This is a genomic window from Thermocoleostomius sinensis A174, assembly GCF_026802175.1.
Classification (GTDB): Bacteria; Cyanobacteriota; Cyanobacteriia; order Elainellales; family Elainellaceae; genus Thermocoleostomius; species Thermocoleostomius sinensis.
Genome location: NZ_CP113797.1, coordinates 1,726,875 through 1,957,560 on the forward strand (window position 1 = coordinate 1,726,875; position 230,686 = coordinate 1,957,560).

General features: G+C 49.1%; 191 protein-coding genes, 1 tRNA gene and 3 pseudogenes (2 of these 195 only partly in view). 92 read left to right on the forward strand and 103 right to left on the reverse strand.

What is annotated here, in order from left to right:
* A protein-coding gene (locus tag OXH18_RS07525) for an SDR family oxidoreductase (RefSeq protein ID WP_268611871.1) crosses the window boundary here: on the forward strand, nucleotides 1-864 show its 3' portion. Its footprint begins 111 nt before the window's first position; 864 of the gene's 975 nt are visible here — the last part of the coding sequence; its start codon lies off the left edge, out of view; it ends in the stop codon at nucleotides 862-864.
* A gap of 16 nt (nucleotides 865-880) precedes the next feature.
* Here OXH18_RS07525 and OXH18_RS07530 read toward each other — a convergent pair whose 3' ends face one another.
* Nucleotides 881-2,029 carry a carboxylate-amine ligase gene (locus tag OXH18_RS07530; protein WP_268611872.1) on the reverse strand — a complete coding sequence of 383 codons (1,149 nt, stop codon included), beginning with the start codon at nucleotides 2,027-2,029 and terminating at the stop codon, nucleotides 881-883.
* 372 nt (nucleotides 2,030-2,401) lie between these two features.
* Between OXH18_RS07530 and OXH18_RS07535 the strand changes: the two genes are divergently transcribed.
* Nucleotides 2,402-3,859 (forward strand): serine/threonine-protein kinase, encoded by a 1,458-nt coding sequence (locus tag OXH18_RS07535; protein ID WP_268611874.1) that lies wholly within the window; start codon nucleotides 2,402-2,404, stop codon nucleotides 3,857-3,859.
* A gap of 452 nt (nucleotides 3,860-4,311) precedes the next feature.
* Nucleotides 4,312-5,229, forward strand: a complete 918-nt coding sequence (rarD, locus tag OXH18_RS07540; RefSeq protein ID WP_268611875.1) for an EamA family transporter RarD — start codon at nucleotides 4,312-4,314, stop codon at nucleotides 5,227-5,229.
* Between the two features lie 26 nt (nucleotides 5,230-5,255).
* Here the strand turns inward: rarD and rsmH are convergent, their stop codons facing one another.
* From rsmH to OXH18_RS07560, 4 genes are all read right to left on the reverse strand, one after another.
* A complete protein-coding gene (gene rsmH / locus OXH18_RS07545) occupies nucleotides 5,256-6,143 on the reverse strand; it encodes a 16S rRNA (cytosine(1402)-N(4))-methyltransferase RsmH (RefSeq protein ID WP_268611876.1) in 888 nt (295 codons plus the stop codon).
* 40 nt (nucleotides 6,144-6,183) lie between these two features.
* A complete protein-coding gene (locus OXH18_RS07550) occupies nucleotides 6,184-6,546 on the reverse strand; it encodes an antibiotic biosynthesis monooxygenase (protein ID WP_268611878.1) in 363 nt (120 codons plus the stop codon).
* A gap of 133 nt (nucleotides 6,547-6,679) precedes the next feature.
* Entirely contained in the window at nucleotides 6,680-7,345 is a 666-nt protein-coding gene (locus OXH18_RS07555; protein ID WP_268611879.1) for a phosphoribosyltransferase, read from the reverse strand.
* A gap of 243 nt (nucleotides 7,346-7,588) precedes the next feature.
* Nucleotides 7,589-8,473 (reverse strand): 4-hydroxybenzoate solanesyltransferase, encoded by an 885-nt coding sequence (locus OXH18_RS07560; RefSeq protein ID WP_268611880.1) that lies wholly within the window; start codon nucleotides 8,471-8,473, stop codon nucleotides 7,589-7,591.
* 497 nt (nucleotides 8,474-8,970) lie between these two features.
* On the opposite strand from OXH18_RS07560, the gene OXH18_RS07565 reads away from it, so the two are divergent.
* Together OXH18_RS07565 and cphA are read left to right on the forward strand one after the other, a co-directional pair.
* Nucleotides 8,971-9,822: a cyanophycinase gene (locus tag OXH18_RS07565; protein WP_315874686.1), complete on the forward strand. Its 852-nt coding sequence runs from the start codon at nucleotides 8,971-8,973 to the stop codon at nucleotides 9,820-9,822.
* Between the two features lie 628 nt (nucleotides 9,823-10,450).
* Nucleotides 10,451-13,192: a cyanophycin synthetase gene (gene cphA, locus OXH18_RS07570; RefSeq protein ID WP_268611881.1), complete on the forward strand. Its 2,742-nt coding sequence runs from the start codon at nucleotides 10,451-10,453 to the stop codon at nucleotides 13,190-13,192.
* An 81-nt stretch (nucleotides 13,193-13,273) separates the two neighbouring features.
* Here cphA and OXH18_RS07575 read toward each other — a convergent pair whose 3' ends face one another.
* From OXH18_RS07575 to OXH18_RS07600, 6 genes are all read right to left on the reverse strand, one after another.
* Complete coding sequence (locus OXH18_RS07575) at nucleotides 13,274-13,450, reverse strand: Sec-independent protein translocase subunit TatA/TatB (RefSeq protein WP_268611882.1); 177 nt, start codon at nucleotides 13,448-13,450, stop codon at nucleotides 13,274-13,276.
* 71 nt (nucleotides 13,451-13,521) lie between these two features.
* Nucleotides 13,522-13,992: a DUF3531 family protein gene (locus OXH18_RS07580; protein WP_268611883.1), complete on the reverse strand. Its 471-nt coding sequence runs from the start codon at nucleotides 13,990-13,992 to the stop codon at nucleotides 13,522-13,524.
* The gene (locus OXH18_RS07585) at nucleotides 13,973-15,151 is read right to left on the reverse strand and encodes a quinone-dependent dihydroorotate dehydrogenase (protein ID WP_268611884.1); all 1,179 of its coding nucleotides are present in this window, start codon (nucleotides 15,149-15,151) and stop codon (nucleotides 13,973-13,975) included. The genes OXH18_RS07580 and OXH18_RS07585 overlap by 20 nt, the downstream gene beginning before the upstream one ends.
* A 44-nt stretch (nucleotides 15,152-15,195) precedes the next feature.
* Nucleotides 15,196-16,146, reverse strand: coding sequence for a protein translocase subunit SecF (gene secF / locus OXH18_RS07590; RefSeq protein ID WP_268611885.1), 951 nt, complete (start codon nucleotides 16,144-16,146; stop codon nucleotides 15,196-15,198).
* The gene (secD, locus tag OXH18_RS07595) at nucleotides 16,143-17,552 is read right to left on the reverse strand and encodes a protein translocase subunit SecD (RefSeq protein WP_268611886.1); all 1,410 of its coding nucleotides are present in this window, start codon (nucleotides 17,550-17,552) and stop codon (nucleotides 16,143-16,145) included. Before secD ends, secF begins: the two co-directional genes overlap by 4 nt.
* A gap of 96 nt (nucleotides 17,553-17,648) precedes the next feature.
* Entirely contained in the window at nucleotides 17,649-19,061 is a 1,413-nt protein-coding gene (locus OXH18_RS07600; protein WP_268611887.1) for a proton extrusion protein PcxA, read from the reverse strand.
* A gap of 327 nt (nucleotides 19,062-19,388) precedes the next feature.
* Between OXH18_RS07600 and OXH18_RS07605 the strand changes: the two genes are divergently transcribed.
* Nucleotides 19,389-21,491, forward strand: a complete 2,103-nt coding sequence (locus OXH18_RS07605) for a recombinase family protein (protein WP_268611888.1) — start codon at nucleotides 19,389-19,391, stop codon at nucleotides 21,489-21,491.
* A 150-nt stretch (nucleotides 21,492-21,641) separates the two neighbouring features.
* Nucleotides 21,642-23,549: a mechanosensitive ion channel family protein gene (locus OXH18_RS07610; protein ID WP_268611889.1), complete on the forward strand. Its 1,908-nt coding sequence runs from the start codon at nucleotides 21,642-21,644 to the stop codon at nucleotides 23,547-23,549.
* Nucleotides 23,550-23,562: 13 nt separating this feature from the next.
* Here the strand turns inward: OXH18_RS07610 and OXH18_RS25305 are convergent, their stop codons facing one another.
* Nucleotides 23,563-23,673, reverse strand: coding sequence for an NAD synthetase (locus OXH18_RS25305; RefSeq protein WP_315874637.1), 111 nt, complete (start codon nucleotides 23,671-23,673; stop codon nucleotides 23,563-23,565).
* A gap of 200 nt (nucleotides 23,674-23,873) precedes the next feature.
* Here OXH18_RS25305 and mrdA point away from each other — a divergent pair, with 200 nt between their 5' ends.
* The gene (gene mrdA / locus OXH18_RS07615) at nucleotides 23,874-25,688 is read left to right on the forward strand and encodes a penicillin-binding protein 2 (RefSeq protein WP_268611890.1); all 1,815 of its coding nucleotides are present in this window, start codon (nucleotides 23,874-23,876) and stop codon (nucleotides 25,686-25,688) included.
* Between the two features lie 69 nt (nucleotides 25,689-25,757).
* Here mrdA and OXH18_RS07620 read toward each other — a convergent pair whose 3' ends face one another.
* From OXH18_RS07620 to OXH18_RS25470, 4 genes are all read right to left on the reverse strand, one after another.
* A complete protein-coding gene (locus OXH18_RS07620; RefSeq protein ID WP_268611891.1) occupies nucleotides 25,758-26,909 on the reverse strand; it encodes a redoxin domain-containing protein in 1,152 nt (383 codons plus the stop codon).
* A 5-nt stretch (nucleotides 26,910-26,914) separates the two neighbouring features.
* A complete protein-coding gene (locus tag OXH18_RS07625; RefSeq protein ID WP_268611892.1) occupies nucleotides 26,915-27,922 on the reverse strand; it encodes a cupin-like domain-containing protein in 1,008 nt (335 codons plus the stop codon).
* A gap of 118 nt (nucleotides 27,923-28,040) precedes the next feature.
* Nucleotides 28,041-29,300 (reverse strand): M20 metallopeptidase family protein, encoded by a 1,260-nt coding sequence (locus tag OXH18_RS07630; RefSeq protein ID WP_268611893.1) that lies wholly within the window; start codon nucleotides 29,298-29,300, stop codon nucleotides 28,041-28,043.
* A 40-nt stretch (nucleotides 29,301-29,340) separates the two neighbouring features.
* Nucleotides 29,341-29,463, reverse strand: coding sequence for a nucleotidyltransferase domain-containing protein (locus OXH18_RS25470; protein WP_390904387.1), 123 nt, complete (start codon nucleotides 29,461-29,463; stop codon nucleotides 29,341-29,343).
* Nucleotides 29,464-29,510: 47 nt separating this feature from the next.
* On the opposite strand from OXH18_RS25470, the gene OXH18_RS07635 reads away from it, so the two are divergent.
* Entirely contained in the window at nucleotides 29,511-29,636 is a 126-nt protein-coding gene (locus OXH18_RS07635; protein WP_268611895.1) for a hypothetical protein, read from the forward strand.
* Nucleotides 29,637-29,954: 318 nt separating this feature from the next.
* Nucleotides 29,955-30,527 carry a Uma2 family endonuclease gene (locus OXH18_RS07640; protein WP_268611896.1) on the forward strand — a complete coding sequence of 191 codons (573 nt, stop codon included), beginning with the start codon at nucleotides 29,955-29,957 and terminating at the stop codon, nucleotides 30,525-30,527.
* Between the two features lie 208 nt (nucleotides 30,528-30,735).
* Here OXH18_RS07640 and OXH18_RS25475 read toward each other — a convergent pair whose 3' ends face one another.
* Nucleotides 30,736-30,897, reverse strand: a complete 162-nt coding sequence (locus tag OXH18_RS25475) for a prolyl oligopeptidase family serine peptidase (RefSeq protein ID WP_390904388.1) — start codon at nucleotides 30,895-30,897, stop codon at nucleotides 30,736-30,738.
* Nucleotides 30,864-31,607: pseudogene (locus OXH18_RS07645) on the reverse strand (S9 family peptidase); the annotation flags it as partial. The gene OXH18_RS25475 and the pseudogene OXH18_RS07645, both read right to left, overlap by 34 nt.
* A gap of 613 nt (nucleotides 31,608-32,220) precedes the next feature.
* On the opposite strand from OXH18_RS07645, the gene OXH18_RS07650 reads away from it, so the two are divergent.
* The gene (locus tag OXH18_RS07650) at nucleotides 32,221-33,000 is read left to right on the forward strand and encodes a PEP-CTERM sorting domain-containing protein (protein WP_268611897.1); all 780 of its coding nucleotides are present in this window, start codon (nucleotides 32,221-32,223) and stop codon (nucleotides 32,998-33,000) included.
* 150 nt (nucleotides 33,001-33,150) lie between these two features.
* Here OXH18_RS07650 and OXH18_RS07655 read toward each other — a convergent pair whose 3' ends face one another.
* The gene (locus OXH18_RS07655; RefSeq protein WP_268611898.1) at nucleotides 33,151-34,284 is read right to left on the reverse strand and encodes a glycosyltransferase family 4 protein; all 1,134 of its coding nucleotides are present in this window, start codon (nucleotides 34,282-34,284) and stop codon (nucleotides 33,151-33,153) included.
* A gap of 46 nt (nucleotides 34,285-34,330) precedes the next feature.
* Nucleotides 34,331-35,482 (reverse strand): NAD-dependent epimerase/dehydratase family protein, encoded by a 1,152-nt coding sequence (locus OXH18_RS07660; RefSeq protein WP_268611900.1) that lies wholly within the window; start codon nucleotides 35,480-35,482, stop codon nucleotides 34,331-34,333.
* A gap of 234 nt (nucleotides 35,483-35,716) precedes the next feature.
* Between OXH18_RS07660 and OXH18_RS07665 the strand changes: the two genes are divergently transcribed.
* From OXH18_RS07665 to OXH18_RS07675, 3 genes are all read left to right on the forward strand, one after another.
* Nucleotides 35,717-37,444: an ABC transporter permease gene (locus OXH18_RS07665; RefSeq protein WP_268611901.1), complete on the forward strand. Its 1,728-nt coding sequence runs from the start codon at nucleotides 35,717-35,719 to the stop codon at nucleotides 37,442-37,444.
* 74 nt (nucleotides 37,445-37,518) lie between these two features.
* Nucleotides 37,519-38,883, forward strand: a complete 1,365-nt coding sequence (locus tag OXH18_RS07670; protein ID WP_268611902.1) for an ABC transporter ATP-binding protein — start codon at nucleotides 37,519-37,521, stop codon at nucleotides 38,881-38,883.
* A gap of 287 nt (nucleotides 38,884-39,170) precedes the next feature.
* A complete protein-coding gene (locus OXH18_RS07675) occupies nucleotides 39,171-41,114 on the forward strand; it encodes a protein kinase domain-containing protein (protein WP_268611903.1) in 1,944 nt (647 codons plus the stop codon).
* A 30-nt stretch (nucleotides 41,115-41,144) separates the two neighbouring features.
* On the opposite strand, the gene OXH18_RS07680 is transcribed toward OXH18_RS07675, so the two are convergent.
* The 8 genes and pseudogenes from OXH18_RS07680 to OXH18_RS07715 all read right to left on the reverse strand — a co-directional run bounded on the left by OXH18_RS07680 (nucleotide 41,145) and on the right by OXH18_RS07715 (nucleotide 48,396).
* Entirely contained in the window at nucleotides 41,145-41,651 is a 507-nt protein-coding gene (locus OXH18_RS07680) for a DUF4149 domain-containing protein (protein ID WP_268611905.1), read from the reverse strand.
* 442 nt (nucleotides 41,652-42,093) lie between these two features.
* On the reverse strand, nucleotides 42,094-42,834 hold the full coding sequence (folE, locus tag OXH18_RS07685) for a GTP cyclohydrolase I FolE (RefSeq protein ID WP_268611906.1): 741 nt from the start codon (nucleotides 42,832-42,834) through the stop codon (nucleotides 42,094-42,096).
* 55 nt (nucleotides 42,835-42,889) lie between these two features.
* The gene (locus OXH18_RS07690; protein ID WP_268611907.1) at nucleotides 42,890-43,603 is read right to left on the reverse strand and encodes an SDR family oxidoreductase; all 714 of its coding nucleotides are present in this window, start codon (nucleotides 43,601-43,603) and stop codon (nucleotides 42,890-42,892) included.
* Nucleotides 43,604-44,125: 522 nt separating this feature from the next.
* Complete coding sequence (locus OXH18_RS07695; RefSeq protein ID WP_268611909.1) at nucleotides 44,126-45,109, reverse strand: acetyl-CoA carboxylase carboxyltransferase subunit alpha; 984 nt, start codon at nucleotides 45,107-45,109, stop codon at nucleotides 44,126-44,128.
* Nucleotides 45,110-45,270: 161 nt separating this feature from the next.
* Nucleotides 45,271-46,551: a serine--tRNA ligase gene (serS, locus tag OXH18_RS07700; RefSeq protein ID WP_268611910.1), complete on the reverse strand. Its 1,281-nt coding sequence runs from the start codon at nucleotides 46,549-46,551 to the stop codon at nucleotides 45,271-45,273.
* A 519-nt stretch (nucleotides 46,552-47,070) separates the two neighbouring features.
* The gene (locus tag OXH18_RS07705; RefSeq protein WP_268611911.1) at nucleotides 47,071-47,718 is read right to left on the reverse strand and encodes a TMEM175 family protein; all 648 of its coding nucleotides are present in this window, start codon (nucleotides 47,716-47,718) and stop codon (nucleotides 47,071-47,073) included.
* A gap of 16 nt (nucleotides 47,719-47,734) precedes the next feature.
* Nucleotides 47,735-47,929, reverse strand: a pseudogene (locus OXH18_RS07710) (response regulator transcription factor); the annotation flags it as partial.
* Nucleotides 47,930-48,063: 134 nt separating this feature from the next.
* Entirely contained in the window at nucleotides 48,064-48,396 is a 333-nt protein-coding gene (locus OXH18_RS07715; RefSeq protein WP_268611914.1) for a DUF2834 domain-containing protein, read from the reverse strand.
* A 205-nt stretch (nucleotides 48,397-48,601) separates the two neighbouring features.
* Here OXH18_RS07715 and OXH18_RS07720 point away from each other — a divergent pair, with 205 nt between their 5' ends.
* The gene (locus OXH18_RS07720; protein WP_268611916.1) at nucleotides 48,602-49,225 is read left to right on the forward strand and encodes a TetR/AcrR family transcriptional regulator; all 624 of its coding nucleotides are present in this window, start codon (nucleotides 48,602-48,604) and stop codon (nucleotides 49,223-49,225) included.
* Nucleotides 49,226-49,313: 88 nt separating this feature from the next.
* On the opposite strand, the gene OXH18_RS07725 is transcribed toward OXH18_RS07720, so the two are convergent.
* Together OXH18_RS07725 and cobS are read right to left on the reverse strand one after the other, a co-directional pair.
* On the reverse strand, nucleotides 49,314-50,186 hold the full coding sequence (locus tag OXH18_RS07725) for a 6-carboxytetrahydropterin synthase (protein WP_268611917.1): 873 nt from the start codon (nucleotides 50,184-50,186) through the stop codon (nucleotides 49,314-49,316).
* Between the two features lie 129 nt (nucleotides 50,187-50,315).
* Nucleotides 50,316-51,071 carry an adenosylcobinamide-GDP ribazoletransferase gene (gene cobS, locus OXH18_RS07730; RefSeq protein ID WP_268611918.1) on the reverse strand — a complete coding sequence of 252 codons (756 nt, stop codon included), beginning with the start codon at nucleotides 51,069-51,071 and terminating at the stop codon, nucleotides 50,316-50,318.
* Nucleotides 51,072-51,693: 622 nt separating this feature from the next.
* Between cobS and OXH18_RS07735 the strand changes: the two genes are divergently transcribed.
* From OXH18_RS07735 to OXH18_RS07750, 4 genes are all read left to right on the forward strand, one after another.
* Nucleotides 51,694-52,152, forward strand: a complete 459-nt coding sequence (locus OXH18_RS07735; RefSeq protein ID WP_268611919.1) for a hypothetical protein — start codon at nucleotides 51,694-51,696, stop codon at nucleotides 52,150-52,152.
* 99 nt (nucleotides 52,153-52,251) lie between these two features.
* Nucleotides 52,252-53,379, forward strand: a complete 1,128-nt coding sequence (tgt, locus tag OXH18_RS07740; RefSeq protein ID WP_268611920.1) for a tRNA guanosine(34) transglycosylase Tgt — start codon at nucleotides 52,252-52,254, stop codon at nucleotides 53,377-53,379.
* Nucleotides 53,380-53,591: 212 nt separating this feature from the next.
* Complete coding sequence (locus OXH18_RS07745) at nucleotides 53,592-55,865, forward strand: caspase family protein (protein ID WP_268611921.1); 2,274 nt, start codon at nucleotides 53,592-53,594, stop codon at nucleotides 55,863-55,865.
* A gap of 162 nt (nucleotides 55,866-56,027) precedes the next feature.
* Complete coding sequence (locus tag OXH18_RS07750; RefSeq protein ID WP_268611922.1) at nucleotides 56,028-57,152, forward strand: geranylgeranyl reductase family protein; 1,125 nt, start codon at nucleotides 56,028-56,030, stop codon at nucleotides 57,150-57,152.
* A 34-nt stretch (nucleotides 57,153-57,186) separates the two neighbouring features.
* Here the strand turns inward: OXH18_RS07750 and OXH18_RS07755 are convergent, their stop codons facing one another.
* The 3 genes from OXH18_RS07755 to OXH18_RS07765 all read right to left on the reverse strand — a co-directional run bounded on the left by OXH18_RS07755 (nucleotide 57,187) and on the right by OXH18_RS07765 (nucleotide 60,328).
* A complete protein-coding gene (locus OXH18_RS07755) occupies nucleotides 57,187-58,098 on the reverse strand; it encodes a tetratricopeptide repeat protein (RefSeq protein ID WP_268611923.1) in 912 nt (303 codons plus the stop codon).
* A 173-nt stretch (nucleotides 58,099-58,271) separates the two neighbouring features.
* Nucleotides 58,272-59,255 carry a pentapeptide repeat-containing protein gene (locus tag OXH18_RS07760; RefSeq protein ID WP_268611924.1) on the reverse strand — a complete coding sequence of 328 codons (984 nt, stop codon included), beginning with the start codon at nucleotides 59,253-59,255 and terminating at the stop codon, nucleotides 58,272-58,274.
* Between the two features lie 122 nt (nucleotides 59,256-59,377).
* Nucleotides 59,378-60,328: a glycosyltransferase family 9 protein gene (locus OXH18_RS07765; RefSeq protein ID WP_268611925.1), complete on the reverse strand. Its 951-nt coding sequence runs from the start codon at nucleotides 60,326-60,328 to the stop codon at nucleotides 59,378-59,380.
* A gap of 144 nt (nucleotides 60,329-60,472) precedes the next feature.
* Here OXH18_RS07765 and rlmD point away from each other — a divergent pair, with 144 nt between their 5' ends.
* Entirely contained in the window at nucleotides 60,473-61,954 is a 1,482-nt protein-coding gene (gene rlmD, locus OXH18_RS07770) for a 23S rRNA (uracil(1939)-C(5))-methyltransferase RlmD (protein ID WP_268611926.1), read from the forward strand.
* A 35-nt stretch (nucleotides 61,955-61,989) separates the two neighbouring features.
* Here the strand turns inward: rlmD and OXH18_RS07775 are convergent, their stop codons facing one another.
* From OXH18_RS07775 to fni, 3 genes are all read right to left on the reverse strand, one after another.
* The gene (locus tag OXH18_RS07775) at nucleotides 61,990-62,475 is read right to left on the reverse strand and encodes a hypothetical protein (protein ID WP_268611928.1); all 486 of its coding nucleotides are present in this window, start codon (nucleotides 62,473-62,475) and stop codon (nucleotides 61,990-61,992) included.
* A 262-nt stretch (nucleotides 62,476-62,737) separates the two neighbouring features.
* Nucleotides 62,738-64,546, reverse strand: a complete 1,809-nt coding sequence (gene sppA, locus OXH18_RS07780) for a signal peptide peptidase SppA (RefSeq protein WP_268611929.1) — start codon at nucleotides 64,544-64,546, stop codon at nucleotides 62,738-62,740.
* 207 nt (nucleotides 64,547-64,753) lie between these two features.
* On the reverse strand, nucleotides 64,754-65,956 hold the full coding sequence (gene fni, locus OXH18_RS07785) for a type 2 isopentenyl-diphosphate Delta-isomerase (RefSeq protein ID WP_268611932.1): 1,203 nt from the start codon (nucleotides 65,954-65,956) through the stop codon (nucleotides 64,754-64,756).
* 353 nt (nucleotides 65,957-66,309) lie between these two features.
* On the opposite strand from fni, the gene OXH18_RS07790 reads away from it, so the two are divergent.
* Entirely contained in the window at nucleotides 66,310-67,068 is a 759-nt protein-coding gene (locus tag OXH18_RS07790; RefSeq protein ID WP_268611934.1) for a PspA/IM30 family protein, read from the forward strand.
* Nucleotides 67,069-67,116: 48 nt separating this feature from the next.
* On the opposite strand, the gene mtnA is transcribed toward OXH18_RS07790, so the two are convergent.
* From mtnA to OXH18_RS07805, 3 genes are all read right to left on the reverse strand, one after another.
* Nucleotides 67,117-68,178 carry an S-methyl-5-thioribose-1-phosphate isomerase gene (mtnA, locus tag OXH18_RS07795; protein WP_268611935.1) on the reverse strand — a complete coding sequence of 354 codons (1,062 nt, stop codon included), beginning with the start codon at nucleotides 68,176-68,178 and terminating at the stop codon, nucleotides 67,117-67,119.
* Nucleotides 68,179-68,419: 241 nt separating this feature from the next.
* A complete protein-coding gene (locus tag OXH18_RS07800) occupies nucleotides 68,420-68,797 on the reverse strand; it encodes a PH domain-containing protein (protein WP_268611936.1) in 378 nt (125 codons plus the stop codon).
* Between the two features lie 2 nt (nucleotides 68,798-68,799).
* Nucleotides 68,800-68,967 carry a hypothetical protein gene (locus OXH18_RS07805; protein WP_268611937.1) on the reverse strand — a complete coding sequence of 56 codons (168 nt, stop codon included), beginning with the start codon at nucleotides 68,965-68,967 and terminating at the stop codon, nucleotides 68,800-68,802.
* A gap of 47 nt (nucleotides 68,968-69,014) precedes the next feature.
* On the opposite strand from OXH18_RS07805, the gene OXH18_RS07810 reads away from it, so the two are divergent.
* A complete protein-coding gene (locus OXH18_RS07810; RefSeq protein ID WP_268611938.1) occupies nucleotides 69,015-70,523 on the forward strand; it encodes a hypothetical protein in 1,509 nt (502 codons plus the stop codon).
* Nucleotides 70,524-70,533: 10 nt separating this feature from the next.
* Here OXH18_RS07810 and OXH18_RS07815 read toward each other — a convergent pair whose 3' ends face one another.
* Both OXH18_RS07815 and OXH18_RS07820 read right to left on the reverse strand, forming a co-directional pair.
* Nucleotides 70,534-71,598 carry a DUF389 domain-containing protein gene (locus OXH18_RS07815; protein WP_268611939.1) on the reverse strand — a complete coding sequence of 355 codons (1,065 nt, stop codon included), beginning with the start codon at nucleotides 71,596-71,598 and terminating at the stop codon, nucleotides 70,534-70,536.
* A 340-nt stretch (nucleotides 71,599-71,938) separates the two neighbouring features.
* A tRNA-Cys gene (locus OXH18_RS07820) sits at nucleotides 71,939-72,010 on the reverse strand.
* Nucleotides 72,011-72,273: 263 nt separating this feature from the next.
* Here OXH18_RS07820 and OXH18_RS07825 point away from each other — a divergent pair.
* Nucleotides 72,274-73,068: a tryptophan-rich sensory protein gene (locus OXH18_RS07825; RefSeq protein WP_268611940.1), complete on the forward strand. Its 795-nt coding sequence runs from the start codon at nucleotides 72,274-72,276 to the stop codon at nucleotides 73,066-73,068.
* Here OXH18_RS07825 and OXH18_RS07830 read toward each other — a convergent pair.
* The 7 genes from OXH18_RS07830 to OXH18_RS07860 all read right to left on the reverse strand — a co-directional run bounded on the left by OXH18_RS07830 (nucleotide 73,065) and on the right by OXH18_RS07860 (nucleotide 79,119).
* On the reverse strand, nucleotides 73,065-73,427 hold the full coding sequence (locus OXH18_RS07830) for a phage holin family protein (RefSeq protein ID WP_268611941.1): 363 nt from the start codon (nucleotides 73,425-73,427) through the stop codon (nucleotides 73,065-73,067). The genes OXH18_RS07825 and OXH18_RS07830 overlap by 4 nt on opposite strands.
* Nucleotides 73,428-73,676: 249 nt before the next feature.
* Nucleotides 73,677-74,339 carry a glutathione S-transferase family protein gene (locus tag OXH18_RS07835; RefSeq protein ID WP_268611942.1) on the reverse strand — a complete coding sequence of 221 codons (663 nt, stop codon included), beginning with the start codon at nucleotides 74,337-74,339 and terminating at the stop codon, nucleotides 73,677-73,679.
* Between the two features lie 2 nt (nucleotides 74,340-74,341).
* Complete coding sequence (locus tag OXH18_RS07840) at nucleotides 74,342-75,178, reverse strand: helix-turn-helix domain-containing protein (RefSeq protein WP_268611944.1); 837 nt, start codon at nucleotides 75,176-75,178, stop codon at nucleotides 74,342-74,344.
* Nucleotides 75,175-75,972 (reverse strand): pseudouridine synthase, encoded by a 798-nt coding sequence (locus tag OXH18_RS07845; RefSeq protein ID WP_268611946.1) that lies wholly within the window; start codon nucleotides 75,970-75,972, stop codon nucleotides 75,175-75,177. Before OXH18_RS07845 ends, OXH18_RS07840 begins: the two co-directional genes overlap by 4 nt.
* A 221-nt stretch (nucleotides 75,973-76,193) precedes the next feature.
* Nucleotides 76,194-77,693, reverse strand: coding sequence for a PAS domain-containing sensor histidine kinase (locus OXH18_RS07850; RefSeq protein ID WP_268611948.1), 1,500 nt, complete (start codon nucleotides 77,691-77,693; stop codon nucleotides 76,194-76,196).
* Between the two features lie 122 nt (nucleotides 77,694-77,815).
* Nucleotides 77,816-78,583, reverse strand: a complete 768-nt coding sequence (locus tag OXH18_RS07855) for a response regulator transcription factor (RefSeq protein ID WP_268611949.1) — start codon at nucleotides 78,581-78,583, stop codon at nucleotides 77,816-77,818.
* 176 nt (nucleotides 78,584-78,759) lie between these two features.
* Nucleotides 78,760-79,119, reverse strand: coding sequence for a hypothetical protein (locus tag OXH18_RS07860; RefSeq protein ID WP_268611951.1), 360 nt, complete (start codon nucleotides 79,117-79,119; stop codon nucleotides 78,760-78,762).
* Nucleotides 79,120-79,131: 12 nt separating this feature from the next.
* Between OXH18_RS07860 and OXH18_RS07865 the strand changes: the two genes are divergently transcribed.
* From OXH18_RS07865 to OXH18_RS07895, 7 genes are all read left to right on the forward strand, one after another.
* On the forward strand, nucleotides 79,132-79,257 hold the full coding sequence (locus OXH18_RS07865) for a hypothetical protein (RefSeq protein ID WP_268611954.1): 126 nt from the start codon (nucleotides 79,132-79,134) through the stop codon (nucleotides 79,255-79,257).
* A gap of 265 nt (nucleotides 79,258-79,522) precedes the next feature.
* Nucleotides 79,523-80,287 (forward strand): phosphoadenosine phosphosulfate reductase, encoded by a 765-nt coding sequence (cysH, locus tag OXH18_RS07870; RefSeq protein ID WP_268611955.1) that lies wholly within the window; start codon nucleotides 79,523-79,525, stop codon nucleotides 80,285-80,287.
* Between the two features lie 502 nt (nucleotides 80,288-80,789).
* Nucleotides 80,790-82,466 (forward strand): MBL fold metallo-hydrolase, encoded by a 1,677-nt coding sequence (locus OXH18_RS07875; protein WP_268611956.1) that lies wholly within the window; start codon nucleotides 80,790-80,792, stop codon nucleotides 82,464-82,466.
* A gap of 342 nt (nucleotides 82,467-82,808) precedes the next feature.
* On the forward strand, nucleotides 82,809-83,057 hold the full coding sequence (locus OXH18_RS07880) for a hypothetical protein (RefSeq protein ID WP_268611957.1): 249 nt from the start codon (nucleotides 82,809-82,811) through the stop codon (nucleotides 83,055-83,057).
* A 212-nt stretch (nucleotides 83,058-83,269) separates the two neighbouring features.
* Nucleotides 83,270-84,442 (forward strand): MSMEG_0565 family glycosyltransferase, encoded by a 1,173-nt coding sequence (locus tag OXH18_RS07885; RefSeq protein ID WP_268611959.1) that lies wholly within the window; start codon nucleotides 83,270-83,272, stop codon nucleotides 84,440-84,442.
* A 19-nt stretch (nucleotides 84,443-84,461) separates the two neighbouring features.
* Complete coding sequence (locus OXH18_RS07890) at nucleotides 84,462-84,749, forward strand: MSMEG_0570 family nitrogen starvation response protein (RefSeq protein ID WP_268611960.1); 288 nt, start codon at nucleotides 84,462-84,464, stop codon at nucleotides 84,747-84,749.
* Nucleotides 84,750-84,807: 58 nt separating this feature from the next.
* Nucleotides 84,808-85,566 (forward strand): SDR family NAD(P)-dependent oxidoreductase, encoded by a 759-nt coding sequence (locus OXH18_RS07895; protein ID WP_268611961.1) that lies wholly within the window; start codon nucleotides 84,808-84,810, stop codon nucleotides 85,564-85,566.
* A gap of 85 nt (nucleotides 85,567-85,651) precedes the next feature.
* Here OXH18_RS07895 and OXH18_RS07900 read toward each other — a convergent pair whose 3' ends face one another.
* From OXH18_RS07900 to OXH18_RS07915, 4 genes are all read right to left on the reverse strand, one after another.
* Nucleotides 85,652-85,870: an NblA/ycf18 family protein gene (locus tag OXH18_RS07900; RefSeq protein WP_268611962.1), complete on the reverse strand. Its 219-nt coding sequence runs from the start codon at nucleotides 85,868-85,870 to the stop codon at nucleotides 85,652-85,654.
* Between the two features lie 158 nt (nucleotides 85,871-86,028).
* Nucleotides 86,029-87,066: an AI-2E family transporter gene (locus tag OXH18_RS07905; protein ID WP_268611963.1), complete on the reverse strand. Its 1,038-nt coding sequence runs from the start codon at nucleotides 87,064-87,066 to the stop codon at nucleotides 86,029-86,031.
* Between the two features lie 189 nt (nucleotides 87,067-87,255).
* Nucleotides 87,256-88,251, reverse strand: a complete 996-nt coding sequence (gene ilvC, locus OXH18_RS07910; protein ID WP_268611964.1) for a ketol-acid reductoisomerase — start codon at nucleotides 88,249-88,251, stop codon at nucleotides 87,256-87,258.
* A 172-nt stretch (nucleotides 88,252-88,423) separates the two neighbouring features.
* On the reverse strand, nucleotides 88,424-89,020 hold the full coding sequence (locus tag OXH18_RS07915; protein WP_268611965.1) for a hypothetical protein: 597 nt from the start codon (nucleotides 89,018-89,020) through the stop codon (nucleotides 88,424-88,426).
* A 412-nt stretch (nucleotides 89,021-89,432) separates the two neighbouring features.
* Between OXH18_RS07915 and OXH18_RS07920 the strand changes: the two genes are divergently transcribed.
* The 8 genes from OXH18_RS07920 to OXH18_RS07955 all read left to right on the forward strand — a co-directional run bounded on the left by OXH18_RS07920 (nucleotide 89,433) and on the right by OXH18_RS07955 (nucleotide 103,228).
* Nucleotides 89,433-90,767, forward strand: coding sequence for a homoserine dehydrogenase (locus OXH18_RS07920; protein WP_268611966.1), 1,335 nt, complete (start codon nucleotides 89,433-89,435; stop codon nucleotides 90,765-90,767).
* A gap of 149 nt (nucleotides 90,768-90,916) precedes the next feature.
* On the forward strand, nucleotides 90,917-91,582 hold the full coding sequence (locus tag OXH18_RS07925; RefSeq protein WP_268611967.1) for an endonuclease III domain-containing protein: 666 nt from the start codon (nucleotides 90,917-90,919) through the stop codon (nucleotides 91,580-91,582).
* Between the two features lie 755 nt (nucleotides 91,583-92,337).
* Complete coding sequence (locus tag OXH18_RS07930; RefSeq protein WP_268611969.1) at nucleotides 92,338-93,603, forward strand: response regulator; 1,266 nt, start codon at nucleotides 92,338-92,340, stop codon at nucleotides 93,601-93,603.
* Nucleotides 93,604-93,614: 11 nt separating this feature from the next.
* Nucleotides 93,615-93,971: a response regulator gene (locus OXH18_RS07935; protein WP_268611970.1), complete on the forward strand. Its 357-nt coding sequence runs from the start codon at nucleotides 93,615-93,617 to the stop codon at nucleotides 93,969-93,971.
* 7 nt (nucleotides 93,972-93,978) lie between these two features.
* On the forward strand, nucleotides 93,979-94,623 hold the full coding sequence (locus OXH18_RS07940; protein ID WP_268611971.1) for a chemotaxis protein CheW: 645 nt from the start codon (nucleotides 93,979-93,981) through the stop codon (nucleotides 94,621-94,623).
* Nucleotides 94,624-94,693: 70 nt separating this feature from the next.
* Nucleotides 94,694-97,540, forward strand: a complete 2,847-nt coding sequence (locus OXH18_RS07945) for a CHASE4 domain-containing protein (protein ID WP_268611972.1) — start codon at nucleotides 94,694-94,696, stop codon at nucleotides 97,538-97,540.
* A 129-nt stretch (nucleotides 97,541-97,669) separates the two neighbouring features.
* Nucleotides 97,670-100,051, forward strand: coding sequence for a methyl-accepting chemotaxis protein (locus tag OXH18_RS07950; protein WP_268611973.1), 2,382 nt, complete (start codon nucleotides 97,670-97,672; stop codon nucleotides 100,049-100,051).
* Between the two features lie 18 nt (nucleotides 100,052-100,069).
* Nucleotides 100,070-103,228, forward strand: coding sequence for a response regulator (locus tag OXH18_RS07955; RefSeq protein WP_268611974.1), 3,159 nt, complete (start codon nucleotides 100,070-100,072; stop codon nucleotides 103,226-103,228).
* Here OXH18_RS07955 and gntF read toward each other — a convergent pair.
* Complete coding sequence (gene gntF / locus OXH18_RS07960; protein WP_268611976.1) at nucleotides 103,212-103,979, reverse strand: guanitoxin biosynthesis pre-guanitoxin forming N-methyltransferase GntF; 768 nt, start codon at nucleotides 103,977-103,979, stop codon at nucleotides 103,212-103,214. The genes OXH18_RS07955 and gntF overlap by 17 nt on opposite strands.
* The gene (locus tag OXH18_RS07965; protein WP_268611977.1) at nucleotides 103,966-104,412 is read right to left on the reverse strand and encodes an S-adenosylmethionine decarboxylase family protein; all 447 of its coding nucleotides are present in this window, start codon (nucleotides 104,410-104,412) and stop codon (nucleotides 103,966-103,968) included. The genes gntF and OXH18_RS07965 overlap by 14 nt, the downstream gene beginning before the upstream one ends.
* A gap of 1,263 nt (nucleotides 104,413-105,675) precedes the next feature.
* Between OXH18_RS07965 and OXH18_RS07970 the strand changes: the two genes are divergently transcribed.
* Entirely contained in the window at nucleotides 105,676-106,881 is a 1,206-nt protein-coding gene (locus OXH18_RS07970; RefSeq protein ID WP_268611978.1) for a homospermidine biosynthesis protein, read from the forward strand.
* Between the two features lie 216 nt (nucleotides 106,882-107,097).
* Here OXH18_RS07970 and OXH18_RS07975 read toward each other — a convergent pair whose 3' ends face one another.
* Together OXH18_RS07975 and OXH18_RS07980 are read right to left on the reverse strand one after the other, a co-directional pair.
* Nucleotides 107,098-108,417, reverse strand: coding sequence for a YcjF family protein (locus OXH18_RS07975; protein ID WP_268611979.1), 1,320 nt, complete (start codon nucleotides 108,415-108,417; stop codon nucleotides 107,098-107,100).
* Between the two features lie 68 nt (nucleotides 108,418-108,485).
* Complete coding sequence (locus tag OXH18_RS07980) at nucleotides 108,486-110,306, reverse strand: iron uptake porin (RefSeq protein WP_268611980.1); 1,821 nt, start codon at nucleotides 110,304-110,306, stop codon at nucleotides 108,486-108,488.
* A gap of 625 nt (nucleotides 110,307-110,931) precedes the next feature.
* On the opposite strand from OXH18_RS07980, the gene OXH18_RS07985 reads away from it, so the two are divergent.
* Nucleotides 110,932-111,498: a histidine kinase dimerization/phospho-acceptor domain-containing protein gene (locus OXH18_RS07985; protein WP_268611981.1), complete on the forward strand. Its 567-nt coding sequence runs from the start codon at nucleotides 110,932-110,934 to the stop codon at nucleotides 111,496-111,498.
* A 78-nt stretch (nucleotides 111,499-111,576) separates the two neighbouring features.
* Nucleotides 111,577-111,762 (forward strand): ATP-binding protein, encoded by a 186-nt coding sequence (locus tag OXH18_RS25480; RefSeq protein ID WP_390904389.1) that lies wholly within the window; start codon nucleotides 111,577-111,579, stop codon nucleotides 111,760-111,762.
* Here OXH18_RS25480 and OXH18_RS07990 read toward each other — a convergent pair.
* The 5 genes from OXH18_RS07990 to OXH18_RS08010 form a co-directional block, all read right to left on the reverse strand.
* Nucleotides 111,735-112,295: a GNAT family N-acetyltransferase gene (locus tag OXH18_RS07990; protein WP_268611983.1), complete on the reverse strand. Its 561-nt coding sequence runs from the start codon at nucleotides 112,293-112,295 to the stop codon at nucleotides 111,735-111,737. The two genes, OXH18_RS25480 and OXH18_RS07990, sit on opposite strands and share 28 nt — an antisense overlap.
* Nucleotides 112,296-112,320: 25 nt before the next feature.
* Nucleotides 112,321-112,914, reverse strand: coding sequence for an LOG family protein (locus tag OXH18_RS07995; protein ID WP_268611984.1), 594 nt, complete (start codon nucleotides 112,912-112,914; stop codon nucleotides 112,321-112,323).
* Between the two features lie 184 nt (nucleotides 112,915-113,098).
* The gene (hemJ, locus tag OXH18_RS08000) at nucleotides 113,099-113,692 is read right to left on the reverse strand and encodes a protoporphyrinogen oxidase HemJ (RefSeq protein ID WP_268611985.1); all 594 of its coding nucleotides are present in this window, start codon (nucleotides 113,690-113,692) and stop codon (nucleotides 113,099-113,101) included.
* A gap of 300 nt (nucleotides 113,693-113,992) precedes the next feature.
* Complete coding sequence (locus OXH18_RS08005) at nucleotides 113,993-114,217, reverse strand: DUF2811 domain-containing protein (protein ID WP_268611986.1); 225 nt, start codon at nucleotides 114,215-114,217, stop codon at nucleotides 113,993-113,995.
* A 109-nt stretch (nucleotides 114,218-114,326) separates the two neighbouring features.
* A complete protein-coding gene (locus OXH18_RS08010; RefSeq protein WP_268611987.1) occupies nucleotides 114,327-114,515 on the reverse strand; it encodes a hypothetical protein in 189 nt (62 codons plus the stop codon).
* A gap of 588 nt (nucleotides 114,516-115,103) precedes the next feature.
* On the opposite strand from OXH18_RS08010, the gene OXH18_RS08015 reads away from it, so the two are divergent.
* The 4 genes from OXH18_RS08015 (at nucleotide 115,104) to OXH18_RS08030 (ending at nucleotide 119,895) form a co-directional block, all read left to right on the forward strand.
* Nucleotides 115,104-115,271, forward strand: coding sequence for a hypothetical protein (locus tag OXH18_RS08015; RefSeq protein WP_268611988.1), 168 nt, complete (start codon nucleotides 115,104-115,106; stop codon nucleotides 115,269-115,271).
* Between the two features lie 181 nt (nucleotides 115,272-115,452).
* Entirely contained in the window at nucleotides 115,453-116,826 is a 1,374-nt protein-coding gene (locus OXH18_RS08020; protein ID WP_268611989.1) for a Kae1-like domain-containing protein, read from the forward strand.
* Between the two features lie 220 nt (nucleotides 116,827-117,046).
* A complete protein-coding gene (locus tag OXH18_RS08025) occupies nucleotides 117,047-117,403 on the forward strand; it encodes a hypothetical protein (protein WP_268611990.1) in 357 nt (118 codons plus the stop codon).
* 212 nt (nucleotides 117,404-117,615) lie between these two features.
* Nucleotides 117,616-119,895, forward strand: a complete 2,280-nt coding sequence (locus OXH18_RS08030) for a hypothetical protein (RefSeq protein ID WP_268611991.1) — start codon at nucleotides 117,616-117,618, stop codon at nucleotides 119,893-119,895.
* Nucleotides 119,896-120,066: 171 nt separating this feature from the next.
* Here OXH18_RS08030 and OXH18_RS08035 read toward each other — a convergent pair whose 3' ends face one another.
* The 4 genes from OXH18_RS08035 to OXH18_RS08050 are packed head-to-tail and all read right to left on the reverse strand — an operon-like array spanning nucleotide 120,067 to nucleotide 124,434.
* Nucleotides 120,067-120,777, reverse strand: coding sequence for a DUF4340 domain-containing protein (locus OXH18_RS08035; protein ID WP_268611992.1), 711 nt, complete (start codon nucleotides 120,775-120,777; stop codon nucleotides 120,067-120,069).
* Nucleotides 120,778-120,825: 48 nt separating this feature from the next.
* Nucleotides 120,826-122,496, reverse strand: coding sequence for a Gldg family protein (locus tag OXH18_RS08040; protein ID WP_268611993.1), 1,671 nt, complete (start codon nucleotides 122,494-122,496; stop codon nucleotides 120,826-120,828).
* Between the two features lie 39 nt (nucleotides 122,497-122,535).
* Nucleotides 122,536-123,336 (reverse strand): ABC transporter permease, encoded by an 801-nt coding sequence (locus tag OXH18_RS08045; protein ID WP_268611994.1) that lies wholly within the window; start codon nucleotides 123,334-123,336, stop codon nucleotides 122,536-122,538.
* A complete protein-coding gene (locus OXH18_RS08050; RefSeq protein ID WP_268611995.1) occupies nucleotides 123,337-124,434 on the reverse strand; it encodes an ABC transporter ATP-binding protein in 1,098 nt (365 codons plus the stop codon). It abuts the gene before it with no gap.
* 646 nt (nucleotides 124,435-125,080) lie between these two features.
* Here OXH18_RS08050 and OXH18_RS08055 point away from each other — a divergent pair.
* Nucleotides 125,081-125,413 carry a hypothetical protein gene (locus OXH18_RS08055; protein ID WP_268611996.1) on the forward strand — a complete coding sequence of 111 codons (333 nt, stop codon included), beginning with the start codon at nucleotides 125,081-125,083 and terminating at the stop codon, nucleotides 125,411-125,413.
* Here OXH18_RS08055 and OXH18_RS08060 read toward each other — a convergent pair.
* The 3 genes from OXH18_RS08060 to hydA all read right to left on the reverse strand — a co-directional run bounded on the left by OXH18_RS08060 (nucleotide 125,410) and on the right by hydA (nucleotide 128,402).
* Nucleotides 125,410-125,937, reverse strand: coding sequence for a DoxX family protein (locus OXH18_RS08060; protein WP_268611997.1), 528 nt, complete (start codon nucleotides 125,935-125,937; stop codon nucleotides 125,410-125,412). The two genes, OXH18_RS08055 and OXH18_RS08060, sit on opposite strands and share 4 nt — an antisense overlap.
* A 371-nt stretch (nucleotides 125,938-126,308) precedes the next feature.
* Nucleotides 126,309-126,554, reverse strand: a complete 246-nt coding sequence (locus OXH18_RS08065; RefSeq protein WP_268608723.1) for a hypothetical protein — start codon at nucleotides 126,552-126,554, stop codon at nucleotides 126,309-126,311.
* A gap of 435 nt (nucleotides 126,555-126,989) precedes the next feature.
* Nucleotides 126,990-128,402, reverse strand: a complete 1,413-nt coding sequence (gene hydA / locus OXH18_RS08070; RefSeq protein WP_268611998.1) for a dihydropyrimidinase — start codon at nucleotides 128,400-128,402, stop codon at nucleotides 126,990-126,992.
* Nucleotides 128,403-128,737: 335 nt separating this feature from the next.
* Between hydA and OXH18_RS08075 the strand changes: the two genes are divergently transcribed.
* Together OXH18_RS08075 and OXH18_RS08080 are read left to right on the forward strand one after the other, a co-directional pair.
* A complete protein-coding gene (locus OXH18_RS08075; protein ID WP_268611999.1) occupies nucleotides 128,738-130,126 on the forward strand; it encodes a metal-dependent hydrolase family protein in 1,389 nt (462 codons plus the stop codon).
* Nucleotides 130,127-130,902: 776 nt separating this feature from the next.
* Nucleotides 130,903-131,103 (forward strand): hypothetical protein, encoded by a 201-nt coding sequence (locus OXH18_RS08080; RefSeq protein ID WP_268612000.1) that lies wholly within the window; start codon nucleotides 130,903-130,905, stop codon nucleotides 131,101-131,103.
* Nucleotides 131,104-131,128: 25 nt separating this feature from the next.
* Here OXH18_RS08080 and OXH18_RS08085 read toward each other — a convergent pair whose 3' ends face one another.
* Nucleotides 131,129-131,869, reverse strand: a complete 741-nt coding sequence (locus OXH18_RS08085) for an ABC transporter ATP-binding protein (protein ID WP_268612001.1) — start codon at nucleotides 131,867-131,869, stop codon at nucleotides 131,129-131,131.
* A 105-nt stretch (nucleotides 131,870-131,974) separates the two neighbouring features.
* The gene (locus OXH18_RS08090; RefSeq protein WP_106175432.1) at nucleotides 131,975-132,199 is read right to left on the reverse strand and encodes an indolepyruvate ferredoxin oxidoreductase subunit alpha; all 225 of its coding nucleotides are present in this window, start codon (nucleotides 132,197-132,199) and stop codon (nucleotides 131,975-131,977) included.
* 316 nt (nucleotides 132,200-132,515) lie between these two features.
* On the opposite strand from OXH18_RS08090, the gene OXH18_RS08095 reads away from it, so the two are divergent.
* The 3 genes from OXH18_RS08095 (at nucleotide 132,516) to OXH18_RS08105 (ending at nucleotide 135,159) form a co-directional block, all read left to right on the forward strand.
* Nucleotides 132,516-133,010 (forward strand): cupin domain-containing protein, encoded by a 495-nt coding sequence (locus OXH18_RS08095; protein WP_268612002.1) that lies wholly within the window; start codon nucleotides 132,516-132,518, stop codon nucleotides 133,008-133,010.
* A 344-nt stretch (nucleotides 133,011-133,354) separates the two neighbouring features.
* On the forward strand, nucleotides 133,355-134,056 hold the full coding sequence (locus OXH18_RS08100) for a rhomboid family intramembrane serine protease (RefSeq protein ID WP_268612003.1): 702 nt from the start codon (nucleotides 133,355-133,357) through the stop codon (nucleotides 134,054-134,056).
* A 470-nt stretch (nucleotides 134,057-134,526) separates the two neighbouring features.
* Nucleotides 134,527-135,159, forward strand: coding sequence for a hypothetical protein (locus tag OXH18_RS08105; RefSeq protein ID WP_268612004.1), 633 nt, complete (start codon nucleotides 134,527-134,529; stop codon nucleotides 135,157-135,159).
* Between the two features lie 137 nt (nucleotides 135,160-135,296).
* On the opposite strand, the gene chlP is transcribed toward OXH18_RS08105, so the two are convergent.
* A complete protein-coding gene (gene chlP / locus OXH18_RS08110; RefSeq protein ID WP_268612005.1) occupies nucleotides 135,297-136,520 on the reverse strand; it encodes a geranylgeranyl reductase in 1,224 nt (407 codons plus the stop codon).
* Nucleotides 136,521-136,745: 225 nt separating this feature from the next.
* Nucleotides 136,746-136,946, reverse strand: a complete 201-nt coding sequence (locus tag OXH18_RS08115) for a hypothetical protein (RefSeq protein WP_268612006.1) — start codon at nucleotides 136,944-136,946, stop codon at nucleotides 136,746-136,748.
* Between the two features lie 404 nt (nucleotides 136,947-137,350).
* Between OXH18_RS08115 and OXH18_RS08120 the strand changes: the two genes are divergently transcribed.
* Entirely contained in the window at nucleotides 137,351-138,520 is a 1,170-nt protein-coding gene (locus tag OXH18_RS08120) for a DNA double-strand break repair nuclease NurA (protein WP_268612007.1), read from the forward strand.
* Nucleotides 138,521-138,534: 14 nt separating this feature from the next.
* Here the strand turns inward: OXH18_RS08120 and OXH18_RS08125 are convergent, their stop codons facing one another.
* The 4 genes from OXH18_RS08125 to OXH18_RS08140 form a co-directional block, all read right to left on the reverse strand.
* Nucleotides 138,535-140,193 (reverse strand): ABC1 kinase family protein, encoded by a 1,659-nt coding sequence (locus OXH18_RS08125; protein WP_268612008.1) that lies wholly within the window; start codon nucleotides 140,191-140,193, stop codon nucleotides 138,535-138,537.
* Nucleotides 140,194-140,275: 82 nt separating this feature from the next.
* Entirely contained in the window at nucleotides 140,276-141,448 is a 1,173-nt protein-coding gene (locus OXH18_RS08130) for a DUF1822 family protein (protein WP_268612009.1), read from the reverse strand.
* Nucleotides 141,449-141,486: 38 nt separating this feature from the next.
* On the reverse strand, nucleotides 141,487-142,731 hold the full coding sequence (locus tag OXH18_RS08135) for a sigma-70 family RNA polymerase sigma factor (RefSeq protein WP_268612010.1): 1,245 nt from the start codon (nucleotides 142,729-142,731) through the stop codon (nucleotides 141,487-141,489).
* 103 nt (nucleotides 142,732-142,834) lie between these two features.
* Nucleotides 142,835-144,781, reverse strand: coding sequence for a transglycosylase domain-containing protein (locus OXH18_RS08140; RefSeq protein WP_390904354.1), 1,947 nt, complete (start codon nucleotides 144,779-144,781; stop codon nucleotides 142,835-142,837).
* Nucleotides 144,782-144,919: 138 nt separating this feature from the next.
* Here OXH18_RS08140 and tyrS point away from each other — a divergent pair, with 138 nt between their 5' ends.
* Both tyrS and OXH18_RS08150 read left to right on the forward strand, forming a co-directional pair.
* The gene (tyrS, locus tag OXH18_RS08145; protein ID WP_268612011.1) at nucleotides 144,920-146,149 is read left to right on the forward strand and encodes a tyrosine--tRNA ligase; all 1,230 of its coding nucleotides are present in this window, start codon (nucleotides 144,920-144,922) and stop codon (nucleotides 146,147-146,149) included.
* A 712-nt stretch (nucleotides 146,150-146,861) separates the two neighbouring features.
* The gene (locus OXH18_RS08150; protein WP_268612012.1) at nucleotides 146,862-149,918 is read left to right on the forward strand and encodes a GAF domain-containing protein; all 3,057 of its coding nucleotides are present in this window, start codon (nucleotides 146,862-146,864) and stop codon (nucleotides 149,916-149,918) included.
* 136 nt (nucleotides 149,919-150,054) lie between these two features.
* Here OXH18_RS08150 and OXH18_RS08155 read toward each other — a convergent pair whose 3' ends face one another.
* Entirely contained in the window at nucleotides 150,055-150,723 is a 669-nt protein-coding gene (locus OXH18_RS08155) for a hypothetical protein (RefSeq protein ID WP_268612014.1), read from the reverse strand.
* 250 nt (nucleotides 150,724-150,973) lie between these two features.
* The gene (locus OXH18_RS08160) at nucleotides 150,974-151,936 is read right to left on the reverse strand and encodes a pentapeptide repeat-containing protein (protein ID WP_268612015.1); all 963 of its coding nucleotides are present in this window, start codon (nucleotides 151,934-151,936) and stop codon (nucleotides 150,974-150,976) included.
* Nucleotides 151,937-152,517: 581 nt separating this feature from the next.
* Here OXH18_RS08160 and rnc point away from each other — a divergent pair.
* Together rnc and OXH18_RS08170 are read left to right on the forward strand one after the other, a co-directional pair.
* Complete coding sequence (gene rnc / locus OXH18_RS08165) at nucleotides 152,518-153,240, forward strand: ribonuclease III (protein WP_268612017.1); 723 nt, start codon at nucleotides 152,518-152,520, stop codon at nucleotides 153,238-153,240.
* A 99-nt stretch (nucleotides 153,241-153,339) separates the two neighbouring features.
* On the forward strand, nucleotides 153,340-154,392 hold the full coding sequence (locus tag OXH18_RS08170; RefSeq protein WP_268612019.1) for a Gfo/Idh/MocA family protein: 1,053 nt from the start codon (nucleotides 153,340-153,342) through the stop codon (nucleotides 154,390-154,392).
* Here OXH18_RS08170 and OXH18_RS08175 read toward each other — a convergent pair.
* Entirely contained in the window at nucleotides 154,389-155,351 is a 963-nt protein-coding gene (locus tag OXH18_RS08175) for a PRC-barrel domain-containing protein (RefSeq protein WP_268612020.1), read from the reverse strand. The genes OXH18_RS08170 and OXH18_RS08175 overlap by 4 nt on opposite strands.
* 211 nt (nucleotides 155,352-155,562) lie before the next feature.
* Nucleotides 155,563-159,288 carry a chromosome segregation protein SMC gene (gene smc / locus OXH18_RS08180; RefSeq protein WP_268612021.1) on the reverse strand — a complete coding sequence of 1,242 codons (3,726 nt, stop codon included), beginning with the start codon at nucleotides 159,286-159,288 and terminating at the stop codon, nucleotides 155,563-155,565.
* 493 nt (nucleotides 159,289-159,781) lie between these two features.
* Between smc and OXH18_RS08185 the strand changes: the two genes are divergently transcribed.
* Entirely contained in the window at nucleotides 159,782-159,985 is a 204-nt protein-coding gene (locus tag OXH18_RS08185; RefSeq protein WP_268612022.1) for a hypothetical protein, read from the forward strand.
* A 321-nt stretch (nucleotides 159,986-160,306) separates the two neighbouring features.
* Here the strand turns inward: OXH18_RS08185 and OXH18_RS25310 are convergent.
* Nucleotides 160,307-160,396, reverse strand: a pseudogene (locus OXH18_RS25310) (transcriptional regulator); the annotation flags it as partial.
* Nucleotides 160,397-160,484: 88 nt separating this feature from the next.
* Here OXH18_RS25310 and OXH18_RS08190 point away from each other — a divergent pair.
* Nucleotides 160,485-161,696 carry a GNAT family N-acetyltransferase gene (locus tag OXH18_RS08190; protein WP_268612023.1) on the forward strand — a complete coding sequence of 404 codons (1,212 nt, stop codon included), beginning with the start codon at nucleotides 160,485-160,487 and terminating at the stop codon, nucleotides 161,694-161,696.
* A gap of 5 nt (nucleotides 161,697-161,701) precedes the next feature.
* Here OXH18_RS08190 and OXH18_RS08195 read toward each other — a convergent pair whose 3' ends face one another.
* Nucleotides 161,702-162,577 (reverse strand): biotin--[acetyl-CoA-carboxylase] ligase, encoded by an 876-nt coding sequence (locus OXH18_RS08195; protein WP_268612025.1) that lies wholly within the window; start codon nucleotides 162,575-162,577, stop codon nucleotides 161,702-161,704.
* 142 nt (nucleotides 162,578-162,719) lie between these two features.
* On the opposite strand from OXH18_RS08195, the gene pgeF reads away from it, so the two are divergent.
* Entirely contained in the window at nucleotides 162,720-163,574 is an 855-nt protein-coding gene (pgeF, locus tag OXH18_RS08200; RefSeq protein WP_268612027.1) for a peptidoglycan editing factor PgeF, read from the forward strand.
* A gap of 5 nt (nucleotides 163,575-163,579) precedes the next feature.
* On the opposite strand, the gene OXH18_RS08205 is transcribed toward pgeF, so the two are convergent.
* Nucleotides 163,580-164,917, reverse strand: coding sequence for a dihydroorotase (locus OXH18_RS08205; RefSeq protein ID WP_268612028.1), 1,338 nt, complete (start codon nucleotides 164,915-164,917; stop codon nucleotides 163,580-163,582).
* A gap of 399 nt (nucleotides 164,918-165,316) precedes the next feature.
* Here OXH18_RS08205 and lepB point away from each other — a divergent pair, with 399 nt between their 5' ends.
* The 3 genes from lepB (at nucleotide 165,317) to OXH18_RS08220 (ending at nucleotide 167,762) form a co-directional block, all read left to right on the forward strand.
* Complete coding sequence (gene lepB / locus OXH18_RS08210; RefSeq protein WP_315874687.1) at nucleotides 165,317-165,943, forward strand: signal peptidase I; 627 nt, start codon at nucleotides 165,317-165,319, stop codon at nucleotides 165,941-165,943.
* Nucleotides 165,944-166,073: 130 nt separating this feature from the next.
* The gene (psbQ, locus tag OXH18_RS08215; protein WP_268612030.1) at nucleotides 166,074-166,526 is read left to right on the forward strand and encodes a photosystem II protein PsbQ; all 453 of its coding nucleotides are present in this window, start codon (nucleotides 166,074-166,076) and stop codon (nucleotides 166,524-166,526) included.
* 90 nt (nucleotides 166,527-166,616) lie between these two features.
* Nucleotides 166,617-167,762, forward strand: a complete 1,146-nt coding sequence (locus OXH18_RS08220; RefSeq protein ID WP_268612031.1) for an NAD(P)/FAD-dependent oxidoreductase — start codon at nucleotides 166,617-166,619, stop codon at nucleotides 167,760-167,762.
* An 82-nt stretch (nucleotides 167,763-167,844) separates the two neighbouring features.
* Here the strand turns inward: OXH18_RS08220 and OXH18_RS08225 are convergent, their stop codons facing one another.
* The 3 genes from OXH18_RS08225 to OXH18_RS08235 all read right to left on the reverse strand — a co-directional run bounded on the left by OXH18_RS08225 (nucleotide 167,845) and on the right by OXH18_RS08235 (nucleotide 171,223).
* Nucleotides 167,845-168,621 carry a peptidoglycan-binding domain-containing protein gene (locus tag OXH18_RS08225; protein WP_268612032.1) on the reverse strand — a complete coding sequence of 259 codons (777 nt, stop codon included), beginning with the start codon at nucleotides 168,619-168,621 and terminating at the stop codon, nucleotides 167,845-167,847.
* A 475-nt stretch (nucleotides 168,622-169,096) separates the two neighbouring features.
* Nucleotides 169,097-170,425 (reverse strand): MlaD family protein, encoded by a 1,329-nt coding sequence (locus OXH18_RS08230; RefSeq protein ID WP_268612033.1) that lies wholly within the window; start codon nucleotides 170,423-170,425, stop codon nucleotides 169,097-169,099.
* 15 nt (nucleotides 170,426-170,440) lie between these two features.
* Nucleotides 170,441-171,223: an ABC transporter ATP-binding protein gene (locus OXH18_RS08235; protein ID WP_268612035.1), complete on the reverse strand. Its 783-nt coding sequence runs from the start codon at nucleotides 171,221-171,223 to the stop codon at nucleotides 170,441-170,443.
* Nucleotides 171,224-171,795: 572 nt separating this feature from the next.
* Between OXH18_RS08235 and OXH18_RS08240 the strand changes: the two genes are divergently transcribed.
* From OXH18_RS08240 to OXH18_RS08265, 6 genes are all read left to right on the forward strand, one after another.
* Complete coding sequence (locus tag OXH18_RS08240) at nucleotides 171,796-173,160, forward strand: gluconeogenesis factor YvcK family protein (RefSeq protein WP_268612036.1); 1,365 nt, start codon at nucleotides 171,796-171,798, stop codon at nucleotides 173,158-173,160.
* A gap of 199 nt (nucleotides 173,161-173,359) precedes the next feature.
* A complete protein-coding gene (locus OXH18_RS08245; RefSeq protein ID WP_268612037.1) occupies nucleotides 173,360-173,956 on the forward strand; it encodes a DUF3177 family protein in 597 nt (198 codons plus the stop codon).
* A 56-nt stretch (nucleotides 173,957-174,012) separates the two neighbouring features.
* A complete protein-coding gene (locus tag OXH18_RS08250) occupies nucleotides 174,013-174,312 on the forward strand; it encodes a DUF7734 family protein (protein ID WP_268612038.1) in 300 nt (99 codons plus the stop codon).
* A gap of 271 nt (nucleotides 174,313-174,583) precedes the next feature.
* Nucleotides 174,584-176,074 carry a phosphoglucosamine mutase gene (gene glmM, locus OXH18_RS08255; RefSeq protein ID WP_268612039.1) on the forward strand — a complete coding sequence of 497 codons (1,491 nt, stop codon included), beginning with the start codon at nucleotides 174,584-174,586 and terminating at the stop codon, nucleotides 176,072-176,074.
* Between the two features lie 316 nt (nucleotides 176,075-176,390).
* Nucleotides 176,391-177,440 (forward strand): permease, encoded by a 1,050-nt coding sequence (locus OXH18_RS08260; protein WP_268612040.1) that lies wholly within the window; start codon nucleotides 176,391-176,393, stop codon nucleotides 177,438-177,440.
* A 125-nt stretch (nucleotides 177,441-177,565) separates the two neighbouring features.
* Nucleotides 177,566-178,393, forward strand: a complete 828-nt coding sequence (locus OXH18_RS08265) for a TIGR03943 family putative permease subunit (RefSeq protein WP_268612041.1) — start codon at nucleotides 177,566-177,568, stop codon at nucleotides 178,391-178,393.
* 148 nt (nucleotides 178,394-178,541) lie between these two features.
* Here OXH18_RS08265 and OXH18_RS08270 read toward each other — a convergent pair whose 3' ends face one another.
* The 4 genes from OXH18_RS08270 to OXH18_RS08285 form a co-directional block, all read right to left on the reverse strand.
* On the reverse strand, nucleotides 178,542-179,993 hold the full coding sequence (locus OXH18_RS08270; protein ID WP_268612042.1) for a sodium/glutamate symporter: 1,452 nt from the start codon (nucleotides 179,991-179,993) through the stop codon (nucleotides 178,542-178,544).
* A gap of 602 nt (nucleotides 179,994-180,595) precedes the next feature.
* On the reverse strand, nucleotides 180,596-181,366 hold the full coding sequence (locus OXH18_RS08275) for an ABC transporter permease (protein ID WP_268612044.1): 771 nt from the start codon (nucleotides 181,364-181,366) through the stop codon (nucleotides 180,596-180,598).
* Nucleotides 181,363-182,283 (reverse strand): ABC transporter ATP-binding protein, encoded by a 921-nt coding sequence (locus OXH18_RS08280; RefSeq protein WP_315874688.1) that lies wholly within the window; start codon nucleotides 182,281-182,283, stop codon nucleotides 181,363-181,365. Before OXH18_RS08280 ends, OXH18_RS08275 begins: the two co-directional genes overlap by 4 nt.
* 70 nt (nucleotides 182,284-182,353) lie before the next feature.
* Entirely contained in the window at nucleotides 182,354-183,220 is an 867-nt protein-coding gene (locus tag OXH18_RS08285; protein ID WP_315874689.1) for an SDH family Clp fold serine proteinase, read from the reverse strand.
* Between the two features lie 59 nt (nucleotides 183,221-183,279).
* Between OXH18_RS08285 and OXH18_RS08290 the strand changes: the two genes are divergently transcribed.
* From OXH18_RS08290 to frr, 3 genes are all read left to right on the forward strand, one after another.
* Nucleotides 183,280-183,474 carry a hypothetical protein gene (locus tag OXH18_RS08290; RefSeq protein WP_268612047.1) on the forward strand — a complete coding sequence of 65 codons (195 nt, stop codon included), beginning with the start codon at nucleotides 183,280-183,282 and terminating at the stop codon, nucleotides 183,472-183,474.
* 682 nt (nucleotides 183,475-184,156) lie between these two features.
* The gene (gene pyrH, locus OXH18_RS08295; RefSeq protein ID WP_268612048.1) at nucleotides 184,157-184,885 is read left to right on the forward strand and encodes a UMP kinase; all 729 of its coding nucleotides are present in this window, start codon (nucleotides 184,157-184,159) and stop codon (nucleotides 184,883-184,885) included.
* Nucleotides 184,872-185,420, forward strand: a complete 549-nt coding sequence (gene frr / locus OXH18_RS08300) for a ribosome recycling factor (protein ID WP_268612049.1) — start codon at nucleotides 184,872-184,874, stop codon at nucleotides 185,418-185,420. Before pyrH ends, frr begins: the two co-directional genes overlap by 14 nt.
* On the opposite strand, the gene OXH18_RS08305 is transcribed toward frr, so the two are convergent.
* From OXH18_RS08305 to OXH18_RS08315, 3 genes are all read right to left on the reverse strand, one after another.
* Nucleotides 185,407-185,598 carry a hypothetical protein gene (locus OXH18_RS08305; RefSeq protein WP_268612050.1) on the reverse strand — a complete coding sequence of 64 codons (192 nt, stop codon included), beginning with the start codon at nucleotides 185,596-185,598 and terminating at the stop codon, nucleotides 185,407-185,409. The two genes, frr and OXH18_RS08305, sit on opposite strands and share 14 nt — an antisense overlap.
* A gap of 56 nt (nucleotides 185,599-185,654) precedes the next feature.
* Nucleotides 185,655-186,305 (reverse strand): response regulator transcription factor, encoded by a 651-nt coding sequence (locus tag OXH18_RS08310; RefSeq protein WP_268612051.1) that lies wholly within the window; start codon nucleotides 186,303-186,305, stop codon nucleotides 185,655-185,657.
* Between the two features lie 511 nt (nucleotides 186,306-186,816).
* Nucleotides 186,817-187,356 (reverse strand): (2Fe-2S) ferredoxin domain-containing protein, encoded by a 540-nt coding sequence (locus OXH18_RS08315; RefSeq protein WP_315874639.1) that lies wholly within the window; start codon nucleotides 187,354-187,356, stop codon nucleotides 186,817-186,819.
* A 144-nt stretch (nucleotides 187,357-187,500) separates the two neighbouring features.
* Between OXH18_RS08315 and OXH18_RS08320 the strand changes: the two genes are divergently transcribed.
* Together OXH18_RS08320 and wbaP are read left to right on the forward strand one after the other, a co-directional pair.
* Nucleotides 187,501-188,622 (forward strand): glycosyltransferase family 4 protein, encoded by a 1,122-nt coding sequence (locus OXH18_RS08320; protein WP_268612052.1) that lies wholly within the window; start codon nucleotides 187,501-187,503, stop codon nucleotides 188,620-188,622.
* A gap of 29 nt (nucleotides 188,623-188,651) precedes the next feature.
* Nucleotides 188,652-190,097: an undecaprenyl-phosphate galactose phosphotransferase WbaP gene (wbaP, locus tag OXH18_RS08325; protein WP_268612053.1), complete on the forward strand. Its 1,446-nt coding sequence runs from the start codon at nucleotides 188,652-188,654 to the stop codon at nucleotides 190,095-190,097.
* Between the two features lie 34 nt (nucleotides 190,098-190,131).
* On the opposite strand, the gene OXH18_RS08330 is transcribed toward wbaP, so the two are convergent.
* The 3 genes from OXH18_RS08330 to rpaB all read right to left on the reverse strand — a co-directional run bounded on the left by OXH18_RS08330 (nucleotide 190,132) and on the right by rpaB (nucleotide 193,043).
* On the reverse strand, nucleotides 190,132-191,133 hold the full coding sequence (locus OXH18_RS08330; RefSeq protein WP_268612054.1) for a beta-ketoacyl-ACP synthase III: 1,002 nt from the start codon (nucleotides 191,131-191,133) through the stop codon (nucleotides 190,132-190,134).
* Nucleotides 191,133-192,167, reverse strand: coding sequence for a phosphate acyltransferase PlsX (gene plsX, locus OXH18_RS08335; RefSeq protein WP_268612055.1), 1,035 nt, complete (start codon nucleotides 192,165-192,167; stop codon nucleotides 191,133-191,135). Before plsX ends, OXH18_RS08330 begins: the two co-directional genes overlap by 1 nt.
* Nucleotides 192,168-192,305: 138 nt before the next feature.
* Nucleotides 192,306-193,043: a response regulator transcription factor RpaB gene (rpaB, locus tag OXH18_RS08340; RefSeq protein WP_268612056.1), complete on the reverse strand. Its 738-nt coding sequence runs from the start codon at nucleotides 193,041-193,043 to the stop codon at nucleotides 192,306-192,308.
* 438 nt (nucleotides 193,044-193,481) lie between these two features.
* Here rpaB and radA point away from each other — a divergent pair, with 438 nt between their 5' ends.
* A complete protein-coding gene (gene radA, locus OXH18_RS08345; RefSeq protein WP_268612057.1) occupies nucleotides 193,482-195,002 on the forward strand; it encodes a DNA repair protein RadA in 1,521 nt (506 codons plus the stop codon).
* Between the two features lie 99 nt (nucleotides 195,003-195,101).
* Here the strand turns inward: radA and OXH18_RS08350 are convergent, their stop codons facing one another.
* Nucleotides 195,102-196,895 carry an N-acetylmuramoyl-L-alanine amidase gene (locus tag OXH18_RS08350; RefSeq protein ID WP_315874690.1) on the reverse strand — a complete coding sequence of 598 codons (1,794 nt, stop codon included), beginning with the start codon at nucleotides 196,893-196,895 and terminating at the stop codon, nucleotides 195,102-195,104.
* 411 nt (nucleotides 196,896-197,306) lie between these two features.
* On the opposite strand from OXH18_RS08350, the gene OXH18_RS08355 reads away from it, so the two are divergent.
* A complete protein-coding gene (locus tag OXH18_RS08355; protein ID WP_268612059.1) occupies nucleotides 197,307-197,555 on the forward strand; it encodes a DUF4278 domain-containing protein in 249 nt (82 codons plus the stop codon).
* A gap of 247 nt (nucleotides 197,556-197,802) precedes the next feature.
* On the opposite strand, the gene OXH18_RS08360 is transcribed toward OXH18_RS08355, so the two are convergent.
* Both OXH18_RS08360 and OXH18_RS08365 read right to left on the reverse strand, forming a co-directional pair.
* Nucleotides 197,803-198,855 (reverse strand): alpha/beta hydrolase, encoded by a 1,053-nt coding sequence (locus OXH18_RS08360; RefSeq protein WP_268612060.1) that lies wholly within the window; start codon nucleotides 198,853-198,855, stop codon nucleotides 197,803-197,805.
* Nucleotides 198,856-199,344: 489 nt separating this feature from the next.
* Nucleotides 199,345-199,560: a hypothetical protein gene (locus OXH18_RS08365; RefSeq protein ID WP_268612061.1), complete on the reverse strand. Its 216-nt coding sequence runs from the start codon at nucleotides 199,558-199,560 to the stop codon at nucleotides 199,345-199,347.
* A gap of 195 nt (nucleotides 199,561-199,755) precedes the next feature.
* On the opposite strand from OXH18_RS08365, the gene OXH18_RS08370 reads away from it, so the two are divergent.
* From OXH18_RS08370 to OXH18_RS08380, 3 genes are all read left to right on the forward strand, one after another.
* A complete protein-coding gene (locus OXH18_RS08370) occupies nucleotides 199,756-201,408 on the forward strand; it encodes an alpha-amylase family glycosyl hydrolase (RefSeq protein WP_268612062.1) in 1,653 nt (550 codons plus the stop codon).
* A gap of 466 nt (nucleotides 201,409-201,874) precedes the next feature.
* A complete protein-coding gene (locus OXH18_RS08375) occupies nucleotides 201,875-202,093 on the forward strand; it encodes a hypothetical protein (protein WP_268612064.1) in 219 nt (72 codons plus the stop codon).
* 41 nt (nucleotides 202,094-202,134) lie between these two features.
* Nucleotides 202,135-202,935 (forward strand): RMD1 family protein, encoded by an 801-nt coding sequence (locus OXH18_RS08380; protein ID WP_268612065.1) that lies wholly within the window; start codon nucleotides 202,135-202,137, stop codon nucleotides 202,933-202,935.
* A 5-nt stretch (nucleotides 202,936-202,940) separates the two neighbouring features.
* Here OXH18_RS08380 and OXH18_RS08385 read toward each other — a convergent pair whose 3' ends face one another.
* Together OXH18_RS08385 and OXH18_RS08390 are read right to left on the reverse strand one after the other, a co-directional pair.
* Nucleotides 202,941-203,408 (reverse strand): MgtC/SapB family protein, encoded by a 468-nt coding sequence (locus tag OXH18_RS08385; protein WP_268612066.1) that lies wholly within the window; start codon nucleotides 203,406-203,408, stop codon nucleotides 202,941-202,943.
* A 23-nt stretch (nucleotides 203,409-203,431) separates the two neighbouring features.
* On the reverse strand, nucleotides 203,432-203,725 hold the full coding sequence (locus OXH18_RS08390; RefSeq protein WP_268612068.1) for a DUF3288 family protein: 294 nt from the start codon (nucleotides 203,723-203,725) through the stop codon (nucleotides 203,432-203,434).
* Between the two features lie 228 nt (nucleotides 203,726-203,953).
* On the opposite strand from OXH18_RS08390, the gene OXH18_RS08395 reads away from it, so the two are divergent.
* From OXH18_RS08395 to OXH18_RS08425, 7 genes are all read left to right on the forward strand, one after another.
* Nucleotides 203,954-204,754, forward strand: coding sequence for a hypothetical protein (locus OXH18_RS08395; protein ID WP_268612069.1), 801 nt, complete (start codon nucleotides 203,954-203,956; stop codon nucleotides 204,752-204,754).
* A 140-nt stretch (nucleotides 204,755-204,894) separates the two neighbouring features.
* Nucleotides 204,895-205,164 (forward strand): hypothetical protein, encoded by a 270-nt coding sequence (locus tag OXH18_RS08400; RefSeq protein ID WP_268612071.1) that lies wholly within the window; start codon nucleotides 204,895-204,897, stop codon nucleotides 205,162-205,164.
* Between the two features lie 18 nt (nucleotides 205,165-205,182).
* Nucleotides 205,183-208,119 (forward strand): isoleucine--tRNA ligase, encoded by a 2,937-nt coding sequence (gene ileS, locus OXH18_RS08405; RefSeq protein ID WP_315874640.1) that lies wholly within the window; start codon nucleotides 205,183-205,185, stop codon nucleotides 208,117-208,119.
* A gap of 299 nt (nucleotides 208,120-208,418) precedes the next feature.
* Nucleotides 208,419-209,708 (forward strand): serpin family protein, encoded by a 1,290-nt coding sequence (locus OXH18_RS08410; protein ID WP_268612073.1) that lies wholly within the window; start codon nucleotides 208,419-208,421, stop codon nucleotides 209,706-209,708.
* Nucleotides 209,709-210,034: 326 nt separating this feature from the next.
* Complete coding sequence (locus tag OXH18_RS08415) at nucleotides 210,035-211,039, forward strand: helix-turn-helix transcriptional regulator (RefSeq protein ID WP_268612074.1); 1,005 nt, start codon at nucleotides 210,035-210,037, stop codon at nucleotides 211,037-211,039.
* A gap of 20 nt (nucleotides 211,040-211,059) precedes the next feature.
* Nucleotides 211,060-213,702: a TonB-dependent siderophore receptor gene (locus OXH18_RS08420; RefSeq protein ID WP_268612075.1), complete on the forward strand. Its 2,643-nt coding sequence runs from the start codon at nucleotides 211,060-211,062 to the stop codon at nucleotides 213,700-213,702.
* Between the two features lie 161 nt (nucleotides 213,703-213,863).
* Nucleotides 213,864-214,715: an iron-siderophore ABC transporter substrate-binding protein gene (locus OXH18_RS08425; RefSeq protein WP_268612076.1), complete on the forward strand. Its 852-nt coding sequence runs from the start codon at nucleotides 213,864-213,866 to the stop codon at nucleotides 214,713-214,715.
* A 163-nt stretch (nucleotides 214,716-214,878) separates the two neighbouring features.
* On the opposite strand, the gene OXH18_RS08430 is transcribed toward OXH18_RS08425, so the two are convergent.
* A complete protein-coding gene (locus tag OXH18_RS08430) occupies nucleotides 214,879-216,162 on the reverse strand; it encodes an HhoA/HhoB/HtrA family serine endopeptidase (RefSeq protein WP_268612078.1) in 1,284 nt (427 codons plus the stop codon).
* Nucleotides 216,163-216,935: 773 nt separating this feature from the next.
* Between OXH18_RS08430 and OXH18_RS08435 the strand changes: the two genes are divergently transcribed.
* The 5 genes from OXH18_RS08435 (at nucleotide 216,936) to OXH18_RS08455 (ending at nucleotide 227,565) form a co-directional block, all read left to right on the forward strand.
* Complete coding sequence (locus tag OXH18_RS08435; RefSeq protein WP_268612079.1) at nucleotides 216,936-218,855, forward strand: response regulator; 1,920 nt, start codon at nucleotides 216,936-216,938, stop codon at nucleotides 218,853-218,855.
* Nucleotides 218,852-223,930: a PAS domain S-box protein gene (locus OXH18_RS08440; RefSeq protein WP_268612080.1), complete on the forward strand. Its 5,079-nt coding sequence runs from the start codon at nucleotides 218,852-218,854 to the stop codon at nucleotides 223,928-223,930. Before OXH18_RS08435 ends, OXH18_RS08440 begins: the two co-directional genes overlap by 4 nt.
* Entirely contained in the window at nucleotides 223,923-224,297 is a 375-nt protein-coding gene (locus tag OXH18_RS08445; protein ID WP_268612081.1) for a response regulator, read from the forward strand. Before OXH18_RS08440 ends, OXH18_RS08445 begins: the two co-directional genes overlap by 8 nt.
* Nucleotides 224,298-224,329: 32 nt before the next feature.
* On the forward strand, nucleotides 224,330-226,744 hold the full coding sequence (locus tag OXH18_RS08450) for an ATP-binding protein (RefSeq protein ID WP_268612082.1): 2,415 nt from the start codon (nucleotides 224,330-224,332) through the stop codon (nucleotides 226,742-226,744).
* A 116-nt stretch (nucleotides 226,745-226,860) separates the two neighbouring features.
* Nucleotides 226,861-227,565, forward strand: a complete 705-nt coding sequence (locus tag OXH18_RS08455) for a lecithin retinol acyltransferase family protein (protein WP_268612083.1) — start codon at nucleotides 226,861-226,863, stop codon at nucleotides 227,563-227,565.
* A 235-nt stretch (nucleotides 227,566-227,800) separates the two neighbouring features.
* Here OXH18_RS08455 and OXH18_RS08460 read toward each other — a convergent pair whose 3' ends face one another.
* Nucleotides 227,801-228,073 carry a GlsB/YeaQ/YmgE family stress response membrane protein gene (locus tag OXH18_RS08460; RefSeq protein ID WP_268612084.1) on the reverse strand — a complete coding sequence of 91 codons (273 nt, stop codon included), beginning with the start codon at nucleotides 228,071-228,073 and terminating at the stop codon, nucleotides 227,801-227,803.
* 298 nt (nucleotides 228,074-228,371) lie between these two features.
* Between OXH18_RS08460 and OXH18_RS08465 the strand changes: the two genes are divergently transcribed.
* Together OXH18_RS08465 and OXH18_RS08470 are read left to right on the forward strand one after the other, a co-directional pair.
* Nucleotides 228,372-229,745, forward strand: coding sequence for a DUF3370 domain-containing protein (locus OXH18_RS08465; protein WP_268612085.1), 1,374 nt, complete (start codon nucleotides 228,372-228,374; stop codon nucleotides 229,743-229,745).
* Nucleotides 229,746-230,056: 311 nt separating this feature from the next.
* A protein-coding gene (locus tag OXH18_RS08470) for an S-(hydroxymethyl)glutathione dehydrogenase/class III alcohol dehydrogenase (RefSeq protein WP_268612086.1) crosses the window boundary here: on the forward strand, nucleotides 230,057-230,686 show its 5' portion. It continues 483 nt past the right edge of the window; only the first 630 of its 1,113 coding nucleotides appear in the window; its start codon is at nucleotides 230,057-230,059; the stop codon falls past the right edge of the window.

The window sequence follows — 230,686 nt, forward strand, 5'->3', positions numbered from 1 at the left end:
TCGTTTTTAAGAGAATGGGGGGCAGAGCTAGTCCGGGGCGACCTGTGCGAACCTGCTACACTGCTGCCGGCCTTTGAAGGAGTGACGGCTGTCATCGATGCGGCCACCACTCGCCCGACCGATTCCCTCAGTATCCGCCAGGTGGATTGGGACGGTAAAGTAGCGCTGATTCAAGCCGCGAAGGAAGCCGGGGTTGATCGATTTATCTTCTTTTCGATTCTCGATTCCGAGAAGCATCGCGATGTGCCGCTGATGGATGTCAAATATTGCACCGAGCAGTTTTTGGCAGAATCTGGTCTCAACTACACAATCTTGAAACCCTGTGGCTTTATGCAGGGGTTAATTGGTCAATATGCCATTCCCATCCTAGAGAAACAGGCAGTGTGGGTCATGGGGGAAAGTTCGCCGATCGCCTACATGGATACGCAGGATATTGCCAAATTTGCCATTCAAGCGCTGAAGGTTCCCGACACCATCAACCGTAGCTTTCCGGTAGTGGGTACGCGAGCTTGGAGCGCTGGAGAGATTATTAAACTGTGTGAGCGTTTGTCTGGGCAGGATGCCAAAGTAACGCGGATGCCGATCGGTTTGTTGCGGTCGGTACAGCGGATGGCGCGCTTCTTCCAGTGGGGCTTGAATTTGGCCGATCGCTTGGCATTTACCGAAGTGGTGGCCTCTGGCAAGCCGTTAACGGCCTCGATGGACGATACCTACTCAACGTTTGGCATTGATCCCAATGACACCACCACGCTGGAACAATACATGCAAGAATACTTCAGCCGCATTATGAAGAAGCTGAAGGAACTGGAATACGAGCGAGAGAAGGCGAAAGAAAAATCCAAGAAAAAGAAGCTATTTCGGTAAAGCTAGCGAAGCGTGATTAAACCTGCGCTTGCTCCAAGCCGAGGGGAGGCATCTCAATTCCTTGGGCAGTTTCGGCAATAATGAAATCCACCACCTCCTCAAATCGCCCGGCTTGTTGGTAGATTTGTCGCTGTCGAGTAGCACCATTCCCGTGTTGCAAAGTTGCCGCCACAAGAGAGGAAATTTCATGCCACTCCCCTTGGGATTCTAAGGCAGGACGCACGAAGTCGAGCAGCTTTTCAATCAACTGAGGGGCTGGGATGGCCCGCTCGGTTTCCAGATCGATTAGATCCGCTGATAACCCATAACGGGCAGCCCGCCAGTGAGCAGCGCGTAAGAGTTCAGGACGGCTGGTGGGAAAAGCAATGTCCTGCAACGCCTGCTCATAGCAGGTTCGTACCAATGCCCGCACTAGTCCTGCCACCATTACTGCCTCATCGATCGTCATACAAACATCGGTGACTCGAAATTCGATCGTTTCAAATCGCTGAGACAAACGCACATCCCAGTAAATCTTTGTGGCGTCTTCGACACTCCCTGTCTGTACCAGCGATTCAACCAGGGCATGGTATGCCGCCAGCGACTCGAAAATAGTGGGTGGTCCGGCGACGGGCCAACGACTCCAGATTTCAGTGCGATAGCTGGCATAGCCAGTTTCATCACCTAACCAAAAAGGAGAATTTGCAGACAAGGCCAGTAAAGGAGCCAACCACACGCGGGCCCGATTCATAACCCGGATGGCAGCCTCACGATCGCGTAGCCCCACATGCACATGGCAGCCAAAGATAACCAGTTCGCGAGTTAGTTGTTGGTAGTCTTGCAGCAGATCTTGATAGCGCTTTTTCGGTGTAATTTGCTGTCGTTGCCAATGGGAAAAGGGATGAGTTCCAGCCGCTGCAATGCGGTTGCCGTCTTTGGCGGCCGCTAGGATGACTTCCCGCCGTAGCTCGGTCAAAGCCGTTCTGACATCGGACAAGGATTGACAAATGGGAGTGGCAATTTCAATCTGCGATCGCTGAGCTTCAGGCTGTACAGCTTCGCCAAGGATTTGTCGCGCTAAGGGCAGAATCTGTTGTACCCGCGAACAAAGCTCTCGATTAGCGGGGTCAATAATTTGATATTCCTCTTCAACTCCAATTGTGAAGGATTCTTCGGGAAGGGACATATTGATTTGGCTCCCAAAGGGGGAATACTGGGTGTTAACTTGATCTTAACTGGACACCTAGAACTACCAGGAGCGTTGAAATACTTCTTACTCAACAACCCGATTGGGTAGATGCATCTTGTAGGGGTGTTGCGCGCAACGCTCTGACAGTCGGAATCACAGTCGGAATCACAGTCAAGATCAAGGTTGGTAAATCATGTCTGAATTCAGCCACGCCAAATTTCAATGCCGATTGTTCGATCACTAGCGATACCCTGTTTAAGCGATGCCACGTCAACGGGGCAATGTGGTTCGCTCCCGACCGTCTGTAGAGCCGGACGTATAGAATGAATAGTCAGGACTTCTGAATTGGCGCTCATATTCCAAACTCTCATGATGAACTTGCCCAATGGTGGGGTCATACTCGGTGGGCGATATCAACTAATTCACTATCTGGGAGGTGGAGGCTTTGGTCAGACGTATCTGGCTCAAGACAACCATCTGCCAGGGAAACCGCGCTGCGTAGTCAAACATTTGCAGCCAATGCTGATTGATGCAGTGAGTTTGGAAACGGCCCAGCGTTTATTTGAAACCGAAGCTCAAGTCCTGTATCGGCTCAACGGCTACAGTCAAATTCCTCGACTTTTGGCCCATTTTCAAGAAAATCAGGAGTTTTATTTAGTTCAAGAGTTTATTGACGGTACAAATTTAAGCACGGAATTGCGGGCAGGACATCGCTTCTCCGAGCCAGACACGATCGCCTTGCTGCAAGACATTTTGGATGTGTTGCTGTACATCCACCACCACAATGTCATTCATCGAGATTTAAAGCCCTCGAACCTGATTCGCCGCCGTCGCGATGGCAAAATTGTGCTGATTGACTTTGGAGCCGTCAAACAACTGACCACGCAAATTATTCACACCCATAGCCACACCACTCGCACGATCGCGATTGGCTCTCCCGGGTACATGCCCAGCGAACAAATGGCAGGGCGACCGCGCTTTTGCAGCGACCTCTATGCGGTGGGAATGATTGGCATTCAAGCCTTGACCGGACTGCACCCCAAAAGCCTACCGGAAGATGCCCGCACCGGAGAAATGATTTGGCGCGATCGAACGGAGGTGAGTTTGGAACTGGGGCAGATTCTCGATCGGATGGTGCGCTATGACTTTCGTGAACGCTATCAGTCCGCCCTAGAAGTACTCACGGATTTAAAACAACTGGCTCCTACCCGAGAAATTGTGGAGCCGATTGATGAGCCATCGACGCTCATTCACAATTTTGAAACTCGGATTCAAACCCTAACCGATTTTTCTATCAGTGCCAATGGCTCAGAAGTAGGGATTGATTATCAACCTTTACAAGACTTATTGGTTGCCAAAGCTTGGAAAGCCGCCGATCGTGAAACTCATCGGCTGTTATTGAAAGCCATCGGACGAGAAGTCGGACGGTTGCGGGGGGAAGAGATTCGACAATTGCCCTGCCGCGATTTATATACGATCGATTATCTTTGGCTACACTACAGTGATGGTGTGTTTGGCTTCAGCGTTCAACAAGATATTTGGAAAAGTGTCGGTGGCACTGCTGGTTCCTACCACCCTGATTGGGATCGGTTTTCTAAAAGTCGAGGAAAATGGCGGATCAACAGCCCTTGGCATCGGTTTAGTGGCCGAGTAGGCTGGCGCATCAAGGACATCTGGCTACCCTACGATAAGCTGAATTTCTCCCTTGATGCACCCAAAGGACATTTGCCAACCTGGCATAAAGGGGAACAGCTTTCTGCATTGATGACCCGCTTGGAAACTTGTCGTCCTTATGTTCCACCAATCGACGTAACGCGCCGATCGTAGCTATGCTGGAAAGCGAATAGCATTTAATTGGATTTTGAACTAGCCCCTACTGGTTGATTGACGATTTCACTCAAATCCAGTTTATTTAAGATAGTACTAGTGTGGAAGAATTAAGGACAAAGGACAAAAGATAAAGTGAAATGCTTCCTAACACTAAAATGTGAATAAGGCTTGTCCTAACTGTTCTCTTCAAAATCAAGCTGCTTAGGTATAAGTTGAACGTTAATTGAAAAACTCGATCGAAAAGATGAGTTTCGTTCACACTGTCGATTGCATTAACTAATTCATGACATCGTGAATCATTACGTAACAACCGAGCTTATTCCATTTGTGGTGAGTGCAGGATGTATTTTGATTTATCTAATCATTTCTGCCAAAACTGAAATGGGAACAAAGCTGTTCCGAAAGCATAACAAGAAATAATAACTGCTCAATTACTCAAGTTAACATCTTTGAATACCAACGATCGTCCACCCATTTCTACCCAGTCGATTGCGAAAACGGGTGCTCTATATGCACTTCTAGCTTATATCTCTTGGGGGTTGCTGCCCATTTACTGGAAATTCTTTGGGCAGGTTCCAGCGGTTGAAGTCCTATGTCATCGCATGATCTGGTCAATGGTGTTTTTGGCTGGAATTTTGATCGTGCAGCAGCGTAAAGCAGAAATTATTCAGCTTTGGCGATCGCCCCAAAAACTGGGACTGCTATTTTTAACGGCCGCTTTGCTGACGTTCAACTGGGGACTATATATTTACGGTGTCAACACCGATCGCGTCGTAGAAACGAGTTTGGGCTACTTTATTAATCCGCTGGTGAATGTGCTGTTGGGGTTTGTGTTTCTTAAAGAGCGACTGAATCTTAGCCAAACGATCGCGGTGTTGCTAGCGAGCATTGGCGTTGCCTACTTTGTTTGGCAATTTGGGCAAGTGCCGTGGATTGCCCTAGGATTAGCATTCTCCTTTGCTTTCTACGGACTAGTACGCAAAGTAGTGTCGGTAGCCCCAATGGTGGGTCTTGCAGGTGAAACGTTGCTGATTGCCCCTATGGCCCTAGCGTTGGTGAGTTACTGGGCCATCACTGGCGTGGGACATCTAGGTACAAATAGCTGGATAACACTACTGTTTATCGGTGCAGGTGTCACCACCTCGATGCCGCTGCTATGGTTCAACAATGCTGCTAAACGATTACGTCTCTCTACATTAGGATTTTTTCAGTATTTAGCTCCCAGCATTCAATTAGCATTGGGCATTTTTCTCTATCGTGAGCCGTTTACCCACACCCATGCCGTTACGTTTGGCTGCATCTGGTCTGCTCTGTTGATTTACTCGCTCTCTTCTTTGCTGCAATCGAGAAAAGAGCAACCCATCTAAAGCATCAATCCATCCTGGGTGTGGGTTCATTGATGGTCGATCTGAACTCGCTCCGCAATGCGTAACTTTGCCGAGCGCGATCGTGTATTTTCCTGAATTTCTGCTTGGTTGGGCGTGATTGGTTTTCTGGTAATCACTTGTAATAAGGAAGAGTTACGAAACGCATGTTTAACCAGTCGATCTTCCAAACTATGGAAACTAATAATGACCAATCTGCCACCTGGTTTTAACCAAGTTGGGGCCGCATTCAGGAAGGTTTCAAGTACATCGAGTTCACCATTTACAGCAATACGTAAAGCTTGAAAAATACGAGTAGCGGGATGAATGCGTCCATAGCGATAGGAAGAAGGCACAGCATAGAAAATGACTTCTGCTAGATCGGTGGTAGTTTGCAAAGGCCGACGCTCCACAATGCGCCGTGCCAACTTGCGGGACAGCCGTTCTTCACCATAGGTGTAAAAAATTCTGGCTAATTCTGCCTCATCCCAAGTATTAATGATCTCAGCCGCTGTCAGCGATCGCCCTTGATCCATGCGCATATCTAGTGGGGCCGTTTGACGAAAGCTAAAGCCTCGATCGGCTTGATCAACCTGAGCAGAACTAACCCCCAGATCGGCAACAATGCCATCAAATTGGGACTGCTCTGATTGAAACTCAGCAAAGTTTAAGTGATAGAATTCCACCCGATCGCTATAGATAGCTAGTCGTTGCTGGGCGGCTTGCAGAGCATGTTGATCTTGATCGATCGCGATTAACTCGACATTGGGAGCGGCAGATAGAATGAGTTGGCTATGTCCGCCACCACCAACCGTCGCATCGAGATAACGACCACCTGCACAAATAGCCAACCCTTCTACAACTTCCCGCCCCATGACCGGAATATGGTAGAAGGAATTGGCGCTGTCAATTTGCATATTGCGTCAGGGCAAACAACAATTTTTAAAATCCCATAGTTTAGGATGCCAGGTTGTGAACAATACTATTGACGATCGCTGCCTCAGAGGGCTGTGCATCACACACCAGTTCATAGAAACCAGTGGTAGGCGGTTTGGCAAACAAGGGAGACATTTGTTTGAGAATGCGCTCGTGGGTTTCAGTACGATTCGCCTCCATATCGGCAGCACTGTCCCAAAAGATGATCGAAATTCCCCGATCGGTTCCTGGCTCGCGCAATAAGTAGGTTCCCTTAAATCCTTCGCCATAGGACGCGATTGCTTCTTCATACAGCCGCTGGGCTTCCTCGAACTTACCGGACTTAAATTCTCCGATTGCTACATAGGCAAATGTTCGTCTTAAAAAGTCTTGAAACTCTGACATAGCGCTTTCAACCTTTACTCGTAATTTAGAAGGGTTTTTAGTCTATCTTGAAACTATGCCCTGTTTCTGCAATCTTTAGCTTTATTTGATTCTGTAGTCAATTTGTTATGTGTTCAATTTATCAAATGATTTATTAAGAACCGATCGCCGCCATCTCGTCGGCTGATTGCTGCAATAAATTTTGAACTTCTTGATCCGTCGTTTGGGAAAAATCTTCGTACCACATACCGATCGAATGCAACGATTCTGGCAACAACAAACACACTACTTCATCAACTATCGATTGCAATGATTCGACAACCGATGGTGGGGCAACAGGGGCCGCGACGACCAGTCGCTGTGGGTGATGCTGCTGAATGGCAGCAATGGCAGCCCGGAGGGTGGAACTGGTAGCAATGCCATCATCGACCAAAATTACGGTCTTGTCGTGCAGAATAGGTAGGGGGCGTTCACCCCGATACAGCCGATCGCGGCGTTCAAGTTCCTGTTTTTCTGCGGTAGCTACCTGCTGAATGATACGTCGGGAAATTTGCAAACTGTTGATAATTTCGTTGTTGAGAATCATCATGCCCCCCATCGCGATCGCTCCCATCGCTAGTTCCTCTTGCCCTGGTACACCTAGTTTGCGCACCAGCCAAACATCTAGCGGGGCCCGAATTGCCTTGGCAATTTGATAGGCAACCGGAACGCCACCACGCGGCAAGCCCAAAACCAATACATTGGGCTGATTGGCATAATGACAAAGCTGCTCTGCCAAACGTTGTCCTGCTTCAACGCGATCGCAAAATCGTGAGTTCACTTGCCCTCACCTCCCTACCATATTTATTTTCTGGGCTTATTCTGAGCTTATTCTGGCTGAGCTTGAATGTTCAAATGAACGGTTGCTACGGAAATTCTTAGAAGATTAGTGCCTACTCTCTCAGGCTAACGTCGATCGCTGAGTAGCGTTACAGAAGTTAGAGTTTCTTCAAGTTCGAATTGGGGATTAGGGGCAAAGAGCAGAACTGAGAAATTGGGTTTCCTTACTCCTCGTTCCTCGGTCCTAAAGCACTGCCCCCAACTCCATTCCTAGCAACAACACAAACCCAATCCAAACGTTTTGGCGAAACACTTGTGCGTAGATGCTAGCATCCGGGGTTTGAGGTCGAAGTTGCAGGTAGTGCCAACTCCAAGCACCAATCGCCACCACTAGCGCTAGCCAATAAATTGGACCTAGGGATAACACCATGCCCAGAACCGCCAACAAAGCCGCTGTGGCAGCAAAACAAACAGCAACCGCTAAGGGAGTGTACCTTCCAAAAAATCGCGGACTAGATTGAACGCCCAACCGTTCGTCATCCTCGCGATCGGCCATGGCATAGGCAGTATCAAACCCCAAGGCCCAGAACACAGTGGCTCCCCACAACAACCAAGTGGGCAAAGTCAGAGAGGCGGTAACGGCGCTCCAACTGATCAAAACCCCAAATCCCCACGCTAGGGCCATCACCAACTGCGGCACTGGAAAAAATCGTTTAGCGGAGGGGTAGAACACAATGAAGGGAACGGCAATCACACAGAGCCAGTAGCTGAGCGGATTAAGGTAAGATGCCAGCACCCAAGCACAAACAAACGCAACAATCGCTACTCCAATCCCTACCTTCACAGAAAGGGCACGGGAAGCCAATGGCCGATTACGAGTTCGAGCCACATGGGGATCAATATTACGATCCCACAAGTCGTTGACCACACAACCAGCCGCACTGGTGGCCAGGCTTCCTAACACAATCACCCCCAACAGTGGCAGTGGGGGCAACCCACCAGCGGCTAGAACCACAGCCCATAGGGCTGGCAACATGAGAATCAGGCGGCCAGCAGGTTTGTCCCAACGCAGCAACCGTACAATCGATTGCCAAACTGGTTCAACAGGAGGGTGAGGCTGAGTCAGCATGGATGAATCGGTTTGAAGGAGTTATATAGAGCCGCGAATCAAGAATGATCAATGCCCGAAGGACTACTAATAACAACTGGCAGATAACGATTTGCCAAACGTTTGATAAGCAATTTACGTTTCTTTAACTCTTTCTTTAGTCTAATCTGAGTTAAGTGAGCGATCGCATTTAGGTAGATTAGCCATAAGGAAGCTTAAAGTTAATCATCAAATACATACTAAATCAAAATAAGATGCCATACTAAGTGGAAATATCTTCCGCAAACCTGGCACTGAGTCGAGGACTAGGGTATATTGGAACGCCTGTCCTAATATATTTATTGGGAGGGAGGAAGTTAATTCATTTAAAGTTCCCTCCGGAACGGGTGAACCTATCTAGAAGCCCAAGCTAAGCGCCTACAATCGTTATCATCAATCATAAACGGATGAATAAGAATGGCATCTTTTTTGCAAGGCTATTGGAGCGGTTGACCCACGTCGTGCCCAGAAGCGATATGATGCTGCAACGAGACACTAACTGCCTTCAGCCAAGGATGCCTCAATCGACAAAAACTGCTGTCATGGTTATTGGCGGCGCAGAAGACAAAATTCATGGACGGTTAATCTTACAAACCTTTTTTCAACGCTGTGGTGGGTCGGATGCTCGCATTGCTATTATTCCCTCTGCCTCGCGAGAGCCTGCGGTGATTGGTAGTCGTTATCACGATATTTTTGAGGAAATGGGCGCAAAGGCGATTGAGGTGCTGGACATTCGCGAGCGGGAGCACGGTGAAGATGCCGTTTGGCAAGCGTTTGTGGAAGACTGTACGGGTGTTTTTATGACTGGTGGTGATCAGTTGCGGTTGTGCGGGCTGCTGTCAGATACGCCAATCATGGAACGAGTGCGAATGCGGGCCCAGCTTGGAGAAATTACGCTAGCTGGAACCAGCGCTGGTGCAGCTGTAATGGGACAGCAAATGATTGCAGGCGGCGGTAGCGGCGAGTCGCCAAATCGATCGCTGGTAGATATGACAACGGGCTTGGGAATTATTCCAGAAGTGATCGTCGATCAGCATTTTCATAACCGCAATCGCATGGCCCGTCTGTTGAGTGCAGTTGCGTCTCATACCGATCGCTTAGGAATTGGCATCGATGAAGATACCTGTGCCCTGTTTGAAGGAGACGGCACGTTTCAGGTAATTGGCAAAGGAACAGTCACAATCGTTGATCCTAGAGAAGTCTCTCATACCAACTATGCCAGCGTAGGAGCCAGTGATCCGCTGAGCATTCATAACATGCGCCTGCACATCCTGAGTCATGGCGATCGATTTGACCTCCACAAACGGCAAATTGCAGTTCCAGGACGTTAGAATAGATTAAGTACTTATACCCATGTAAATATTTGATTGAATTTTGCCTTTGAATAAATGTGGCTTATAACTTTAATGGGCACGTCTGTGCGTGTCTGTTGCTTCGTCTAGGGGATTTTATCTAGAGAGCTTGCCCGAAAAGACAGCGATGGAAACTCTGTACTTTGCTACTGAGATTACGGTCTTACGACAACGAAAACGATAGGATCTAGCTAAAGAAATTATTCGCCCAAACAACCTGGATTCGCATCTAAGGTAACTAATTTTGGGCTAATCCGTCGCTTAAGTGAGTACTCTAATGCCATAGGACTTGGGTTTAAACTTCAAAGCTGAACTTCAAACCTGTTCATTCAAAAATACTTTTGACCATCCACACTTTGATTGCTTAGCTATTGTGACGACTGTTTTACTAGGTAGTATGTTCACTGCAATGAAGTCTTTTAGTCTATGGTGAGGCATTACAAAGCGATCGCTCGATTTGAGTTGGATTCGCTGGTTGCCTATTCAAACACTAAATTTCTAGCTCTGCAAAAATGTTCACACTGAACAGTTCAAAGGCTTTCAATAGCTTGAGACTAGTTTACTGTTGCAATAGCTGCTCCGCTGAAATGACTCCTTAAACATTGCTATGAAAATTCTCAAAACTCAAACGCTGTGTGGGCCCAACTACTGGAGCATTCGATATCACAAACTGATAGTCATTCGTCTAGATCTAGAGACCGTTGCAAATACGCTTACCAACGAAATTTCCGGCTTCTACGATGGACTGGTGGAAGTGTTACCCAGTTTGGTTGAACATCACTGCTCTCCTGGACAACGCGGTGGATTTCTCCGGCGAGTGCAAGAAGGCACGATGTTGAGCCATGTTGTTGAACATGTGGCACTGGAGTTACAAACGCTGGCTGGAATGCCTGTTGGGTTTGGCCGATCGCGTGAAACCTCGACTCCCGGCATCTACCAAGTAGTGTTTGAGTATGTAGATGAGCAGGCCGGACGATACGCGGCGCGGGCAGCGGTGCGGCTGTGTCAAAGCTTGGTTGAGGTCGGACATTATCCTGCCTCTGAACTGGCTCAAGACTTAGCAGATTTACGCGATTTTGCGCTGCAATCGTCCTTGGGTCCCAGTACCGAGAATATTGTGCGTGAGGCTGAAACCCGTGGTATTCCCTGGATGCAGTTGGGAGCGCGGGCGTTAATTCAGCTAGGGTATGGTCTCCATCAAAAGCGCATTCAGGCAACCCTCAGTAGCCGCACAAGCATCCTGGGAGTTGAGCTAGCCTGCGACAAGGAAGGAACGAAACGGGTATTACGTGACAGCGGTGTGCCAGTGCCCCGTGGAACCGTGATTTACTATCTCGATGAACTGGAGCAAGCTATCGAGGATGTGGGCGGCTATCCGATCGTGATTAAACCGCTAGATGGCAATCATGGGCGCGGCATCACTATCAATATTGATAACTGGGATTTGGCTGAGGAAGCCTATGATGCGGCTAAGGCAGTATCCAAAGGAGTGATTGTCGAGCGCTTTTATCGCGGGCGCGACCACCGAGTATTGGTTATCAATGGTAAGGTGGTGGCTGTAGCAGAGCGAGTGCCAGCCCATGTGGTAGGAGATGGACGCTCTACCATTTCAGACTTGATTGAAGAAACAAACCGTGATCCCCGACGTGGCACGGGGCATGACAACATCCTGACGCGAATTGAACTCGATCGGACCTCGTGGGAGCTACTCGATCGACAGGGGTACAATCTGGATACAGTATTGGAAAATGGCGAAGTTTGCTATCTGAAGGCAACGGCGAATTTAAGTACGGGCGGAATTGCCATCGATCGTACCGATACAATTCACCCGGAAAACATCTGGTTGTGCCAACGGGTGGCTAAAATCATTGGGTTGGATATCGCCGGGATTGATGTAGTCACGCCGGATATTTCTAAGCCACTGCGGGATGTCGATGGTGTTGTTGTCGAAGTGAATGCAGCCCCAGGCTTCCGGATGCACTTTTGCCCTAGTGAAGGCATTCCTCGTAATGTGGCTGAACCCGTTTTGGATATGCTGTTTCCGCCGGGAACGCCCTCTCGTATTCCAATCCTGGCGCTGACTGGAACCAACGGCAAAACCACCACCACTCGCTTGCTAGCGCACATCATTAAGCAAACCGGGCAAACTGTGGGTTACACCACCACCGACGGCATTTACATTGGCGGTTACTTAGTGGAAAAAGGCGACACGACCGGTCCTCAAAGTGCACAGGTGATTTTGCAAGATCCAACGGTGGAGGTAGCAGTGCTGGAAACAGCCCGGGGCGGCATTTTGCGATCGGGTTTGGGCTTCACGGAATGTGACGTTGCGATCGTGCTCAATGTGGCGGCAGACCACTTGGGCATTGGCGATATTGACACCGTAGAAGAGTTAGCCCATCTGAAGAGTGTGGTGGCAGAAACGGCGCGTCCGAATGGCTATGCTGTACTCAATGCTGATGATCCGCTGGTGGCAGCCATGGCGGAGCGGGTGAAGGCACAAATTGCCTATTTCTCGATGAATCCGGAAAATCCCATTTTACGAGAACACACGCAGCAAGGTGGACTGGCAGCGGTGTATGAAAATGGCTATCTGTCAATTCTTAAGGGTGATTGGACGCTACGAATTGAGCAAGCGGTGAATGTGCCATTGACAATGGGTGGTCGCGCTGCCTTTATGATTGCCAATGCGCTGGCGGCAAGTTTGGCGGCCTTTGCCCATGGTATCAAGATTGAGGACATTCGCACCGCCCTAGCTACGTTCCAGGCTTCGGTGGGTCAAACCCCTGGACGCATGAATTTGTTTAACTTGGGTGATTTTCACGCCATGGTGGACTATGCTCACAATCCTCATAGCTATCAGGCGTTGGGCAGCTTTGTCCGCAATTGGCCGGGGCAGCGCATTGGGGTCATTGGTGGCCCGGGCGATCGGCGCGATGAAGACTTTGTCACGTTGGGGCGGTTGTCGGCAGATATGTTCGATCGGATCTTAGTTAAAGAGGATGACGATAACCGAGGGCGGCTTCGGGGGGATGCGGCTCGGCTCATTGTACAGGGACTTAACGAAGCCAACACGGTTGCTGCTTATGAGACCATTTTGAATGAAACCGAAGCCATTAACCTGGCTCTGGATACGGCTCCTAAAGGCAGCTTGGTGGTCATTCTTCCAGAAAGTGTTAGCCGGGCTATTAGCTTAATTCAGGCTCGTAACCCCAAGCCGGACTTGGCTTTGCCCACGGCGATTACTCCACAAACCAACCCAGAAGCTTCGTTGAACACAGCCGTTACCAATGGCAAAACGGAAGTGCACAGTGAATCTGGAGGCTATGTTCCATCGGAAGCGCGGTGACAGCTAAAACCGGGAGGAGAGGATGACGATCGAAATCAACCCTCCCACCATTTATTAAGTGTTTGGTCAATCACTTGGCAACTAAGCGTCGTGATCGTATTCCTGTTCCTCATCCTCCGCTGGTTTGTTCATTTCTTCCTTGAACCCACGTAGGGTTTTTCCCAGAGCACCCCCCAACTCTGGGATTTTTTTAGGACCAAAAATAATCACTGCTGCCAACAGAATAATCAATACTTCGGGCCAGCCTAGATTAAACATGAAATGCTCCTGTTGCTGATTCCTTCTCTAACTATAGGGGAATGGGAGTCGGGAGTTGGGAGTTGGGCAATTTAGTTATACCGACTGTTCTTCGCTTCTCCCTCCATAAAAACCGATCGCTTATTCCCAGGAATTTTCCAATCAGCGTTTTCACCACCAATAATTAATCGTTCGATCGTCACATAATCTTTGCTGAGTTGTTCCAGTGCGTTAATCAACACATCCAGCGCCAATGCATCACTGGTTCCCAAGTCAAACCAACAGCGCCCCCACACCCCCTGATACTCTAACTCGCTCATATTATGCATCAGAGCCATGAAGCTATGATCGGCTGCGTCTTGGTTATAGTCCATGTAGCTAATGTCTAAGCCAGTATCCTGAACTTGCAAATTTTCAGCATTGAACCCGCCCAGTTTTCCCAATAGAAACCAGGAATTAAAGACTTCTTCCACATACTGTTGCTCCATTGGAGAAGGGGCTGTACTGAACTCTAGCCAAATCCACAAATCAAAGAAATCACATTCACGAAACTCGACTTTCATAGTTCATCCCCACCGCGTCAGTGATTTGGTTCAGCTTATGCTCCTCTAGTTTACGCACTAGCCCTTGCAAAATGCGTTTCACCATCCATGGCCCTTCGTAAATCCAACCGGTATACACCTGGACTAGGCTTGCGCCAGCGATAATTTTCTCCCAAGCATCATCTGCGGTGAACACGCCGCCCACCCCAACGATCGGCAATCCTCCTTGGGTTTGCTGGTAAATAAACCGAATCACTTCCGTCGATCGCTGCCGTACGGGCGCACCGCTGATGCCGCCCGCTTCTGCGGTAACGGGTTGTCCGGTTGCAGCAATAATCTGAGTTTTCAAGCGATCGCGCCGAATGGTGGTGTTGGTGGCAATAATTCCTGCTAGGTGATAGGTTTGGGTGAGGTGGACGATCGCGGCAATGTCTTCCCAGTCCAGATCGGGGGCAATTTTGATCAACAGCGGCTTTTGGTTCTGATTCTCCTGCTGCAATCCCGACAAAATTGGTTCTAGTTGTTCCACCGCTTGCAGAGAGCGTAGACCTGGTGTGTTAGGTGACGAGACATTAATGACAAAATAATCGCCTAGTGATTTGAGTAGTCGAAAGCTGCCAACATAATCCTCTACAGCAGCTTCCAGGGGGGTGATCTTGGATTTACCCAAATTAATGCCAAGGGGAATGGAGGGGTGGGGGGCGATCGAATCGGTTGTTGATTCTGTCCCTGTTCGATCACGCAAGGCTTGTAGACGGGTAGCGAGGGCAGCGGCTCCCTGATTGTTAAAGCCCATGCGGTTAAGGGCGGCTCGATCGATCGGCAAACGAAACAGGCGTGGTTTCGGATTACCCGGTTGGGGATGAAAGGTGACGGTACCCAATTCCGCAAAGCCAAAACCAAAATCAGACCAAACACCAGCCGCTAGCCCATCTTTGTCGAACCCGGCCGCTAGCCCAACTGGATTTGAAAACTGGCAGCCCCACAAGGTTTGTGTCAATGCCGGATGCGTGAAACTGCACGATCGATGAATCTGTTGGCGCAGTAAGCGAACTAGCAGTAGCGGTTGAGCAGTGTCTAACCCTGATAGCCACTGCATAGTTTGTTGATGAAGTTGTTCTGCGTCAGCGTTGATAACCGAAAACAACAGCGGGCGAATTAGAGCGGTATAAATATCCAAGGATGGTGCTCAAACGAATAGTAATATTCAGTCCCTCATCTCTACTAGCCCTTATCCACTGACTCAGCCACAGCGGGAACTAGCTGTTCATTGCGTCCACGCCACCAAGCTAATAACGTGCTGGCGATGAAGATACTGGAATAGGCTCCCGCAATGAATCCGACAATAAGCGCTAGGGCAAAGAACTTGAGAGTATCTCCACCCAGTAGAAAAATAGCGACGAGCGGCAAGATAGTGGTGAGGGTGGTGTTGATGGAGCGGGCTAGGGTTTGATTAACGGCATCATCGACCGTATTCTCAATCGATCGATCCGGGTTAAGCTTGAGGTTTTCTCGGATGCGATCGTAGATGACGACTGTATCGTTCACCGAAAAGCCCACAATAGTCAGGAGTGATACTAAAAATAGGCTGTCTACCTCAATGCCGAGCAGCAAACCCAGAATAGCAAACACGCCAATGGTGACAAGCACATCATGCAGCAGTGCCACGATCGCAAACACAGCGTAGTCTGGCTGGAACCGAAAGCTGAGGTAGACCATGATGCCCACAAAGGAAACGATCAGAGCGATCAAGCCAGCAGACAAAATCTGTCGCCCCAGCGTAGGACCTACCGAATCAATCTGGGTTTGTTCAACGTCGAATGGGCCGATCGCTTCGTTAAGATCGGTTTGAAGTTGCGATCGCTGTTCGGGCGTCAAGTTGGTAGTACGAATTGAGAGTCCGTGTTCGTCCAGCACTTGAATGCTGCTATTCTCTAGGCCCTGTCTCGCTAAGACCTCTCGCACTTCACTAGCAGCAATTGGTTCGTCGCAGTTGCCCGGCTGAGTGCAGTCTAACTCCAATTGCAGGCGGGTTCCGCCCACAAATTCCAGGTTGGGTCGCAGCGGGGACCCAATTTGCTGCCAGGAGATCAGCATGGCTATTAACCCGATTAGGATAACGAAGGACGAGATCGCCCACCACAGCTTTCTCCGTCGAATAACTTGCAGTTTCATGATGATTTCTCGGTCTGAAGGGAAGCAGACAACTTAGGACTGAATAGAGACGGTTTCCGTAAGGCTGGAAATCCCAGAACAAACAACAGCAGCGTGCGGCTACAGGTAAGCGCTGTAAACATACTGACCACAATTCCAACGGCTAGCGTGACTGCAAAGCCTTTGACCAGTCCAACCCCTAACCAAATCAAAGCACCGCAGGCAATCAAGGTCGTTAGGTTGCCATCTAAAATACTGGAGAAGGCGCGGTAAAATCCAGCTTCGACCGATCGATACAGGGTTTTGCCCGCCTGTAATTCTTCGCGGGTACGTTCAAAAATTAACACATTGGCGTCTACGGCCATGCCAATGCTGAGAATGAATCCGGCGATGCCAGGGAGCGTGATCACCACCCCCAAAATATTGAACAGGGCCAGCGTGAACAGAGCATATAACATCAGGGAAATATCGGCGATTAAACCGGGGAGGCGGTAATACACCACCATGAAGATCAACACCAGCACCAGTCCCGCTAGACCCGCATAGATACTGCGGCGGATGCTGTCTTGTCCTAACGTAGCGCCAACGGTGCGGTTTTCGATAATTTCGACGGGAACTGGCAACGCTCCACCGCGTAACTGAATGGCTAAATCTGCTGCTTCTTGAGTAGTGAACTGGCCAGAAATGGTGGCTTGTCCGCCGGTAATTCCAGTTTCAGCGTAGCGGACATCAACCGTGGGCGCACTCAGCAGGCGATCGTCAAGGAAAATCCCCAGCGTTCGGCCGGTTCCTGCTACGTTTTTGGTAATTTCAGCAAACTTCTCGCCGCCTTCATTGTTAAAGGATAGATTCACGCTCCAGGTGCCACTGCTAGCATCATAGGATTCACGAGCATCCTGCAACATATCTCCCGTTAGCCCGGTTTTGTCAAACAGAGCGGCAATGGCTGCTTCACGGGTTTGCAAGGCCTGTTGGTTGGCTTCAATCGCCTCTGTATCCCCGCTTGCTGCCAGCCTTTGCGCTTCAGACTCAAATTGCGATCGCAGGTTCAATTCCACCGGAAGTTGAGCTTCGGTGCCACGCCGTTGTTCTCGAAAGTCAAGCTGGGCCGTACCGCCCAATACTCGTTCAGCCTGGGCTGGATCACTGACCCCCGGCAGTTGAATAATCAACTGATCTTGCCCTGCCGTTTGCACTTGGGCTTCCGACACCCCAAGACCATTGACCCGATTTTCGATCACACTTTGAACCGCTGCCAGTTTATCGGGGGTAATGGTTGGTACGGCTTCAGTAGGTTTGACCTGAAGCGTCAGTTGAGAGCCGCCCCGCAAATCTAGCCCCAGTTGAAGGGGAACCGTGACCAGCACGGCGATCGCCCCGATTGCCAAAATCAAAATTAGTGCAATGAGTGAACGTTGTCTGCCCATAGTTGTAGCCGCTGCAACAAACGCTATGATAGCGAGATTTGCCCCTAAGTGATGAGAGCAACCGCCGGATTCTCTCAGAAACCAGCCCGACTAATTTTATTCGTTCATATTTTTATAGGTTGCTACGGCTGATGGAGAAACGCGATTAAGATATCGGAAAATCCAATACTTAAAAATAGTGTCTAAAATCACTGGAAATGTAGCAATAAACAAAAAGATAAAATCTCGGTTAGCAGGCAGTCCAAAATGGCGAGAGACACCTTCTAGTAGGACTTCCCAACCATGAGGCGAGTGGAACCCCACAAACATATCGGTAAATAAAATAATTACAAATGCCTTGGCGCTATCACTGAGTCCATAGATCATTTGATCCATAAAGGACTTCAGGACTTCGATCTCCTTGCGGCTACTGATCAGCACTAGAAAAAATGCTAACAACCCAAAAATATCGGAAAAGACATTTTTGATGGCATCTCCGCTAATTTCTCGAAACTCTTCTTGAAGTTCTCTGGCTTTTTCTCGCACTTGTTCATTAATTTCCGCGTCCGATTGTGGTTCTGCTTCACCAATTAAAATTTTAAACCGCAAGCGTTGCTCAAATTTTTGTAGTTCTGCCAATGCTTCCTCCTCCATTTCATCATTCAGGAAGATTCTGACCTGAGGAGCATCTCTGCGAAATTGATCAATCAGCGGGCCGACCACAAAACTCTTCGTAATCTGCTGGGTTAGCAATGGAATAATAATTAAAAACAACACCAGCCGCATCGAAATAATCGTTCTAGCCTTCGATCGACGAAAATCTCGAACTACTTCTTGCTCCGCATCTGGGTCTAATTCGCGTTTAATTCGATCGACAGTTTCTAAAATTGATCGCGGCAGTACTCCCGTTTTGTCGGTAATCGATCGCGCATCTTTGCGAGTATTGGGATCATCCAACAAGGCATCTTTGACGCCAGTCAGTTGTGTTTTCGATCGAGGATTACCATAGTTTCGAGTAGCCTCTCGTTCGTCACTAGCTCGAACTAACGATGCCCCATTTGTCCCGTTAGATTGATTGGCATCCGCTATGACAATGACAGAGGTTGGATTTGGATCTCGCGATTCATATCGACTCAAGATTTCATCAATAAACCGCAACTTTTTTAAGATAGCGGCTGGCCGATCGATAACATTAATGCGCTGTAACTCGGCTGAATCCTCTAGCTGTACCTCCGTAATAGATTGATTGGACAACCGCACGATCGTGCGACTAGCCCGAAATTCTGTCATCCTCAACTTAATAATATCTAAATTCTTTTTAAGCTCAGATTGAAAATAATTTTGAGTCGTGCGGCCATAGCGCTTAGAATCAGGAAAAATTCGCTCGCCATTGAAATAGGAATCTTCTAAATTCTTGATAGCAAGAGCTGCTTCATAAGCTTCATTCAATGCCCGTTCCGGTGTCCTTAGAAGCCATCGATTAGCTGTGCGAACATAGCCTTTGATTGAACTAAAAATGGTGCTTCTCATCGCTATCAAGAATCATAATAGGGTTGATTCGTCCTGTTTCGATTCTGCATAAAACGATCGATTTTTGCAATTGATTGCTAATGTGACTCTACTGTAATCAAGGCTCAAGACGGGTTGAGGTTTCTTCACGGTGATCCTGACTAAAGATGAAGTTTCAGAAGGGTATTGTGGAACGGCTTGAACAAAACGACAGCCTGCCGTCTCAACCGTTGCTTAAGTAGCAATTTCAGCGTCGATCATCAGTAGCAAAATCCAAACCAAAGAAACAGTGCAGGGAATGAGTTTAAATGTAACGTGTATCCTATCAAATCTACCAAAGCCCCCTTCGTGTCTTGCGACTCTATTTGGATCGTTGGAACCACGCGCAGTGGTAAAACCAATCGCCTAATCCAGCAGCTTCAACACTGGGCAGCGACCAATGTCACTAGCCAACCTCGTCTATTCTCCTCGTTTCTGGTATTCGCGGCGACGGGTGATAATCGCTTGGAGCTAGACGATCGCATTGTCACAGCCACCCAAGGACAGTGTCGCTTCATTTCTGCCACGCCGTTAGGGTTCTTTCAGGATGAGGTGCTGTTATTTCTGCCACTGCTAGCTCGTCGATTAAATTTGAAAGTGCCGTTTCCGCTGCGATTGCGCCCTGAAACCGAGCAGGAATTGGCGACCAATTTGTGGCGATCGCTATTGGATCAAGGCAGGTTACGACTAGAAGGTGTGAGTGACTATTTTGTCGTTCGTCGAGCGCTAGACCTGTTGCAACTAGCGGCGGCCAGTGGCACTCCCCACGAAGACATTCCTCTAATCTTGAAGCAAGGATTAACGGAACCAGAGGGGGCAGCAGATGTATGGACAGAAATGGGGGAAGCCGTGGCGCAATGGCTACGCTGGTGTTTGGAGCGGGGATTTCTCACCTATGGTATTATCACTGAACTCTATTGGCGTTATCTGTTACCTGATCCCACCTATCAGCAGCACTTAAAACGTCGCTATCACGGAATTCTCGCCGACGATGTAGACGAATATCCAGCCGTTGCTAGCAAGCTCTTTGAGTTTTTCTTCGATCAACAGATGCCGATCGCGCTTACCTATAACCCCCAGGGCGGCGTGCGAGTCGGACTAGGAGCCGATCCAGTGGCCCTCAACTTAGCTGATCGCTGTGCCCAAGTCGAAACACTGCCCGCTCCTCCTAGCTTGGGAGCACAGTGGGGAACAATGCTGGTGAATTACTTGAATGAACCAATGGTGTTGCCACCGCTGCCTGACTCGATTCAAGCAATTTTGACAACCTCTAGAGCCGAATTGCTCCGGCAAACCGCCGATGTGATTATTAATGCTGTACAAACTCAGCAAGCCCTTCCCCAAGATATTGCCATCATTACCCCTGGGATGGATGCGATTACTCGTTATACCCTGCGCGAAATTCTGAGTAATCGCGGCATTTCTCTATTTTTGCTTAATGATCAAAGCCCACTCATCAGTGCGCCCTTGGTGCGGGCACTGCTAACTCTGCTGGCGTTAGTGTATCCGGGCTTAGGACGGTTGCTCAACCGCGAAGCTGTTGCCGAGATGTTGGTGTTGCTGAGTCAAGTTCCCAGACAAACGGTAGACGCAGAGGAATTTGTCGCGGCGATCGCCCCAAAAATCGATCCTGTGCGGGCCGGGCTATTGATGGATCATTGCTTTGTGCCTGATCCTGAGCAGCCACATTTACTACCCGTGACGGCATTTCCCCGCTGGGACCGATTGGGACACCAAGCCACTCAAGCCTACGAAACTATTTTGCAGTGGCTAGAGGCACAGAAACAGCAGCAGCAACAACGATTAATTCCTAGCCCGGTTGTGTTGCTCGATCGCGCCATTCAACAGTTCCTCTATGGCGGTAGCCACTTACCCTATCACCAACTGGCAGTTTTACGAGAACTGATGGAGACCGCACAGCACTATTGGGAGGTGGACACTCGACTACACCAACATGCCCGCTCTGGCACTGTACCGTCTGTGTCTGTAGGGCAATTCATTCAACTGCTGCAAGACGGAACGATCACCGCTGACCCGTATCCTGTCCGATCGCCGATCGCTCGCCAGTCTGTCACGCTGTCCACTATCTATCAATATCGCAGCAATCGCCAATTCCACCGCTGGCAATTTTGGCTCGATGCAGGTTCTCCCTTTTGGCTTACAGGCGGCAGTGGCTTATTTGGTTCCTCCTTGTTTTTGCGAGAGTGGTCGGGGCGTCCGTGGTCAGTAGCCGATACCCTAGCGGCCGATCAACGCCGACTAGAACGACAGGTGCTCGATCTATTGGGCCGCGCCACCGAAAAGGTATTTCTTTGCTATAGCGAATTAGCCACCAACGGACAGGAACAAACGGGCGTGTTGTTGCCATTGGTGAATGCAGCGGTTCCAGTGGCGATTGAAGTGAGGAAGTAGGGAATGGGGAACGGGGATAAAAGTAACTCTTAACTCCTAATCTGCAACCTCCACCCCTTCACCTAAGCAGAGGATGGAGAAGCGGGAAATCGTCTGTTAATCTACCCATGTAACAGGCTGTTCACAACTCAATCCATGCGCTCCCAGGTTTTGCCTCTTCCATCTTCGCTAATTCAATTGACTCAGCGGCTCTATCAACAGAGCTTTCGATCGTTCTTCCAGTTTCGGCGGTGGCGATGGATGGGGTTGGCAATTGGTTGTTTAGTTTGGGTTAGCGGTTTTTCTGGGCTGGCTCCGGCGGCGTGGGGGCAGTTATCGCTGCCAGATTCGTCTGTACCCACCCCCGGACTGCCTCCGCGGGTAGAACGGCTTGGCTCTCTGGAAACGGCTCCTGTAAGGTTTGAAAATCGTGATTTGTTTCGAGTAACGGCGGTGACAGTGCCCGATCGCGCTAATCCAGAAGGACAAATTTTGGTGGAGGCTAGGGCGGCTCAGATTGAGGCTAACTTACGGCAGGTGCTGACCAAAGATCCAACCTGGAATTTGGATAGTGGCCGCGAATACTTTACCCTGTATGATCCAGACACGCTGCGGGTAGATGTGGCGACTTTAAATGGACAGACGGTGCTGACTGTTACAGATGCCTATCGATTGCAGCCACTTGAACTGCTGACGGTGACGCCGTTGGATGCGCGCTACTACGGATTAACCGTCGAGGAACTGGCGCAACAGTGGCAGCAATTGCTGCAACAGCGGTTAACACGGGCGTTGGAAGCTCGTAAACCAGACGTAATTACTCAACAGTTGCAACAAGCGATTCGGGTCGCAGTAGGAGTACTGGTGATCAGTGCATTGCTGTTGTTGTTGCAAAAGCTGTTCACTGTCAGAAGTCGAGCACTGAAGCGGCAATTGGCAGTTGAAACAGCCAAGTCTCGAACTCAAACTCAATCCTCGGAACCTGCTTCTCGTGCGACCCATCGCCTTGATTTCATTACCGCTATTCAACAGCAATTTCCCATTGAAAAACGACTGGCGATCGTTTCTCTGTTGCGCTGGCTCCTGTTTTGGGGGCAAGTATCGGTTTGGTTTGTAGGCATCAGTTGGATTTTACATATCTTTTCGTCTACCGAAGCCCTAGCAGAGAACTTGCTGCGGTTGCCGATCGCGCTACTGCTAGTGTGGTTTGTGCTGGGATTAGTAAATCGCTTGGGCGATATTCTGATTACCCGTGTCTCTAGGGCTTGGCAAAACAACGATCTATTCACATTTGAGGATGCTCAACGCCGATCGCTGCGCATTTCCACGATTTTGCGATCGACTAAAGGGTTCAAAACGTTTGTCCTCTATGCTTTGGGGATTGGTGGACTGCTGAGTTATGTAGGGGTGCCGATCGGCTCTGTGCTTACCTTAGGGGCTGTTGTGGCGCTGGCTGTCTCACTGGCGTCTCAAAGTTTGATCAAAGACTTAGTTAACGGATTCTTGATTCTCTGCGAAGACCAATATGCGATCGGAGATTGGATTGCCGTTGGCACTGTAGACGGGTTGGTGGAAAATATGAACTTGCGCATCACTCAAATTCGCACGGTGGAAGGGCGGTTGATCACAATTCCCAATAGCCTGATCTCGCAGGTGGAAAACTTAACGCGCAACTGGTCTCGCACCGATTTTATGATTACCGTCGCTTACAACACGGATATTAAGCTGGCGTTGGATGTGATCAAGCAAGTTGCTCACGCAATGTACGACGATCCCAAATGGCAACCGCATTTGTTAAAACCACCAGAGGTGGTGGGTGTGGAATCCATTTCCCATGAAGGACAAACCATCCGTGTCTGGATTGATACCCAACCGCTGCAACAATGGCGGGCAGGGCGCGAGTTTCGGCTCCGAGTGCGCATTGCGCTTGAAGAAAGTAATATTGACATCGGAATGCCGCAGCAAGTAATTTGGCATCGTCAGCAGAACGATCGAAATTCTTCCTCAGAGGCAGATGTATGGACCCCAGCAAGCCACACCGAAAGTGTTAATGGCAAAGAACTCAAGGAAAACGCACAGTAGTTGCTCTAGTTACCTAGTTACGATTCATGGCAGACACCCCCTTTAGCAGCATCACCAATCCGCTCGCTAAAATCATGATTGCCAACATGCCAGCCAGCCAATCTATCCAACCGATCGGTTCCATAACGATTCTCTCCCTGAAACTCTCCTGAAACCAGCAGTCCTGAAGCAAGCTTACCTTAAATAACCCGTGAGGGAGCACCAACCAACCCGCTCGATCGAATCTTGACACTCATTCCCCACTTCAGTCCGACCAAAACTAGCGGTAGACTGATGAAAGTGTAGATTTTTGAAGTTTAGGTTGCGATAGCTTTACTACGGTTTATGGCCTTATCCCAACATTCCTCTCTGTCTCAGCAAAACAATGCTCGCACTGTGGGGCGACGCTATCAGTCATTGATTTTGATGCTGATCGTCACAATCACATTAATGGGAGGAGTTGCCAGTCGCTTGGTCTACCTGCAACTGCTGCAAGGAGAGCGCAATCGGCAACTGGCTGACGATAACCGAATTCGGCTCATTCCTCGGCAACCCGAACGGGGTAGAATTCTCGATCGCAAAGGTCGGACCTTAGCAGGCAGTCGGCTGTCTCATGCGGTGTTTCTTTGGCCGATCGCCAATCCTAAAGAGCGCTGGGTCGAGATTTTACCGGAACTGTCGCAAATTCTCAATATTCCCCTCGAAGAAATTCAAGATCGGCTAGAGCAAGCGGGGTACAATTCGCCAGTGCGGGTGCGGGTGGCGCGTAGCATCAGTCCGGCTCAAGTCACTGCCTTAGCAGAATTTGGTCAAATCTTCAAAGGAGTGCAGGTAGAAGCAGAAGCCGTGCGCAATTACCCCTATGGAGATTTGGGGGCACATGTACTGGGCTATACCGGAGAAATGAATGATGAAGATTTGAAAGCGCGCGCTAGCGAAGGCTATCGATTAGGGGATGTTATTGGGCAAATGGGGGTGGAGGCTGCGTTTGAGTCGCAACTACGAGGAGAATGGGGCGGACAACAAGTAGAAGTAGATGGCATTGGACAAGTGTTGCGGGTGCTGGAGGAAAAACCAACTCAAGCTGGCGAGGATGTGCAGTTGACGATCGATCTCGATTTGCAACGGGCGGTAGAGCGGGCATTGGGCAATCGTAAAGGAGCAATCGTGGCAATGAACCCCAACAACGGGGAAATTTTAGCGATGGTCAGCCGTCCCACATTTGATCCCAATTTATTCTCAACCTACATTACAGATGCCCAATGGCAACAGCTTCAAAACCAGGATTTTCCCTTTGTGAATCGAGCGCTGCAAGGCTATCCACCTGCCAGTACCTTTAAGATTGTAACAACCACAGCGGCGATCGAGTCGGGGGCATTTCCCAGCGAAACGGTCTTACCGACCTTTCCATTTATTGAAGTTGGCGGCATTCAGTTTTGGGACTGGAACCGCGCCGGATTTGGCCCGCTTGACTTTCGCGGAGCGATGGCCTGGAGCAGTGACACCTTTTTCTACCAAACAGCCCTGAGCATGGGTGAAGCCCCCCTGATTGCCTGGACGAAGCGTTATGGATTTGGGCAGAAGACAGGAATTGAAATTGCCGGCGAAGAAGCGTCAGGACTGGTTCCCGATGCCACCTGGAAAAAGGCAGAACTGCAAGAAGATTGGTATGCCGGAGACAGCGTAAATATGTCGATCGGGCAGGGCTACTTACAGTCTTCTCCGTTGCAAGTGGCGGTCATGTTTGCGGTGGCGGCCAATGGAGGCGATCGGGTTAAACCCCACCTGTTGATGGGCAACCAAGAGGCTCGGGAATGGCGTCAGCCGTTGGGAATTTCACCTGCAACGATCGGCATTCTTCAGGATGGGTTGCGGCAGGTGATTACAGGTGGTACAGGACAAGCGCTGAATGTCCCTACGTTGCCTCCCCTAGCTGGAAAAAGCGGCACGGCTGAAGACCCACCGCGCTTATCTCATGCTTGGTTCGGAGCCTATGGCCCCATCAGTAAGCCAGAGATTGTCGTAGTGGCCTTTGCTGAGAATTCTGGCGGCGGCGGGGGTAAGGTAGCGGCTCCAATGGTGCGCCAGGTGCTAGAAACCTACTTTAACGGCACCGTGTCTACGGAATCGGCTGCACCTGAAGAAGTGATCAGTGACTAGGAGATAGAGATTGGGAATTGAGTGCTTTCATCTAGCTCGATCGAGGTTTCTTGAAGCTCCTTAAGCATACTAGAGCATCACATCGCTAGTATGGGTTGGAGCCGGATCAGGCGGGGGAGCCGGAGTGGATTTCACGGTAGATGCTAAATATTTGCGATTCTGTTCGCGGAGTTTGGCGTCTTCGTCGTCATAGAAAAACGATAGCAGCGCAAACCGTCGCCCTTGGGTTACGGGCGTTACCTCATGTAATAGGGAACAGGAGAAGATGATTGCTTCTCCCACGTCTGGACGATAAAGCTGAGTGCCATATTCTGGAAACCATAAACAGCCACCTTCATAGCCTGTGTTCAAGTTGAGGGTCATCGCAAAGCGACGATGGGCAGTTCCTCGCGTGGTGTTATCGCGGTGACGATTGAAAAACCCTTGATTGTGGGCTTCATAGCAAGCCACAACATGCCGTTCAAAGCGGGTGATCTCAAACTGAAAGGCTTTTTTAATTTCAGGACTAATTCGTCTCAATACAAATGTGTTGATCTGTTCTAGCAACGCTGTATCTCGGATTAATACATCTCGGCGTTTTTTGAAGTTCTCGTCTAGAATAGCGACGGTTTTGCCCTCCACTTCGCGCATAAATCCCGATTCTTCGCCGCCAGTAAACTCATAGTGATCAATCAACCTCTGACACAGCGATCGATCGACGGCATGAGGGATAGTTAAAATCGGAGCCTGACGAGCCGCCATACACGGTGGATCAAATTCAGGAAGCTGCTGAAGAAATGCCATCACTCGATCGACAAACTCATCTCCCTGGGGATCTTCCACAGGAAATACTTGCAGAACACGCAGATTGCGATCGAGCACAAAAACAGTAGGGGTATAGTAAACAGCTTCTTGGTCTAGCTCGCAAACGCCAAAGCGCTGACTAATTTCCTGATTAAAATCCCACAAAAACTTGCAGTAGGTGGGATATTCAATCGCGTCTTTTAGATGAACATCGTCAGGGTCGATGCTGACGCCAAAGAACGGAATATTGAAAGCGGCAAATTGTGCCTGATATTGACAAAACTCCTGAACCAATCGGGCCGATCGGGGAACTCTGGAACTGCCGAAGAAAAACAGCACCACTCGATGTCCCCCTACTGTATCAAAGTGATAGGACGCATTCGATGTAGAAGGAAGGGTAAACCAGGGGATGGGATCTCCCGTCGTGAACCGTGCCATGATGGTTAAAGCCGTTGAATTAATTTACTCAGTTCTCCTTGGCGATTGCCACTGCTAATTGCACCCATCACATTCCCAAAAATATGCGGAGCCGCCAATACTCCTCCTAAATGCGCACGCCATTTGCTCCACGACGAAAACGCTCTGGACAGGGGCAGCACATGCCAAAACCGATTGATCGAACAAACCATCTCTTCACCAAGCGCTGTCACCTCATGCCACCATCCAGATGGCAAAAATAGAATTTCTTTAGGATACAGCGTAATTTCTTGGGCGTAGGGTATGGCGTGCTGAAACTTGGGAAATGCTTCCAAATCGGGTCGCTCTGGATAGACTTGACTATACACGGCTCGCAACTTCAAGCCATGGTACAAATGCTTGATCACAGGAAACGGATAGAGATTATAAAGCTGTGAAGGTGGGAACAACAAGATTTTCTTAGCGCCATGTAGTTGCACCAGCGTTCCATCCATAGGGTCATAGTGTAGACAAGACGTATGTCCACCCAGACCCACCCATAGGTTAAGCGCAGTTGCCGGCAGCCGCAAACCCAACTGATTTTCTGCTTGCGTAAGATTTGGCAACTGAGATAAGGGAGTTTGTTGCAGTGAACACCTAGCTAAGTAGAGATCCTGATCCCGCACCGTCCCATTCCGTAACCTGTCAGCATACTCCGAAAAGGAGAGCGTGATTGCCGGAACACCGCTGCCCGAACTTGTCCACTGGCGCTTATCTTGCTGATATCGATCGCGTCCATACTGTCGCACCGGGAACGGTTGGTCGCCAAGCTGCTGACACAAGTAATCCAGATTCCAGTCTGGCTCAGCATCTAATAGCCCGGTAATAATGACTGGTATACCAGGCTTTTGATAGTGCTGAAAAAACTCCGCTGCCGTCAGAGATGCCCCTGAAACTCGCTGAACAATTGCGTTGGTAGAGGTCCCAGAATTGGATAGAGAGGCCGTCTTAGGTGAGGAATGGGTAGATGAGGAGATAGCAGATCGGCTTCGCATGAGTATAACTAGAGGAAGGCACTGTTCAAGTGGTTCTCGATCGCCAACCATAGCGATTGAAGAAGAGGAAATCAAGAGATAAGCGGGAGGTTTTCGGGAGGGTGACTAACACGGTCGGCTAGGTCTTCTCGATCGCTGCTTGCTGTGTATCTGACTTTGCGGGACAACAAACCTTTTCTACACATCGAACAAAAATTTCTACCCCTATGCTCAAGGCAGTTTCATCAAAATCGAAGCGGGGGTGGTGATGGGGATAAGCTAGCCCTTTATTGAGATTAGCTGACCCCAAGAAGAAATAGCAGCCGGGTACTTCTTGCAAAAAGAAAGACATATCCTCACCGCCCATCGTTTGACAATCGGGAACGATACCAGCCGGTGTTTCAATCACCGTTTCTGCCACCGATCGCACCAAATTGGCAATGTGCTGATCGTTAATCACCGGGGGATAGAGTTTGCAGTACTCCAAGTGATAGCGCGCTCCGTGACTTTGACAAATTCCTGCAATTACGGCTTCAATGCGCTGCTTAAAAAAGTCACTGAGGCTGGGGTCAAAATAGCGCACGGTTCCCTTCAGTTCGGCACGATCGGGAATGACATTGTGGGCATGACCCGCATGGAGTGATCCCACCGTTACCACCGCCGATTGCAGTGGATTAACATTACGAGACACAATGGTTTGCAGGGCATTAACAATTTGGGCACTGACCACGATGGAATCAATGGTTTGATGCGGCATCGCTCCATGCCCGCCTTTGCCCTGAATTATACAATCAAAGGTTTCCACCGCTGCCATCAGCGCACCTTCGCAAATTCCTACCGTACCCAAGGGCAAATTATTCCACAGGTGCAGCCCAATAATTGCATTGACATCAGGATTGCGCAGTACGCCCTCTGCGATCATGGGTTGAGCGCCACCAGGCCCCTCTTCAGCGGGCTGAAAGATGATTTTTACCGTACCCGTAAAGTCTGGTTGATGCACTAAATGGTGGGCTAGGTAATAGGCTGTACCCAAAGCAATGGCAGTATGTCCATCGTGACCACAGGCGTGCATTAACCCCGGATGCTGCGATCGATAAGGTACGTCATTTTCTTCCTGTACAGGCAGTGCATCCATATCAGCACGGATGGCCAACACGGGCCCCGGTTTGCCGCTGGCGATCGTGGCCACAATTCCGGTTTGTGCAATTCCAGTTTGATGGGGAATTTGCCACTGCTGCAATTTTTGTGCAACAAATTTGGCTGTGAGGTGCTCTTGAAACCCAAGCTCTGGTTTTTGATGCAGCGATCGTCGCCACTGCACTAACTCTGACTGGAGGGCTTGAATATCCGATCGTACAGAGGAATGTTCAGAAAAGAGAGATAAAGGAGTTGAAACCATTTTAGAAATACGTTTAAGAACTTCGTGTAGAACGCCAGAGTTAAACCGCGGTGTGTAGCAATGTCACATCAATATCTTCAATATCATCTTCAATATCTTCGTGCTTCCTTGCAATTTGTCCCAACCGAGCATCGATCGCCCAGCCATTACCGATCCAGAGCAGCTACTTCTGTTGCCTGCGGTTTGTAGCAATTCTTCAAGCAAACACAGGTGACTTTGGTTCATGAGTCTGATCAATCTGCTAAGACACTAGTCCTGTATCTTCTACCGTATCGCTTTCTTGCCGATGCCGTGGCGGGTGGCGTTGCCATTTGTCATACATTGGTCACAGATTAAAGATCTTTGCATGGACAAAGATAACGAGCATTAGCTACAGTTACAAATTCCTCATGATGCCGGTTGCGACAATCTCCTATCGAAGTCGCGGCGTGAATGACAAGTCCTCTCACGGTTGGCTCTCCGCTATGAAGGGTCTCATTTTTTAGTGCTCTGCCGCCTGACTCTGGGAGGTTTGGTAACCATAAGTCATAGGTCAGCTCTGGAACAAAGGTTAAGATGGCTGTAGATAATCCCCTGCAAGGCAAGAGTGTAAAGCATATGCTTTTCAGCCTGGAATGAATGACGACTTCAGGAAGACGGCTTCAGGAAATAGTAATGGTGTCAACGAAAGTCAAATTGTGGACAGTAGACGACTATCACCGCATGGTCGAAACTGGGATTTTGACGGAGGGCGATCGAGTTGAGCTATTAGAAGGGCAAATTATCGAGATGAATCCGCAACTGCCACCCCATGCGGCAACCACTCAACGTGCCTTTCGCTACCTGGATCGACTGCTGGAAACTGTTGCTTATGTGCGGATGCAATTACCTGTAACATTGCAACCTAGATCAGAACCTGAACCGGATATTGCAGTTGTTCATATTGATGCCAATGAATATGGCGATCACCATCCCACACCGAATGAGATTTTTCTGATTATCGAAGTTGCAGATTCTACCTTGCTGGGCGATCGTCAGCAAAAAGCCCCCATCTACGCCAAAGCAGGAATTCCTGATTACTGGATTTTGGATGTCAACACTCGGCAGGTTTACGTTTTTCGAGAACCAACCCAAGCGGGCTATCAGCAGCAAGAAACTGTCCTGGCTGTAAATATGTTGCTTGCCCCCGTTGCGTTTCCTAACATTGCCATTTCACTCAATCAACTTTTTCTCCAAAATCTACCCTAGACAATCATCGTGACAGCCGTGATGCGTAACCGTGACAGTTCCCCTGACCAAATAAACAATCACTGCCATACTTGCAACAGCGGACCTCCCCGAAAGCAGGTATGAAGCATTTTTTAAAAACTTTCTTAAACTTAAAAACGTAGAAGACGCACTCTGGCTAGTCTAGGAAACAGCCAACTCTTCTGTCCTTTGAATTCTTTGTCTATGCTCAATCTACTTCCATGCCTAACACCTTCACCAGAAAGGCATAGCGATCGCTAATTTCCTCAATCACTTTAGCAGTGGGTTTTCCGGCCCCATGTCCAGCTTTGGTGTCAATGCGGATTAGTACTAATGCCCATCTTCGGTGACAAAGCCATTGAGCAGCCAGTCCTTGTGATCGGGACGCTCGTAGATCAGCACATCCTCAGCTTGGGGTGTGCCCAGCCGATGAAAATAAATTTTTGGAAACAGGTTAATATCTTCAAACTGAGTCGTTTCGCTGGGTTCGTCATAGCGAGAATAGAAGAACCCTTGTCCATCTGGTGTCCAAGACGCTCCTGAGAATTTGCTCCATTTCAGCAGATCGGGCAAATCCTCTCCCGTTTCTACGTTTCGCACTTTCCAGTCTTTCCAATCAGACCCCGATGCTGACAGCGCGTAAGCCATTCGTTTAGCATCTTTGCTAATTGACAATCCCGTCAGGGCAATCGTGCCATCATCCGACAGCGTATTAGGGTCAAGCAGCAGGCGCGGTTCTGCCTCTAGGCTGGGCAGGGTGTACAGCACACTCTGATTTTGTAATCCATCGTTTTTAAAGTAAAAGTAGCGATCGTGCTTTTTGAAGGGAGTGCCGTACTTCTCATAGTTCCAAAGCTGAGTGATGCGCTGCTTTAAGGTGTCGCGAATCGGTAGTTGTTGCAGGTAGCTAAACGTTACTTGATTTTGAGCTTCAATCCAGGCTTGTGTCGCCTCCGAGTTAGGATCTTCCAGCCAGCGATACGGATCAGGCACCAGCGTGCCGTGATAATTATCAACGTGGTCGATCGCGCGCGTTTCAGGGTAAACCAATGGGTTAGGCAAAGGCTCAAGCTCAGGCATGATCAAACGCATTCAAGGGGCATCTTCAATCTACCTTGCTCTGTAGCAATCTGGTAATTCGTTTCTCGAGCAGGATTTCTATCCGCTTCTCATCCATCCCACCTTTTCACTGTTTCATCCCCTCTAAAACTTTGCACTAGTGGTACCACTTTAAAGAAACGGTAAATACGGTCAATGTTCGGATGACGCAGCCGCCGCATTTCAGTAAATTTAATCACATCAGCCGACGAAAAACACGCAATAATAATTCAACAGTGCTGTTCTCATTTCTTCTCGCTGTCTGGCTTTTAGACGCATGGTAGTGAAAAGATTGGTTGTTGACTCTATGTCGCTGTATTCAATGTAACTGCATCAACTCTCTTGGCTTGTAACATAGAAGTCGATCGGCTGAGTCCTCTTAAACACCCCGCCCCGCTCTGACGGTTCCTTAGCGCCCTACCGCCCCACCTACCTAGATTCGTCTAGGCTCCATTGCCGCTAAGCCTCAAGTCGTTCATTTCCTTAACTCAAACCACAGCGCTTGAAGGGTGAGAGGGTTCTTTGCGGACTGTCCATTTGTGGACTGTTCATTTCGTCTCGTTAACCTTAGATATTTACTCAATTTACAACGCTTATGTCTTTCAAACGTGCTCTCGCATCTATCGGCCTAGTGGTTGGAACAGCTTTCACGTTAACCACGGCTCCTGCACAAGCAGCAAAACTTACCCCGGCTCAGTTGGGTTTGCCTGTACTATCCAATCAAGCACCAGTAGGTAATGGGTTAAGCAGTCCCAAAGCCTCGTTTCCATACTACACTTCAACCTTCTCGCCCTCACAGTCGTTACGGGTTAGGTTCAGCATTCTGACTCCTGAAGGGCTGGGTAGCCGAGGCATGGGAATGTCAAGTTTTGGCTACACTGTGATTGGCAGTGACGGCAAAGCTACGTTTCAATCCATCTTCTCGGAAACTAGGCCTTATGATCCTAATGCTAGCGCCAAGGGGAATGATTGGCTTGGAAGCTGTGGTAAGGCGATTACGGGTGCTTGTGAGGTGACAATTACCTTTGAAGCGAATAAAACCTACCAATTGTCCTTACTATCAAAGGGAATTAGTACTTACGGAGTTGGTGTCCTAAACTCCTATACGTTTGATACGGCGTCTGACCAGTTCTATAAAAATGGCACGGTTGCTGGGCACAAACAACCGTTTACAACGGTTTCTCAGCCAGGCGCATTGTTCATTGGCATGGAAGACGGCGAGTACAAGAAGTCTGGCAACAATTTTTACTATGACTATCAAGATTGGGTTGTGAAGGCAGAAGCTGTACCAGAACCAGCTACGTTGCTGGGTTTGGGTGCAGTAGCAGGTGGAATGCTGGTAGCGCGTCGTCGTAAGGCTGCTCCGTCAGTTTAATTAATTGCGCAAAATGTAGGAGCGATTTGCTGCCCCCTAGTCTCAACGATTAAAAAAGCCTTCTAGTTACTGCTAGAGGGCTTTTCAGAATTAAAGATTAAAGAAAGGTGTGGGACGTCGCCTTGGCTAAACACTTTGGCTAAGCTTTGGCTAAGCAGCGGTAGGGAACGATTGAGCCGACAACACCGATCGATAAAATCGTTGTAGTTGCCGAGTGGCTGCTGCCCATCCCCATTTTTCCGCCTCCAGTCGGGCATTGTGCCGCAGGGTAGCTCGTGCTTCAGAATTGCTCAACAGGCGTTGTGTGGCTGCAATCGCCCCATTTTCATCTTGTGGATCAAATAGGTAGCCATTGACGCCATCGGTGACAATATCGGGAATACCACCTGCATTCGCGGCAATCACCGGACAACCCGCGGCCATGGCTTCTAAGAGGACTAATCCCAACGTTTCTGTGCGCGATGGAAAGATAAAGGCATCGGCAGAGGCAAACGCAGCGGCTAAATCTTTGCCAGTTAAATAGCCCACAAAATGCGTTGGGGTATCGGCGAAATGTTTTTCCAGTTCCTGTCGGTGTGGCCCATCGCCAACAAGAGCTAAACGGGCATCGGGAATGGCTTTCAAAACTGGCTTGATTCGATCGATTTCTTTCTCTGCCGAGAGTCGCCCGACGTACAGCAGAATTGGACTTTCTGGTGAACCTTGGGATAAGTGCGATCGCACCGCTTGGCTAGCTAAATCGGGTTGAAACAACTCGGTATCGACCCCCTTTTGCCACACCTCTACCCGCTCAATGCCATGGGAGGTCAAGGCCTCCTGCATAGCAGTGGAGGTACACAAATTTAACTGCGCCTGGTTATGCATCATTTTCAGCAGTTCCCACAGTACGCCTTCTAACATGCCCAAACCGTAGTGTTCTAGGTATTTTGGCAAATGAGTGTGATAGGACGCTAGCAGCGGCACATCCAGTGATTTGGCGTAGTATAGTCCCCCTAGTCCTAGAACGGCTGGATTGACAATATGAATAAGCTCCGGCTGAAACTCTTCGAGGACTTGCCGCAAGGATGGACGTGGCAGTGCCAGCTTCAATTCTGGATACAGGGGTAACGGAAACCCAGGAATGCCGCAAATTTTTGCCCCTTTGTATTCGCGTAGCCCTCCATCTGGTGAAACAACCAACACCTGATCGCCAAGTCGCTGAAGATGATCGACCGTATGACTGAGGCGCGTGACGATGCCGTCAACTTTAGGCAAGAAAGTTTCGGTAAAGAGGGCAATTCGCATAAAGGGAACAGAAATTGAACGTTGAGAATCGATCGCCAAACAGAACTTATCCCCGCCATTTCACCTTGGGCAGGATTTCTTTCTCATCAACCCGATGCTTGTACTTAATCGCAAAGTTGAGCAGCGAGTCAAGTAGAGAATCTGAGAGATAATGAGGCTGCAACCCGAGGCTAAGCAGGCTAGTATTTTTGGCGTTGAAGTAGTGCTCTTCTTTTTCAACGCGGGGATTTTCCAGGTGATTGATTTCAATGTTTAGCCCCATTGACGTTCCAGCTTTTTTCACCATAAGCGCCAGATCGCCAACACTAAACATCTCGGTGAATTGGTTAAAGACGCGGAATTCGCCTGCCTCGGCTGGATTGGCGATCGCAATCTCAATGCATCGCACGGTGTCACGAATATCCAAGAAGCCGCGAGTTTGTCCGCCTTTGCCATACACCGTCAGCGGATGTCCGATTGCCGCTTGAATGCAGAAGCGATTAAGGGCTGTACCAAAAACGCCGTCATAATCAAGGCGGTTGATCAGCAACTCATCCATGCCTGTTTCTTCAGTCAGCACCCCGTAAACCACCCCTTGGTTGAGGTCAGTAGCGCGTAATCCCCAAATTTTGCAGGCAAAGTGGATGTTGTGGGAATCGTGTACCTTGCTGAGGTGATAGAAAGAACCGGGTTGCTTGGGGTAGGGCAGCGTATCTTTGCGCCCATTGTGCTCGATCGTAATATAACCTTCTTCAATATCGATATTAGGCGTACCGTATTCGCCCATCGTGCCCAGTTTTACCAAATGGCAGTTGGGGAAGTGCTCGTGCATGGCGTAGAGCAAGTTCAGCGTTCCCACCACGTTATTGACCTGAGTCAGAACCGCATGCTCGCGATCGATCATCGAGAAGGGGGCCGATCGCTGTTCTCCAAAATGCACCACGGCTTCCGGCTCAAATTTGAGCATGGCATCTTTAAGAAACTCGTAGTTATTGATATCTCCGATGAAGAGATCGATGGTTTTGCCCGTCAGGTCTTGCCAACGCTGGATTCGAGTCTGGATCGGTGCAATGGGAGTGAGCGTCTCAATACACAACTCCATATCCCAATGTCGCCGTACTAAGTTGTCTAAAATACCGACTTCGTAACCCCGATTGGACAAGTAGAGCGCGGTTGCCCAACCGCAGTAACCATCGCCACCAATAACTAGGACTTTCATGCTGAACTGATCCGAACGAGTTGATCTGCTTACTGATACTCGCTAAATCTATCAGACTTGTGTACCTTCTTGAGCATTTTGAGAAAGCAATTCTGCAATTTTTAAGTTGGAATTCATTGTTAATCATCTGAATCATACCGATCATCATCAGCAACGTGCAATTCCACACGCTGGGCTTTCAACTTATGAAATAAAGTAAGACTGGTCGTCTCATGTGCAATCGTTTAGCTCTCCATGAAAACTTTTCCATCTCCGGAAGCGCTGCGGCGGTTTCCCTTTGGGCTGGCAGATGTTGCTGTCATTCTGGGGACATTGGTTCTACTGGCATTAATCGCTCGAATTGGAGCAGGGACATTAGTCAGCTTTTATCCCCCGGATGTTGTGCCTGCGGTTGATCTGAATCCGCGTAATTTACCGTATTATGCGGGGCGATCGACCTTACGCATGTTCATTGCCCTGTTTTTCTCTACAGTGTTCACGTTGGTTTATGGGTATATTGCTGCCAATAGTCGCCGCGCTGAACGGGTGATGATCCCGCTGTTAGACATTTTGCAATCGGTTCCAGTTTTGGGGTTTCTCTCGATTACTGTGACTGGCTTCATTGCCTTGTTTCCCGGTAGCTTGCTGGGGCTAGAAGCAGCTTCGATTTTTGCCATCTTCACTAGCCAAGTTTGGAATATGACCTTCTCGTTTTATCAGTCCTTACGAACAGTTCCTAAGGAATTAGATGAAGCGGCAACGCTCTATCAACTATCGCGCTGGCAACGGTTTACGAAATTGGACGTTCCATCAGCCACGATCGGGCTACTGTGGAATGCCATGATGAGCTTTGGCGGAGGTTGGTTTTTCGTGGCAGCCAGTGAAGCGATCAGTGTATTGAATCAGGAGTATACGTTGCCGGGGATTGGCTCTTATGTAGCGGCAGCGATCGTCGCTGAAAATTTGCCCGCCCTGGGCTGGGCACTGCTCACCATTGCGATTGTCATTGTGCTAGTGGATCAACTTTTTTGGCGGCCTCTCATTGCTTGGTCGGATAAGTTTCGCATGGAGCAAAGCGCTTCAGCAGAAGCCCCAGAATCTTGGGTATATGACCTGTTGCAAGCAGCACGGATTCCTCGGATGCTAGGCAAGGCACTCACGCCAACAAGGGAAGCGGTTAATCGAGTGTTGTCTCGGCTCACTCTCCCTAAATCCACTTTCAAGGTTGATGTGGATCAAGAACAGCGGGGCGATCGTCTTTATAACGTTATCTTGCTAATCATTATTGGTATCCTGGTTGCTTGGGCATTACACTTCATCCTAACCACAGTTGGCATAGGTGAAGTGTTCAAAACCTTTTGGCTGGGACTGCTCACGCTGTTGCGGGTGACAGTACTTCTGTTGTTCGCCACCGTAATTTGGACACCTATCGGCGTAGCAATTGGGTTTAACCCCAAACTGGCACGAACGCTGCAACCGGTGGTGCAGTTTCTCGCCTCTTTCCCTGCCAACTTCATTTTTCCCTTCGCCACTTTGTTTTTTATTCGCACCAACATCAGCATTGAGTGGGGCAGCATTTTATTGATGGCACTGGGTGCCCAATGGTACATTCTCTTTAACTCGATCGCTGGTGCACAGAGTATTCCCACTGATCTGCGCGAAATGGCAGATGATATCGGTTTAAAGGGCTGGCAACGCTGGAGAAAGCTGATTATTCCGGGCATCTTTTCCGCGTGGGTGACGGGAGGCGTTACCGCAAGTGGTGGCGCTTGGAACGCTAGCATTGTCTCGGAAATTGTTGCCTGGGGACAAACGACGCTGGTAGCTACCGGATTAGGCGCTTACATTGCGGAAGCTACAACCGTTGGCGATTGGCCCCGAATTACCCTTGGTATCGGCATGATGAGTCTATTTGTGGTGGGGTTAAACCGTTTGTTGTGGCGACGACTCTATCAACTTGCCGAAACAAAATATCATCTGTAGCGTTGGTTCTGCTTAGACCTTAGTAGTTACGATTTGTATCTAATCCATAAACTGCTCTGCGAGGTTGGATCTCTATGGCTGCCGCTCCAAATATTCTGATTACGGTGGAAAATATTCATAAGCGGTTTCCTTTACCGGATGGAAAAGGAGAGTTCACAGTTTTAAGTGATGTGAGTTTCACCGTGCGATCGGGCGAGGTCGTTGCTTTACTTGGACGCAGCGGCAGTGGCAAAAGCACACTTCTCCGGATCATGGCAGGGCTGATTCCTCCAAGCCAAGGTCAGGTTTTTAGTAACGGCAAACCCCTACGCGGCGCTAATCATGATGTGGCGATGGTGTTTCAAAGCTTTGCCTTGCTACCCTGGTTAACCGTTCAGGAAAATGTGGAATTAGGGCTAGAAGCACGAGGGGTTCAGCGAGATGAACGCCGACAGCGTGCTCTGAAAGCGATTGATATTGTGGGATTAGATGGATTTGAGAGTGCCTATCCGAAAGAGCTTTCGGGGGGTATGAAGCAGCGAGTTGGCTTTGCCCGCGCCTTTGTGTTAGAACCCCAAGTTCTCTTCATGGATGAACCCTTCAGTGCCCTCGATGTCCTGACTTCGGAAAACCTACGGGGGGAAATTGACGATCTCTGGAATGCAAAAGCCTTTCCATCTAAAAGTATTCTGATTGTCACTCACAACATTGAAGAAGCTGTATTTCTGGCCGATCGCATTGTGATCTTAGGCTCCAATCCAGGGCGTATCCGAGGTGAAGTCGTCATTGATCTGCCTCGTCCTCACGATCGCACCACTCCCCGCTTCGCTTCACTAGTTGATTATATCTATACCGTAATGACCAATCCTGAAATTGAAGTAACTGGGAAAGTTGCGACTACAACACCCGTGTTAGCTGTACCATCTCCCTATGCCAAAGCGCTACCTCATGTGCGTGTCGGGGGAATCAGCGGTTTGTTAGAACTGATTGTTGATCAGCCAGAAGGAACAGATGATATTCCTCGATTAGCAGAACGGCTTCAGCTTGCAGTCGATGATCTGTTACCGATTCTGGATGCGGCTGTTTTGCTAGGATTTGCTGAAATCTCTCAAGGAGATGTGCGACTTACAAAGGTTGGGCAAGACTTTGCCACAACCACCATTCTGCGCAGCAAAGATCTTTTTCGTCAGCAAGCCCTAACTCATGTTCCCGTTTTAAACAGCATCGTCCAGACCTTGCGAGAGAAGCGTAGCGGTTCTATGCGGGCAGATTTCTTTTTAGATTTATGGGATGAACATTTTCCCCATGAAGAAGCCGAGCGCCAGTTTGCCACAGCGGTAGACTGGGGGCGCTATGCCGAGTTGTTTGAGTACGATGCTAGTGAGGAACGATTGTACTTACCTGAAGCTAACCCGAATCTAGAAAAACCTGTTTCCCTGGGTAGGGGTGAAGACAATTAACACAAATCCTCCTTCCACCTAGTTAGAACTCTACCTAGTTGGGATGTACCGAAACAATAAGCGAGAGTTTTGAGTCCAGAAAGGAGGCGTCGGCAGATCGGCGCTTAGACAGCAGAAGGTGCAAGATAGGGTGCAACCCGATCGCGGTTCATCGCTACGGATGAACGAAGGAAAATAATGATACGAAAGGGGTACACACCTTACGGAAATTGCGAGTAAGCTTGACCTGATGTTCGGTGCAATTGTTGAAGAGTATTCCAGGTAGCGTTTTGTATCGAGGGTGAGCTGTGGATTTTCTGCGCTTGTTTCGATCGACTGAACCCACTGCTCTGTTAGGTGGGCGTTATAAAGTAATTAATCAGCTAGGGGCTGGCGGGTTTGGTCAAACCTTCCTAGCAGAGGATTTGCACTTACCAGGACATCCTCGCTGTGTGATCAAGCAGCTTAAGCCGCAGTTTAGCAGTGCTCAAGGCTTAGAGACTGCCAAGCGCTTGTTTGATACCGAGGCGAAAGTACTGTATCAACTGGGTGATCATGATCAAATTCCTCGACTGCTGGCCCACTTTGAGCACAATCAAGAATTTTACCTAGCTCAAGAACTGATTGTTGGTGCTCCGTTGTCGGAGGAGTTAATCAATGGCCAACCTTGGACAGAAGAACAGGTGGTCGCGTTGGCGAAAGACATGCTGACGGTGCTATCGTTTGTGCATCAGCAGGGGGTCATTCACCGGGACATTAAACCCCAAAACCTGATTCGTCGCAGCCGCGATGGTCGGGTGGTGCTAATCGATTTTGGAGCCGTAAAGCAAGCCAGCATTCAACTGGCTGATGCTGATGCTGGCCCCACTAAAACCATCTCGATCGGGACGCAGGGATACATGCCCAGCGAGCAGATAGCGGGTAGTCCGCGCTTTAGCAGCGATATCTACGCCGTCGGCAAAATTTGCATTCAAGCCTTAATTGGCGTTGCTCCTAGACATCTCCAGGATGATCCGCATACCGGCGAAGTCAGATGGCGTTATCTAGCTCCCCACGTCAGTTGTGAATTTGCCGAGTTTTTAGAGCAAATGGTGCGGTATGATTTCCGTGCCCGATTCTCCACGGCGATCGACGCACTGTCAGCCCTCGAACAGCTTCCGATCTATGCCAAGGCGACTCCGCTTGCACCACCTCCCACGCCAGCAGCCCTCCTCGATCCGCTACTTCAACCAACGGTGGCTTGGTCAGAGCCATCGACAGCGGTGGCTTCGGATGTAGTTGCCAGTGAAGTTGTCAAGGCCACAACGCTTTTAACCGAAACCTCTCCGCCGCAAGAGTTAATTGGTTCCCCGCTGATTAATCTCCCTGTAACAGAGCCACAGGTTGGCAGTCGATCGCCGACGGATGTGGTAGCTGGAGTGTCACCTCCTGTTCCGATCGCTCCGATTTCAGACCATCTTCCAGAACATCATGCTCGCTCTAGGTTGCAGGGGTTGGATCGAATTCGCACTCAACGCCTTCTGTTGCCACTGATGGGTATAGTGGCGATCGGGTTGCTGTTTGGCGTAGTTAAACTTTCTGCTCCTAATGCTTCATCGGCTGATCCAACGTCTGCTCCTGTAACAGCCCCAACAGATGTCTCTTCTGACAATCCAGGCGATTCAACAACTCCTCCTAATAGCCAGATTCAAGTAGCGGCCCTGCAAACCCAGGCCGATCAACTGCGCCAGAAAGAACAATTTCAGCAGGCGATCGTCCTGTACGATCAGGTCATTTCTCTCAACGCTAAGTCAGCCGAAGCCCAATGGGGACGCTGCTATAGCCTGAATCGATTGCTGAAACCTACTGAAGCATTAGCGGCTTGCAACGCGGCGTTAGCCGTTAATCCAGATTATCCGGAAGCCCTCTGGAGTAAAGGATACGCCCTTGACTTGCAGCAGAAACCTCAGGAAGCACTGCCGTTATATGAACGCGCGATCGCCCTCAAGCCCGATTTTGCCGAAGCATGGAGCAATAAAGGCACAGCGCTATTTCAATTAGGGCGATTTGAAGAAGCGCTTACGTCGTTAAACAAGGCGATCGAGCTAAATCCTAACCTAGCAGAGGCCTGGAACAACCGAGGGGCAGTATTGTGGAGCTTGCGTCGCTTTGATGAAGCCGTTGCTTCGATTGATCGCGCCATCCAAATCAAGCCGGATTATCAAGATGCTTTAAGTTTGCGTGAACAGGTGCGGCAACGGCTTGGACGGTAGCCCCCCATCGAGGTGATGGTTCTAAACCGCTCAGGCATTCACGGGCGACTTGTAATAGTTGCCCAATAGCACCGTGCCGATCGCCAGCTTGCAAACTTCCAACACCCAATATTCGCCGTGCATGAGGTTCATGCGAGTGGGAATTTCTGTAGCCGTTTCAAACAAGTTCAACGGTAATCCCAACGCGCTCATTTCAGGCGTAAGACCGTAGGTGTAGAATAGGCCGATCGACAGTAATGCTAGTGATAGCAGGACTGTCCGATGATGCTGCCAATTGGCTGTAGAGAGTTGGCGACGTAGGATCATGCCTCCCGTCAGAACCACAGCCGCACAGACTAATTCAATGCGATTAAAAACCCAAAAAATCGAATATCCGGCAGTGGCAAAATTTGCCTCGGTCATCATACCGCTGGCGTACAGTGTTGGCATTATGACGAGATCAAGAATGAGACTGCTGCTTATCCAAAATGCCAGAACCGAGATGACAACTGTTCGCCATTGGGGGCGCTGAACATCGAGATGAGAAAAGCTTGTCATAATTTTATGTATGCAAAATCGCGTCTCTATCTTTGAGCTTAGCGGCTATATCTGTCCTTGGTTGGAGATCGGCGTTAATAATTGTGTCGCGGATAGCGTTCAGATAGGTGGCTCTCTACACCCCCGGCTGTGGTCCCCTCACTAAGGGAGACCATAAGACTGCAAGCAGCTCCAGCACGAGGATCATACTTCTGTTCAGCAACGCCGCAGATAAAACGAAGAAGGGCAAGTTCTGCTCACCCTTCTAAATGAATCTATTGAAAAACGCATGAAAGGCGCATAGGCCATGAAGAGTCCGTTGCTGAATTCCAGTATGATTGACGGATCTTGACTATCAGGGCGTTTCACAAAACACCCAAGATTCATTCAATCAGCAACGCCACAAAGAACACAAAGAAAAGTTGTAGAGTGTGCAGGTCGGGTCGAAACCTCCCTATCTTTTCTAGCGAAAGGCTGGTTGATGACGAATTAAGCTGAGAAACTCATCGCGAGTTCTGAGATCTTCCTGGAAAACCCCAATCATGGCACTAGTAACCGTCCACGAGCCAGGCTTTTGCACCCCACGCATGACCATACACATGTGAGTGGCTTCAATCACAACTGCTACCCCTTGCGGATCAAGAATCTCCTGAATTGCTTCAGCAATCTGGCGAGTTAGGCGCTCTTGCACTTGCAGGCGACGGGCATACATTTCCACAATTCGAGCCAATTTGCTTAGACCCACTACCTTCTGGTTGGGAATATAAGCAACGTGCGCTTTGCCCATAAACGGCAGCATGTGATGTTCGCACAAACTGAACACATCAATATCGCGCACCAACACCATCTCGTTGTGTCCTTCATCAAAGATGGCTCCATTCACCAACTCGTCTAGCGATTGATTGTAGCCACTGGTCAAAAAGCGCATTGCTTCTGCGACTCGCTTTGGGGTTTTCAGCAACCCTTCCCGTTCTGGATCTTCTCCCAGGGCTGCCAGCATGGTGTGAACCGAGTCTGTTAGTTGTTGAAATGCCTCGGCTGGGGGATGCTGCGGTTTTGATTGGCGACCGTGCGATGTGCTGCGATCGGGTCGAGTATTGACCCGTTGAGGCAAAGTTGGCTCTGCGGTGACATCTTTGGTAAGAGAAGAATTTGCCGTGAAGGAGTTTGCGCCGTTAGAAGCGTTGGAAGAAGCAATAGTCATAGTTAACCTAGATAAACCTTCAATGATGAGAATCCAAACGTTAAAACTCAACGAATTAAATTGCTCCAGCCCGAGGCATCACAATCAACTCGTCAATAACTGCCTGCGGCGGAAGCAGCACAGTATGAAGGATGGACTGAGCAACCACATCGGGTGTCAGCATTTGAGACCGATCGAACTCTTCTGGAATGGTGTCCCAAATGGGAGTATTAACTGCCCCTGGCGTAATCACAGCCACACGAATGCCGTAGGCCCGCTCTTCAGCGGCTAAAACTTTAGACAACGAGGCAATTCCTGCTTTGCTGACACTGTATGCCCCCCAGCCCGCAAAGGTATGGTGAGCCGCGATCGACGACACATTGACAATAGTGCCCCGTTGCCGCTCCCGCATTCCTGGCAGTACCGCCTGAATACACTGAAAAACACTGGTGAGATTAAGGTCAATCACCCGTTGCCAGTCTGACAACGAAGTAGAGAGCACCTCGCCCGTTTGAGCAATACCAGCATTGTTCACCAAAATGTCGATCGGCAGTTCAGCCGCAATCTGACTAATAGCGGCGTTGACCTGATCCACCACTGCCAAATCCAATGGATAGGTCTTGACGGTAACGCCAGTCTGCGCCACTGTAGCAGCAACTTCGTCTAGCTTAGCTGGAGAACGACTGACCAGTGCCAAATCAATTCCCGCCTCTGCAAACGCTTGAGCCGTTGCCCGACCAATTCCACTGCCTGCTCCTGTAATGAGCGCACATCCAATTGAAGAACCCATGCAATTTTCCGACTACCAACATTGACTAAAGATCCAAAGGATTCGCCTTAAAGTTGTGCCTCAGTTGTCTAAGGCACAATTGCAGTTCTGCCAAACTATGTCCAGAACTCAATTTCAATAAATAAACAAGCTATATAAAAACTTTTTGAGCAAACGCCCCCGCTCTCTTCAAGCTCGTTGAGCCAAGGCTGCATTGAGAACCAGCTAATAGACGTAACCAGCGGGTGGCTGTTACGGAGAAACAGTAAGTAGGGATCAAAGCAAAACCCTCAAAAATTACGTTAACCTGCGATGTGTTAACAATTGTTTCTGTTCACATTATAGCACTGGCGCTCCGAACACTAGACAATGACAACCGAATCTCTATCAATCAATCTTTGTCTATTTATCTATTTGATTGAATAGAAGCAACTTGGCTAACAACTTCAGATAACAAAGGATTTAGGTATTAGTAGATAACCGGTCGAATCAATAATCAAATTAATGATGGCTATCAGTAGATTGCATAGCAAGTGTTCCCAGTCAAGCCGGAACCTCAACAAACATACCGATCTTACGAAATTTTTGATACCGTAATGCGCGACGCTGATGATTCGACATGGCGCAAAGTTCGTCGAGATAGTCTAACAACGTTCGTTTTAAAGTAGATGCCGTTTCCAACGGATCAGAATGTGCCCCTCCAACGGGTTCGGGTAAAACCTGGTCAACAATGCCCAACTCGACCAAGTCAGGTGCGGTAATCTTCAAGGCTTCTGCGGCTTGGGGAGCGTTACTAGCATCGCGCCAAAGAATCGCTGCACATGCTTCTGGGGGGGCTACACAATAGATAGAGTGTTCAAACATCAGCAATCGATCGCCCACGCCAATCCCGAGTGCCCCACCCGATCCACCTTCTCCAATCACCGTGCAAATGATGGGTACTTCCAAGCGAAACATTTCTCGCAAGTTGTAGGCGATCGCCTCTCCTTGTCCTAAGCGTTCAGCCTCTGCCCGAGGATCAGCGGCGGGCGTATCGATGAAGGTGAGAATGGGCATTCCAAAGCGATTTGCATGGTTCATTAATCGAATTGCCTTGCGATACCCCCCCGGCGAAGCCATCCCAAAGTTACGAGCAATATTATCTTTGGTATCGCGCCCCTTCTGGTGTCCCAGCATCACCACAGGCCGCCCTCCCAATCGCGCCACGCCACCTACAATTGCTGGATCATCAGTGCCTGTGCTGCGATCGCCGTGCATTTCAATCCACTCATCGGTCATCGCTTGAATGTAATCAAGCGTACTAGGGCGGCGAGGATGACGAGCGACTTGCAGCCGTTGAAACGGAGTTAAGCTGCCAAAAATTTCCTGTCGCAACTGAACAGCCCTTGCCTCTAACTGCCGAATTTGGTCAGATACATCGACCTCATTTTCTTCTGCAAGTTCCCGAATTTGGGCTATGCGGGCATCTAGCTCGGCTAATGGTTTTTCAAAATCTAATAGGATTGTTCGGCGTTCAGGAGTGGCCATAGGATATAAGCAGCTAAAAATACTAAATTCAATGAAGATTTTAAGGAGGTGAAAAGGACGGTTGCCTGCTCACCGGTTGAGCCGTAAAGAAGCAGTAAAACTGTGACAACTCGGCCCAACGTGCAAATAGTTTCACCATACCACTGACCAAGGCATAGATTTTATAGGGTTTTCCGACCCTTGAAGTAGGGTTGGAGCACCTCTGGAATCTGTACCGTTCCATCGGGTTGTTGATAGTTTTCCAAAATAGCCGCCATGGTGCGCCCTACTGCTAGCCCGGAGCCATTCAACGTGTGCACAAATTGTGTTCCTTTCTTCCCCGCTTCCTTAAACCGAATATTCCCTCGTCTTGCTTGAAAATCGCGACAGTTAGAACAACTGGAAATTTCGCGATATTTACCTGACGACGGCAGCCACACCTCTAAGTCATACGTTTTGGTGGAAGCAAAGCCCAAATCGCCGGTACACAGTTCAATGACTCGATAGGGCAATTTTAGGGCTTGTAGAATAGCTTCAGCATCTTGCAGTAAGGTTTGATGCTCGGCTTCAGAGGTGTCGGGGTGCACAAACTTATATAGCTCGACCTTATTAAATTGGTGCAGCCGAATCAGCCCCCGGGTATCGCGTCCATAGCTACCGGCCTCTCGTCGAAAGCAGGGCGTGTAGGCACAGTAGTGTTTGGGTAATTCTTCGGCCGATAGAATTTCGTCGCGATGCAGGCTAGTAATCGGAACTTCGGCGGTTGGGGTTAGCCACAGATCGTCTCGATCGCACTTAAAGCTTTCTTCGGCAAACTTGGGTAATTGACCAGACGCCGTTAGCGAGGCGGTGTTCACCAAAAACGGTGGCAGGATTTCCGTGTAGCCTGCTTCGATTTGACGATCGAGCATGAACTGAATCAACGCTCGTTCCAGTGCCGCTCCAGCCCCAATTAAGGTGACAAAGCGACTTTGAGCTATGCGGGTCGATCGTTCAAAATTAAAAATTCCCAGTTTCTCGCCAATTTCCCAATGCGGCAGAATATCGGCATGTTGGGGCAAATAGTCATCGCCCCAGCGCTTAAGCTCAACGTTATCCTCTTCATCTTTACCGATGGGTGTACTGTCGCTGGGCAAATTGGGAATCGTGAGCAGCAATGCCTCCAGTTGTGCCTTCAGCTCTCGCTCTTGTGGTTCCAGTTCACTTAATTGAGCTTTAACTTGATTGCCTTCCTCGCGCAGGGTTTGAACTTCGGCATCATCCGGTTTAGCTCCAGCTTTCATTCGTTGCCCTACTAGCTTGCCAATTTCATTACTGCGGGCTTGTAAGGCCGATCGACGAACCTCTAGGTCGCGCTGGTTTTGATCTAATTCTAAAATGGGGCTGAGGTCGAATGTGCCTCGGGATTTTAATCGGGCTTGAAAGTGTTCTGGATTTTCCCGTAACTGCTTGAGATCAATCACAACGGCTCCTCAAACTTTAGGCTGCGATCGGTTGCCAATACACCAGGATAACCTGGATTTGAGCCACTGAAATGCATAAAAGAGAAGGAAGCCAGGGCAACTGGATAAAAATCGCTGAACTCCAGAAGGCACGATGGGGCATTATTCCCTTGTTGGGGCATTATTCCCTTGTTGTCGATTCGCGATCGTTTTACTCCATTTGGGTTGCCCGTGTAACCAGCTTTACAAGCATAGTTCACCCCCACCCTTTCAGCAGAATTTAGGGAATACAACCACTATGAGCCTGACCATAATCAGTGCGATCGTATCAACTCATACCAATTTAGAGCTATGACTGCAACAGACGAGACCCCTCCCAATCTCCCCTTACTAAGAGGAGGTGCCACGGGCGGTTCAGTATCGACTAGAGCCAACCGCTGTCTTCAGAAGATCTAGCATTCTCTGGGCATCTTCTTGCCCCTCATCCCTCAATTTCTGCTCCCACACGGGGCGAAGGGACTTCAACGATCGAAGATTAAATTAGTTAGGCTGAATGAATTTATCAATTAAAATGTAAGGAATTGGCAGTAGAAACCAAATATAATCCCACCAGGAAGGGTTAATGAATACTACGCCAATTGTTAAAAATGAGAAAATAGGTTCGATCAAAGCGTAATAGAAAATAGAGTTGATTGTTTTTTGATCTAAGCTTGAATCAATTAGGCGATGATTTTGCGTAGCGTAGAGCCAACTGATCGCAGCTAGAAATCCAATGAATGCGGTATTGATGCTAAACCATATTTTGACGATCGTATTTTCAGAAAAATACATTGTAAGCGTATTGGAATACGGAATTAGAAACATCCCCATCAAATATAGTAATTGCAACCAAATATGTAGCTCATTCTCTCGTTTGTAAAATTTGAAACGTTTAGTGTGCTCAAACCAGTAGAAGCCCACCACAATGAAGGCGACAGCATACGCGCTAAGTGGTTGTAATTGAGACCATAGAAAATTAATAATTTCTTGATTGGCAAGCGATCGAGCCGCTTCAGGTTCCTGCAAAATTAAGAAATTTTGGGCCATGGCCAGTGCAAATAAAACATCAGCTACTCGTCCAAGGTGCATTAGCATGGTTTGGGGCGCTTGACCTGAAACCGCCTGATTATCTGTCGAAGGTTGATTCATCTTGTTTGTTTGCAGTTTAGTCTACTAAACCCGATCGTACGGCCAGTACTACCGCCTGAATGCGATGATTGACTCCGAACTTATTCAGGATATTACGCACATGGGTTTTGACCGTGCTAATACTAATGCAAAGGCTGGTAGCAATTTCTGGATTGCTGTATCCTTCTGCAAGCAGCTTAAGAACTTGCAGTTCACGGGCTGAGAGATTGGCTGAAAGATGCAAAGTAGACATAGTAAAAAACAAGCAATAAGAAGCTGAAATTAATCTTTGATTTGAATCCATTGAGAAACTAATTTAATTGATATCAGCTTAAATCGTGAATTATTAAAAAATCTATTCATCTATCAAATAGTGACTTGATTGCAAGCATCTAGTTGACGTTGTCGCATCAGCAAAAATAATGGTAGTGCAAGAGAAACTCCAACCAGTAAGTGACTGACAAGATACAGCCATAAGTGATTTATCTTTAACCGCTTTCCTTCAGAAAGGATAAATACCCAAAGCACGATTGATGTAACAATCAAATCCACACCAAAAAAACTAGAAATTCGGTTAGCAAACAATTGTTCTAAGAACAAATGACTATCAAAACCATGTTCTAGAAGAAAAGGAATGAGTTGCGTATACGGCAACGTAGTTCCCACAATGCAAAGCGCCCAATACACAATCACTAGCATTCTAAGTTTCTCCCACCAACTCACAGAATGAAGTTAGACAACGACTTTCGCTTGTAAGACAACCCTTATTTGAGGACTATAATATATATACGAAACTGTATCGTATTGAAAATAAAACGTCAATAGAGCTTTGCTTTTAGGTAGCAGTCAGTGCAGTGAATAGAAATGTATGGCTGAGTGCAACAGCCTGAGCGATGATGAAGAGATGAGCAAATCAACAAAAAGTGGAATCGGTCGTCCTCGCAGCATTGAAGCAGACCAAGCGATCCTGCAAGCAACATTAAGTCTGTTAGCCGAAGTTGGCTATCAGTCTATGAGCATAGAAGCGATCGCCGCTCGAGCTGGTGTAGGAAAAGCAACCATTTATCGGCGCTATTCTTCCAAAGAAGAACTAGTGGCCGACGCCCTTGAAAGTCAATTTGGTGAGGAAGAACCAATCCCTGATACAGGCAACTTTTGGCAGGATCTAGAAGCGGTGATTGGAAACGTTATTGAAGCCACGCTCACCGATTTGGGGCGTCAAACTATCGCTTTGATCATTAGTACAGCCTCCAGCAGCCCTCAGTTTGCCCAAATTTACTATGCGAAATACATTGCTCCTCATCGCGACGCTCTAGCCGTACTATTCGATCGCGCTACGCAACGGGGAGAAATTGAGCGGTCAATTGACGCTGAATTCTTTGTGGATTTAGTTGCCAGCTCTATCCTTTATGCCATTATGTTTAAGCCCACCCTTAGCACCATAGAGTCCCATATTCGCCGAGTCGTGAATTTAGCAATTCAGGGACAAGATACAGCAGAAGAACCAAGGAGCCGAGTAGAGGAGTGAATGGACAAAATGGACAATAAATCGTGAATCATCTGCATCTACTTATGCATTCCCTCTTCCCTATTTCCCCCCTCTATTTTCTCTCGCTTCACGCTTGAGTGAGGACTGGTTCCTGCGATCGCTGCTGTTGAGACGGTTGCTCTTCATCAGTACAATACACTTCGCAAGAATTGTTGGGGCTTTCGATCAGCTTTACTTTATAAAGTTTTGCGCCAATGTTCTGAATTGGTTGTTTCAATCGATCGCGAATATGCACAGCAATATTCTCTGCTGTTGGCACAACTTCCGCAAAATAGGGAATATCTTTGTTCAAAAAGGTGTGATCGAATGGTTCTACTACATATTCGTTAACAGCCTTTTCAAATTCATCAAGATCGGCAATCATGCCAGTTCGGGGATCGATTTCTCCTTTGATTGTTACTTCTAGATGATAGTTATGTCCATGTCCGTGCACACGAGCGCACTTACCATAGATCTCACTATTTTGCTCCAAGGTTAAATAGGGCAACGCCAGTCGATGTGCCGCGCTAAAGTGAGTACTGATCGTGAGATAAGCTTCCATACCGTTTCCTTCGTAGTCTGCCCAAAGTTCAGGATGTTCAACGAGTTGAATGCGGACTAACGGCAGATGATCTGCCAACCGATGCCAAATTACTCTAGCGATATTTTCAGTTGTGGGTAACGTTTCGCGAAACTCTGACCATGCCTCATTTAAATAGGAGAAATTAAGCTGGCTGATCACTTCGCGCTTAATCACCTGCTTCACATCTGACAGATTCAGCACCATGCCGTATCTATCTAGTTCTCCTTCCATCGAGACATATAGCACGTAGTTGTGCCCATGCCCAGGCGCTTTTGCGGTCAACCCAAAGCGGCGATCGTTTTCCTCATCACTCAATTCCGGCAGCCAATAGCGATGACTAGCAGAGAATTGTGCTCGTCGATTAATGATGCACTTCATGAAAGCCGTTAAGTTCTGTAAAGCCTCTTCCCCAGCATAACAGAATCCCAGGTCTTGCTGTGCCCTTTCCCCATCTACTCATCTCTCGTCCCCATTCCTCATCCATCCTTCTGCCCTGCATCAGCCCTTTCAGAACATAGTTGTTAATAGCACCAGAACTAGCGCTTCCGTCCATTCCACTGTTGCTCCATAGGTATCTCCTGTATGCCCACCCAGTTTGTGGTGAAACCAAGCGGGCACAATCAACGCGATCGCAAGACAGAATAATGGGTAAAGGATAGAAGAGAAGGGGGACAACAGGAACGGGAACCACATCGGCAAAGCACTTAGCCCCAACAGCAGCAGCAGTGAGGGCAGGGTGTTCCAAAGGGATGGAATCGCTTGTTTGTGAAATGCACCTTTGCCAGTAGGTTTGAGGTACGGGTAGCGGGCGATCGCAACTTGTTGGGCCCAGCGTCCCCACCCACATGCCAACAGCAACCCAAGCCAACGCCCTTGGGGTAGGTCAGCCAAAGCGGCCGTTTTCAGTAATAGCAGGGAAACGGCAGCCATCGCTCCAAAGGCTCCAGTTGCACTATCGGACATAACCTGTAAGCGGCGATCGGGATTGGTGACGGCCAAACCATCGGCAGTGTCCATTGCTCCATCAAGGTGTAGCCCACCTGTCAGGACAATCCAACTCACAACAACTACGGCACTACGAGTGAACAACGGCATCCCCATAACAGCCAACCCCTGATCTAAACCTCCCAACACCCCCCCGATCATTAGTCCAACAATGGGTGCCAGTTTAGATACCGTTTGAAATTCCCCATTCTCAGCCATGGACAGCGGAATTGCTGTGTAAAACACGATCGCCGCTACGAACCTAGACCAAATCATCATCGGAAATTACGGAGAAGCGTATTATTTGTGACTAAATGACACGCATTAGCTTCAGCATTTTGGCTGAATTTCTTATGCATGATTACCGCGATAATAATATCGAAGGAGCCTTTTAACTCTAGACCAGGTCGGCAACGCTGAATAACTTTCTTGAAACTTGCTAGAAGCCGCCCGGAATTCTCAGGTTAATATGGTTTTGTGTTCTACCGTTTCAAGTAAATTTTAATTAGATTGGTTTATGTCTTGTTTTAAAACCTCAGTTACCGTTCAGCTTTTTACGACATTCCAACCTGTTGCGGAGAACGTCTGAAACCAAGCATTCAGTATTTATTTGGCAAGCTATCGTCTAGCAACGCCGCATCAAACTTTTTTAAAGCAGTTCTGGAGTGTGCTCTGGTGGGTGTGCTATTAAGTGTAATGGGATAGTCAGTTAAACGTAGGTTTTTTTCAGAAGCAAGTATCCAGTTCAGCCTCATCCCGGAGCAGTTAGAACAAATTTCAGTGCTTCTGTTTGAGCACTGATGAAGCTAAAAGCGGCGATCGTTGCTTGTGAAGCGTTTTTAATTCCGTTCACCTGTTATCCTACGCGACCTGAGGTTTGCGACTTAAAGGCATTTTTTCTATGAGTCACGATCAACTTTCTGCCAATAAACAGTTACCTGCGCCCTGTATTGTTGATACAGGCATTGTTGTCGGCAAACAGGATATTCAACGACTGCTCAGTGATTTGACTCGTGTGCGCTACTGCTACAGCCAAGACATGACTCAGTTGGCGGCTGGAGAAGGGTGTATTCTAGAAGTCTTTGCCGATCCACAGCGATCGACTTTAGTGGCAAACCATGCGCTTTACATCAACGTCTGTAGTTTTGACTATTTGGAACTAGAGATTCTACCCGATCAACAAGCTTGCTTTCGGTTAACGCAAGATAACTGCCAACTGCAACTCATTCCCCTGTCCAATCCACTTCAAGAACACACCTCCCGCAACTTCAACATTGCAACCTTGGAGGCTGTCATTGCGGATGTCTTGTCGGCCAATTGGGATATGCAGCTTGACGATGAGGAAAATTTTTCTATGTAAAAATTGAAATCATGTAGATTGAGATATCGATCGCCGAACACTAAGGCGATTCAGCTAATTTAACCTGTCCACCCTCCGCCTTCCACTTCTACCCCAACGTTGACGCCTTCTTTTTCCTTCCATCTTCAAGCTCAATGTAGCCACACTCATGCTCGTGCTGGTTGTTTTACAACACCCCATGGTGTGGTGGAAACCCCTCGATTTATGCCAGTTGGAACCCTGGCTAATGTAAAGACCTTAACGCCAGCACAGGTCGAGGCCACCGGGGCGCAGATGATTTTGGCAAATACCTATCACCTACATCTTCAGCCCGGAGAAACCATCGTCTCTAAGGCAGGTGGCCTTCACTCGTTTATGAACTGGCGTGGCCCTATCCTCACAGATTCAGGCGGATTTCAGGTGTTTAGCCTCAGCGAAATTCGATCAATCGCTGAAGACGGGGTGACGTTTCGATCGCCTAAGGATGGTCAATTCATTCATCTCACCCCAGAGAAGTCGATCGAGATCCAGAACGCGCTGGGGGCAGATGTGATTATGGCCTTTGATGAATGCCCGCCCTATCCTGCCAGCCGAGAAGCGGTGATTGAGGCAACGCAGCGTACCTATCGATGGTTAAAGCGTTGTGTTGTGGCCCATCAACGATCAGATCAAGCCCTATTTGGTATTGTTCAAGGCGGGGTGTACCCCGATCTACGCCAGGAGGCAGCCGAAGCGTTGACGGAGTTAGATTTACCAGGCTATGCCATTGGGGGGGTGAGTGTTGGTGAACCCGCAGACTTGATTGAGAAAATTGTTCAGACGACGGCTCCTCGGTTGCCTGCCCACAAACTCCGCTATCTGATGGGTGTGGGAACCCATCGCGAAATGGTACAGGCGATTGCGGCTGGCGTGGATGTGTTTGACTGTGTAATTCCTACCCGGTTAGCGCGGCATGGCAGCGCGATGGTGCGAGGGGCACGTTGGAATCTGAAGAATGCTCGCTACAAAGAAGATTTCACTCCGCTAGATCCCGACTGCTCTTGCTATACCTGTCAATACTTTACCCGCGCTTATCTCAGCCATTTGTTGCGCTCCCAAGAATTGCTAGGCTATACGCTTCTTTCCATTCATAACATCACGGAACTGGTGCAGTTTACCCAGCAGATTCGCGCTGCCATTTTAGCCGATCGCTTTGCCAATGAATTTGCCGATTGGCTTCAGCCTAATGCAATGGAGGCTGCCACCTAAACTGAACAGGGTTCAATTCCAAACCCCTCAGCCCTCAGTCCTAATTGCCTGCTAGGATCAGGCAGTGAAGGATAATCATTGCAGGCTGGGCGTTGAGAAGCAAACCAGTTAGCCACCACTGACTGAATTGTTGAAGGTTTCTCTCACCCGGTCTTAATCCTGGTGGTGTATCCCACAAAGTTAGTGTCTCCTTTAGTGGTGAAATAGAAGGCATGGGACTGAAACGACGGGCGTTCTTACGGCGATCGGGTTTGTTGATGGCGGCACTCGGAATCAGTGAAGCTGGATTGTCGCTGCTAGCAGAACGCTATCAACAGGCTCTTGCTCAACCGACTCGGCGAAAACTGGCACTGTTAGTGGGGATCAATCAATACCCCGAACAGGTGTGTGATTGTGCTCTAGTTCGGGGTAATGCCTTGAATGGCTGTTTAACGGACGTAGAGTTACAGCGCGAACTGCTAATTCATCGGTTTGGATTTCAACCCAGCGATATTTTGGTCTTGACCGATCAACAGGCAACTCGGCAAAACATTGAAGATGCTTTTTTATTTCATCTCACCAACCAAGCTCAAGCAGGCGATGTGGTGGTCTTTCACTTCAGTGGATTAGGCAGCCGCATTCACAGCGAATCACCGGGTGAGTCGCAGACTAGTTTAGTTCCGATAGATGGCTGGATGCCAACGGATGACGATCCCACGATTCATGATTTGCTAGAAGACACACTGGGGCTACTGCTGCGATCGCTGTCCACCGAGCAGGTGACAACGATTCTGGATGCAGGATATACCGATTTGGGTCGCACGGTTCAAGGCAATTTGCGCATTCGATCGCGCCCCACAGCCGTGATTGGGCAACCAAGCGAAGCCGAGTTGGCCATTCAGGAACAGTTGATGAGTCAATTTAAACTTTCGCCTGAACAAGTGCGAACCCAGTGGCAGTCGGGGCAGTTGCCGGGTGTGGTCTTAACCGCAAGTCGATCGAACCTCATTGCGACAGAAGGACAGTGGAATGGGTTTAATGCTGGTTTGTTTACCTATGCGTTGACGCAACAACTGTGGTGGTCTACGCCAGCTACCACGCTAAGAACGAGCCTCAGTTTGGCCGCTAGTAGTGTTAAACAACTGTCTGGCATTGAACAACAGCCAGGATTGGTGGGGCAGAAGTTGCAACTGACCAAACTTCCTGCCTATAACCTCACGCCTGAAACGACGGATGCCGATGGGGTGATTCAGGCAGTTGATGACGATGGACGAGTGCATGTGTGGTTGGCGGGTCTGCCAACGCTAGTGTTAGAGCATTATGGGGCTGCTTCGGTGTTGGCGATCGTTTCCCCTGCGGCTGAACTGGCGACCGATTCAACCGAGAATGAAGCGTCTTCAAACAAAGCTCAACTACCGCTGCTGCAAACTCGCTCACGAGATGGGTTGATGGTAAAAGCCCGTCCCTGCTGTGGTGAATCAAGTCAGTTCATTCGATCGGGACAATTGGTGCAAGAGTTGGTGCGCGTATTGCCGCGCAATATTGGGTTAACTGTGGCACTCGATGCTAGCCTAGAGCGAATTGAGCGGGTAGATGCCACAAGTGCCTTTTCGAGCATTCCTCGCGTCTCGTCCGTGATTGCAGGAGAACCAGCCGACTTTTTGTTTGGCAAAACTGCGATGGCACAACCCACGCTGACCGCCTCATTGGCCCCGTCCCCGGCTCCGGCCAATCGTAACTATGGGTTGTTTTCTCTGGGACGCGATGCCATTCCTAACACATTGACGCAAGACGATGAAGCCATTAAAACGGCTGTTAATCGCATTACTCCACAACTGCGAACATTATTGGCTTTAAAGCTACTGCGGCTGACGGCGAATCGGGGGTCGTCTCGGCTCAATCTTCAAGCCACCTTGGAAATGATCGCCCCGCAAGAGCGCATCATCATGCAGCAAGAAACCGTACGGTTGCAACCTGCTTCGCTGCTGGAGAAAGAAGTGAAGCCGCGTGTGTATACCGCCGATTTGTTTACGACCGATGGATCAGCGACATTGCCGATCGGCAGTCGCATTCGCTATCAGTTGCGCAATTGTGGTAGCCAGCCTGTTTACTTTATTTTGCTGGGGCTTGATCCTAGTGGCAATCCGATCGCCTTTTATTCGACGGCTGAAAGTACCGCGATTCTGCCGGGTGAAACCCTGGTTGTGCCACAGGCCGTGACGGAATGGGTGGTGCAAGGCACGTCTGGACTAGCAGAAACTCATCTGATTCTGAGTCGATCGCCCTTCACGCAAGCCTATCAAGCCCTCAAAGCCCCCTCGCAAGCGGATGTGCGGCAAGTAGTTGTCATTCAAAACCCGCTAGATGTCATGCAAATGGTGCTGCAAGATCTGCACAACGCCAGCGCGGATCTGCTTCCTCATGTCGATATTCCTGCCGATACCTATGCCTTGGATGTTCACGCCTGGACAACGTTTAGCTTTGTATATCAGGTGACGCAGGGATAAAACAAGAAGGCGAAACAAGCAATTCGTGTCAGTAGTGAGATATGACAGCAGGGTAGGACAAGAATTTTCTTCAAACTTTATCGATTCATCGCAATTTGGGCGGTTAAGGTAGAACAAGTGCTGTAAATTGAAAAACTTAGGTTGGGAAGTAGTTCAACCCTTATGTATGACTGCATCATTGTCGGGGCTGGCCCGGCCGGTGGTAGCGCCGCCTATCATTTAGCCAAACGTGGCCGATCGGTTTTAGTCCTCGAAAAGGCATCGTTGCCCCGCTACAAACCCTGTGGCGGCGGCGTCTCCCCTCAAGTGGCGCAATGGTTCGACTTTGATTTCACTCCTGCAATTTCCTTAAAGGTGAATGCGCTCCAGTTTACTTGGAATATGGGGGATACGGTTGATGCCCATCTAGAAACGATCGAACCGATTTGGATGGTACGACGCGATGTATTCGATCATTTTTTGATTCAGCAGGCCCAACAGCAGGGTGCTGAACTGAAAGATGGACTAGAAGTCACGGGCATTACCTTCCAGGGCGATCAGTGGCGAGTAAATACGGCACAGGGGACAATGTCTGGGCGCTATCTAATTGCGGCCGATGGAGCCAAGGGGCCGATGGCCAAGTGGCTTGGTTTTAACAACCGCAAACGCCAGTTAGCCGGAGCACTGGAAGCCGAAGCGCCGATCGAAAATCCGGCCAGCACGGTTAACTTTGAATTTGGCATGGTCAAGAATGGCTATATTTGGAACTTCCCCAAAGCCGACGGCTATTCGATTGGCATTGGTACCTTTCGAGGGGGGGGTGGGGCACAAGATTTCAAAGCTATTTTGAGCCACTATGCTCAAATGTTTGATGTGAACCTCAGCACCTGCCAGCAGCATGGTCATCCCATCTGTTTGTGGAACGGGCAACAACCTTTACATACGCAAAATGCCATCTTGGCCGGAGAAGCCGCTTGTGTGGTTGATCCATTCACTGCCGAAGGCATTCGCCCTTCTATTTTTAGTGGCATCAAAGCGGCAGAAGCGATCGATCAAGCCGTTGGCGGCAACGATAATGCCTTGGCTCAGTACACCGACGTGATGAACCGGGAATGGGGCGAAGAAATGGTTTGGGCCCAGCGGCTTGCTGCCATTTTTTACCGCATTCCCAGCGTAGGCTATAAACTTGGCGTCAAGCGGCCCTCATCCCCTGAGCGCATGGCAAAAATTCTCTGTGGCGAATTGCGTTACAGCGATGTTGCTAACCGTGCCCTCAAACGGCTGAGCGCAGGATTGATTCAGGGATGAAGGCTAAAGGCTAACCCCCAATTCCTAAGCCCTACTACGGAACCTGCTGCAATAACTGTGCCGCGCTGCTAGCCCACTGAGCATTCCCTTGGGTGGCAAACAAATCTCTGGCATACTGCAATACTTGACGCGCCTCGGCATACTGTCCCTGATGAATAAACACCAACCCCGCCCCATAGTAGGCGTTGGGATAATTGCGGTTGGCTTCTGCCGATCGCCGGAACGCATTCAGCGCCTCACTCAGATTCCCCTGCTGATACAAAATTGTACCTAGACTATAGTGGGCCTCGGCATAGTTAGGATTCATAGCTACAGCCTGCTGAAGGGCTTGTATGGCTTTGGGAACATCGCCCTGCTGCAAATAAGTTAAACCCAGATGATAAGCCGCCTCTGGAGCATTCGATAGTTGCAAGGCCTGCTGAAGGGCGGTAATTGCTCCGGTTGTATCGCCTTGCATCCGCTTCACTAGACCCAAATTGTAATACCCCACACCCATCTGTGGATCAAGCTCGATCGATCGCTGAAGATATTGCACCGCTAAGTCCAGATTGTTGCCCTCTAGTAAAGCGGCTCCCAAGTTGGCATAGGCTAGGGCGAAGCTTGGCTCGGTTTGAATCGCTTGATAAAAAGCGGTAGCGGAACCTTGCAGATCGCCTTTTTCGCGCAAGGCCAAGCCCAAATTATAGTGCGCCAAGGTCAAGTTGGGATTCAGCGTAACCGCCTGTCGGAACGCCACGATCGCTGGCTCAATTTGCCCTTGCTGGATATATTGCAAACCCAAATCTAGCTGTCCTTCCGGTGTGGAAGTATCGGACTGAGCATCAATGCTGAGCGTTGGCAAGACTTGTGACTGGGCTAGCGCAGTTCCGGGTAGAACCAGCCAGAGTAAGGTTCCAACCATTGCGCTGCCGACCCATCCCTTTTTTCGATCGTCCCCGTTGCTCATCGTTCATTGACTCCTGACGCCGCTTGACCTTGCATCGACCATCACTATCGAACCCGATGGCTGATCCGGCTGACTTGCTGCCTATCGCCAAGCATTGTAGTCTGGAACGCTGAAAGTTGTTCAGTGCGGTCAGGTTTTGCAATGACTAGTTACAGGAATTGATGGGACAAGATTCAATTACAGTCGCGATCGTTAACGGTTTCATCAGGCATGACAGTTCGACACAACTTCACAGTGCTGAGATCAACCCCGGTTAGATTAGCACCTGTCAAGTTAGCTTTGCGCAGGTTAGTATCAGTGAGATTGGCTCCAGTCAAATCGGCTCCACTGAGATTACTGCGAGCTAAGTTGACTCCGGTTAAGTTCGTTCCAGTCAAGATAGCATCTCTGAGATCAGCTTCAGCCATATAGGCTTCTGTTAAATCAACCTGGCTAAGATTTGTGCGACTGAGAATGGCACTGCCGAAATTTGCTTCTCGCGACACGGCATTTGTGAGCTTAGCACGAGTTAAATCAGCCCGTGAGAGGGTTGCTCTGACTAAATTAGCCCCCTCTAGTCTAGCTTTGCGCAAATTGGCATCTCCCATATACGTTCGCCGCAAATCCGCTGTGCGCAAATCTGCCCGAGTCAAATCCGCCCCGCTAAGATTGGCATCTCGTAATACGGCCCCAAAGAAATTTGTGCGAATCAGGTCAGCCATACTGACATCCGCATCATCGAGATTCGCCTTTTGTAAGTTACTGTCTCCTAAGTAGGCTCGACTCAAGTTCGCGTCACTCAAATTGGCTTCAGTCAGCATCACCCCATTCAAAATCGCCTCGCTGAGAGAAGCCCCACTGAGGTTGGCTTTGTGAAAGTTTGCTTCGCTCAAGATCGCTCTAGACAAGGCTGCATCTTTGAGGTTGACTTCAACCAAATTTGCGCCCCGTAGAGTGACATCTTCTAAGTCTGCATCTTGTAGGTCAGCCCGTTTCAGATCGCTGCCATCAAGATCACAATTGGGACAAGCTTTACCATCCAGCAGCCGATTGACTCGGTTTGCCTTCATCGCTCGGCTAGAAATGACCCAACCGACCAACAGAGCTAGTAAGGAAAAATAGATGGCCAAGATGAGGAAGGCTCTCAGATTTTTCCTATCCATAGTCAGGGCAGCCATGGCAAACCTCACCGAGTGCTATCAGGTTTCAGTGTAGCTCAGGAAGGGTGAGGGGTTGGGGATTAGAGGGTTAGGATTAACCCTTATCTGTCCTTTTTCAGGTTTCCTTGCATCCTTTTCTCTTACCCTCCCCAAACGGTAGCTAGCACTTGCTCAGGTGCAATATCGGATAAGTTACCAGTGGTGGATTGGATGCTCTGGAACTTGTCGCTTTGGGGCAGGAACGGAGTGGAATCGATCGCCCCTAGTAGAGCCAGTGTATACACTTGCAGGGCTGCTGCCAGTTGCATGGCCACGCGATTGCTACTAAGCAGCAAATTTGCCCCCGCAATCATAGCCGCTAGCTTGCCAATGTCATTGGGTCTAGTAACTTTTAGCATCGGGCAAGCTGTTGTCAAGGCAGACACAAAGGCTTTGTCGGATGGGGTCTCTGCCACAACCAAGGGTAAATCTGGCTGGCGCTGCTGAAAATCTTGAACAATTCTGTGCCAGTATTCAATCGGATAAGTATCACCGCTGTTTGCTTCGTTCTCTTGGTTTGAGCCTCCACAAATTAATACATAATTGTTAACATTCAAACGCTTCTGCTCGGCTTCGGCCCAATCTAAATCCACTTTGGGAATGCTGATGCTCAGTTCAGGTGTCGGCGTTTTAATACCGAGACCTTGCAGCAAATCATGGTACATATCGGCCGCATATTGGTCGGGCTGACGAGCAACAGCATTGGTTAGAAACAAGTTCGATCCACTGGCATAGCCAATGCGAACAGGAATTCCAGTCAGCCAAAGCAAAAAGTGAGTGCTCCAGCCTTGTCCGGCAGAGATGGCTACATCGGTGTAGCGATCGCGCATAATGCCGAGCAAGTTTGCCCAATCTGCTGGGCTGTTGCGGTCTCTATAATCGAAGGTGAATATTTCGTCCACTGATTTGCAAACCCGATAAGCCGCTATGGCTCTAGGCTCTACTACTACATCAATCTCGGCATTGGGATAATTGCGCTTTAAATCATCTAGGGTTGGAAAAAAGAAAATCTGATCGCTAACTCCACCAGGGACAAGAGCTACTACTCGCATAAGAAATATTTCGTTACGAGAATATCGCTCCTTATTTTAGGGGAATGACTACCCAATCCCAACACGCTTTCAGGTTATTGTATGATTTGCTAATTTTTCGGAGGTGGGGAGTAGGGAGTGGAAGCGCTTAAATTGATTAGAGATATGAAGGCAAAATCTGACGGTAATTCATCACCACTAAAGTCGCACCCTAAAGTTGATGGCTGGCAGCAGGGAGAACTGCTGGAGATCACGATCGCCGATTTGAACCACACAGGCGATGGGGTGGGGCGCTGGCAAGGACAAGTGATTTTTGTGCCGAATACGGTTCCGGGCGATCGGGTGTTGGTGCGGCTGGTGCGAGTCAAGCCTCAATACGCCCATGGCAAACTTCATCAATTGCTAGAAGCCTCACCTCACCGAATTCGTCCCCATTGCATCGTGGCAGACAAATGTGGCGGCTGTCAGTGGCAGCAGATTGACTATGCTTACCAATTGGCAGCAAAACAAAATCTCGTCATTCAAGATCTACAGCGCATTGGTGGCTTTCCCAATCCACCCGTCGATCCTGTTGTTACCCCACTCCCTCATCCCTCATCCCAAGCCTCGCCCCTCATTCCCCACCTCCACTACCGCAACAAAGCCACCTATCCCCTTGTTCGATCGATCGCCACAGGTCAGGTACAAGCAGGATATTACCAAAAGGGAAGTCATGAGCTAATCAACTTGAATCAGTGTCCCATTCAAGATGAACGTCTGAATCCGTTGTTGGCGGAGGTAAAGCAAGACATCCAAGGACAGGGCTGGTCGATTTACAACGAAACGCAGCATCACGGTAAGCTGCGCCACCTAGGAGTACGAATTGGTCGTCGCACTGGCGAGATGCTGCTAACGTTGGTGAGCACCCAGGCAAAATTACCGGGGATAGAGGAACAAGCGAACGTCTGGCTGGAACGCTATCCCGCCTTAGTTGGGGTGTGTATCAACATCAACCCCGATCGCACCAATGCAATTTTTGGCAAGGAAACCCACTGTATTACCGGACGATCGTATTTGTATGAAGAATTCGCCGGGCTGCAATTGCGAATTCAACCCACAACCTTCTTTCAGGTAAATACTGAGCAGGCAGAGACACTACTGCACATGATCGCCGCCGAGTTGCAAGGGCAAGGACTACTGCAAGGGCAGGAACTCCTAATCGATGCATATTGTGGCATTGGCACCCTGACTCTACCGCTGGCTAAGCAAGTGCAACACGCGATCGGTATTGAAGTGCAACCCGAATCGATTGAGCAAGCACAACAGAACGCCGCCCTCAACAATATTACCAACGTAGATTTTCGGGTTGGAGCCGTCGAGCAGGTGCTACCCACCTTGTTACCCACCTTATTACCCACTCAACCGACTCTAACTCAACCAACAATTGTTCTACTTGATCCACCTCGTAAAGGCTGTGATCAAGCGGTGATTGACGTCCTGCTGGCAACACAACCCGATCGCATTGTGTATGTCAGTTGTAATCCCTCTACCCTAGCTCGCGATCTCAAATCCCTCTGCTCAATCTATAAACTCAACCGAGTACAGCCAGTCGATTTCTTTCCTCAAACTCCCCACGTGGAGTGTGTCGCGTTTTTAGTTAAACCCTGATTGCCAATATCGCAACAAACGATTTACTGCAACCACTACCAACAGCCACCAATGTCGGCCAAGGCTGCATCCCGATTCAGCCAACCCTCCGAATAGGGCGAGCCATTGTCGTGCCAATAGGCACGTTCATCAATGACGCGACAAGCCAATTCATCATCCGAATATCCCCAATATAAATTGGCGAATTCATACCACCCGTCCACCCCATGCAAAAAGGCAGTATCAAAACAAACCATCTGCGAGAAAGTCGTTGAAAATTGTTCGCAGTTTGCGGTTTGCCAAAAGTCATAGTAAGCCCAAGTATAGGCTTCATATTCGGTGGCTGGAAGCTCATCAAAATAAACCGAGGCATAGCCGTTGAGCGTGTACCCCCCATATTCATAGGGAAAGTAAGCCTCCCCACATTCCCACTCGCACACAAAATCCCAGGCGGCTTCATAATAGGCATGTGCGCTGTCGGCAGTACAGGCGACAAACAACACAACACCCGGCACAACAGCGGCGGCAATCAGTCGCTTCATAATTTTTCACCCTTAAAAAACAAACAGAAACACACCGAATTTGTTTCTATCTAAGGCGCTATCTACTGATTATTCTACCATTACCTAAAAAATAGTTAAAGAAAATACTCTGGTAAATAGAAAATTTTTAGGTTATGCTAATCTGTTTTTGAAAAAACCAAATCCTTTACGTCTCCCTTATTCCACTCATCTCCCCGATCCCCCGATTTTCCTAAACCCAACAACCTCTAACCCCGCATCCCCAATTCCCAACTCTCAACACCTAATCAATCCGAGGATTAAAGGGCAACCGCATGTATACGCCAAGGGGATCGTTCATCGATCGTAAATCTTCAAGATCATCCTGAAGTTTCTGAAATTCCAGCGTCAGTGGATCGAGGGTAGTTGAAGAGGCAAGGTAGGGTTTCAGGTAATTCTGAAACAAGCCTTCAAACCAAAACACCGAACCTGCTGGATATTCAACGAGTTGCCAATCGTCTTCCAGATTGGCTTCGGTGGCAGCGGCTTGAATGGCATCGTCTAATCCGCCTAATTCATCAACCAGTCCAATTTTTTGTGCTTCTGCCCCAGACCACACGCGCCCTTGGGCAATTTCGTTTACCTTTTCCCTGGGCAAGTTACGCGATTCTGCCACGATCGTCAGAAATTTATCGTATACCTGATCGACGACACGCTGAACAATGGCGAGTTCTTCAGGAGTCTTGGGACGAGAGACGGTTTCAATGTCAGCAAATTGCCCAGTTTTGACGTTGTCCCAAGTAATGCCATTGCGGTTGGCAATATCTTGAAAATTGGGCAGTAACCCAAATACCCCGATCGACCCTGTGATGGTGTTAGGTGAGGCAAAAATTCGGTTGGCGTGCGTTGCAATTTGATAGCCACCGGAGGCGGCATAGTTGCCCATTGACACAATTACGGGTTTCTCTTTGGTAGTTAGCAGCACTTCACGAGTGATTTGCTCTGAAGCAATGGCACTGCCCCCCGGACTGTTGACGCGCAACACAACCGCTTTGACTGTTTCATCTTGCCGCACATCGCGCAGAGTTTCTGCTAGAGAATCGCCACCGATAGAGCGAGAAGCACCACTGCCGTCTACAATATTTCCTTCAGCGTACACTACCGCAATTTGGTTGTTTGAGGAACCTTGCTCGCGATCGACGGCACTCGCGTATTCTGACAAATTAATCTGCCGGAACGAGTCTGCTGTTTCGTCTTCACCCGTTAGTTTGTGCAGTTCCGTCACCACTTCATCTCGGTAGGCAATCTCATCCACCAGTCCCGCCGATTGTGCTTGGTCGGACAATAAAATAGCCTGCTGATTGGCGATCGTCTGTAGCTGTTGAGTGGGGATGTCTCGACTCTTGGAAGTCGTGATTAGAAACTCGTTCCACAGATCGTTGAGTAGTTTTTGTGTTTGCTCTCTCTCTTCGGGGCTGCTGTCATTGCGAGTGAAAGGTTCGATCGCAGATTTATATTTACCCACCCGCAGCGCTTGCACGCCGATGCCATATTTTTGCAAGGCCTCAGCAAAGAAGATATTTTCCAAGTTCAGTCCGTTTAGCTCCAACACGCTGCTGGGATGCTGAAAGATGGTATCTGCCACCGAGGCAAGATAATAATCTCGTTCGCGCCAAGCTTCGTCGCTGTAAGCATAGATAGGTTTACCGCGATCCCGAAAGGTTTGAAGCGCCTGTCGCACTTCCCGTAGGGTTGCCAAGCCAGACCCACCGGACGTTGCCGTATTGCCATACACATACAACCCTGCAATTCGATCGTCTTCTGCGGCTTGTTCAATCGACTGCAATACCGATCGCAGTGCAATTGGGCGATTCAATGAGCCACCCGATACTACAGCCGTGATCACACCACTGGGATCACTGGATGGATTCGTATCCGTGATTTCTTGCGACAAGTCAAGGGTGAGGATAGAGTTTTTCTCTACCCGTGGGCCCATCTCTTGTGTGGAGGTGGCGATCGCCACCAGCAACATCAATAGCCCCCCGACGCCAACGGCAGTAAACAACCCTAATCCGATGATGGTAGCGAAGATGGATTTGAGGAAATCACGCATGGCGGAGTTGAGGAGTGAGATTGAGGGGTGGGGTTAGGAAATAGGGATCAAGCTTGCGCATTGCTTCCTAATTCTTCTCATTCCTCACTATAATCCCTCTGCTTAGCAATCGGCGGGAGGCGACACTGTCACACCTTTACCCTTCACCCGATACAAGCAAGGCTTAGCGCCTCAACCCCTAATCGCCTAACACCGAGTTACCAACTCCTAACCCCCAACCCCCAACACACCCGGCTGACGCAAATCAGACAGGGTAGCGCTACCCGTGCAAAATAAAACTGTGCTGATTTCAGCAATCAGGGCTTCCACCAGTTGCTCCAGAGCCAGTTCCGACTCAGCGGCGGCTTGCAGAAATGGTAGGGCTAATCCAGCCAGGTTTGCCCCCAACGCAAGGGCTTTGGCTGCCTCCAATCCGTTCCGTAGTCCACCGGAGGCGATTAAAGGAATCGTGGGCGCGATCGATCGAATGGAGGTAATGCAGTCGGCGGTGGAAATTCCCCAATTAGCGAAGGTTTGTCCCAATCGCCGCTGAAGCGGATCGTGGGCGCGTTCGCTTTCGACCTTAGCCCAAGACGTGCCTCCGGCTCCGGCTACATCGATCGCCGCTACTCCAGCCTCGATCAATCGCTGAGCCATTCTGGCGGAAATACCGTTGCCGACTTCTTTGGCAATCACGGGTACGGGTAGCGCTTGGCATAATTGCTCAATCTTAGCAAGCAAGCCTTTAAAGTTGGTGTCGCCGTGGGTTTGTACACATTCTTGCAGCGGATTTAAATGCAGCACCAGGGCATCGGCTGCTAGCCACTCCACAATTTGTAAACATTCCTTGACGCCATAGCGATAGTTCAGTTGCACTGCACCCAGGTTGGCAAACAGAAGAATATCTGGGGCGATCGCTCGTACCGCAAACGTAGACACAACTTCTGGGTTTTCGATCGCCACTCGTTGGGACCCTACTCCCATCGCCAGACCATACCGTTGAGCCACGGCCGCTAGCCGATAGTTGATTAACCGTGCCAGTTCCGTACCGCCTGTCATGGAGGAAATCAATAAGGGAGCACCCAAGGTTTTACCTAAAAACTGGGTGGTGATATTGATGTCGTGACGATCGAGTTCTGGCAAACAGCAGTGGGTAAACCGATAGCGCTCTAATCCAGTCGATCGGCAGCTTTGCACATCTTCTTCTAAACAAACGCGCAGGTGATCGGCTTTACGGTTTTGTGTGGCTAATGCTTGTTCTGGCGCAACTGCCTGATTGATTGGTTGGCAGAGTCCGTTTGGATCAGAACATGAAGAGTGTAAATTCACAGGCGTTTCTATGGACAACCGTTGAATGGATTGAAATACAAGGCGCTGAGAGCGCAGATTGTTTTGCCCTACTAGTTTCCCATGCGATGAGGCGTTGCTCATTGTCAAATAACAATGCGATACAATTCTACGACCTGCAACGGTGGGCGTGGCTGAATTCAAGTCGGAGTTGCCCCGATCCCCACCCCTGCTTCCGGAGGGAGCAGAGAGCCGGATCGCTGCCTCGCTGGTTAGGAGAGGGCGAGGGTAAGGAGGCGGCAGGCAGATGCAGATCTCGATTCCGCAATACCCAACGGTGCATCAGCAAAGCAAACTACAGCACAACCGAAATCCCTCCTTTGGACGCTTGAGGGACTACTGGAAAGGTAGGGTAGTATGAAGGTAATTTGAGGAATCTACTGATATTGAGATTTCTACTACCCTGCATCCTAGTTGCCAGCTAAACGGAGTTGATCATGGGGTTATTTGATCGAGTCAGTCGCGTGATTCGCGCCAATTTGAACAATTTGATCAGCCAAGCTGAAGATCCAGAAAAGATCCTTGAACAAACCGTGCTGGAGATGCAGGATGATTTGATTAAACTTCGGCAAGCGGTGGCCCAGGCAATTGCCACCCAGAAACGTACCGAACGGCAAGCGTCCCAAGCTGAAAGTACTGCTGATGAATGGTATCGTCGAGCGCAGTTGGCCCTACAAAAAGGCGATGAAGCGTTGGCGCGGGAAGCGTTGGCGCGGCGTCAGTCTTATTTGGAATCTGCCAATGCCCTCAAGTCGCAAACACAGCAACAACGCGGTGTTGTGACTAAGTTAAAAGAAAATATGCTAAAGCTGGAGAGTAAACTGGCGGAAGCAAAAACTAAGAAAGACATGTATATTGCCCGCGCTCGATCGGCCAAGGCGTCTCAGCAGTTGAATGAGATGCTGAACCGGGTTGGCACGAATCGCGCTTTGGAAGCGTTCGATCGCATGGAAGAGAAGGTCATGCAGTTAGAGGCGCAGGCAGAAGCCTCAGCAGAATTAGCTAGTGGTGATGAGGTGGAAAAGCAATTTGCAGCCCTAGAAAGCGGCAATAATGTGGATGTCGAGTTGGCCGCGTTAAAGGCTCAATTAACAGGCAGGAGTCCAGCCCTACCCGCTAACTCAAAGAATTCCTCAGCAAAAGCTTCGATCGATGAGGAGCTAGAGCAGCTTCGATCGAAGTTAGAAGATGGTTAACAATAAAAGCGTGGTTATAGAGAATTAGAGGGTTATTAGAGCGTTTAGCTATACCACTCGGCGTTCTTGAAATTGCACCAGTTCGCTGGGCTTGACGGCGCCAAATTCGGTAATAATTCCCGTAATTAGATCGGCAGGTGTCACGTCAAACGAAGGATTGTAAAACTCTACGCCGAATGGACAGATGCGGGTTTCTCCGATTTTGTAGATTTCCACCGGATCGCGCTCTTCGATCGGAATTTGAGTACCATCGGCGATGGTGAAATCTACCGTTGACAGCGGAGCCGCTACAAAGAAAGGAACATTGTGAGCTTGCGCGACGATCGCCAAACTATAAGTACCAATCTTATTGGCGGCATCTCCATTGGCCGCAATGCGATCAGCCCCCACCACGACGGCATCCACCATGCCCAGTTTCATACAGTGGGCCGCCATGCTGTCGGTAATGAGCGTGACAGGAATGCCCTCTTGCACACATTCCCACGACGTCAATTTTGCACCCTGAAGCCGAGGCCGCGTCTCGTCAATGTAAAGCCGCTCTAAGCGACCTTCACGAAACGCCGATCGCACCACTCCCAAAGCTGTTCCATAGCCTGCTGTGGCCAATGCTCCAGCGTTGCAATGGGTCAATAACCGCAATTTAGTCGGTTTTTCGGGCAACACTTTCAGCCCTTGATCGCCAATAGCATAGCACGTTTCCAGATCCTCGGCGTTGATTTGCTGTGCGGTTTCCTTCAGAACCTCTTTGAGATAATCTACCGGTCCCACGGTCTGCCGGGCCGTTTTCATCATTCGATCGATCGCCCAGAACAAATTCACCGCAGTGGGACGAGTGGCTTTCAAATTCTCGGCAACTTGTTCTAGTTGGGCCAAAAACTGATCGCGATTATCAGTATGGATTTCCCGTGCACCCAGATACATCCCATAGGCGGCTGCCACCCCGATCGCTGGCGCACCCCGCACAATCATGGTTTTGATGGCTAGTGCCATATCGTCCGAGCGATTGATTTCAACAACCGCAAACTCGTTGGGCAAATGAGTTTGATCAATTAACCGAACGTGATCCTGATACCAATAGACAGGATAAACCTGGTTAGGGAAGATATTCATTGGCGTTAATTAAGGTTGAGCGTTGGAACGGAACTCCAGATTGTTTCCACTATACTCTCTTGCAAAACTGAGTGGAGCTAGAACAACCTTGGAATCGAAGTGGCATTAAAGACGAGTGCTTTCACCTTTCGTTTCGATGCTTCCCTACTTCTGCATTTCGATCGACCTATCAGGATTTTTCGTTACACCGACTGGCTTCATCCAAGCCATAGCAGCCGTCTTGCAAAGCAGAGTAGCTGGCTCAGTCCAAAATGTACTTACTGAGAACGGCATAGACTTCGTTAATGTTGACCGATCGGCGAAATTCCTTGGTGACGGGAACGGGATCGCTGCCTACCCAAATCTTTAGCTCAGCATCGAGATCAAAATGTCCCGCGCTTTCCTTGGCAAATTTCGTAATTTTAGCGTAGGGGATCGTGAGAATCTCCACTTTGCGACCCGTAACGCCTTGCTTATCTACTAAGATCAAGCGTTTGTTAGTAAAGACAAAAATATCGCGAATAACCTGATAGGCTTTCTCAATCTGTTCGCCTGGAACTAAAATCTCATCAAAGAGCTTTTCCAGTCTTTCTCCTGATATCTCTGAGGCATTACCCAGCAGTCCAGATAGTAATCCCATGCCTATCTCCTCTGTTCTACAACTTCTATTCTAAAAAAATTAAAAATTGCCAATCTCCTATCTTCTCCATCTCCCTTATCTTTCCCATCCGTCCTAATTACATGTACAGGCGCAACACCATCCGTTTTTACATCTATTTTGATTTGCGCTATTTTGACAGTTGCAGCCATTCACCGTGATTTTGATCTGACTTGTTTCTACTAGCCAATTGCACCTTATGCTGAAACCTGTACAACCGATCGATCGATCTGCTTTCATTGTGATGCTGATTTTGAGTGTGGTGATTGGCTTTTTCTTGCTAAGAGGCGATCGCGCCATGGCCCGAGTGCGCGACTTTAGCTGGCAAGATCGCCAAGTGGGGGCTGAAGACTCGGCGTTTATCCTCACCTTTAGTCGCCCTATGGATCACATCAGTGTCGAGGAAAATTTGCAGATTGATCCGCCGCTGTTTGGCAAGTTTAGCTGGGCCGGACGGCGCATGGCCTATACGCTGGAATCGCCAGCCCCCTATGGACAAACGTTTGAAGTGAAGCTAGACAAGGCTAGAGATCGCTTCAGTCAAGCGGATGCTGTTGGTGGCATACAACCATTCACCGGGCAATTTCACACGCGCGATCGGGCGTTTGTGTATTTGGGCGTGGATGGTGACGAAGCAGATCGGCTGGTGCTGCAAAACCTGACGCGACAAGAACAAAAAATCTTGACGCCGGAAAACTTGGTAGTGATGGATTTCAAACCCTATCCTGAAGGCGATCGGATATTGTTTTCAGCGATTGAACGCAGCAGCGAAGCTCAGCGCAGACTAGCCGATCAGCAGCTTTATACCGTAACAACGGGCATTCAAATTGAAGCCCCGGCACTTGGATTTGCAGAAGCTCCAACCCGCCCAACTCCTACATCGCCACAACCGGCTGGCATGGTTGAGTTAGTGTTGGATAACCAAGCCTATCAAAACTTGAAATTTGATCTGTCGCCTAACGGAGAGACGATTGTGGTGCAGCGGGTGAATAAACAAAACCCCTCTGAGTTCGGGTTGTGGCTGCTTCAGGGCAACAATCCTCCGCAACCGATCGAAACAGAACCCGGTGGGGATTTCCTGATTGCACCCGATAGTCAATCGTTGGCGATGTCACAAGGACAGGGGATGGCAATTTTGCCGTTTGAGTCGGGAGCCGAACCGCTGGACTTTTTGCCGAAATATGGAGTAATTCTTAGCTTTGCCAAAGATGGCACCGCCGCCGCAATGGTACGCTTTAACCGCGATCCCAACAATCCCACCCGATCGCTGTTTTATGTGACAAATCAGGGCAACGAAAAAGAACTGCTGGAAACCGATGGGTCGATTCTACAAGCACAGTTTGATCCAGCTAAGCAAAACTTGTATAGTATCCTCTCTCGACGAATTCCAGGCGACACCTATGCAGAACAACCCTACCTTAGTGCCGTTAATCTAGAAACATCGCAAGTCGTGGATTTACTGAAGCTGCCGATTCAGCAAGATATTCACATGAGTCTGTCCCCAGATGGATTAGGAATTTTGTTTGATCAAGTTGTTTCCAGTACCAGCAACACTGCTGATGGGGTAATTCGCGGTCGTGATGGTAAGGCCATCACCAGTAGCCAACTTTGGTTTTTACCATTAGCGATCGATCAAAAAGGGATGCCATTGGTGGTAGAACCAGAAAAATTAGAGATTGCAGGACTTAAACCGCAGTGGCTGCCCTAGCCATCCCTATTTAGGGGTCTACTGTCATTTCCGCTTCTGGCGAGGACGTAAATTCTTCAATTGGAATCAATCGAACGTTCAGGCGCACAGGTTGACCAAGATTCTGCTGCAAAAACTCTCGCACCAGGTTGACTTGACGAGCCGATACAGAACCCGCAAACCCAGTTAGCTCCAGATCGACCAATAACTGATCATTTTGCCGTTGTACGGTCAAGTTGCGGATGTCTTTGTCGGAAAAGGTGAGGGTGCGGGTGCGAATCAGGCGATTGATTTCAGCGCGAGTTCTAATTTGAATTGCCAGATCTTGAAATGAAATGCCCAGCGGAATTCCCAACAATAACAAGGCAGTCATGGCTAGCGATAGTCCTTGCTTAGCACGAGTAATCGAGCCGTAGCGTTGCACCAAAAACACTAGACTGCCGCTGAAGATAATGCCAATTAAGTTTGTCAAAAACAGCAGCATTGCCCCCCACGTCACATTTTGCAAATTGAGGGCAATGCCAATACCAATCACACTTAAGGGCGGTACTAATGCCACAGCAATGGCAACACCCGGGAGGGCATCCGCGATCGATCGGCGAGATTTGGCGAAGGCTCCAGCAGTTCCAGCCGCCAAGGCAACCCCCAAATCAATTAGTGTTGGACTAACGCGGGCATTGATCTCAGGCGTCAATGTTTCCAGTCCAATAATGCGAGAGATGAGCGCTGCGATCAAAATTGACAATAATACTCCTGTCACCAGAGATAAGCTCGATCGCCTCAACATTCGACGATTAGAAATTACCATTGAAAAGGCAATGCCCAGGATTGGACCCATCAGTGGCGCAATGATCATCGCTCCAATGATCACAGCCGTACTGTTAGCTAACAATCCCAAGGTGGCAATGATTACCGATAGCGACAGCATTAAATAGTAGCTGATTCCCGGCTCTGCCCCTCGCCACAGACTGCGGTTGAGGCTGGCCAGCGGTATTGGGTTTTCATTTAGCCAAGCCCAGCGACCGCTGTTGCTGTTGCGAATGTCTAGAAGCTGTTGATTACTCCATGTCAGGAAGCGTTTGAAGAGAATTTTCACAAGATCTTCTCACAGGATGTTGATAGTATCAATTCAATACAACTGCTTCACCGCACAATAGCATAGACAAATTCACCCATGAACTAGCCCGTGAGAGAGACTTCCAAATGGCTGAAGGGAAACGCGAAACCACTCGCGAAACCACTAAGGTCGTCGTTTGCTCCATGGGTTAGACCTTGCAAAATAGCCTTTGCAGCATCAGGCGGCGATCGTTCCAGGTAAAATCCAATGCAGCGCCATGATCGCTGGCACTTGAATATAGAAACAGCATCTTTATCTGTGCATATCTATCTATCAAGTGTGTTGTAGTGTGGAGGAGGGACGAGTCTTCTAGGACAAAAGGCGGCACCGTGATTCGAACACGGGAATGGAGGTTTTGCAGACCTCTGCCTTACCACTTGGCTATGCCGCCTCGCTTCAAGCTTTACTAATATATCAAAACTTTCACGCGATCGAAATCTTCGATCGAGAATCTTTGTACTTACGTAAGTGTTATGAAACCGCTGTCAATAAGGCAGCCTAACTGAATTAAAGCCACTTAAACGCCCCTTCATCACGGACATCTAGATTTAGGCAGAGGCATCGTCGCGGTAAAAGCCTTACGCTAGTTAAGCGATCGAGCGAGGGCGTTACTATTTATTTTAGTTTTCTACCACAGTCATTTATGAGATCGTTATGAAATCGCCTGCTAAATCTGCCACTTTAGATATCGTGCGACAATGGGGTACCCTAGCTGCCATTCTAGGTACATTTGCCGTTAACGCTTGGTCTAACCTTTTCCCAATCAATAATCTCAATATTGGTGAAATTGCCAATACCCTGTTTCGCGGTGTACAGATCATTCCAGCTAATTATGCCTTTAGCATCTGGGGCGTGATTTATTTGGGGTTATTAGCCTATGGCGTGTATCAACTTTTACCTAATCAACGACAGAATCCGACTCTGCGACGGGTGGATTACCTTTTAATTATTTCCTGTGTGGTTCAGGCATTTTGGGTTGTTGCATTTCTGCTACGCCAATTTTGGGCATCGACGTTGATGATGGTTGGTATTCTCCTGCCGCTCATTGGGATCTATTTGCAGTTAGGAATTGGGCGGCGGCGGATATCCCGACAAGAGAAATGGTTTGCCCATGTTCCCTTCAGTATCTACCTAGGTTGGATTTCAGTAGCCACGATTGTCAATGTTGCGGTATCCCTTTATAACAATAATTGGGATGGATGGGGGCTGCCGCCACAAAGCTGGACGGTGATAATGATGGTAATCGCATCCGTTCTTGCGGCACTAGTTGCCTTGAAGAGACGCGACATTGCCTATCCATTGGTAATTGTTTGGGCACTGATTGGGATTGCCGTACGTCAAGCTACTTTGCCAATGATTGCAACGGTGGCAATAGTCCTAGCAATTGCTTTAATAGTGTTAGTTGTGTTTGTACAGTTCAAGCTCAGATCGGCTGCACGAAACACCTAAATCGCCACAACACCCACCTGCCGTAGGATGAATACTAAGATTGAATTGACAAGGCTAAGCGCGATCGCCCCCAAAATAGCGCTAATGATGCCATATCGGAGACGAAATCCTTGAACCAGCAGTGCTGCAAGTCCGAATACCAGGATACTGCCAATGAGGGGGATTAAGCCCAGGCTCAAGATGGCATTGGCAGTACGGAACCAATTTGGGAACAGAAACCAGATGCCATTGAACAGTCCAATAATGGCACCTCCAAGTAATGCTGCGATCGGGTTATCGATATCAACCCCAAGGGGAAGTTTTGAAACAATTAGCAGGCTGACTGCCATTACTAGAATCGAAATGATTAGACCAGTCACAGGCACACACTCCTCATACCATGCAGTTTTCAACAGATGAAACTAGTCGTTTCAAAACTAGTAAAGGACAGAGTTTGTTGCCTGTCAACTAGTGCACCTGTTGCCCATGCTAAAACAACGCTTGCGCTTTGTGCTCGTTAGGCTCTTGATGAAGCTGCTCTAACAGGGTTCACAATAGTCTTGTCTAGAAGGCTGGTCTAAGCTTGGGATCGCCCTCATTTACAGCCGCGTTCTGTCAGGATCAATGCACTAGGTCAAGGCAGTGGTCATCAATGCTTTCATCTGCGGCAAGAAAGCTGCAATGGTTTCTGGAGTAGGCTGGGTTTGTTGCCAGCTAGGACGAGTGCTTAAACGCTCTGCCCAAGCTTTTAGGCTTGGATACCCGTCGAGGCTCATTTCCAATTCAGGTAAGCCAGGAACAATCGTTCCAGCCGTCAAATCTGCTAGCGACAAATCGTTACCGCCTAAATAATGGCAATCCCCCAATTGCTGCTGAAAGAATGTCAAAACAGTATCGATTTTTTGTTTGGTTTGTTGCTGTTTTTCGATATCAGCTTCAACAAAGCCCAAGATTTGGCTAGTCCACTGAAGCGTTGCGGGTATTAATTCGGTCAGCGTCACCATTTGAATCATCCGCACCATCGCGATCGCTTTCGCATCGGTGGGCAGCATAGCGGGGATAGGATATTTTGCTTCTAGGTAGTCGAGAATGGCGATTGACTCAATGATCCGAACCTCCGCATCGACTAAGACTGGAACATGATGGAAGGGATTGAGTGATAGAAAATCAGCTTGATACTGATCGCCGTCCAAATTGAGCGGCACTAATTCAAAGGGAAGGTGTTTCTCTAGTAGCGCAATCCAAACTCGTCGAGAATTAGCCGAGATGGGATGATAGTAAAGTCTTATCATGGCTAGGGTTCAATTGGACGAGGCAGGCTTGCTGAACTTTGGCTGAGGGTAAAGGTTTTCTCTTCAACGGCTCCGGGTGCTCCCATCCGTTCGGCTTGTCCAGAGTTGTAAGCTAGCATTACCCCCCCGGCGTTGCCAGCCCGCACAATAATTTCAGACTTAGCCATCCAGGTGCGCTCTGTGCCTTCAGACAACACGCCCTCAAACTCGGTTTGTCCATCTATATCTACTCTCAACCACGACTGCGCTGTTAACTTGACATCAATCCGAACTGGTCTGCTGGGATCACTGGGACGATTGAGGGCACTAGTGCGAGGGGTTCCTGGAATAGTTGCGGCCGACGATTGAGCAGTCGTTGCTGAAGTTGGATTGGAAGAGGATGTCATCGATGGCTGTGCTGTGAGATTCGACGTTGTCATCGAAGTAGCGGGGGTCGATCGGCTGACAATCCGAGACAGTAGCCCCACGGATAGCATGATCAGCAACACATAGGCAAGATAGAGATGTAACGGTCGCAATTGAGCTGCTGGCGAATCTTTCCAAGATGTTTGGGGCATTCGCGCCTGTTTTTCGGTAGGAAACGCATCCGCAAATTCGTTACCATCTAACCCCAAAGCATCGGCATAGAGTTTGATAAAACCCTGAATGTAGATCGGCTCCGGCAATTTGGCGAGATTTCCTTCCTCCAACGCCCGCAGCAGCCGCGCTTGAATCATGGTTCTGGCAGCAATTTCCTCCAACGACATACTGTAATCTTCCCGAACCTGACGCAAATAGGCTCCAATTTCGGTTAGTTGGTCTAGTTGGTCTTGCTGTAGGCGCGAAGTCTCTCTAGTCATAATCCTGTAGCCCTTGATATTGCTCTCTCACCAATTACTGACGTGGATATCGATGGCTTGGTTTGCTCAACCGGATGCAGGAACTCAATTTCAGTGGATGTTAAGGGACGATACTGTCCATAGGGCAATCCATCCAGGCGAATGGGGCCGATCGCCACACGGCACAACCGTAAAACAGGATGCCCCAACTGGTCTGCAATTTTGCGGATCTGACGGTTTCTACCTTCCCGCAACTCAATTTCGAGGAGCGTTTGGGTAGGGGATTGCAACGTTAGGATGCGCACCTTAGCTGGACGTGTCCGCCGTCCTTCCAGCCAGATGCCGTGTCGCCACTGGTCAAGTACTGCTGTTGTTGGTTGCCCTTTCACCCAAACATGATAGGTCTTGGCGATCGAATGCCGAGGATGGGTTAGCCAGAAGGTGACATCTCCGTCGTTAGTGAGTAGCAGTGCTCCAGTGGAATCGACATCTAGCCGCCCGACGGGATGAATGCCAGAATGGTTCCGCAGGTCTGGTGAGAGCAAGTCAAGCACTGTGGGACGACCTTGTGGATCGTCACAAGTAGACACAATTCCCAAAGGTTTATGTAGCAGCAAATAGACAGGTTGAGGACGCTGGTTGGGGCGGATGAGGGTTCCGTCCACTGCAATGTGATCCAAAGTGGGATCGGCTTTCTGCCCAAGCTGAGCCACATGTCCATTCACATGCACCCGCCCATCGACAATCATCTGCTCTGCCTGGCGACGCGAGGCAATTCCCCATTGAGCCAAAATTTTTTGGAGGCGTTCGGTCATAACAAAGCAGCGAATGTAGGCGGCTAATCCAATATAGCGATCGCATTCGATCGATTGAAAGGCTTAGTGAGCCTGGAAGGCTCTGGAGGAGCGAATCAAACTAGGGACAACAGTCGATCACAACTCCATCACAATTTACTTGAGTATGTACAAATATTACAGTACACGAATTCAGGAGGTAACAGAGGAACTGGTTCGCAGAAGTTATCCTTGCCGAGGAATTATTTGGTTAAGGCTGTCGTCGATGTCCACGGTAAGCGCACTTGAATCCAGGCGCCACCCGTTTGGGGATGGTTTCTAGCGGTCACTCTGCCGCCGTGTGATACGACAATCTGTCGCACAATAGCCAACCCTAACCCACTGCCGCCTTGGTGGGGAAGATCAGCCGCCGAATATCCATCATTTTGATCGGTGCTCCAAGCCTTCTCGGTTGTTGTCCGATGAGTTGAAAATCGCTGGGTCCCGATTGATTGAGCCATCCCATCGGATGAGGTCCCAGAGAGATCAGGTTCCGTCCTACGTCGAGCACGAGACGGATCAGCCCGATAGAACCGATCGAAGACATAGGGGAGGTCTTTGTCGGCAAACCCAGGGCCAAAATCAATCACATCAAGACACAGGCAAGTAGGAGGTTCCGGGTTGGAATCGGTCGCGTGATTGATTGGTGGCGGGGCATCCGCTTGATTAAGATGATCGAGATGCCCCTCCTCTGCAAGGGATTGAAGGCTAACTTCAACCTGAATGGGCTGATGGGGTGGGCTATATTTAATGGCGTTATCTAGCAGATTGACTAACAGTCGATGAATGCGTGCTTCGTTCAGTGGCAGCAGTAGCGACTCTGGGCCGCGATAATCTAAATGCAACTCTTTTTTACGAGCCAACGGTTCCAAGCTGCTCCATACTGATTCGATCAGCAGCACCAAATCAACAGGTTTTAAGTCAAAGTCTTGTAAATTGTCCCGCTGCAACCGGCTTAAATCCAACAAATCTTGTACCAAGGTGCTGAGGCGCACAGTTTCATTGATTAATCGATCGACCCACTCTTTCAAAGGCGAGTCAAGGCGAACTTGCAGGGTTTCTGCGACTAGTCGAATTGAAGTCAGGGGAGTTTTCAATTCATGAGCCAAATCAGACGCCCAGCGATCGTACCGTTGCAGCAGATTAGCCGCTTCTTGGCGATTTTCCAGAAAAATGCCGACTTGCTTATTGCTGAGCGGAATACCATATCCCTGGAGTGCTCGGGGTTGCTGTTCAGATAGCTGTGACGGATCGGAACTAACCGGATGAAACGTCCAACTACTGTCACGGGGTTTTGCGGCATCCCGCGTTTTTTCAATAAGATCGTCTAACTCGTAGGAGCGCACGAGTTCAAGCAGCAGTCGAGGCTTAGCAGGGCAAGGTTCTTGTTGAATGCCGAGCAAAATCTTGGCCTGATGGTTGCACCAGATCAGGCGGTTTTCATCATCCACTTGCAGATAGCCGATCGGCGCGTTCTCTAGAACAGTTTCGTAGGTTTTGATCTGTTGGTGTAGCTGCTGTTGCACCTTTTGTTGTTGGGCAATGGCAATGGTCAACTGACTGGAACTGGTCAATGACGGCGCTGGCAGGGTGTTCTGAAAATTGAGCAGCACTTTTTTCAATCGAGCTTCAGAGCGCGATCGATACCACCAGAACCCAATCAAGCCAATGGAGAGTCCAAGAAGGAATGCCAGAATTGCCACAGCTACTAGAGATGGAGGAATTGAAAATTGGGGGTTGGAAGGAAAAGGGAATCCATACAACGCGGCTTAATATTTCCAGCCTAACCCTGACATCCAATTCTGAATAGCTTCAATCTAGCAGCTTAGCCGAACCGATAACCAAATCCTCGCACCGTAAGCAGATATTCTGGATGACTAGGGTCAAGTTCCAGTTTTTCCCGAAGCCATCGAATATGAACATCTACCGTTTTACTGTCTCCCATAAAATCTGGCCCCCAAACGCGCTCAATGAGTTGCTCTCGAGACCAAACTCGGCGCGGGTGAGACATGAACAATTCCAGAATGCGAAATTCCTTCGGAGATAGGTTGATTTCGCTGCCTCGCACGGTGACGCGGCACTCTTGGGGATAGAGCGCAATTTCATGAAAGCGTAGTACCGAATCTTGTGTGTGAAACTGGGCATGACGATGACGGCGCATCAATGCCCGACAGCGAGCAATTAGCTCTCGCATGCCAAAGGGTTTAGTGAGATAGTCATCTGCACCCACTTCCAACCCCACAACTCGATCAGTTTCGCTGCCTTTAGCGCTCAGCATCAAAATTGGAATGCTGTTGCCCTCATGCCGGATTAGGCGACACAAATCTAACCCGTTCACATAGGGCAGCATCAAATCCAAGATAATTAGATCAAAAGAAACAGTCTCGGCATAACCAGCTTCCCGGTTTGGAGGCTTACAGACTAGCTCCAAGCCTTTACGTCCGTCTTCTGCAATGACAACCTCGTAACCTTCTTCAGCCAAGGACAGGGCGATCGTATCTCGAATTAACTCTTCATCTTCAACAACCAGTACTCGCCCTAAATTAACGTCCTGCTGAAACTTTGCCGTTTCTGGCATTAGGGTAGGGAGCATATAAACCGCTCTATCACTGTTTTCCAAGCTAATCTTATCAGAATCAAGCAGATTAAACTGATGACAAGCTAAAGATAACCTAACACTTTTCTGTTACGGAGATTACAAACTGTCATCCTCCTGAAGGAGGAATGCCGAAGAGAACTGAAATCACGTAGCCATACGATCGCTGTTCCTTATCCCTCATCCTTTGTCCTTGGATCTCCTTGCCCACAACAGCGATTGTCGATTCCCAAGCTGTCCAGCAAGAGATCACTAACGGCATTAGCAATGGCAAACTCGCTAAAAAAGCTTTTGGAAAAATCAAAGGCTTGCATTTCAGTAATAATGGCAATGACTAATGACCCCACGTCGTTTTCGCCTTCCATGCGTTGCCGCACAAATACCTGAGCCGCTCTAGCAGCAATTTGGGCATTAACAGCTTCTGGAATGAATTCGCGATCGAGCCATTGATGCAATGCAGCTTGCAGCCACTCTCCCTCTTGTTGGGGGTTTTCGGCAGAAGGAAGCGTAACGGCTTGGATGGGTTCAGTCATGAACAGACCTCCATGAAGCGAATTATTTCAGGAAGCAATTCAATAGGAGCAACCAGCAACGATGCTGGCATCATGTTACTGGCACTATATCAAACGACGGATGCTATTGTAGCTGGCTGGCACCACATTGTACGTTGATTTTATCGTGAATCTGTATGTTGCCTTAGGGGGACCTTTAGAAAGGCATTTCTAGACAGTAGATTGGCAGGCTTTCTTCAACTTGTATCTGAAATGACCGCCAAGGTTGCAGTGGTATTTTTTAATCGATTCTAGCTCGTTCGCACTCTGGCTCGTTCGCACAATCATAGAGCCGCAAAATTTGTGAGAAGATGGCAACAGAGCAACTAGAGTAGCTAGACTAGATTTTCCCCAGGAAGCTCGTATACAGCGGCAGTATAGGCCTATGGCAAGTGCAACAACCAGTGTATTGAAGCCCTCCTTCAAGATAGAGGAGATTAACCAGCAGTTTACCGAGGCAACAGCCAGTCAAATTATTCAGTGGGCGGTTGACACATTTGGCGACGGGTTGGTACTCAGCACCAGCTTTGGCATTCATTCAGCGGTGATGTTGCACCTGGTTACAACAGTTGTTCCCGATATTCCGGTCATCTGGATTGATACAGGCTATCTGCCCACCAAAACATATCTATTTGCCGAACAACTGACCGATCGCCTCAACCTTAACCTTAAGGTTTATCAATCTCCTATTAGTCCGGCTCGAATGGAAGCGTTATATGGGCGGTTGTGGGCCCAAAACGATGTGGAGTCTCTGAATCGATACGATCAGATCCGCAAAGTGGAACCGATGCAGCGAGCGCTCAAGGAATTGGGGGCAACGGCTTGGCTGGCTGGCTTACGCAAAAATCAAACCGATCATCGCAAAACTCTCGATTTTGTGAGCCAGCAAGGCTCAGTTTATAAGGTGCTGCCTATCCTGACCTGGAACTCTAAGCAGGTGTATGACTATTTGGTAGCCTATGACCTGCCCTATCACCCGTTGTTTGATGAAGGCTATGTCACCGTGGGTGATTGGCACTCTAGCCGTCCCCTGACGGCATCAGATGAACACGATCGCGATACTCGCTTCAATGGGCTAAAGCAAGAGTGCGGCATCCACCTCCCACAAAATATGGCAGAGTCAGAAAGCCTCAACTCCAGCTTGCTGTAAGTATGCGCTAGCTCAGTCCCCTCCCAATCTCCTCTCCACAAGGTGCCGTAGGCGGTAGGGTGATCTAGTGTGAGTTCTAGTGTAAGTATTATTAATTAGTAAATTTAGACTGATTTAAGTAAGATTGATGCTTGGCCAAAATTCTAAAGAATCTTAGGCAGTTATCACCAATGATTCAAATTCAGCCACATAATTAGAGTAATTTTAATTGAATTATCTAGACTGGTAATACCAAACTTTGATCGAGCTTGATGCCTGTTTAGAGCGATCGAGCACTCTGTTCTTAATTCCATGAAGTCCGCCGTTGTAGAGAGACAAACTTTCTCTTGTTCCCCTAAAATCGTTATTTAGAAGCAGAGCTACTGAAATCTATGGATGTCAAGCTAATTTTGCTAGGGTTAACTCCGTTCTTCGTTCTAGCCTGTTTGTTCTTTGGCACACGGAACGGATTCTATGACACCGACAACTATCATGGGAATGGCTCTGCTCACTAGGGCAAGTCATGGAGCAACTGGAATGCTTACCCTATGGTGTGGGTCATGCGGATGAGGGCATCTGTCTATTAGTGCAGCTAGGTCCTCATCGCGTTTTGCTGGATTGTGGCTTAAATAGCATTGCGCCGCTGATTGCTGAGCGGGATAAACTGCCTCCAGCCGATTTGGTTCTGTGTACTCATGCCCATCCTGACCATGCAAGGGGCTTGCTGGCACTCCATCAGGCCTATCCCCAGTTGCCAATTTATGCCAGCGAAGTCACAACGCAACTGTTGTCGCTGAATTGGTTAGCTGTGGCGCTGGATGTGCCAGATTTTTGTCATGCCTTGCCTTGGCGATCGCCCGTTGAGTTTCACGATGGACTGACTGCTGAACTCTTTCCGGCCGGACACCTACCTGGAGCGGCTGCCTTTCTCCTCACTTACACCACTCCACAACGCACCTACACGCTGTTTTATACAGGTGATTTCCTACTATCGAATTCGCGGCTGGTGGATGGACTACCTCTAGAGGAATTGCGTGGGCTACGTCCAGATGTGTTGATTGCAGAAGGGAGTTACGGTACGGCTCGCTATGCCCATCGGCGTCAGCAGGAAAATCAATTGGCAGAGCGCATTCATCGCGCTATTGATAGTGGACAGTCGGTGCTGTTACCCACACCTGCCCTTGGGCTAGGACAAGAGCTATTGATGTTATTGCGCAGCCACCATCATTTCACCGGACGAGATATCGACATTTGGGTCGATGGCAGTGTGTCACTGGGATGCGATCGCTATCTAGAAATGTTGTCGCATTTTCCCAGTACGGTGCAGAATTTTGCTCGGCATCAGCCGTTGTTTTGGGATGAGCGCATTCGCCCTAGGGTACGATCGCTGCTTGATCCAAATTTGAATGGTAAATCGGCGTCACTGGGGCAATTACCCTCGATCGTGATTACTGATCATGATGCTGACTTAACTCGCTACTGTCGAACCAATACAGGTCCGTGGTTACTATTGTTGCCCGTTCAACCAGGTCAACTTGGCTCAGTTGAAGCAGCAGTCACGCAAACGCTAGAATCTTCTGCACTGCTACGATCGCAAGTACGCACAGGGCAACTCAAGGTAGAAACTTACTTGCTCAGCGATCACTGCGATGGCACAGGCACAACCCAACTAATCCACAATTTGCGCCCACAGCATGTGGTATTTGTGCATGGATCTCCCACCTACCTCAGCGATTTAGCCAGCCTAGAAGAACTGCAAAATCGCTATCATTTGCACACGCCAGCGGTAGGTGTGCGCGTAGAATTGCCGATCGGCGAAACCTTTCTGCAACCGGCCGCCCCTGAAACAAAATATGAGGGAGAACTTACCGAAGAGGGTCTGTCGGTGGGGATTACACTGCCGGGGGTGATTGTCAGCGATCCACGGTGGCAAAGCTTCGCTGATACAGGACTAGTGGAAGCCCGGTGGCAAGGCGAAGAATTGGTGTTGCGTGGCTTGACTCAACGAGAATTACTAAACCAGAGTGGAGAATCGCCGTCGCCCGTAGCGGTGGAAGCTTGCGAAACCTGCTTGCACTACCGGGGACAACGCTGCTGGAATCAAGCCTCGCCGTTATTTGGCTTCAAAGTTACCCCCGAAGGCTATTGTCCGGTATTTGAACCAGCCTCACTACGGCAAAACCCACGTGCGGACGAGTAGCTACTGCTCCCCTTAGCATTTCCGACACACGGTCATTAAAATGAACTGTAACAAATGTGACTTGATTCGGCAATCAGCTTCTGCTAGGGTGGGTGACTATGGTTATTCATCTGTTAGAGGAAGAGTAACCTGGCTACCTAGAGACCCCCTTCTCTAGCGCTAGCTAGGTGTCGCCTGGCAAGTTGAACACCTGAGCTAGCTAACCTCAGACTACGCGTACTAGTCTAAAGGCTAGGGTGCATTATAGCGCCCCTGCTTTCAGCTTGTGCGGCCTGGTGCTGTCTGAGTCTGCTGAGAGCGAGTCTCTAGGGTTTCTTACCCTAGACCTAAAGGAGTTTAAGCATGACTGATGAGTTTATGAGTGTGCCCACAGGGGACAATCGCCCCGTGGCGTCGTCTCGGCGATCGGTGAAAATGCTGCTGATTGGACCACCCGAAGAGGTGGAGCACACGATCGCCCATCTGTATCACTGTGGGTTTTGCCGGGTGGAGCACTGGTCGCGGGCCTTGCCCTATGCCCAGATTCAGCAAGCTACCATTCGAGAACCGGGAGAGATTATGCGCATCTATAAGCGCTATCTTGAGCGATAAGAGGTCGCTGGTCGTCGGTAATGGGTGATAGGTCAACGGGGCATTACTGAAATCAAAACTCGTTTGCCCCGTTCCTCTATCCTGTAGCTTTCTGATGCGAAACGTTTATATTGATGATCTGCCTTTTTGGTATTTCAATCCCAGTTGCTATGTCACTCTGCCCACAAACCATCCTAGGTCGATCCTATGTTTCTACGGATCGTTCAGAAAGCATGGCTGGCTTTGATCGACCGTTGCGTATTGCCTTGTTTACCTACTCAACAAAACCCAGGGGCAGTGTGGTGCATACACTAGAGCTAGCAGAAGCATTATATCACTTGGGTCATGATGTGTGTGTGTATGCTTTGGATAAGGATGGATTTGGGTTCGATCGGTTGTTGTCCGTTCCACATCATCTAATTTTGTCTGATTCTGTTGATGGCGATATAGAGCAGTTGATTCATCAGCGGATTCAGGAATTTGTTGATGCTTGCGATGTACAGTTTTCGCAGATATCCCCCTATGATATCTATCATGCACAAGATTGTATCAGCGCCAACGCTCTGGCGGTATTACGCGATCGAGGGCGGCTTCCTCACTTTGTGCGTACCGTTCATCACATTGAGGCATTCAACAGTCCTTATCTTCAAGCGTGTCAAGAGCGATCGATTCAGCTTCCCAATCGGTGTTTGTGCGTCAGTCATTACTGGCAACAAGAATTGCAGCAACGCTATGGAATTTTTGCTCCTCGCATCATCAACGGGGTAAACCTCGATCGATTTTCTTCAATTCCCAATGGCACAGAAATTGGGCTGAAGCAGGCACTAGGTTTAACTGGCAACCCCGTTTATCTTACCGTTGGCGGCATTGAACCTCGCAAAAACTCGCTGACGCTCTTGCAAGCCTTTGCGGCTGTGCTGGAACACCGGCCTCAAGCCCAACTTGTGATTGCGGGTGGAGCAACGCTATTTGACTATCAAGCCTACCGCGATCGGTTCTTTGCACTAGTCGCCGACTGTAACATTGCCGTCGGACAGTCACTCATCCTACCTGGGATAATTGCCGATGCCGATCTGCCGGCCCTCTATCGTACCGCTGATGCCTTTGTGTTTCCCTCGCTCAAAGAGGGCTGGGGGTTGGTGCTCCTAGAAGCAATTGCCGCTGGCTTACCCGTTCTTACAGCTAATCAACTGCCGTTTACTGAATTCCTGAGTGCAGAACAGGCTCAATTGGTTGATCCCCAATCACCGTCTGCGATCGCTCGCGCCATGCTAGACATGGTTGAACCTTCCGTCAGGCAGGCACTCGTTCAACATAGTCAAGCTGTCTGTCAGCAATATACTTGGAGCGCATCGGCTATGATGCATCTAGCCCACTATCGATCTGTTCTGTCTGCCAACTCTTAGTGTTTTGCATTTTTTGCGTATGCCTGAAATTCGCTTTCAAATTCAATGGCCTGATGGTTCTCAAGAAATTTGCTACTCACCTTCGTTGGTGATCAAAGACTACTTTACACTTAACCAAGACTATAGCCTAGACGAGTTTGTGAATCGATCGCGTACCGCTTTGCAAATTGCAAGCGATCGGGTGCAAGCAAAATATGGTATGCCCTGCGGATTAGCACTGGGACAACTTCAAGACATTGAAGCAAGAGCTACACAGTATCATCAACATCCTCAACCAACGGTACGAGTACTGCGCTTTATTGAATAACGGAAGAGGAGAATGAACCACTTGCTTGGGCAATTAGATTTAACGATGTCTATCCACCATGATTGACTTAACCGGAAAAACGATCCTAGTAACAGGAGCCTCCAGAGGCATTGGTGCGGTAACGGCTTTAACCATAGAGAAGGCTGGAGCGTCAGTAATTTTGCATTATGGACAGGGACAGACGGACGCTGAAAGCGTTGCTGAGCAAATGGAGTCCGATCGCCACTGCTTGATTCAAGCGGATTTAAGCCAGCCTCAAGCGGCTGAATCCTTGTGGCAGGCGGCGATTAATTGGCAGGGAAAAATTGATGTAATTGTCAATAATGCCGCTGTTATGCCCTATGTCAGCGTTGAAGAGAGTGAGGATGAGTGGTCACGGGTATGGCAAATGACCTTGCAGGTCAACTTAATTGCCGTTGCAGATCTATGTCGCCTAGCTATTCGACATTTTCAAACCCGACAGGGCGGCACTATCATCAATATTGCAAGTCGCGCTGCTTTTCGGGGGGATGCACCCAACTTTATGCACTATGCCGCTTCTAAGGGAGGGGTGGTGGCACTAACGCGCAGCATTGCCCGTGGTTTCGCAAAAGACAAGGTTCTGGCATTCGCCATCGCTCCAGGGTTTGTTTATACCGATCGCATTGCTGCGATGATGCAAGAGTCGGGTGCAGAAGCCATCACCCAAGATATTCCACTAGGCAGTCCTGCCTCGCCCCAAGATGTTGCCAATACGATCGCGTTCCTTTCCGCAGGATTAGCCCCCCACATGACAGGAGCCACTCTAGATATCAATGGCGCATCCTATATGCGATGACACAATGCGATAAAACAGTAATCCAGACTGTTCATAACCTGCAAAGCAAGCGTCTTGACTTGCTCTGCCTAATCTAAAGTAGAACTTAGCCCGCTGAAAAGAGAGAGTCGGTCAGCCAGTCCTCTTGTCCAATGCCCCAGGCATTTTTCAACATATCGCGATACAAGTTTTCCCGAACTAGCATGTCTTCGTGAAACTTGATTAAAATTTCTTGGGCTTGCTCACGCGACATCCGCCGGACTTGGTCAGCAAAGCTGCGATGGTTGAATTCTTGCTCTAGTGACAATTGCGGGTGAGTATCCATATCCTTGTCCTCCAATTCCAACGACCAGCAGCAGTTACATAGCTGGCTGTAGGTATTGATTTGTTGTAGGTATTTTGTTTGTAGCTCAATCCTAACGTCTTTGTTAAAAATCATCAACTCTACTTGCGGATGATAACCTTAAGTGGTATTGCTGCTACCTAAGGCGTAGATTCATGGGTCTTCCACTGATCAAGCACGTCTTTAATCAACACTTCCTGAATCCAAATTTGGCAAACGATCGTCAGGGGAATCGCCAACAAGAGTCCTAAAAAGCCAAAAAAGATAGCGAAAATAACCTGAGAGATCAAGGTGACAGCTGGTAGCAGCGCCACCTGTGTTGCCATCACATAGGGAACTAGGAGAAACTGTTCAAGCTGTTGAATAACGACATATAGCACTAGAACGGCTCCGGCTTTCCAAGGAGCATCGAGTAGAGCAATCGCGATCGGAGGAATGAGGCTAAGAGTCGGGCCGATATTGGGAATTGCCTCCAGTAACCCTGCGAGGGCGGCATTCGCTAATACCAACGGCACTCGTAGTATCCATAGCCCGATCGCGCTCAACACAAACAATGCAGCCATGTTGATTAATACCCCCCGAATCCAGCCAATTAACGAGACTTCGCAGCGCGAAAGAATCACATCCACTCGGTGACGGTAAAACGCTGGAAATAGCAAGATAAACCCCTGACGGTAAGGACGGGGATTCACCAGCAGCATCACAGTCAGGATAATAAACAGTAGCAGGCTTAGAAGAATGCCTAGAAAATTGGAAAAAAGCGAGAAGAAATTATTGAATGTCCATTGTACAAACGGTTGCGCTTGCCGAATGACATCATCAACCCGAGGAAGATTGTCCCACAGAGAACCTGGGACTTCGTTTTGCATAACAATCAACCACGATCGCAGTTGAACTAGCCCCAGCGGCACTAGCTGGGTCAACAGTTCAAACTGATTGATGAAGGGTGGCACAATCAGCCAACCGAATAGAGCCAGCAACACCAAAAAACCGAGAACAGACAACACCGCTGCAAAGCTGCGCTTCGCACCTGATTGCCGCAGCCGACGCACAATCGGATTCAGTACGGTCGAGAACACAACCGCCAGAAAAACCAGCAAAAGAATTTGCCGAATTCGCCAGAGAATATAAAGCGATATCAGCAGGGCAACCAGACCCAGCAATTGCCCAAATTTCACAGCCTGTGCTCCTCTCGATCATGCACAAGGTACGATCGGTTTGAATGGTTCAACTCACACTATGGACAATTGCCTCAACGATATACATCGGTCTAAAGAATTAGAAATAAAAGGGATAGGCAACAGCAGAAAAGCCAAAGAAACCGTCCCAGACACGTTCCCGACGCCCGACTCCCGATTTCCCACACTCTACACCTTTTTCAACCAGCTAAACATCGCGCGTAAATCCTTACCAACTTCTTCGATTGGATGTTCAGCTTCGCGTCGCCGCATTGCCGTAAACCCGGCTTTACCCGACATGTTTTCTAGGACAAACTCGCGAGCAAATTGCCCGGTTTGAATTTCACTGAGGATCTTTCGCATTTCGGCACGAGTCGCATCCGTAACAATGCGAGGTCCACGGGTCAAGTCGCCGTATTCAGCCGTATTGGAAATGCTGTCACGCATTTTGGCCAAGCCGCCTTCCACGATCAAATCCACGATCAATTTCACTTCATGTAAGCATTCAAAATACGCCAACTCTGGCTGATAGCCAGCTTCCACCAATGTTTCAAAGCCGGCCTTAATCAAAGCTGACAAGCCGCCGCACAACACCACTTGTTCCCCAAACAAATCGGTTTCAGTTTCTTCACGAAACGTGGTTTCCAAAATGCCAGCGCGAGTGCCACCAATACCTTTAGCGTAGGCCATGGCTCGATCGCGGGCTTGTCCCGACGCATCTTGATACACGGCAAACAAACAGGGAACCCCTTCTCCTTGGGTATAGGTACGCCGCACTAAATGTCCTGGACCCTTTGGAGCTATCATAACCACATCGACATCAGATGGTGGCACGACTTGTGCAAAGTGAATATTAAATCCGTGTGCAAAGGCTAACACCTTGCCCTCACGAAGATGTGGCTCAATTTCGTTTTTGTAAACCGTCTTCTGCACTTCATCTGGCAGCAAAATCATGATCAACTCGGCGGCAGCAGACGCATCAGCAACGGATTTGACAGCCAGTCCTTCCGCTTCTGCTTTGGCAGCCGACTTGCTTCCGGGATACAATCCCACAACCACATTGACGCCGCTATCCCTCAGGTTGAGCGCATGGGCATGTCCTTGAGAACCATAGCCGATAATAGCAACCGTCTTTCCACTTAATAGATCTAAATTTGCGTCCGCATCATAATACATCCGAGCCATAAACTTTCTCCATCCGCGCAAGCGAGTGACTTATTGCCAAGTTCCTGATTTTATCAAAAACTGAGACTCGGAATGCTAAAAAGAAGCGATCGCTGACAGAGTGCTTCAGGCAGTCGCTCGGGTGTTAATTAGATTCAACTCGACAATCTGTCCTAATGGTCAAGTCTAACGGTCAAGACTTGACCTTGATTTGCATTTTTCCAGGTGGACGACGTGCCATCCGAATTGAATAGGGCAACACGCCTACGAGCATAGCGAAGGCTTCATCAGGAATGCGAGCGATCGTCTGCTGATCAAAGTAGGTTTCAAACTGATTCAAGATCATCTGAGCACGCTTTAGGGGGGACGACTGATCGGTAAATTGCTGCGTGAGTTTGATCCATTGGCGACGAATCAAATAGGCATCCTGTTGCTCTTTATGAGAAGCAGGGCGAATCAGCGACAGATTTCCCACCGGAATCACCTGCTGGCAGTCTTGGTCATAGCTGCCACCGATCGCGGCTCCTGGTCCGGCAAATTCAGCATGGAACGTCTTGTACAAAATCAAACCGTTGCGGCGACGATGACTCACTACCCAAACTTGTCCAGTGCGAATGTAGTGCAGAATCCTGTCAGGCGAGGCATCCTCGATGACGGCAGGAAAGTCTTCCCAAGCGGGTTGTGCCATGCCACGTGAGGGGGGGGCTGAGGACAAATCACTCACCAAACGAGCAGGTGAGGGAGCAGCGATCGTTGGCGGTGTCTCGTATATCCGCTTGGCGCTATCCATCTCAACTCACTCCTAGAGGTGGGTGGAGAAAACAACCCAATCTTCTTAACATAGATGCCCCATTGGGATGAAGGGTGAAAATACGTAAGTAATAGTAATCAGTGTGTTGTGTAGGATTACATCTTAACCAGTATTTAAGTTCTGTGGGATTTTTAACTCAACAATGGACCCAACCTCATCCTAAATAGTACAGTCGGTGACGGAATGCTGCATTCCATTGTAGGTTACCCCAACTGCCCATATCTTGAATCCAGCCTAGGAAAGATTGAAACATCTATAAAGATTTGGTTTCATCCAGCTTTCATCCTATCCGATCGCCAGTTCTTAGCATCAAAAACACAGACAGAAACGCGGCATTGTCCGCACCCGCCTACAATTGGGATGGACTCTATCAAAATAGTGAGTGGATACTGTGGCGTTTAAGGTCGGTTTATTGGGACTCGGAACCGTTGGAACTGGAACTGCTGAGATTTTGGCAAATCCAGCCCAGCGGCATCCATTGTTGCAAGAATTGGAAATCTATCGAGTGGGGGTGCGATCGCTTGAGAAACCTCGTACTGTTCCTCTCGCTTCCAATGTGCTGACCACCGATCTCGAATCGATTGTCACTGATCCAGCCGTTGATATTGTGGTAGAGGTCATTGGAGGACTAGAACCAGCCCGATCGCTAATTTTGCAAGCCATTGCCCATGGCAAACATGTTGTAACCGCTAACAAAGCTGTGATTGCTCGTTACGGAGACGAAATTTTTACAGCCGCCACGAATGCAGGAGTCTATGTGCTGATCGAGGCAGCCGTAGCGGGAGGCATTCCTGTCATTGAACCGCTGAAACAATCGCTGTGTGCCAATCGCTTATACACGGTGACAGGGATTGTCAATGGCACAACTAATTACATTTTGACCCGGATGCAAACCGAGGGCAGTGACTTTGATACGGTGCTGGCAGATGCTCAACGCTTGGGCTATGCTGAAGCTGATCCCACCGCGGATGTCGATGGCTTTGACGCGGCCGACAAAATTGCCATCCTGGCTTCATTGGCCTTTGGGGGTCGCATCAAGTTACCGGAAGTACATCGAGAAGGTATCCGTCAAATTACGGCAGCCGACATTGCCTATGCCGACAAACTTGGGTTTGTGATCAAGCTGTTGGCGACCGCCCAACGAAATGTGGAGGCTGATGAAACAATCAATCAACCCGATCGCCTCCAGGTACGAGTCCATCCAACGTTGCTTCCCAAAACCCATCCCCTAGCCAGCATTAATGGCGTATACAATGCGGTGCTCATTGAAGGCGACCCGATCGGCCAGGTAATGTTTTTTGGGCCGGGGGCCGGTTCTGGTCCAACGGCCAGTGCCGTTGTTTCAGATATTCTCAACATTGCCGCCATCCTCAAAGTCGAACGAGGAGCCGCTGTGCAACCCAATGGTCAACCCCTGCTCGATCCGCTATTGGCTTGTTCCCATCAACACTATTGCACCATTACACCGATCGATGAGTTGGTGACACGCTTTTATGTCCGGGTGTTGGCCCAAGATAGCCCTGGAGTAATTGGTAAGTTGGGTACTTGCTTCGGCAACCACAATGTCAGTTTGGAATCGATCGTGCAAATTGGATTGCGCGACAATCGCGCTGAGATTGTGGTCATCACGCATCATGTCCGCGAAGGCAATTTTCGTCAGGCCCTCGAAGAAATCAGCGCGTTTGAGGGAATTGCCACCGTGTCGAGCGTATTGCGGGTGTTATGAGCGCCGGCGTTGCTGAACAAACGCCTGAGCGCCTGAGCTAGGCCCTCACTTTTGACAAGAGTCGAGGATGAGGACAATTGGCATCGCTCATTGCGCTAAGCTGCTTTTAATAAAAGCCTGACACCATTTCTGCTTCGCCCTAACCTGCCATGCCCTCCCAACCGTTCGATATTGATTGTGTAATGCAGCGACTCCGAGAAGCGGTTGCCCCCTATCCCAAAGCTGCTATGTTTGAGTTGGCCGAGCAGGGATATCGATCGCCTTTTGAACAACTGATTGCTTGTGTTATTTCTATTCGCACCTACGATGAAGTCAGTTTGCCTGTGTCTCGGCGATTGTTTGAACGGGCTAATACGCCAGCGGCAATGGTGTACCTTACTCCTAATGAGATTGATCAGTTGATTCAACCGTGCACTTATCATGAACCTAAATCTAAACAAATTTGGGATATTGCCGATCGTATTATGAAGCAATATCATGGAGAACTACCCTGCGATTATGATGTGCTTGTTTCCTTTACCGGAGTTGGGCCTAAGTGTGCTAATTTAGCGCTAGGAATTGGCTGTGGGCAGTCCCGCATCAGTGTTGATGTTCATGTGCATCGTGTTACCAATCGCTGGGGATATGTGCAAACGCGCACACCGGAGAAAACCCTTGCCGCCCTAGAACAAAAACTACCCCAAACCTATTGGGTTGAACTCAACGAATTGCTGGTTCCGTTTGGCAAACATATCTGTCGCGGCAACTTTCCTCGTTGTTCCACCTGTCTACTATTGGAGATGTGTCAGCAGGTGGGAGTAACAGCCCACCATTAGCCAAGTAACAAGTAATAGAATGATCGATACTGACCGTCTCATCCAGGATATTTTGAGTTAAACGGTCTTGATGCTATCTGCTAAACAAGTGTCAAATTCTTTGCTTAAATAAGCAAGTTCTCAATTTAAGTGAAGTTTTTGTAAACTGTTTATCCATGCGATGGCTTTAAAGCCATCCCCACGTTTAAGGTATAGGTTCAGATGGGTCAGTGTGCGAGTCAGGGCTGGATCGGTACGCCAAGGTTAAAGGTTGGTTGTGAACGGTCAGTTGCTTGAAGTCGTTTCATGAAGATGGGGTGCGTAACCTGTGGAACGTTCAAGTAGCGAGGGGTGAGTCTTCCGAATTGTCCTCTCTCAGATTTTATCTAGCTTCTAAGATAAATCTGGTTTTTCAGCGGCATCCAACTTGACTGTGATGCAATGGGTTGCTCGGGGCGTAATGAGCCTGTCCGAGTGGGCATTATTGCCACCTTATTATTTCCTTGTCTTTGTTTATCTACATTTTTATTGGTTTGGGTGCATTCCAAGTTTTCAATCCCTCTTCATTCTCCGCTTCTACTGTCAAGCTGAGAGCAGAACTTAGAGAAGGGCTATAAACGTGGGATGTACTCATCGTTTTTCCTGTTATGGGTTTTCAATTTATGGGTTTTCAACTATATAGATCACCTACTCGGCATTGTAGTTAGCTTCACTGTTTCGGCTCTCAACTTCGATGCTAAATGTCTTCTGGTTTCACTCTAAATTTTTGCCGATGTATGGATATACCAGTCACCGATCGCTTTGCTTTTCAAGCACAAGAATTGCCCCAAAAACTCAATCAAGTTTTAGAAGAAACCCTGACCGGATATTGGCGGTGTGAGTTACTCAGGTTCGATCGCAAGCGTCGCATAGAGCCGTTCTATGTGGGGTTATTGAAAGGGCGAGTTGTCTGTTCAGGACAGCAGATTTCTTGGCAAACCCTGCTTGAGGTACTTCAGCGCTATATTCCTCGGTTTCGCAACGAAGCGGTTCACTCACTCTTGGCCGTTCGTCAGGAGTTGAGTCTTACTTCACAAAGCACTAAACCAACTGGCTTACCTGAACTGTTTGAGGAATGCTATCGCCTCAACTTAATTAGTCCGCAGGAAGTTTCAGAAGCAATGCGGTTGAAAATTCTAGCGGATTTCGACACCTATTTATTTGATTATCCAGGGCAAGCCCAATTTATTCCATCGTTTCACCTAGGCGATCAAGTGCCGATCGCTGGCTTTAACCTGCGAGAGTTATTGATCGAAGCGAAGCAGCGACAAGTTTGGTGGAACAAGCTCCAAACTCAAATTCCTTCAATGAGTTGTGTTCCTGTGTTGAATCAACGTGCTGTTCAAGCTTCAAACTTGACCCCAGAGCAAAAGCAACGCCTAGAGTCCTTGACTTCGATGGGCAAAAGCTTGGATGAGCTTGCCATTGCCTTTGCTCAAGATTCATTAGAAATTGCCAAAGTGTTTGCCAAATTGATGAGCGAAGGGTTGCTAACACTGACTTCATCAACCCATTCGTCAAAGGTCCCTCCGGCGGTTCATTCTCGTGCAACACCAGAAATTTTAGTTGTCGATGATTCGCCACTCTTGCTGAAGCAGTTTGAGAATTTGGTGACACGCTGGGGATACCAAGTGAACACCTCAATCAATCCAGAAACCGTGATTGAAAAGATGCTAGACATCCATCCGGCGATCGTTTTTTTAGATATCAATATGCCCGGTATCAGTGGGTTTGATTTGGTCAAACAAATTCGTCGCTGTCCTGAATTTACAACTATTCCCTTGATTATATTAACGGCAGAGAAAACATTGACCAACAATTGGCGTGCCCGCTGGAGTGGATGTCGCTTTTTATCTAAGCCCTTAGCCGCAAGCGAAGTGTCTCAGTTTCAGATGGAACTTCGGTTATTACTAGAGGAAATGGTTCCTTTGCCTGCCTCTGGCTTCACACGTCCGGCCTACCAAAGCGAAAATCATTATCAGCTTAGAGACAGTTCAGTTTAGGAGAGACCATTGTGCGTTTTTTAGTGGTGGATGATAGTGCAGTCGATCGACAATTTTTAGCATCAATGTTGGAAGAGTTGGGGCACCAAGTTGATGTGCATGACAGCACAACTGGCGTCCTTGAGAAGCTAGAAATGGGTGAGTATGCCTCAATGTTTCTAGACATTGTGATGCCAGAGAAGGACGGCTATAAGTTTTTGCGAGAGTTACGCTTGAACCAACGCACCTCGAATCAACATGTGATCTTCTACTCAAGTAAGAGAACAGCACTAGAAGTGAGCTATGGACTGAAACAAATTGGAGTTAATGATTATTTAACCAAGCCCATTACCCGTGAACGACTTGAGCAAGCTTTACGCAGAATCTGAAGTGACTATGAACGCCGTTAATTCCCTGCTTGGAATCGAAGAGTTTGAGGATGTAAGAAACCTTGAAGGAGTCCCTTGCAATTCATCAGCCAATCAATCTGATAGTGACAAGCTCATTGAATCAGATGCTCAATCAATAACCACACCCGTCACGGAAGCAACTGCGGAACTAGACATTGAGTTAGACAATGAATTAGAGGGTGAATTGATTGCTAAACTCAATTCTCTTTCATTTTCTCTACAATATCGCTACTTAATCACTCAAATTGAACACCAGCAATTCGCCTTTCCTTTAAACTGGGTGGCTGACCTAATTCTGATCGAGCAGTCGCAGATTCTTTCATTACCTTTCTATGGACCGATGCTGCTTGGAGTGCTTCATTATCGGGGCGAGGTAGTTCCCCTCGTTGTTGCACCATTGACACCCTTTACAGACATCGCTACAGTCGCTCGACGCTTGAGGACAAAACACACAGTAACCGCCGTTCGGCTGAATCAATCTGTTGGTAAACTTGCCGGTATTGGTATCGTTGTCGATCGCGTCATTGAACGGATGTCCAGTGTTCCTGCATCAGTTCCTGCAATTGAACCTCCCTCTCTTCGAGTATTTCAACTAGAAGACATTCCTGCAAGTATTTGGCAGCCTCGTTAACCATATGCGATCGCGGTGCAGTTCTTGTCATTACATCATTACGGTAGTTTAGATAACCAAGTATGTCCTCATGAAACTTAGAAGTAAGGTGTTATTTGTATTGAGCCTGGGACTCATTGGGTTATCTGGAAGTTTTTATGTGATTTCCAGAACTCTCTTAACCAGCGGTTATGCTCAACTAGAACAACAGCAGACTGATCAAGACGTTCAACGGGTTTTAGATGCCCTGTCACAAGAGGTGGATAACGTTTCTCGGTTTGCGCTTGACTATGCAAAATGGGATGAAACCTATCGATTCATTGAAGATAGAAATCAAGAATATATTGACAGCACCTTCACGAACTACATCGATGCCTTACAGATGAATGCCATCCTGTACGTAGATGACTCCAACAAGGTTGCTTTCTCGTTGGGGGCTGATCTGGCTGCGGGCAAAGAAGCTTCTGTGTCTCAAGCGCTGCTCAATCAACTGAACCCAGCAGGGGCGTTGGTAAAACACGCTGATCCTCAAAGTTCAACTGCTGGAATTGTTCAATTACCTGAAGGCCCCATGCTGATTGGTTCTCGTCCGATCGTTACCTCCGAAGGAGAAGGACCCATTCGCGGTAGTGTAATCATGGGGCGCTATCTCAATGATGAATTGTTACAAGAACTGGGTAGACGCACCAAATTACCAAATCTTGCCATTGAACGATTTGACTCAACCCAATTACCATCAGACTTTCAACAAGCTCGGCAAGCATTAACCGGCAATTCAGACGATGCGATCGTGGTGCAAGCATTAGATCAACAATCGGTAGCAGGGTATGCTCTAATTAAAGATATTTCCGGAAACCCAGCATTTCTGTTGCGGGTGGTTGAACCCAGAGATATTTATGCCCAAGGACAAGCTAGCTCAAATTATCTAATTCTAGCGATTTTGGTGACAGGCTCGGTCTTTAGTGTTGTCATTCTGTTCTTCCTAGAAAGAAACGTATTGTCTCGCTTAAGTTATCTCAGTAGTGGTGTGACTCGAATTGGCAGTCGTGGCATCTCGAATGAACGAGTTACTTTAGCAGGAAACGATGAGCTATCCAATCTGGCAACGACGTTTAATTCGGTACTAGACCAACTTCAAACCTATCAAACGTCCTTACAAGAGAACGCTACGCGGCTACAGCAGCAAAATCAAATTGTGGCAGATTTATCTCGGGATGAATCGTTAGTTCAGGGCGATCTCAAGCAGGTATCCTATCGGTTTACAGAAGTGTTAGCCGAAACCTTAGAGATAGAACGGGTGAGCATTTGGCTCTATAATTCCAATCTTTCTCAGCTTGATTGCATGGATTTGTATGAACGCAGTGTAAATCAGCACTTTGAAGGATTCAGCCGATCGTTGAAAACCGCACCTCGGTATTTTGAAGCTCTGATTACCGATGGTATATTGGAATCCACTGAAGCACAGACTGATCCTCGGGCGATCGACTTAGTAGACTATCTGCAACGCCATAATATTGTTTCTATTCTGCATTTTCCAATTCAAAGTTCAGGACGCCGGGTCGGCGTTGTCTGCTGTGAACAGGTATGCGATCAGCGGCAGTGGCAGCCTGAAGAGCAAACGTTTATCTATTCCATCGCTAATTTGGTAGCCCTGGCCCTAGAAAGTGAAACCCTGCAACGCGAGGTAGGGCATTTGCTGGAGATTGTGTCATCGGTGGGCAATGGTGATTTGAGAGTGCAAGCAGAGGTCAGCGATCGAATTACAGGTCTGGTGTCTGATGTGTTTAACCATCTGATTGAGCGATTGATTGCAGTATTGCACCAAGTTTTAGAAGCAGCCCATCAAGTGTCCACTGGAGCTAATCAACAGAAGAACTTAGCTGAAACAGTTGCAACCTATGCAAAACAACAGGCCGAGTCGATTCGTGAAGTTTTGCATTTGACAGAACAAATTGAACAAACAGCGAATGATTCGATCGAGAAAGTGACGGCAACTAGCGAATCGCTGCGAGCCGTTTCGACAACTGTAGAACGAGGACAATCTGCTATCTCAGCAATGACTGAGGGAATTGATGTTTTGCAATCTGGAACCGATCGAATTATGCAGCAAATGAAAACGCTGGGTGAGTTCGTGGGATTGGCTGATCAATTTGTTCAAGACCAAAGTCAGATTGCATTTGTGACTCAAACGCTGGCCTTAAATGCCTCCTTAGTTGCTGCCAGAGCTTCTGAACAACGTGATCCTAGGCAGTTTATTGTTGTGGCTCGCGAGTTTGATTCAATCGCCGAACAAGTCAGCAAGTTAGCTCAACAAACCAATGAAGGATTGGTGACACTTGAACAACGAAGTAACCAAATTCACAGTGTTGTTTCTGCAATCGATGTGGATGTGCAAAATTTGGGTGAACTCGTGCGCGGCTTTACTCAAGGCGTGGATCAATCCCATCAAGTTTTCCGAGATGTGAAGGCAGTCACTAATGAGGCGGTACAAGCCGGAGAGGCGGTGGCCCAGTTCAACGCCAGAATTGCGATCGCCGCCCAAACCACCGCTACCGTGATGCGAGATATTGCAGCCTTATCTGCCCAAACCGCTGAATTGACGCAAGTCTCACAGCAACAATCGGATCAGATCAACGCTCTGTCGAATCAACTACTTCAAAGTGTGCAGTTCTTTCAGTTACCGAATCAACCCCTCAGTTCAACAACGTCACCTATATCAATTCAAATTTCTCTTGCACAGCCCCATCAACGCTTAGGCGATCAATTGCCCCGCGAATCACTTCACAGAGATTTGGATTTAACTGATCAATTCATTGATATCGAAGAAACTCATCCACTTGAACCTATTCAAGAAGGAACCTCACGAAGCAAACAATCACAAGAGATTCAACCCCAAGCTTCCACAGTTGAATTTCCTCTTTCGCCAGCCTCTTCTTGAAACATTCGTTGTGCCGTCTATTGCAGCGTTGGGTTATGCCTCAATACTTGAAAATTTATGTCTAAAACTATACTTTTATAGTTCAGCTTTTCATCCTAACTCTACTGAAATCATTCTTCCTTTCTATCTATGACCTCTACTCCCCAAGAGTCACAATCTAGTCAATCCTATCTGTTCGATCGCAATCAACGCCCCTTGCAGAGTAGACAACGATCGCAACCGCGATGGCGCTTTCGTTTTTTGGGTTTTAGAGTGTTTTTCCCGGTAATAGGGAGTGCCTTACTGGGTATTGCAGGCATTGCTTTTCTGTGTGGTGAAGTCGTCAAATACCAAGCAGAGGAAGAAATCCAGACAATTCTATCCAGTAAAGTTCATTTGCTCGATTCGACCTTGATGCAGGCAGATACGCTAGCCACGGCCTTTCGCAGCAGTCTTCTAACGCTGCACTCACAGAACGCTAAAAATTCAGATACGTATCAAAAGCTGACGTTGGAATTGTTTAAAAGTCGTCCGAAAGCGGTGGCGGGTTTGGGGTTTGGGCAAAGCCAAAACGGTTTGTTGCCAGAACAACGCTGGCTTTTCTCATATTTCTTCTTAAATTCCAATGATCCCAACGCGGCAGGGCAACCCCTGCCTGCACCAAACGAGTCAATTCGCTATGTAGACGGAACACAGCCAGGTAACTTTTATCCTGACTCCGATCGCTATCGAGACTTCTTTTTGCCCCAAATTGATCTCTGGACGCTGCCCTATCACTCGGCAAATGGATTGCAAACAAGCTATTACTCTCCCATCTTTAACGATCGTGGCAAGTGGTTGGGCACCGTGTTTGTCGATGTTGATGGTGCATTTCTGCAAGAGGCATTGGCAGGTTCAGCTTTAAACGATCGCGGATATTTTGCGCTGCTCACTCCAGAGGGACAGGTGGTGTCGGCTCCGGAAACGCCAGTTGGTCATGGAGAAGACTATCGATCGATAGCTGGGCTAGATGCCGTGTGGTTACAAATGGCCGAAGGACAGTCGGGGTTGATTGAGGGCGAAAAGGGCTATTGGGCATATGCGCGGCCACAAAATCAGTGGCTAATGGTAGCTTTTGTGCCCTACGAAGCGGTCTTTAATCAACTTGCGTGGATTGGTATCGGCGGTATGGCTACCGTAACAGGATTATTGCTGCTAATTTTGGTTTTAGCGCTGCAATCGTTCAAGCGACGATTACGTCCTTTGTTAGACGAATGCGATCGATTAAAGTTGGAACAGGAATCTGTGGTAGCCGCACAAGATGAAATCGCTCAAATTTCTGAAACATTCTTTCAATTGCTAGAGCGAGTCAAAGCCAATGAAACACAACTTCAGCAAGATGCAACTCAGATTCAGAGACTCGAAGCGCAACTTAAACAGGTAGCGATTGTAGAACTGGAACAAAAAACATTGGAAGCGGAAGTTGAACATTTGTTCAATGTAGTGGACTCGGTAGAGCAGGGAGATTTGCTCGTTGCAGCGCAGGTCAGGTCTCAAAAAATGGGACTAGTTGCGGATACTTTAAATCGCTTAATTCGTCGATTGGGACAAACAATGAGTTATATATTGAATGTGACTAATGATGTTACTCAAGCGATTCAACCGATTAAGCAACATCTTGCTCTCGTAACTGATTCGACTCGAGTTCAACAACAGGAAACCGATCGCATACAAACGGCAATAGATCAGATCCGTTCAACGGCTCAAGAGACAACCCTTGAGGTTATGGCGGCAACAGAAACCATTGAAACCACACGTGCCGCCATTCGCGCCGGACAGCCAGCTATTGAAGCCATGATGCAAAGCATCGATCTGCTGCAACAGGGTACCAGTCAACTGATCAAACGATCGCAAACCCTGAGTAATTACGTGGAGTTAACAACTCAGTTCGCTAAAGAGCAAAAGCGAATTGCAGCAATGACGCGCGTTTTAGCAGCCAATGCCTCTATGTTGGCAAGCCGTGCTGCCGGTCAACAAGATCCCGAACAGTTTGCCGTCATCACTCGCGAGTTTGAAACAATCGCCACTCAGATTAATCAATTAGCTTCTCAAACTAATCAAAGTTTGGGGACATTGAAACAGCGGACGGAGCAAATTCAAACGGTTGTATCCGGTTTAGATTACGACATTCAAGCCATGAGTCAGCAGATTGACCAATTCGACACAGGTGTGGAGCGATCGCAGCAATTATTGGATCACGCAGAGTTGATCAGTGATTGTATGGCGCACATGAAACAACAGTGTCTTCAGTCTCACCAAGCTATCTCTGCTGCTGCTGAAACCACGATCGCCTCTATTCAACAAATGATCGCGATCGCTGACGAGACACTGCATCATACCGATTTGTCTCAAGCGCAAACGCAGCAAATCGAACAACAGATGCATGCCTTGCAACATCAAGTTAAATTCTTCCAACTTCAGCCCGTACAGCGTCAGGCTCATCAACTACAACTGGTGGAAGCAGCGGCTAGCTCTAAACCCTCTGATCGTTAATGAGATTGGTGACTGATTATGTCGATTCGAGAAGTTAATCCTTCGTCTTTGGATGCAGATACGATCGCTGAAGTTCAGTTACAAGAAGAGCTTCGCAGCTTATTTACTGTAGATACCCAAACCTATTTGGAAAAATATAGCCAACTAGCACAGGGCCTAAAGCCTGACGCTTGGAAGACAGATATTCAGGAACTCTATCGTTGCATCCATACGATTAAAGGAGGAGCCGTTACCGTAGCAGCCGAGGCGGTGTTACAGGTAGCTACCGCCCTCGAAGATCTGCTGTCAGAGCTACGCTATCTTGAATCGCCTCCCCTGGAGACAGAAAACCTCTTACAGCAGGCTTTGCTGGAGGCAGGAGAATTACTCACAGGGGTGCTTGTGCAAAACACCACAGAGATTGCCCCCATCTTGCAACGGGTGCAAACGCTGCACAGTGACATCCGAGCACGATATCTGTTGCAGTGGAACCCACAGCGGCAACTGCATCAAGATTTTGCTGAACACGGGCTAGATATGGTGGTGCTAGAGCTACAAATTGATTTAGAACGCCTGCCTGCTGCCGAATGGGTACCGACTGCAACAATCGAGACGGCTCGACAAACGTTAACCAAGCTGCATCAAATTGGTGCTGAACTGCAACTAGCAACGGGTTGGACGGCTTTGCTGCATCAAGCGGAGGAATTGCTAAACTGTCCTAGGGTTGATGTCTGGCAATCTCAGTGGTTTTTATTGTTTCAGGCGCTCAAGACGTGTGCGACGCAGAGTGGCAGTCCAGTGATGTTGAAATGGACTGTGCCAATCGCGTCTATGGATGTGAATTCGATACTCAATTCAACGACAACTCCCGATCGGGCTACCGCCTGCTCAGATAGTAGCGTTACGATTGAAACGACCCCTAACGCTATTTCCCCGGAGGAAGCGGCATATCAAAGCTTAACCGCAGATCAACGTGAGGATTCAGATGTAATTGCCCTCGATTCAATCGATTTCAGTGAGTTCTTAGACAGTGAATTTTTACAGAATGGGACAACCGTTGCCGATGGAGTCGCAAACAATCATCCATCTGATCTTGATTTTGCTGCTGTTGATTTGACTGCCGTCGAACAACCTGAACTTCCAGTAGCTGAGGCTGAGCCTGTATCGTCTGAAGATTCGCTTCAAACTTCGCTCGCGCCAGACTCCTCTCCTGCTGCTCCATCGGTTTCTCAGCTAGAAATCCTGCCAGATACTGCCAGCGTACAAATTCCTGTGTCTCTGGAAAAGCTTGATCGATCGGCACAATATCTTGTGGAAACGCTGTTAACTCTGCGATCGACGCACGGATTGTATCAAACGCTGCAAAGCCAAATTGCTCAACTGGTAGCTCTGGCCCAGGAAGGGATTCAGTCAATCACACAGTTACGTCAAATTCAGGATGATTATGCTTTGTTAGATTTGCAGAGTAAGCAAACTCCGCAGGGCTTAAACCCAGAACGATATCGCCAGGGCTATACCCTGATCAATCGCCTGCTTGAAACAAACCTCCGCCTTTCCGAAATTGGAGCGGAAGCCGGTAAAATGACTGAGCAAGTTACCGACAGACTACGTACCGTTGATGACACCGTTCTCAAATTACAAACTACGATCGAAGATAGCCGTCTAGTGTCGTTTCAGAGTTTGGGTATTCGAGCCAAAGCCATCTTGCGCGACCTTGTCACTCGCTACAGTAAGCCTGCCCGTCTATTGGTTTTGGGAGAACACACAGAACTAGATGCCAGTACGGCCCGTGGACTAGAGCCAGTTTTGCTGCATCTGATTCGCAATGCCTACGATCATGGTTTGGAACCACCCGCCGATCGCCAGAGTCAGGGGAAGCCAGAACAGGGCACAATTGTGTTATCGCTGCGGCGCAATGGTAATCTCTTCTCGTTAGAATTCAAAGATGATGGGCGAGGAATTGATGCCGAAAAAATTCAATCGCGAGCAGAGGCATTGAACTTTCCGTTCACTCAGACAGCCACATTCGACGATCTGCTGCGGGTGATTTGTCAGCCTGGGTTTAGCTCTGAAACAAAGGCAACTGAACTTTCTGGGCGGGGCGTCGGCATGGATGTGGTAATGGCGCAAATCGCTCGGCTGGGTGGACAGCTTAGCTTACAGACAGTTTTGGGAACAGGCACTACATTTCAGATTCGATTTCCAGCCCCACGGTTATTAGTGCCTTGTCTATTGCTGCGAACGGGGGACTATACTTTTGCTATTCCCAATGATGAGATTAGAACGATTACACTGCTAGGAAGCTTGAATGCAGTCCGAACTGAGTACTGGACTAAAAATCCGAATCAAGACTTGCATGCAATCGAGAATCAAGAAATTGCTAAAGATGAAACACCGGTGAACCCGATACTAGATCTGGTAGAGTACTGGCAACCAAACCTGGGAAATCGATCGTTGGCAGATACAGCCATTTGTTTACTGATTCAGCCTTCTGTTCGACCTCACCCCGATCCTGCCTCTTCAGGAGGAATTTGGCTACTTGCAGACGAACTCCTAGAACAGACTGAATTAGTGATTAATCCCCTGCCATCCCCATTGCTGGCAGCCAAAGGCTTATTAGGTGTTAGCTTACAGGTCAATGGTTCTCTCGTTCCAGTATTAGACCCTCAATCGTTAGTAGAGTGGTGGCAGCAGCGCTCCTTCCAACAAGCCGAATCAGCGACGATTGACCCAGTTGACTTGGACAACGAGGCAACGGCTCAGTCCGTACAAACAATTCTGATTGTTGATGATGCGGCCCTAATGCGGCGACGGCTTGAGTCTAGCTTAAGTGCCAATGGCTTCGTCATTCAAACCTGCGCAGATGGACAAGAAGCTTGGAATTGGTTACAAGAACATCCACATCCCAACTTGATTCTCACCGACATTGAAATGCCAAATATGGATGGATTCACCCTGATCGATCGCTGCCGTCAAACCGGAATCACCGTTCCCATTTTGGTAATTTCATCTCGCCTATCCGAGGAGTGGTTTAACGAAGCCAAGCGCTTGGGGGCAACAGACTATCTCACCAAGGGGTTTGCAACTGTTGAGTTGATTAATAAGGTGAACAAGCTGCTGAGGCGGCTGAATCTGTCTGAGACAGATAGCGTTGGAGTCGCGCTTGATTCTGAAACGAGTTCTACCGCTCTGCTTTAACCATACAGATACTGCTAAATCCTTGCTCTGTCCAGGCCCCGCTCCGAGCCACTTGAATCTCTGTTTTGGTAGCATCAAATCCATTAGCTTGCAACACAGCCGCCAAATCTAATTCATCGATGTAGGCTGTAGGAAAGTCTTTATCCATTACAGCATACGAACGGCACTGTCGCATCGCCGTTAAGTACAGCGTTCCACCTGGAGCCACAAGACGCAACAGATGATTCATGAACGTCTGCCAGTCGGTTTTCGAGGAAGAAATTGCTTCTGCACAGTAATAGGAAAATACCAAATCGTACACAGCGTCGTCTCCTAGAGGACATGGGTGCCGTAGATCAATGGATTTAAGCTGAGTAATTTTTTGGCGCAGTTGCTGTTGGCGTCGCTGTAGATCGGTTGTTGAAATGGTTTCAGTTTCTAGTGCAAGTATTCCTCGCAGGTAAATCTCCCAATTATGAGCGCTGGGGTCTTGCCTAAGCCATTTGCTAATCTCTTGAAGATTCTCTGGTAGGTAATCAGCTAAGTGTAGCTCTTCAACATAGGTCACAAAACTACAAGCGTGATGCAGCGTGGGTCCGCAGCCAACCTCGATCGCCCGTGAAAAAAATCGCCCGTCATGCCGCAGATGGTTCAGCGCAAATTCAAAGTTCGCTTGCTCGTCATCGGCAACAGACGGAGTGGCATAATACTGTCGTAAGTATTCTTGAGGTTGCCACAATGTATCATAAATCTGTTGCTCAGCTTGCAGCATGATACATGACTCCTCTGACTAAATAGTGCTGTTCATGAGATTCTGCTTGCAGGCGCTCATACAGAAACGCGATCGTTTCTTCAATATTCAGATCGCCGCAGGTGTAGATATCCAAGCTGACAAAGCGTCGTAACGTCAGTGTGTGGATTGACATACCCGACTCAATCAGCGGTACCCAGCCAGACAACCCTGCTTTATCAGGAAACTGATCATCGGGCGATCGAAAGATAAAAGGAGGAGCCTGTTTGTGCATATTCAGAAGATTGGTCAGATCTTCTAGCAGTTGATAGCAAAACGATAAATCATCACAGATTGCCTTACTAACACCATACAAATCAACGTGTAAGCTTTGTCCAAAGGGAGGGGCAATATGAGTTTGCCGCTTCTGGGCGATCGCCAAAGCACTTTCCTCAACCACAGATTCGTGCAACATGCTTTGCTTTTCCTTGTGATAGCTAGAAATTGTTTGCTGATTGGAGAGATTATCCGGTCAACGATTGTGACCACCGTTGACCATCCTCAACCCTCTATCAACAGGGATAGGGATGACGGCACTTCCAAGCTAGCTCCTTTGCTCCCACACACAGGGGCAACTGGGGAACTAAGGGCTAATACAGACTGCTCGATCAAGCATCGCCGGGTTAATTAGTGGGAGAGACAGACTTCAACACAAGCGATCGGGCAACCATCTTGCTAGAAGACAAACTGCCCGCGCCATCAACACAGTTAGTAAAAAAGCCTCGATCTGCCCACTCAAAACCCTTCTTGTCAGCACAAATACTGAAACTGCAAGTCTAAGAATTTACGAATCTAGAATAAGGGAAATTACTGTAGAAAACAAGTAGAAAACAGGAGAAATCGATAAATTAAACGAAATTTAGGGTAAGAGCATCGAAGTAAGTTCAAGCGAACCTCATTACCGGTTCATCTACTCTCGACACAGCGTGCATTCCACTAATGCAGCCCTTATCCTACATCCTTCTCTCCAGGCTGGAAGACGGGCTTCAATCCAGCTCCTTTCCCCAAGCAGGAAAAGGGGATGGGGGATGAGGGCGGATACGGCAATCCCAAAGTTGGATGCATCGACACATCCCTAGAACCTAAGAGGAGATGTTACACTATAAGCTGTCCACATTGCAAAAGGTTGCGTTCCGTTGAAACTCCTTTCCTTTCTTGGACTCTTCCAGGCAGGTTTGTGGAACCTGGAAATCAAGTTGCAGCGTAGACGATTGACTGACCCCGCTCTGTCTTGGGCCGATCGATGTGAAGGGCCCAGTATGTTCTGATCGACCTGTAACTGTAGGTTTGCAGGCAGTAGGTCACATTAAGCAGACAGGTTTAGCATGGCGCTAGCGTCTGATCTTGCCCTAGGAATGTGTCTTGCAAACTCGGTCGATCGGGCACTCTAGCAAAAGCTTCACTTACTTCAAATAAACAGTCCTGAAGAATTGCGCTATGGCCGTCTTCAGAAGTTTGATTGCACAATCGCAGCTATTTTGGTTGTCTGTTGCTTGAGCGCGTTGATGCTTGCTCCACTTCTAGGTTTAGAAGCACGGAGGAGGGCGATCGGGCGATTGGCAGCAACTGATTTAGTGACTTCTAATCAGTAACTTCTGAAGCGCAAGGCTGTAAGGGTTCTTTTTGCTTCTGTTGACTTAAGTCATCTTTCAGTTTTTACTTATCGGGAGTATCAGTGATGTCAAACGCACTCAGCCGTAAAATTGCACCCGTCCCTATGCCAGGCGACATCAGCGTAGTGGACTTAATCGATGGGTATTTCACTGCCTATAATTCAGCCCGACTGCGAGAAATTTGTCAGTTGCTCAGCCGCGATGTTTTGCAGAAGGGGGTCACGGTTGGACTCAGCCTTTCTGGAGCCATGACCCCGGCTGGACTGGGTGTATCGGTGTTGGCCCCCTTGATCCGCCATGGATTTGTGGATTGGATTATTAGCACCGGAGCCAACTTGTATCACGATCTGCACTATGGACTGGGTTTAGATCTCTATGCCAGTCATCCGTTTGTAGATGATGTGAAGCTGCGTCAAGAAGGACGCATTCGTATCTATGACATTGTGTTCGGATATGATGTACTGCTGGAAACAGATGCCTTTATTCGTGAATTACTGAAAGCTGAACCGTTTCAGAAGCGCATGGGCACGGCTGAATTTCACTATCTGCTGGGCAAGTACGTTTATGAACTGGAAAAACAACTAGGTGTGAACCATCCGTCTTTGCTGTCAACGGCTTACGAGTGTGGTGTTCCCATCTACACTTCGTCTCCTGGCGATAGTTCGATCGGCATGAATGTGGCTGCGCTGCAACTGGAAGGCTCTAATCTGACCATCGATCCTATGCTGGATGTGAATGAAACAGCGGCGATCGTTTATGCTGCCCGAGAATCTGGCATCCCCGATGTAGAAGGCAAAAGTGCGGCGCTCATTATTGGCGGCGGTAGCCCCAAGAATTTTTTGCTGCAAACCCAACCGCAACTTCATGAAGTTCTGGGACTCGAAGAACGCGGCCACGACTACTTTATCCAAATTACCGATGCGCGTCCTGATACAGGTGGACTGTCGGGTGCAACCCCCGCCGAAGCGGTCAGTTGGGGCAAAGTTGATCCAGAGGAATTGCCCAGCACAATCGTCTGCTATACCGACAGTACGATCGCTCTACCCATCATCACAGCCTATGCTATCAACCAATGTGAACCGCGTCCGCTGAAGCGCTTGTACGATCGGCGGGAAGACTTACTGGAGCGGTTGCGGATGGACTACTATGCAGCTCAACTACGACGCCCCGAACAGCCAACTGTGGCAGTGGCACAAACCCTGGTTCAACCTGTTCCCGTGCGTGAACCTGTTGCAACCTATCCTTGTGGCACGCCAATTCGGAAGCGATGAGAGTTGAGGTTGGAGTCGGGAATGGGGAATGGGGAGTCGGGAGTCAGGAATTGACCAATTCTTGATGACCAATTACCAATTACCAACTAACATCATGGGCGACTTTTCTAAGGTATTATGCAGATTCTGTATTGCCCTCATCCCCGCCCCTGCTCCCACCAAATGAATAGGTATTAGTCTGATTGGGTTGAATTTTGTTCAGTTGGGCTGTCTACATCATTTCATGCTGCGAAATCGTTCTTTTGCTGACTTAAACGCTTCTTGCATCACGGCTTGAATTTTGGCAGGATCAGGTTTTTTGCCCCCCATGAGGTCGCCAAAATAAACGCAGGCTCCTTCCCCTAACGACCAGGTATATGCCGCTGCCCATGAGGCCGCAATGACGCTGCCAAAGCCAGGGATAAACTTAATGAGCTCCCGCCCGATCGCCTGAGCCAAAAAGCCGCCGGCAATTGCACTCACAATTCCACCTGCTTGAGAAGGAGACAGGATTTGCCCATACAGTTTCCCTAACGCTGTCACCATCGATACCTGAAGTGCGGTGAGAACTGGCATCGTGGCAAAGGGCAGGGGGACGGCGGCGATGGTAGCAGCCATAATAGCAAACGCCAAAATGTAGCGCCGTCCTACATCACGGTAAAGATTACCCAATTGTTTGCTGGCTTCGTCGCGATCGAGTAGCTGATAGATGGCACGTGCTTCGGCTTCGGGCAACAAATCAGACAGGGCATCGCGCAAGGCTTCTAGTCCATAAAAGACAGGATTATAACCGTCTTCTTCGAGGGTGAAATCTAGCAATACCGCTCGATCGAACAAGCCAGCAAAGGTCTGCTGCATAAGCGCAAAGGAGCGGTTGATGTCGGCAAACATGGGTGGATAAGCTGGATGATCGACCACATCGGCGGGGTAAACCTCATGCAAACACGTCACCGCTAGTAGGCAAGGAATGTTGGGATACTGTTGTCGCAACTGTTGGGCAATGAGTCGCAGCGTATCGGTGGCAAAATCATTGACTTTGATCGTTAAGATCAGCACTCTTGCACTATGACTTTCCTGTTGTAGGTCGCCGATTAAGTCCTGAATCACGGCTTGCGTATCCTGGTTAACATCCCCTAGCCCCACCGTATCGGTGAAGATTAGCAGCGGCAGATCGCTGGACGGATAGGCATATCGCTGGGTGTGCTGAGTATGAGGACGAAATCCTTGTCCCACAATGTCTGCCGAAACGCCTGTTAATCCACGCACGATCGAACTTTTTCCGGCTTGGGGTTTGCCAATCAGCAATGCTTCAGTGGTGGGCAATTCTTGGCGAACCGACTCTAGAATTTCTGCTACTTGGGATTCACTAACGCTGAACCAACTGACGATTGTTTGGGCTACCCGATCGATCGGCAACCGTTTCGACAATTGCGACGACGCTTCGTTCCAAACGCTAAAAACTTGACGCGACCAATCCGGCTTGGATGTGGGCGTAGGGGCATCATTTGAAGGTTCGCTAGAGGGCTGCGAGTCGTTGGAATTGCGTGGTTCAGTCATACGCCTCCGCAGGACACACACCAACCATTTTACAGCGATCGGTGGTTGCCCCGGTGATAGAAGACCAGTTAGAAGAAGAAGCGAGTTCGCAAGACACCAATCACCACATCGTCATTGTCGTTATTGTGATTGGGAGCCGTCAACCAAATCACCCCCGGCGTGATGTCGAGATTGTCGGAAATGACATAGCTATAAAAAGCTTCGAGATGCAGTGATGTATCTTCATCGGTTTCACCGCCATTTACACTGTCATCAATATCGGTCAGTTTGGGTTCCATCCCCACGACGAATCCGAGTGTGTTGCCTTCACCACCTAAATCAACGAATGCAAGATTAGCTGCCCAGTTCCAGACATTACCGTCACCTCTACCAATGTATCGATGATTTGAGTAGCCAACCCATCCCCCGATCGCCACATTCGGAGTAATATCAAATACACCTGAAAGTCCGTAAGCATTGGTAATTACTGGGCGATCGAAACTGTCGTTGGCTAAGTTGCTGCCCGTGGCTAACCCAAACTCATCGCTGGGTGAATAGGCATTGATGTAGGTTAAACCCAACCGCAATAATCTTTGATCAAACGGATAAGCAATCAGTTGAGCCAATGCGCCATATTTGCCGTTAAATAAGCCACCGCCCGGAACCGGATCGCTGGTATCTGGAACCAAATAGCCCAAGTTCAGTTCCAACGCTTCATCAAAAAATAGCTGTCGCAGCCCCAGCCCCGCGCCAAAGGAGTAGTTGTAAATGGGATTGCGTAATGCAAACAGCGACACCGCTCTGCCGTCAAAGTAAGGGTTCAATTGGGTTGAAGCACCCAAATCCACAAACCCGTTGCCAGTGCCGGCAATGTACACTTCAGTATCAGAACCGATCGGAAACACATAGCGCAATAGTGCCAAAGAAAGATCTCCGTCACTGTTTCCGTCATATTCAATTCGTCCTTCATTGGTCAATAGTACTCCACTATTGGTTCCTCCCAAAGGTTCAACATTGCCAGTCTGCAATCGTGCCGTCAGTAAATCTTCACCGAAGAAACTGGTATCAAAATTGAGACGAACGCGGTATCCACCCGTTGGAATTCTAGGTGCAGAATCACCCTCTGCATTATCTCCGGTGATAATACTGCTGAGAGCAAAAATTGTTTCGCCATTAAGCCTTGTAGTGGTTGAAAATTGATTTGCTTCCAGTTCGGCTGTTCGCACTTCTAGATCATCCACACGTCCCCGTAATGTTGCCAGTTCAGCGGCAAATTCTTCTTGTAATCGCTGTAGCGTGACCAAATCTTCGCGAGTAGCCAAATCGGCGGTACTAGCGGCAATTAATTCACTGATGCGATCGAGACAGGCATTAAGTCCGGCGGCAAATTCATAGCGCGTCATAGCACTTTGCCCTCGATAGGTTCCGTCTGGGTATCCGGCAATACAGCCATATCGTTCTACTAGAGATTGCAGCGCTTGATAAGCCCAGTCGGTGGGTTGCACATCCGATAGCTGCGTTACTGAGGTGACTTGCCCCAAATCTTGCGACGCTAACCATTCGGACTGGAGAGGGGTGGATTGAGGCACTGTCGCTGCTACATCGGGCGCAGAGGACTGAAGAGATGAGACGAGTTCTAAGGAGCTTGATGGCGCAATGTGCAACAGCGAATCGTCTAAAGGGACATCCGCCGCTTCTAGAACTGTTGACGTGTCGATCGACTCTATCACTGGACTGACAACAGCGACGGCAGTTGGTTTAACCACAGATGGTGTCGCGACAAAGCTAGATTCTAATGACACCGCTTCATCTGCTTTAGCGACTTGTTCAGTAGAGAAAATGATGCTAGAAAAAAATCCAGTTAAATATAAAACCGATAAGAGTTGTGTTTGGTGATTAAATAATTTCATTCTCTTCACTCCGATCACACTCGAAAAATAAATAAAGCAAGTCAAACAAATGAAAGAACATCTAATAGCAATGGTTGAAATTTCAGCCCTTACTATTATTGATTTAAATTGATTTAAACAGCTTATTTTCTCTGTAATTTCAATCAGAGCGATCGACAGAACGCAAAGAATGAAGGCTCTTTCCAGGCGAAATTCCTCTACAATCAAGCAGGGTTTGCCCTAGGTAAGCAGAGAAGCTGTGTGCCTATTTAATTACTCGCTCGATCGTTATTCTACGATTTTTTATGAAACCCAATCGCTACAACTTTGGATAGAGTTTTCGTAAAGAAATAATAACAATTGCTTTTAAAAGCATCATCCTGAACTGATCAAAGAGAATTCAGGAGGACAAATCGCCTTCAATAACCGCCCGCACGGACAGCCTAACAGTATTCTCCAACCACCTTCCACCCTCTCGATCGGGTTGATTTGACGAGCACTGTAGAATGAATGAGAAGTATTTAACCCATATCTTCAGCAACCATGCAGCAGCAACCCCATCCATTCTTGCCACTGATTCGTTCTAGGGTACAGACCCGCTCATGCATCCTTTGCTCATTAACGTCACGATTCAGGAGAGCCGATTATGCTGGAGAGCGTTTATTGGTGTAAGGACGGAACACTGGTTCCCGTGGAGGCAAGTATTTGCTTGTTTGAATCAGGCGCTCGGTTACTAGAGTTAGCGGTTGTGCGTGATATTCGCGATCGGAAGCAAGCCGAACAGGCCATGTCTCGACTAGCCGAAATTGGGGAACTGGCAGCCATGATTGTTCATGAAGTGCGAAACCCCCTCACAATGGTACTAATCCTCACAACGGTACTAATGGGGTTAACGAGTTTCTGTAATCTAAACTTGATAGATTTCGCTCAACAGCGACCCAGTTTAGCTCTAGAAGAAGCAGAGCGGTTAAAGCGATTGCTGAATGAAATGTTACTGTACACCCGCCATCAAGTTTTGCAATGTGCAGAACTTGAAATCAACGAATTTGTCACCGAAATGCTAGAAGCAGTTCGGAGTCTTCCAGCAATGATGAACCGCAAAATTGAATTAATTTCTACCCTGTCAGCAGCATGGATTTTAGGCGATCGCGATAAGTTAAGACAAATATTCATTAATTTAATTAAGAATGCGGGTGAAGCAGTAGAAGATTGAGAAATCATTACTTGGCATATTGATTCTGATTGCACTACCAATCAAATTCTAATTAGTGTTCGCAATAGCGGTAAACTAATTCCAGCAGAAATTTTAGCAAAACTAGGAACCCCGATTTTTACCGCAAAAGCAAACGGTAATGGATTGGGTTTGGCGATGGTGCGACGAATTGTAAAAGCTCATCAGGGTCAATTGTTGATCAATTCCGATGCCCGCACAGGAACAACCGTTCGAGTTCAGTTGCCACTGGTTCGATGGAAATAAAAATCTGCTGCATTTAGATAATAAAGCTCTAGTTCTTCGTTGTAATAACAGAATACTCTCCCCCCCGGTTGCATACGCAATCGCTGCATCACCCGAATCGATGCCTGATTTTCGGGAATAGCCACCGCATAAATTACGGGCAACTTCAGTTGGTCAAATCCGTAGGTCAACGCTACCTGTCCTGCTTCTGTGGCATATCCCTGTCCCCAAGCAGTTCTCCGCAAATGCCAACCCACCTCATAATCCTGAGTCGGATTGTTGTTGTTGTCTGGCAACTGCTTCAACAACACTCCTCCCACAATTTCCCCGATCGATTTGTCGATAATCGCCCAAGAGCCAGTGCCGTTGTTGAGGGCGGCATACTGCGTCCTGATTGTTTCCAGATATTGTTGCACGGCGGCAATGCTTGGTTCTGGCGGACGAATAAAGTGCATCACCTCTGGATCACCATAAATGGCGAAGGCTGGGGCGGCATCTTGCTCTGGCTGCCAAGGACGAATCAGCAGGCGATCAGTTTCAAAAGTTGGATTCATCGTCAATTCACCGCTATAGGCTGAGTTAGCGATCGCGTACATCTAATTTATCTAAAGCCCACTTGTCCAGTGTGAGAGGTTGAAAGGCAGCAAGTTCATCTAGTAATTCGCTAGGATCTGCGGCGTCTAGCACAAGCGATCGATGCATAGGGCGAATAAACTGTTCGGCGGTAGCATGATCCAGCATAGACAACAGTAGATCGTAAAATCCAGCCACATTGAGTAACCCACAGGGTTTTTGATGAATGCCCAACTGCGTCCAGGTTAAAACTTCGCAAAATTCTTCAAACGTGCCATATCCACCGGGCATAGCGATAAAGCCATCCGCCAGATCCGCCATCAGCGCTTTGCGTTCGTGCATGGAGGACACTAGGTGTAACTGCGATAGTCCAGCATGGGCAACTTCTTTATCCGCCAATGCTTTTGGAATGACGCCGATCGCCTTTCCTCCAGCAGCCAACACCGCATCTGCAATGATTCCCATCAGCCCAACTCTGCCACCACCATAGACCAGTTCAATCTGCCGCTGCACCAACACCTGAGCCAAGGTTTGGGCAGATTGTTGATAGATCGATCGGGCCCCAACATTAGAACCACAAAACACACAAATTCGCTGCATGAATGGTTTTTACGCCAAGAACAAATCGCAGTTTAGCAAAGTACGAGTGGACCCACTTCATGCTGCTGAGTGATATGTCTGCCCGATCGCTGTACCCATGGGTCTGCTCTGTAAAAAAATTAAGGTGAGCACTGCCCACCTTACCTGAAATTCATCAATAGCGATCGAGCGTTCCGGATAGGCGCTAAGAAGCTGAGCCTTCCATCTTGCTGACATCTGTATTCAAAGCCGCCTGCTTCTCTTGATCGAGTCGTCGCTTGCGCGCATAAAGCTGGATGATAGCCGCAAAGGCAACGATCATGCCCAACACGGCCCAAGCAGTAATATCTGTTGGCAACTGATTTTTGAATACTGCTAGTAGCACAATCACCACTAGAAAAATGGTGGGAACTTCATTCAGTCCGCGTAGCTGCTGACTGCCCCAGGTAAATTTTCCTTGCTCCATCTGTTTGATCAGACGACCACAATAATGGTGATAGCCAACCAAAAGCGCCACTAACCCTAGCTTGGCATGAAGCCAGGGTTCTTTTAAAAGCTCAGGAGCCGTAATTAACATGGCGATCGCCATAATCACCGTGAACACCATGCCCGGTGTCATGATGATCTTATATAGCCGCTTCTCCATCAATTGATATTGCTGCTGAAGAATCGTGCGAGCGGGTTCGGGTTGCTCGTTGGCTTCCCTGTGATAGACAAATAAACGCCCAATATAAAACAATCCTGCAAACCAGGCGACCACGCCTACTATATGAAATGCTTTGAACCAAAGGTAGTTCATAGATTGCATCCTTTTGAATTCAGCCTCATTTTACCGAATTGCCAGCCGCTTGATGACAGCAGAAACCATGCAGGAAACAGGCAATGGGCGTCTGGAGTTACAACCCCAATGGCCCATTCCCGATTCCTGTTGCAATGTAATGGTAAGAAAACTTTAAATTAAGGCGACGATCGACTGGCTCGAAGTAACAGCAGGCGAACCGTTTCAGTGACACACAGTTGAGCAGCTTCAGGCAATCATTGGGTTTAGGCAACGATTGTTCTGGAAATCATGGCTTGAGAATCAACAGCAGATTCTAGGTTAAACAGCGTGCTTGAACAATGTATCGAGATAGACTCGTGCAGCCCGACGATAACTGCGAGAGGCATCTGGGGTACTGCTGTTGCCATTTTGCAGCAAAAACAGCGATAACGCCGCACAAAACACCCGATCGTGATCCCAGTCAGGGTGAGTTTCAAGAAACCCCAACAGTGATTCATGAAGTTCCTCTGGAATTTCTGCCAAGATGCTGACGGTTGCGTTCATAAAAGACCTCTTGCGCTGATTTAAGAAAAGAAAACAGGAAACAGGATCAACCCTCCTATGGCTGGTAAACGAGCGACTTTGCATTGGCGGCTCATAGTGTGGCACGGCCCTATTTGGAGCAAAAGTGAGTAACTTCAGAGAAGGACTCCAAACTTGGCTCCAAACGATAGGTCAACGCAAACACCGCAGCTAAAAGCAGCGCCATATCCATCTCGACTACATCCGATCGCCGTACAGAAACCCTGTGGGGCAAACGGCAGCAAAGATCAAGGCGTGCTTCATAGGTTGGTCGCATCATTTTGGCTAGTAGGGGGCAAGGCTGTCAATGCTGGCAAATTATGGCACGCAGTTCGCACTTTGAATCACCTCACGAGAGAATAAGTCTTTCCGGTTCATTTTTGTTACATCTCTCAACGAAAACTCAGCACTGAGAGAGACCCTGGTTGCAACGATCGATAATCCCCAGATTCAAGAGCAAGTACCAGCGTCTACGGGAAGAATCGTCATTCGCCTGTGGAAAACCGAGGCAAATCCTGTGGAAAACAACAAAGAGCCTGTGGAAACTGTGTGGAATGTGTGGGAAAACCCTAGTTAATTGATAAAAAAGATTAAGATTTAGCCGGGTATCTGGTTAAACTTAGCTGAAAATGTTGTATAGACGCTGTTTGAGCGAAAAAGTCGTGAGGTATCGAGAGTCAATCAAGTCATCATTTCGTGATGATGGATGTGACACAGACTTGAGCTTTGACCTTGAGAATGATTCTCAAATAATTAATTCAATGGTATTGTAGGGATCTGCGAGGCTTCGTGCTAGTTCCCGTTAATCGAATTCCCATTACCTAGAAACTAAGAACGCTGGAAATTACAGACCAGATTGGAGTTGTGTATGGGAAACCGCTCGTTGTGGAATGAACGCCCAATCTATGCCTTTATGGGTTCTTTGGCTCAAGATCGGTTTCAGAGTTGGGTGACACCATCTGTCATCTATCACACCAATCCTCACATCAAGCGCAGCATTCCCCTCAAGATCACGGCACTGGTTTCCCTCATTTGACTTAATCTGTGGCTAAACCAACTTCCTTGCCTTATCAACCGAAGGTAGACGGCAGGTGCTCACAGTGAGCAGCCTGTTTAGGAGTTGTTCTGATTTAATGGTTCGGCCTTGCGGCCATGAATGAGCGGGGTCGTTAAGCAAGCTCTATCTCACTTTCGTTGTTCGTCCCTACGGCTGGGTCATGCATACTACCAATAGACATACTACGACTGAACGTCACAATCGTCACAAGCAATCTTCTCAAGCCCATTATGCTTCCATTGTTGAATCGTCGATCGCTCACAAACAGGGTGGCACGCGATCGATCGCTCAATCTCTGTCTCAATGTGATGAGAGGCTTGTGTCTACTGGACTGACAAGTGAGTTCACAAAGAGTCTTGAAAATTCTGCTGAGCAGGGTCGTTCTGGAGCGGTTAATCACAGCTTGATGAGCGACGCGCCACCTGACATCGCTAAATCTCAGTCAGAAGCTTCCCTGTTAAGGGCGGACAATCCTCAACAGATCTTGCCTGAACGACTTTTGTTTGATGTGATGCTGAAACGGTTTAAGCGTCCGGGACTATCTGCCACTCGATCGCCGTCGCCAAACCGATCGCGAAAATTAGCACCGCGAAAATTGGTGCAGAGATCCTCGAAGCGGAAACCCACCTCAAGGCAGCCGTTGCCGTTGCCACCCATTCAACATCACCATGCCCATGTCGCTGCTTGCCTAGCAGAGAACCATTGCCCGCTTCACGCACGGGCTGTCCTCAGTGTTGCGCTAGATGAATTTGACTACAGCGAAAATGGAACTCTATGGGGAGGAGAGTTTTTCTTGGCAAACTATCGGCATTGTCAGCGGGTGGGCACGTTTAAGCCTGTATCAGTATTGAATGCCGGGCAGACGCTCGATCGACCGTGGTGCAATACCTATTCTCATCTAATTGCTGCATTCGACTGGGAAGATTTGCAGGCGGTCTATGGCGATCTGGAACTACTGCAATTTTTGAATCAGCAACCCCGCTCGGTCCTCAGCCAATTGCTGATCCAGCGAGTTCAGGCTCCCTTGACTTCCTCGGTCAGTTGCTTGTTTGATGCAGTGGCAACGGCGATTGGCATTGGTCGCAGTCAGCCCATCTGCATGGGACACGGATCGCTGGCCCTGGCAGCCTTAGTTCAGCCAGAGCATTTAGACCAAGTGCAGGATTCGTCTTATCCGTTTGAACTGAAATACTTGGGACGAGATACGGCATTGCCCTATCTAGAATCCCGATCGATGTGGCAAGCCCTGCTAGAAGATTTACTGCAACACACCCCGACTGCACTCATGGCGGCTCGGTTTCATGTTGGCTTGTCGCAGGCGATCGGGCAGATGGTTGCACATTTGCAAGAGCAGTATGCCTTTCAGCAGGTGGCACTCACAGGCAAGGTGTTCCAAAATTCGGTTCTATTGCAGCAAGTAACGCAGTGTTTATCGCAGTTGGGATTAGCTGTTTTCACCCACCGGCTGTTTCCGTGTCGTCATGCTGATCTGTTGCTGGGACAGGTGGCCATTGCTACGGCTCGATTGGTTTAAGGAATGAGGAGTAGGGAATGGGGGATAGGGAAGGTACATCCCACTTTCGTCTCTGTGTGGTTGTAGGGGATGCGCCAACCCTCAACTTCCACTTCCCAACCCCCGCTTGCAAAAACTGCAAACAAGCTAAAAATCTGTTGGTTGCTCGGCAATCGGTATTTAAATGGCTACTATGGGGTAGCGATTGAACGATCGCTCAATCGATCGAGGAGCATATCCGATGAATCCAACATTTCTTCCTCCAGAAGATTTACCGCCAACCAGTGGCTTTGAGCTTGACCAAAGGCTGCATCGTCAACTGGAGGAATCCATTACGAAGCGGTTTTATGAAGCGTGTGATGGAGTGATTCAAGGATTGCTTTGTCAGTGTCAATGGCATGTGACTACTCGCGCTCGGGCCCTGACGTTGGTATTGGCTTGCCCCAATGCAGCCGTCAACTGGCGGGTGCTGAATAACCTCATTCCCTTGGCGAATCAACTGGCTCGTTTCTGCCCCAGTGCCAAAATTCGGGTGTGTCCTCCGGCTGAGATGGGTGTGCCGTTTGAGTTGTGGATTGACGAAATTGCTATCCTGTGACCTCTCGACTTGACTGTAAGTTTGCTATCCTGATCACCGGAACATCCTGATTTGGCTTTTGCTTCTAGAGGATTACCAAAGAAGGTGACAAGCATCTAGGTTTTTGTTGTACTGTAGCGGTACTCTAAGAAATCTATGCTTGTGCTGATGTCAATCGTGCGGTATTGGGAAGTAGAGTGTAGGATTACGGCATTGTCGTGGTGGAGTGAGGTATGACTCAAAATCATGGAACACCAGACTATCCTTCAGAGGCAGGAAACCTGGACAAGGCGCAGAGTCAGGCAAAACCTCCTGCCTCTCAATCTGGACGCGCTGGTATTCCGGCCTTTGTGCCGTTATCCCAACCTTACACCAGCCTCTATCGCCAGTCCGCCGTCCCTCAGTCTCCAGAAGCTCGGACCAACCCTGAATATAGCGCTTCGTCTACAGCGTCCTCGCCCTCTATATCGACTTCGGCATCATCGATCGCATCTGCTGCGCCGATCGAGTTGCCCCTGGTAACAGAGTTCGATGACGCCACAAATTCTCGCTCTCGGTTTTCTCTGCAATTTCCCAAAAACTGGCTGTTTTGGGGCATTACGTCGGCGGTTGCCTTCAGTGGCTTGGGCATTATTTCAGCCATGACGTTGTTTCGGTTGCCGTCGTTGCCCAATTGCCCTGCTATCTTTTGGCCCACTGCCTCGGCTTCGTTGCGAATCTATTGTGCTCAACTGAGTGCCGAGCGTCGCACAGTGGAGGATCTACTCAAGGCGATCGCGCTGGTGAATAGCTTGCCTGAAAATCATGCCTTGCGTCCTGAAATCGATCGCAATATTGAAGCTTGGTCGAAGGAAATCTTGGCATTGGCCGATGAAACCTTTCAGCAAGGGGATTTAGATAAGGCGATTGCCACAGCTAAACGCATTCCCAATAACACAGAAGCGGCTGGGCTTGTGACGCAACAGATAAAGGACTGGCAAACAATTTGGGCCAATGCTGAAGCCATTTATCAAGACTCGATCGATGCGCTCAAGCAACAAGACCTCCGCAAAGCGTTTTCGATCGCGACTCGGTTGCTGGGCGTTGATAATGATTTTTGGCAAACCACGAAGTACAGAGAACTCAATACGCTGATTACTGTCACGCGGCAAGATTCTGACAAGCTGAACAAAGCTAAAGGGTTGGCTGATCAGGGTGGACTAGACAATCTATTGGCGGCCATTAAGCTAGCCGAAGAAGTGAGATCCAGCAGTCCACTGGCGGCTAGGGCCCAGCAGGCAATCGCCGATTTTGGCGAGGCTATGCTGGATTTGGCTCAAGCGACGCTCGATCAACGCGATTATGAGGGCGCGTTGGCGGTGGTACAGCAAATTCCCGCGCGGGCTGGGGTACAGGATGAAGTGAAGGATTTTCGCTCTCTAGCAGAAGCACAAGTCCAGGCATGGGGTGGCACGACAGATGATATTCAGGCGGCTATCAGCCGTGCCCAAAGAATTGAGCGCGATCGGCCGCTTTACAACAAAGCTCAACAACTGATCAGCTATTGGCAGCTTGAAATTGAAGACGTACAGCGGCTTGGTTCGGCTCGACAACTTGCTCAAGGTGGTTCACTAGGGGATCTGCGAGCAGCAATTGCAGAAGCGAGTTTAATTCCGTCGTTTAATCCACGTGGGGCTGAGGCGCAACAGGCTATTAATGAGTGGCAAACCACGATCGAAACGGCTGAAGATCGACCTTATCTTGATCGGGCGATGCAACTAGCAAGTCAGGGAGATATCAATTCGCTGCAAGCGGCGATCGATGAAGCTAGACGAATTGGTCACGGTCGGGCCTTGTCTGAAGAAGCCGATACCCAAATTGCCGCGTGGCGCGGGGAGATTCAGCGCATTCAAGATCAGCCGTTACTGAATCGAGCGCGATTGTTGGCCAATAATGGCAATTTGGTCGAGGCGATCGATGTTGCTGGACGCATTTCATCTGGACGAGCACTGTATGACGAGGCTCAGTCTGATATCGCGGATTGGAGTGCTCAGATGCAGCGATCGCAAGACCAGCCGGTATTAGATTTAGCAAGACAATATGCGCGACAGGGCAATTTAGCCCAGGCAATTCGTGTGGCCGAGCAAATTAGCACCGAACGGGTACTGTATGACGAAGCTCAAGCCGAGATTCAAACTTGGCGCGGTCAGTTCTCAGAACGCGATCGGCTGCAACAGGCCTACAGCACTGCCAATGCTGGTACCCCGGCGATGCTGCTCAGCGCTATTCAATTAGCGAATGAAGTTCCCACGAACGATTCAGTCCGGGCAGAGGCCAACCGCATGATTAGTCAATGGAGTTGGCGAATTCTGGAGATGGCGCGATCGCAAGCGAATTATGATGTAGCAGGAGCGATTGCCACCGCCCGCAGCATTCCGTCCTATGCTGAAGCTTATGCCGCCGCTCAACAGCAGATTCAGGAATGGCAACAACGAGGACGCCAGTCTCCCTCTCCACGAGTGCGGCTGGAATAGGAGAAGCTTTGTTGGCATGGCTGCATCGAGGATTCTGACTGCCCCTCACCCTAGTCCTCGCCCAACTGGCGAGGCAGCGATCTGGCTTTCTGCTTCCGCTGGAAGCAGGGGTGGGGATGAGGGCAAATCCGACTTGAATTCTGACTTGAATTCAGCCACGCCGCTTTGTTATTACTCTGAATTGGCTGGGCTAGCTGGATCAGTGGGAGAAGGGCTGGCTTCTACTTCACTGGGCAATGGGCTGGGTGAAGCCTCCGGAGCGGCTGATTCGGTGGACGACGGGCTAGCGTCTGGGCTAGGAGTTGGACTAGATTCTGGACTGGTCTCCTCGGTAGCTTTCCAGTCTTCCCGTGGACGAATTACTGCATTTTCAAAATTTGGTGACACCAGAAACACCTGCAAATCTGCGTTCTCGTCTGCGGCTGGATCAACGAGCGCATAGAGAAAGCTGCGGTTAAAGTCATAGCCACCTAAAACCAGCCGATGAGTTTCCTGGTTGTCTAACGTCACATCCACCGTTGCCAACGGATCGTCCAAGCCAAAATCCGATCGCTCATTAGCTGAGATGGTGATCGATCGGGTACTTTCCGCCGCCGCCATTTGATTTAACAGAAATGCGATCGAAGCATCGCTCGCCCGTTGCTGTTCCGGTTCCAGCATTTGCCATTGTCCTTCCTCATTGCGCTCAAACCGAAAAGACTCCGATCGGTTTTCTAGCGTAAAAGATTGCACCTGAGCTTCTTGAAACGCAAACAAATCTTGCGGCTCACCCTCTGCCGTTTGCTCTGAGGAAGGCTGCTGCGTCTGCACCGTCAGAACCGTGATGCCCCCCAGTGCTAGCGCGGCTAACAATAGAAAAACGGTTGATTTTTTAATTTTCATCCCTCACCCTTATCATCTTTCGCGTATCGTCTTCCGCATTTGTCTAACTTATCGGCGCTTCCACCACACCCACAACGCTGCAATGAACCCGATCGCAGGCAGAATGGCGATTGAAACGGCCGCTGCACTGAGTTGCTGTTGCGGAGACATAATAATGCGGCGATTGGTGACTTCACGAGGGCGAATTGAAAGCAACTCATCATCCTGTTGACTCAGCCAACTGACCGAGTTGAGAAACACATCGCCATTTAACTGCTGCTCAAACACCCCATCGGCAGCAAACCCCGCGTTGCCAATTACCACTAACCGGGACTGAGGTGCCGTTGATTCGCTGGCGGTTGAGTCAGGTTCTGGACTGGGGCTAACTTCCGGGCTAGCCTCTGGAGAAGGGCTAGGACTGGCTTCTGCCTCAGGGGTAGCGGCTTCAGCGTCGGCAACCGTGCGACTGAGGGCAAGACCCAAGTTAAAAGGGCCTCTAGGATCGGTGTTGGGGTCAAACTCCAAGGCTCCCGATTCCCCCAAACGATGTGCCTCTGTACGCTCGCTGGTAATTAGCAACGAGACCGATTCCACATCGCTAATAGGCTGTGTCTCCAGAGGACGAGCCAGCGGATAGAAGGAAATACCGTTGCCAAACCCACGGGTAATTGGGTGATCGCCATACTGATTCACGATCGTCACGGCAGGCCCCAACCCCGACGCCTGACCAGCCGGATCGATGATAATCCGATCGCTCAAGCGCACGCCCCACCGATCTAGCAGTGGGTTCAAACCAAAATCTGTTTGGGCTGCATTTGGCTCGCCTTGGGGATCGATCAACAGCAGCACACCACCTTTCCCTTGCAAATAGGTGTCGATCGCCTGCACTTCCCGCTCTAATAGTGGTCGTTGAGGAGCCGCAATAATTAATACCGCAGCATCTTCTGGAATCACCGGATTTTCTGCCAACGACAGCGGCTCTAAGGTATAGCCCACATCCGTCAGACTAGCTCTAGCCTGTGAGAAACCGCCTTGCCCTGGTTCCAACGAACGTTCTCCATGTCCTTGCAGAAAATAGACCGCTTGCGGCTGGGTGTTGGTGAGTTGCAGCAAGCCATTGGTCAGTTTTCGTTCAGACAGGCGCTCTTGCGTATTAATGGTTTGAATGTAACGGCGGGTTTCCCCAGCTTCTAGATACACCTCACCAAACGACTGCACTCCAAACTGCTGAGCAATACCGGGTTCAGCTTGTGGATCAATGAACTCATAGCTGAACTGATCGTTTTGGCGACGATAGTTTCGCAGTAGTTCTTCATCTATTGGATCGGCACTTGACGTAAAGATAACGGCTTTTACTGGCTGCTGTAACTGCTGTGCCACCAGTTGCGATTGTGGTGCCAGGGTAAAAATTTTGTTTTCAGTCAAGTCGATACGAGTCGCTTGCCGAGCCGCCAAAAAGTTCACCAATCCTAGAATAATGAGGACTGCCAAGGTGGCAATCAAGGCATTTGTACCTTCTTGGGTAGAGCGTCGTCCCCAGAAGCCCTTTTGATTAGGCCCTTCTAAAATCAGCCAAGCGATCGCTAACGCCAGTCCAGCGCCAATCAGTCCGACAGGTATTCCTTGCCAACCAGCGATCGCGCCAGCGGTCAGCCCCATGATGATGAGGACTGGACTTAGCCAGAAAAGGTATTTCCAGTTCAAAGCGTTCCAGTTGAAGGTGCTGAATTTCTGTTTCATGAGGGTCAGGGGGTAGGAAATGAGGAGTGGGGAGTGGGGTTAGGAGCGTTGATAGCGGAGGGTTTCGATCGATTGGGCGGTAAGAAACAGCCCTAGGATGATATAGCTGATAAACAGAATGACGCTGCTGCTGTCGAGAATGCCTTGGGTGAGATTGTTGTAGTTCTTGATTAGCGACAGGTGCGTGAGGGCATCACCGATCGGACCACCAATTCCTTCGGCTACTAAATCTACCACCCAGAGGAACAAAATCAACGCAAAGGTGAGAATGGCGGCCAGAATGGTGCTGTCGGTCAAGGAAGAAATAAACATCCCTAATGACAGAATGGCGGCAGCCATTAAAATTAACCCCAGATGGCCTAATAAAAAGACGTTGGGTTGAATCGGTGGATCGGCGGCGCTGAGGGCAATTCCTTCATAGATCAGCAAGGGCAATACCATCGTCACGAAAAAGGTGAGTACGCCCAGCAATTTGCCCAAGGCTACGGCCCAGTTAGTAACAGGAGAGGTAGCCAAAAGCTCTAACGTACCGCGCTTGCGCTCTTCTGTGTAGAGTCCCATCGACAACACGGGCAGCACAAATAACGCCAACGATCCAAGCACGCCCAAAAAGTAATTGAGAAATTGATAGGCTACATCGATCGGCGGGTCAGTCACGCCCAATTGGTCACGCAAGGCCGCCTGAGCAATCAATCCTTGCGGGCCGAGCAAAATGGCCACAAAGAAGAAGCCGCTCAAGAGCCAAAACACACCTGCAATCACGTAGGCGAACGGCGAAGCGAAGTAGCTTTGTAGTTCTTTGCGATAAATGGCGACAATGTTAGCAATAACTGTGCGCATCTAAGCGTCTTCTCCTCCAGACGGATGGGTTGATTCAGGTACCAGCGTGGGACTGGTCGTGGGGGTGGTTTGAGCCGCCTCTACCACCGAGTCAGAAGCGGGACTGGCAGAGTCTACCGCTGGTTCCGTATGGATAGTTTTTTCGGCATCGATCGGCTTTTCTTCGGTGGTTAATTCCAGGAACACATCTTCCAAACTAGCCTGCACACGCCGCATTTCGTAGAGTCCCAACCCCGACTTGACCACGATCGCCGCAATGTTTCGGCCTAAGTCTTGCCCCGGCTCTAGGCTAATGCGCAGCTTATGGCGATGCTCCGGTAAATATTGATTAGACAATTGTTCCACCCCTCTCACACCCGCTAAGCGCTGTAGATAGGTGGTGAGGTTAACAATATTGCCCTCCACTTCCAGTTCATAGCCCGTACCTTCTGTCAACTGCTGCAACAGTTCCTCCGGGGTGTTGGTGGCCACCACTTCGCCGCGATTGATGATAGCAACGCGGTTGCAGGTCATACTCACTTCTGGCAAAATATGTGTGGAAAGAATAATCGTATGTTCGCCTGCCAAGCTTTTGATCAAGTTGCGCACTTCGATAATCTGACGCGGATCAAGTCCGACGGTGGGTTCATCCAGAATGATGGCAGGTGGGTCGTGAACGATCGCTTGGGCAATGCCCACTCGCTGACGGAACCCCTTCGAGAGTTTGCGTATTAGCGTCTGTCGTCTTTCCTGCAAGTTGCACCGCTGTATGGCCGACTGCACTCGGTTGGCGCGATCGCCTGCTGCCACTCCTTTAATGCGGGCAACAAAATGCAGAAACCCTTCCACCGTCATATCGGGATACAGCGGCGGCGTTTCAGGCAAATAGCCAATGTGCTTGCGAACCGCCATTGAGTCTTCATGCACATCAAACCCAGCAATTCGCGCTGTTCCACTAGTAGCGGGCAAATAGCCGGTCAAGATCCGCATCGTTGTCGTTTTGCCAGCGCCGTTGGGGCCTAAGAATCCAAGAATTTCTCCTTTCTCGACGGAGAAGGTGACATCTTTGATCGCAGGCGCAGATCCGTACCGTTTGCTGAGATGTTCGACTTCAATCATTGTTGAAATGGTGAGCAGTCAAAGGTTTAATGAGCACGTCTTAAAGAAGATTCAAGCCAGGATAGGGGCAGTCCGAAGTAATTGCAGAAGTAATTGCGATCGATCAAGACTCCGTTTATCCAGTACCAGCAAATAATCTTAATCTATGTAACTCAATTTGCGGTCGATCGCCCATCGTAGACGATCGCAGTGAATTGTAGCGAAAACAACCGTAATTGTGTTGGGGTGATCTAGTCTAGCCGTATCCAAACGCGAAGCTAGCTTCATGGGTTAATGTTGCGTTTTCTCAAGCAGGGTTTCAAGCTTGTTACACAAAAATCTGCATAAAAATAGCCTGCAATCTAGATTTGACAGGGATCACAGGCTAATGGCTTTTATTCTAATGAAAGACAAGACGTTAAGTGTTCTTGCAGCTTTGCCCAAATGGCGAGAGTCCAAACTTCAATAGAAATAACGGCATTGCGTGGCAACGATCAACGCTGACGTTTGATCCAGACGTTTTGATCCAAAAGACGGGAAGTTCACCTGTTACAGTTAGCGGATCGCTTGTTCGGTTAAACCGCTAGAGCAACCTTCATCCAACTCATCCGTCAAGCCATCTGTTGTTGCCATGAATGCTAGCAGACGAGTTAGAAGCAATCCACCAATGAATTGGTATTCCCAACTAACACAATTGATTCTGAGCTTCTATCGAGAAGATCCGGCCCAACTTCAACGGCTAGAGTTCCTCCACCGCTGCAAAGTTTCTAGACGCTGGGGAGTGGTACGGATTCACTGTAGAGACTCTGAGACCGCGAACCTGGCGATCGCCGCTAGCTACCTGCTGAAAGAACCCATGGTGCAATTGCGACTAGCACAGGAAATCAAGGTTTTTGCAAAGGGAGAGGTTGTTCAGACCTTACCAATCGCGTCGCCTAAATTGAGGCCACAGTTTTGGATGAAGTGGGCAACCCCCACCCGACAGCGGTACGCCTCCTAGCGCTCAACGGCTACTTCCTGAGCTTCCGTCATAGCAAGGGTTGCAGAAGCCACCGAGGGAGTTCCGATCGCCGCATTCAGCCACCCACCTAATAGCGCATCCACCGAGAACAAGCCTGCCCCATTGATCAAGAAGAACAGGAAGCAGGCTGCATACAGCATGGACAATTCCAGGTAGGGAATGCTGAGTCCAGCGACCTTGACATGATGATACATCGCTACCAACATGGTGCTGAATAGCCCAGCAGCAGCCGGCCGAGTGAACAATCCCAGGGCCAACAGGGGAGCACCAATCAGTTCGGTGTAGGCAGCTACGTAACTAAAGAAAATTGGAAAAGGAAGACCGATCACTTCAACATATGCCTGGGCGAAGCTTTCGATGTTACCGAGCTTGTCTAAGCCGTTGTGAATCATGACAACACCCGCAACCACACGCAGAATCGTCCAAGCGGCTTGAGACCAATAGTTGGGGGTTAAATTGGGTCTGAGGACAGCCGTCGCCAGAGTAGTAAGACGCTGAGCCATGTTCATTGTCCGTCCGTTAAAAAATGATGAGTGCTTTCATTAAGAAATATAACAAATTTTAATGGCTGTAAAGGGGTTCAACCGCAAACTTTGTCAGTGTTTTTGCGATTTCTTAGAAATTTATCTGCCCTGATGTAGATACTTCAAGCTAAATGTAGTTTTGCAAACATAATGGTCTGGCTATCCTGTGAGGGACATGAGCTTATGCTGCTCTGTTGGCGATCGCGGCTTACCCGCCTTCGCATGATGCATAGGATTGATAGGGAGTTGGGAGTCGGGAGTGGATGCATCCCAGTGCGGCCCTAACCCTATATTTCTCTCCGACGGCTGGGCGAGGGACTTCAATCCGACTCCCCATTCCCGCTCACCTCCTATCGATCGACATAGCGTTTATAGATGCGCATAATCTCTCCGGGTTCTCGCACCGTGGCTTGTTGAATCTGGGCATAGGGCAAGGCCCGCGACCAGTTTTCCACGCGGCAGTAGCCACAGTGATACAGGTGGGCAATCTCAGCCGCTACGTCTTCGGGTTGTCCAATCATCAAGATTTTGACGGCGCGGCGCTTGCTTCTGACCGATCGCGCGTCTCCCGATGGAATATCAATGAAGTCAGCCATAGCGAAAACTCCTAGTTTCAGATGAGGAAACTAGAAGCCAAATTCGATCGCCGTTGCAGCAAGATCTGTCAGCCAGGAGAAGGGTATAATTTCTCCTAGCCTTAGACCGGGCTTGATCCGGTTTAAGGTTAGCTGGTTAGGGTCGTTGGTAGCTTCCCTAATCAGCGCCTAGAACTTAGCTTCTAGGGTTGACGTTGATGCGATGACTACCTTTGACAGAGAAAAAGATAGCCTCGATTCCTGAGGCTATCACTTTGCTATGAAATAATCAAGTTATTTGTGAACAATCTAATGAAGCGGCGACTGACTATCTAGGAAGGAATAGCTAGGAAGGAATAGAGGAAAGAGAGGATAAACAATGAAGAGTAGAAAGAATAAAAGATAAGAAAAACCAAACATCTTCCCACTCCCGATTCCCCACTCCCTACTCTCCACCTACAGCACTCGCCCAGAGGCAGATCGTTTCTGAAACCGTCCCGCCCCAGTAGAACCCAGCCATTGATCGCCATCAACGATCAGTTGACCACGCAGAAATACCTTTTTCACTTTGCCCGTTACCGACCGTCCTTCATAGAGTGAGTAATCCACGTTGGAGTGATGAGTGCTGGCGCTGAGGGTATGCACTTGCGTGGGATCAAACAGCACCAGATCGGCATCACTGCCCACGGCGATCGTGCCTTTGCGTGGAAATAGCCCAAACATCTTCGCAGGAGCCGTTGCCGTCAGTTGCACAAACCGATTTAGGGTAATTTTGTTGCCGTGTACTCCACCGTCAAATAGCAGCGGAATCCGCAGTTCAACACCCGGTGCGCCGTTGGGAATTTGCTCAAAGTTATCGCGCCCCAGTTGTTTGGAGCGGTTGATGCCATAGGGGTTTTCGTTGAAGCAAAAGGGACAGTGATCGGTGGAAACCACCTGCAAATCATCAAATCGGAGTCCGCGCCATAGGGCATGTTGACATTCGTGTTCGCGCAATGGTGGCGTCATCACATATTTCGCAGCTTCAAATCCCGGTCGATCGTACTCCTCAATGGTTAGAAACAGATAGTGGGGACAGGTTTCGGCAAAGGCAGGAATGCCGCGATCGCGAGCTTCTACAATGGAATCAAGGGCTTCTTTAGCCGACAAATGCACCATATACACCGGCACTTCCGCGAGTTCGGCTAGGCGAATGGCGCGATGGGTGGCTTCGGCTTCCATGATGCGCGGTCGGGTCAGGGCATGATATTTAGGAGAGGTGTTGCCCTGCGCTAAGGCTTCTTCGATTAAAACTTGAATCACTTCGCCGTTTTCGGCATGAACTGTCACCATGCCACCCTGCGAGCCAACCGTTCGCATCGATCGAAAAATTTCGGCATCGCTGACCATCAACACACCTGGATAAGCCATAAACATTTTGAAGCTGGAAATACCATCTTGATTAATCAGATCGGGTAATTCAGACAGCGTTTCTGGGGTGACATCGGTGAGAATGATGTGAAAACTGTAGTCCACGCAGGCTTGTGGTTCCGCTAGGGCTAACCGTCGATCGAGGGCTTGCTTGGGCGATTCGCCTTTTTTCTGCAAGGCAAAATCGATGATTGTGGTAGTTCCGCCAAACGCCGCCGATCGAGTTCCAGTTTCGTAGGTATCGCAGGTTTGCGCCATTCCCAGGTCAAATTCCATATGCGTGTGCACATCCACACCCCCTGGCATCACCAACAACCCAGCAGCATCGTGAAGAATGGCTGTCTCTGAGGTAATTTCGCGGGCGATCGTGTCAATACATCCATCCCGAATTAGGATATCTGCGTCGTAATCATCCACAGCGGTAACAATGCGTCCCCCTTTTATCAGCACCTCAGTCATGAACATTTCCCCCAGAATGTAATAATGCGGATTCTGAATTGTACTCTGCCTCCATGATTTAGGCAGAGATCAGTAGAATGTGACGAAATGCAACACCCTTTGAACGCAACACAATTCTGACGTGCAGAAGTACATAAGATGTATATCAGTCGATCGCCTTAGACCAACGAACAAAGACGGCTAGCTTACAAAATGTAAAGAGTGTTTATGGCAAACAAGGGGCACTGATAAACTCTGGTAAGCCTGTACAAGAGGTTTCAAGGCTGAGTTTTAACCCTGGGTATTTCAATGAACGAATTAATTTTTGAACATGCTGTGTATATAAGGATACCCACATGCGGTTGCATTACTCGATTGTCTTAGGAACTCTGCTGCTACTGCTAACTGGATTTATTACACAAACAGGATTTGCGCAAGGTCAATCATCTACTGAAACCCAAAGCCAGGAACTTACCAGCGTCTTGTTCGAGAATGTGCGAATCTTTGATGGCATTTCTGAGCAACTGTCTGCCCCCTCCAATGTGTTAGTAGCAGGCAACAAAATTCAAACCATTTCTACTGCATCAATTGCTGCACCCGAAAGCGGCGTTACCCGCATTAATGGTGAGGGGCGGGTGCTGATGCCCGGACTGATTGATGCCCATGTTCACCTAATTATGGAAACGACCCCTGTCGAGCAACTCCTCTCTCCCGATACTTCTGTGGAAACGGTGTTCAAGCAAGGGGAGGCAAACGCCACAGCCATGTTGATGCGGGGATTCACCAGTGCCCGTGATGTGGCGGGGCCGGTGTTTCAGTTAAAGCGATCGATCGATCGGGGGGATGTGGTTGGGCCGCGCATCTGGCCATCAGGGGCAATGATTTCGCAAACGGCCGGACACGGTGATTTCCGTTCCCTCACAGAGATTCCGAGAACCCCGTCTAGCCCGCTCAGCCGCGCAGAACAATACGGAGTGGGGGCGATCGCCGATGGTGTGGATGAAGTCCTCCGTAAAACCCGCGAGCAACTGATGCAGGGAGCTAGTCAGATCAAGCTGGCAGCAGGTGGCGGCGTAGCCTCAGCTTATGATCCATTAGATGCCAGCCAGTACACGGAAGCCGAGTTTAAAGCGGCTGTGGATGCGGCTGCAAACTGGAATACCTATGTGACCATCCATGCCTATACCCCTACTGCGATTCAAACAGCCATTCGGGCTGGTGTGAAGTGCGTTGAACATGGTCAATTAATGGATGAGGAAACCGCTCGGTTGATGGCAGAGAAGGGCGTTTGGTTGAGTATACAGCCATTTCTGGACGATGAAGATGCCAATCCCTATCCAGAAGGTTCTGAGAATCGGGCAAAGCAACTTCAGGTGGCAACAGGAACCGACAACGCCTACAACCTGGCGAAAAAATACAACCTCAAAACGGCCTGGGGTACGGATAACTTATACAGTGCCCAAGGAGCCGCTCGTCGGGGGGCAAAACTGGCAAAACTGGTGCGCTGGTACACGCCTGCTGAAGTGCTACGGATGGCAACGAGTAGCAATGCTGAATTATTAGCCATGTCTGGGCCGCGCAATCCCTATCCCGGCAAGTTGGGGGTTGTGGAAGAGGGAGCATTGGCGGATCTGCTGCTGGTAGATGGCAATCCGCTGGAGAACATTCAGTTGATTGAAGATCCAGCCAAGAATTTTGTGGTGATCATGAAAGACGGCAAAATTTACCAGAATCTTCTCAATTAATTGCAGCGAATCGTAGATTCATCGGGATTGTAATTTTTTGAGTGCGACCGTCTCAGTCGCGTCCCTGAACCGAAGGCAATCTGCGATCGAGACGATCGCACCGACACAACATTATGGACATATCCGATTCAATCGGATTGTTTTTCGGGTAGTCACAAGCTTTGATTCAGGTAAAACCTGGATCTATTCAATATCTTTTTGAGTTTTGCCGTCTATTCCCTGTTCACCATGATTCACGTATCCAAGTATTTTAGTGCGATCGCCCGTTCGCTTGCCCTGGTTACCACCAGCCTCGCTCTATTTTTGAGTGTAGCTGATGGCGGTGGGAGGAACTGTGGGTGCCAGTCCTTAGCAAGGCGGAGCGGTTTCGGTCAATGGAGGCGGTGTTGTTGCTCGTAACGACAGCAGCCCAGAAGGATGGCAGGTCAGGGTGATTTTGACTCAGTCCTTTTGAACTGGGATAGAGGCATCCAAAGTCTTCATTTCCAGTTTGATTTAATTTGCAAGCCTAGCCAATGCAGAAGACTTTGATATGTTTTACACTTCAATGACTTCAGAACATGATACACGCTTAATCCCAAACCAGGGACTACTGATCGTACCAAAGCACAACACTCAGCAGGATCTCTAAAAGTACCCTTGAGGGGAATGGCAGTCAAAATGATGTTCTGTAGTATGGAAATCAAATGTTAAACAAACAAAATCACCATCACTATAACTATCACTGAAGCATTCCTTCACCGTTATTTTTACCATACGTTAGGGAGAAATTAAAGATGTTTCGATGTGTTCGAGATTGCATACGAAGAAGATTAGGACGGTGGGCAGCCATTTCTCTGGTTTTTTTCATCGCTGCATTACTTGCAACTGGGGGAAATGCCATACTGGCCGCCGCTATTGCCGGAGTCACGTTGGGTGTCGGAACATTGACCATTGCTGCAAACTGTTACTTACAGTGCCGTCCTCAAGTGGGATAACGCATCAGGGGCAAGGGATTAGAGATTAAGCGTTGCCTAACGTGCGCCCGCCCCCCAAATACAGTTCTCCCACCTTAGGGTCATTTAGCAACGCTAGCCCTGGACCTTCAAATCGATCGCGTCCGGCTTCCAAAACATAGCCGCGATCGGCCATTGCCAACGCTTTGCGAGCATTCTGCTCTACCAAAATAATCGAAATTCCCTCTTGGTTGATGCGCTGAATCAATTCAAATACGCTATTCACCAGTACCGGAGACAGGGCCGCCGACGGTTCATCTAAAATTAGCAAACTCGGTTGCAGCATCAGCGCCCGCCCCATTGCCAGTTGTTGCCGTTCTCCTCCGGATAGCGTCCCTGCGCGTTGACGGCGTCGTTCCAACAAGCGGGGAAACAGATCAAAAATGCGATCTTTTGCTTGTTTCAGCGAACCACTGCGAATAAACGCTCCCATCTCTAAGTTTTCTTCCACGGTGAGGGATGGAAACACATTAGCGATTTGCGGCACATAGCACATGCCCCGTTGCACAATTTGGTTTGGTCTCAGCCCCACAATATCGTTGCCATTGAAGCGGATGCTGCCTTGATGGGGTGTCAGTAGCCCAAACACTGTCTTCGCCAGCGTGGACTTCCCCGCTCCATTCGGCCCAATCACAACGACTAACTCGCCGGGATAGAGCTTGAAATTAACTCCCTGGAGGATATCCAAATCCTTGACATACCCCGCATAAACATCTTCAACCTGTAATAGAGGAACACGATCGGACATAGCAAGAAACGGGAAAGGACAAAAGCGAAAGGCTAAAAATAGAGCGTCACGCTTTAAATTTATCCTTTATCTCTCGTCCTTCAGTCTTGGTTTACTCAAGTTTATTCAAGGTGTATTTTGCAGGTCTGGGCGTTCTTCCGGAACGATCGCTCCTTCAACGGGGCAGACTTGCAAGCAAATACCACAGTCAATGCAGGTGGCAAAGTCAATCCAGTACCAATCTGTACCTTTAGTGTTTTTGCCCGGGCCGTCGTGAATGCAAGCAACGGGGCAGGCATCTACGCAATCGGCAACGCCCTCACAAGTGTTTGTAACGATCGTATGTGGCATAGGGTTCTCTCTTCAATCGGCAATGCCTAATAGTTGCTAGATTTATAATGTCTAAATGACTAGACAGTCAGAGTGTCTAGACTAGCAGCCTAACGCTATTTCAGCACCATTTCAACGCTCTACTCCAACAATAGCGGGTGAATGCGGTTCACTGCCAAAAAATCTGGCGTTGCTGATTGGATGGATTTTGTCAGGGCGTTTCGCGAAATGCCCTAACAGTGACAGTGACACTCTTTGGACTTAGAGACACAATGGGTTCTGAGAGCTAAAGAAGGCATATGAGTGTGTAACAGTTCTGAGTTGTAAGAGGTGTTCAATGTCTATTGATGAAAATCTATCTGCCACTACTGCCCCTGCATCCGAACAAATACCTGAGCACACTGCACCGGAAAAATTTGCGAAAAATCTGCCAGAAATCATTACTGTTCGTCCTGACGCCGAGACTTTAACTCGTCAACACTTACCCTATTTTGTTGGTATTTCGCAGGCAACTGCTGGAGCTAAGGGCATTGCGATGAATCTGGTCATCATTCCACCGGGTGGTTCGGCGAAGCCGCATTTCCACCGAGATTATGAAACTGCGATTTATCTAGTGAAGGGACGGGTGGAAACCCGCTATGGGCACGGATTGAAGCAAACTATCATCAATGAACCAGGTGATTTTATTTTTATTCCTCCGGGCGTTCCACATCAGCCGTTTAATTTAAGTGACACGGAGCCAGCCCACGCGATCGTGGCTCGCAATGATCCCAATGAACAAGAAAATGTTGTGTTGTATGATGCAACTGCAAAGATTGAAATAGATTCATGAAAGGCCCACTATCTTACTCATCACTGTGCTCATCACTTTTAGGTCACATTGATGCGTTAGATTGAAGACTGGGGAAGACTGTCACATTTGTCGCCCTCACCTCAATGTCACTCTTAAAGAGCGAGGGGACTCGATCTGGGTTCCCTACTCACCGCCTAGGAGAAGAGGTTGGGGAATGAGGGGAAACTTGCAACTGTGACATTCCCCGATGGACAGTGAGGCAGAAATGCGATCGAGTTTGAGGAGCCGCTTCCGGTTTGTTCAGTCTGTGCCTTCAATTGTTCTGCCTGTTTGATACGCTAACCATAGCGACGCACTAAACCCAAGTTCAGAGGAAAACAAGAGTGGTTCCCCTACGCGATGACAATCCAGTCAGCATTACACCGATCGTTACCTACGCCATCATTGCTATTAACATCGTTGTGTTTGTGTATGAACTTAGCCTGTCGCCTCAGCAACTTGAAAGTTTGTTTCAAACCTATGCGCTTGTACCCCAAGATCTGACCGTCGCGCTGCAAAGTGGGGACGCTGGACAAATTATCGCGCAATCGCTGACCTTAATTACCTCTCAATTTTTGCACGGAGGTTTTTTGCATATTGGCGGCAACATGCTGTTTTTGTGGGTATTTGGTAACAATATCGAGGATCAGTTAGGACATGTTCGATTTCTAATTTTTTACTTGCTGTGTGGGGCGTTAGCCGGCCTAGCACAGTGGTTTTTCTCGATAGACTCTCCGATTCCCACCCTGGGAGCTAGTGGTGCGATCGCTGGGGTCTTGGGAGCCTATATCCTTCGCTTTCCGCGAGCTAGAATTTTAACCCTTGTGCCGTTGGGATTCTTTCTCACCACCTTTCGCATTCCAGCGATTTTCTTTCTGGGCTTTTGGTTTTTTCAACAAGCACTCTACAGCATCGCGAGTTTGCAAGCCACAGCCGATATGGGAAGTGGTGGTGTGGCCTATTGGGCCCATGCTGGTGGCTTTGTATTTGGAGCCATTCTCGGCCCCATATTTGGGTTGTTCTCCTCTAAAACTCCCTATTCTTAGGCAAAAACTTTAGAAAATCATTTTTACGTCACATTTGCGCGAAATACTGAGGGTAAGAAGACATATTTGGAGAATCAGGTGAAGTTGCGCTGTTCGGCGTCTGTCAAAAGATCCCAAGGCTGGTTCTATCTTCACACTGAGACATCGATCGTCACGTTATTGATTCGTTCACTGAAAGCTTTTATTCACTGAGAGACATCAATGGCGATCGGTCACTGCAATGGGTCAATTGGCTGGGTTGCGGATTCCTGCTTGTGGGTTACTCCATCCATCTTCTCGCCCTAAGTATCGGACCATGGGGTTCAGGTTTTAGTATCTGAATCGCGACCAACGCAGCCCTGACCACTGCTTGATTTTCCAATTTCATTGTCTGTTGTCATTATCTGCACTAGATCGCAGTTCCTGAAGGCGATCGAGTGCTCTTTCATCCATTGACGTATTCATTGACGCAGTTGATTCCGGAGCCTATTATGACTTGTCTAATCAATCGGAAACGTTACAACTATCTCGCTAGTTTATTGGGTGTAGCGACCCTGTCCGTTTTAATATCTACGTCGGTTCAGGCACAAACAACCGATCCCGATGTCTCTGCACCCTCAACATCTGCCAGCGATTTACAACCTGTGGCTCAAAGCCTAGAGGAACCCACCGATACTCAGGGCGTACCAATCGCTCAGCAAATTGCCCCCGGTCGGGCTACTCGATCGGGACCCAGCTACATTGGGATTGGCGGTAACATTGGATTTGGCGGAGATACGGCCCTTGGCGAAGGCAGCTTTGTGGTATTCAGCAAAGTGGGGCTGACGCCCAATTTCTCCTTGCGTCCGGGTGTAGCCATTAATGACGATCCAACAGTGCTGATTCCTGTGACAGTTGATTTCCCAGTCGATCCGATCAGCGAAACTGTTCCATTTGATGTAGCCCCTTATGTGGGCGGCGGCGTTGCTATTTCTACTGGAAGCGACAGCTTGGTAAGACCGTTGATCACAGGCGGATTAGATGTGCCTTTGTCAGAGCAATTCACTGCCAATGCGAACGTCAATGTTGCTTTCTTCCGCGATACCGAAGTGGGACTGATTTTGGGAGTGGGTTATAACTTCTAGGTGAATTCTAGGTTGAATTTCAGACTGAATTCCAGGTTAATTCGATTACTTCCACAAAAAATTAGGGTGAGCTAACAACTCACCCTATTAATTATCACGTTAGCAAAACTGAACCCGTTGACCTGTGGAGCTAAGAACTATGGAGCCAACGCATTACCGCGTAACAGACTACCGATCGTCTTGGCAGTAATCTTTAGCTGCACCAATGGATTGGCAGGCACCACTGTTTTGTACAAATAGCTATCAAACGTCAGCTTTTGTACGTCAATATCGGCGCACATTTCCACAAAGGCTTCACGGGTGGCATCCGATCGATAAAACACTGTTTGTAACAGATCGAGTACCTTATAGGTTGCGCCATATTTGCGATCCCAGCGCTTCAGGTAAACTTTCAAATCGTCTTCGGTGGGAATTCGTTGACCGTTGTTGGATAATTCCACGATCGTTTCGGCACACATGCGACCCGACTTGGCCGCAAAGTAAATTCCTTCTCCTGAAGACTTGGTGACATAACCAGCCGCATCACCCACTAGGGCCACCCGCCCCACTACTCGGCGCGGTCTAGGATGCTCAGGAATGGGATGCGCTTCTACTTTGATGATTTCGCCCCCCTCAAGGCGCTTGGCTGCTCGGGTTCGGATACCCGCTTGCAGGTTCTTAATCAAGGCTTTGTTCACCTTCATGGTGCCGGTGCCAACCGCCACGTGATCGTATTTGGGAAAGACCCAGGCATAGAAGTCGGGAGAGACATCATCGCCCACATACATCTCGGCTAGTTCTTCGTAGTAGGCCATTTTGTCTTCCGGCAACCGAATCCGCTCTTGGAAGGCAATCGCGTAGTTATAGTCACCAGCATCGATCGCTTTGGCTATGCGAGAATTTGCCCCATCCGCGCCAATCACTAGATCTACTTGCAGAGACTTGGCTACACCCTCCAAGCTGCCATCTGAATGATCGGCATAGTGTAAGGTATAGGCTCCTGTGCCGTTAGACGGAATATCTAGCCCATGCACTGTGCCATTAATTAGTTTGGCTCCACACTGTGCCGCTCGATTGCGCAAGAAACCGTCCAACACCTCGCGACGGCACATACCAATATATTCGTCATCCTTTAGTGTGCTGCCGATATTGACCTCAATATTCGACGGCGAGATCATCTTCATCTTGCGAACCCGCCGATCGATGATTTCTGGAGGAAGGTCAAACTCGCCCACCATGCAAAGCGGGATTGCCCCACCACAAGGCTTGGCATTATCTAACTTCCGTTCAATTAAATACGTTTCAATTCCAGCTTTTGCTAATGTCTCGGCAGCCGAAGACCCTGCCGGACCTGATCCAACAACAGCAACCCGTAGTGTCAAAGGTATATCTCCTGCTCTCCGTAGGCTACGAATCGCATCCTATCATGGACGTTCAGCCTCTTTTCGACGAAGCTTGTCAGATCCAGCCGAATTGAAACAGACTGTAATATTTCTTGGGGAAATATCATGAAGAAGATAGAGAAGAAAGCATAAAGGATAACGTGTAATTCGGTTAGCTTTTGTCCTTGTGTGCCTTAGCCTTTGTGTTCCCTAACTTCCCAATTCCTACTCCACCGCCATCATCGGCAACAGTCCGATAAACTTGACTAAATCCTCTAGTCGATCGAAGGGTCTACCGATGAAAACCTGGTTTTCAACCCAGTACAGTGGATACTCATCCGATTGAAGAATTCGCAAAACACAACCGCGATCTTGAGCTAATTTAGAGACTTCGAGAGTGCTAATTTCTACTTGCATTGGAACCACGACGATTGGTATAAATTACTGCCACCTGAGGTGGATAAAGCATCAATACCTCAATTGTTCAGATTTTTTCAGAACTCTGTTTCGGTGTTTTTCCGGGACTTTTTTATATCTTTAGTTCGAACTGAGACCAATTTCCGCAACTTCAATTACGTGATTTATGCGGTTGTTGATGTTCACTACATAAACCGTTGTAGATCAGATAGTTTGTTGAAGATATGTTGAAACTCTATAGAGTTATTTATAAAGTTATTTGCAAATCAGTAATGATTTCGATCGAAGCGATGTGTGCGAGCGGATGCCCTGTCACTAAAATCAGCTAAGCAAGTGATAGCAGGATGGGAGATAATTCGTTAGCGCATTCGCTAACTAGCAGCTACGTGCTCCTCACTCTTGCTTCTACAGCTATGACCTTGAAACTTTCGCAAATCCAAGAAATTTTGAATACAAAACGGGCTGAATTTACAGCCTTCAGCCAAGAAACGCGGCAGTTGTTGCAGCAATATCGTCATGCGTTAACCCATATATCGGCTCAAGGAGAGCCAGACTTGTTGAAGCGACTAGAAGCAATATCGACGGATCGAGGGGCTAGTTTGTTGGAGTCGTTGGGTAAGGCCAATCATGGTGTAATTCCCTTTAAGCTCACCTGGCAAAATCGCGAACAAAGCTTGTCGTGGGTGCGCGATCGCTTGACAGGCATTACCACCTTTGCGGTAGATGGTTCGCAAATCTACCCCGGCAAAGATTTGTCGATTCCGGTGGCGCTGGTGCAAATTGGTTGGTTTGAGAATTTGCATTTACCGACAGGCGGGTACGAAAAAGACGTGATGGTGGATATCTTGACGCCAAGAGATTTGCAAGCGGGTCACAGTGGAGAACCAGTCGATCGGCGGGTGAACATGCGGCGGTTTCAGTTAGAAACTCAGCGGTTGGTGGAATATATGCAGGCTCACGCCCACGCCGAAGATTGCCTGGTATTTCTAGACGGATCGCTAGTCGCCACCTTTGCCGAAGCGTTTGATGCCAAGGGGCGCCAGTTTTATGTCGAATGTTTGTTAGATCTGCTGCGCACCAGCGAAGCTTGTCGGGTTCCCCTAATTGCCTATATCGATACCTCCTATGCGCAAGATTTGACCGTGATGCTGCGATCGGTGTTTGAGTTGCCCGAATCAAACTCGATTCACGATGCTCAACTGCTCAACAAATTCATGGAGTGGGGCGATCGAACCCCCGTATTTTTGTGTGAGCGGACAGGCATTCTGGAAGACTACAGAGAACAGCGCCACCAAATTGCCTTTACTTACCTGAAAACCACCCGCGAAGGGCTGCCTGCCCGCTTGGAAATGCCTGTTTGGATGGTGGAAGCCAACATCATCGATCGGGTTCTGGACTGGGTACGCGGCGAGGTGATCATTGGCAGTGGCTACCCCTATGTGATTGAAACGGCTGACCAAACCGCTGTGCTGCAAGCCGACGATCGCCAAGCGTTTTATCGCATTCTGCAAGACTGGGCTGAAAACCAAGGCTTAGATCTGCGCTTTTCTCGCAAAATGGTCAGCAAAGTGCGACGACGGTAGAAACGATCGACCGATCACGATCGGCTGCGACGGGACGATCGCCATGTGGTAAAAATCAACCACAGTCCCAGCAGGCTAGCCGCTACGAAAAATCCATTGCCAATGAGTTGCGATTGTGACGTTTGTTGTCCGGTGGAAATGATAGCGGCTCCGATAATCAGGGCACTGGCTACAGTGCTAATCGATCGACGGCTGGCAGCATCATCGATCGTGCGGCGCATGGCGTTTAAATCTTGCAGCACCAGATTCAGCTTCAGAGTTTCGGAACTGAGGCGATCAAGCAAAAACCCCACCTGACGCGGCGATTCCAGGGAAAGCTGCTTAAATTCCAGCGCCGTTCGCAGAATCGATCGAGCCGGATCTTCGCCCACTAGTTGTCGCCGAAACAAATCGGTCATCAACGGCCGCACTTCTTCCATAGCATTAACAGCCGGATCAAACTCGCGTCCGGCTCCTTCTAAATTGACGATCGATTTGGTTAACAGTCCAATATTGCTGGGCAATCGCAAATTGTTGAGCCGTGCTGCTTCCAAAATTTGCCCAAATGCTTCGCCAATGTTCAAGTTTGACAAACTCAAGTTGTAATAGCGTCGTAATAGCCGATCATAATCCGCTCGCATTTGTGCCAAGTTGATCGGTCGCCGCATGTCCATTGGGTCAGCTAGTTGTAGCGTTAATTGGGTGCAGCGATCGGCATCTAGATCCATAATTGCCAAAACCAGTTCCACAATCACCGATTGCATTCGCGGATTCAGCACACCGGTCATGCCACAATCGAGTACGCCAATGCGGCCATCACGGAGATAAAACAAATTGCCTGGGTGCGGATCAGCATGAAAGAAGCCATCAATCAAATACTGCTGAAAAAAGGCGCGAAACAACAAAGTAGAGATGGCATGGCGTTCGGCGTCACTATCTCCTCCATAATTCTTTCCGTCAAGTTTTGCTTTGAGAATTGGAACGCCATCCAGCCATTCCAGCACCAGGATTTTTTTGTTTGATAAATCGTGATAGATTTTGGGTACAATGATTTGCTCTGGATCAAACCAGCGGCTAGTCGATAAATTCTTTCGAAGTTGTTCCGTATATTGAGCTTCTTGGGTAAAATCTAATTCATTTTGTAAGGAACGCCCAAATTCATCCGCTAGGGACACGACATTGTAGCGTTTACCAAAATCCGTGGCCGATAATAATCCAGCAATTTGGTTGAAGATGGCAATATCGCGAGCCACGATCGCCTCAATGCCCGGTCGCTGTACCTTAATCGCCACAGGTTCGCCCGATTTCAGTGTGGCGCGATGCACCTGCGCAATTGAACCGGCCGCTACGGCTTGTTCATCGATCGTTTCAAAGATTTGGTCGATCGGCTGCGAAAACTGATTCCGAATCACAATCTCAATTTCTGTCCAACCGACGGGGGGCACATCCGACTGCAAATGACTCAGTGCTTCCACGTAAGCAGGCGGCAGTAAGTCTGGGCGCGTACTGAGCAACTGCCCTAACTTGACATACACTGGGCCCAGATCGGTCAAAATGTTGCACAGAATTTCGGGCGTGGGAATTTCGGGTTCATCGCCTTTGCCCAAGGTCAGCAGTTGGCGCATGTAGTCCCAACCATAACGAACAAAAACCTCAACAATCTCACGCTGACGAGAACTGACGATCGCAGTCATGATGCTGGTGCCCAAAGAGCTTTACGGAACGTAACACCCCTATTGTGAAGTAAAAAATACGTTTTGGTGGGGATATCGTTGATCAAAACCGTAAAATCTCGCGCTGATAACCCTCTGGTGTTGGTTCCACTTCCCACACCAAGCCTTCGCCAGGAGTCAGTGCTACTACGATGTACAGCCGATCGACCGTTGTCTGAGCCGTCGCTTCGTTATTGTCAAATGGCTGCAAATCTTCGGTCAGTAATCGCAATTTTGTACCTTGAGGAATAGACGGAGAGTCCGTTTCTGCTGAAGTGGGCAATCGCCGCAATTCAAATCGCCAGATATTCTGCTCCATTGCCCCTTCCGGAAAAATTTGCAATTGATAGGATTGCTCGGCAATGTGGAGCGATCGCGAGAGCAAGACCGAGGAGGTTCGATCGCCGCTGCCGCGTGCCCCTGCCATCGAGCCAACTTCAATCCGCTCCCAACCAGCCTGCTCTGCCAGTTGCGACACCTGAACCGTTAGCCATTGCCGCACTGACCACTGTTCTGGCAAGCCCACCCGTCGTTGATACAGCCGTTGTCGCCAGCCTCCATGCTCCAACAATGCTCCCCACTGGGCAAAGGGAAGTTCAAACTGTGGTAACACGATTTCTGGAGACCCCAAGCGTGCAATCAAATTCTCGGCTTGAGCCAAGGATAGAGGCGGTAAGGCAGCCAAGGGAACTTGCGCCAATTCTTGGGGGCATAACTCATAGGCTTCCCACAACACATTCATATCCTGAATCAGTTGCTCGGCAGTAACTGCATAGGTGCGATCGCCCGCATCATAGACCCCTTGCTGCTTTAATCGCCGATGAGTGACAAATCCCCAAACCCGCATCCAACCGTCATCCGGCTCCACTTGTACTGGTAAGTAACAATGCCCGACCCAACTGGGAAGATCGACCCATTCCTGTGCCACCCGCAACTCGCTAGTGTCGAGGGCGGTACTGGGAATGAACACCAGCCGCAACGGATGGGTAGTGCGATCCAACTCGACGGCGCAGCCATCCACAAATTCCCAATAGCTGACTTGGTTGATAGGAGTTGCGATCGCCCGCGGATAGTCTGTCCGTAGCCATTGCAAAACGGCATCTAGGCAAAGTTGATGGATCTGAGCCATCCAACGACGACTCGATCGAGAGCATAATGGAGCTACCTGCTGCCATGCTGTTGGGGAGGGCGTCAGATAAATGTCGGTGGGTTCTGCTGCAAACACGGGAGATATCATCCTTTCGCTTCCTGTTTTGGGGTTGACCGGGTCAATGACTAGCCAAGTGAACTAGCCAAGTGAACAGACAGCCATTCATCTAAAGCTGTGCTCACGGATTCAAGTACGTCAAGGTTGGCAGAATTATGCAAGGTCTCTTGGCTCCATTCCAGCAGCCGACGTTGCAGCGATCGTTTGATCCGGCTAATTTGGCGACAGATGGTGTACTGTTGCACCCCCAACTGTTGCGCAATCTGTTGTTGCGTTAGGCCTTGCACATAGTACAAATGCAGCAGCGTTTGTGCGGATGGCTCTAATTGATCGATCGCCACTTGCAACACTTGACTGACTTGATCGGCTTGCAGCCTAGTTTCCTGAGCTTCTAAGCCAGCCAGGGTAGTGTCGGTATCCAGTTGTCCCAAGGCATCGAGAAATTCACTATCCTCTTGTCTGGGTTTGGGAGCATTCATCGACACCCAAGTGGGATAAAGATACTGTCGGGCGGCAGTCGCACAAGTCATCAACCACTGCTCGAGGGTATCGGGCGAGACCCGCGATCGATCGGTCAACTGGGCTGCTCGTTGATGATAAAGGGTGGTGATGGCGTCCCAGGTGGTGCGATTGGGCTTAGAAAGTTTGCGCGTACTGGTTGCAGGAGCAGCCGGGGCATACAGTGCCTTGAAACAGTCCCACGCCAACACATAGCGCTGTGTTGTGTCAGCCGATACTCCTGCGGTTTGTAGCGCCTCCACCAAGCGACGTTTGCTTAGTTTCAGCAACAGCGCCCAAGGGGTGCAAATGTCAACCACTCGCCGCTGCCGCAGGGTGTCTTTCAGCAGGCTGTTGAACTTAAGATTAGCGTAGCTTTTGAAGGAAAAATGGCGCTTAGCATCAAACCCCTGCAATACTTTGTCGAGTTGTGCGATCGTGGTTTGAAAACAGTCAGAGATTGTATCAGGCGATCGCTCTAAATAGGCGGTTGCTTTGTGGGCAACCCAATAGCAAACCTCTTGCACATAGGCAGCCAAATGATCACGGGCCAGGCGATCGGTTTGGGTTTGCCAGGCTTTGTGCCAGTACACTCCCCAGAAAGCATCGGACGTAGGAGGCGAGGCTGATTCAGTCAAACAGCGTTCCATTCGACGCCGCAACCTTGCATCAGCGACCCATCCCTGAACGCGATCGGCATCAAAAGCTAGAAAGGTGGAAAATAACTCAACCAAACCTTGGCGGGGGCGCATACCGCAATGGGAAGTAGACACAGCAACATTCAACTGTAACACCAGTTTAAAAGGCAGAGACAAAGGCTTTATTACCTTGTCCATCCTGTTCAGGTTTTTACGGTGTTGGCCTTCGGTCAGTTGGGTTTCTAGTTACTCTTCTACCCATGCACTTACCCATGCACGTCTATGGACGCACAAAATTCGCCGCTGGCTTAAAGTTTTCCACCGGAACGCCTTGTAGGGCTTGCAACATAAAGTTACGCCAAATCGGAGCCACGTAAGTTCCACCCGTCGCACCAATGCCCAGTGGGCCATAGTCATCGCGTCCAATCCATACGGCAACGGAAAGCTGTGGCACATATCCTACAAACCAAATATCGCGCTCCGAGGAGGTCGTTCCTGTTTTGCCAGCCGCTGGACGATCGATGCGGGCAGCGGTGGCTGTACCACTAGTAATGACCGATTGCAGCACATCGTTAAGGGTGGCTGCTGCCCATGGATCAAGCACCAGTTGAGGATTGGGCGTGTTGTCGAGTAATACATTGCCCTGGGAGTCTAACACTTGCACAATCGTAGTGGTATCTGAATGCCAGCCATTGTTGGCAAAGGTGGCATAGGCTCCGGCCATTTCCAAGGGCGTCAGATCGACGGCTCCCAACGGGAGTGAGGTGACTGGTTCCATCGGACTCTTGATTCCCAGCGTGCGGCAAACTTCAATCACTCGGTTAATGCTGACTTCTTGTCCCAAGCGAATAGCTGGAATGTTGCGCGACACGGCTAAAGCTTGCCGAATCGACATAGCCCCACCAAAGCTGCCGTCATAGTTTTGCGGTGTGTAGTAGCCATCGCCATCGGGATAACTGACTGGCGTGTCCATAATGGTGGTGTTGGCGTCATACTTGCCCGTAGCAAAAGCGGTGTAGTACACAAAGGGTTTAAAGGCTGATCCGGGCTGTCGGAGGGCTTGTATCGCGCGATTATATTGGCTTTGCTCATAATCCACCCCGCCCACCATCGCCTTGACAAAGTGGGTGCGCGGATCGACAGCAACCAGGGAAATTTGATCGGCATACACCCCTTGATACTGCACCGAGGCCAACCCGTCACGGGCTACGGTTTCGGCCAAGCGCTGCATGTTGAGGTCGATCGTGGTTTGTACCCGCATTCCGCCCTTCAACACCGCATCCTGTCCAAACCGCTCGGTCAATTCTTGCACCACCGCATCGGTAACGTAAGGAACTTGGCTGCCGCTGAAGGAGGTAATTTGTCCTAACAGAATTGGTTGTCCCTTGGCGATCGTTTCATCTTCAGCCGAAATCCAACCGAGCCGCTGCATTCGATCGAGCACGATCGCTTGGCGTTGCTTAGCCGTTTGGTAATTAACAAAGGGGCTATATTCTTCTGGAGCTTGAATCAAACCCGCCATCATCGCCGCTTCGGCCAGGGTTAAATCGGACGCGGGTTTATTGAAATAGCTCCTCGCCGCTGTTTCGACGCCATAGTTATTGTGTCCCCAGTACACCTGATTCAGGTACATTTCCAAAATCTGATCTTTGGAGAACACCTGCTCTAGGCGCAACGCCAACACCGCCTCTGCCAACTTGCGACTCACCGATCGCTCGGGCGAGAGAAACAAATTCTTGACCAACTGCATCGTGACGGTCGAACCCCCTTCCACCGTCTCACCTTCTTTGAGATTAGCCAGAAATGCTCGTGCCACGCTGGAAGGATTAATGCCGTGATGAGAGAAAAAGTAACTGTCTTCGATCGCCAGCACTGCTCGCTTTAAGTCCGGCGAAATTTCATCGAGATCCACGACCTCACGGTTGGCCTCATCGTGAATGCTCGAGAGTAGTGTGCCGTTGGCATCATAGATATAACTGGTTTCAGACGGGATATAATTTCGCAGCAAGCGCACATCCGGCAAATTACGGAAACTCAGCGCCAACCCAACCAGCCCCCCGGCCACCACAGAACTGGTCAACATTGTCAGGGTCAACAGCGTGCCGGCTGTTGCTTGAGCAACACCCACACAATAGTTCATGACCGAATTGGCAGACTTGCCCTTTCCAGGTTGCCGCGACGGCGTAGACGGATTGATCTGGTTTGATCTGACAGGATTAGATGACACAGCCGTGTTACTTCCTCAAGCGTGTTGCAATTATAGTAGGTTGGTTGCTGGGTGGAAAACCACACCAGAATTGTTGTATGTAAATGTTGTATCTAATTGGCAGTGAGTGTAACGAATTTAGTGAACAATGTGCCAAGTATGGCTTCTGATTCCATTCAAACTGTAACGCAATCTCTTTCGTGGCTCTATAGAGGAACAAGCGAAATCTTTCCAAATCAGCCAAATTCTGCCGATCCGAACGAAAATTTGGCGGCTCGGATTGAGAAGACCGATCGTCCCTTGCGGATTAAGTTTGGCATTGACCCTACCGGAGCCGAAATTCACCTGGGGCATAGTATTGTCATTCGCAAACTGCGAGCGTTTCAAGACGCTGGACATAAGGCGATTCTCCTAATCGGTGACTTTACGGCTCGCATTGGCGATCCCAGCGGTAAATCGGAAGCCCGCAAGCAACTGACTGCCGAACAAGTGAAAGCCAACGCCCAAACCTATCTCGATCAAGTGCGTCCTATTCTAGATTTTTCACCGGAAAAATTAGAGATCCGCTACAATTCCGAATGGCTTTCGGGGTTAGATCTAGCCCAAATCTTGGAGATCCTAGCTACAACCACGGTGGGGCAGATGCTTGCAAAAGAAGGCTTCGCCGAACGCTATGCTAAAGAGAACCCGATTTACATCCACGAGTTCCTCTACCCACTGATGCAGGGCTACGATTCGGTGGCGCTAGAGGCAGACGTAGAACTGGGCGGCACAGATCAGAAATTTAACTTGGCGATCGGGCGCGATCTTCAGCGGCATTTTGGGCAGCCGCCGCAGTTTGGCTTGCTGTTGCCGATTTTGGTTGGGACAGACGGGGTGCAGAAAATGTCGAAATCCTTGGGCAACTATGTGGGGTTACTCGATAGCGCTCAGGATATGTATAACAAATTACAAAAAACACCCGATCATTTAGTGGAGCAATATTTTGAATTGTTGACAGATTTGCCGCTAGACCAACTGCCTGAAAAGGCCCGCGATCGACAAGAACTACTGGCGCTTGAAGTTACCACACAGTATCACGGCAAAGAAGCAGCCCTGACTGCCCAACAAGCGGCCAGGGCCGTGGCCGGAGGCCGTCCCGAAGATGCAGCCAATGCGGTAGCATTCTCCCTGGCGTCCATTCAATTTCCCGCCAAGCTGTTCTATATTCTCAATGCGGCTGGGTTATGCAGCAGCAGTTCCGAAGCGCGACGGCAAATTCAGGGAGGAGCCGTGCGGCTAGATGGGGAGCCTGTCAAAGCCGTCGATCGGACATTTGAAAGTGCGGATGAACTGGAGGGGAAAGTATTGCAGGTAGGTAAGCGCAAATTTGTGCGACTGGTTGCGTAGGTGAGGCAATCTGTTCAACTGAACCCATCATCGCCTGACTCATTTTATATGAGTATATGGGGCAGTTCAGTCATTCCTATAATGGTGGCACTAGGGGAAGAAGATCTGTTTGGTCCTACTAACTCGATCAGGAAGTCTACATCGTGATCGAGTCAGGACTGCAACAGAGGATGCCTAGATTTGAGCGTTTGCACTTAATTTCGCTAGAGCGGAAGGAGTCCGTTAAGATAGCGGTAGTAGGCTGCCTAACAAGCGTTTGGAGACTTTAAAAAAGTTTGTAAACTTTAAAAAAGCTTCTCGGCACTTCATCGCCAATTGATTACGATTCGTAAGATTATTGCTTGATGCGGGCTGCGTTGTTTGCCCTACTTTCTGTGGCAAAAGGCTCTGCCTAAGAGTTCGTTTGATGGACCAATCGGTTTGATGGATCTTGTTTGATGGATCTTGTTTGATGGATCTTGTTGATGAATCCTGTAGTGGTTCTGTTTCGGCAGTTAATTGTCGAGCACTTTACCTGTTCAGGCTGAAGTTGCAGCATCACTCAACGCTCAGAGCCAGCCCACATCCGATCGTCGTGTCATGTGTGATAAGCCCTCGATCGCTTGACTCCGTTTCCTTGATTGCCGAGTTTTCTGACACTCAGTTTATCTGAAACTCAGCTTGTAGTACTAGTTTTTACGCACTGACCTCGATAATTTCTGGGGAAGCAGCAATGACAGAGAACCCTCTAGAGCCTCCGTTAGAGCACGCCCATCAATCCCATAATGCTCCTGACGCTGATATGTCTCGCGAGCAGTTGATGGCCGAACTGGAAAGATTGCGAAGTCGAGTTTCCGAGCTAGAAGAGTCGGTAACTAAACCTACGGTAACTGCCGCCGTTTCTCCTGATGAATTGGTGCTACAAGCCTATGAGGAACGGTTTCGACAGCGATTTTCGCGAGCGTTTCGATTTAGCCCCGATGCGATGTCACTGATCGATTTAGAGAGTGAAAAGTTTTTAGATGCAAATAATAGCTTCTTAGGTCTGTTTGGGTTTACTCGCGAGGAAGTACTTGGGCGCACTAGTTTGGAATTGGGAATGTGGGTTAGCTCGGTTGAGCGGGCTAATGCCATTAGCTTATTAAAAAGTAGCCGCGAATTATGTAACTTTGAATGTAGTTGTCGCACTAAGCAGGGTGACACGAAGACACTGTTGGCCTCTTGCGAAATCATTACGCTAGACGGGCGCGATTGCATCTTAACGCTTGCCAAAGATATCACCGAACGCAAACAAGCAGAACGCCATTTGCAAGAAGCCCTATTGCGAGAACAGCAGGCAATTGAACGCGAACGCCTCATTGCCAAAATTGCCCACAATATCCGTCGCTTTCTAGATTTGCAGCAAATTCTCACGATCGCGGTAAAAGAAGTTCGCCACTTCTTGCAGGTCGATCGCGTGGTGATCTATCAGTTTCACAGCGATTGGAGCGGACAGATAGTAGCAGAATCAGTCAGTGATTCTACCTTTTCACTGCTTAATCGAGTCATTCACGACCCCTGTTTTGGCGGGTCAATGCTAGATCCCTATCGCAACGGACGCATTCACTGGATTGATGATGTAACCGCTGCCAATCTAACGCCTTGCTATCAAGACCTGTTGATGAACCTCAATGTCCGAGCAGCGTTGGTGTTGCCGATTTTGGTGCGACAAGAACTATGGGGATTATTAGCTGCTCATCAGTGTACAGAACCCCGTCGCTGGCAAGAGTTTAATTGGTTGCTGTTACAACAGCTAAGCACCCAACTGGCGATCGGGATTTATCAAGCCAATCTTTATCAACAGCTTCAACAACAAGCCCAACGAGAGCAGGCTCTCAATCAAGTGATTCAAGATATTCGCAATTCGTTAGATCTCAATACGATTTTTGCGACAGCCACGTCCGAAGTGGGATCTTTGCTTCAGGTCGATCGGGCTGAAATTGTTCAATATTTACCGGATCAAGCTATTTGGCTGAATGTATCGAGCTATCGCCGTACCGCTAATTTGCCCAATGCCTTGGGACTGCGTATTCCCGATACCAACAATTCGATCGCCGCTCAGCTAAAAGCGAATCAAATTGTGCAGGTGATAGACTACGGCAAAGAGGCTGATTGTACTAATCAACCCCTAGCACAGCAATATCCAGGATCGTGGGTGTTAGTGCCCCTCAATGTGGGAGACATCGTATGGGGAAGTTTGAGTCTCAATCGTTGTGATCCGCAGTGGCAATGGCAAGAATGGGAACTGGACTTGGTTCGGGCGGTGGCCAATCAATTAGGAATTGCCATTCAACAATCCCAGCTTTATACAGAAATTCAGGACTTCAACGAACAGCTAGAAGATTTAGTGCAGTTTCGCACTGCTCAGTTGCAAAAAGCATTGGAATTTGAAGCTTTGCTTAAACGTATGACCGATCGCGTTCGCGATAGCCTCGATGAACAGCAAATTTTGCAATCGGCTGTAACAGAATTAACGCAAGGACTCACGTTGTATGGCTGTGGTACGGCGCTTTATGACTTGGAAAAACAAATTTCCACTATCTGTTTTGAACATATAGAAACGGAACTGCCGACGGCGCATGGTCGGGCATTGCCAATGTCTGATTTACCAGATTTGTATCGGCAATTGCTGCAAGGGCGACCTGCACAGTTTTGCCACCCTCGTATACCGGACAATCCTTCCGAAGTGCCTCGATCGGGGTTCGCTATTCTTGCCTGTCCTATGATTGATAATGGTCAGGTTATAGGCGATATGTGGCTGTTCAAAGCGTCGGAGGCAGTCTTCGATACTTTAGAAATTCGGTTGGCTCAACAGGTTGCTAATCAATGCGCGATCGCGCTCCGGCAATCTCGACTGTATCAAGCGGCACAAGCTCAAGTACAAGAATTAGAGCGGTTAAATCGGCTGAAGGATGATTTCCTTAGTACGGTTTCCCACGAATTGCGCACCCCTATGTCTAGCATTAAGATGGCGACGCAAATGCTGGAGGTGTTGTTGTTTGAGACAACACCCAGTGCCGTCTTAGCGACCCGATCGCACCAGCGGTGGGAAACTACCGTTACAGATCCGTCTCGCTCTACCGGGTTAGATCTGCAAAAAATTGAGCGGTATTTTCACATCCTCCAAGACGAATGCGATCGAGAAATTCGTCTTATTAACGACTTGCTCGATCTCTCACGGTTGGATGCTGGAACTGAGCCACTGATGCTAATGACGATCGATCCCAACATTTGGATTCCTCATATTGCCGAACCGTTTGTCGAGCTTGCCCATCGCCAACAGCAGCAACTAGAGTTCCATTTGCTCAACGATTTGCCCACCCTGACAACCGATCTGTCTGATCTAGAACGAGTATTCACAGAACTTCTCAATAATGCCTGTAAATACAGTCCACCAGGAGCGCGAATTATTGTTGCCGCTACCGTAGAGACAGCGGCCGAACCAGAAATCTTACTGGAAGCAATACCGAATACAGAAGCTAATATTCACTGTGCTTCACAAGCAAATCAACCTTGGCTATGGCTGAGTGTAACCAATACCGGCGTAGAAATTCCTAAACACGAGCAATACCTAATTTTTGAAAACTTCTACCGCATTCCCAATAATGATCCTTGGAAACACGGAGGAACAGGATTAGGATTAGCTTTGGTCAAGAAATTGCTACACCGATTGCAAGGACGAATTCATGTAGACAGTGGATTGAATCAAACAACGTTTACAATTCAACTGCCCCTACGAATAGAGGGTTGACACAATTCAACGCTTTTTGCCCCCAATCCCTAAATTTAAGAGAACCGAACTAAAATCCTCGAGATTGAGGGAATTTAGGGGACAAATGCATAAGTCTTGAAATGGTAGACAAACCCTAACATCAATTGCCCTACCATCAGTTGAGCGTGAAATCGGACTGTAGCCGCACATCTAACTCGTTAGGACGAACGACAACTACTTCCACTTCCCGGCGATTACGTAACAAGAAGATCTCAGCCAAAACGCCTACTCCGGCTCCAGCTAACACTTCCAGAAAGTCAATACGACCAAAGATTTCTCCTAGAATGGCTCCGGCGGCTGCACCCACAACTGCACCTCGCAGAATATCTGGATTGTCACGTCTGCTGATTACATCCGTTTCAGTGACAATATTCGATACTGCATCGATTCGCCGATTGGTTCCATTGGGAAGGGTAATGGATTCCGCTACAAACTGCGTTCCACCTCTAGCCGGACGTAATTCACCCGTAATTTCGCTGTCTCTTGGAATGACCACTCTGCGGCTACTGTTGACGATATCACGAGTCACAATTAGAGTGACAGAAGCGGTTTCATCGGGTGTCACCAAAATTCGATCGGCATCATCATTTTCATATCTCACTGGAATCGGAGTTCCCGCAGGCAGGCTGCTGCGCCAAGAGTCTGGGAAGCGTTGCCCGACAAGATAGGGACTGGGAGATGCAACTCCAGATTCAGTGAATGTCAACGGTAGAGCCAGTGTTGAGGTAAATCCGAGAGCCAAAAATAGAGCAGTTCGAGACTGCCAAGCTTTTGAAGATAGCATTGAACTAAATTCCTCCAAAACCAGGGATAAGCACCAATCGGCGATCGTTGAAACACGAGCTTATCGACAGACCAACTGCAATGGAAGCCTCAGCAGCCTGTAGCAGCTAATCCTCGTAGTCTCGCCAAGTGGGTCTCGCCAAGTGCGTCTCACCTTAAGAGATTGCACCAACAATTGTACTGACCTCGTTTTAGTGGTAAAGTTCCCCATTTTCTCTGAAATTCAGCACCACTCTTTTTGACGTGCTTGGCTACCAACCGGGCAAATGAGACTCATGCGCAACGCTTTGCGGCAAAATTAACCAACTTACGTTGGGCTGCCCCAGATGCAGTGGTTTAACTTTGGCATCTTCTAAGTTTGCCCCTCGTAGAATTGCCGAACTGAGATCAACATCGGTCAAAATAGCGCCATGCAGAACAGCACCACTCAAGTTTGTTCCTTGTAAACTGGCCCAACTGAGATCGGCTTCTGTCAGATTCGCCACAATCAGTTCTGCCCAATCTAATCTGACCCCTCGCATTCCTGCCAACATCAGTTTTGCCTGAATTAAATTTGCCCGTTGCAGGTTTGTTCCAGTCAAATTAGCTCCCTCTAAATTAGCTTGCCGTAAGTTAGCCGCAGTGAAGTTGACCGCTTCCAGATTTGCCCGATCGAGATCTACCTCGACCAGATTGGCAGTTGTGAAATCGGCGCATTCCAAGTCGGCAGCCCGCATCGTAGCCCGGATGAAGGAAGCGTTTCGCCCCACCGCCCGATTAAGCTTGGCTTCAGACAAAATAGCATCCGTAAAATTGGCTTGGCTACAATCTATGCGGCTTAAATTCGCTCCCGTTAAAGTTGCCTGAGTGAAATTGGCTTCGTGGAGATGCGCCCCAGTCAAATCTGCTCGGCTCAACTCTGCTTTTCTGAATTTAGCCCTCCAGAGGTTGCTGCCGCTAAGGTCTGCCTGAGTGAAATTGGCTTCAAAGCAATCAGTTCCAGCTAATCTGGACCCACTCAAACATGCCCCTGACAAGTCTGCTTGCCTCAGAACCGCACCTGTTAAATCTGCTTCGATGAACTGGGCATTGCTTAACGTTGCCTCAAACAAAATTGCTTTTTTTAAACTGATGCCGCTAAGGTTGGCTCGCGGTAAAGTAATGCCACTTAAATCAACCGTATTGAAATTGCGTTCTCCTGCGGCATAGCGCTTCAGGAGGTCGTGAGCGTCCATAAAGACACCTACAGCGATCGGGTTTTTGTTATCTGGTTTCGTGCTGTCTAAGTTTCATTGTGTAAGAAGCCGAACTAAATCAGTCACAGTATTTATATTTATTCATGCTCATTACGACTATGAGGAATTATTTCCTGAATCAGTAGAGCCAACTCAGAACAGGTGCGCATTATTACGAATTTTGAGTAGCATAAGATGACACAGGTCTCAAAACGGCTGAAGGGACTGAATTTTATGGCTCCCAAATTAGGTATTCTTGAGCGAGTTGAACGAGCCGAAAGTTGTCTTTACAGTCACCAATCTTGATCCCATTCCCATGTTTATTGTTTAGATAATAGGTAGCTGTTTGATGTTAGGGTAGAACTGCCAGTTGAAATCATCACCTTACCGTGGTAAAGCAACTATTTGGACTAAAAGTTATTGACTACAGCATGGAGTTCTTCGCCCACAAACATCCACTTAGTTCTCCCCAGTAAGCTTTAAGCATAAAAGAGAATAACCGGATAGACGAGGTTGTTACTCTGGCTTTCAACCCCCAATTCCCGACTCCCTGTCCCCTGTTCCCTCTTCCCCACCCATCTGTGATTTCCGATCCGCGTCGTGACAAGCAATTGCGCCAGTTTATTGACCGACTGGGTATCCCATCCCCTGCGCCGATTCGGTGGGACTTATTGGACTTAGCCTTAACCCATCCCACGATCGCCCCCGATGCCAACTACGAGCGCTTAGAGTTTGTAGGAGATGCGGTCATTCGGTTAGCCGCCGCAGAATTTCTGTTTGAGTTCTATCCTAATTCGCCTGAAGGTCAGCTTTCAGCCATTCGCAGTGCCTTGGTGAGCGATCGCCTGTTGTCTCAAATTGCCGATCGCTATGGCTTCGATCGGTTCTTGCTAGCAGCAAACAGTGCTTTGGCAGATAAAACAGGACGAGAAACGCGATTAGCAGCAGCATTTGAGGCGGTTCTCGCAGCACTATACCTCAGCACGCACAATTTAGATTTAATTCGAGTTTGGCTTGATCCGCACCTTCAGCAGCTAGCCGAAGCGATTTGCCAAGACCCAGCCTTGAATAACTATAAAGGCGCACTACAAGCCTGGACACAAGCCTATTATCAACGTTTGCCTGAATATCGAGTCACCGAAGTGGGGCAAGCCTATGGAGATTTAGAGCGGTTTGTAGCAGAGGTATGGTTCCAAGGCAAATTGTGGGGAAAGGGGAAAGGGCCGTCGAAGAAAGCAGCCGAGCAAGCTGCTGCCCAAATTGCATTTCTAGCCTTGCAGGAGACCCAAAAGCCACCACAGTAGTCTTTTATCACACGATTTTTATGAATTCAACGGTGTGCTGTTGGATGTTTTGGGAATTCTATAACCGTAGCGCTGCGTTGATTGGTGGTGGATGCGGTTATGGGAGAAAAAATGAATGTGGCGCTCTTGGGCGTCGGGCGCTGGGGCACGCATTTGTTGCGTAATCTTCTAACTGATCCACAGACGCGGGTGATGGCAATCGCTGATCCGTGCAGCGATCGGTTGAGTGCTCTGGCTACTACTCTCAGTTGTCGATCGACGGAGCAGGAGCCACTATTGAGCAGCGATTGGCAATCTGTTCTAAACTTGCCCGACCTCGATGCGGTGATTGTGGCCACACCCGCTGTCACCCACTACTCCTTGATTCGATCGGCCTTGGAACAAGGGTTACACGTGTTGGCTGAAAAACCGTTGACCTTAACCGTTAGTGAAGCTCAAGAACTCTGTCAGATAGCGCTTCAGCAGCAATGCCAGCTGGTGGTTGACCATACTTATCTGTTTCACCCAGCCATTCAACGCGGTCGGCGTGCGGTTCAAGCTGGGCAGTTAGGAGACTTGCGCTATGGGTATGCGGCTCGAACTCACTTGGGCCCGGTTCGTTACGATGTAGATGCGCTATGGGACTTAGCGATCCACGATATTGCTATCTTTAACAACTGGTTGAATCAAACCCCCGTTCAGGTGCAAGCGCAAGGCTCAGTCTGGCTGCAACTGGATACCTCATTGCCGATCGCAACAACTTCCACAGGGCTATCAGATCTCGTGTGGGTGCGGCTCACTTATCCTAGCGGTTTTCAAGCAACAATTCATCTGTGCTGGGCCAATGCTGACAAACAACGCCGCCTCAGCATCGTTGGGAGCCGAGGCACCCTGACGTTTGACGAACTCGCACCGACACCGCTGACCTTATTTCAAGGCAGATTAGAAGGCACCGATCGCCTATTCACCCCCGTTGATCAACATCATCGCATTCTAGAGTGTGAGACGATCGAACCGCTTCAGGCTGTCTGCGCTCATTTTCTTAACTGCGTCCAAGCGAATAGTCCTTCTCAGATTTCTTCTGGATGGGTCGGCGCAGAGCTAGTCGCGGTGTTAGCCGCGTTGACGCAATCGATGGAACAGGGCGGCGTCCCTGTAGACTTACTGCCCTAGTAATCCGTTTCTTCCTCGTACTCCACCACCCGCTTGCGCTCAGGAATATTCACCTGAGGAGCGCGATAGGGTGTGGGATTTTCGTCATCCTCCCAGGGATCTTTGGGGACTTCCTCTTCTTGCACTGCGTATTCAACCTGACGATTCTCGACCCGAACTTCTTCGTACTCTACATCTTGAGCATCGTCCCAATTAGCTTCTTCATATTCGGGCAACGGCTCGGGTTCGCGCATAGCCCGCACTTGCGGACGGGCCTGAGCTTCTTGCCAATTATCTTCATCCCAAGTTTCTTCAGCAACCGGAGTACGAGTACGAATCGGTTCGACTGGGGTTCGGACCCCTGACGGTAACTGATTGGTGGTGGAAGTTGGGGTGGGGTAGTAATCTACATCATCGCGTTCCCAGGGTGGACGACCGATGCCCACTCGTTCTAACAAGCCCACCGATAGTTGATTCAGCTTTTCTTCGGCTCCTTCAAAGACAATGAGGCGATCTGGCCCACTGCTGACCACTTCGTCCATCGACAGTTCGTAGGTGCTGATTAGCTGATCGGGAATTTGAGGGACGCCTAACGAGGCAATCACGATCGACTCGACCCGACCGTCAACCGTGTGAAACTTAAATCCCCGCACCTTACCGAGCATATCTCCTGTCTCGGTAATCACTTCGCTGCCGACTAGCTTACTGTAGGCTTCGGTATTAAAATCATCCTCAATGACGTTAGCATCATCCACCAAAACCACATCTCCAATCTGGCGGACATTGCTGAGCAACATCGTCTGTTGAATATTTGAGAGGACGCCCGATAGCATACTGGCACGGATTCCAAACGCAACGACCTCACGGCGATCGACATCAACCCAAATTTGGCTAACAATACCCAGCCTTCTACCACCATCTCGGGTGATCACCTGCGTTCCAATTAGATCAGCGCGTTGACAATATTGTTCAAAGGTCATTTTAGAGTCCCGATCCCGAGGCTGCTTACTATATCAGCAAATAATCTATCAGCAAATAATCCAGTGTTCTGCCCTGATATCCAAAGCGTTTGGATATCAGTCCTAATTGAAAGATTACACGGGATTATACCAGGGCTTGTCGCATTCACAGGACAGATCTTTGGCTGTCCTGTCATCTTCATCATGACTGGCGATGAGAGAATGTGACCTGCTATACAGAAGCACTTTGTGGCTGTAAGTCTAATCCCAGAACTTGTGTGTAGGCTCCCCGTGCTTGGGTGACGCCGATCGTGCGTTGAGCCGACTCAATCATAGGACGGCGAAGACTTACCACGATGAATTGCGCTTGCTGTGCCTGATGTTTAATCATTCTAGCTAATCGTTCTACGTTTGCCCCGTCTAAAAACATATCCACTTCATCAAATGCATAAAATGGAGAGGGGCGATAGCGTTGCAGCGCAAAAATAAAGCTGAGGGCGGTTAGAGATTTTTCACCCCCCGACATGGAAGCCAAGCGGCGCACGGGTTTTCCTTTGGGATGAGCCACCAAGTTCAGTCCGCTAGCAAAGGGATCTTCCTGGTTATCTAGTTGCAGATAGCCATCGCCATCCGAAAGTTCAGCAAAGATGGATTGAAAATTTTTGTTGACGGCATCAAAGGCTTCTTTGAAAGCTCGCCGCCGCAAAGTTGTGAAGTTTTCAATTCGCAGCAGCAATTCTGATCGCTCTTCATCGAGTGTGCCCAACTTTTCGCTCAATTCTTCCAGACGAGTTTGAGTGCGCTCATATTCTTCTAGCGCTAGCATATTCACGGGTTCCATCGCTTGTAACCGTTTTTGCATCGATCGCAATTCTTGTTGCAATTGCTCTAGCGCCAAATTTTCGGGAAGTTCAGGCAATGGATCGGGAAGTTCTGCCCGTTGAGCCGCTAGCTGTTCCTGCAAGTCTGCCTGCTGTTGTCGCTGTGCGGCTTGGGTTTCGATCGTCTTCTGCCGCTGCCATTCCAACTGCTGTTGTTGGGTTTGTTGCTCGCGCAGTTGTCGCTCTGCTCGATCGCGCTCCTGTTTTTCGGCTGCTAGGGTTTGGTCTAGTCCAGCTAGGGCTGTTTGGGTTTCAGTAATTTGCTCGGTCAGAGTGGCCGCTTGAGTGCCCAATGCTGAATGCTGATTCAGAAGGGTGGTCTGTTGAGTGCGACATTCTTGCAGTCGATCGCGAGCCTGATTGATGCGCTCCTGAATGCGATGCCGCTGGTTGTCGAGATCTTGAAGCCGCTGTTCGGCTGATTGCAGCGCTAGTTGCCGCTGACTCAGTTCTGCTTCCTGAACGCGAATATTGGCTTGAATCTGCTGCCATTCGCTGTGGGTTTGGGACTGTTCTAACTCCCCTAACGTTTGGCGTAGCTGTTGTAGGTTGGTTTCCTGCCCTGGGAGTTGCTGTTCCAATGCCTGCAAGCGCGTTTGGGCCGTCGCCAGTTCCTGCTGCTGTTGAGCTAGCTGCGATCGAAGCTGACCATCCTGCGTTGTCAGGCTCATAATGCGAGCTTGCAACTGCTCGGCTTGAAGCTGAATTTCTCGATGCTGTTGCCGGGCTTCGATCAGGGCTTGAGAGGCTTGCTTCACGTCCAGCGCTGCCTTACCGATCGCCTGCTCACAGCGAGATAAGACGCGATCGATTTCCTGGAGACGTTCCCGTAGGGCTATCGCTTCAGCCGATTCAGCGGGTTCCACAGTGCCAAAGTGCAAAGCTCCCTGACGTGAGGAGACGCTACCGCCAGTCATGGCGCCGCTCGTTTCTAGCAGTTCTCCGTCTAGGGTGACAATCCGGTATTCGCCCATCTGTCGCCGCGCGGCATCGAGCGTTGTAAACACCACCGTATTGCCAAACACGTAGGCGAACACATCCCGATAGCGATCGTCGCACTCAATCAAATTGCTGGCATAGTCCACAAAACCATCGGGTCGATTCCATAGGGGCAGGGGCGTGAAGTGGGGCGATCGAATTTTGTTGAGGGGAAGAAACGTGGCTCGGCCGCCACGCTGTCGTTTCAGCAGTTGAATTCCGGCCGCCGCCACACCGTCATCTTCTACCACCAGATGGGCTAACCTCCCACCTGCGGCGATTTCCAGCGCTAACTGATACTGCGGATCGACCCGACCCAATTGCGCCACCAAGCCGCAAATGCCCGATAGTCCAGAATTTTGCAACAGTTGAATTACACCAGTTCCTTGGGCCTCCTGCAAAGCCTGGGCTTGGGCTTCCAGCTTATCTAACTGACGCTGTTTCTCACGCTGTTCTTGCAGCAGGCGAGTTTGGGTTTCCTGTTGAAGGCGTAGTTCCCGTTCGGCGGATATCACCGACTGTTGCAGCGCATCCACCTGTTGGCGTGCTTCTCCCAAGCGACCAATGATATCAGTGTAGGCGTGCTGTTTTTCGGTGGTTTCAGCCTCCACCGCTGCCAAGGCTTGCGCTTGCTCCGCGATTTTGGTTTGCAGTTGCGCCGATCGCTCTTGCAGCCGAACCTGCTCGGTGCGCTGCGGTTCAATTATGTTCAGCAAATCTTCAATTTGGTGGCGCAGGCGGGTTTGTTCTTGCACCCAAGCTTCCGACGCAGCGGCGATCGTGCTGGCGGACTCCCGACGGCGATCGAGTTCCTGTTGGGCAACTTCCTTGGCTTGACGTAGCGATACTAACTCCTGAGTTTCCACCTGATGGTGCTCTTGGGAAATTTGCTCTAGGATTTGAATCTGTTCCTGAATATCCTGCTGAGTACGCTCCAGATTGACCGTAATATCGCGGCTAGAGGCAATCAACTCTTGTTCTTGGCGTTGCAATTGCCGCAGTTCGGCTTCGCGGGTGGCTAGGGTGGCTTGCAAGGCTAACAGTTCATCTTCACCCAAAGCTTTCACCCGTGCGTTTAGCTCCTCCAGATGAGCCGTTGCCTGTTGAATCTCACTGGAGAGGGCAACCAGTTGATGGTTGAGAGCGGCAATCGCCCGATCGCCCGCCTCAATTTGTCCCTGGATCTGCTGCGCTTGCCGCTCTTGCCCCCGCCACACCAACACCGCTTCCCACTGGCTTTTATCTTGCAGTTCCGCTCGCAGTCGTTGATATTTCTCGGCTTTAATCCGATCTTGCGCCAATCGATCGCGCTGCTCGATCAATTCCTTTTCCACAATGCGGAAGCGTTCTTCCCGTTCCTTCACCGCATCCAGTTTTTCCTTAGCCTGGATAATTTTGCGATCGAACGCGGCCACCCCCGCTAACTCATCAATAATTTCGCGCCGCTCTCGCGAGTTCATGGAGATGATGCTGGTTACGTCCCCCTGTAGGACAACGTTGTAGCCTTCGGGGTAAACACGAAACTTGTGCAGTTGCTCGTGCAGTTCCGTCAGGGTGCAGGGTTGCCCATTGATATAGTAATTCGAGGTATACGTGCCTTGCTGAGTAACGCGCAGTTTGCGCATCACCGTCCATTCGGTCAGGGCTTGTAGGTCTGATGTCTGTGGCTCGAACTCGGTGGTGTGTCCATTACTGGTGTGCCCATTGCCATTGGGCCCATCGCTAACATCGATCGATGCTTCTGTCTCGTCTAGGGTTGGCTCCCCATCCTCTTCGCTAGCGGCAGTCTGACTGTCTAGCTCGTCTTCTTCCAATGCCCGCAGATCGCCCGGTTCAATGGCAAACGTCACGGTAACACTGGCCTCCACCATCGATCGCCCTCGTCCGGCTGTTTGATTTTGGTTGACCAAATCTGGCAAGCGCTCGGCTCGCATTCCCTTGGAACTGGACAAGCCCAACGCAAACAGCAGCGCATCAAGAATATTGGACTTACCAGACCCATTGGGGCCAGAAATGACCGTGAACCCTGGCAACAGAGGAACGCTCGTCGTGCCGCCAAACGATTTGAAGTGGGTTAGCTCAACACGCTTAATGTACACGCAACCTCTGCTCGAAGAACGGCGTCAACTTAAGTACAACACAAAATAAGTACAAATATACTAGCGATTTCAAGTTTTGAACACTAATTCTAGCCAAAATTAGCAAAAAAACTGGAGTTCGCCTTAACTGTACTGAAAAAGTTTCGTTTTGGAACGCAGAGTTTGGGGAATGGGGGGGTGAGGGTGGGGAGAAGGGAAGGAGAGAATGTAGTAATTTTGACTTGCTAAACAGAGTGGGTTTTGGTAGGCTGATGCGTTAGAGCTATCTGAATCTTGCGTGAAGGTAGCCAATTTACCTAGAGACGAATTCTCTAGCGCTAGCTCAGGCGTTCACCGCCAAGTAAAACACCTGAACTAGCTGACCTCAGACTGATAGAGCCAGTCCAAGGCTAGGGTGATTATATCGCCCTGTGCTTTCAGCTTGCGCTGTCTGAGTGGGTTGAGAGCGAGTCTCTAGGGTTTCTTCAACCCTAGAACAAACGAGGTTATTTTTATGGCTGATAAATTGATTTATACCCCCGGATCTGACGATCGCCCCTATAGATCCGGCAGACGCAGCGTGCGAAATTTCCTGCTGGGTGCTCCAGAAGATGTGGCAGAGACGATCGCGGAGTTACACGTCAAACAATTTGCCGAAGCCAACCTGTGGTCACGATCGCTCACCTTCCCCGAAATTCAGCGAGAATTCCTCTTGTAACCTGGTGAAGTGATGCGCGTCTACAAACGCTATGTCTCACGGTAGAGAGCACTCTGGAGAGTTTTCAGGGAATAAAGTCTATTTAGATGCTTAGTCATGGGTAATTGGTAAGCATGATTCATTATTTATCACCTTTTACCCGTGACTCTAGCTCTTGGCAATCTCGATCGGGGTTCAAATTGCATCCCTCCGGTAACTTCGTTTTGCAAAGCTTGGCAGAACTGAGTTGTTCTTCAGTCCAGTTTTTAACATAGCCCTAACGGCTAGAACCGTTCTGCCTGCGATCGACCCTTATTCTACAGCAGCACCGCATCTGTAAGGCTAATCTACTTGTGCAATAACTTGCGCGATTTCTTGAGGAGTTGCGCCGATCGCCAACATCGCCCGAATTAGCAGTTCGATTGACACTGAATCTGATAGATTTGCTCGATCGCCGCATCCCAACAATTATTGGGGTGCAAACGCTAAACTACTTAACGATCGCTCTCACTGTCCTCGCATGGTTGAACAACTGAAGCCTCGCTACTCCGTTTCCTGGATTGACAACATTGCTGATATCCCTCAGATAGAATGGGATGCCATGGCCACGCCGTTGAAAACACCCTTTCTAGAGTGGGAATGGCTGCGCAATATGGAAACCTCTGGCAGTGCCACTGCAAAAGCCGGATGGGTTCCGCGTCACCTGACGGTATGGCGCGATCGATCGTTGATTGGCGCGGCTCCAATGTATGTCAAAGGGCACAGCTTTGGCGAATTTGTCTTTGATCATCAGTGGGCAGATATCTCCGAGCGCTTAGGCGTGCGCTATTACCCGAAACTATTGGGTATGTCGCCCTTTACGCCAGCAGAAGGTTATCGCTTTTTGATTGCTCCCGGTGAGGACGAAGACGAAATTACTGAAATCATGGTGGGGGCGATTGATCATTTCTGTATGCGCCACCAGATTTCTGGCTGCAATTTCTTGTATGTCGATCCAGAGTGGCGGCGGCGGATGGAGCGACATGGCTTTGTCAGTTGGCTGCATCACAGTTTTGTCTGGTCAAATCAAGGCTTTCAAACTTTTGATGATTACCTGGCTGTCTTCAACGCGAATCAGCGGCGCAACATTAAACGTGAACGCAAAGCTGTGGCTCAGGCTGGGTTGCGCCTGCAAGCTCTAACTGGCGATGAAATTACCAAACCGTTGCTAGCGAGTGTGTATCACTTCTACTGCGACACCTGTGACAAATTCGGTTGGTGGGGTAGTAAGTATCTGACGCCCAAGTTTTTTGATCAACTCGCTCCTAACTATATCCATCGGGTGGTGGTATTTGCGGTTTATCCCGAAGACAGCGATGACTATCCTGTCGGCATGTCGTTCTGCGTGACGAAGGGCGATCGGCTGTATGGGCGCTATTGGGGGGCAACACAGGATTTTGATAACTTGCACTTCGATGCGTGCTACTACACGCCGATTGAATGGGCGATTGCCAACAACATTCAACTATTTGATCCAGGGGCAGGCGGGCGTCACAAAAAGCGGCGCGGCTTTCCAGCGATGCCCAATCACTCGCTGCATCGGTTCTATAACGATCGCCTTCAGCAAATTTTGCAAACCTACATCGGTCAGGTTAACCAAATGGAACGGCAGGAGATGGACGCTATCAACGCTAACTTACCCTTTAAGCAACAATCAACAACACAACAGCAAAACAATAAAGGCTGTGATTGAACGGTTTACGGGTTCATTGTTGCCTGCTGTGAGGTAGATGTGGCATAGCTCAAACGTACTCGATCGGCTCCCAGATAAATTTCAGTGGCGGCCGAGTGCAGCCATACGCGCAATTGTCCTAGGGCTGTCACTCCTACGATCGTTCCGACTTGTCCCTCGACTGTAATTGGATGACCACAATTCACACAAAGTTGCTCGTAGGCCGCCACTAAGCTGTTGCTGCCGCGCTGTTGCCAATGGAGATATCCCAATTTCAACCCGTGTAGGACGAGTGCTGCCAAACCTTCAAGGCTGTCGATTGAAGGGCGATCGATCTTCTCAAGCAACTCGTTACTAGCCAAAACTTGCCGCAAGTTAACAGCCAATTCTGGTACAGGATTCCTCCAATTCAAACCTACTCCAATTACTGCTTGCTGAATCTGCTCGCCAGCGACTCGGGTTTCGGTTAAAATTCCGCCAAGCTTATAACCATCGACAACCAAATCATTCAACCACTTAATTCCAACGGGAACTCCATAGCCGCGTAATATTGCCGCAATGCCCCAAGCACTACCCAAGGTTAGTTGCCCTGCCTGAGCAACGGGAAACTGGGGAGTAAGCCCCAACGATAGATACAGCCCGCCGGGTTCTGAACACCACTGATGTCCCCGCTGACCCCGCCCCGCCTGTTGTTGCAACGCGATGACTACCGTCCCGGCGGCTCCCTGCCGCAACCGTTCCCACACGATCGTATTGGTCGATGAAACGGTTTCAAACACCTGAATTTGAAACGCTGGAAAATCGCTGTTTTTCAACTGAAGTTGGTAGGACTCAGCCAGCAAGTTGATCATCACAGGTGTATTGTTCAACGATCGCTCCAACTGTTGCAAATCAAAGCTCATGCTGTAATCATTCACCTTTCTAGCTCAAGATCAAAATTAAGAGTCGCAAACTTACACAATTGTGCCATGCGGTAGCATAAACAGAGTTCGTGATGCCTCCTCAGTTCCCAACCCCAACCTCCTAACCCCCAAATCCCCAACCATGCATACTTGGCACTGGCACACCTGGCAAGGACGGTCTTACCTCACCTGTAGCTTATTAAAAGACTGGCAACATGGTTTTTTTACCCAACAGTTTTGGGCGCAAACGCCGTTTGAACTAGTGGCGGCCCTAAGTCCGACCGCCAATGTCTACCAAGTAAAACAAGTTCACGGCAATACGGTCCTCAGTTCTTCCGAGGTAGAACGATCGTTAGCAGAAGAGCCTGCTGCCGCAGATCCAGAGAACGATCGGGTGGTGTTTCCTGATGCTGATGGGCTGATGAGTCAGCAAGCCAACCAAGCGGTGTGGGTTTGTACGGCTGACTGTACCCCTGTCTTGATTGCCGATGATGAAACTGGGCAAGTGGCGGCTGTCCATGCGGGTTGGCGTGGCACAGCGTTAGGCATTGTACAAAAGGCGGTCGATCGGCTGTTGGCACAAGGCAGTCAGATTAAAAATCTGCGGGTGGCGATGGGCCCAGCGATTGCAGGCGAAGTGTATCAAGTCTCAACGACCGTGGCGGCTCAAGTGGGAGCGACAATCGTACAGCCACCCGACATCTCGGCATCACCGCTAGCAACCGTCGATTCACTGGATGAATCGATCGCCACGTCTGATGAAATTTTGGAGAAGTTGCGACAGTTGCCCAATTCTCCGGTGTTTGACGATCCACAACCCGGACGAGTGCGCTTAGATGTGCGGCGGGTGAATGCGCTTCAGCTAGAGCAACGGGGAATTGCGCCAGACCAAGTGGCGATCGCGCCCTACTGTACCTACCAAAACCCAGAATTGTTCTTTTCTTACCGGCGAGAACGGCAAAAGAAAGTGCAGTGGTCTGGAATAGTGAGTACGTAAACACGCTACTGAGTAAATGTTAGGGCTTGTCCCCGGACATCCGTGTTGAGTTGCCCGTGGTCGTACACCACTTGCCCACCCACGATCGTGACAACCGGAAAACCCGTCAATTCCCAGCCCTCAAATGGACTCCAGCCACACTTGGTCATCAGGTCTTCCCGCTTCACCGGGCGATAGGTGTCGAGATCGACTAGAACTAAATCAGCGTCATAGCCTGGTGCAATTTTGCCTTTATTGGGAATGCCATAGGCCTTGGCCACCGCTGTAGACATCCAGTTGGATACCTGCGCCACCGTACAGCGCCCCTGCATCGCCTGGGTCAACATCACAGGCAGCGAGGTTTCCACACCAGGCATTCCGGAAGGAGTATTGGGGTAGCCTTTCGCTTTTTCCTCTAGCGTGTGCGGAGCATGATCGGTGGCAATGAAGTCAATCACACCATCGCGTAGGGCTTGCCACAGCACTTCGTTATCGTGGGGCGATCGCAATGGCGGGTTCATCTGGGCCAAGGTGCCGATCGTTTCATAGGCGCTAGTGTTAAGGACTAAGTGCTGCGGTGTGACTTCTGCTGTCACCCAAGCGGGCTTGTCTTGGCGCAACAGGTCAGCTTCTTCAGCCGTGGACATGTGCAAAATGTGCAGCCGTCGCTGGTATTTCTTTGAAAGTTTGAGCGCTAACTGCGTCGCTTGCAAGGCCGCCTGATTGTCTTGAATTTGGGAATGAATTGCCGGATCGGTAATCCCTGCAAACTGTTCGCGCCGTTGGCGAATGCGCGCTTGATCTTCAGCATGAACTGCAATCAGCCGTTTCCCCTTGGAAAAAATCCGCTCTAGGGCTTCATCTTGATCCACTAAAAGTGCTCCATGCATCGATCCCATAAAAATTTTGATGCCCGGTGTTGGGTTAGCTTCCAGCAAATCGGGCAGTGCTTCTGCCGTTGCACCCATAAAGAAACCATAGTTAACCAGACATTTTTCCGATGCTCGGCGCAGCTTATCGTCCAGGGCTGCCTGGGTTGTGGTCAACGGCTTTGTATTGGGCATTTCCAAAAACGACGTAACGCCGCCTTTGGCACAGGCGCAACTGGCAGTAAACAAGTCCTCCTTATATTCCAATCCTGGCTCGCGGAAATGCACCTGTGGATCGATAACACCGGGCAACAACGTCAGCCCGTGTCCGTCAATCTCTCTACTGTTTGCCGTTTGACTGTCTGCCACTGGAAGTTGGGGAGCCACTTGCACGATTTGACGATCGCGAATTTCCACATCTCCTACCAAAAAATCGCCCGTTGGCATCAGAATCCGGGCCTGACGAATGTATAGGGAAGGAAGAGAATCAGCCATAATAGATAGAACTCAAGGAGCGTATCTCTATCCTATGCTGTTAGTCCTCCATTCTTCCGATTCTGAGGTATGCTTCGATGGAACTGGGTTCACGTCATCAAACGATAGAAAACAGTCGTCTTCCACGAGCCGGCCGGGTCAGTGCACCAATAGGTTCCATAGAATTGCATAGACTAGAATTTTGCTGATGAACTTGCGCCGATCGTTCGTGGTTGCTTTGATTAAGATCTGAAATAGTCAGTGCCCAATTTGTGTCAGATGCTGCATTATCCAGCGTGCTCAATGTCCACCCCCTAGAATGGGGCTGATCTCTGAAAACACCCCATGCCGATTAACCCAAATCAAAAACCGTCTTCTCCAAAACCTGACGATTCTCGTTCTGCTAGACCTGCCAACCCAATGAGCCAACCCAATAGTGCCGATCGTCCACCTGCTGTTGCTCAACACAATCAGCCGCCCAAGCATACCGAAAACCCGTGGACTGAAGCGTTAAAAACGATCGGACTCAGTTTGGTGTTAGCGCTTGGAATTCGGCATTTTGTAGCAGAGGCCCGCTACATTCCCTCCGAGTCGATGGTTCCTACCTTAGAAGTCAACGATCGGCTGATTGTGGAAAAAATTAGCTATCTGTTCAACCCACCGCAGCGGTATGACATCATTGTCTTCATTCCCCCTGAAGCAGCAGGACAAGCATGTTTAGGCTTGGCAAGCCCAGGAGGCAGAATTAAAGATGCCTTTATTAAGCGCGTAATCGGGTTGCCCGGTGAAGAAATTGCAGTGAGAAATGGGCAAGTTTTTGTCAATGGTCAACCGCTGCAAGAAAATTACATCAGCGCCCCTCCTAACTATCAATGGGGACCCCAAGTCATCGATGATAACTCGTATCTAGTACTCGGCGATAACCGCAACAATAGCTGCGATGGTCACTTTTGGGGGCCGGTTCCCCGCGAAAATATTATTGGTCGGGCTGTCTTTCGGTTTTGGCCGCCTGGACGAGTTGGCGGCATTAGCCCTCAAACTCCTTGACTGTAAGCGGTTTAGCATTGAGATTTTGGATTAAGATCTTTGAGGCGTTTGTCAGAGGACAGTAGACTTGGCTCGCTTGCCTCTCAGCCACTTCATCATTCAATTTCTTAAGTAGGTAAAAGATCTCACTATGCTACGTTTTCGGTCTCTCTTGGCTGCGGTTTTAACAGTTACCCTTGCCTTTCTTCTGTGCAGTGGCACTCCAGCCTTGGCCGCTAAGGCCACGAAAGCTCCTAGCTATACTCCGGCGCAACTTGAACAAATCCAGCGATATGCAACCAGTGTGGAAGAATTGCAAAATCGCATGGTCGAAATTCCAACCTTGATTCAACAGCAACGCTGGGTAGATCTGAAGACCTTCATCCATGGACCGCTGGGAGAATTGCGCATCCGTATGGCCAGATTGGCTCGCTCCTTAGCACCGCAATCGCAAAAAGTGGCTCAACAGCGAGCTAAAGATGTATTTGAGCATTTAGTGGCGATCGATGAAGCGGCGGATTTAGGCGATGCAACCAAGGCATTTCGCAACTATAACGAGGCTTTGAAAGATTTAGATGCATTTTTTAGCCTGTTACCTTCTTAAATGGACTAGGGTACTAGGGTAGGAGTAGTCCAGTTAGCCATCAAGTCGGTTCCGTCGTCTACATAACCCTACCCTTATAGAAGAGACTTCATGACGAAGGTTACTATTGTAGGCTGTGGGGTAGTAGGAGCGACGATCGCCTACGAACTCAGCCGGATTCCTGACTTGCAAGTGACGGTTCTCGATCGTCAACCGCCAGCCCAAGCAGCCACCGGAGCCGCTTTGGGAGTGCTGATGGGAGCCATCAGCCAAAAAACAAAGGGTCGAGCCTGGCTCATGCGTCAAGCGAGTCTCCAGCGCTATGAAACGCTGATTCCGGAGCTGGTGGCCACGACAGGGCAAGCCATTCCCTGGAATCGACAGGGCATTGTGCTACTGTGTTTTGAACCAGATAGTCGCTCGCGCTGGCAGTCTTTGGTCGATCTGCGCCGAAGTCAGGGTTGGGAATTGGAGCTTTGGACCGCAGAACAAGTTCGATCGCACTGTCCCCAACTTGATCCACCCCGGTTAGCACTGGCAGTCTACTCACCTCACGATCGCCAAGTCGATCCCACAGCCTTAACCTTGGCACTGGTACAAGCCGCCCAGAAAAACGGAGTTGTGTTTCATTTTGATTGCGAGGTTACAGGGTTTGAGTGTGCGCAGCAGGACACCGATGCCGGTCAAACGTGTCACCACATCTTAACCACTACGCAGTCGATCGCTACCGATTGGGTGGTGGTGTCTGCTGGCTTAGGATCAACGCCTTTAACAGAAACGGCAAAGCATCCGATTCCCATTCGTCCCGTTCTAGGACAAGCCTTAGAAGTGCAATTAGACCACCCTTTGGGTCATGCCCAATTTCAACCTGTGATTACAGGCGAGGACGTGCATATCGTGCCGTTGATGGGCAACCACTCAGAAAGACGCTATTGGATTGGAGCCACCGTTGAATTTCCTGCCACTGTCGATACCGACGAGATTGCAGCCAACTCCGATCGCCTACAAGAAATTTGGCAAGCCGCCATGGCTTTCTGTCCTGCCCTCCAGCATGCAACCATCTGCAAAACCTGGTCAGGCTTACGCCCCCGCCCCAGCGATCGAGCCGCTCCGGTCATTGAGCGACTCAATCGCTATCGCAATGTTTTAGTAGCAACCGGACATTACCGCAACGGCGTACTACTCGCTCCAGCTACAGCCCTAGCAATTCGAGAAACAATCTTAGGTGGTGCAAAAGAGGGAATAGAAGAAACCTAGAAGCAGGATAGAAGCATGATCTAAAGACAAAGAGCCTCTAGCCCTCTGACTCCCCCGACTCCCTATCCCCAATTCCTTCCATCTAGCGATAATACCGCCGATAATTGACTTGTGCTCTAAAACCAACCCCTTCTAGTAAATCTACTGTGCGAGCGGCTGTGGCATAGTCGTCAAACTGTCCAGCATTAATGAAACTACCTGCTAGCGTCGCATCAGGGAAGGCGGTGGGCACATATCGCCGTACTTGCGTTAAACTTTCTGGAGTGCCGTTAGGAACGACCACCACGTATTGTCCCCCTGTATAGGCACGGGACGGAAAGCGATTGCCAAATTGATTAATGCGATTGGGCGGATAGCAAGGGAACCCTTCTTCGCAATCGTCGCTGCTGCGGCGTTCGTCATAATAGCCGTCATAATCTCCTGAGGCGCAGGGGTCGGCACATGGATCAATGCAAGGATCGGTACAGACATCGGCAATGGGTTGATGCCCAGAACATCTGCCGCCAAACAGCGCGCTCAAGGTTTGTGGCCCAGCAATGCCATCTACATGTAGACCACAGGCTCGTTGAAAAGCAGCTACTGCTGAAGCCGTCTGCCGTCCAAATAGTCCATCCACATGAATTCCGAGCGCTGCTTGCAGACGAGCGACTTCCGGTCCTGCCGAGCCAAGTTTGAGTACGCCTCTTGCCACTGCTTCCGGCGTAATGCTAAGCACAGCTACGATCGCCGCGATGCACATTGCCCCCTTCCAGAGTACGCTTGACAATTTCCCGCGCTGCGAATTAAATGGCTTCAGTTTAGGAGGTACTCCTGAGTCTCCACTGTGAAAAGCGGAGGATACAAATCTCAGCGATTTCATAGTTTTCTCGCTTCCTTTACTTAAGGTTCATGCCTGTCAAAACGTTCAATTAACCGCCAGGTAGGAAGTTAAGAGGCTCAAAGGGTTCAAGGCAGAAGCTTGATCTGATCCATCAAGCTTTTGCCTTTTGTAGGTTCTAACGAATTAGAATCATGGTTGGTTGATTTGCCTCCTCCTCTGTTGACTGACGATCGGAATGAGAGGATGCCATAGATTTACTTTATTTAATTTTTATTTTCTCCTGGAAATTCTCAATACGCTAGATGCAGCAAGATTGAGAAGCTGCGATATAATACGGTGCCCTACTATATGTAGAGGTGACTAACCGCAAAAATCCGGAAGTAATAGCTATCCTTAGCGTTATTGATTTTTTTTGCAAAAAATATAATTTATTAGCGGCCGCATCACTGCACGCTAGAACAGTTTTGGTTAAAACAGTTCTCAAACTTTTTCGCAAACGCTAAGATTCAAGTGCTCAATCGAGCGATGAGGCAGGTGAAATGGTCGATCGACTCGGGGAATGACGAGGACGAGTTGGAGTCTGCTGATTGCGATTGCGATCGGCTCTACGCGGTGATGCAGAAAATTCGGTTGACACAGGGATGTCAGACTCCACCGGAGCAATTCCAGTCTCAAGAAGAGGAAGGTTTGTTGGCTGCCATGGGGACGAACGAAGCGTGACATCGGCTGAATCCAGCATTTGAGCTAATTGGGCCCGCTGTTGCAGGGTTTGGGTCGCAGACATCAAATTGCTGAGATTATTAATCAAATCGCGCACATCATCCCGAAAATTGGGATCACCCGTCAATTCATCTAAATCTGCCGTAATTTTTTGCACATTTTGAAACGTGGCGCGGGCCGAATCAAGGGTTTGTTGCAGCAGCAGTAGATTTTCGGAACTGCCTACGGCTTCGGTTAGGTTGCGCAAATTCGTTGACGCTTCGGCCGCATTGATCGACAACGATTCTAGATTAGTGACGAATCCGCCTTCTTCTAGCATGGGCGACAAACTACCTAAAATTGTTTGCAGTTCTTGCGTGGTGCCGTTGATATTGTCCAGGGTACTGATGAGAACGGTACGGTTACTGGTAATTAATTCATCAACTTGAGCGGCTGTCAGAGCGATCGTATCAGCAGCGCGTCCCACCGAGGCTACGCTACCATTGGCTGTATCCGACAGTTGCCCTAACTCCTGCCTCACCACTTGAGACAAGCTAGACACCTCGCGAGACAACTCAGCCACACCATCGGCTGCGTCGGCCGAGTTGCGCGTTAACGTGCGAATCTCACCGACAATTTCAGGATTGGAGAATAAATTGGTGAAGCGGGTGATGGAACCAATCAGTTCACTGAAATTCACACCCGACAATCCTTCTAGTCGATCGCCATTACAAATCACTGTGCTACTGTCGCAGGTATCGGACAAAGGATTGCTCGCCACCATATCGGGGGGCAAACTAACCTGCGGCTCAATGTCAATGTAGGTTTCGCCAATCAAGCCTGTTTGAATCACCTGAATGATGGAGTTTTGAGGAATCAGTAAGGTGGCTGGTTTGACTTCTACATCCACCGCCACAATGTTGGCAGCGGGACGTACAGCCACCGTTCTGCCCACGGCCACGCCACGATACCGCACCGGGGCCCCCAATTCCATTCCAGCGATATTTGTGAATTCGATCGTGAAACGGTAGCCCCGTCGATTCAAATCAAAGCCTCGAATCCAGAGGATGAGTCCGCCGAATAGCGTCAATCCCAACAAAAACAATAACCCAACTGAGCCTTCTCGAATCGTTCGCGATCGCATGATTTCCCCTTTCCTCTAGCTCATCACTTGAATAGGCCCCTCCACGCTGCCACTGAAGAATTGTTGAACGGCAGGATCATCTGTTGTATCAACATCCTCGACTTGCCCTTGCCACTTCACTTTACCTTGGTAAAGAAACACGATGCGATCGGTCGCGCGACGAATGGTGCTGTGTTGATGCGTCACAATCGCATACGTACCGCAGCCGCCTTGCCGATGTTGCAGATCGCGAATCAGGTCTTCAATAATGGTAGAGGCGATTGGATCGAGTCCGGCCGTTGGCTCATCATAGAGCAAAACTTCCGGATTCTCAGCCGGATTCTCTGGGTTTTCCATGATGGCGCGGGCCAAACTCACTCGCTTTCGCATTCCTCCCGATAATTCTGCTGGATAGAGATGCCCTGTTCCCGGTAGTCCTACCATTTCCAATTTGTCTTCCACTAGTTGTCGAATTCGATGGCGGGGCAAATGAGAATGTTGATAGAGCAGAAACCCGACATTTTCATCCACCGTTAAGGAATCAAACAGCGCAGAATTTTGAAAGACCAAACTGATGCCAAGGCTTCCTCGACTGTCTTCTACCAACCCTCGGCGCAACTGTCCCCGAAGGTAGATTTCCCCTGAATCAGGTTCCAACAATCCAGCCATGACCCGCAAGATTGTGGATTTTCCTGTACCCGATGGGCCAATGATTCCCAGCGCTTCACCTCGATAGATCGTTAGATTGACTTGATCTAACACAACATTGTTCCCGAAGGCTTTGCTTACATCCCTCAGTTCAATTAGTGGTTCGGCCATAAATTTTAGATGGAGATGAACAGGCTAAAGGTGCGGCGCAGCCCATCATGAGGCGGTTTTAGCATCGATCGACGAGATCTTTTACAAGAAACAGATGAATGCATAGGTTCAGTTGTAGCTTAGATTGGTATTCTTTTGCTTGGGTTGAGATACCTAGCAGTTGCTTGAAAAGATAGTAGGCATGGCTAATCGAGATACTGAATCTGACCAGATCCCCTCACCCTGGACCTCTCCGAACACGGTGGAGAAGCGATCCGGCTCTCTGCTCCCTCCGGAGAAGAGCTAGAGATGAGGGCAACTCCAACTTGAATTCAGCCACGCCAAAGATTAATTATTCTGCTACAGTTCATAGCTCTACTCTCGAACCCCCATTCCCCCCACCTGCGCTGATTTACTGAAGAGTTGCTAAAGTTACTCAGATGTTCTGGAAAGAAGTTAATTCTCCAGATATATACGTAGTGAACGGTTAGGATCGATCACTTTTAGATCACTTCACGTTGAGACTTTGATGACCAGATTCCTTAAACCAGGCTCAACCGTCAACCCTTCTACGCTTTCATCCCTCATCCGCTATGTCAAACGGTCTTATTAAACAAGCTCTAGCTGTCCTTAAACAAGAGTCTCGCTCCCGAACTCCTCATCGCGTTAATCGTTGGTTTAAGTGGCTAGCCCCCGGATTACTCATCAAGCGATGGCTGTTGATAAGTGCGGTAGGATTTGTGTTTGTGGGGTTAGGTCTGGCAATTTGGTCAAACCTGACCCCGATTTTCTATCTCAGTGAACTAATTCGCTATTTGCTGCGAGAACTGACTGAACTATTGCCCAATTATGTCAGCGGGCCGATCGCCGTTATTGCTGGATTGTTGCTAATTTTTTGGGGACAGACCCGCAGCCTTGGGGCCATTACCGAAGTCCTCATGCCGGAGGGTGATGAAGAACTAGTCGATCGCCTCATGGCCCATCGTCGGTTGCATCGCGGCCCCAAAATTGTGGTGCTGGGTGGTGGCACTGGGCTTTCCACATTGCTGCGTGGACTGAAAACCTACAGTGCTAATATTACGGCGATTGTCACGGTAGCGGATGATGGTGGGTCATCAGGACGCTTGCGGCGAGAAATCGGCGTGTTGCCACCGGGCGATATTCGCAACTGCTTGGCAGCACTAGCCGATGAAGAAAAATTGCTGACGGAACTGTTTCAATATCGGTTTCGAGCGGGTGAGGGGCTGAACGGCCATAGCTTTGGCAACTTGTTTTTGACGGTGATGAGTGAAGTAACGGGCGATCTGGAGCAAGCGATCGCCGCGAGTTCAAAAGTCCTGGCAATTCGTGGTCAAGTCTTGCCCTCTACCCTTACCGACATGCGGCTGTGGGCCGAACTGGCAGATGGACGCATTATCGAAGGAGAATCCAACATTACCAAAGCGGCTGGCAAAATTGTACGCATTGGTTGCACACCGACCAATCCACCAGCCCTCCCCAAAGCCCTGCAAGCCATTGCTGAAGCTGATTATATTGTTATCGGCCCTGGTTCGCTTTATACCAGCATTATTCCGAATCTATTGGTTCCAGACATTGCTGCCGCGATCGCTCGCCGCAAAGTTCCACGGGTGTATGTCTGCAACATCATGACGCAACCGGGTGAAACCGATGGCTTTACGGTCTCAGATCACATCCGTACAATTGATGAAGTTTGCGGTGCCCAATTGTTTGATGTGGTGCTGGTACAGAAAACCTCTCCATCTGCCCAGTCCCTCATTCGCTATGCTCAAGAAGGCTCCCATCCAGTCTATTTTGATCGGGAAGCAGTGGGCTTGTTAGGACGACGGGCTATTGTGGCCAATGTCATGGATGAAGATGAACAAGGATTGCTGCGGCATAGCTCTGAGCGCTTAGCCCGAATTTTGCTGCGTTGGTACACTCGAACTCAAGGGTTGTAGTATCAGTGAATGGGCAAAAGTGAACGGGCAAATGAGTTGACGAGGGATGGGTAGTGACCCTGATTCATCAATTTCAATAGCAGCGCGTAAAATGGAAGCCTGATTCTGGCATTAGGGATGGTCAAGGTAGTATGGGCTGTTTACAAGCCGAGCAAAACTGGTAGGTGGAAAGAAGGTTGAGAAAATAAGGTTAAAAATTATGTCTGAGGCGTTGTTGCGATCGTTGGTTTGGATGGATTATCGCCTAGCGGTCTTGTTTACAGTGATTTTTCCGCTGGTTTTGCTGATTTGGGCCCTTGTGAAACGGGCAGAAGCGATGCAGCGGCTGCTGATTATCTACTGGCGTGTGGCCAGTTTACTCGCTATTACTATCTATCTGATGATTGGTGGATTTCCATTTAGCTTTATTCCAGCCGTGGCGGCCCGGGTGCTGATTCCGATCGGGCTATGGTTTTGGGTAGATCTCAACGAAGAAATTGACGATCAACGCCGCACTCCGCTGAAGCTAGCGTTCACCTCGTGGCGATGGGCGGTTACGGTCTACTGTGTGTTAGGTGTGTTGGCGACCCTTCCATTTCTTCAGTGCGCCTTTTCTACCGAAACGTTTGCCTCACCGTTTTGTCAAGTGTGGCTGGAGGCACCAATCGGCTTCAAGAATTTCTTCCATCCCAAAGTCAATAATGAAGGCTTTTTAGGGTTTCTCGGAATTGTAGGATTAATTATCTATGTCCTCTACCTGTCCTATTTTGTGGTCTTCCGGTTAGGCAAGCAAGGACGCACAGCGGTAGAGCAGTAGTTGATAGTTGAGCGTTGAGCGTTCGAATGAGGGGTTAGCAATGGGGAGAGAGACTGATGAACAGGTCGATCGGATTTCGCTTAGAGCAATACACGCTGAAGCGCCCGCAAGAAGTGCTGTTGGTGACGGCTGAAATAGCGGGTGAACGAGATCAGGTGGCCATTTTTCGTGGGTTTTCCAGTTCACTGATGCGCTCTACCCACCCCGACCCGGATGTGCCCGTTCTACCGGAAGAAGCCCAAATTGTGACCATCGATCGGTTGCAGAGTCCTTATAATCCTGCCTCGCCTCGCTATATCCAACAAGGTTTGTCATTAGAAGAGATGCAAACACTTTTAGCAGAGGTGCAGGTTTAAAAGAGCAAATTTGAACGAGATCGGCTGACAAACCTGTCTTTGGCGAGAGAACTATCTCAGGAATTTTGCGTACACTATCAAACAGATTGCACGCTAAGCTGCAAAGATTAAATTTTGTTTAATTTGTAGCAGTTTCGGAACTCATCGCCGATTGCTTAATTGACAGAAATAGCACCTCCCTGTAATGGATTCCGTAACAGTTGATTGTGCGCTTTGCGGATAACCGTGTTATGCTCCGCTGTGAGTGTGATGTATGGAGTGAAAAAACAATATGGTGTTGTCTTCTGTGCCGCCGACTGAGACGGCGATCGCTGCGCCTCAAACCCACTCGAAGCCGGTGCGCTCGAATCCTGTTTCACCGAACTCGATTCAGCCCAGTTGGGGAGTTGTGTCATTGCCCTCGACTCGTTTATTTGGAACCGATGGCATTCGGGGACGGGTTGGCGATCTCTTGACCGCTCCACTAGCGCTACAGGTTGGCTTTTGGGCAGGACAGGTGCTTCGGCGGCATCATGGTGAGGCTGGCGCAATTGTAATGGGTCAAGACTCGCGCAATTCTAGCGATATGCTAGCGATGGCTCTGTCGGCTGGGCTAACGGCAGCAGGATTAGAAGTGTGGAATGTGGGTTTGTGTCCTACACCAGCGGTTGCTCATTTAACGAGTACAACCCCTGGGGCGATCGGGGGAGTGATGATTTCGGCTAGTCACAATCCTCCTGAAGACAATGGCATCAAATTCTTTAACGCAACCGGAGCTAAACTTTCTCCAGAATTGCAATCCGACATGGAAGCAGCCCTACGTGGTAACTTTTCAGACTACAAACCCATTTCGGCAAGTTGGGGACAGCAGCAGCATCGCGCCGATCTAGTGGCAAACTACCTCGAATCGCTTCAGCGACCCCTATTGCCCCAGCTAACGCTAAGTGGGTTGCGTATAGTTCTGGATCTAGCTTGGGGAGCCGCGACTTACATTGCTCCAAGGGTATTTACTGAAATGGGTGCCGAAGTCATCTGCTTGCACGATCGAGCGGATGGCGATCGAATCAATGTCAACTGTGGTTCCACCCATCCACAACACTTGCAGGCAACGGTTCAAGCCTGTGGAGCCGATATAGGATTTGCATTTGATGGCGATGCCGATCGGGTTATTGCTGTGGATGGACAAGGACGATTGGTAGATGGGGATTACATTCTTTACCTGTGGGGGCAAGCCCTGAAGCGAACCAACCAACTCCCCGACAACTTGATTGTGTCAACCGTGATGGCCAACCTTGGCTTTGAACGAGCTTGGCAGCGGCAGGGTGGCACTCTGATTCGGACAGCCGTGGGCGATCAATATGTTCATGCCGAAATGCAACGCCGAGGCGCAAAGCTGGGCGGCGAGCAGTCTGGACATATCCTCTGTCCCCATTATGGGGTGTCGGGTGATGGTTTATTAACGGCGCTACACTTGGCTGCGCTGGTTCAGCAAACAGGCACTAGCCTAGCTGAGTTAGTCAATCAAAGCTTTCAAACCTATCCCCAAATTCTACGCAATGTGCGCGTAGACGATCGTGAACGGCGGCTGAACTGGCAACAGAGCGATCGCTTACAGCAAGCGATCGCTGATGCAGAAGCAGCGATGGGCGATCAGGGACGAGTATTAGTTCGTGCCTCTGGAACAGAACCCCTCATTCGCGTCATGGTAGAAGCCGTGAGTGCTGAACTAACCCATTATTGGACTGAGAGTTTAGTGCTGGCGGTGCAGCGGTACGTCGGTTAGGACGTTGGGGGTTGGGAGTTAAAGGTCAGGGAATTCGATAGTTTTTGAAATTGCCCGCCTTTCCCAACCTCTGCTTCCTTATGCCCGTTCTCTATCCGGTTGCACCGTATGCCCGACCCCTCTCAATCTCTTCTTGGCAAGGAGAGGAGCCGGTGGCGGTGGGGTGAATGCCATGCCGCATGACAACGAATGGGGATTAAACAAACGTAGCTAGAGCGCTTAGAACGACCTTGCTTCATCTACCCTTGATCTATTCTTTTGCTGGAACAACACGATCGAGTAGAATAACTCTCCGTGTACCTGATTGTGATTTTCTATGCTGACAGCCAACCAGCTTAACAATGCGTTGACGCTGTTTTTTAGCCTAATGGTGGAAGCTATCCCCTTTTTGCTGCTCGGGGTGCTATTTTCTAGTGCTTTGTTGCTGTTTGTAGACGAGCGCAAATTGGTGGCAGCAGTTCCACGGCATCCTTTACTGGCAGCGTTGGCTGGTAGTTTAATTGGCTGCCTGTTTCCAGTTTGCGAATGTGGCAATGTGCCAGTGGCGCGGCGGCTGATCGTGCAAGGGGCCCCGTCGTCAATGGCGATCGGGTTTTTGTTGGCGGCTCCCACTGTGAATCCAATCGTGTTTTGGGCAACCTGGACGGCCTTTCGCGATCAGCCCGAAGTGGTATTTCTGCGAGTTGGCTTTACGTTGCTGATTGCCTCAATTGTAGGGTGGGTGTTTAGTACTCAGGCTGATTTGCGGCCGCTGTTGCAGCCAACGGTGACGCGAGCCATGCCCTCTCAATCAACTCAGGCGCGTTCCTCCTCAACTCGAAGCCATGGTAACGGCGCGACGACTGATTCAGACTTGGCGCTGCTGCAATCCGGTACGTTTCTGCTGGGAACCGGAACACAACCGCAGCGGTTGGATGACCCAGCTATGTTATCCACTAATCTGGCCTTGTCGCGCCCGTGGACAGATCGCCTGCCGCTGATGCTCGACAATGTTGTGCAAGAACTGCGGGAGTTAGGCGGGGTGCTGATTCTGGGAGCCGCAATCGCATCCATCATTCAAATTGCGGCCCCTCGCGAAGTGATTCTGGGATTGGGGCAAAACACCATCACCTCGATTTTGGCGATGATGTTGCTGGCCTGTGTTGTGTCCATTTGCTCGACCGTTGATTCATTCTTTGCCCTATCGTTTGCTTCTACTTTCACCACAGGCTCCCTATTGGCGTTCTTAGTCTTTGGGCCTATGATTGACCTGAAGAATATTGCCCTACTGTGGTCGGTGTTCCGAGCTAGAGCTATTATTTATCTGTTTGTTTTGGCTGCGCAATTAACCTTCCTGTTGTCTTTACTGGTGAATCTGTATATTTAGTTAACCAATCCGCTGATTCCTTATTGATTAGTGTTTCGTTCCTCAGTGATTATGCTCCTCGCTGTCGTGGCTTCAATGTCGCGATTGATGCGATTGATTTAGGCGATTGATTCCCTGGTGCTGCAATGACCGTTAAACCCAGTAAATCTAAGTTGACTATTTCCCAACGACGACGTGCCAGAAAAGCCAATGCGAAGAAGCGGAACCTGGCTTGGCTGCAACCGCTCATCGATATTCTGGCGATCGCTGCGTGGGGGGTATTGTTGCTGCGGTACTGGCTCACCGACAAAATTAACATCTTGCTGCATCCCGATTATGTGTGGCTAGCCTATTCGGCTGGCTTTTTCCTGTTGGGGTTGGCTGCTTTAAAGAGCGTGCAATGGCTACGGCAGAAGAAACAAGGGCAATCCTCGACAACCCCGCCCCATTTTTCGCTGTTTCCGCCTGGTTGGAGCAGCACCTTGTTATTCGCCGTGGCGCTGTTTGGGTTTTACTTTACCCCACAACCGTTTGCCAGTGATGTGGCGTTGAATCGGGGAGTGACTGAATCCCTGACTATGACTCGATCGCAACCGCAAGCCTTCCGATCGGCCACTGCCCCCGAAGAGCGATCGCTGGTGGAATGGATTCGCACACTGAATGTTTACCCGGAACCCGATGCCTATACAGGGCAGAGAGCCAATGTAGAAGGGTTTGTCATTCACTCCAATGAGATTCCTGACAATTACCTGGTAATTGCACGCTTTGTTATCACTTGCTGTGCAGCCGATGTCTATCCAGTGGGACTACCTGTGAAGTTGCCAGCGGGCGATCGATCGGCCCATCCGCCTGATCAATGGCTGCGCGTTGAAGGTCAAATGATCACAGAAACCCTTAAGAACAAGCGGCAACTGGTGATTGACGCCACAAGCTTGACGGAAATTCCGGAGCCAGACACTCCGTATGATTACTAACGAATAAACAAAACAGGAGTAGGAATGCCTACTCCTGTTAATGCTCACGATGGAGCGCGCTTTTATCTACTTCGCAGAACACCAAACGCATTCCGGGCTATTCAAGAAGCTATTCAAGAAATAATCGCTTGGTTACGGGTTTGCTCTTTTAAACATGCGTGATTTCACGCCGTCGCTGTCTGCGATGTTGTTTGATGAGCAGATATCCCGCCACCAACCAAAACAGCAAGAGTCCGCCCGTGAGCAACAGCACTGGAATAAGCCCAAATTGATTGACTAATGCCGGAGCCGCCGCCGTAAATAGTCCGCCTCCGACGATCGGCTCAAAGAAAAGCTGCTTGTAAGCAAAACTTTCAAACGCGCCAGAGCGATTGTCAGGATCAACCATCCGCAACAGCAAAATCCCCGTGGCCGTTACGCCCATTGACTGACCCATATCGCCAATGCCCTTCTCAAACCAGTAGTCGGGAAAAATCCGAGGCGCAAACCATAAGAAAATCAGCACATTCCAGAGAATGCCTAGCACGCTTAATGTCAAAAACGTGCCCAAGTTGCCACCAATGACCGTCAGCGAGATTGATGCCAACGCCGTAATCACCACCACATCCAATGACACACCAGCAATACTTTTCATCAGGGGTTTGATGACCAATGGATGCAACCGCAAGCGCTCTAGGACGAGTTGCACAATGATGCCGCCGATCAGCGCCATGGGAAAAAGCGGCACAAACGACATAATTTCAAACCCAGTTTGTCCCCACGTTGCTGCCTCCAATAGCTTCAGTCCTTCTAAGATTAACCAACCGATAGCGACTGCCAGACCGACTAGCCCAAAGTTAATCGACAGCGGATCAATCAACAGGTTGTGCATCAGCCGTGCTCGCCGCCGTTGAAATTCGGGAGGTTCGGGTTCGCTTTCAGTCAATTCAGGAAATTCACCCGGGTCTTCCACCGTTTGTGGCATCGATCGAATATATCCTTTGCGCCGGGCCCAATCGGCCAACGCCGTCCCGCAAACGATTCCAGACACAATACCCACTGTGGCCAGCCCCAACGCCAGATCCGGCCCATCGTCAAAGCCTAAGCTTCGCAAGGTATCGGCCATGCCCCCGGCTGTCCCGTGACCGCCTTCAAACCCAATTTCAATTAAGCAAGACGCGATCGGATTGGCTCCAAACAGCGGTATTAAAATCAGCAGTGTGGCTAAAATTCCAATCACGTATTGCCCCCAGGCTAAGGTTTGTCCAAAGACCACTTGAGGAGCCGCCTTGCGCCAGATTTCGCGAGGTCCGGGGATTGTTTCTCCGAGAAACAACGCAGCAAAGACAATATTGATAAAAATGCTGGGAGATTGCGACCAAACCGTTCGCATGGCTTCGGGAAAGGTGCCTTGTGCCAAAGGAGCGTCAGGCCCAGCCAGTGCTGAGACAATCGCACCAAGCACTTGCGGTCCCAATAGCAGTGCCAGCACCCCAGCCACGATCGATTCTGGCAGATATAAGCGCTGAATCCAAGGAGATTTTTGTTTGATATAGCGACCCACCAACACCAAGATTGCGATGGTGATGAATGCAAAGAAAACGTCTCTTAAGTTAAACACGGGAATCCTCGCATTGTAATGCAAAGTTGTAACGTACAACCGCACGATCAGGTTGCTTGGTGGCGATTGGGTGGTTGTACCGCTTCACGCCACCAAACTCGTTATCGCGTGCGGTAGCTACTACCAAGTTCTGGAATGGGAGTTTTAAGAGATGGTTTGAAATAGAATCAGTAGCTCAAACCACTATTTAGGAGGAACTCACTAAATAGAGAATAGAAATTAGAATCCTAAGCAGCGTTGCAAGTTGCTTCAAGCGTGAGGGCTTTTGATACTAAGCCGCCTGTAACTGACAGCTTTTTAGCCTTAATAAATCAAGCCGCCGCGTCTCTTGCCTACGCACCGTGCCTAGCACCTTAGTATGGTGCACAGTTGCTATCGTGCGTAACGTTGGTATTCCTTTTTAAAGTCTATAACCGCAACTTATTTATTTTGCAGTAGCAATTATGACAGACTATGAAGTGCGGTTTATACCTTCCTCGCTGACCAAGCTGCTGTCGATGGGCAACTAGCATCATGGGCAATTGTTCTTAAGTGCTATGTAACCGCATTGGCTGCTGCAATTTGATTGACTGCTGCAATTTGCGTGTGCTTCCTTGCTCAGTTTAGTAGCCGCTCAATTTTCCTCGGCGCTTGGTTTCTCGTTCGGCTAGGCGAAACAGCAATAAGCCCACCCCTAAATAAAATGCGCCATTTAGAAAAGCGATCGTCAGCGTCACTGGATTCAACGCATTGCCGCGGGCCATGACATCGCGCAATAAGCCCACACTTGGCGTCATTGGCAGCAGATAGCCAACCAAGCGGGCTGAACCTGTCCAAGTCTCTACCGGAGCCGTGAATAAAAACAGCAGCGCAAACTGAAAAATGCTGAGTAATTGCTGAACCTGCTTCAGCAACAGTGCCAACGACCCCATTGCAAACGCAACACCGTAGGCGGCTGATAGCACCGCTAGTAAAGGAGGCAAAAGGGACGGTGGGAAGGCCAGTTGACTGCCGGTTAGCACCATAATGATCAGCAAAATGCTGAGATTCATGCCTAGGTTGAGAAGAAGGCTAGCAATTGCTCGGGTAAGAAAGACTCGGGAGGCCCCATAGGGCGACAAAAAAAGCTGCTCGAGTGTGCCTGTTCGCGCCTCGTTTTGCAGCCCTCCGGCAATATCGCCCAAAATGAAAATCATGAGTGCCCACAGCACATAGCCAATAATGATGGCATCGAGGCGATCGCCAAACTGCACCTGTGGCCCAGCAATATACTGCACACTGAGAAACAACCCGTAGAAAATCACAGTCGTGCCAATGATGCCACCAATTACCTCCGATAGATAGCGGAGCAATTGAATCCAACTGCGTTTGAGTTCTGCCAGAAAAAGGCTCATGTGTTCTTTTCCTCCCTCACCAACTTGAGAAAAATATCTGTGAGGTTGGCTTGGTCTTTTTCCAAGCGAACGATTGGCAGGGGATTGAGAAGATCTAAGACTGGGTAAAGCAATTCCGGTTTAGGCAAATAGAGTCGGTGATGGTGAATGACGGCCCCTAGGGCGCGAAGTCGCTGCGATCGCTCCAAATCCAGCGCTTGTTCTAGTTCAACGGTATAGGCCGTACCGGAAAATTGGCGAATCAACTGAGCCGTGGGTTCTTCCACAATGATCTTGCCTTGATTCATAATGGCGACGCGATCGGACAATTCTTCGGCAATATGCAGTTGATGAGTAGTCAGCAGAATTGCTCGTCCCTCAGCAGCAATTTCCCGCACAAGCTGCTTGACGCTTTCGGTAGCTTCTACATCCAATCCCAATGTGGGTTCATCCAGCAACAGCAATTGTGGATCGTGAATCAGCGCTACAGCAATTGCCAGTTTTTGCTGCATACCGCGTGACAGGGTTTGCACTAGCGATCGGCGCTTCTCAACCAGTCCAAACCGCTCCAGCAACCTCTGCGACCGTTGCCGCGCGATTTTTGGCGATAGACCGCGCAACACGCCAAAATACTCTAAATTCTCTAGAGGATTGAGTCGCCAATACAGATTACGATTGCCTTCCAGCACAGCCCCCAACGATCGCAGCGCTTTTGGATCATGATGCGGATCGCGTCCGGCAATACGAACCTGTCCTGCATCTGGCAAAATTAATCCGGCCAGCATTTTAATAGTAGTGGTTTTGCCAGCGCCATTAGGACCTAAAAACGCTAGAACTTCTTGTTCAGCAATAGACAGCGATACGTTTTGAACCGCCGCGATCGATTTTCCTTGAGACCAATAAGACTTGCGCAGGTGGTGCGCTTCCAGCACCGTCATAGCCATGAGTTCGTAGCTTGAGGATGAATGCTCCTCTGTGAGGATAACAAACCTGACTTTACTTCTGCTCTTATCGGCGATTGGTTGGCTCTGGCGGCATCGGCCGACCTTGATAGGGCAACGGAATATATTGCACCGTGGGACGTCCAGATGAGGGTTGCGGATATAAATCCATCAAGTTGTAAATGGGTCTGGGCATACCAACACTAATGGGGAGTCCCAAGTCCTTTGCTTCTTCGACAGTGACCGGATAATCATGAGTGACGCGCCCAGTGGTCAGTGCTTCAATGATGCGATCGATGTTGCTAGGGTCAATTTTTTGCGTAGGAAAATTATCCTCTAGCAACGTGCGAACAAATCGCTGTACCTGGGCGATCGCCTTGCGGGCTAAATCGGCTGTAATCAGGGTTTGGTCATCTATTTCACTGATCGGCTTTTGCTCTACCACTGATAGCACACTGGCAGCGGCTACATTGCCCAACTGGGGGTCAACCGGGCCCAAGACAGCATTTTCATCCATGACAATTTCATCGGCCGCCATGGCTAACATCGTGCCACCGCTCATGGCATAGTGCGGCACAAAGACTGTCACTTTGGCGCGATGGCGCACCAGCGCCCTGGCAATTTGCTCGGTGGCTAGTACCAGTCCACCTGGTGTATGCAAGATCAGATCGATCGGCACATCCGCAGGGGTTAGCCGGATCGCTCGTAGTACCTGCTCTGAGTCTTCGATGCTGATATAACGGGAAAGGGGAATACCAAAGAGGCTGATAGACTCTTGCCGATGAATCAAAATAATGGCCCGGGTGCCGCGCTGTTGTTCAAACGATCGAATGGCAGCTACTCGACGAGATTCTACAATTCGACGTTGAATGATGGGCTGAAGCGACGAGATCACTAAAAAGATGCCAAAAATATCGAAGAAGCTCATACCAATTTCCCTGGAACAGCCGCTGAGATTACCAAGCGCTGCCCTTACCGTATCACAAACCATTCATGAAGCAGATCTACTCTTTGGTACTTCTCAAGTACAGCCATGACTCAATCGGCGGGGTGTCGCGACTATGGATGGCTCCGGTTACTCTCACGCTATTGTTTGATAAGGCGCAAATCTTCGTAGAGCGATCGTCAAGCAACCTGGAGCCGTCTACGATCGAACCGTTAAGGCAACGATTTCACTCCCAGCACTGAAAATTTCAAGCTCGAATGTTCTGGAACAGTTTAGAATTCAGAAGTCGGGACTCAAAACCATCTAGAGAGGCGTTCTCATAGTGATCGCATCCTGGATGACCTAAATGACTCCCTGATCAATCGGTTACTGAAATTCTTCTAGCGTTGGAGGATCTAGATTCTGTTTCCGGAGCAAAGACCTGTCAATGCGAAAACAATTCTGGTGGAGGGCTAATTCAATTTTTCCTCCCTCAGGAAAAATTGAGTTTCCTTCCAAACTATTTGCAGTAGACCCCGCTCGGAAGAGGTGGGCGATCGTCCTCACATTTCACATTAATGATCTCAAGCAAATGGATCTCAAGCACGAGATGCCATGATTGAATCAGGTCGATCGCTGCACAGATTATCCGTCCCCTTTCCTAGAATCTGCTACAGTAAATGGCCAATTGGAGGTGCAATCAACTGTACTTGAACAGACAATGACTCGCTGCTATTTTGTTGCACAAACGAATTACTGGAAGCGCGAGGCTGCAAGGCGCTCGGCTAGATGACGGACGTGAAATCACGGAATTCAGCGTAAGATGAAGTCTATTCAGGTAGAGATGACAAGCGATCTAATGAGGAATACGGTTATCTTGCAAAACCTCAGGGCGTTATTCTGCTGTCATTGTGGAAAAACTCAGTCTATTAAGATTAGCACTACATGGGATTAACATACCAGCGGATTTTGCTGAAGTTGAGTGGCGAAGCGCTCATGGGCGATCTTGCCTACGGAATTGACCCCGAGGTCGTTCGCAGCATTGCTCAAGAAATTACGGAGATTGTCGCGGAAGGTGTTGAAGTGGCGATCGTGGTGGGAGGCGGCAATATTTTTCGTGGCGTCAAGGGGGCTGCCTCTGGCATGGATCGAGCGACGGCCGACTACATCGGCATGATTGCCACCGTAATGAATGCAATGACCCTACAAGATGCGCTGGAACGTAATGATGTGCAAACCCGCGTTTTAACGGCGATTGAGATGCAGGAAGTAGCAGAACCGTACATTCGGCGGCGAGCAATTCGACATCTGGAAAAAGGACGAGTCGTGATTTTTGGCGCAGGGTCGGGCAATCCCTTTTTCACTACCGACACCACGGCTGCCTTGCGGGCCGCCGAGATCAACGCCGAAGTTGTGTTCAAGGCAACCAAAGTTGATGGCGTTTACGATGCCGATCCAAAGCTAAATCCAGAGGCAAGACGATTCCAAAGCCTCACCTATTCCTATGTGTTGACCCATGATTTGCGGGTGATGGACACGACGGCGATCGCTCTGTGTAAAGATAACAATATTCCCATCATCGTGTTCAACCTTTCGGTATCTGGCAACATTCGTCGGGCCGTTATGGGAGAATCGATAGGAACGATTGTAGGAGGCTCTTGTGAAATTATCTGAAGTTGAAAGTCATATGCAAAAGGCGGTGGAGGCAACCCAGCGTTCCTTCAACACCATTCGCACGGGACGAGCCAACGCTGCCATTCTCGATCGGGTGCAAGTGGAATATTATGGCACTCCTACGCCGCTGAAATCCTTGGCTGGCATCAGCACCCCTGACTCGACCACAATCACCATCCAACCGTATGATCGCTCGTCGCTTAACCTCATTGAAAAGGCAATTCTCACCTCAGATATTGGACTAACCCCCAGCAACGATGGCTCGATCATTCGGCTCAACATTCCACCGTTAACCAGCGATCGCCGCAAAGAGCTAGTGAAACAAGCGGCCAAAATGGCGGAAGAAGGCAAGGTTTCTATCCGTAATGTGCGACGCGATGCGATCGACTCGATTCGAAAACAGGAGAAAGCGGGTGAGGTCTCGGAAGACGAGGCGCGCGATTTGCAAGACAATGTGCAAAAACTGACCGACAAGTACATCCAGAAAGTGGAACAATTGCTAGCAGAAAAAGAAACCGATATCACAACGATCTAGTTCTTGGAGCGAGGCTCTTGAATCGAGGGGCTGCTACCTGTCCTAGGGCGTAGATGATGGCTCTGTCGGCTTGCAGTCCGTCGAGTTGGGCTTCGGAGAATACCATCAAACAATGGTGCAGCAATGGCGAGGCAGCAGCGCTAAATTGGTTGTCGATCGCCCAGTTTGCTGTAACCAAGAGCTATAACGCTATGACAGGGGCAAACGCGATTTCAAGACACAGCAACTAACCGCTTAGGCCATGCTATTTTCGATCGCCCATCGGGCCAATTCAGTCCGATTGTGCAAGCCTGTTTTGCCCAGCATATTGCTAACGTGGCTTTCGATCGTGCGTTGACTGACATTTAACTCCTCGGCAATTTCACGATTAGCCATGCCCCGTGCCACATATTGCACGACGCGCAACTCAGTGGGAGTTAGTTCTACATCGAAAGGTACCTGAATGCGAGGGGCAGAGTCAGCAGATTTTTCCTGGCGCTGAATTAAGCGAGACGCTTGCTTGAGAGAAGACTCAACTTGAGCTACCAACTCTTCTGGCTCAAACGGTTTCACCATGTAAACGTCTGCGCCCGTATTTAATCCTTTCACCCGGTCTTGGCTTTGACCTTTGGCTGAGAGAAACAAAACGGGAATCCAGCTTGTGCGCGGATTTTTGCGAACGTGCTCAACCAACGAATAGCCATCCATTTGCGGCATCATGACGTCACAGATGATCATATCTGGAGTGTCTTGATCCAGCGTTTCCAGTGCTTCTTGACCATTCTCCGCTGTGATGACCTCATACCCTCGAAACTCCAGATAATCCTTCACCAATAGAATGAGGTTTGGATCATCATCAATTAATAAAAGCCGCTTGTGCTCTCCCGCACCAGTTTCCTTACTCATGCTCCATTACTCACCATACTCAGGATGAATAGAGACCTGCGAATATAATACCCAGTATTTCCACAGAACCTAAAAGTTGTTGGATTAGCTTTGGCAAGATTCTTCTCTGATGCAACAAGCAATTCGATTCAGCAGCGAAGAACCTTTGCCAAGCTTGGTGATTCAAAAACTGCCAACCAAAATTTGCAATAAATGATTCACCTAACTATAACCCTGATACTAGGATAACTGCTAAATCACGGTTCAAAACAGATGAAATCGCCGTTTCATGGTTTTGTATGGCCGTTATAATCAATTTTTTCTAAGCTCAGATCGTTGTAACCGAAGTTACCCAAAAAATTCAATATCTATTGCGAATTTCACATTTAAATTTACTAGATCCATCTCTAGTTTCTGGGTCTAGATGGGTGGCGATCGTATCTACATGGCTATTGCAATGCTGAAACTTGCAGCAAAACTTCCAGTCGCAGTATCTCAACTTCTCAAGTTTATCGGGCGGCTTGCCAGCAGTTTAATCGGTGGCTGTTGTGCCATGGGTTGGTAGAGGATGCACTAAAAATGCATACTCTTTGACAATTTGGTTATTGAGCAGATGCGCTTGAATAATTCGTTCGATTACCTCGGGAGTGGCACTGTGATACCAGACACCATCAGGGTATACCACCAGAATGGGCCCTTGCTGGCAAACTCGCAAACAGTTGGCTTTGGTGCGAAACACACAGGTGGGGCGATCGCTGGTTGGCTGATCAAGCTTCAGTTCTTTCAGGCGACGCTTGAGGTAGTCCCACGCCGCCAAGCTATCGGCTTTGTCGCAACATTTGGGCACGGTTTGATCGGCACAGATAAACACGTGGCGTTGAATCTGAGCAAGCCCTAGAGATTGAATGCAGTCTTGAAAATTAGGCGCGACTTGATCGATCACCCGCCTGTTGTTTGTCGTATTTTCACTTGTCGTATGGTCATTGACTGTATTCGCACTCACCGTCTCGTTGGCAATATCAGGTTGGCTCGACATGAAAATTAAAGCAGGCGGATTGGGTTCATCGTCCATTGTAGAGTCTCAGTGTAGAGTCTGTTGTTGCTCTGTTAGTGCTTTAGATTGGAGCACTCTAGAGCCAGCTTTAGAGGAGGTTGGTTGCAGTCGATCGCATTCCCTAAGGAGAATGGCGGAGTGGGGTTGTGTGGGAGGTGTGGAATGAAAACAGCCGTGGTTCATGAGTGGCTGGTGACATATGCCGGTTCAGAACGCGTGGTGGAACAATTGCTCAAGCTATATCCAGAGGCCGATCTCTTTAGTTTGGTTGAGTTTTTGTCAGAGCCACTTCAGACGTTTATTCAGCACAAACCTGTCAAAACGTCGTTTCTTCAACATTTGCCGTTTGCTAATCCCCATTTTCGTCAATATTTACCGCTGATGCCGCTGGCGATCGAACAGTTTGACCTATCAGACTATGATCTGATTTTGTCGAGCAATCATGCGGTGGCTAAGGGGGTTCTGACTCGCGCCGATCAGTTGCATATTTGCTATGTGCACACGCCGGTTCGCTATGCCTGGGATTTGCAGCCGCAGTATTTTCAACCGGGTACGTCAGTAGCGCGAGGACTGCGCCGGACGATCGCCCAAGTTGTCTTGCACTATTTGCGGCTGTGGGATGTGGCGACGGTGAATCGTGTTGATCACTTCATTGCTAATTCTCGGTATGTGGCTCGGCGAATTTGGAAAACCTATCGTCGGGATGCAGCGGTGATTTATCCGCCCGTGAATGTCGAGCGATTTCAACCCACCGATCGCCGCGACGATTTTTACTTTACGCTGTCTCGGTTTGTGCCCTACAAACGAGTCGATTTGATTGTGTCGGCGTTCAATCAACTGGGCTTGCCGATCGTGATCATTGGCGAAGGGTCCGACTGGAATCGAATTCAAGCCATGGCCAAGCCCAATGTCCGCCTGCTGGGACACCAACCCGACGAGGTGGTAATTGATTACATGCAGCGTTGTAAAGCCTTTGTGTATGCCGCCGCCGAGGATTTTGGTATTAGTCTGGTTGAGGCACAAGCAGCGGGTGCACCCGTCATTACATATGGCAAAGGTGGTGCAACGGAATCCGTGATTCCAGGCAAAACTGGCTTATTTTTCTCGGAGCAAACCGTGGAAAGCTTAATAGAAATGGTGAAGTTGTTTGAATCTGGTGTATATCTATTCAATCCGGATTATTTGCGGCAAAATGCCGAACGTTTTACATCAGAGCAGTTTCGGTACAAAATTTCTCAGTTTATTGAGCAAAAATGGGCCCTTTTCAGCAAAGGAATGGCATAGAGTATTAGCGTGAGGAGTCATGGATTGCAATGCAGCTTAACCGAACGTTACGACCTGCCATTTCGGCACTGGGTATTTCGACTCGCCCTTTGCCAACCTTTCTACTCATGATTGGCTCGGATTTGTTGGCATTAGGGCTAGCGGGGGTACTCAGTATCTACAGTCGCTTGTGGCTCTTTGAAGAACAATTTAATCCGTCGCTCTATTGGCAACTTACTCCTGGTTTGGGCTTGTTTATCGCGACCTATGCCATTATGGGGCTGTATCCCGGTGTGGCGATTAGTCCGGTAGATGAGTTGCGCTGGACAAGTTTATCCACGACGTTGATGTACTTAACGTTGACCGCAATGCTCTTGCTGGGGCGAGATGGAGAGGTATACGATCGCGGCGTATTTGTTTTGTCCTGGTTGCTATCGATTGTCTTAGTGTTAGTGGGACGGGCACTGGTGCGATCGTTGTTTGCTCATCGCCGTTGGTGGGGCTATCCGGTGATTGTGCTGGGAGCCGGAAAAACTGGAGACATGGTCATTCGTACCCTGCGCCATCGACCAAGTATTGGACTAAAACCGGTGTTGGTCTTGGACGATAATCCAGATAAGCACGGGGTTTTGCAAGGGATTCCGGTGGTAGGGGGAGTCGCTCTGGCTCCTAAGTTAGCTCGCCGCCGCAACATTCCCTACGCGATCGTGGCGATGCCCGGTGTCCCTCGCGATCGGTTGCTCACGCTCATTGAACGCTACGGTACAGCTTTTCCGCATCTGCTAATTATTCCCGATCTGTTTGAGTTTTCCAGTTTGTGGGTGTCGGCTAAAGATATGGGCGGCATTTTGGGGCTAGAGGTGCGCCAAACGTTGCTTTTGCCTGGGCCCCGGTTAGCCAAGTTTTTGATTGATCTGGTGGCAACGCTGATTGGCGGGTTGGTGATTCTGCCCCTCATCGGAGTGATTGCGCTGTTGATTCGGCTTGACTCGCCTGGCCCGATTTTCTATAGCCAACTGCGGATTGGGCAAAATGGGCAGCACTTCAAAGCCTGGAAGTTCCGCACTATGATTCGCAACGCCGACGAAGCCCTGCAAGCCTATCTCGATCGCCACCCCGATTTACGCGAAGCTTGGGAGCGCGATCAAAAACTGCGCCGTGATCCTCGTATTACCCGCATAGGAGGATTTTTACGCCGAACCAGCCTCGATGAGTTACCGCAGCTTTGGAATGTGCTGCGCGGCGAAATGAGCTTGGTGGGACCTCGCCCGATCGTAGATGAAGAGGTGCAAAAGTACGGCAACAAGTTTGAACTGTATAAAAAAGTGCTGCCCGGACTGACTGGACTTTGGCAAATATCAGGTCGCAATAACATTACCTATGAAGAAAGAGTCAGCCTCGATGCCTACTATGTGCGGAACTGGTCAGTGTGGCTCGATGTCTATATTTTGCTGCGCACGATTTGGGTCGTGGTAAAGGGCGAGGGAGCCTATTGATCAACGAAGAATCGATCCAGGTTGACTTCACCAACTAACCCCACCGGAAAATGGTGGCCCCCCAGGTTAAGCCAGCCCCAAATCCAGATGCGGCAATCACATCGCCGGGTTGAATAGTGCCGGCTCGTACCACTTCATCCAGAGCGATCGGAATGGAAGCGGCCGAGGTGTTGCCATAGTTTGCCATGTTGCTGATTACTTTTTCGTTTGAAATCCCCAATCGCTGAGCCACGGCATCCAAAATGCGCTGATTGGCCTGATGCAGCAGCAGCCAGTCCACTTGCTCAACGGTGAGATTAGCCCGAAATAGTGCCTTTTCAATCACTTCAGGGACGCGCTTCACCGCAAATCGGTAGACTTCTTGTCCATTCATCGCGATCGGGTTAAAGGTGCCCTGTCCAACTGTCACAATCTCTCCTAAGGGATGGGGTTGAGGTTGATAGGACAATGTGAGGCAACCGTTTTGGCTGCCATCATTGTGCAGTTCAAAGCCCAATAGCCCGTCACTCACTGGAGACGCCTGCATCACAATTGCCCCTGCACCATCTCCAAACAACACACAGGTGCGGCGATCGCTCCAATCCACCCAGCGCGATAAAATGTCCGCCCCAATCACCACAACCGTTTGATAGGTGCCAGTGCGGATAAATTGGGCGGCTGTCACCATACCAAAGACAAAGCCTGAACAGGCGGCTGTGAGGTCAAACGCGGCTGCTTTAGTGGCTCCCAGCGTTGCTTGAACTTGGCTTGCCGTGCCAAACAAATCGTCAGGAGTAGAGGTTGCCAAGATGATCAAATCCACCTCTGTCACTGATACCTTCGCCATAGCGAGGGCCTGCTGAGCCGCTTGAGCGGCGATCGATCGTAGAGATTCATTGGGAGCGGCAAGCCGACGCTGGCGGATACCCGTGCGTGTGCTGATCCATTCGTCTGAGGTGTCTACAATTTGACTAAGGCCCTGATTATCCAACACAACGGGCGGAACGGTAGAACCGCTCCCGGTGATGGCAATGCCTATTCCCGATTGATCTTGCATTATTCTCCGTCGGTAGCGGTCGCTTCAGTTTGCTGATATTGAGAGCGGATGCGATCTAATACCTGATTATCCACTGCCTCTTTGGCCAAGCGAATGGCATTAAAAATAGAAGGTGCTTGAGAACTGCCGTGGCTGATAATGCAAACGCCATCGACCCCCAATAGCAACCCACCTCCATGTTCGGCGTGATCAATTCGCTGTTTAATGCGTCGCAAATTGGGCTTCAACAATAGGGAACCAAGCCGACCCCGCCACCCTTGAGGAAGTTCTTCTCGCAGAATTTGTAGCAGCACTTCACCGATCGCCTCAGCAAATTTGAGCAAAACATTGCCCACAAACCCGTCACAGACGACCACATCAAAGCGTCCAGTTAGAACATCTCGCCCTTCTGCGTTGCCAATGAACGACAAGCGAGGATTTTGATCCAGTAGTTCATAGGTGCGCAGAGCGAGTTCATTGCCCTTCGAGGATTCTTCTCCAATGTTCAGCAACCCAACCTGGGGATCTGAAATTCCAAGAACAAACTTAGAGTAGACCGATCCCATGACGGCAAATTGCTCTAAAAATTTGGGCCGACAGTCTACATTGGCGCCCACGTCCAAAATCAATACTGACTTATTGGCCATGATGGTGGGCAAGACCGTTCCGATGGCCGGACGATCGATGCCGCGTAGACGCCCCAACCGCAACAAAGCGGCAGCCATGGCGGCTCCTGAATGACCAGCAGATACAACGGCGTCAGCACGCCCTTGCTTGACTAAATCCATTGCAACGTTGATAGAAGCTTTCGGCTTACGACGGAGAGCACTAAGCGGTTCTTCGTGCATCTCAATCAAGCCTTCTGCTGGAACAATCTCCAGTTGCAAGGAGGGGCTGTGGTGCTCCATTTGAGCTTGAATTTGTTGAGGTTCGCCCACAAGCAAGACTTCAACCCCTAGCTCTGCCTGTGCTCTCAGCGCGCCTGCAACTATTTCAGCAGGGGCGTAGTCTCCCCCCATCGCGTCGATTGCGATCCGTGCCTGAGTCGATCCCATTGATCAAAGTTGTAGAAACCTCACAAATTTTATCAGATGGACTCTACCCATTGGTGCAGCGAATTGACGCAGAAAGAAAGGATTGTGGTTAAGGGAACTATCTTGTAGTTAGTTTCTTTGTCGTTTTTTCCTGAGCGGCTATTTCCCGACTTCTTCACCGGGAGCCACAATCCGTTGGAATAGATAGCCTGTGCCTCTGGCCGTAAGAATCAGTTCTGGATTACTAGGATCGTCTTCCAATTTGGCGCGTAGCCGAGAAATGTGAACATCTACCACCCGCGTGTCTACATGACGCTCGGGGGTGTATCCCCACACTTCTTGCAGGATTTCAGAGCGAGAGAAGGGTTCTCCCGATCGCCCCACTAGCAGTTCCAGCAAACTAAATTCCATACCCGTTAGCCGAATCCGCTCATCGCCTTTATACACTTGGCGCTTATTGGTATCAATACGAATGCTGTTAATTTGAATCACACCGGAACTGGGAATTCCTGACGTGCCCACTTTTTCAACACGGCGCAGCACCGATCGAATTCGTGCTTCAAGCTCTTTAGGCGAAAACGGTTTGACCACATAATCGTCAGCCCCAAGCTCCAGACCTGTAATGCGATCGGCGACATCGCCCAGAGCCGTCAGCATAATAATGGGAACATCTGACTCTTTGCGAAGCTCTTGACAGACGCCGTAACCATCCAGCTTTGGCATCATGACATCGAGAACCACCAAATCTGGATTAGCGTTGCGAAAGGTTTCTAGCGCTTCTTCGCCATCGGCAGCGGTGACAACATCATAACCAATCATGGAGAGACGAGTCTCTAAAATGCGACGAATGCTGGCTTCGTCATCGACAACTAGAATTTTTTCTTTATGATTTTCCAATTTACTTCACACTCCTTAGTGCGTCTTTTTCATCATTAATTTTCATCACTTTATCATTAAGATATTAGCCTATTCGATCGGAGATAGAACGCTGAACTTCTGATTAAATCTACATTTCAACGTTTCTTAAGATTTATCTTAATGGTCTCAGTTTTTTAATCCTGTCAATCTCCGAAAGCCAGAAGGCATCAAGCTATAATCAAGGATAGAACAAATGTTCTTATTGGTTAGGAAGCGAGATCAAGTTCAAGCAATATATGGATATAAGAGAGCCATGCTTTGCTGTGACAGTTGGTCAGTCGCATGGTCAGTCACAGGTTTATCAGCGAACTTATCGAACGCAGGTTATCTGATAACACTTGATTTGATGGCGATATTTTTAAACACCGCTGGCTATTCACGTTAAGAATGTTGTTGAAAAGTTGAGAAATTGTATCCATGCCAAAACAACGATCGCAGCATGTGTGTAACGAGTGTGGGGCAGAATTCCCTCAATATTTCGGCAAGTGCCCTGCTTGCGGCGAATGGAATTCTCTGGTGGAAAAGATCGTGGCTCCAGTGACTTCGAATGGCCGCACAGCGGTCTTGGCCACCCGTTCTACGAGTAAAGCTCAAACTAAACAAGCCCCACAGTCGATTGCGGCTCTACCCCTTTCGCAAATTTCTGAACAGTCTCAGTATCGCTTTTCGTCCGGTTACACCGAGTTCGATCGGGTTTTGGGCGGCGGTATTGTCCCCGGTTCGTTAGTGCTGATTGGGGGTGATCCGGGCATTGGTAAATCAACACTGCTGCTGCAAGTGGCCAATCAGTTGACGCTGCAACACCGGGTTCTCTACGTCTGTGCAGAAGAGTCAGGACCGCAGGTGAAGTTGAGGGCGCAGCGGTTGGGTGTTGGCAGCAGGCAGGAAACAGAGAGGGAAGCGAAGGCAACTCAGAGTGCAGCGAACATCAAACATTTAAACTCTCAACGCCCGACGTCGGATTTGTACCTGCTGCCTGAAATTGATCTCGAAACGGTATTAAAGGAACTAGAGTCATTACGCCCGCAGGTGGCAATCATCGACAGTATTCAAGCGCTCTACTTTGCTGCCCTCAGTTCGGCCCCTGGTTCAGTGGCACAGGTACGCGAGTGTACGTCAGCCCTGATGCAGGTGGCCAAGCGAGAAAGCATCACGCTATTTATTGTCGGACATGTGACTAAGGAAGGCGCGATCGCCGGGCCTAAAGTGCTGGAACATCTGGTGGATACAGTGCTGTACTTTGAAGGCGAACGGTTTGCCAGCCATCGACTGCTGCGATCGGTGAAAAATCGGTTTGGTGCTACGCATGAACTAGGCGTATTCGAAATGGTAGATGTGGGATTAGAAGAAGTGAAAAATCCCTCAGAATTGTTTTTGGGTAATCGTGATGAAAAAACGCCGGGAACTGCGACCATTGTGGCTTGTGAAGGTACTCGGCCAATTGTGGTAGAGTTGCAAGCTCTCGTTAGCCCCACTAGCTATTCTTCGCCTCGGCGATCGACCACGGGTATTGAGTACAACCGCTTGCTGCAAATTTTGGCGGTGTTAGAGAAGCGCGTCGGCATTCCCCTTTCAAAGCTAGATGCGTATGTATCGGCATCAGGAGGATTAAACGTAGCTGAACCTGCCGCCGATCTGGGGGTGGCAGTAGCTGTGGCAGCCAGTTTCCGCGATCGAATCGTTGATCCTACTACGGTACTGATTGGCGAAGTAGGACTCGGTGGACAGGTGCGCCCCGTGTCGCAAATGGAACTGCGCTTGAAGGAAGCTGCCAAGTTGGGCTTCAAACGAGCCGTCATTCCTGCTAGCCAAGTGACAACTAACCTGGATCTAGAAATTATTCCGGTCGCCAAAGTCGTTGATGCAATCGCTGCGGCGATGATCTCTGGGCGATCGACCCTGACCCAGCCAGATGCCATCACGGATATTGACCCTTAATGCCAACTACTCGGTTCTTTGAACCCTGTCACATCGCGGTTCAAGCCGAGCCATTTGGGCAAACATCCAGCACAAACCAATTACTGCTCCAATCGATCCTTACTCTGATCCCGAACTAACGTTAACACTGGCATCAACAGCCGCTGTTTGTATGACCCACTGTTCTACCCCTGCCGCGATCGCCTCTGCTAGTTTTTCTTGTTCGCTAGGGTCTACGATCCATTCAAACTCGTTGGGATTAATCATAAACCCCAACTCCAGCAACACCGCCGGAGCGACTGTCGGTCGAGTTAAGGCCAAATTATTCCAAAACACACCATAAGATGGGCGATCGAGTGTTTCGACCAGGTAGTTGTGCAGAAAAACAGCGAGACTATGGGTTTGAGTATTATACCAAAACGTGCCAACGCCTGCGGTATTTTCAGCATCGCCGGCGTCGGGCAAGGCATTATAGTGAATGCTAAGGGCAATCGTGGGTTCTAATTGATCAATCAGCGCTACTCGATCTTGGGGATATAAATCAATATCGCCTTCGCGAGTCATGAGCACCGTTGCACCCCGTGCAATCAGCCGATCGCGAATCAAGTTTGACACAACCAGCGTGACATCTTTTTCGGGATATCCCGTTGGACCTCGGGCACCCAAGTCTGCATCGCTGCCGTGCCCCGGATCAAGCAAGACGCGAACCCCTGCAAGCGGTCGTCGGGTTGATTGCTCGGGAGGATGTCGCAACGACAGCACCAGCGTGGTTCCTTCATAGCGAAGTTTATAGCCCCACTGTTGCACCGATTTGAGGTTGAATTGATATTGCACTTGTTCAGGGGTTGTTTGTTGCCAATCTAATCGCTCAATAATCGGATCATCATTAAGCAAGATTGTGTCGGTTTGGGCTGTGGTGTTGTGCAAGGTTAGGGTAAAAGTGCGATCGCCCTGTTGTACGCTGATTGGAACCGGAACTTGTAGCGGAAAGGCAATCTCTGTCCATCCTTCTGTTTGGGTAGCCCGAATGCTGCGAATCAGACTGCGGGGAGGCACGGTAGTGGTTAACGGTTGAGTGTCTGATTGGCGAATCCAAGCACCATACTCTAGTCGCAACCAATCGCCATCCCGACCTGTAACGGCGGCTCGCGTCCCTTGAGGTAAGGGTGTCAACCGAGAGTGATCGGTGCTGGGTCCGGTACGGGTTGTTCCCGATTCCGCCGTTATTTCAATCACTGGCAAGTCGGAAGGCGACAGAATTCGCACCCGTCCGGTTCCCGGCTCCTGCACTGTTTCACCATTCAGGGTTAATTGAAATAGGGGAGTGCCCAAATCACCGGGTTGGGTTGTGCTAGTGCAGCCTTCATAGGAAGTGGCGATCGTGGTCGGAGCCGCGATCGGCTGGTTTTGCGAAGTTAAGACCGCAGAGTTGGGCGGCAAAGTAACCGCATCGGTTTGTGGCGATAGGGGAATCGTTTGTTGATTCAAGACCACACTTACCTCAGCATTAGCGGGGGCAATGGCACTAAAGCAAACAAGTTCACCGGGCAGCCGAGCAACTTCCGCCGCAGGAAGTAATGATCCGTCCCCAAAGGCAGTTCCCACTGGGGCAGGCGGTTCGGCGGCAACACGATTCACCACTAGGGTTAAGGTTTGGTCTTGATACTGCAACGTGAACACATTCTCGCCGAACTCTAGGGGAAAGCTAGGCGCAAAATGACCCGCCGGGCTGCGATTGATCCGCTGACCATTGACCGTCACCTCCCCCTCCGGAGGAGCCGTCCCAATCAAAAAAATCTGTGGGGCGCTGGTTTCGTGTCCATTACTGGGATAAGCCACAAACAACGGTTGCTCCTCAGCCCACGCCACTGACGCGGTTGACACCAGTGTTGACACGATCGTTGTTCCTCCCATTGCAGCAACGCTGAACACGATGCTGCTTAGCCCTAGCCATCTTGAATCAATATTCATTCAACTTTATCTAAACTATCCTGCTGCCACTTCTGGACTGTTACCACCGCTAAATAGTGCCCAGACGATTCAGACTGAGTTCACCAGACTTTTAGTATACTTTGGCATCATCCTTTAGCATGGTTGCTGTTGTTTGCGCTACTGATTGGGCTATATATTCTCAGCAGCAAGTTGGACGGCTTTTTTTGCCCCTATTTTTTGCCCCTAGTTGTTCAAAGCGTTCTCTATTTCTTCTCGATTGATTGACATACTTCAAGCATCAGCCACAGAACAGCGACTTCTGGTTTGTCTGATGGCAGTGAATGCACATAGTTCGCAGTTACAAGTATAGTCCTCAACATAATGGAGAATCTTATGGAACTCACTTATCGCGGTTGTCAGTATCAGTTAAATCCTCATCAGTTAAATCCTCAATCGATCGCTCGTCATCTGGGTCAGCGATTTGCAACCTATCGCGGTGTAGCCTATGAAATTTCTGCTCCTATTGCCGATACACCCATCACCACTCGATCGATGCATCTGATTTATCGAGGGATTCCCTATCTTCCCTCTTATAAAACCCTGAATATTAATCCCGATTCACTCTCTCCTTGGATTGCATAACTCAAATTGACCGAAGTAAAGGGCTTAGTTTAACTAAGCCCTTCCTGCTGAAACACTAATTTGTCACCAATCGTAGTAATCACAGGCGCTCAGTTCAAAATCTAATACCATGCTTATCTTGTTACTGTTCAAGTGACTGAAATAGCAGTCATTTTTCTACTATTCATAGCTCATTGATATGCTACTCATACTACTAAACTCATACTACTAATAGGATAAATTAGATTACCTAGTAGGATAAATTAGATTACCGATAGTCTTCTAAAAGACGATAACGATTGGAATCGGCTACATACCGTCGTCCAGGGATTTCATCAGCCGGACGATTGCGCAACACTTGTCGTATATCGATGACTACTCGATCGACGTTAAGATGATAGCTATGCTCAGTTGGATCAGCAAAGCGGGAAACCACCGCTGTACAATCGACTGGATACACATTGCGTGGTAATTGTAGCGGCTGTAGGGGGCCATCTGTGCCCAGTCTTGCAGGATTTCCCTTGAGGCGATCGCTGGCCCACAGCGCTAAATCATTGCGGTTGAAATATACGCTGACATGGCGAGTGGTGCGTGGCAACAAGTGCAGCTTATGGTCATGATCAAACGCATCATCATCTTCGTCTGCTGCTAGCAGTAGAATTTGATCAAAAATGCGGGGAATCCGATTGCCCACAAATGTGCGAATTTCTTGTACTGCATGACGTAATACATAGGCCCCCATGCTATGCGTCATCAAATGTAGTCGTTGTTCACAGCGTTCTTCAGGCTGAGTTTGCATAATAAAGTCGGCAATTTTGAGAAAGCCACGCGCAAAGGCAGCACCTGATGCCGCTGCGTCTAACCGATCGTTGCGATAGGCAACCGCATTTTGCGATCGAGGATCGGTCAACAACAACGAGCCGTCCGATGGCCAGGAGAACAAGCACATATTCAGCTTTAATGGATTACCAGGATTGAGTGGATCTTCAGCCGTGAGCCGTTGATGAATTTGAGCGACTTGCCGCAGTGCATTGCGAAACGACGTGTTGAATCCGTGAATGAAAATTAGTGTATCTTCGGCTTCTTCCTGCATTTCGCGACGTACTTCTTCAAAAATCGTTTGACTTCCTAAGAGCGGCGGATCGCTAAACAAGTTTTCTGGTGCAACTTGAATTTGAATTTGGTTAAAGTCTTCGCCTGTGACTTCAGCACGTCCAAAGCGTAAGTTCGCCAACCCATCTGGACTAAACTGGCTGCCGAAATCGCTAGGATTATCGACTGGAAGCGGATTGCGATTAGTGGCAAAGTAGATGGTTGACATTACAACTTTTACTCCTCAAAGATTCCTGAAACGAATCTTTCTACTATTCCCTGCAATTGTCTCTTGCTTTCAGGATTGGAGATACGCTTCTTAACACTCCTTATACGAAATTCTTGTTATGCGACATCAACTACTCCTTCTCTAGTGCTTTTCCTTCTCTATCTAGCGTTGTAAAATCTACACTCAAAACTTTTCCTACTATTTTTTATACTAACGAAATAAAACTGTGCTGCAAGTTTCTGAAGTTTTGCTAAAATTCGCCGCAGGATGATTATCTAATCCCTGCGTCTAGAATTTCATCCCTTCTCGTTGTCTTGTTTTTCCGTTGCCATCTACTGCCACAAAAAAGGCGAGCTTAGACTCGCCATGAGGGGTCTATATAATCTGGTCAAATGAGAAGAGAAATGAACTAGGAACACACAAATGGCAACTAGTTAGAGCGGCTAGCTCTTTCGCTCACTGTTCGTTGTCCTTTGCTTTAAGTGCAGCTTATAAGCTGTCAACTTTCTGCTGTGAATCGCTATCAGGCTCGCTGAACTTCTTGGCGTTTTCGTAGTCACTTTCTACGTTTGCAGATGGAGCTTGACGATCGCCCATCTCAATTTCTTCTTCCATCACTTTAGCATCAAAGGATTCTTCACTTTCAGTGTCGTAGGGCGTTGTAATTTTATCGGTTTTTTTAGTAGATTCATCTGCGTTCGTCATACCGAACTCCTGGTTACGTATTAAATGTCATTCTCATCCTACAGAGGCAATTTGCAAGTCTAGACTGTCCACAGACAGATCTTCTGGTGAATATACAGTTCTGTCTGTAGAAAGATGTGACTTGAGATTCTGTAGTTCAACAATTAGGGAGCACGCTGCATTATGTAATTTAATCCTTCAACTCTCTTAACTTCTATGCCAAAACCTATTGAATTCGCCTTGTTTGCACCGTACAACAAGGAAGCGGCCCTGATCGGCTCTTTCTCCGATTGGCAAGAAATTCCCATGCAGAAAGACAATCATGGCTATTTTAGAGCGACGGTTGACCTAGAGGACGGCGATTATCAATACAAATTTCGCGTTCGCTCTAGGAGTTGGTTTTTTGAACCAGACAGTTGGGTTGATGTTGTCGATCCTTATGCAACGGATATTGACAACCCTACACAAAACGGCATTGTTCGCATTAAGGACGGGCGAAAAATTGTTGACACTTATGTCTGGCAACATGATGATAAGCCTCTGCCTCCGGATCAGGCGTTGGTCATTTACGAAATGCACGTTGCTGACTTTTCGGGAGGCGAACCAGACCCCCATCCCCGCGGCAAATATAAGCATGCTCTTGAGAAGTTAGATTATCTGTGTGAGTTAGGCATCAATGCGATCGAACTAATGCCAGTTAAGGAATACCCAGGTGACTATAGTTGGGGATATAATCCCCGCTATTTTTTTGCCACTGAATCGAGCTATGGGTCTACAGAAGATCTCAAACATTTCATCGATGAGTGTCATGCTCGTGGTATTCGGGTGCTGATGGATGGAATTTACAATCACTCCGAAGCCGAAAGCCCATTAACCCAAATCGATCACGATTATTGGTATCATCATGATCCAAAAGATCCAGAGTTTAATTGGGGTCCAGAATTTAATTACGAACACTATGACGAAAACTTAGATACTTATCCTGCTCGTAAGTTCATTGGCGATACGGTTCGTTTCTGGATTAGCGAATATCATATCGATGGAATTCGCTACGATGCATCTCGGCAGATTGGTAACTATGATTTCTTGCATTGGATTGTTCAAGAAACCAAGAATACGGCCGGAGCAAAACCCTTTTACAACGTAGCAGAGTATATTCCTGAAGATCCGAGTATTACCAATTTTGATGGGCCCATGGATGGCTGTTGGCACGACAGCTTCTACCACACGATCGTTCCACATCTGTGCGGTGAACGGTTTGATTTAGAAGAATTGAAGAACGTGATTGATTGCAAGCGGCAGGGATTTTTAGGCGCGACGAACGTGGTCAACTATCTGACCAATCATGACCACAATCATTTGCTAGCGGAGTTTGGCAACTTCGAGATTTTTGATCAAGCTGCCTTTAAGCGAGCTAAGCTCGGGGCGGCGCTACTAATGACCGCAGTAGGAATTCCCATGATCTGGATGGGTGAGGAGTTTGGCGAATACAAATCTAAGACGATCGAATCGGCAAAAATTGACTGGCAACTGCTCGGTAATGATGATAACAAAGGGCTATTTGAGTACTACAAAGGCTTGATCCATCTGCGCAAGTCGAATCATGCGCTTTATACCGAAAATATCGACTTCTGCTTTGAAAATGCCGACGATCGCGTGTTTGCCTATTGTCGCTGGAATGAAGAAGGCTCGCGAGTCGTGGTCGTAGTCAATTTTTCCGATAACTATTTGGCCAACTACACTATCTCCAACTTCCCTGCTGATGGCACGTGGCACGAATGGACCGGCAACTATGATGTAGATACGCAAAACGGTAGTTTAACAATTGACCTACCGGAATATGAAGCAAAAGTGTTGGTTTGGCAATAATGCTTTATGGCAATGGATGAGATAGTTAGGGCTGTTTCAGAGGGTTAAAACCCGAAATGGATAGCTTTGATGAGCAAAACGGTTCTAATCACCTTTACATGGCTACAAAATAACGAACTTCTCAGTTTTGTGTCAGGGGTAGTTGTACGCTGCCCCTCTCTTTTTTCAATGACGATGGGTCGTCTCCACCGTGTGGAGGCTGATAACAGGACAAGAAGGACAGCGCTATAGTGGAAGACAGCTTGTTCATGAAATGATACTTTCGGCTAGATTCAAAGGAGGTAGCCTAGATAAATCCTTGGTGCTATGCCAATTCTTTGTCAGGCTGCCTAGAATTCCCCTTACTGCCTGCGGCTCTTCTCCCTAACGAGGGGAGGTTGGGAGGGGTCGGTATATTGTGCAACCCAATAGAGAATGGGCATACACCAAAGACACCATTTAGTTTGTGATTGAGCGAGTGATCGATATGTCTGAACGTGGAATCCAGGTTTGTCCAGTTTGCGGAGTAAAAATTCAAAAGCTGGTGACAGGCGATCGGGTACTGTTTGCCGTTGGCCCACCCGGAACCCGTGCTGCGCTTTGGGCAAAAGTTTGTAAATATACCGATAAAGCAGGCTGCATTAATCGAGACAAGAGTTCTATCGATTCCGTTAACCCACAGGATTATTACCAGTCTGAACAATAGGGGAGAATCGCGCGATCGGTTTTCACCCGATAAAGTGATGTATGTCAAATCCAATTTTTACAGACAAAGATTCATTCAAGTGCCGTGCTCTCTTTTTAGGAGAATCTCTAGATTTAAAAGCCCTAGAGACAACAGAACATTTAGGAACACAGCCCCTTGTAGTGACAGCCGGAGAGCAAGGATGCGCTGTGTTGTTTCGCTATGGAGCCGTGGTTGTCTTCGGGCTAGGACCGGTTGAAGAAGCATCCTTTCTAACCTATCTCAAACCATTCGTGCGGCAACCGTTTGCTTCATCTGAAACCGAAGAAGCCATCTTAAAGCGTGACCAATCTGGCGGAGGACGGGTAGAGAATGGCGTGATTTGGCTACAGGAATTTAGCATCGAACGAGTACAAATTGTGGCTGATATTTTGGCAAAGAGTGTTGTTCTGGCTCATTACGAAACAGGAACAGGTAAAATTTTTGATCAAATTGAACCCTTTGCCGATAGTTTACAGCGCACCACGCGCGATGAACGTTGGGGGAAAGAGGTACTGCGGCAATTAGGCCGAGCGTTGTCGATTCAGCACAAAATTGTGGGCCGAGTCGAAATCATTGATAAACCGGAACTGTTGTGGGATGCACCAGAACTAGAGCGGCTCTATTTACGCCTGGAAAATGAATATGAAATTCGCGAACGCCATCTAGCCCTAGAGCGCAAGCTAGAATTGATTTCTCGTACAGCCGAAACGGTTTTGGATTTGCTTCAGCACAACACTGGACTGCGAGTAGAGTGGTATGTGGTGATTCTGATTGTGGTGGAAATTTTGCTGTCGCTCTACGATTTGTTTGTACAGGTGTAGCGCTTCTAACGTCTACCTAGGCGAGTTTCAATTTTTTTCACTCCCCATAAAATAACAAAGGTGGCGATCGCTCCGAATGTGCCAATTTGCCATAGTCCACAACCGACCGCAATCCCGATCGCCATTGCGACCCAAATCGCAGCGGCTGAGGTTAAACCACGCACTCGTACTTGTCCAGATTCAGAGTTAGAGACGCTGACAATTTCTCCTGCTCCCAGGAAACCAATTCCTGTGACAATACCTTGAATGATGCGACTAATGGTGTCAGCTGTCTCTCGCACCATTCCCGATTGGACCGCAGTCATCACTAGCATGGCTGAGCCTAAGCTCACGAGCATATGCGTTCGCAGTCCGGCTGGCTTACTGTCCACCTCTCGTTCCCAGCCAATGAGACCACCCAAAATAACTGCTAAACTAAGGCGGATCACCACATCTTCCCAGCTAAGGGGATACAGTAATTCAATTCCCGTCATTGGTATTGGCTCCCAGGTTAGGGCTAGCTCCAATCTTCACGTTGGCTTGCTCTGCCTCGATATACTTGTGCTGTTTGATGAAGCTGACGAGTTTTCTGGAACAGGTCTTCTTCAGTTAGCTGCCATTTTTCTAGAAGAGTGTCTAAATCGGTTTGAATGTCTCGTGCTCCTGGAAAGCCACGATAGCGAATGCGTAGGCGCGCCAATTCCGCTAAATTAAAATCTGTGGGTTGGTCGTTCAGCAGCGAGTTGACAATCTGCCGATCGCCACTATAGAGCGGGTGCTGCTGGTCTTTACGACCGGAATCATCAGCCATAGAACTCAAACCGAATCAAAAATCAACATTCAAGCTAGCGTCGCTATATTTTATAGCGGTTTTGCAGTTGAATAGCGACAATGTATTGATTAAAAACTGTGACAAAACATAACAATCGCGTCAGGTTGTCGATCGTTTAAAAAGTCGTTTGCTATAGTGTCGCCACATCAGTTGTCTTTTGAGTAGATCAACTGTTGTATTGGAATTGCTTATATAGCGGGTAGGACTATGCCAACAGATCACCTCGAACCGTATCGACAAATGGCGCGTTCCATTCGGTTTGTGCCGCCACTTGACCGCAAGCAAACTTGGCAAAAGCCATCTGTACTTGACTCCAGTTCGATCGCCACCCTTGCAACGGCAAGTGTCTCACCTCAGCGTGCATCTGTCCAATCTGCGGCTTCGGGTATGCTGCCCCACTTGTTGCCCGATCACACCACTCGTTTGATTCAAGCAGCCGTGTCTCGGCAGACTGTGTTACCCCCAATTTATGTATTGCCCGAAAGCATTGCCGATCGCATTAGTCGCCTTACCGATGCCGAGCTACCCTGTTCAGAACCGATCAGGTTTCAACCCAAAATTCCGCAACCCGATCCTAACTGGATGCCTGCAATGACAGAACCCGCCGTTTCGATCGATTCTGTTGCGTGGGAAGTGGCTTCTGAGGTGACGTATGCCCTTGAAGCAAGCCGTTCGGTCTGTGTTGACCCCGATGCAGCGAGTTCTGAGCAATCGAGTCATGAGGCGTCCAATAATTTGAATGCAGTCTCACAGGAGAACGGTACGTCGGCTTACTCGATCGCGCCAGTGTCGCAACGGCTTGAACAAAACCTTTCTCAGGAGGTTGTTCACGATCAACTAAAAGCTCATCGCCCAGAATCCCTTGCCCGTGAACCAGCCCATGCAGCCGTAGAACTCAGTAGCCATCTTAAAACGTCCGGTAAAAGTGGTGCAAAGATCAATGCAGCCCCCAAGGGGTTTGGTCAGGGAGTTCGATCGAAAAAGAAAAGTCGCCGTGATTCGCGCTAGCTGACTGGATTAGACAGTGGGCGATTCCGAGCCGCATTGACCTCATCTGGAAAACGTCAGTACCCTTATTTGGCTACCACTCGGCAGCCGCGATCGACGGCTTCGTTGCTGTGCGAATTTAGCTTTCTGGGGGGTGGCACATGAATTATCGCGATCGGCTCTCTCCCTGGTGCATTATCCAGCTTTTGCCCAAGATGCAGCGATCGGTGGTGGCGCGGTTTCGCAAACGCCATGATGCGGAGGCACATTTACGGGCATTGCGACGGCTGAATCCTGCGCTGCACTACGAGATTGTATTTGATCCACCATTAGACGACGAAACCCCTGACGCATTAGACACATTGGCAGAGTCTTTAGTATTGGGTCAAGACGCCTGTGTCATTAAAATCCTGAATCAAAGTTGGCGATGAAGGAGCTTCTAGCCGATAATGGTTCGATACAATCTTTACAATGTCCCCTGCATTTTCTCTAATAATTTACCCGTGACTCTCACAGAACCTGGAAGCTACAAAGACACTGTTAATCTACCGCAGACTAAGTTTGACATGCGCGCCAATGCCGTCAAGCGCGAGCCGGAACTGCAAACCTTCTGGAAAGAGAACCGAATTTACGAGAAATTGTCTGAGAGCAATCCGGGGGAACCCTTCATTCTGCACGATGGTCCGCCCTATGCCAACGGCGCATTGCACATCGGTCATGCCCTCAACAAAACGCTGAAGGATATTATCAACAAATATCAACTGCTGAAGGGACACAAAGTGCGCTACATCCCTGGTTGGGACTGTCATGGACTGCCGATCGAACTGAAAGTGCTGCAAGCCATGAAGCCGGAGGAGCGCAAAAATCTAACGCCCTTGGAACTGCGTCGCAAAGCCAAAGCCTGGGCCTTGGAACAGCAGCAGCAACAGTGCCAAAGCTTTATGCGCTACGGAATTTGGGGTGATTGGGATCATCCCTACCTCACGATGTTGCCGGAATATGAAGCGGCGCAGATTGGCGTATTTGGGCAAATGGTTTTGAAGGGTTATATCTATCGCGGCTTGAAGCCCGTCTACTGGAGTCCCAGTTCTCAAACAGCCTTAGCCGAAGCGGAATTAGAATATCCCGATGGACACACGTCGCGCAGTCTCTATGCTGCATTTCCGGTGGTGAGTTTGTCTAAGGCTGCTGCTGCCTTTCAGCCCTATCTCTCAGAACTGGGCGTCGCCATCTGGACTACCACTCCTTGGACAATTCCAGCCAACTTGGCGGTTGCCGTCAATCCCGATCTGAAGTATTCCGTCGTGGAAGCTGCGGGTGGAAACCTGCCGTTCCGCTATTTGATTGTAGCCACAGAACTGGTGGAGCGCTTATCCAAACTATTTGCTACAGAACTGACCGTCAAAGCCACCGTATCTGGTAAAGATCTGGAACACAGCACCTATCGCCATCCCCTGTTCGATCGCGAAAGCCCGATCGTGATTGGCGGCGACTATGTCACGACCGAATCTGGTACAGGCTTGGTGCATACGGCTCCGGGGCACGGCATGGACGACTTTGCCGTCGGTCAGCGCTATGGACTGCCGGTTTTGTCTCCTGTAGATGATCTGGGCAATTTTACCGAAGAAGCGGGTCCGTTTGCCAGGCTAAATGTCCTCAAAGATGCTAATCCAGCCATCATCAAAGCGTTGTCCGAAGCGGGATCGCTGCTGAAGGAAGAAGACTATGTACATCGCTATCCCTATGATTGGCGCACCAAAAAACCCGTGATTTACCGCGCTACCGAACAGTGGTTTGCCTCAGTAGACGGCTTCCGCGATCAGGCGATGCAGGCGATCGGCTCTGTCGAATGGATTCCAGCGCAGGGCGAAAACCGCATCACAGCGATGGTATCGGAGCGATCGGACTGGTGCATTTCTCGTCAGCGCAGTTGGGGTGTGCCGATTCCGGTGTTCTACGACGAAGCCACTAACGAGCCGCTGCTCAACGCAGATACTTTGAATCACATTCAGCAGATCTTTGCGGAGAAAGGCTCGGATGCCTGGTGGGAACTGTCGATCGAGGAGCTATTGCCGGAGAAGTACCGCCACGATGGCCGCACCTACCGCAAAGGCACCGACACGATGGATGTCTGGTTCGATTCCGGCTCGTCCTGGGCAGCGGTAGTTAAACAGCGAGGCTTAGTCTATCCGGTGGATATGTATCTGGAAGGTTCAGATCAGCACCGGGGCTGGTTCCAGTCCAGTTTGCTCACCAGTGTAGCCGTCAACGGCATTGCTCCCTACAAAACTGTCCTCACCCACGGCTTCACGCTGGACGAACAGGGACGCAAGATGAGCAAATCGCTGGGCAATACTATCGATCCGGCGATCGTCATCGAAGGTGGCAAAAACCAGAAAGAGGAACCGCCCTACGGAGCCGATGTGCTGCGGCTGTGGGTATCGTCGGTGGATTATTCTTCTGATATGGCGATCGGGAAAAACATCCTCAAGCAAATTGCCGATGTCTATCGCAAAATCCGCAATACGGCCCGATTTCTGCTGGGCAACCTGCATGATTTTGATCCCGCTCAACAGTCCGTTCCCTATGCTGAGTTGCCGGAACTCGATTGCTATATGCTGCACCGCATGACCGAGGTGTTTGCTGACGTTACCGATGCGTTTGAAAGCTATCAGTTCTTCCGCTTCTTCCAGACGGTGCAAAACTTTTGCGTCGTCGATCTGTCTAACTTCTATTTGGATATTGCCAAAGATCGGCTGTATATCAGCACTCCTAATGCGGCACGGCGGCGCAGTTGCCAAACCGTGTTGGCGGTGGCCGTGGAAAACCTGGCCCGATCGATCGGGCCAGTTCTATCTCACCTGGCCGAAGATATTTGGCAATACCTGCCCTACAAAACGCCCTACCAATCTGTGTTTGAGGCGGGTTGGGTGAAACTGGAAGACGCCTGGAAACAGCCGGAACTTGCGAAAACCTGGGAGCAGTTGCGCAAAGTGCGGCAGGAAGTCAACCGCGTGCTAGAACAGTCCCGCAATGACAAGGCGATCGGCTCCTCGCTGGAAGCCAAGCTGTTACTATATGTCACCGATCTGGATCTGCGGCAAACACTAGCCTCGATGAACCCAGCGGATAGCTTAAGCGGCGGCAATCGCGTTGATGAATTGCGCTATCTATTCCTTACCTCGCAGGTGGAATTGCTGGAAACGCCCGATCGCCTGGCCGGATTAAAATACCAATTCCAATCAGATGCACTGGGAATTGGCGTCGTCGATGCCGAGGGCGAAAAGTGCGATCGCTGCTGGAATTACTCGACGCATGTGGGTGAATCAAAATCACATCCGCTGCTTTGCGAACGCTGCGTTCCGGCGCTCGATGGAACATTCTGATCGAGGTGGCGCTCGGTTACGTCTTCACTGAAACTCGATTAGTGGGTCAAGAACCGCCCCTTGACCCTAAACAATTCCTCCAAGCCTGCCCTTTCTTAGAGGTAGACAGTTTCGAGTCATCCATCGACTGGCAATCCTAACTTCCTTTATGTTGCAGGATTAACTTGCTACATTTACAAAACAGTTAGTGATACTCTTCCCAAAAACTTGATTCAATGGTTGCGAGAATCGAAACGTTTGTAAGCTAATTTCGCAGGCATGCCATGCTGAGAATCGTCCATTGGTCGAGGAGTTCCTGTATGGTACGGTTCCCTGTTCGATATTTCGTTGGCACATTTACTGGGTTGTTGACACTTGCCAGTTTAACGGCTTGTTTGTCTATCAACCGTGATTCTGCAATCGCCCAGCCCACTTCACCAGAAACCTCTTCTCCAAGCCCATCTTCAACTATGACTCCGTCCACCATCAACCCGCAACTGGTCGCTGCCGATAATCAGTTTGGCTTTAAGCTGTTTTCCCAACTGATGCAGCAAGATGGTGAGCAAAACCTGATGATGTCGCCTACCAGCGTGGCGATCGCCCTCTCCATGCTCTACAACGGCGCTAATGGAGAAACACAGCAGCAGATTGCTTCAACGCTGGAACTACAAGGCTTGAGCCTAGAGGAAGTGAATCAGTCCAATGCAGATTTAGAAACTCTATTGGAACATGCTGATCCTCAAGTGAAATTGGCGATTGCCAACTCGTTGTGGGGCAATCAGGAAGTAGCATTTAAGCCAGACTTTATTCAGCGCATCCAAACGTTCTATGTTGCCGAAGTGGAAACCCTGGACTTTAAAGACCCGGCAGTGGTGAACCGCATTAACGATTGGGTCAACCGCAACACCGAAGGTAAAATTCCAATCATCCTGAACGAAGTGCGCCCCGATGACATTTTGTTTTTAATCAATGCCGTGTACTTCAAGGGAGAATGGCAACAAGCCTTTGATGAAGCTAATACGAGCGATCGACCGTTTACTTTGCTAGATGGCAGCAGCAAACCCCATCCGTTGATGAGCCAAACGGGGAGCTATTTGTATCAGGAAAATGACCAGTTTCAAGCAGTGAGTTTGCCCTATGGCAATGGACGTTTGAGTATGTATGTCGTTTTGCCGCAAACTGATGTGCCACTGCCCCAGTTTTATGAGGAATTTCTCTCTGCCTCTAACTGGGATACGGTAATGACTGGCTTTACTCGTCGGAATGGAACTGTAGAACTGCCGCGCTTTCGGTATGAATATGCCACCCGCCTCAATGATGCACTCCAAGCTCTGGGAATGCCCCTAGTGTTTGACCCGAATGCCGCAGACCTAACGGGGCTGACCGATCAGGATAGCTACGTCAACGAAGTGCACCACAAAACTTTTATTGAGGTTAACGAAGAAGGCACCGAAGCAGCGGCTGTCACCTCCGTCGGGATTCGAGCCACATCGGCGCAAGTTCCGAGGGAACCCTTTATGATGACCGTCGATCGCCCCTTTTTCTGTGCCATTCGAGACAACGAAAGCGGCGTGATTTTATTTATGGGGTCAGTAGTGAATCCGGAATAAACATGACCAGGCTGTTAATGCAATAGTCCAGACACTTTTGTGCCAAACCACCCTCATCCTCCAACCCCTTTTCCCAAACAGGGAGAAGGCGAGCCGAATTGAGGATGAGGGTCGAAAGTTGCGATGTGGCAAGGGTTTTCAGCATTTCCACAAAAACCGTCCGAAGGATTGTTGATGGAACAACGTTTGAATAACCTGATTCACCTAGGTGCAATTGAAGGCTGGGGTGGCAGAACAGGCTAGTCGTAGAACCATAATTGTGTGACAATTTTGAGAAGGATTCTCATTTATAGTGAATTCATTGTTGCATCCCACGCCAGATTATTATGCCGATTAGCTTATCAAATCGAGTTTACTGGGATTTATTTGAGGAAAGAGCAGAGTCTGAACAGGTGCATGGCTCAGACTCCTTTGATGTAACCTGGCTATATCCACCCCGTCTTGGACGTGGTTTTATGCGGCAAATGGAACTGCGTAAAGGCATTGATCTGATGATTTCTCAGTATCAACTTTACGACAATATAATCATTCAACTTCCAGAGCGAGAACATCCGATCGAATACAGCTTTGTTCTTGCAGGCAGCTTTAAATGTGGTACGTCCTGTTCAATTCAAGCTGGACAATATCTACTGTGTGGTAGTGGTGCGGCTCCGGTCGAGTCCACTGAAAGTTCTACAGAACAAATTTTGGAATTGAATGTTCACATTGAACCAGAACAGTTTTTAGCCCATTGGCAACATGCTCTTGAAGAAATCACTCCGGTGTTGCCATCCCTGATCCAATCCGATTCAAAACTCTACCTAACTCAGACTGGAACAACCACGCTTTTCATGCAGACGGCGGTGCAGCAGATTCTCCAATGTCCGTTTCACGGTATCACCAAACGGATGTATCTGGAAAGTAAAGTGTGGGAATTGTTAGCATTGCTAATTGAGCAAGAAATGAATCGCTCCTTAAAGCAACATCGGTCTCTTTCTTGTGCCCATTCATTGAAACCCGATGATGTCGATCGCATTCATTATGCGAGAGAAATCCTGTTACAACGGTTAGATAATCCACCCTCTTTAATTGAACTGGCACGACAGGTAGGGCTGAATGACTGTACCCTAAAACGAGGCTTTCGGCAGGTATTTGGACAAACTGCCTTTGGTCTTTTGCACGATTATCGGTTAGAGCAAGCTCGACAACTCCTAGAGGAACGGCGGTTAAATGTCACTGAAGTTGCTAGGGCGATCGGCTTTGCCAACCGCAGCTATTTTGCCTCTGCTTTTCGCAAAAAATTTGGTGTCAGCCCCAGAGAGTACTTAGCTCGATACAAAAATTCCGCCTAGCGTTCAAATCATTCCGTCTAATGGTCAATTCGATTGCCTGTTCGCCACCGTTTCTCGGTAGTTTATTGAAAATATTTCTTACTCATATTTGGGCAATAGTGGTGTGTGGCGTGAATCAAATGCAGCGATCGATGGTTTGGATGTTTGTTTTGGGTTTGGTGGCTTCTCCGGCATGGGCAGGGGTCCAAGGGGTTGTGGAAGAAGCGAATGCCGAGTCAGGAATACTGGCCGCGGATATTCCTCAACTCAGTACTTTAGAGCAACCCGCGACCACCCTAGAGGAATGGCAGGTTGAAATAGCGCAATCGTTGGTGCAGGTGACGGGGGTGCAGGTAGATATTACCGCAACTGGCTTAGACATTATCTTGGAAAGTACAGGGCAACTCGCTGAACCCTCCCTCTCTGTGGTGGGAAATGCATTGATTGCCGATATTTCCAATGCCATTCTCGCCTTACCAGAGGGCAACGAGCTTCAGCAAACGAATCCGATCGAAGGGGTTGCCCTTGTTTCTATAACGCAACGGAGCGATGGAGTTCGAGTCGCAATCACGGGCACAGTGGCTCCACCTACAGCAAACATTCGATCGGATGGGCAGGGATTGGTGTTGAGTGTAGCACCGGGAACTGAAGCGGCTGAAACGAACGAAGCGGCAATTCAAGTGGTAGTGACAGGGGAACTGGATCAAGGCTATGCCCCCAGTAATGCCACCACCGCAACTCGGACGGATACTCCCTTACGCGACATTCCTCAATCGATTCAAGTTGTGCCCCAACAAGTCCTGCAAGATCGACGAGTGAGTCGCATTAGTGAAGCGTTGGAAAGCGTTAGTGGTGTGCAGGCAGACGATAGTTTTGGTGGAACGCTCGATCGCATTAACATTCGCGGATTTCAGGCCGATGTGTTTCTAGAAAACGGGTTTCGTCGCAATGCCTTTAGCTCAACGGGGTTGGGGAATGCAGAATTAATTGAACGAGTTGAGGTTTTAAAGGGGCCCGCGTCGGTTCTCTACGGTAATATTGAACCTGGTGGTGTGGTGAATATTGTCACAGAGCAACCGCTTGCTGAACCACGATATCAGGTTGAAGGGGAAGTTGGCAGCTTTGGTTTGATCAGTCCTAGTTTGGATTTAACCGGACCGTTGAATGAAGCTAGGACACTCTTGTATCGCTTGAATGCACTGTATGAAGTAGAAGACGGATTCCGCGATTATAACCAAAATCTCGATCGCTTTGTGATTGCACCGTCCCTGACTTGGAACCTGAGCGAGAATACCAACATTATCTTTGATGTATTTTATGCAGAAACCGATCGTCCATTTGATCGGGGAATTCCAGCCATTGGCGATCGCGTCGCCGACATTCCGCGCGATCGGTTATTTCAGAATCCAGATACCCTTGCTAGCACGGAGGAAGTGAGCATCAGCTATCGCCTAGAGCATCGCTTTAATGAGAACTGGAGATTGCGCAATGCCTTTCGCTATCTGTCAGTTGATACATTCGATTTCCGCCTGGAATCCTGGACTATTGAAGATTCGGGTCGCCTTGATCAGCGCTGGCGATCGAATGATGATTACCAAGAGTTTTATTCCTTGCAAACGAATGTGGTGGGCGAGTTTAACACAGGACCAATCGAACATACTTTACTGGCAGGTATAGATTTGAATCGGTCTACCAGCGTAGGACAACAACAGCGACTGCCAGGCGATCCGAGTTTCTTCACTAATATCTTTACTGCGGGAGCCGCTGATGTACCAAGACCCAGTACCGATGAACTGACGCTGATTGTGCGGAACAACAACAATCGACAGGATAATTTGGGGATTTTTGTGCAAGACCAAATTGCCTTTACAGATAATCTAAAACTGTTGATTGGCGGTCGTTTTGATATCTTTGGTTACCGAGCATTAGACCTAACAACTAACTCCACCACTGAAGACACTGTAGAACGGTTTACGCCACGAGTTGGTATTGTTTATCAACCGATCGAACCACTCTCGCTTTACGCCAGTTACAGTCAAGCCTTCAGCCCCAACTTGTTTGATGTGACTGCCGACGGCTCAGTCCTTAATCCAGAGATTAGCGAACAGTTTGAGATTGGCATACGCGGTGAGTTTTTGAACGATCGATTGATTGCAAATCTAGCAGTCTTTGAAATTACCAAACAAAATGTGGCGGCTCCCGATCCCGATAATCCAGATTTCTCCCTAGCTGTGGGGGAGATCCGCAGTCGCGGCATTGAATTTGATATTGCTGGAGAGATCTTTGCAGGCTGGAACATCATCGCATCCTATGCTTATGTTGACGCTGAAGTCACCGAAGAAACCTTTATTCCAGTTGGCAATACGCCAGACAACGTCGCAGACCACACCGCCAGCCTGTGGACAACCTATGAAATTCAAGCGGGAACACTACAAGGATTAGGCTTTGGACTAGGATTGTTCTATGTTAACAACCGTCCTGGTGATTTTGAAAATACCTACGAACTGTCGAGCTATCTGCGCACTGATGCGGCTTTGTTTTATCGACGCGATAACTGGCGGGCTGCCTTAAATTTCCAAAACCTCTTTGATGTAGACTACATTCGCTATAGTGAAGGATTTCGAGAAGCCAATACACCAGGACAACCGTTTTCTGTTATTGGCTCCATATCAGTCACGTTCTAGGTTGCATTCCAGGTTACAAAATTCACATGTGGTTCGTTCCTCGTTTTCTTCGCTTTGTCCTACTCATGGGTTTGTCGATCGCCTTGGTCACATCCTGTGCTTTTGCATCATCTGATCGACTCTCAACTGTCTCAGGAGATTGTTATCGAGTACAGCATGTGATGGGTGAAACTTGTGTCCCTAATCAACCTCAACGAGTAGTCGTCCTAGATTCCATCACGTTTGAATATGTGACAGCCCTGAGCATCAAACCGATCGGGGCAACCCTCTCGGATCAATTTTCAGCACACTTGCAGAAAAATTTTACAGACATTATCAACATTGGCAACGCAGGTGAACCGAGCCTAGAGAAGATCCTGGCGCTTCAACCTGATCTAATCATAGGAGGCGACTATTACCAAACAATCTATCCTCAGTCCACTCAAATTGCCCCCACCCTTCTCTATGAATTTGAACATAGCGGGCAATGGAAAGAGATATTCATGAACCTCGCTCAAATGCTGAAAAAGACAGAAATTGCTGAACAAGTAATGAATGATTACTATCAGCGATTGGATGAATTTAAGCAACAAATGGGAGAACGCTTAGAGCAAACCGACGTTTCTGTCGTTCGCATTTATCCCGATCGCATCAATCTATATCTCAAAGATTCCTTCTGCGGCACAGTGTTGCAAGATGCCGGATTGCCGCGCCCCCCAGACCAAGATATTACTGCATCAGAGGCAAAAACTCGATTTGACAACGAAATTCAAGTGTCCATTAGCCGGGAACTTTTACATCAAGCGGATGGAGATGTGATGTTTGTGTGGACTGGTGAAAACACGGCTGATGCAAACCTGCAAGCTCAAAAAAAACTGGCAGAACTGACCGCTGATCCCTTGTGGCAACGGCTAAATGTCGTCCAACAAAACAAAATCTATCAAGTGCCAAGCTACTGGATTGGCAGTGGCCCGATCGCCGCAAATGCAGTGATTGATGATTTGTTCAAGTATTTGGTTGATGCTCCTGATTAAGCGATATCGGGTTGTACTAGGTGAGGGATGAGTGCAGGGATTTAATTTTGAGAAAATTCTCATTAGACTAGAATAGTCTGAGTATTCTAGTTTCTGTTCCTATCAAGATTGCCGTGGCAATTCAAACTCAATTCACCCTTGTTTTAGCATCTCAATTCAAACTCTATTCCTGTTGTGGTAACTGGCTGGGTACTGCCTCAGTTCGAATCAATAACATTTGCTCCTGACCATTGCGGGTTAGGGTTACCTGTAACCGACTGCCGACCTTGCTAGCTTCAACAATTTGTTGCAGAGCAGACGCATCGGTCACGGTTTGTCCATTCACCTGATGAATCACATCTCCGGCGCGTAGTCCGGCCTTTGCGGCTGGAGAATCGGGCATTACTTTAGCAACTAGTACGCCCCGATCTTCATTCACGCTCAAGCCGCTATTGGGATTATTATTGATGTCTTGTCTAATTTGAGGGGATAATGTAACCATCTGTACACCCAGATAGGCGTGTTCAACTTTGCCATTTTCCGCCAGTTGATTGGCAATGCGCTCGACGGTATTAATAGGAATCGCAAATCCAATCCCTTGAGCATCCTGAATAATGGCAGTGTTCATCCCAATAACTTCTCCATCCTGGTTGAGCAGTGGGCCACCTGAATTACCGGGATTAATCGCTGCATCAGTTTGAATATAATCCACTCGTTCATTGGGCATACCCACCTGACCGCTAGAACGACCCGTCGCGCTAATGATGCCTGCCGTGACTGTATTGTCCAGACCTAACGGATTACCAATGGCGATCGCCCATTCTCCAGGTTGAAGATGATCTGAATGACTCAACTTAACGGTGGGTAACTCCTTCGCTTCAATCTGAATCACTGCCACATCAGTCACCGGATCAGCACCCAGTACTTTTCCCTCGAAGGTACGACCATCTTTCAACGTGACCTGTACCGTATCTACGCCATTGACCACATGGGCATTCGTGATGATGCGGCCATCCGGACTTGTGATAAATCCAGACCCAATTCCTCGTTCAATCTGCTGGGAGGGCGGTTCAGGTAATTGATTGCCAAAAAACTGCCGGAAAAACGGATCATTAAAGATCTCTGGAGCCTGCGTTTCTACCGTTCGGGTTGCATCAATGCGAACCACTGCCGGACCGACTTTTTGCACCACATTGGTAATGAAATTGGCATCGGCTGGCATCAAGCTGGAAGGAGATGAACCGGATGAAGTTGGAGCTTGAGCGATCGGCTGTTGAGAATGGTGAAAACCAGAATGCGTGACCCAATAATTACCACCGACAGCAATGCCTGCTCCCAGAAGAATCAGGGCGATCGCCTGCCCAAACTGATTGCGAACTGGACGAGGAGATGGGTGCAGTCGGTGGGTTTTAGGATCAAGAATAAACTCTGATGGAGAAGCGTTATTGTTAGGTTGTTCAGTTTGCATCGGAAAAACCTGCCGTTGAATACAAAGTTTAGAATGAAGTGAATCTACTCGATGAAGCGAACACAATCAAGGATTGATGAACAAACTCACAATAGTCTGCTGATGTGTCAGGGTTATGACAAGTTGATGGCAGGTGCATGGATTCAGTTGTAATAGTCAAGATTTAATCTGACACTCGCTATAAACTCAGAACAAAGCAGAAGTGTCACAATGAATACATAAGACAACGATTATGAAATCCCCTTTTCCAGATCATTTTCTTCTTACAGGCTAGTTTCAAATTAAATTGAAAATTCGTATAAATAGAAAGGAAGATCTTTAAATTTGTTCAATAATTTCAATCTAATTTTAGGTATTTTTGTATTAAAATATACAAAATATTTACAAAGCAACCGTATTGCTGCTATGACAGACGTTAGAACAAGACGGTTCTCAAGTGTAATCGCTGCTCGCTGGATGAGAATATCAATCTCGGAGCAGGGAGTTAGGAATGAGGAGAAAAGAGTTGTCAGTCAACCAGCCAGTCGTGAAGTTGGCGCGACCTCCTCACCTTCTCAGACCATCATTTAACGCACTATCAAAACTCAAAACTAATTGATTTACGCAAGCTTTCTCAATAAATTGATTGTGAACAGAATTGGTGAAAAAAGCATGTATACCGATACACAATTTGCTAAGTTTACAACCTGTCATCAAATTGTTAGATGGAATTATCAGGTTTATGATTGGTAGAAAAACATTAATTGTTAAGAAGCGAGTCAATAGCGGCGGTTGTGAAAATTCTATTAGTAGAAGACGACATACCAAGCGCATCAGTCCTATCAGAGGTAATCACAGCGCAGCACTATACTGTGGATGTAGCGTCAGATGGCGAAATGGGCTTGTACATGGCAACATCTTGGGAATATGACCTCGTGTTGCTAGACTTACTGATTCCTAAGCTAGATGGCATTAGTCTTTGTCGGCAACTGCGCCATCATGGGTTTCAAAAGCCTATCTTATTGCTTACAGCTAAAGATTCCAGTAGTGATATCGTCAGAGGACTAGATGCGGGAGCCGATGATTATGTGACGAAGCCCTACGATTTATCAGAGTTATTGGCTCGAATGCGGGCATTACTACGGCGAGGACAGGCTAGTTTGGCCCCAACCCTCCTAACATGGGAGCAGCTTTGCGTCAACCCTGTGTCGGCAGAAGTGACCTATCAAGAGCAAGTGCTTTCGCTGTCTCCTAAGGAATATGGTTTATTGGGGTTATTCCTCAGAAACCCACAGCGCATTTTTAGCCGCAGTGATATTATCGATCGCCTTTGGTCAATTGATGCGTCTCCCAGCGAAGGGGCCGTCACAAATTTAATTAAAGATTTGCGACAGAAATTAAAAGCGGCAGGCATGAAAACGGATCTGCTAGAAACCGTTTATGGATTGGGATATCGATTAAAGCCCCCCCCAACTCAATCTGCTACGTCAGCACACTCTAAACCGGGCGCTAAAGATAGTTCTAAATCGAAAGCCAGTACTGCATCGGCAACGGAACCTGTTGCAACCCAGAAACCAGCGCTTCAACCGAAAGACTTAACATCAATTTATAAAGTCTTGGAGCGCTATCAACATACCTTTGCGGCCCGTGTGGTGACGCTGGAGGACATTCAACCCTGGCTGCAAGCTGGAACTTTAAGCCAACCCCAGCAACAAACAGCGGCCCAAGAAGCCCATCGCTTGGCGGGGGCGTTAGGCTCATTTGGCTATGAAGCAGGGTCACGCTTAGCCCGATCGATTGAGCAGTTGTTGATTCAGGATGCGCGCTTAGCCCCCGCGCAGATTGCTCAATTTACAGAACTTATCACTCAGCTAAAACACGAACTCGCCAAACCTCCCACCCCACTGGTCGATCGCCTGCCCAGTCCACCCGATGCATCGACCGTGCTCGTGGTAGATGCTGATACCACCTTCACTCACCCCCTTCAGCAAGCGGCGTTGGCGTGGGGACTGCAAGTAGACGTAGCCACGAATTTCACAATTGCTAAGCAGAAGATGAGTGATGCATTGCCTGAGGCGGTGTTGCTGAGCCTCTCTGATTTGGCGCAAGATGCTTCCCTCTTGCAAGAGCTAGCAGAGCAGTTTTCGACAGTGCCTGTCTTAGTTGTGACAGGAGAAGACCGTTTAACCGATCGGGTTGTGGTCTCTCGATTTAGCATCAAGCGGTTTTTGCATAAACCCATTTCCCCAACCGAGGTATTAGAAGCAATTGTTCAAGTGCTGCCCCAGCCTCAAATGCCCGCCGCCAAGGTGATGATTTTAGATGATGATCCAATCATCCTAGAGGCACTGCGAGATTTGTTGCAACCGTGGGGACTGCACGTGACAACCCTACCTGATCCGCAACAGTTTTGGACAGTGCTGACTGCCACTCAGCCCGATCTGTTAGTGTTAGATTTGGAAATGCCAACCTTTAACGGAATTGATCTCTGCCGCGTGGTGCGACAAGATCCAAAGTGGGGCAATTTACCAATTTTGGTGGTTACAGCACACACCCAGATGGAATCAATTCAACACGTATTTGCAGCCGGGGCTGATGATTTTATTGGCAAACCAGTCGTTGGACCAGAGTTGGTCACGCGCGTCATTAGCCGCATCGATCGCTCGCGCCTGCAACGAGAACTGGAAACCATGAAGCGGAGGGTGGGAACATGACGCTGCCATCACTCCGGCATTGGTATCGGCTGCGTTCAAAACCAAGTCATCGATCGCGCCCACAAATTCCACTCCGCCTTGCCCTGACCTTACCGTTTGTGCTGTTGACGGTCGGTACAACAGGATTAGTGGGATATTTGTCTTGGCGCAATGGACAACAGTCCATTCAAATTCTGGCCAGCCAGTTGATGAATGAAATCAGCGATCGAGTTTACCTCTATCTTGACAATTTTTTAGCCACTCCTCATCTTGTCAATCGGCTCAACGCTAATGCTGTGCGCCTGGGGCAAGTTGATATTACGAATCCAGAGAGCTTACAACGTCATTTTATCCAGCAACTTCAAACCTTCGATTCTGTCAGTCGCATTCATTTTAGTAATCCTCAAGGCGGTTATTTGGCAACTGGATTAGATGAACAAGGATTAACGGTTGCAACAACCGATCGCTTCCTGAAAGGAACTTTACGGGTATATGCCGTAGACAATCAAGGGAATCGTCAGGAACTGTTGGTAGAACAGCCCAGTTATGATGCTAGTCAACGTCCCTTTTATCGGGCAGCTATTCAGGGCAACCAACCTGTTTGGACATCTGTCTATGTCTATGTGCCGACTTCCAGAGGGGCGGGGCTTTCAGCCAGTTATCCGCTATATGATGCAACTCAGCAGTTTCAGGGTGTCTTATCGACGGATCTGACCCTGAGCGCCATCCATCAATTTCTGAAAGGGCTACGGATTGGAACGGATGGCACGGTTTTCATTCTCGATCGGTCTGGGCTGATAATTGCCTCCGCCTTAGACTCCCCATCTTCTACCCAAGCTTCCTATAATGAACCACGCAAGGCGAGCGATAGTCAGGAACCAGCAATTCGCTTAGCGGCGCAACAGATAGTGGACCAATTGGTCCACTTCAGCCACATAAATTCGGCAACACAACTGCAATTCAACATCGCTGGAAAGCAGCAGTTTCTCCAGGTTACGCCATTTCAGGATGAGTTTGGGTTAGATTGGTTGATTGTGGTGACGGTTCCAGAAACCGCTTTCACCGGGCAGATCCAAGCCAACACTCGGATGACCCTGCTATTTAGTCTTGCTGCCCTGTTAGGCTCGATCGCGCTGGGGCTGTGGCTGAGTCGCTCGATTGCTCGCTCAATTCGGCGGTTGGGGCAATCAAGTGTGGCGCTGGCGGATGGAGCCTGGGATCGAGTGATTTCCCAAGATAGCACCATTGCTGAGTTGCAAGTGCTCAATACCTCGTTTGATCGCATGGCTGCTCAGCTTCAGCAGTCATTCAATCAAGTCAAAGAGGCGCTGCAAGACCATGAAACTCGGTTCCAGCAGTTGGCAACTGCCTCACCCGCAATCATTTATAGCGTTTTAGAAAATCCAGATGGGTCGGTTGAATACGAGTATCTCAGTGCCGCCTTTGAAGACATTTATGAAGTTGCAATCGCAGAGGTTCAGCAAGATACCACCATTCCCTTTTACCAAATTCATCCTGACGATCGAGCCACCTATCAACACGTCGCAAAGCACAGCGTAGAGACCATGCAGCCCTTTAAACATGAGTGGCGAATCATTACCCCCTCTGGCAAAATCAAATGGTTGCAAGCAAGTTCTCGACCAGAACGTCGCCAAGTGGGTGTTGTCTGGCATGGAGTTTGTTTAGATATTACCGATCGCAAACAAGCGGAGGAAGCCCTGCGCCAGAGCGAAGCACGCTGGCAGCGGATCGTATCTGCTGCTCCTGGGGCCATTTATACCTTTGTAAAGCGATTAGATCAGTCATTCTATTTTGAATACATTAGCCCGGCGATCGAAGCAATCAACGAATTAACCGTCGAGCAGATGTTGCAAGAGCCGGCTCCGCTTTTGATTCATCCCGACGATCAAGCCAGCTATGATGCGGCTGTGGCCCACAGTGCCGAAAGGCTGGAAGCTTTTTCCCATGAGTTTCGGATTATTACCCCTGCTGGCAAACTCAAGTGGCTCTATGCCAGTTCTCGTCCAGAACGACGGGAGAATGGTGAGATTGCCTGGTATGGCATTGTTTTGGATATCAGCGATTATAAACAAGCGGAGGAAGCCCTGCGCCAGAGCGAAGAACGTTGGCAATTAGCCATTTCTGGCAGCAATGATGGCATTTGGGATCATGACCTGCAAACCAACACCCATTACCTTTCTCCCCGATGTATGGACATGTTGGGATATTCCTACGACGAAATTGATACCTTCGACAAGTGGGTGCAATACATTCATCCTGATGATCTGACCAGGTTGCAAGCCACATTTCAAGCTCATGTCAATCACCAATTACCTAGTTATGCCTGTGAGTATCGCATGCGCTGTAAAGATGGTAGTTATAAGTGGCTCCTGGCACGGGGACAGGTACTTTGGGATGAGCACGGAGTTGCAGTGCGGGCGGTGGGATCACTGACCGATATCACCGATCGCAAGCTGGCCGAAGCTGCCCTACGCCACAGTGAAGCCCGATTGCATAGTTTAACCTCGGCTGCCCCCGTTGCCATTTATTCATTAGTGCAGCATCACGATGGTTCCCTCGAGTTTGAATACATCAACCGAGTGGTAGAAGAATTTCATGAAGTCAGCCTCGAGGAATTTACAGCAGATCCAAGCAGGATCATCATGGGACAAATGCACCCAGACGATCGCCAAGGCTATATTGACCTGTTCAACCGCAGTGCGGAAACGCTGGAACGGTTTCAGTATGAGTGGCGCATTCTTCCCCCTTCGGGTAAACTCAAGTGGCTACAAGCCCGATCGCAGCCGGAAAGACGAGAGAATGGCGATATTTATTGGCATGGGGTTGTGCTAGACATTACCGATCGCAAGTTAGCCGAAGCCGCTCTGCAACACAGTGAGGCTCGTTTCAAAAAAATTGCAGCGGCCTCTCCAGCCCAAATATACATCTTCGCTTGCCAACCAGATGGTAGCCACAGGCGATTTAAGTATATCAGTCCCGGTATCCGTGAGATTCAAGAACTGGAACCTGAGCAAGTTCTAGACAATCCGAGGCTGACCTATGAACAAATTCATCCCGACGATCGCCAAGCTTACGACGAGGTTGCCAATCGAAGCATTCAAGCGCTAAAACCCTTTTCTCATGAGTGGCGCATTGTTACTGCATCTGGCAAGCTCAAGTGGGTGCAAGCCAACTCCCGTCCCGAACAGCAACCCGATGGGGAAATTATCTGGTATGGTGTCATGCTGGATATCACCGATCGCAAGCTGGCTGAAGCTGCCCTACGCCACAGTGAAGCCGCGTTGCGTCGGGCCCAACAAGTTGCTCATGTTGGCAGTTGGGAAGTGGATGTGGCAACCGATCAAGTGACTTGGTCTGAAGAAAGCTTCCATATTTTTGGCTGGGATGTCACTCAACCTGAACCCACCCTCTCGCGTTTTTACGATTTGATTCATCCCGACGATCGCCCATCCTTGCAACAAGCGGTCTCGCGAATCAGTACTCAGGGCGGAACCTATAAAATTGAGTTTCGCGCACTTCAACCCGATGGTTCAATTCGCTATGTAGAAGCTAGAGGAGAAGGAATTAAAGACAAGAAAGGACACGTTGTGCGCCTGCTAGGAACCAATTTAGATATCACCGAGCGGCAGCAAGCCGAAGCGGCTCTACGACACAGCGAAGCAACTAAAAATCAAATCCTAAAAGCGATTCCAGATTTAATCATTTGGCTAACGGCTGACGGCACTTGCATTGATTTTATGGATGGCGGCAGCGTGACAAATCTTTATGTCAAATCAGACGCAATTGGTAGGAATGTAGCTGAGTTATTACCACCTCATTTAGCGCAATTACGAATGAATGCGATTCAACAAGTATTGCAAACGGGAGAGGTGCAAATCTATGAACAAGCGTTTATGATTCAAGATACCATTCGCCACGAAGAAGTGCGCGTGATTGGTGTGGGAGATGACAGGATTCTAGTAATTGTACGAGACATTACCGATCGCAAACAGGCAGAAGCCGCCCTGCTTGATAGCGAAACCCGATTCCGTAGTGCCTTTTGGAATGCCCCCATCGGTATGGCATTGATTGGACTGGACAATCGCTGGATTAAGATAAACCCCGTGTTGTGTCAGATGCTTGGCTATACCGAGCCGGAGCTACTGTCGATGCAGGCGTCTGCGCTGGTGCATCCGGATGATCTGAATCAGCTTCAAGATAGTCTGTTGCAACTTGGATCTGACACAAAGCCAAATGCACAAATTGAATTGCGCTATCACTGCTGCAATGGACAGATGATTTGGGGGTTGGTCAATCTCTCTGTGGTGCGAGATGCCCAAGGTCAACCGTTATATTATGTGGCGCAAATTCAAGACATCACCGAGCGACAAGCCATCGATCGCATCAAAAATGAATTTATTTCGATCGTCAGCCATGAACTGCGCACCCCTCTGACCGCCATTCGAGGATTTTTGGGACTGCTGGATACAGGAATTTACGACAACAAGCCCGACAAAGCCAAACACATGATTACCCAAGCGCTCACCAACAGCGATCGGCTGGTGCGATTGGTGAATGACATTCTCGACTTGGAGCGGCTATCGTCTGGCAGAGTGCAACTCGTGATGGAAGCGTGTCTGGCAGAAACCCTGTTGCAGCAAGCTGTGGCGGGTGTCCAGTCGATCGCCGATCAAGCCCACATTACCTTGGTTGTGGGCAGCACAACCGCCACCGTATGGGCCGCTCCCGACTCCATTATTCAAACCTTGACCAATTTACTGGGCAATGCCATCAAGTTCTCTCCAGATCATTCGGTGATTACCCTAGCAGCCCAAGCCCAAGCAGACTCGGTACTCTTCTCTGTGACAGATCAAGGACGAGGCATTCCACCTGATAAATTAGAAACGATTTTTGGACGGTTTCAGCAAGTCGATGTCTCAGACTCTCGACAAAAAGGTGGCACGGGGTTGGGGTTGGCCATTTGTCAAAGTATTATCCAGCAACACGGAGGTAACATTTGGGCAGAAAGCACTTTGGGAGTGGGCAGTACCTTCTATTTCACGTTACCGTTCCCCCCTGGAGGTCTGCATGAATAGACATATTCTTGTCGTCGATGATGAGGCATCTCTACGTGATCTGGCTTGTACCTGTTTGGAAGATTTGGGCGGCTGGAATACTACAGCGGCCGCATCAGGACAGGAAGCCTTGGCAAAAGCGGAGTCCATCCCTCTAGATGCTATTCTTCTCGATGTTTCGATGCCCGAAATGGATGGGTTTCAGTGCTATGAACAGCTTAAAGCCAATCCCACCACTCAGTCTATTCCGGTGGTGCTGCTGACGGCAAAAGTCTTGCCAGACGATCGCACTCGATTTGCCCAAATGGAAATTGCAGGGGTGATCACAAAACCCTTTGATCCCGTTTCGATTTGTGATCAACTTTCTGAACTGCTGCACTGGACTTGAGCACAGATGTTAGTAAAACAAAGACTTCCCTGATGGTTGCTCCTCTTTTACACTGGCTTTACTTCCCCAAGCGATCGGCTAAGACACCATCGCAGCGTACAACAGTTCCGTTACATTTGGTTTTAATCGTACCATTTGTCTTGCTATCAACCGGGGCTGTTGGAATTGTAGGATACCTGTCTTGGCGCAGTGGGCAGCGAGCAATTAGTGATGTGGTTGAACAACTGCAAGCCAAAATTGGTGACCACATTGAAGAAAAACTGACGGTTTATTTAGAGACGCCGCACTTAATTAATCGAATCAATGCCGATGCCGTGCAACGGGGAGAACTCAATGTTACAAGTCGAACCAGTGAGCGCTATCTTTGGCAACAAATTCAACGATTTGAGTCAGTCAGTTGGATTTACTATGGCTCCGAGCAAGAAGGAAGTTTCGTGGGTATCACGCGAGCGAATCCCGATCGATCGCTGCAAATTGTAGTCAATGATGCCACAACGAACTTTGAAGGCCACTATTACACGGTTGATTCACAAGGTAATCGGCAGCAGCGGGTGCAGGTCATTTCCTCAATCTATGACGCCCGCAGTCGTCCCTGGTATCAAACGGCGGTGCAAAAAAGACAGGCCAGTTGGAGCGAAATTTATCAAACCTTTGAGCTACCAAGTTTGATTATTAGCGCAGCATTACCTCTATACAACACCTCTGGCGATGTGCTTGGAGTGGTAGGAGCCGATCTGGATTTAGAAGATATTAGTCACTTTCTTGCCAGTCTAGAGATCAGCCCATCAGGTCAAGCATTCATTGTGGAACGATCGGGGCAGTTGGTAGCCAGTTCTGCTTCTGAAACTCCTTATCGTTTTAATGAACGGCTGCGACAACCACAGCGGTTGCTTGCCATTGAAAGCACTGATCGATTAATTCAATCGGCGGCTCGGCACTTGAATCAGCAGTTTGGTAGCCTTGACAGCATTCTTGGTGAACAGCAGTTGGATTTTTACCTATCCGGTCAGCGCCAATTCTTACGAGTTTTACCCTTCCGCGATCGACGCGGCATTGATTGGTTAATTGTCGTTGTTGTGCCCGAGTCGGATTTTATTGCCCAAATTTACGCCCAACGTCGCACAACCATTGTGCTTTGCACGCTAGCCTTGCTGGGAACAATCGCACTGGGGCTGTGGATGTCTCGGTGGATTTCCTATCCCATTCAACAGTTGAGTCAAGCTAGCGGATTGTTAGCTCAGGGAGATTGGCACGAACCGCTAAACGAAGATAGCCCCATCACAGAACTACAAGTATTGACGCATTCCTTTAATTACACCGCTACTCAACTCCAGCAATCGTTCTGTCGAGTGCGCACGGCGCTGGAAGAGTCGCAAGAGAAATTTACTGACAGTGAAGCCCGCTTTCGTCATGCCTTTCATGATGCTCCTATTGGTATGGCGTTGATTGGATTAGACGATCGCTGGCTACAAGTGAATCCGATGCTGTGCGATATGCTCGGCTATCCTGAAACTGAACTATTGACGATGACAGCCTCAACTTTGGTACATCCAGATGATCTCAGCAAGCTAAACCACAATATCCAGCAACTCTCCCAGTCAGACGATCGCAATGCTCAAGTGGAGTTGCGCTACTGTTGTCAAGACGGCCGGGTGGCGTGGGGACGGCTCAGCCTCTCGTTAGTGCGTGATGTTGAAGATTGCCCCTGCTATTATGTGGCGCAAATTCAAGACATCACCGAGCAACATGCCATCGATCGGATGAAGAATGAATTTATTTCGATCGTCAGCCATGAACTGCGCACCCCTCTGACCGCCATTCGAGGATTTTTGGGACTGCTGGATACAGGAATTTACGACAACAAGCCCGACAAAGCCAAACACATGATTACCCAAGCGCTCACCAACAGCGATCGGCTGGTGCGATTGGTGAATGACATTTTGGAGTTGGAACGACAATCATCGGGGCGGGTGCAGTGGGTGATGGAAGTGTGCCAGGCCGCAACGCTAATCAACCAAGCCATCGCTGGGATGCAATCGATCGCCGATGAAGCCTTAATTAACCTAGTTGTGTCCTCTGCAACTGGCTCGGTCTGGGCGGCTCCAGATGCCATGATTCAAACGCTGACCAATTTGCTAAGCAACGCCATCAAATTTTCTCCACCCCATTCGATCATCACCCTGTCGGCACAACCACACCTCAATCACGTTTTGTTTCAAGTCAAAGATCAAGGACGGGGCATTCCAGACGATAAACTGGAAATGATTTTTGAGCGCTTTCAGCAAGTGGATGTATCTGATGCTCGGCAAAAGGGCGGTACGGGGTTAGGACTGGCCATTTGTCAAAGCATTATCCATCAACATGGCGGAAAAATTTGGGTAGAGAGCCACATAGGGGTAGGCAGTACTTTCTACTTCACGATTCCGTCATCTCCCTCCTCCTTATGACTGATGAACAACGATAGTCCTTAGCGAAGCAGAAAGACCCTCAAACGTTGACTAGCGAACCAAGTAACCCCTTCCATCGATTATTCTGAAAGAGGCGATCACACTCAGCTTGAGACATGGCACGCGGCGATCAAATTTATGTACTGCGCCCTTTGATGGGAATGGACGGCGTCTACGAACACCACGGCATCGATTGTGGCGATGGCACAGTAATTCACTACTCGAAAAGTGGTGATGAGGCAGAGATTGCTCGCACCTCTTACGAAGCGTTCAGTTGGGGCAAGCCAGTGTTTGTCAAGCACTATGCAACATCCTATGTCCCCGATGTAGTAGTAGCACGAGCAGAGAGCCGATTGGGAGAACGTCAATACAACTTGCTGTCGAACAATTGCGAACATTTTGCCAATTGGTGCAAAACGGGTCGCAACGAAAGCTACCAGTTGGCTGAATATGGACTGGATGCAACTCGGCTTAGCCCGATCGCATCGCGGCAGCTTGTCACAGAGGCAACTCAAGAGGGCGATCCACTCAAAGCTATGGAACTGTATACTCAGGCTCTCGGCAATTTAACCGCGACGCAAAATCGCTTACAAGCCCAATATAATCAAGCGCAAGATCAGGTGCTGACGTGGCATCGAGTGGCAGATTTGGCTTTGAAGCAGGGACGAGAAGACTTGGCACGGGCAGCATTAGAGCGGAAGGTGACCTACAAGCAACAGGCCACAAAACTACAGGCGCAAATTGCCCAACTGATTGAAACGCAAGAAACGATCAAACGCAACAGTGCTGGTTTGAAGCAGAAAATCACTTCCCATCTTTGAAATTCCTGTAGATATCTAACGGATACTTAATGAGGAGGTGGTTGCAAGTCCTTCCAGCACTTTAAATCTCTATGAATTTTCTCTATCCGACTCCACTTTGCCACTTCTAATCATCTTCTAATCCTCCTCTTAGGTGCCAACGTCCATAAATCTTCAGCAAAGCAAAAATCCCCACTTGCGTGGGGACCTGCTCGATGCACCAACTATTTGAGGAGCTTTTCAATACAATCAATGATTAGAGTGCGCTACGGCGCGTTGCAGCATAGTAGATGAACAAAGCAATCATGGCACCAATAATGGCTACGATGATACCCCCAATGCTGAGACCGGCTGCCGTCAGCGATAGGGTTCCGGTGGTCAGCAGGTTATAGAGAGAACCGCCAACAAACGCACCAATAACACCCAGAATTAATGTACCAAGAATGCCGCCGCCTTGATGTCCGGGATAAAGAGCCTTTGCAATAGCGCCAGCGATCAAACCTAATACAATCCAAGCCAAGATATTCATTGTTATTTCCTCAGTAAAACTGTGATTGTGCAGAACTTTATTTCGTTCGTTTTCTGATGTTTTTAATTTAGCAAGTTTGCATCAGTCGATCGCCTATCCGAAGGGGGAGGCGCGTTCTCACAAAAGGGAGAGGTTGCTGCCTGCGGAGTCTCTATCGCAGCGGTGAAGGCAAGGAAAAGCTTGTGCGCGTTGATGTACGCTAGTCTCTGTACTCAGCAATTTTTTCTTGCCACCGCAAACTTTTTATCAAACTCCTTCGTCATTTCCCTCTATTACTGTCTCGCGTTTCTCATCTTTCATGAACGGCATTGCTGCGATTCTGTCACTGCTTTTGGCTCAAACTCCTGCGCCACCGCCTCCTTCCCCACAAGAAACAGTACGCTTGCAAGAAGTGCGAGCGTTGCCAGGGCAACTAGATGACGTACTCGTTTTTAACAGCAATAGCCCAGAGTTAATTGGAACAGAAGGTATTTTGCTGTCTACTTTTCCTGCCGATGGCAAGCAATACCCGACTGCCCATCTCAATCTTGCGCTGCAAGGGCGCTTTGATATTTTTGCTCACCATGTCTTTAGGGCATTGTCTCCTGAAGATCTGCGTAGCGTGTACTTAGGAGTGGTTGCCTACAATCCAGGAATAGAACCTGTCACGATCGAGGTTTTGCAAGCAGCTAGCTATCTTAGTCAACCCGATGCTCCCTTTATTGATCTACCCTCGTCGGTTGATAATGCAGCGGGCAATGTGTACGCCGGGCCAGGCAGCCGGGTCATGAACGACGTGCTGCGGGGTCAGCGACAGACCATGTTTCCACCCACGATCGTGATTCCGCCCCAATCCTATCAACTGCTGCTAAATCTGCCGATTCCGGTGGCAACGCTCGACCCACCGTTGAATGGGCGATCGACCCTGATGCGAGTGCGGAGTAGTGGCCCGGTGTATGTAGCCAGTTTGGCGCTGATGGCTAGGGACACCGATGAGGGCAGCGAACGTGCTCCCGATCTGGCAGAATGGCAAGCATTGTTGGAAACAGGCGACTTGGCTGGCCCACGCGATCGTCCTCCGACATTGCTAGATAACACGGCTCCGATTAACGAAATTATCTATGGCCGAGTGGCAGGAGTGGCGCAGGGGTCCCGATGGCAAGCACAGGTCACCGATCGCCCTACCAACGCTGAACTCACCATTCCTGAACCGGGTCGTGCCTTTTCCTATGGGCTGAGTACTTTAGTGCGTGGTCGATTGGGAACCGAACAAGTGCAAACAGCCCCGTTGCTGGTGCGCTATCCTGACACAGCCTATCAGGCCCACGGCAATTATGGGATTCAGTATGATCTCACCTTGCCGTTGCACAATCCCAGTACTGAGGCTCGGACGGTGACAATTGCCCTGGAAACCCCAATCAAAGAAGATATATTAACGGAAGCTGGCTTGCGTTTTTTTGATCCATTGCCCACCCAAACCTTTTTTCGAGGAACTGTTCGGATTCGCTTTACGGACGATCGCGGCTTACCACAAACTCGCTATGTGCATTTAGTGCAACGTCGGGGACAAATGGGCGATGCGTTGGCCGTCCTCAACTTAGCGGCCGGCGAGCGGCGCTTGGTGGAGGTGAGTTTTCTGTATCCACCCGACTCAACCCCACCCCAAGTTTTGACCCTTCAAACCTTACCCTAAGTCAAATCTAAGCAATCTCTGAATCAGTAAGTAAACAGGTTTAGTGTTGCCACCATGTCAACTATTTTGCCCTCACCTCTTTAGCCCTCGTCTCCCAAAGCTAGGAGAGAAGGGAGTTTGAGCAAATTCTTACTTCCTTCTCCCAAGCTTAGGAGAAAGGAAGGGGATGAGGGTGATGGAGTACCAGCCAGTGTTTTAATTTAATAAAGTTGCACATTGCGTTAATGTTAATACTTCCGAAAGGTTCATGCTTGCAGAGCGCGCGTAACGGATAATCGATCGGGTTGATCGATCGGGAGAGAACCAGAGCAATGGATGTTAAAGCTGCTGTTGCCTATGCTGCGGGTGAACCGCTGAGCATTGAAACCATTCAGCTTGAGGGACCCAAAGAAGGCGAAGTCCTGGTTGAAATTAAAGCCACAGGAGTCTGTCACACCGACGCTTATACGTTGTCCGGTAAAGATCCCGAAGGTCTATTTCCGACCATCCTGGGACATGAAGGGGCGGGCATTGTAGTGGAGGTTGGTGAGGGCGTCAAAAGCGTCAAACCCGGCGATCATGTGATTCCGCTTTACACCCCGGAATGTCGGCAGTGTAAGTTTTGCCTCAGCCAGAAAACGAATCTATGTCAGGCAATTCGAGCGACGCAGGGCAAAGGTCTCATGCCCGATGGCACCAGCCGTTTCTCAGTCAATGGCAAGCCACTCTATCACTATATGGGCACATCCACGTTTGCGAACTACACCGTGCTGCCAGAAATTGCCGTAGCCAAAATTCGCGAAGATGCACCGTTCGATAAGGTTTGCTACATCGGTTGTGGTGTGACCACAGGAATCGGAGCCGTGATCTTTACCGCCAAAGTGGAACCGGGGGCAAAAGTGGTTGTGTTTGGCTTGGGCGGCATTGGACTGAACGTGATTCAGGGCTGTCGCATGGTGGGA

Coding starts and splice junctions, on each gene's coding strand:
- OXH18_RS07530 (WP_268611872.1), bottom strand. CDS start 2,029: ATGTCCCTTCCCGAAGAATCCTTCACAATTGGAGTTGAAGAGGAATAT.
- OXH18_RS07535 (WP_268611874.1), top strand. CDS start 2,402: ATGATGAACTTGCCCAATGGTGGGGTCATACTCGGTGGGCGATATCAA.
- rsmH (WP_268611876.1), bottom strand. CDS start 6,143: ATGCAAATTGACAGCGCCAATTCCTTCTACCATATTCCGGTCATGGGG.
- OXH18_RS07550 (WP_268611878.1), bottom strand. CDS start 6,546: ATGTCAGAGTTTCAAGACTTTTTAAGACGAACATTTGCCTATGTAGCA.
- OXH18_RS07560 (WP_268611880.1), bottom strand. CDS start 8,473: ATGCTGACTCAGCCTCACCCTCCTGTTGAACCAGTTTGGCAATCGATT.
- OXH18_RS07565 (WP_315874686.1), top strand. CDS start 8,971: ATGCTGCAACGAGACACTAACTGCCTTCAGCCAAGGATGCCTCAATCG.
- cphA (WP_268611881.1), top strand. CDS start 10,451: ATGAAAATTCTCAAAACTCAAACGCTGTGTGGGCCCAACTACTGGAGC.
- OXH18_RS07575 (WP_268611882.1), bottom strand. CDS start 13,450: ATGTTTAATCTAGGCTGGCCCGAAGTATTGATTATTCTGTTGGCAGCA.
- OXH18_RS07580 (WP_268611883.1), bottom strand. CDS start 13,992: ATGAAAGTCGAGTTTCGTGAATGTGATTTCTTTGATTTGTGGATTTGG.
- secF (WP_268611885.1), bottom strand. CDS start 16,146: ATGAAACTGCAAGTTATTCGACGGAGAAAGCTGTGGTGGGCGATCTCG.
- secD (WP_268611886.1), bottom strand. CDS start 17,552: ATGGGCAGACAACGTTCACTCATTGCACTAATTTTGATTTTGGCAATC.
- OXH18_RS07600 (WP_268611887.1), bottom strand. CDS start 19,061: ATGAGAAGCACCATTTTTAGTTCAATCAAAGGCTATGTTCGCACAGCT.
- OXH18_RS25305 (WP_315874637.1), bottom strand. CDS start 23,673: ATGGAACCGATCGGTTGGATAGATTGGCTGGCTGGCATGTTGGCAATC.
- mrdA (WP_268611890.1), top strand. CDS start 23,874: ATGGCCTTATCCCAACATTCCTCTCTGTCTCAGCAAAACAATGCTCGC.
- OXH18_RS07620 (WP_268611891.1), bottom strand. CDS start 26,909: ATGGCACGGTTCACGACGGGAGATCCCATCCCCTGGTTTACCCTTCCT.
- OXH18_RS07625 (WP_268611892.1), bottom strand. CDS start 27,922: ATGCGAAGCCGATCTGCTATCTCCTCATCTACCCATTCCTCACCTAAG.
- OXH18_RS07630 (WP_268611893.1), bottom strand. CDS start 29,300: ATGGTTTCAACTCCTTTATCTCTCTTTTCTGAACATTCCTCTGTACGA.
- OXH18_RS07640 (WP_268611896.1), top strand. CDS start 29,955: ATGGTGTCAACGAAAGTCAAATTGTGGACAGTAGACGACTATCACCGC.
- OXH18_RS07650 (WP_268611897.1), top strand. CDS start 32,221: ATGTCTTTCAAACGTGCTCTCGCATCTATCGGCCTAGTGGTTGGAACA.
- OXH18_RS07655 (WP_268611898.1), bottom strand. CDS start 34,284: ATGCGAATTGCCCTCTTTACCGAAACTTTCTTGCCTAAAGTTGACGGC.
- OXH18_RS07660 (WP_268611900.1), bottom strand. CDS start 35,482: ATGAAAGTCCTAGTTATTGGTGGCGATGGTTACTGCGGTTGGGCAACC.
- OXH18_RS07665 (WP_268611901.1), top strand. CDS start 35,717: ATGAAAACTTTTCCATCTCCGGAAGCGCTGCGGCGGTTTCCCTTTGGG.
- OXH18_RS07670 (WP_268611902.1), top strand. CDS start 37,519: ATGGCTGCCGCTCCAAATATTCTGATTACGGTGGAAAATATTCATAAG.
- OXH18_RS07680 (WP_268611905.1), bottom strand. CDS start 41,651: ATGACAAGCTTTTCTCATCTCGATGTTCAGCGCCCCCAATGGCGAACA.
- folE (WP_268611906.1), bottom strand. CDS start 42,834: ATGACTATTGCTTCTTCCAACGCTTCTAACGGCGCAAACTCCTTCACG.
- OXH18_RS07690 (WP_268611907.1), bottom strand. CDS start 43,603: ATGGGTTCTTCAATTGGATGTGCGCTCATTACAGGAGCAGGCAGTGGA.
- OXH18_RS07695 (WP_268611909.1), bottom strand. CDS start 45,109: ATGGCCACTCCTGAACGCCGAACAATCCTATTAGATTTTGAAAAACCA.
- OXH18_RS07705 (WP_268611911.1), bottom strand. CDS start 47,718: ATGAATCAACCTTCGACAGATAATCAGGCGGTTTCAGGTCAAGCGCCC.
- OXH18_RS07715 (WP_268611914.1), bottom strand. CDS start 48,396: ATGCTAGTGATTGTGTATTGGGCGCTTTGCATTGTGGGAACTACGTTG.
- OXH18_RS07720 (WP_268611916.1), top strand. CDS start 48,602: ATGAGCAAATCAACAAAAAGTGGAATCGGTCGTCCTCGCAGCATTGAA.
- OXH18_RS07725 (WP_268611917.1), bottom strand. CDS start 50,186: ATGAAGTGCATCATTAATCGACGAGCACAATTCTCTGCTAGTCATCGC.
- cobS (WP_268611918.1), bottom strand. CDS start 51,071: ATGATGATTTGGTCTAGGTTCGTAGCGGCGATCGTGTTTTACACAGCA.
- OXH18_RS07735 (WP_268611919.1), top strand. CDS start 51,694: ATGAGTCACGATCAACTTTCTGCCAATAAACAGTTACCTGCGCCCTGT.
- OXH18_RS07745 (WP_268611921.1), top strand. CDS start 53,592: ATGGGACTGAAACGACGGGCGTTCTTACGGCGATCGGGTTTGTTGATG.
- OXH18_RS07750 (WP_268611922.1), top strand. CDS start 56,028: ATGTATGACTGCATCATTGTCGGGGCTGGCCCGGCCGGTGGTAGCGCC.
- OXH18_RS07755 (WP_268611923.1), bottom strand. CDS start 58,098: ATGAGCAACGGGGACGATCGAAAAAAGGGATGGGTCGGCAGCGCAATG.
- OXH18_RS07760 (WP_268611924.1), bottom strand. CDS start 59,255: ATGGCTGCCCTGACTATGGATAGGAAAAATCTGAGAGCCTTCCTCATC.
- OXH18_RS07765 (WP_268611925.1), bottom strand. CDS start 60,328: ATGCGAGTAGTAGCTCTTGTCCCTGGTGGAGTTAGCGATCAGATTTTC.
- rlmD (WP_268611926.1), top strand. CDS start 60,473: ATGAAGGCAAAATCTGACGGTAATTCATCACCACTAAAGTCGCACCCT.
- OXH18_RS07775 (WP_268611928.1), bottom strand. CDS start 62,475: ATGAAGCGACTGATTGCCGCCGCTGTTGTGCCGGGTGTTGTGTTGTTT.
- sppA (WP_268611929.1), bottom strand. CDS start 64,546: ATGCGTGATTTCCTCAAATCCATCTTCGCTACCATCATCGGATTAGGG.
- fni (WP_268611932.1), bottom strand. CDS start 65,956: ATGAGCAACGCCTCATCGCATGGGAAACTAGTAGGGCAAAACAATCTG.
- OXH18_RS07790 (WP_268611934.1), top strand. CDS start 66,310: ATGGGGTTATTTGATCGAGTCAGTCGCGTGATTCGCGCCAATTTGAAC.
- mtnA (WP_268611935.1), bottom strand. CDS start 68,178: ATGAATATCTTCCCTAACCAGGTTTATCCTGTCTATTGGTATCAGGAT.
- OXH18_RS07800 (WP_268611936.1), bottom strand. CDS start 68,797: ATGGGATTACTATCTGGACTGCTGGGTAATGCCTCAGAGATATCAGGA.
- OXH18_RS07805 (WP_268611937.1), bottom strand. CDS start 68,967: ATGGCTGCAACTGTCAAAATAGCGCAAATCAAAATAGATGTAAAAACG.
- OXH18_RS07810 (WP_268611938.1), top strand. CDS start 69,015: ATGCTGAAACCTGTACAACCGATCGATCGATCTGCTTTCATTGTGATG.
- OXH18_RS07825 (WP_268611940.1), top strand. CDS start 72,274: ATGAAATCGCCTGCTAAATCTGCCACTTTAGATATCGTGCGACAATGG.
- OXH18_RS07835 (WP_268611942.1), bottom strand. CDS start 74,339: ATGATAAGACTTTACTATCATCCCATCTCGGCTAATTCTCGACGAGTT.
- OXH18_RS07840 (WP_268611944.1), bottom strand. CDS start 75,178: ATGACTAGAGAGACTTCGCGCCTACAGCAAGACCAACTAGACCAACTA.
- OXH18_RS07845 (WP_268611946.1), bottom strand. CDS start 75,972: ATGACCGAACGCCTCCAAAAAATTTTGGCTCAATGGGGAATTGCCTCG.
- OXH18_RS07855 (WP_268611949.1), bottom strand. CDS start 78,583: ATGCTCCCTACCCTAATGCCAGAAACGGCAAAGTTTCAGCAGGACGTT.
- OXH18_RS07860 (WP_268611951.1), bottom strand. CDS start 79,119: ATGACTGAACCCATCCAAGCCGTTACGCTTCCTTCTGCCGAAAACCCC.
- OXH18_RS07865 (WP_268611954.1), top strand. CDS start 79,132: ATGAAGCGAATTATTTCAGGAAGCAATTCAATAGGAGCAACCAGCAAC.
- cysH (WP_268611955.1), top strand. CDS start 79,523: ATGGCAAGTGCAACAACCAGTGTATTGAAGCCCTCCTTCAAGATAGAG.
- OXH18_RS07875 (WP_268611956.1), top strand. CDS start 80,790: ATGGAGCAACTGGAATGCTTACCCTATGGTGTGGGTCATGCGGATGAG.
- OXH18_RS07880 (WP_268611957.1), top strand. CDS start 82,809: ATGACTGATGAGTTTATGAGTGTGCCCACAGGGGACAATCGCCCCGTG.
- OXH18_RS07885 (WP_268611959.1), top strand. CDS start 83,270: ATGGCTGGCTTTGATCGACCGTTGCGTATTGCCTTGTTTACCTACTCA.
- OXH18_RS07890 (WP_268611960.1), top strand. CDS start 84,462: ATGCCTGAAATTCGCTTTCAAATTCAATGGCCTGATGGTTCTCAAGAA.
- OXH18_RS07895 (WP_268611961.1), top strand. CDS start 84,808: ATGATTGACTTAACCGGAAAAACGATCCTAGTAACAGGAGCCTCCAGA.
- OXH18_RS07900 (WP_268611962.1), bottom strand. CDS start 85,870: ATGGATACTCACCCGCAATTGTCACTAGAGCAAGAATTCAACCATCGC.
- ilvC (WP_268611964.1), bottom strand. CDS start 88,251: ATGGCTCGGATGTATTATGATGCGGACGCAAATTTAGATCTATTAAGT.
- OXH18_RS07915 (WP_268611965.1), bottom strand. CDS start 89,020: ATGGATAGCGCCAAGCGGATATACGAGACACCGCCAACGATCGCTGCT.
- OXH18_RS07925 (WP_268611967.1), top strand. CDS start 90,917: ATGCCCTCCCAACCGTTCGATATTGATTGTGTAATGCAGCGACTCCGA.
- OXH18_RS07930 (WP_268611969.1), top strand. CDS start 92,338: ATGGATATACCAGTCACCGATCGCTTTGCTTTTCAAGCACAAGAATTG.
- OXH18_RS07940 (WP_268611971.1), top strand. CDS start 93,979: ATGAACGCCGTTAATTCCCTGCTTGGAATCGAAGAGTTTGAGGATGTA.
- OXH18_RS07945 (WP_268611972.1), top strand. CDS start 94,694: ATGAAACTTAGAAGTAAGGTGTTATTTGTATTGAGCCTGGGACTCATT.
- OXH18_RS07950 (WP_268611973.1), top strand. CDS start 97,670: ATGACCTCTACTCCCCAAGAGTCACAATCTAGTCAATCCTATCTGTTC.
- OXH18_RS07955 (WP_268611974.1), top strand. CDS start 100,070: ATGTCGATTCGAGAAGTTAATCCTTCGTCTTTGGATGCAGATACGATC.
- gntF (WP_268611976.1), bottom strand. CDS start 103,979: ATGCTGCAAGCTGAGCAACAGATTTATGATACATTGTGGCAACCTCAA.
- OXH18_RS07965 (WP_268611977.1), bottom strand. CDS start 104,412: ATGTTGCACGAATCTGTGGTTGAGGAAAGTGCTTTGGCGATCGCCCAG.
- OXH18_RS07970 (WP_268611978.1), top strand. CDS start 105,676: ATGTCAAACGCACTCAGCCGTAAAATTGCACCCGTCCCTATGCCAGGC.
- OXH18_RS07975 (WP_268611979.1), bottom strand. CDS start 108,417: ATGACTGAACCACGCAATTCCAACGACTCGCAGCCCTCTAGCGAACCT.
- OXH18_RS07980 (WP_268611980.1), bottom strand. CDS start 110,306: ATGAAATTATTTAATCACCAAACACAACTCTTATCGGTTTTATATTTA.
- OXH18_RS07985 (WP_268611981.1), top strand. CDS start 110,932: ATGCTGGAGAGCGTTTATTGGTGTAAGGACGGAACACTGGTTCCCGTG.
- OXH18_RS07990 (WP_268611983.1), bottom strand. CDS start 112,295: ATGAATCCAACTTTTGAAACTGATCGCCTGCTGATTCGTCCTTGGCAG.
- OXH18_RS07995 (WP_268611984.1), bottom strand. CDS start 112,914: ATGCAGCGAATTTGTGTGTTTTGTGGTTCTAATGTTGGGGCCCGATCG.
- hemJ (WP_268611985.1), bottom strand. CDS start 113,692: ATGAACTACCTTTGGTTCAAAGCATTTCATATAGTAGGCGTGGTCGCC.
- OXH18_RS08005 (WP_268611986.1), bottom strand. CDS start 114,217: ATGAACGCAACCGTCAGCATCTTGGCAGAAATTCCAGAGGAACTTCAT.
- OXH18_RS08010 (WP_268611987.1), bottom strand. CDS start 114,515: ATGATGCGACCAACCTATGAAGCACGCCTTGATCTTTGCTGCCGTTTG.
- OXH18_RS08015 (WP_268611988.1), top strand. CDS start 115,104: ATGGGAAACCGCTCGTTGTGGAATGAACGCCCAATCTATGCCTTTATG.
- OXH18_RS08020 (WP_268611989.1), top strand. CDS start 115,453: ATGCATACTACCAATAGACATACTACGACTGAACGTCACAATCGTCAC.
- OXH18_RS08025 (WP_268611990.1), top strand. CDS start 117,047: ATGAATCCAACATTTCTTCCTCCAGAAGATTTACCGCCAACCAGTGGC.
- OXH18_RS08030 (WP_268611991.1), top strand. CDS start 117,616: ATGACTCAAAATCATGGAACACCAGACTATCCTTCAGAGGCAGGAAAC.
- OXH18_RS08035 (WP_268611992.1), bottom strand. CDS start 120,777: ATGAAAATTAAAAAATCAACCGTTTTTCTATTGTTAGCCGCGCTAGCA.
- OXH18_RS08040 (WP_268611993.1), bottom strand. CDS start 122,496: ATGAAACAGAAATTCAGCACCTTCAACTGGAACGCTTTGAACTGGAAA.
- OXH18_RS08045 (WP_268611994.1), bottom strand. CDS start 123,336: ATGCGCACAGTTATTGCTAACATTGTCGCCATTTATCGCAAAGAACTA.
- OXH18_RS08050 (WP_268611995.1), bottom strand. CDS start 124,434: ATGATTGAAGTCGAACATCTCAGCAAACGGTACGGATCTGCGCCTGCG.
- OXH18_RS08055 (WP_268611996.1), top strand. CDS start 125,081: ATGAATTGGTATTCCCAACTAACACAATTGATTCTGAGCTTCTATCGA.
- OXH18_RS08060 (WP_268611997.1), bottom strand. CDS start 125,937: ATGGCTCAGCGTCTTACTACTCTGGCGACGGCTGTCCTCAGACCCAAT.
- OXH18_RS08065 (WP_268608723.1), bottom strand. CDS start 126,554: ATGGCTGACTTCATTGATATTCCATCGGGAGACGCGCGATCGGTCAGA.
- hydA (WP_268611998.1), bottom strand. CDS start 128,402: ATGACTGAGGTGCTGATAAAAGGGGGACGCATTGTTACCGCTGTGGAT.
- OXH18_RS08075 (WP_268611999.1), top strand. CDS start 128,738: ATGCGGTTGCATTACTCGATTGTCTTAGGAACTCTGCTGCTACTGCTA.
- OXH18_RS08080 (WP_268612000.1), top strand. CDS start 130,903: ATGTTTCGATGTGTTCGAGATTGCATACGAAGAAGATTAGGACGGTGG.
- OXH18_RS08085 (WP_268612001.1), bottom strand. CDS start 131,869: ATGTCCGATCGTGTTCCTCTATTACAGGTTGAAGATGTTTATGCGGGG.
- OXH18_RS08090 (WP_106175432.1), bottom strand. CDS start 132,199: ATGCCACATACGATCGTTACAAACACTTGTGAGGGCGTTGCCGATTGC.
- OXH18_RS08095 (WP_268612002.1), top strand. CDS start 132,516: ATGTCTATTGATGAAAATCTATCTGCCACTACTGCCCCTGCATCCGAA.
- OXH18_RS08105 (WP_268612004.1), top strand. CDS start 134,527: ATGACTTGTCTAATCAATCGGAAACGTTACAACTATCTCGCTAGTTTA.
- OXH18_RS08120 (WP_268612007.1), top strand. CDS start 137,351: ATGACCTTGAAACTTTCGCAAATCCAAGAAATTTTGAATACAAAACGG.
- OXH18_RS08125 (WP_268612008.1), bottom strand. CDS start 140,193: ATGACTGCGATCGTCAGTTCTCGTCAGCGTGAGATTGTTGAGGTTTTT.
- OXH18_RS08130 (WP_268612009.1), bottom strand. CDS start 141,448: ATGATATCTCCCGTGTTTGCAGCAGAACCCACCGACATTTATCTGACG.
- tyrS (WP_268612011.1), top strand. CDS start 144,920: ATGGCTTCTGATTCCATTCAAACTGTAACGCAATCTCTTTCGTGGCTC.
- OXH18_RS08150 (WP_268612012.1), top strand. CDS start 146,862: ATGACAGAGAACCCTCTAGAGCCTCCGTTAGAGCACGCCCATCAATCC.
- OXH18_RS08155 (WP_268612014.1), bottom strand. CDS start 150,723: ATGCTATCTTCAAAAGCTTGGCAGTCTCGAACTGCTCTATTTTTGGCT.
- OXH18_RS08160 (WP_268612015.1), bottom strand. CDS start 151,936: ATGGACGCTCACGACCTCCTGAAGCGCTATGCCGCAGGAGAACGCAAT.
- OXH18_RS08170 (WP_268612019.1), top strand. CDS start 153,340: ATGGGAGAAAAAATGAATGTGGCGCTCTTGGGCGTCGGGCGCTGGGGC.
- OXH18_RS08175 (WP_268612020.1), bottom strand. CDS start 155,351: ATGACCTTTGAACAATATTGTCAACGCGCTGATCTAATTGGAACGCAG.
- OXH18_RS08185 (WP_268612022.1), top strand. CDS start 159,782: ATGGCTGATAAATTGATTTATACCCCCGGATCTGACGATCGCCCCTAT.
- OXH18_RS08190 (WP_268612023.1), top strand. CDS start 160,485: ATGGTTGAACAACTGAAGCCTCGCTACTCCGTTTCCTGGATTGACAAC.
- OXH18_RS08195 (WP_268612025.1), bottom strand. CDS start 162,577: ATGAGCTTTGATTTGCAACAGTTGGAGCGATCGTTGAACAATACACCT.
- pgeF (WP_268612027.1), top strand. CDS start 162,720: ATGCATACTTGGCACTGGCACACCTGGCAAGGACGGTCTTACCTCACC.
- OXH18_RS08205 (WP_268612028.1), bottom strand. CDS start 164,917: ATGGCTGATTCTCTTCCTTCCCTATACATTCGTCAGGCCCGGATTCTG.
- lepB (WP_315874687.1), top strand. CDS start 165,317: ATGAGCCAACCCAATAGTGCCGATCGTCCACCTGCTGTTGCTCAACAC.
- psbQ (WP_268612030.1), top strand. CDS start 166,074: ATGCTACGTTTTCGGTCTCTCTTGGCTGCGGTTTTAACAGTTACCCTT.
- OXH18_RS08220 (WP_268612031.1), top strand. CDS start 166,617: ATGACGAAGGTTACTATTGTAGGCTGTGGGGTAGTAGGAGCGACGATC.
- OXH18_RS08225 (WP_268612032.1), bottom strand. CDS start 168,621: ATGAAATCGCTGAGATTTGTATCCTCCGCTTTTCACAGTGGAGACTCA.
- OXH18_RS08230 (WP_268612033.1), bottom strand. CDS start 170,425: ATGCGATCGCGAACGATTCGAGAAGGCTCAGTTGGGTTATTGTTTTTG.
- OXH18_RS08235 (WP_268612035.1), bottom strand. CDS start 171,223: ATGGCCGAACCACTAATTGAACTGAGGGATGTAAGCAAAGCCTTCGGG.
- OXH18_RS08240 (WP_268612036.1), top strand. CDS start 171,796: ATGTCAAACGGTCTTATTAAACAAGCTCTAGCTGTCCTTAAACAAGAG.
- OXH18_RS08245 (WP_268612037.1), top strand. CDS start 173,360: ATGTCTGAGGCGTTGTTGCGATCGTTGGTTTGGATGGATTATCGCCTA.
- OXH18_RS08250 (WP_268612038.1), top strand. CDS start 174,013: ATGAACAGGTCGATCGGATTTCGCTTAGAGCAATACACGCTGAAGCGC.
- glmM (WP_268612039.1), top strand. CDS start 174,584: ATGGTGTTGTCTTCTGTGCCGCCGACTGAGACGGCGATCGCTGCGCCT.
- OXH18_RS08260 (WP_268612040.1), top strand. CDS start 176,391: ATGCTGACAGCCAACCAGCTTAACAATGCGTTGACGCTGTTTTTTAGC.
- OXH18_RS08265 (WP_268612041.1), top strand. CDS start 177,566: ATGACCGTTAAACCCAGTAAATCTAAGTTGACTATTTCCCAACGACGA.
- OXH18_RS08275 (WP_268612044.1), bottom strand. CDS start 181,366: ATGAGCCTTTTTCTGGCAGAACTCAAACGCAGTTGGATTCAATTGCTC.
- OXH18_RS08280 (WP_315874688.1), bottom strand. CDS start 182,283: ATGACGGTGCTGGAAGCGCACCACCTGCGCAAGTCTTATTGGTCTCAA.
- OXH18_RS08290 (WP_268612047.1), top strand. CDS start 183,280: ATGAAGCAGATCTACTCTTTGGTACTTCTCAAGTACAGCCATGACTCA.
- pyrH (WP_268612048.1), top strand. CDS start 184,157: ATGGGATTAACATACCAGCGGATTTTGCTGAAGTTGAGTGGCGAAGCG.
- OXH18_RS08310 (WP_268612051.1), bottom strand. CDS start 186,305: ATGAGTAAGGAAACTGGTGCGGGAGAGCACAAGCGGCTTTTATTAATT.
- OXH18_RS08315 (WP_315874639.1), bottom strand. CDS start 187,356: ATGGACGATGAACCCAATCCGCCTGCTTTAATTTTCATGTCGAGCCAA.
- OXH18_RS08320 (WP_268612052.1), top strand. CDS start 187,501: ATGAAAACAGCCGTGGTTCATGAGTGGCTGGTGACATATGCCGGTTCA.
- wbaP (WP_268612053.1), top strand. CDS start 188,652: ATGCAGCTTAACCGAACGTTACGACCTGCCATTTCGGCACTGGGTATT.
- OXH18_RS08330 (WP_268612054.1), bottom strand. CDS start 191,133: ATGCAAGATCAATCGGGAATAGGCATTGCCATCACCGGGAGCGGTTCT.
- plsX (WP_268612055.1), bottom strand. CDS start 192,167: ATGGGATCGACTCAGGCACGGATCGCAATCGACGCGATGGGGGGAGAC.
- radA (WP_268612057.1), top strand. CDS start 193,482: ATGCCAAAACAACGATCGCAGCATGTGTGTAACGAGTGTGGGGCAGAA.
- OXH18_RS08350 (WP_315874690.1), bottom strand. CDS start 196,895: ATGGGAGGAACAACGATCGTGTCAACACTGGTGTCAACCGCGTCAGTG.
- OXH18_RS08355 (WP_268612059.1), top strand. CDS start 197,307: ATGGAACTCACTTATCGCGGTTGTCAGTATCAGTTAAATCCTCATCAG.
- OXH18_RS08360 (WP_268612060.1), bottom strand. CDS start 198,855: ATGTCAACCATCTACTTTGCCACTAATCGCAATCCGCTTCCAGTCGAT.
- OXH18_RS08365 (WP_268612061.1), bottom strand. CDS start 199,560: ATGACGAACGCAGATGAATCTACTAAAAAAACCGATAAAATTACAACG.
- OXH18_RS08370 (WP_268612062.1), top strand. CDS start 199,756: ATGCCAAAACCTATTGAATTCGCCTTGTTTGCACCGTACAACAAGGAA.
- OXH18_RS08375 (WP_268612064.1), top strand. CDS start 201,875: ATGTCTGAACGTGGAATCCAGGTTTGTCCAGTTTGCGGAGTAAAAATT.
- OXH18_RS08380 (WP_268612065.1), top strand. CDS start 202,135: ATGTCAAATCCAATTTTTACAGACAAAGATTCATTCAAGTGCCGTGCT.
- OXH18_RS08385 (WP_268612066.1), bottom strand. CDS start 203,408: ATGACGGGAATTGAATTACTGTATCCCCTTAGCTGGGAAGATGTGGTG.
- OXH18_RS08390 (WP_268612068.1), bottom strand. CDS start 203,725: ATGGCTGATGATTCCGGTCGTAAAGACCAGCAGCACCCGCTCTATAGT.
- OXH18_RS08395 (WP_268612069.1), top strand. CDS start 203,954: ATGCCAACAGATCACCTCGAACCGTATCGACAAATGGCGCGTTCCATT.
- OXH18_RS08400 (WP_268612071.1), top strand. CDS start 204,895: ATGAATTATCGCGATCGGCTCTCTCCCTGGTGCATTATCCAGCTTTTG.
- ileS (WP_315874640.1), top strand. CDS start 205,183: ATGGTTCGATACAATCTTTACAATGTCCCCTGCATTTTCTCTAATAAT.
- OXH18_RS08410 (WP_268612073.1), top strand. CDS start 208,419: ATGGTACGGTTCCCTGTTCGATATTTCGTTGGCACATTTACTGGGTTG.
- OXH18_RS08415 (WP_268612074.1), top strand. CDS start 210,035: ATGCCGATTAGCTTATCAAATCGAGTTTACTGGGATTTATTTGAGGAA.
- OXH18_RS08420 (WP_268612075.1), top strand. CDS start 211,060: ATGGTCAATTCGATTGCCTGTTCGCCACCGTTTCTCGGTAGTTTATTG.
- OXH18_RS08425 (WP_268612076.1), top strand. CDS start 213,864: ATGGGTGAAACTTGTGTCCCTAATCAACCTCAACGAGTAGTCGTCCTA.
- OXH18_RS08430 (WP_268612078.1), bottom strand. CDS start 216,162: ATGCAAACTGAACAACCTAACAATAACGCTTCTCCATCAGAGTTTATT.
- OXH18_RS08440 (WP_268612080.1), top strand. CDS start 218,852: ATGACGCTGCCATCACTCCGGCATTGGTATCGGCTGCGTTCAAAACCA.
- OXH18_RS08445 (WP_268612081.1), top strand. CDS start 223,923: ATGAATAGACATATTCTTGTCGTCGATGATGAGGCATCTCTACGTGAT.
- OXH18_RS08450 (WP_268612082.1), top strand. CDS start 224,330: ATGGTTGCTCCTCTTTTACACTGGCTTTACTTCCCCAAGCGATCGGCT.
- OXH18_RS08455 (WP_268612083.1), top strand. CDS start 226,861: ATGGCACGCGGCGATCAAATTTATGTACTGCGCCCTTTGATGGGAATG.
- OXH18_RS08460 (WP_268612084.1), bottom strand. CDS start 228,073: ATGAATATCTTGGCTTGGATTGTATTAGGTTTGATCGCTGGCGCTATT.
- OXH18_RS08465 (WP_268612085.1), top strand. CDS start 228,372: ATGAACGGCATTGCTGCGATTCTGTCACTGCTTTTGGCTCAAACTCCT.